Here is a 230,686-nt window from a genome sequence, read left to right on the forward strand (position 1 = left end):
CCGACTTGTGGCCAAATGAACACGTACAGAAATGCTTGTTTTAGGGCGTTTGAGCAACTTTGGGGCCGATCTCGCCCAGGTTTTTACGGAGATCCGCAAGCATGAGCACAGGCGAAAGGTCAAAATCCTGGCTTTGTCAAGGCATATTTCCTTGACTGATGGTATTTTTGACTTAGAGTTCACTGTGTCAGGAAAGCGGGTATACACGGAGCAATCCTGCGGACACAACCGGCCTACGTGCGATGACTAGGGTCAACGGGGAAATGTCGACGGGGGTATTGTCGACGGGCATTTAAAATGCAGAAGAAAAATGCGGAAGCCATAAAGCAGCGGCTTTGGCAAACGTGCCCCCCCCCACGACGCCCATTACCATACCAAATACTGTGTGCATCGGGACTGTAGGCGAAACAAGTTTGAAGAATCAGGGCCGGTTAGGAAAGGACTGGAATCAATGTTAGTTTTATCGAGAAAGAAGAACGAGAGCATCGTCATCAACAACGATATCCGAATCGTTGTGGTGGAAATTCGTGGGGATAAAGTCCGTCTGGGTGTTGAAGCCCCCCGCGAAGTGCCCGTTCATCGCCGCGAAGTTTACGACGCAATTCAACGCAGCCTTGAATCAGGCGACGCGCCGGTTGAGTCCTAGCGTGCATCGCTGATCTCTCACGTCCGTGCGACGTACCCGACGTCGCTCGTAGTCCCAATACTGCGAGCGTTTTCTTTTTGTCGTTTTCTCACCGCACGCTTGTTCTCACCGCACGTTCTGTCGGTTCACTCACTGGCCCCTTGGTCACTGGCTCCTTGATGGATTGGCCCCTTGATGGATTGGCCAGTCCACAGGGCCGTCTGTTTTTCATCGCGGCGCCTGTTTTCTTGCGAGGCGCGACTTTGCTGGGCCCGCGGGGCAACGACTCAACGCGAATGGCTAACGGCTTCCTTCTCTCCTGCGCCCCCATCGATTTTCCTTTTCGTCGTGAAAGATGCGCGCCCCCGCCCTCTCTTAAGATCCGCCGCTCTTGAGATACCGCCGCTTGCGCGCGTTGGACCGGTTCATTGACGGTAACGATGGCACCGACATCGTATTCCTAATGGCGAAATCAATTTTGCTTTCGCTATTCGGCATCGCGAATCGCTTTAGGACAGAACCGTCCCACATGTTTTTGGGGCGAACGACGCGACGCAATCCACCCTTCAAGACCAAGGCAAGCAGTCCTGCAGAGCGGATTTTGGGGTCACCGCGAAAGTGGAGCCAAGAAAAAAAACTGGTATAATCACCGTGTTTTGATGAGTGTTCTGACTTTTTTTTGCCGAGAATGAATAACAAGGGAAGTGAACCCTTGACGAGAGTCAGGGGTGTTAGCTAAAAACTCCCTCACAGTGATCAACGCGTTGCGGTTTTTGAGCCACGTCGAAAGACAAGCTCGTTAACAACAACCCAAGGCCCCTTCGTCTAGCGGTCCAGGACACCGCCCTTTCACGGCGGTAACACGGGTTCGAGTCCCGTAGGGGTCACTGATAACACGAAAGCCCTGTGGCTAGAGCGAAAGCTCAAGGCCACGGGGTTTTTTCGTTATCAAGGCTTGCTGACCTTCCGATTCACAACGGCAACGATGCGAATTGGAGATAGCGAGTCAAAGGCAATTCAGAGCGGTGTGAAGCTTGCTTGAATTCGTTCAAGTAAAGGGAAGCATCGCTTCGACAGGCACACTGTTGCGGATGAAAAAAGTTGCGAACCTGGAAAGAGCTCAAAAGCTCCTCTTCTGGAGTTAGCAAGTTGCTGCTAAACTGAGTGAAGTTCTACCCCGTGGTGTAATGGTAACACTACTGATTTTGGTTCAGTCATTCAAGGTTCGAGTCCTTGCGGGGTAGCTAGAGGGCAGTCAAAAAAACGGTTTGCCTAAAACGCATTGAAACCCCACGAAGCCTTGTGCATCGTGGGGTTTTTTCATGCCTGTCCCCCTCCGAGCCTGTCCCCCCCCTCCGAGCTCCAAGTGCGGAAACGGACGTCACACCCCCATCACGCACCTCACAATTTTCCGACCCCGGACTACAGCTCCTTGAGCTAGGCATCTATGTTGTGCCCGTAAACGCGGTTGTGCCCGTAAACGCGTTGGGCCCTTGAAGAACCTTCCAAATACGGATTTCGATATGTCAGCGGAAACGGCAAATTCATCCACGAACGCTCGCGTCGTGCAGTCACACATGCACCTGCTGCCTGTTTCAACGCGGGTACCGCTTAAGTTTGGAGCCGAGACGCTGACGAGCGTGCTGTGCCTGCGTGTTCGCATTTCGGTCGTAGACGGTCAAGGACGCCAGGCTGACGGTTGGGGCGAAACCCCGCTATCGGTCCAGTGGGCGTGGCCTAGCTCGCTTGGCTACGACGCCCGGTTGCAGTCGATGATTGCGTTTGCACGCCGTTGCTCGGACGCTTGGTCCAACTCGACCGCTAGCGGACATCCGATGGAACTCGGATACGACTTTATCCGCACCCGTTTGCCTGAGCTGATTGAGCAACACAACGCTGGGACGGATGCCCCAAACGAAGCGTTGCCATTGCTTGCCGCCTTGATTTGCGCCAGCGCATTTGATGTCGCACTGCACGACGCCTACGGCAACTTGCACCAAGTCGACATCTACGAAACCTATAACCGCCAATGGATGAATCACGACTTGAGTCATTTCCTGTCGCCGGCGGACGACAGCACGGTTTCTTTCGCAGGAATGTATCCGCAAGATTTCTTTGTCGCCGATCCACCCAAACAGCTCGATGCGTGGCACCTCGTGGGCGGCTTAGACCCACTCGAAGAACACGAATTGACCGGCGATGAGCCGGCTGATGGGGTCCCCTTGTTTCTCGGCGACTGGATTCGCCGGGACGGGCTCAAACGGTTGAAGATCAAATTGCGTGGCAATGATTCCGCCTGGGACTACGAGCGAATGGTGCGCGTCGGCGAAATTGCACTCGCCAATGGAGTGCAGTCCACCACCGCCGATTTCAACTGCATGGTGCAAGATCCTGAATACGTCAACGAGATTCTCGATCGGCTCGAGCGAGAGCATCCTGCGATTAGCGATCTGTTGCTGTATGTCGAGCAACCGTTCCCCTACGACTTAGAAACCAATCGCATCGACGTCCATTCGGTCTCGAAGCGGAAGCCATTGTTTCTCGACGAAAGTGCTCACGATTGGCAACATGTCCGTCTCGGACGTGAACTCGGTTGGACCGGGGTGGCATTGAAGACATGCAAAACGCAAACCGGTGCGTTGCTGAGCCATTGCTGGGCAAAAGCTCATGGGATGGGCATCATGGTCCAGGATTTGACCAATCCAATGCTGGCGCAAATCCCACATGTAAGACTGGCTGCCCAAGTCGGCACGATCGGAGGGGTCGAAACCAATGCGATGCAGTTCTACCCCGCCGCCTCGGATGCTGAAGCCAAGGTCCACCCTGGGCTCTATCGTCGCCGCGACGGAAAGCTAGATCTGTCGACGATCTCCGGCCCTGGTTTTGGGTATCGCGTCGACGAAATTGAGCGAACGCTCCCCGCCGAGGGTGATGCCCAAGCGTGATCGCGTCCTTGTCGGCGAGGGGCTTGCGTACGAGGGGCTTGCGTACGAGGGGCTTGCGTACGAGGGTCCTGATCCGAGCGCCGTCACAGCCAAGGGTCGCCCGCAGCAGGCGACCGAGGTCAACGGCGCTCCGGCAATTTGCATAAAGAGCTCGTAGCAGGCATCCCTCGTAGCAGGCATCCCTCGTAGCAGGCATCCCTCGTAGCAGGCATCCCTCGCAGCAGTCATCCAACGGCTGCCGCGATCATCGCTGCCCAACCAGACGCCCGCTTCAATCACCCCGCCGGTAAGCGAGGGGGGGGGGCATCGACCTTGGCTCGGCCCCTCGTCGATGCGTCGGGTTATGATTTCCGGGAAACGCGGACCGTTTCAAGCAAACTCGGCATGCTGGGTGCGTGCACTTATCGGTTTGCGCCGTTCGCGTGGATCCTGTCTTTCCCCGTGATCCCGCCGATCTCCTCTTGGCTCGGTATCTTCATTCCGACTAGTATCGGCGGTGTCTCTCTCCCTGTTCTGTTTGAACGGCCTCGAAGTACCAAGGAAGGTCTCGACGTGTCCGCTGCCGAAAAACTGCCGAATTCCCTCGGTTCGAACGAAAATAGCTCTGCGCCGCCTGCGACCTTGATCGAACGGCTCCGTGTTTTGCGTGAAATCGTGTCGATCGAGGGCAATGCGATCCTACGGGCGGCCCAGACGCTGGGCGTTGAAGCAGTGCGCGCAGCTGAAATGACAGCAAACTGTGAAGGTTGCGTGGTCGTGACGGGAGTCGGCAAAGCAGGGCTGGTGGGCAAAAAATTAGTCGCAACGCTTGCTAGCACTGGCACCCCGGCTCATTTCCTGCATCCTGCCGAAGCGGTCCATGGCGATCTGGGGCGTGTTCGCAGCAGCGATGTCGTATGGGCGATCTCCAACTCGGGTCGCAGCGAAGAGGTCGTGCGGATTGCCGCTCACCTACGCGAACATTCTGCGGGCTTGATCGCGATCACGGCTTCAAACGACAATCCGCTCTCCGCCGCGGCGAACTGTACCGTCGCCATTGGCAAGCACAACGAAGCATGTCCCAACGGTTTGGCTCCGACGTCGAGTACCGCAGTCATGATGGCGGTAGGGGATGGGATCGCGATGTTGGCCAGTCGTTTGCGATCGTTCACTCCCCAAGATTTTGCCAAATATCATCCTGGCGGCGCGCTGGGTCGCAAATTAGCCAGCGTTGATCAAATCATGCGTGGCCTCGATGCCTGTCGCATCGCGCCGAGTGACATCACCGTTCGTGAAGCGATGGTGAGTGCGTCGAAGAACGGACGGCGTACCGGGGCGGTGATGCTGGTTAACGCATCCAAACAACTTGTCGGAATCTTTACCGACAGCGACCTGGCAAGAATCTTGGAAACGCGAAACGATGTCGCGTTGGACGAGAGCATTGCGAATCGCATGACCGCGAACCCCACGACTGCGACCAGCGGAATGTTGTTACAAGATGCATTGGCGGTGATGTCCCGCCGACGGATCAGTGAGCTTCCCGTGCTCGATTCCCAAAATCGCCCGATCGGATTGATCGACATCACCGATATCGCTGGTCTGCTCGGCGATCAAGATGACCCCGCCATTTTAAGTTTCCAACCCTAACGCGAATTCATGCCCACGAAGCTTTCTACCGACGCATCCATTGCCGAACCGATCACGTGCATTCTTTCCGACGTGGACGGAGTGATGACCGATGGGCGGATCATCTATGACGATCACGGCATCGAGACCAAACGCTTTCATGTTCGCGATGGCTTAGGCATCAAGTTGTGGATGCGTTCGGGGTTTTCATTTGCGATTCTCTCCGCGCGGCAAGGCAACGCGGTCAAGCAACGGGCGTTGGAGCTTGGCATTGAACAAGTGGCGCAAGGTTTCGAAGACAAATGGCCCGCGGCCGAAGCGTTGTTTGAAACGCTCGGCTGTACGCCCGCACAAGTTTGCTACATCGGCGACGATTTGCCGGACATTGCCGTGATGACACGGGTTGCATTAGCCGTCGCGCCAGCCGATGCCGCCACCGATGCCCGCGACGCGGCCCACTGGGTCTTGCGAAAACAAGGTGGCGAGGGAGCCATCCGCGAGTTGATTGAACGATTGCTGCGAGCCAAGGGACGATGGCAGGAACATCTGGGTTGATGCTTCGCCTCCGCCTCCGAGCTGCCGAATCCCGCATTGGCAGCGTAGGAAGACTTTAATTGCCATGACCGACGACACCCAACGCAAGTGATTTCCCTTTCGAATCACGTCACTGCAACCAAACGATGCTGCGAAAATCAATTCATTACATCACCGCCCTCGCCTTTCTAAGCGTGTTAGCCATGGTCTATCACGTGTTAGTGCTGGCGTGGCTGCGTCCTCCGGACGTCGAGCGTGTTGCCCTTGCGCCCGCTCGCGAGTTCAAGGTCGGCGATACGTTGGCGGATCTGTTCCCCGAAGGGGCATGGCAACGCGAAAAATGCAAACGACTGCAAACGGCCGACGGCATGTTGTTGTTCCAGAACTGGGAGCAAAGCAGTCCCGATCAATGGAAACTATGGCCGATGACCGTCGTGATCGGTCGCGGCGCACAAAATTCCAACAATGCATCTCCGGTCGTGATCGAGTCGAACGAGGGCGCGGAAATCAAGTTCACCGGGTCGCTCGATGTGATGAGTGGCGGAGCCCCGCCGATCCAGCGGGGACGCATGATTGGCGTCGTGCAAATTAGCCGCCCCAATCCGACCACCCCAAGTCAATCGTTGTTCATCCGCACCGCCAATGTGGGCATCGACAACCAAAAGATTTGGACGACCGAAACGATCCAAATGAATCTTGGCAAGGCCAAAATGGTCGGCCGCGACATGACGATCCATCTGGCGACCAACACCTCGGCGCCGATGTCTCCGGGCGGAAAAACCGCGGTACTTGATCGGATGGAACTGATCTATTTGGAAGAGTTCCGCATGCCGCTCGAAAACGGAGGCCTTTGGCCCGCCGCAGGGCAAAGCTCCCCAACCGTGACCACGTCGCCTGCACCCGCACCCGCCCCCGAATCGATGCTGTCGAGCGTCCCAACCGCCCCATCGCTGCAGGGCGCCCCATCGCTGCAGGGTGACCATGCCGCCGAGGTTCAACTCCAATGCAATGGGCGCATGGAGTATGACTTTGCCATCGACCAATTAATGCTTCGCGATTCGGTCTCGTTGATCCATCAAATCGCCGGTGCGAAAACCGACCGTTTTGATTGTGACACGATTGAGCTGACGTTTCGTGACCCCAGCAACAAATCGATCCCGCGCGAAAACGCCCTCGATTGGCTGCATCGCATCAAGGCGACCGGCGCGCCGTTGGCGGCACGACTGCCAAACTTGGACCTGGAAATATTCGCGGGCCAAATCGACATGCAAGCCACCAAGGGGCTCGTGCGCGCCGATGGCATCCAAGGCATCGAAGTGCACCGCGGCGGCATTCACGCGCGACTCGAAAGCATCGTTTACCAATACGATCCCGCGTCGCCGGACAAGCTCGGTGCGATTGATGCTCGCGGTATCGGCATTGTTACCATGGACGATCCCAATTTGCCGATCCGGCGCGCTCAGTGGAGTGAAGGATTCAAGCTGCAACCCCTTGGTCCGATGACCAAAGATTCGTTCGCCAGCGAGGTTGGTTTTTGGATCGATGGCAATGTCAAAACCACGTTGGTCGATGGCGGTGAATTCCAAGCCGATACCGTCGAGGGTGTTTTGAAACCCGATCCACGCCAAGATCCCTCGCAACCGAGCCAAAAACTGATTCCCGATCGCGTGGCGGCCCTAGGCGATGTCCATCTCGACACGGCCACACTGCAAGCAGACACCGATCAATTGCGATTGTTTTTTGTTGATCCTGATCCGTCTTCGATGGCGATGATCGAAGGCAATCATGACGAAGAAAAAGGCTCGATCCGCCAATTGGTCAAACAGCCCGAATCGGGAACGTCGACGGTCCCCGTTGCCGTTGCCCGCTCGCGTCCCACGGTCCAAGGGCACGCCATCACCGCAAAACTACTGCTCAGCGATGCCGGCGTGCATGCCCAGGACCTGAGTGTCGTGGGCGCGGTGAAACTCACCCATACCGTTCAATTGGGCGGACAACCGATGCAGGCAAAATTGACCGGCGAACAACTGCGTTTGATCGATGGCGGAGGCGAAGACGTGCTACAGCTCGGGAGTGGCGTCGATTCCCCGGCTCGCTTTGAACTTGGCGACGGCTACTTCGTCGGCCCGCTAATCCAAATTCGACCCAGCGATAATATTATTTGGATCAATGAAGCGGGAGAGTTTCGCATTCCATCGCAAGCGCTGCCGAGCAGCTTGGCCAACGCAACCGCAGGTAGCGGCAGCGAAGATAATGGTGTTTTGACGAACCGGTCCAGCACCACAAACAATGACACAGCAACCAAGCTCACTTGGACAAAGCCTCCGCTGTGTCGTTGGCAAGGTGAAATGGTCTTTGATGGAAAAACAGCCACGTTAACCGACGGCGTCGAAATTGACGCATCGCTCGTCAACGGCACCGAACCTTGGGATGTGCATGTTGCAGCGGACCGCATGGAGATTCTGTTGCACGATGGAGTCCAGGTTCGCGATCTGAAGACAATGAAAACAGCCACCGTGCAACGCATCGATTTACTTCAAACGGAGTCGCGTCCGCTGATGATCCAAGCGGTCCAGCGTGCCGGAGACGGGCTGACCGAATCAAAACATGTGCTTCATGCCGAAAAACTAACACTCGTTCCTGCCGATGGCGGCAAGGTTTACGGAGCGGGTCCCGGTTGGTATCGATGCTGGTCGCGTGGCGAAGCGGGAAATTTGAAATTGGGCAGCGCGGCCAATGCCGACGTGGACCGCAGCAAATTGACCGGAATCCATCTCATTTTTCATGACACGATGCAGGGTGACCTGTTGCATAAGACGCTCGATTTCATGCGAGGAGTCCGCGTCGGCGTTCGTGACGTGGCCAGCTGGGACGATGTCTTTGATGCCCAATCGATGGACGCCTTGTCGGCGGGACAAACGACGCTTGATTGTGACCACCTGCGGTTCGGCATTTCCCCCGAGGCGATCCACCTGCCCTCGATTGCAGGACTTGGCACGCCCTGGGAGACCGAAGCCTCCGGAGGGGTCGTCTTCCGCACGCGCAATGAGCGTGGGCTGTTGGAGTGCAGTGCCACGCGGGCCGCCTACTCTGCGGCCAAGGATCAGTTCACAATGCACGGTGCCCCGAATCGCCCGGCCCTGTTTCGCCAACAACTACCCGACGGGCAAGCCGGCCCCGAAGGGGCCGTCAAGACGATGACCTTGAAGCTAAAGACCATGGAAGTCGAGAATCTTCAATTGGAACGACTCAACATCGCAGCGCCTCCGGGGGCGGTCCGCCCCCAATAAGCGAGCCATTGGGGGGCGTGATTAAAAAGCACGCCGAGTGATCCACGCCCCTTCGGCATCCCTGATTTCTTCCCTATCGGTGTCGGACGCGTTTTTGGTACTTCCGCAGGACAAGAAATCCATTTCTTCCTCGAGCGGATAAAACAAATGCTTCCCCTATCACGTCGATCGCTTTTCGTCAGTGTTTGTTGCGGTGCCATGCTCGCTGGCACATCGCAAGCCGGGCCTCCGAACTTGATGAACATGTTTCGCTCGGGGTCCCAAGTCGAAGCCGATGTCGAGGCGGAGTACATGCTCAGCCAGGAAGATGGCCCTTGGATGATCTTGGCCTCCACGTGCGTGGGTGAGGGCTCCAAAGCGCGAGCGCATCGCTTGGCCTTCGAGATCCGTCGCGATCTGAACATGCCCGCATTCATCTATCGCGAAAAATTCGATTTCACCGGCAGCGTCGGCAAAAACCAGACAGGCGGTCGCCGTCTGCGTTACGCCAACGAATACCAATACGATGCCTACGCCGTGTTGGTTGGGGAGTACGATCGGGTTGAACATGAAGGGATCGACCAGGACCTGCAAAAGTTGAAGTCGGCACGCTTACCGATTTTCGAAGATAAAGAAGAAATCGCCAAAGAAACCAGCACGGCGAGCCCGGTAACGACGGTGCGCGCGATCACACGCAAATTGATGGAACGTCGAAACGACAAAACGTTAGGCCCGATGGCCAATGCCTTTGTCACCCGTAATCCAATGCTTCCCGAAGATTACTTTGACGCTCCAGAGGTCGATTCGTTCGTGCAGCAATTGAACGAAGGCAAGGACTACAGCTTGTTATCGTGCAAAGGAAAATACACCGTGGTGGTGGCCACGTTCGAAGGCCTCGGCACGATCGTCGACGGGCATAAAGAAAAAAACTTTACCCCCAGCGGCAAGCGACTCGACAAGATGGCGGCCGACGCGGGTAAAATGGCTGCCGAACTTCGCAAACAAGGAATCGAAGCCTATCAATTCCACGACCGCACACGTTCGCTCGTCACGATCGGAAGCTTCCCTTCGCTGGGCCGTGAACTGCCGGACGCAAAATTTGAGTACGATCCTGAAATTCGCCGTGTGATGGAGACCTATCGCGCGTTCAATTCTCAAAAAGCTCGCTACGTTCCAGGCCATAACGGCGTTGCCGTGCATCACGCGGCGTTGATTCCGTTTGATGTGAACCCGGTCCCCATCGCGGTTCCACGAACCTCCAAACGCAGTTTGTACAGCTCGGCATTGGGACGACGCTAACGCGATTCGTAGGGGCACGATGACGTTGCCCATGTTTCACCCCCCGAAGCATCCGCGAGGGAAGATCACTCTTGATCCGGTCCCTCGCTTACGCGTCGCGTTTTGATTTGTTGAAGAACCCGCCGAGGGCGCCACTTCTCAACACGGCCATGCACTAATCGCACCAACGTTGGGAGATCACGTCGACGTTGTTTTTCGTATGCCGCGCCGCAATGGCATGGTGTTTGGTGTGAATGACTTCCTGGGTCGGTTGTCGATCCTCGGTCCCTGCATTGTTTTCGAGTTCGCGTAGCCAGCGTGACTTCAAGACTCCCACACTATCGAACACATCGCGGTTGAACATTCCCATCACGGAGTCGGCGACTCGCTGATTGGCACGTGGCAATGCCGCGTGCGGCGTCGAACGCTGGACGAGCATCTCGTGCATCGCGGTGTTAAAAAGCAAGCACGACGTTTCGCGTTGAGCCCAAGCTTCGTTTTCGACACACTCTTCGGCATAGGCCGTTGCGCGATCGGGATCGATGGCGTAGCCCAACGCCGATTTGTTGTACGGAATCATGCGTCCTAGGAGTGCGTCGGTCCAACGCTCAACCCCCTGTCGCAAGCGATTCAATCGCACGGTATTGCGGACCGAGCTGCCGCGTCCAAACAGCATCAAGTGATGCACACGCGAGCAGACCTCTAGGTGCGAGCGAAACACGGTATCGGTGATCGGCGAAACGTCATCGATTCCCTTTTCGACATCCATCGTTTTTCCCAGAGCCGCGATGACACGACACAGAATCTCGCTGACCAAAATCTCTTCGAGCAAGATGCTGTGCCGGTTCCACCACTCCCGAATCGCAGCCCCCTCGCCGCCTTGCTCGGCGTAGCGATAGCGGGTGATGGCGTGGTGCCATAGTTCGAATCGTGCTCGCGTGTGGGTCCAATAATTTGTCACCGCTGCGGACATGTCAATGTTTTGGCGGAACGCGATGGAGGGGGCATTTTGCGAGATCATCGCGGCAAGATCAGCAAGGAATACGGCGTGCATAAAAATCAATCCGAAGTCATCGTCAGTGAGGTGCAGATCCAGCCAATGCATCCGACGTGCCAGGGGCCCGCAGTCGGTTTGGACGCGGGGCCGCAACTCGCTTTCCAATAACAACTTACGTCGTCCCCAGGGCGTGTCCTGCGAGTTCCTTTGCTGACGAATGTTGATAAATTACCTCATGATGCTTCGCGGAGACCACGCTGGCGGTGGGCGGGCGTCGTCGGTGCGGGGGCGGTGACGAGCAACCAAGACTTGCCGGTGTAAAACTCAAAATCTCTCTAGCGGCGAGAGCAAATTGTTGGCTAACACCGCTCTATCGCGTCCCCCACGTCTTTTCTTTTCTCCACGCGGAACCTGCCATGCTAAAATCATTTCTGAAGCTTCTCTCGCGCACGCCCGAGCACCCCGTTCCCGTCGATCCAAGATCGCCCGAAAACGCCCTGTTGGCCGCCTACCTGAATCAAACCCAGCGCAAACCTGGGCGTACGCAGACTTCAAAACCGCAGATGATCGCCGCCCACCCGGTTCCCCAAGCAAGCCATCGCGAGCGTCTGCTCAGCATGCGACTCGAACACACGAAGCTATGTTCGGAGAGCCGCGCGGCTCGATTTCGTGAATTCGGAATTGACACTGCGGGTGATCTTGTCACGGCGGATTTGAGAAAATTGGTAGAGAAATTCCCCTCACCGCGGAAAGCCGTTCGCGTGATCAAACGTTACCGTCAAGCGATCCGATTGTCGGCCAAGGTACCGGGGATGATGCCCTACGACGCGTTGTTGTTGATCAGCATCCATCGCCGCAGCGTTCGCGGCTTGGCGATGGAAACACCGATGACACTTTATCGCGATTTACAGCGTTATGCGGAAAGCACCCCCGGACGCAAACTGCTCCGCGGGCGTCGCTTGCCGAGCGTGAAGCGCATCCGCCGCTGGATCACCGCGTCGGCAAGCGAATTGCGTGATAGCCGCACGATCTATGCCAACGCCGCTTAGGCAACCGCATCCTGAGCCGCTATACTGACTCGACACGCCGTCCGCTGGGTCCGACGGCTATCGAATGTACGTGGCCAATTGCATGTCTGTTGCTCTTTTTATCCCCTGTTATCTCGATCAATTCTATCCTGATGTTGCGATCGCGTCGCTAGAACTGCTTGAGCGACTCGGTGTCGACGTTGTCTATCCCGATGGGCAAACCTGTTGCGGCCAACCGATGGCCAACACCGGCTGCGTCGCGGATTGTGCTCCGGTAGCCCACCGGTTCGTCGAATTATTCGCCGCCTACGACACGATCGTCTGTCCGTCGGGCTCCTGCACGGCGATGGTTCGCCACCATTACGGCGATTACTTTGCCGACGATGACCCCCAATTCAATCACGTCAAAAATCGCACCTTTGAGTTGTGCGAGTTCTTACACGACGAGTTGAAAATTCAATCGCTCGATGTGCAATTCCCGCACAAGGTTTCGATTCACCAAAGTTGCCACGGGCTGAGAGAATTACGGCTCGGTGCGAGCAGCGAAAACATGACGCCTCGCGAAGACAAAGTGCGCAACGTGCTGAACCTTGTCCATGGGATCCAGTGGTGCACTCCGACGCGGAGCGATGAATGTTGTGGCTTCGGCGGCACATTCGCTGTGAACGAGGCAGATGTCTCCGCCGCCATGGGACGCGACCGCGTCGCCGACCATGTTTCCAGCGGTAGCGAGGTGTTGGTCTCGGCCGACATGAGCTGCTTGATGCATTTGCAAGGCATCATCCGGCGCGAATCGATTCCGATCGAAGTCATGCACGTCGCTCAAGTCTTAGTCGGTCGAATGCCAAAACGAGTGAGTCCCAGCGCGAGTTAGTCCAACGTAACGATTCGAACCTCAAGCATCATGAAAACTCTTCCCATCGTCGATCACCCGACCAAAGCTCATGCGTTCGTTGCCGACAACGAACGGACGCATTGGCACGACCAAGCGTTGTGGTTCGTCCGCAGTAAACGGGACAAACAAGCGGGGTCGGTCCCGGAATGGGAATACCTCCGCTCGCTCGCGTCGCAGATCAAAACCGAAACGATCGCGAAGCTCGGTGACTATCTGAGCGAATTCGAACGCAACGCCACCGCGCTCGGCGCGACCGTGCACTGGGCCGCAGATGCCGCCGAGCACAATGAAATTGTACTCAAGATTTTGCGTGATCACGAAACCCTACGGATCGTTAAAAGCAAATCAATGCTGACGGAGGAATGTGGACTCAATCACTTTCTCGAAGACAATGGCATCGAAGTCGTCGACACCGACTTGGGCGAGCGCATCGTTCAACTGAGAAAAGAAACGCCCAGCCATATTGTGTTGCCTGCGATCCATATTCGCAAAGAAGAAGTCGGCGAGACGTTTCACGAGCACCTTGGTACCGACGAAGGGGCATCCGATCCACAATACTTGACCGAAGCCGCACGGGGTCATTTGCGTGACAAGTTCTTGGCAGGCGAAGTCGGGATCACGGGAGTCAACTTTGCGATCGCGGAAACCGGCGGATTCGTCATTTGCACCAACGAAGGCAATGCTGATCTTGGCGTATCGCTGCCGCGAGTCCATATCGCTTGTATGGGCATCGAAAAAATCATCCCACGCTTCGAGGACTTAGCGGTCTTCATTCGCTTGCTCGCTCGCAGTGCGACCGGACAACCGATCACCACGTACACCTCGCACTTCCATGGCCCTCGCGACCCGCAGAGCGAATTGCACATTGTGTTGGTCGATAACGGCCGCAGCCAACTGAGAAACCGCAGCGAATTTCGCGACGCATTGCACTGTATCCGCTGTGGCGCGTGCATGAATACATGCCCCGTTTATCGGCGCAGTGGCGGGCATAGTTACAGCGCCACGGTGCCCGGTCCGATCGGATCGGTGTTGTCGCCGACTCGCGATTCTTCGAGCTACAAGAGCCTTCCCTACGCCTGCAGTTTATGCGGTTCGTGCACCGACGTTTGCCCCGTCAAAATCCCGCTGCATCACCAATTACTAGCTTGGCGAAAAGAGCTGGTCGATCAGAATTTATTGCCCTATTCGAAACGAATCAGCATGAAAGGGGCGTCGATCCTGTTTCGCAATCCGCGACTGTTCACCTTTGCCGGTTGGGTGGGACGCAAATCACTGAAGTGGCTGCCGCACGGGATGACCCACAACCGCTGGAACACTTGGACGATTGCTCGAGAACTCCCCGAACCTCCTCGCGAGAGTTTCCGTCATTGGTATGCCGCGAACCGAAAACGATAACGATGATCCAACAAACCAAAGCGACCACGAAAAGCCGTCAAGCGATTCTCGACCGACTGCTTGGCACCGAGGTAATCGGCCCGGGGTTGCCCACGGTCGACCCGAACCAGTTGATCCATTTTGAAGATCCGGTGGCGAAATTCATTGAAGTGTTAGCGACCGTGGGGGGACAAGCTCATGTGGTCGACGATCTGCGTCAAATCGGTGAGATTCTGGCCAAGTTGCCCGTCTACTCGCAAGCCAAACGAGTCGTATCGTTGGTTCCCGAAGCGGTTCCCAGCAGTTTTGATCTCGCGGCGATTGACGATCCTCATGCGCTCGCTTCGCTGGATTGGACGATCGCAAAAGGCGAATTTCCCGTCGCCGAAAACGGGGCGATCTGGGTCCAAGGTGAAACCATGCCGCACCGAGTGTTGTTGTTCATTGCCCAGTATTTGGCGATCGTGGTCTCACGCAGCCAAATGGTGCATAACCTGCATGAAGCCTACGCGAGAATCGGGACGCCGAAATCACCGTTTGGAGTGTTTGTCTCTGGACCGAGCAAAACAGCCGACATTGAACAATCGTTGGTGCTCGGGGCGCATGGATGCCGGGAATTACAGGTATTCCTGACACCGTAGTGCTAGCTTCCCTGATCCTTGATGCAGGGTGAGGTCGCAGCCGCGGGGACTGTGGCTGCTGCTTCCCCCCTGGCATCGAATTTCCTTGGCATCGAATTTCCTTGGCATCGAGTTTCCCTGGCATCAAATTTCCTTGGAATCGAGTTCCCGTGGTGGGGGCGAGAGGCCACGGCCCTGCCGAGAGCAAAAACAAACGACCGGAGAGAGGGGGGGCTCGTTACCGCTCCCCTCCTCCGCAACGGACTGCAACATCACTTTGAACGATCACACCAATCCCCCATCTGAGCCTTCCTTTCGCTTCGTCTTTGCGGAATTGCTCGCGATTGCGTTGCCCTTGATGGTCAGCACGGGCACGTTCTCGTTGGTGTTGTTTGTCGACCGCACCTTGTTGTTATGGCATGACGGCGCGTCGATGAGTGCATCGATGGCAGGCGGCAACTTTTTTTGGGTTAGCATTTGCTTGCCGATCGGGATCGCATCGATGACCGGTGCCATCATCAGCCAATACGTCGGTGCGGGCGAAGAGCACAAGATCGGTCGATTCCTGTGGCAATCGGTGTGGTTGACGTTGATGTCGACGCCCTTTGTTGTCGCGGTCGCCTACGCGGCTCCCGATCTGTTTCGATGGGCCGAACAACCCAGCGAACTGATCGCCGCCGAGACGACTTACCTGAGATGGTTAATGGTCGGCGGTATCGGTGCCATTTTGGAGAACGCGCTCAGCGGTTTCTTTAGTGGCACCAATCGAACGCGGGTGATCATGTGGGTCAGTCTGCTCTCGGGCGTGGTGAACTTAATCTTCGATCTGCTACTGATTTTCGGCGCCGGACCGATCCCCGAACTGGGGATTGCCGGGGCGGCGATCGCCAGTTCGATTGCGTTTTGGTTCAAAGCGATTTGCTTTGCCGGGTTGATTTTTTATTACGATCGCGACCACCGATACCGAATTCGCCAAAGCGTTTGCTTTTGTCGATCGCTGTTAACCAAGCTACTCTTCTTTGGTTTTCCCACCGGATTGATGTACGTCACCGAAGCGGGCGGGTTTACCGCGATTGTGTTGCGCATCGGTCGCCTCGGTGACGTTCCCCTACGGGCGACGACGATGGCAATCAACTTCAACATGGTTGCCTTCATTCCGTTGATGGGCGTCTCGATCGCGGCGTCCGTTTTAGTGGGACGTCACTTGATTGAAAGCGGACCGCGACGAGCAGCAAAAAGTGTTTTAGCGGCCTTGCTCGTCGGCTGGAGCTATTCGCTGCTTTGGTGCATCGCGTATTTAGCGTTTCCCGGAACGATGATGCAGTTGTATGAACTGAACACGCCGACATCCGATTCGGCATTGGCCATCGAACTCGCCCATGGGCTGTTAAAGTTCGTGGCGTTTTACGTCGTAATGGATGCCACGCAATTGATTCTCGCAGGCGCATTACGAGGCGCCGGTGACACCTGGTTTGTGCTGGGCACCGGATTGGTTTCCTCGCTGTTGGCGTTTTCGATTGGAACCTGGGGCGAACCCACCGATGGCCAGCTTGATTGGTGGTGGTGGATGATCACGCTATGGGTTTGGATGATCGCCGTCTGCATGACCGCGCGATTCATCCAAGGCAAATGGAAACAAATGCGGATGGTGTGACCCCCCACGCAGCTCCGCGTGACGCTCGCCGAAGCAGAGCAATGAGCGCAACTTCAAAACGCGTTCGCGAGGGACCGAGTCAGGAGCAATCGCATGCAATGCCCTAGGTGCCCTTAGGTGCAATTGGCGGTTTCCAGCTGAATATACGAGACCTCGTTGCTCGTAATCGAAACGGCCGGATGGCGTTGCCCCCTTTTGACGCTTAATCCTAATCTTACTCTTAGTCTTCTCCGGTCGGCTACGGTCCAACGTGGCTGTACCGACGGGATTAGGTTGGGGCGGGATTAGGTTGGGGCGGGATTAAGATTCGGAGCTGCTTGTTTATCGGCTCGCAGCGTCTCACAGCAAGCTAGATTTCGATCTGTTCGCGAACGAAATGGGGATCGGGATTGCCACTGCCTTTACGGTCGCATTTAAAGAATTCAGCGACATAACGCACCGGTTGTCGTTTCTCGGGGACTTTGAAGCGGTCCCCCTTTTGCAACACCGGACGATATTCATCCATGCGTCCGAATTGGCGTGTCCCGGCGGCTTGGCAGGGGAACCAAAAACCGTTGCCCTCGCCATCCTCGAGATAAAATTCGGGGTAACAGTGGCCGGGGATCCAAACCATGCGTGCGGGAATTTTGGCGTTGCGACAAAGTGCGACGACGAGACTGGTCATCTCTTCGCAATCGCCTTTGCCGTCGCGTAGTGCGACGGACGCATTTTTTAGCGACCCTTCGACGTACTCGACTTTTTCGCGGACGTAATCGTAGATCTGTTCAACGCGTTGCCAGTCGTTTTCGGCTTCCATTGCTGCCAAATCACGAGAGGCCGAACGAATCGTGGAATTGCTCGCGTCGATGTGGGGACTATTGCCAAGGTAGTTCCGAAGTTCACGCTCGGGACGCAGCGGAATGACAAGATCGTCGGTCTGGACTGGAGGCAGAATCCGGGAACGTTCGATTTGGAACAGGAACGTCATTTCGACGTTAGCACCAGCAGCGACATGCGGTATCCGCAACGAAACTTGTTTGACGCCGCCTACTAATTCGCGAACTTCCCAAGCTCGCACGATGGGATCAATGACTTGGTTGACCAACGTGACCTTCTGTTCGGGCCAATCGGTCGGCACAGGAAACGTCGCAATCACATTCGTGCAGGTCACCGGGGTGGTTAACTGCAAACCAATTCGCCATTGTTGAGTTTGCGGTGAATCGTAAATCAATCGCGAGGCGGGTTGCGTCGCGGTTGGATCGTCACTTGAGTTTGTCGCGGGGGCATCATCAGGTTCATCGGCGAATCCTGCGTTACCGCTCCACGATACGACGCCATAGCCGCCAACGCTTAGCCCGAGTAACGAGTGGCCTAGCAGTCTTCGGCGGCTCCATTTCGCTGGCTCGGCTCGTGCGTTTTCATTGTTCATGACGGGGTAAAACTCTTCAAATGAAAGGTTAACCAAAACGGCCGAAATCGCAGCGGGTTTTGACACCCGCGCGCCTTCGCGCCGTCGCTTACCTGCTTAGCAGGATCGATCAATTCACGGTGCATTTTGGATCCATTTGTCACGTCGCTCCGCCAACGGGGCGTGATCTTTTTACGATCATACACACCGAGTTGACCGTGACAAATGAAATGGAGACGAACCGAGCCGCACGCTAGCGTGCGGGGGTGGCGCCGGGTGGCAAGGGTTCGATGTTCAGGATGCGATCGCCGCGGGCGTCAAAATTATCCGACATTCCCGAACCCGGATTACCGTAAACGGAGCTTCCCACGGCACCACCTTGCAGGTAGGGGTCGGTAACAACCGTCCCGTATTGATCGACCGAAGAATCGTAGCCGTAATCGCCGACAATATTTCCATAGCCACTGCTGAAGGGAGCGCACGTCGGGCATTTTGCAGCAACCTCGGATCCACAACCGAGTTCGCCATAACCCTCGACCTGAGGACCTGCGTAGGGGCTGCAAGTACATCCAGCAGGTGGCGCGGCAGCCACAGGGGGAGCCGTATAGGGAGCGGCGTTGCAACTAGGGGCTTGCGACAAACATCCCGGGCGTCCCGGCATAATCCCTGAAATCGTATTGCAGAGGCCACATCTTGCACCGCGTCCAAACCAAAATTGTTTCAAATTTCCGCAACCGGAACTGACAACGAGCAGCGTCACAGATGCGACAACCGACAAATAACGAGTATTCATTTCTTTTTCCTTCACGTGCATAGCGAGCGTATTCGGAGTTCTCGAGTGGTGAACCAGTTAAAAGTAGGTCGCTATTCGTGATGTGCAAACGCAACATCGTTATTTTCCGGCAACAATTTGTTGCACCAAGACAACACCACCACGCTTCATGCTCTCTATCAATTCAATCTGAGATGAAAATTCCTGCCCTTCTAATTAGTTCTTGTTTGACCATCGCACTGGGGATGGTTCCAGCTGGTTCGTTTGCGGATGAAGCAGTGAGGGTTGACGAAGAACGATCGGAACCCATGCTCGCCGAAGCAACCCCCGTCCCGATCGGGTTGCCTGTGAGTGACGACGCCACAGTAGAAGCATCCGTTGCCTGCCCACACGCCGCAGACCGCATTTGGATCATCAACACGCGGCGGATGACCAGCAATGTTTGTTACGCCGATTTGGAGCAACCCCAGTTTTCGATTTCGCGATTGAGTCCCAATGGATGCGCCACGAGCTCGTCGTTCGATGAATATCAAAACGAGTTGGTCCCCGGACGAACGACCGCGATCTATGTGCATGGCTACCGCTTCAAGTCCTCCGAAGCGACCCGGCGTGGTTTATTGGTCCATCGCCAAGTCGCTCATCGCCGCGGTCCCGATCCCATCGATTGGGTCATCTGGAGTTGGCCGAGTGAAAAGGAAACATTCATTGGCCATGACATTCGTGAAAAAGCGAAGTACACCGACACCCAAGGTTTGTATTTGGCGTGGTTGTTGAAAAAGCATGTGGCGAAAAGTGTCCCCACGACGTTGATCGGCTACAGCTTTGGGGGGCGGGTGGTAACGGGATCTCTCCATGCGTTGGCGGGCGGATCACTGGGCGGTCGATCGCTACCCTGCGACCCGATTGTGAACGCCCGGATCGATGTCGGCTTGGTTGCCCCTGCGATCGAAAAAGACTGGTTGGCGCCTTGTCAGTACCATGCCTTAGCGACAAGTAATATGGATCAACTGCTTCTGTTGTATAATCAACGCGACTCGGTTCTGAAGCGTTATTGGTTACTCGACCGAGTGCGTGGATCGATGGCGATCGGATTTGGTCAACTTCAATCGTTTGCACCGCGATCCGATGGTAGCGGCATTTGGTTGCGTGCCCGTGATTGCTCGCCGTCCATCGGCAGCACGCATGATGAACTCGATTACTATCATCCTCAGTGCAGTGCGGGCACGGAAATGGCATTGTTGTTGAACGACGCGTTGATCCACCATTGATGAATCGTGGGCACACGCCCGAGGAGACTTTTGCTCACCGCCGCAGATGGGCTCCTGACCCGTTATCGAATTCCCAGCCGAGATCTGGCCCCCCGACATCGTAAAGCACGCCACGATTGAGCGTTTCGAAGATCACGACCGACACGGCACCTCGCCTTGAGGATTGCGCCGCCTATTGGGGTGGCCAATGGATCCCTACAAACTCGCTCGCACTGTCGATCAATGACGTCGGCTTTCGCCAAGGGGTCACCGCTGTGGAACGGCTGCGGACCTATGGCGGCCATGCCTTTATGGTCTCGCGGCATCTTGATCGCTTTGCACGCACGCTCCAGGCGTTAGGCATCGATGGTTTGCCGACACGAACGGAGATCACGAATCTTGTCGGCGAAGTCTTGACCAGGAACGAAGACTTTGTCGCCCGCCAAACGGAGGTCGGCATCACGCTCTTTGCCACTCCCGGAATCATGGGAGCCAACCTCCCCACCTTCGCAATCCACTTGAACACGCTCGATCATCAACGCAACCAAGTTCGACAAACCGAGGGGCAAACGCTCGTGATCACGGACGTGGCCCAGCCCCCCGAAGCCTCATGGCCGAGGTCGGCAAAGGTCCGGTCTCGTTTGCATTACTACCGAGCGGATCGTTTCGCTCAATTGTTCGATCACGATCCATCACTGGCAGCAGCCAAAGGAAACCGCGGGGGCGGCGGGGAAAATTGCGGGGGGCCGTCCGATGCCATCGGCGTGTTAGTCGATCAAGACGGATCGGTAACCGAAACGAGCATCGCCAATCTTGCGATCGTGGAAAACCAGACGATCTATTCGCCCGAAACGAACCAGGTCCTCTCCGGCATCACCCAAGCGGCCATCGAAGAATTGGCGGCGGCAGCGTCGATTGCTTGGAAAAAAGAGCGGCTCTCGCCGACCCGGTTTGCCAATGCCGACGAGATTCTCTGTATGGGAACCGATGGCGGAATCTGGTTCGCCCGCTCGGTGCTGCCGGAGGCTCCGGCCATTCGCACGCCGGGAAAAATCTACTCCCTTCTACGTGCCGCGTTTGCCAAACGAACCAGCGAGCCGGTTTAGTTTGCGGTACCTTAGAGAGCAGAGGGAAAGTCTCTGCGACCTACGCTTCGCCGCGGCGGCATTGAATCACGCATTCCAACCGTTTCCGTGTCGCTCCCTCCTGATTCGCTTGATCCCTCGTGCTTAAGGAACGTACCTTCCATGACGTCGTTTTCGAAATTCAGTTTATTGGGTGCAATGGCGTTAATCGTGTTGGTCGGATGCGGTCGCAGCGACTCGCAATCCACCGCGACATCGTCCGCCAAAGATGCAGATTCAAAGCTTCGCATCGCGGTCATTCCTAAAGGGACGAGCCACGAGTTTTGGAAGTCCGTTCGTCTGGGGGCTGAGAATGCCGCCAAAGAACTCGGCAACGTCGAAGTCATTTGGCGAGGCCCCGTGGTGGAAAGCGACACGGGCAGCCAAATCGAAGTCGTCAAGAACATGATCACGATGCAGGTCGATGGGATCGTGTTGGCTCCGAACCAAAAAGGCAGCCTGGTCGATGCGGTGGAAGAAGCAATCGGCGAGGGCATTCCCGTGGTGATTTTTGACAGCGGATTGGACAAAGGCCCCGCGATCACCAGTTATGTTGCCACCGACAACTTCAAAGGGGGGCAAATGGCGGCGGACCAGATGGCCAAAGCGATCGGCGAGAAAGGCAACGTGATCGTGTTGCGCTATTTGCCGGGCAGCGAAAGCACCGAGCAACGCGAAGAAGGGTTCCTCGACGCGATCAAAAAGTATCCGGAGATCAAAGTCGTTTCCTCCAGCGAGTACGCCGGTGACAACGCGACCTCGGCGAAAGAGAAAGTGGACCAATTGCTGCAAATTCACAGCAACGAGCTCAGCGGTATTTTTTCGGTTTGTGAACCGAACGCCAACGGAACCCTTGAATCGCTGCGTAATGCGGGCTTGAACAAAAAAGTGAAACTCATTGCCTTCGACCCTAGCGACGCTTTGATCGAAGCGCTTGCCGATGGTTCCTGCAGCGGGATTGTGCTACAGGACCCCATTCAAATGGGCTACCTGTCGGTCAAATCATTGATCGGCAGCATCCGTGGGGAAACGCCCGAAGCGTTCCAATCGACGGGAGAATACGTAGCGACGCCTGAGAACATGAACGACGAAAACATCAAAAAACGATTAACTCCGGCAACCTTTGATTAAATGAAACCACCGCTGCTCGAGATCCAAGGAATTAGCAAACGTTTTGGCCCGACGATCGCGCTGAACGACGTTTCATTGTCTGTCGTTGGCGGCGAAGTACTCGCCTTGATCGGTGAAAACGGTGCCGGTAAAAGCACGCTTCTGAAAACGCTTAGCGGGGCTCATCGTGCTGATTCCGGTTCGATGTCGATCGAAGGCAAGCCGTATTGCCCCGCCGGGCCAAGCGACGCGCGAGATCATGGCGTGGCGATGATCTATCAAGAATTGAATCTCGCCCCAGACCTGAGCGTCGAAGACAACATTATGCTGGGGCATCGCGGCAACCGCGGTGGTTTGTTGCTGCGATCCTCTCAACGTAACGTTGTCACCAAGGTGCTCGAAACGGTTGGCTTGGCAAACTTGAATCCAAGAGCGATCGTCGGCGAACAATCGGTTGCAACGCAGCAATTGTTAGAGATCGCACGTGCCTTGGCGAGTGATGCGAGAATCATTCTGTTTGACGAACCGACCAGTTCATTGCCTCAGAAAGACGTCGCTCGTTTGTTCGAGATCATCAAGACGCTAAAACGTTCGGGTTACGGCATCGTTTACATCAGCCATTTCTTAGAAGAAGTCCGTGAGGTTGCCGATCGCTACTCGGTGTTGCGCGATGGAAACAACGTGGGTGAAGGAACGATTGATGCGATCACCGACGATCAAATCATCTCGTTGATGGTGGGCCGCGATGTCGACGAACTTTACCCCGCGGTTCCTCATCAGATCGGTGAGGCATGGGTCGACGTGAAAGAGTTAAGCGGATCGGTGTCACCCAAACGGGTCAGCGTGTCGCTACATCGTGGCGAGATTTTTGGTGTCGCGGGACTGGTGGGGGCAGGGCGAACCGAATTGCTGCGTTCGATCTTTTCGCTTGACGCGATCAATGCGGGAAGTGTCAGCGTCGCAGGAAAGAAAATCAATGATTCCGTTCGCGCTCGGATGAAGGCCGGTTTCGGGATGCTTTCGGAGGATCGCAAGGGGGAAGGACTTGCTCAAGAATTGTCGATCATCGAAAATATCACCCTTGGATCCTTAGCCCCCTACACCAAGTTTGGCTTCATTAATCTGCGTCGACGGTCCGCGGTGGCAACGGAAACCATGAAACGGGTGGAGGTCAAAGCGGTCTCGGGACACCAACGGGTATCGGAGTTGTCCGGCGGCAATCAGCAGAAGGTCGCGATCGCCCGCATCTTGCACCAAGGAGCCGACATTTTGATGCTCGACGAGCCTACCAAAGGGATCGATGTCGGCACCAAAGCGGAAATTTACCGTCGGATGGGGCAATTGGCTGCGGAGGGAAAAACGCTGGTCTTCGTCAGCTCTTATTTGCCCGAATTGTTGTCGGTGTGTGATCGCATCGGCGTGATGGCACGAGGGGAACTACGTGAAACGCGGGACGCCCAAGATTGGAGCGAGGACGCGATCATGGCGGCCGCGATTGCCAGTGACGAGCTCCTCGGTGGCAATGGACCCTAGCAGCGGATGGACTCGAAGTACCTAGAATTTAAACAAGCACGGATTTGGGAGACAAAGGATCGGAGCTCATCCTTCATGCCGTTTTACCGCAGGTGTATTGGAGTGCAACTGGCAAATTCAGGTGAACGACAATCGCATCTCAAATTTTGTAAACAGACGAGACCGTTTCTCGTGATCGAACGGTCGCGTGGCTTTGCCTTGCTTTGATTCTTAATCGTAATCGTACTCTTAATCCTAATCTTCACTGGTACTCTCCGGCCGAGCACGGTTGCCCAGACGGGATTCAGATTAAGAGTTACTTGTTTAAGGGCTAGTGAGGATGGGATCGCTGCAACTTCCTCACCCCCTTCATTCAAATTCATTGAACTCCTCGGCTGACCTTCGTTTCCAATGTTAAAATCCATTTTCCGCTCGCAACTCGGGCCTCTCTTTGCATTGTTCTTCATCGTAATCTTGTTCTCGATCGCGGATTACTTGTTCAGCGAGGGCTTCTTTTTCTCAGCCCGAAACTTCCGCGTGGTCATGAGCTCGGCGGCGCTGATCGCGGTGCCTGCCTTTGGAATGACGATCATCATTATCGCAGGGGGAATCGACCTTTCCGCCGGCACCGCATTGACGCTTTGCGGGACGGTCATGGCGTTGATTTTGAAACATTCCGCCGCCGCAGCAGCCGATCCTGGATTTGCGTGGACCCTCTGTTTAGCCTTTGCGGCAACCATTTTCACAGGCTGTGTGTGTGGATTCATCAACGGCGGAATCATCAGCGCGACCAAAGTCGTTCCGTTTATTGTCACGCTGGGGACGATGACCATCTTTCTCGGCGTGGGGCAAATTATTGCGGGCGAATCGACCGTCTACGCCCCTAAAGAGAACATTCCAAATTGGTTGCGGTATCTATGTTATACCGGCTCTAACGGTGACCACTATTTGATTTCGGGAGTGATGATTTCGACCAGCGTGATCATTGCCGCCGTGCTCGCCATCTTGGTGGATCTGTTGATGCGATTCACCGTCTTTGGCCGAAACGTGTTCGCGATCGGTTCGAGTGAGTCCACCGCACGACTGTGCGGGATCCATGTTCCATGGACGATCGTGTCGGTTTACACCTTGGCTGGTTTCTTTACCGCGATCGGTGGGCTGCTGTACTTTGCCGACGTCAAGAATGGAAACCCCAGCGACGGCAGCGGCAAGGAACTGGAGATTATCGCCGCCGTGGTGCTCGGCGGCGGCAGTCTCAGCGGAGGGCGTGGATCGATCTTCGGAACCCTGGTCGGTGCTTTGATCATTACCGTGATCCGCAGCGGGTGTTCCCAGCTCTCGATTCCCAATACTTACACGCATATCATCATCGGCGGAATCATCATCGTTGCCGTGATCGTGGACCAATTGCGTCACGGATCCCCCGAGTGGTTCTTTCGGATGCTGCCCAAGTCAGAATCGCCATAGTCTGGACTGCTAACCAGGTAGTAAGAACACGCTCAATCGACCGGGCCATTGGCCCTAGCATTGATTGATTTTCTTGCCCCCAGTCGCGTTGGGCTCTTTATCTACCCCATCTCTCCTTAGCCCAATCCCGATAGGGATTTCAGAAATTAGCCGGTGGTTTGAGCGTAGCGAACACCACCGGAAAACCAAAACCAAACTCTGAATTGACCCTGAAGGGGTCATAGACAACCGGGCTACGCCCCCTTCAGGGTCGAAAGCGATTTCGCATTCTCGCTTTCCGAATGTGGCGTTTCGCTTGCCTACGGCCAATCTCCTCAATCCCTTTTGGGACAGGATCGAAAACCATTCGTCGTGAAATTTGTTAGAGAAAGAGACGCGTTGGGCTGCTCTAGGCAAACCGTCGGGGCTTTGCCTCTAAAGACAAAAACGCTACTCCAAAGAGCGTGAGCACGCGAATATCGCGTTTGACACGGTCCGCACTTAAGCAGGTAGGCAGGAGTCTTTCGGTAGATTAGCCGTTTTGGCGTTAGCCACGATTCAAGCGGTTCAACCGGGGCTAATGGGATTTCACCCAATCATTCCTGCCTCACTGCTTAGACGCTTTGAAGTGTTTTTTTACATACTCCGAAGCGTCAGCGAGGGAATCTCGATCTTCACGCGGTCCCTCGCTGACGCGTCGGGTTATGATTTGCCAGGAAAAACAGCGATAGCGTGACTTCAAAATTGACGCGTCGGGTGATGAAATATCCGTGACTACCGCCAAGCGGCTCATTTTGCGGACAGACGACTGCCTATATGCTTAACTGCAGTGATCGATGTCCGCGAAGCGTCTCCCCCCCCCCTTTAGGAACCCCATGCCGTGAACCGAACCCCGCAACGCATTGTCGGCATTCTGTTTTGGATTGCGGTGGGGGTGGCAATCGTCGTGGGGGTGATCCGATTAGAGCAACCGTCCCCAACGCAATCCGCCCATTCACAGCACACGTCGCTTTTGCGTTTCCTGACCTCGGCACCGACGGAAATCACACGTGTCGACCCAAGCGGAACGTTGCAACGCTACGATCCGGTGTTTCTGCAAAACGTGGATGGCCACTTTCGGCAAGTGGGCTATGTGCGTGAGCGGATGGTGGCGAATCCGCAAAACTTCTCCACCGCCACGACGGTAACCATTGCTTGGCATGATCGTGAATTCGTCGCCAGCGAGGTTGATTTTGTTCAATACCGAAACACGGGACGGCTCGAAGATGTCGCGAAGCTGATGTTGCCTGCGGAAAAGCGGCAACGCATCCGCCAGCAACTCGAAGCTGCGATGCAGATGTATGGGGATGAATTTTCCAAAGCGTTCCAGCCGCTAGTTCAACAAACCGTCACCCAATCATTACCCGTGATCGAAGCGGAGCTACAACTTTCGATCGGCCGTCACCGCGACGAGATCGATGCGTTGACGAAGCGATGGAACGAGGAAGTCGTTCGCAAGCGTTTGGTTCCTTTGGCACGAAACGAGATCATGCCGATTGTCAAACAACATGGGCAACCGACGGTTGAAAAAATGGGACGCGAGATTTGGAAGCGTGCTTCACTTTGGCGATTTGGTTGGCGTGCCGTCTACGATCGCACGCCGCTGCCCGAACAAAATTTGGTGAATGAAGAATGGCAACGTTTTGTAAAAAATGAAGCCGTGCCCGTATTCGAAGAGAATATGGACGAGATCGTTTCCGCCGTCCAACAAATCTTGACTGCAACCGCTGCGACCCCAACCGTACGCGCCGAGTTAGCGGAAGTCGCCGCAGATTTGGCACAAGATCCCGCAGCACAAAAACTCGTCAAAACGATTTTGCAAGAAACGCTGGTCGGCAACGAGCGTTTGCACCACGTTTGGGCAAACGTGTGGCAAAGCGACGAAGCGAGGCAAGCCATTGAAATGGCCTCGCGACGGATGGAACCGGTCATCCGTAATATCGGCGACGAGCTTTTTGGGACTCAAGAGGAAGGCATTGATCCGAGGTTCGCCCTGGTGCTCCGCAATCAAATCTTTGGCAAAGATCGGCGTTGGATCATCGCGATGCCCAATGGGAAAGAACCGACACCGATCGACGAAGCGCATGAACGAGGCTCCGAGCCACCACCCGATCACCGTGTGATTCGGTTTGCCACCCAATGGATGGCCTATCCGATCGTCCATCTTGCTGGCGAGGAAAGCCTGTGAATCGCGAAATGGAAACCACCAGCAAGCAAGACGCATCCGTGGGGTTACCGTTAAGCTTGATTGATATGGAGATCAAGGTCGGGGATCGGACCTTGATGAGTGACACCTCACTCACGATCCCCGCTGGAAAGATTACGGTGATCGTGGGTGCCAGCGGCGCTGGCAAATCGGTGCTGCTACGCACCCTGGCGGGCTTGCTGCCACGCGACGGTGAATCGATCCGTTGGCGGGGCGACATCGCGATTGGGCCCGCCGGCCCAGCGGAACATCAACAGCAGCCGGCGTTGCTAACACGCGTGGGCATCGTGTTCCAGCAATTTGCACTCTTCGACGAGCTTTCTCCGACCGCGAATGTTCAATTCGCGATCGATCATCGTCGCGACCGGTCGGTCCCGTCGTCCCAATCCGCTCAAGCGTGGGTAGAGGAACTCGGTGTGCCGACACACACTTCGGTATCCGCGCTCAGTGGCGGACAAAAGCAACGCTTGGCGATCGCGCGAACGTTGGCGGCCGCTCCCGATATTTTGCTTTACGATGAACCGACCAGTGGTTTGGATTCGGCCAGCGGGCGGAAGGTCGCCGAATTGATCCGGCATACCCAGACGATTCATCAACTCACCAGTATCGTGGTGACGCATGATTATGTCACGCTGCTGCCGATTGCCGACGAAGTCTTGCTGCTCGATTCGGCCAGCCAAAAATTGGTGCGAATCGAAGCGGATCAATGGGACGTCATCCCCCAGCGAATGCAACCGGTCGCATTGACAACACCGCCGGATGACGCCCCAACTACCACCGCTTGGGGAGCCTCGCTCACACGATTCGGTACTCTCGCTCGTCAGGGAACGAACGACTTTTTTGCGGCCACGGGATCGGCCATTTGGATCGCTCTCTGTTTGCCATTGGAGCTACGGCCCTACTTTCCCCGCGTGCGCTGGGGACTGCGGTTTGTGCTCCACTACCTGCGACTCGTTGGCGGACCTTCGGCATGGTTCTATTTGGTCTTGGCGGGGCTGATCATTGGTTTCACCAGCACCTATTTCACCTTCAAATTCCTGCCCTATCAAGCGTATACGCAACCTCTGTTGATCGATGAGTTGCTGGCTTCGATTGGATTTGCGCTTTATCGCATCTTGGTTCCTGTGTTGGCAACGATCTTGATCGCGGCGCGTTGTGGGGCCGCGATCGCAGCCGATGTCGGGGTCAAACGCTACGGAGGGCAAATCGATGCCTTGCAAACGCTCGGGGTGATGCCGCGAACGTACTTGTTACTACCGATCGTCATCGCCTTTGTGATTGCCACGCCGGTGTTGGAATGGATGGCGATGGGCGCCGCAACGTGGATTAGCTTGGTCACCTTCATGGCGACACACCCCAACGAGGGCCCCTATTTCTGGGAACAACATTTCTATCGCAACCTGCACCCTCACGATGGATGGCTGCTGATGGGATGGAAATGGGTGTTGACCAAGAACCTCGTCTGTGGATTTGGCATCGCCTGTATCGCGTACTATCAAGGACTTGCCCCCAAAAACTCAGCCAATGATGTCAGCCGTTCGATCACCTCGACCGTGTTATGGACGACGCTTTATGTGTTGGTGGTCCATTTTGTGACCGCGTTGTTGGAATTTTAGTACCGATTCGAAAACCTCGGAAAAACGCAGCTCGTGAGGATATCTTAGAACGCGGCTGCGTCCGCGAGCGAAAACCACGCTTGATGCGGTCCTTCGCTTACACGTTTTGAAGTTGCGTTTTTTTCACAACCCGAAGCGTAAGCGAGGGAATACCGTGATTGGCTCGGTCCCTCGCTTACGCGTCGGGTTATGATTTTCCGGCAATCACGCAACTTCAAAAGGGATGCTCGAGTTACGATTTTGACTTGCGTCGATCATTCCGATGCCGTAACGGTTTGTGTTCTCGGTTCATTGCTTTCCCGTTCATCTATGTTTGCTCTACAATCGACCGTATGAACAACTCCCAACGTCTGCTCGTCGCACTGTGTTTGACCCTGCCCCTCTTTTCGCTGGCGACCGGGTGTGCTCCGGCAACGCAGCATTACGATTCGGAACCTCCATCCAAATCCGCCGCAGCCCCCTCGTTGCCAACGCATCAACCGAAGTTCAGTGACGATGCCTATTTGATGGCAGCCTTGGATGGCAACATGCAAGTCATCGACCTGGCGCTGACTTCGGGAACCGAATTAAACACTCAGAACGAACGGGGTCACAATGCGTTGCATCTAGCATCGTTCAACGGGCACACCGATGCCGTCAACTATCTGTTGAGCAAAGGGATGAAGGTCGATGAACGTGATGGTGAAGGCAAATCAGCGTTGATCCATGCCGCATCAGGCGATTTCGCCGATACGGTCGAAGTCTTGATCAAGGCCGGTGCCGATGTCAATTTGAAAGACGAGACGGAAGGCTTCACGGCGCTGATGATGGCTGCGGCGGAAGGCCAAATGGACGTCGTCAACGCGCTGATGCAACACGGTGCGGACAAGACGATGACGGACGTCGATGGCGACACCGCCGAAGTCTTTGCCCGCAACAACGGGCACTTTGAAATTGCGGATCGGCTAGCGGACAACGATGAAACGAAGCCCGAGTAACCGAAGCTTGTCATCCCCCACCTCTTCCGTTGCGATCGCGGCGACAGCAGTCAGCACGTGAGTAACCGAAACCGTAACGCAGGGTGAGTTTGGTTACTCAAGCTCTGCCGGCTTTTCCGATTTCTTCACGTCTTCTTTCGGTTCCGCGTTCTCCTTCTCCTTGTCCTTCTCCTTGTCGGACTCTGCTTTCCAGGTGGGGTCCTCGATCGTCGCGAGTTCGACTTGGACGATCATCTCCTTGCCCGCCCGATAGATTTTGACTTCTTGCATCGACCCGATCGGCTTTCGCTCGACGACCTCTTGTAAACTGCTTGGTTTACGCACTCGTTCGCCCGCAAATTCGAGAATCACGTCCAACGGTTTCAAACCGGCTCGTTCGGCAGCGGACCCTGTGATGACTTGGTAAACCAAAACCCCGAGCCCGACCGGCAAGTTGACCTTTTTGGCAACCTTGGGACTCAATTCGGAAAGCTGGATCCCGATCGCAGCCCGGCGAACGCGGCCATGTTCGTCGAGTTCATCAGCGATCCATTTGGCTTGATTGATCGGAATGGCAAAGCCGATTCCTTGGTAACTGCCGTTGCGGGTGGCAATCGCGGTGCTGATCGCGATCGTCTTTCCATCCAAATCGATCAGCGGACCTCCTGAATTTCCGGGATTGATTGCCGCATCGGTTTGCAACAAACGGCCGCGACGGATTCGCTGAAGCGTGCGATGTTTGGCACTGATGATTCCAGCACTGACGGTGGCCTCGAGCCGAAACGGGCTGCCAATCGCGAGCACCCAATCCCCGATCTCCATTTGATCGGAGTCGCCGATCGCGGCAAACGGAAACGGAGTGTCCCGTTGGATGCGAACGATCGCAATGTCGCTGTCGGCATCGCCATGCACCTCGACCGCTTCGATTTCCGTCTCGTCGGCAAGTTGAACCACGACCTTCTTGGCCCCAGTGATGACGTGGTTATTGGTAATGATTAATCCATTTTTGTCAACAATCACCCCGGAGCCCAATCCGGTTAACGGGAGCGAGTCTCCGTCGGCGTTTTCACGCGGCGGAGGCGTTGGCCCAGGTCGCTCGGTGTCGTCATCCTCGGCCGGCACTTCGACATTTTGACCATACGAGAAAACCGTCACCACCGAGGGGGTCGCTCGTCGGGCGGCAACGCGAAACGCTTTGGACAACGCACGCGGCCCCGCTTGAATTTCGCCAACCGTTTCGGCGTGGTTGGTTGACGATTCAGGTTCGTCGGCACGCGTCAGGGCGGACGAACCAGGGACGAGACAGCAAAGGAAAACGAGAAAGGCAAGCCGACGTTTCATTTCGATACTTTGACTTTGGTTAGGTAAAATCGGTGACGTGATCCAAACGCAGGGAACGAGTCACTTCCCATCAGGTCACTTCCCATCAGGGACATCGCCCCAGCATGATAGCTAAGAAACCAGTATCATGCCCACTGCGGACCGTCATCGTCACTATAACGGTTTAACGTGTTTGGGGTCACCGAGAAGGTTGGGGCAATGATACCGGCAACATTATTGGCAAAAAAGCGAAACGGTCATGCCTTGACCCCGGCCGAAATCGAATTTCTGGTCCATGGTTTCGGTTCCGGAGAAGTCGCCGATTATCAAATGTCGGCATTCATGATGGCTGTTTGCATCCAAGGCATGGAGCCTAGCGAGATCAGTGCCTTGACTGAAGCGATGCTGCAATCGGGGGACAAATTACCACGTTGTACCGACCGACCTCGCGTCGACAAACACAGCACTGGAGGACTCGGCGATAAGGTTTCCCTCATCCTCGCACCGCTGTTGGCGACGTGTGACGTTGACGTGCCAATGATCAGCGGCCGCGGACTCGGCTTGACCGGAGGCACGTTAGACAAGCTGGAATCGATCGAGGGTTTGCAAACGCAATTGACCGCCGAACAGTCGAGCAAGGTGCTGCGCAAAACCGGCGTCTTTATCATTGGCGCGGATGCCAAAATTGCGCCTGCCGATCGACGTCTGTACGCGATTCGCGATGTCACCGGCACAGTGGAATCGGTGGCCCTGATCACGGCCAGCATCCTCAGTAAAAAACTTGCCGCTCGACTGGACGCCTTGGTCATGGACGTCAAAGTCGGTTCAGGGGGATTTATGAAAACACTCGAGCAAGCCCGGGAATTGGCGCAGTCGCTGATTCGTGTCGGTGCCCAGTCGGAGCTACCGATTACGGCGATCCTTTCCGACATGGACCAACCGCTCGGCGCGGCAATTGGAAACGCGATCGAAGTCAACGAAGCCGTCGACGTGCTGCAGGGCATTGGCCCACCGGAAGTTCGCGAGTTAACGATTCAGCTCGGCGCAAATCTATTGGTCGCTTGCCACGATGGCATGTCGCGTGATGAAGCGATCACAAAACTAACGCACAACCTCGACGCGGGAATCGCGATGGAGCGTTTTGAACAGATGGTAGTGGCGCAAGGCGGACGTCCCGATTTCCCCCGCCCGATCGGAAGCGAATGGATGATCGAGTGCCCGGTCGATGGCTGGATCGAGAAAATTGATTGTGAAACCCTCGGGCAAACCATTGTCGAACTCGGCGGCGGCCGACGGCGAAAAGAGGACCGCATCGACCCCAGCGTGGGGCTGCAAGTCCATTGCCGCGTGGGACAGCGTGTGAAGCGGGGCACGCCGATCCTCAGTCTGCATTGCGACAAGCGTCACCATGACGATTACGTTGCACGGCTGCAAAACGCGGTGACCCTTTCAGATCAACCGGTCAAGAGTGTTCCTCTCCTGATCGAACACCTTTGTTAAACGGACATTGTCTTCCGGTTCGGCAGCTCCTTGTCAAATCCGAACACAATGTCTGGCTCCGATGCCGTCATCTTGCGTGCATCTCCCGGAGGGATGACCGCGATTACCGGGCCGGAGGCCGCTGCGAAGTCACGTCTCGGGTCGTGTTATCGGTCCGTAAACCACTCGCGACTTTCCCTCATCCCTTCAGGATCGTTACTCGTTATGGCTTCACCGATTCCGACATCGCTACCGGGCTGCTCTCGGCTCACTGCTCACGACTCTGGGGGTTGATGCAAGGCATTGTTGTTGTTCGATGCCAAGTCCGAGCGAGTCGGGGGACAGTCCCACGCGGAAGTCGCGGAAGGCTCCATCCCGCCTCCCCTCCATCAGGTGACGCCGTGCCTTTGGACGTAGATTCCCGCGCGATGTGCAAAAGCCCGAGATGCGAAAAGGCCCCGCGATGTGTAAAGGGCCCGAAGAACTTAACGATCTTCCTACACGTGATCATGACAGCGAACGTTGGGCCTCCAACTTGGGGACGCTCAATCAATGCACGAAGGGGGGACACGGGAATATTTTTCATCGTCCAAGGGTGCGAGGCCCCATTCGCGGAGCGTGCTTTGCTTGCTTTACACCCCAGAAGCGTCTAAAACATCACTAGCGTCCGAGAAATCAAACTTGACCTTTCATTGCGCGAAAGACAACACGAAATTCATCTCGTCCTTGGATGCTTACCTGACCTTGCTGCTTATCACGCTTAGACACTTTTCACGATTAACCGAGCCCAGCGATGGTGGAACTTAAGCCCAAAGAGATCGAGCGACTCATCGTTTCCGCAACCACCGCGCGGGATCAAGCATACGCTCCTCACAGCCATTTCTACGTGGGCGCGGCGTTGTTAATGCATGACGACGAAATCATCATCGGTTGCAATGTCGAGAACGCGAGCTATTCGATGTGCTTGTGTGCCGAGCGAGTTGCAGCAGCGTCGGCCATCGCAGCGGGCTATCGATCTTGGCGTGCGATTGCGATCGCGAGCGTCGGAGGTGTTCCGCCGTGTGGTGCGTGCCGGCAATTCTTGTCCGAGTTTGGCATGGACTTGCATGTGATCACAACGGACGTACTCGATGGCTCATTCAAAAAGCGAAAGCTAACCCAATTGTTCCCCGATGCATTCGATGGTTCGAATCTCCCCCATCACGCTTAAGGGTTCGCTCAATTTGTTGAGCGTGGCTGCGACCTGATCACGGTTAGGAGCGTCCTAGTTTTTCAAAATCGGTCCGCACCGCATTGTATATTCGCGAAAGCAACGGCCGATTATCGCGAATCGTCATCGTCCCGAGTTGTCCGGCGCGTACCTCGGTGCTGGTAATTGGATCGAGTTTCGTGACGCTCTCAAGGTAGGGTTGCACCAAACGCATTTCGCCGGATCCATCGAGCGCCGGTTCGACGGCCAGTGGCCCCCCGGCGGTCGCCGCCAATGCGGGATGCATCACGGTTCGATAGGCTCGCGACCGCAACGAAGCGGGTTTCGCATGGATCGTTTGACCGCCTCGAAGTCGCACACGTGACGAATCGCCTCGCTTGTGCACTTGTTCATACGCATCCACGTCGTGTTCGGCTACCACCGCGAGCAATTCCATTTCATGTGGATCGGAAACACGCAACAATTCGTAACCTGCCGGAACAAACCGTCCTGGCAACGAATCGACATTGCTGCCCAGAACATATCCCGAACGCAGCGCGACAACCGTGAGCTGAGAGATCTGATGATCGAGCTCTGCGACTTGGCGGCGGAGAGCGTTTGCGTTCTCGCGATACGCCGCCGACTTTGCCAACTCGCCTTGCCGACGAAATTGAATGGATTGTAGTTCGGCGATCTCGAGGTCGTCCGCTTTCTGGTCCCGTTTGATTCTCAATTCGGGATCGCTCAACCGCATCAGCAATGTACCTTGTTCAACAAATTGACTTCGCTGAACAAACACCGATTCGACAAACGCATCACTGGGGGATCGTGCAACTTGCTCGTCTTGAAACCGCACCACGACCGCAACCCGGCGGTCAAACGGCGACGAAACGGTTCCCAATTGCTGAAACACGCATACAAGCAAACTGGCAAAAAACAACAACCGCCGACGATAGTGATTCAGGCCGAAGCGTTCAGCGGGATGGAGCATCCATATTTTCCATGTCCAGCGGATCGTGGGAATCACGAACCACATCAACACACCGGCGATTGCCAACAAAATCCCCAGACCGCGTGCCCACATCGCGACCCCGAGCACGAGCCCGCCCATCCAAACCATTTGGAACACGATGCTACACCCGGCATGCAGCGACGCAAACCAAACTCGCCATCCCACCAACCATGGTCGCGGTTGGGGAATGCCAAAGAAGATATTCTGAAGCCACGCCCCCAATTGGCGACGACCGTGCATTCGTAGATTGGGAATTTCGGTTAGATCCGAAAGCACATAATAACCGTCGAGTCGCAGCAGCGGGTTTGCGTTCACCAGTAATGTAGCGGGGCCCGCGATCAAGAAAATTTGTGCTGCGAGATGCTTGCTGTAACCATCGGGCAGAAACCACCACGCCCAAGCCGCCAACGAGGCCACCGCTAATTCAAAGTACACGCCCCCCAATGCGATTTGCACCCGTTGGAAACGTCGACGCAGTTTCCAGGCATCGGTGACGTCCACGTACGCCAAGGGGGCAAGTAGGAAAAACATTATCCCCACTTGGCCCACGCGAACGCCGTGATGTTTTGCTGCGATGGCATGCCCCGCTTCGTGAATCAGTTTGGCAACGATCCAAACCAACAACAGAATCGGCCACAGCGCAGGATCAAACATCTGACGAAGTTCGCTGGCAAATGAATCCGCATGACCGTAAACCAAACACAGACTGCTGGCGACGAGCAGCATCCAGACGGCGATTCCGCTGGCATCAAATGCGCGGCCGAGGTAACGCTCTAGAACGGTCGCAATCCGATCACCGCGAACGAGTGGGATGCGTTGGCTAATCATCAAGGGTAGATAACGCAGCAGCGTTGCGAACGCGCCAAGTGGTGGAGGCGACTGGGGCGGAGTATCCGCGTCCGAGATCGGCTCGGGAACTTCAAGCCAATGGCTCGCACGATCTTCGATTTCACTCGACGTCGTTGCTGCAGCGAGCGAAGAGGCGTCGCAACGCGGTGGGCCATGTTTGATCACCGCCAGATTGGCTTTGATCAATTGGGCGATGAACTTTGCCAGCTCTTCGGTCGACCACTCGATCCCTTCGCTGCGCAGCGTTTCAAACAACTCAGGCACATCGCGGACGCCGTCCAACAGAGATGCGACGCGGTATTCTTCGGGACCAAGCTGAAAAAATTTGCCTGTGGCTTCGTGGTGCGACATGTAGCTGGTGTGTCCACCGATCTCGCGCGCAACGAAGGTCACCTCGGGATCCAGGATCACGGTCGGCATCGAAGGTGAGTTCGCGTCACTGCTCATGTTTCACTCAAAATTTAAAATCGGCTTCCAGCCTGTCCATCGGGCGGATGCGACGCACTGCAGCGAGGTGGCGTTTTTAGTCGCGGTGCGGCGGGGGCCGCGTCGCAACTAACATCGATGCCCCGCAGCAAACGCCGCCGGCTCAAAACTCTAGTACCCGACCCACCACAACACTCGCTCCAGTCCGCCTCGGACCCAAGACCAGATCCACGGCCGTACCGGGCCATAGGTGGTTGCGTTCCCTTGCATCCCGGGACGCAATTTATTGTCTTCGTTTTCCACTTCGATTCGACCGATGAAAACGTTTTTGTCGTCACGAATCTCCGACGACGGATACAAATCGAGGAGATCTTGTTGGATCGATTTCCCACCGATTGCACCAAAACGGATACGCGTCGGGGAATCCGCACTGACAAAATCGATCTCATGTGCAGGGATTTCGATCTCGATCGCCATCCGCTGCATGGGCGAGATTTCAAACATCGTTTGCCCCGTTTCCAGCGGCGATCCGACGTATTGGCTCAAATCACCACTAATGATCACGCCATCAATCGGGCTGACCACTTCCAGCCGACTCAAGCGATCCGAAAGTAAATCCAGTGAGCGTTGTAGTTGTCGTTCCCGCAAGCGTGCTTGTTGTGCATTGGCGATGCGTCCGGTAGCCAACGCGGTGTCGCGTTCTTTGGACGCCTGTTGAATCTCAGCCGCAATCGACTCTCGCTCCAAACGCAACGGACGCCCATCGAGTATCCCGAGGGGCTCACCTGCCTTGACGGTTTGCCCCGGCTTCACATGCGTTGCCAACAAGGTTGCAGCAAAAGGAGTGGCAACCAAACGTTGTTGCAGCGGCAGCACGGTCGCGCGACAGCTCACGCGATAGTGAACCGGCCAAAACACCAACAACAACATCAGCAATGAAAGGGCCCCGGCAATCGTTAGCGTCCGCCGCGTTAGTTTACGAATGGCTTTGGGGGCGGTGTGATTGGGACGACTCCAAAAGACGTTGCTCAAGGTTTGAATGATGGTTCGCAACCACTCGCCAAAGACCGATTGCTCCGGCAACGGATAAACCCACACCACACATCGGCGATCGGTCTCGTTCTGTGGCATGCACAAGACCATCGTTTCCCCATCGATTTCAACGCCACACTTCCGATCCAACCACTCGCTCCATTGCTGCGCCGCGACGACTCGTGGTCCGCTTTCCGGTCCAATCCACCCCAGCCGATGATCATAGAGTCGCTTCAGCTGAGTGTTGCCGATGCCGCAGCGCACCGTCGCGTCGGGGTAGCGACGAGAAAGCTCGTGGGTCATGATTCGTGCGGCATCACGGCGGGTATCTGCCGCTGCGATGGCCCCGATAATCTCAAACAATTTCCCCAGTTGTGCGGGAGGCTTTTGCCCCGTCGACGCGGGACTCGGTTCGGATCGAGGTGCCTCAGCGGATGGATTCGATGCGAGTGGCGATGGTGCAGGCGCAGCTGCCCCCGATGTTGCGGTTTTGTCCGACAACGAGACATGCAACATGGCATCGGTCTGATACGCTTCAGCCTGCGGTACGATACTCACCTTGTCAGCCCCTCCTGCACCGAGAAGGGAGCGAATTGCTTCACGGCGGAAACGGAGTCCCCAGCCCGGCCCGGGGCTCCTACGGAACTTCCTGAGATACTTAACGTGCAGCGATCTCCAGGGCGCAGTTCGTGATCGGCATTGTCCAATTCGACGCGCACCCGCACGGTCCCGCTTTCCCCATCAATGTTGGGGGCAATGGAGACAATTTTTGTCTCGATCGTCTTGCCAATGCTGCGCAAAAAGATCCTTGCCGGCGTGCCGACTTGCATGCGTGTGATCTCTTCGGCCGGGACGTTAAAAACCGCAATCAAACGATCGATCACCAATAGGCGGGCAATCACCGGATCGCTGGGAGAGACGTACTCCCCCGGTTCACGGAAGAGTTCCGCAATCACTCCACGCACGGGCGATACAATTTGACGCCGATCCAATTGCAATTGATAACGTTCTAGTTCCAAGCGACGCAGATGAGTTTGCTCTTGTGCGGCCAACAGTTTCGCGTCGGCAATCTCCAGATCGGCTTCGGTACGACGCAGTTCATCGGGACGCGCCATCTTCTTTTCCGCGAGTTCACGCACCATCGTCAATCGTTTGCGTTGCAGATCGGCTTCGACCGCCGCCGCTTGCTCATTGGCTTTCATGCGAGCTTGAAGCTCGGCCAGTTTCACCGCCGACGCTTGAATCTCATTATCAAGTCGTCCAATCGTTTGCCCGGCTTCGACCCGTTCACCGATGTTGACGTCCATTGCGATCAACAAACCGACTTCGGCAGCCGCGACCATGATGTCATGTTCCGGCTCGGTAAAGCCGTCATAGACCAACAAGTGTTGCTGGGAAAAGGCACTCGTTTGAGCCGAGGCGATGGGATTCAGCGAAACGGGACCGACTCCGATGCCCCAGAGAATCGTGGCCGAAAACACGAGTTGGGCAAGCGGTTTAGTTGCCAATGACTTCACCGCCAGTGTGGATTTTGTCGAACGTTTCATGCTTCGGTTCCTTGTTTATGATTGGCTTCGATCAAACCCGATTGCACGGGATCGTTACCGAATAGCAATACCTTCAAACGACGCGGCAACGACGGCGGCTTGCCTGAGGTTGAACTCGGCTCGGACATCGTTTCAATGATCTCGCCGCTTCGCAGCGATGGCGGCGGCGACGCGGAAACCGGCGGCGATGCGTTCATCAACACAGGGGTGGGTTCGGTCACGACGGGCAATCCGTTTGCGTCGGGAGTTCGAAAGGTGTCCACTCGTGTTTGCCCTGGGCTACGCACGGTGCTGATGTTCTCGTGCACCAACAGATTTCCCATCGCTCGCTCTAATTCGACGAGCGAAACCAAGTAGTTGACTTGGGTAGAAACCCATTCACGCTCGGCATCCGAGCGACGTTGTTGAGCGTCTAACAAGTTCTCGAGCACCACTCCCACACGAGCGCCATCCCCGCCCAGCATCATCCAACGCTCCGTCAAGACGGTTTCTTCATCACTCGCGGCGATCACGGTTTGCCGTTTGCTTTGATGTTGAGCAATCGTGGTTTGCACATCGATCAGTGCGGTTTCGATTTCCGCGCGAGTGACTTGCATCGTCTCGCGAAGCTCTTCCGATTTTTGGCGGTACCAATGGGTGGCTTCGCGGTGGCGGGCACGAGCATAGCGATTGCCTTGAGGCATCTCGTATTGCAACGCCACGCTCAGCCCCGGCCCGCCCTCGGTGAATTGCTTTCCAAAAGCGCGAAAGGAGGCGTTGTTCCCCGTCAGCCCGGCAAGGTAAGCGTCGAAGACCGCATTCAATTCCGGCAACAATTGATTGCGGGTGATCCGTATCGATAATGCCGCCGATTCAAGCTCTTTGGCCGCCGCACGGACCTCGGGGCGATTCTCGATACCTTTTAGCACCGCATCACGTAGCGTCCATTGAAGTGAGGCAGCCAAAGGAGGGTCTAACGGAATCATTTCCAACCCATTTTCCGCTGTCATCAATTCCTGGCGGCCAATCAGCATCGCAAGCCTGGCTTGTTGACGCCGCACGTTTGCTTCGGCCGAAATGATTTGATCCATGCGGCGTGCCAATCGACCACGCACCTTCGCCAACTCAATGCGACTAGAATCAAAGTCCGAGCGACCGACAATGATTCGCTCAATCTCTTGCCCACGTTCCAACAACTTTTGTTGTTGCAGGAAATGGCAGCGAAGTTCGTAGAGTTGCCAATACGCCGTCATCACATCGGCAATGCGTTGTTCGATTTGACGCCGCATCTCTTGCCAGGAAACGCCCGCATCAATCCGGGCTTGAGTCAACAAGCGTTCCGTGTAGACCTGGCCCCCCCGTGCTAACAGCGGACGAGTCAAACTGAGACTCAAGCGGGAATTACCTTGATTGCTGGGATCAAAGAACAAACTGTTGCTATCAAGCGTGCCGAGCTCTTGCGACAAATCCCAAACCGATCCCGAACGCGTCGTCTTTGCCACGCCAGCACTGACCCCGAGCGATTCTTGTTTCAAGCGGTTGGGGCCCCCGGTCGTCAACGTACTGCCGACCGGATCGTTGGTTAAACCGCCTTTGGTTTCAAGCAATAACTTTGAATCAAACGCGGCGTCTTGCTGAGTGATCTTCTCTAACGCCACACTGGTTCGACTCGAAACACTTTGAATTCGAGGGCTGTGCGTGAGCGTGTCGAGCAACACGGTGTTCAGATCGAACGAGACCCAGTGCGGTTGTGGCATGATTGGATTCGCCACCGCAGCGGTCCACCACTGAAACTGATACGGATCGGTTTGATTCTCAGCCTCGGTCGTAGGATGTGGAATCGCGTCATGCGGCGAGATCGCGTCCCCCTGGTCCCCTCGCAATGGCTGCGCAATGCCAGCGAGCGTTGCCAAAGCAACGATAGCTAGCATTGAGAGCTTCAGCGATGGATCAAGATACCGGGGCATGTTCCTGACTACTGATAGGGGGGTGTCTTACACACCTGTGCATAACCGACGTATTCGTTGTATCGGTCACCACCAAGGTCCGATCGTGACGACTGTGCCGAAAAAAGCCGCTCCCGGTCATGTTCTGAAGGCTAACCGTCATCTACGGCAAACACGCCGCAACCCTCAAAGTCACCCCAATCGATCCAGGTCGCGCATCCGTTTCGCTAGAGTGCCTCACCCACCGAGTAACCGCCACTCCGGCCCGATTTGATCGGCGGAGCCGTCACCTCCTTCGCGATCCCTACGGTCAACGCAATCCGAATATTTTCAGACGAATGCGACTGGTCCTCTATTTCTGACCGAAAGTGGTACTGGGGCGTGTTAGTGTTGATTGCAATCCCCCCATGGATGATTCGAACTCTGCGGAGCAGATTCGTTGCAGTACAAATTTTTGAACGAACTGGCACGTCCCTATGGCTCGCGAATTCGATTTCTATCCATTAGAAGACCGCATCCTTCTCAGTGGCGACGGTCTCGATGCGAGCGAAGGCGTGAGCGACGTCGATCACGATCTAACCGCGTCGCTATTGCAACAACTCGATGCAGCGGATGGAACAGTTATCGATCCGACGACACTCAGTGCGCCGCAGCCAAGTGAGAATGATGACACCGTCGGAACCGAGTCAACTCACACGATCATTGACGCTCCCGCTTTGGATCCCGCCAATCCGATCGAAGTGGTGTTTGTTGATGCGCGTGTAGAAGATGCTGACCCCTTATTAGCGAATCTTCGTGATGGTGCGGAAGAGCAAACGCAGTGGTTGATCATCCGGTTGGACGCCGACCGTGACGGCATCCAGCAGATCAGCGAAACGATGGCGGGACTCTCCGGCGTCGACGCAATCCATTTGCTCAGCCATGGCGATGGCGAGGGCATTCAATTGGGATCGACGCGGCTTGATCTGCAAACGAGCCAAGCCTATGTGAGCGATATCGCACACTGGGGTCTATCACTCGATGCCGACGCCGACATTTTGATTTACGGATCGGATTTAGCGAGTACGGAACCGGGACGCGATTTAGTCGAAATGATTGCAACGGTGTGCGATTGTGATGTGGTGGCCAATGAGGCTGACCTCCACGAATCCATCACCCGCCCCGACATCCTGAGACCGCGTCAGGAATTAGCGTTTGTAGATACATCGATCCAAGGTTACCAACAACTCGTCGACGATCTGCTGAGCAACTCGGATGCTTCCCGACAAATCGACGTGGTCTTGCTGGATGCAACACGCGATGGCATTTCACAGATCAGCGAAGTCTTGGCATCCTATGACGGCCTCGACTCCATTCATGTTGTCTCGCACGGGCGCGATGGCGGGATCCAACTAGGCAGCACTTGGATTAACAGTGAGTCCATCGCAACCGAAGTGGCACAGATCCGCAACTGGGGCAATGCGCTGACGCTCGAGGGGGATCTGTTATTTTATGGTTGTGATTTCGCAAGCAATCCTGAGGGACAATTGCTCATCGGGCAATTCAGCAGTTTGACCGGCGCGGATGTCGCTGCGAGCGTCGACCTGACGGGGCACCAAGACCTCGGCGGTGACTGGGATCTTGAATACCAAGTGGGCTCGATTGAGACCGGAGTCGCCTTTAGTATCGACGTGCAACAATCGTGGACCGATGTCTTGGACGCCGCGGTCGATACGACGTCGACCGGAACCAGTAGCGGAGGCACCGTCACGGTGTCGCACACCACGTCGGGTACCGACCGATTGATGCTGATTGGGGTCTCGCTCAACCAAGCGTCCAATGAGACGGTCACCTCCGTGACCTACGGTGGAACGAGTCTCACGCTTGTGGGCGTCCGAGAAAGCGGAGATGCGAGAATCGAGATCTGGTCCCTGGTGGCTCCGAATCTAGGAACCGCCAACGTCCAAGTGAACTTTAGCGGAACCTCGGACGGCAATACGGTCGGTGTGATGACCTTTACAGGGGTTGATCAATCCACTCCGCTAGGAACGTTTGCATCCAACGCGGCAGGCAGCGGATCCACCGCTTCCACCACGGTCTCTTCGGCTGCGGATGATCTCGTCTTTGCGGTAGTGGCGGTGGACGATTCAGCCAACTATGACCTGGTTCCCGGGGGCACCCAAACGGAACGCTGGGATCTGACGGGTGGCGGTGAGATCAATGGCGGGGGCAGCACGCAAGCCGGTGCAGCGTCAGTCGGTGTCCAGTGGACATGGAGCGGCAATGACGCATGGGCGATCGGCGGCGTTTCGATAAATAGTGCTGAGATCACGCCTGGATCCCAGTTCTCGGTCGCTCACACGTTGACCGTGGATACGACCAACGATGTTCAAGACGGGGACACAACCTCGATCGATGCTTTGCTGGCGAACAAAGGTGCCGACGGATTGATTTCGCTACGAGAAGCGATCATCGCCGCGAACAACACCCAGAACGACGGTGCGAATCCCGATCAAATCAACTTTGCGATTTCGGGCACGGGAGTGCACACCATCAACGTGGGATCCACCTTCGAAATCACCGATGCGGTGAACATTGACGCGACGACCGACAACAGCTTCGCCGTCAACGGTAACCGACCCGCGATCATCTTGGATGGCAACGACGTCGCGGCTAACGGTTTTCAGCTGAGTTCGACTGCGGACGGCAGTATCATTCGCGGTTTCGTGATCCGCAACTTCACCACCTTCGGCATTGAAATCGATGCGGGGTCGGACGGCAACACGATCGTCGGCAACTATATCGGTCGTCTGACGGCGACAGGCACCGACGCGGGCGGCGGTCTAGGAAATGGCAACGATGGTATCCGAGTGTATGGAAACAACACCATCATTGGCGGTTTGACCGCCGCCGATCGAAACGTCATATCGGGAAACAGCAGCGACGGGATCCGGATCGATGGCACCGCCTCGGGAACCTTGGTCCGCGGCAACTACATCGGCACCAATGCGGCGGGCACGATTGCGATCGGTAACGGCGACGATGGCGTTAGCGTGATGGCAAGTACATCCAATAATACGATTGGCGGATCGACCGCAGCGGCGCGCAATATCATCTCCGGTAATGACGCGACGGCGATCTATCTTGAGGGTACCGATACGGTAGTCCAGGGCAATTACCTCGGCACGGACGTCACCGGCACGCTGGACCTCGGTAACACCAAGGTATCGACCGGAGAGGGCAGCATTCGCATCTGGAATGCAACCGGCGCGACGATCGGGGGTACCGATGCGGCGAACGAAGGGAACCTCATTGCGTTTGGCGGAGGTGACGGCATCTTGCTACAGGGCAGCCCAAGCGGCATTGCGATCCTTGGCAACTCGATCCACTCACATGCCGGACTGGGAATCGACCTGGGGGACAATGGGGTTACAGCCAACGACGGTCAGTTCTCCGATACACCCGATCAAGATACGGGCGCGAACAGTCTGCAAAATTTCCCCGTGCTCTCGTCGATCACCGCGGGCCCCACGCCGGCTGTGTTTGGTTCGCTCAAATCGACCCCCAGTCGTACTTTTCGCATCGAGTTTTTCGCTAACTCCAGTGGCGACGCCAGCGGCTATGGCGAAGGCCAGCGATTCATTGACTCTATCGAAGTCACGACCAATGCCACTGGTGACGCCGCCATTGGTCACTATCTGGACGGCCTCATCGCCACCGGTGAGAAGGTCTCCGCAACTGCGACGGATCTGACCAACAATGAAACGTCCGAGTTTGCGTTGAACGTTACCGCCACCAACAACGCGCCGGTACTGAACGCAGGGAAAACTCCGGTACTGACACCGCAAAACGAAGATTCCGGACCACCATCGGGCGCGGTCGGGTCGCTAATCTCTTCGCTCGTCGATTTTGCCTCCCCCTCGGGCCAAGTCGACAACGTGACCGATTCGAACGCCGGCGCCGCACTTGGGATTGCGATCACGGCGGTCAACACCACCAACGGCAGCTGGTACTACAGCACCAATGGTGGCAGCAGTTGGAACTCGCTTGGAGCGGTCAGCAACACGAATGCTCGACTGTTGGCCGCTGATGCCAATACCCGGCTCTATTTCCAACCCAACGCCAACTACAACGGCACGATTGCAAGTGCCATTACGTTCCGAGCCTGGGACCAAACCAGTGGCGGAAATGGAACGTTGGCGAGCACGTCTAGCAACGGTGGCTCGACCGCCTTCTCAACCGCGACCGATACGGCATCGCTTGTGATCAACGCGGTCAACGATGCGCCGGTGTTGACGCCCTACACCCCGACTTACAATACGACCGAAGGCGGAGCCCCATTTACGGCTAGCGTTTCAGCATTCATCGCATCGAGTGTTACCGATTCGGATGCAGGAGCGTCCCAAGGGGTTGCAATTACCGGCGTGACCGGTAGCGGTGGCATGCTGAGATACAGTCTGGACGGTGGAACGACGTGGCTCGATTTCAGTTCGCCATCGGAAAGCGATGCATTGTTGCTGCGATCGACGGATCTGATGCAGTTCACTCCGGCGACCGACTCCGGCGGAACACTGAACATACAATACCGCGCTTGGGACCAGACCTCTGGCACCGCAGGGAACAACGCCAATACAACGTCCAATGGCGGCATTACCGCGTTCAGTACGGCATCAGATCAGATCATCGTCAACACCACCTCGGTCCAAGACGCACCGATCGCAGTGGACGACCATCACGGAATCTCGTTTGATGGCGTCGATGATTACGTCAGCTTGGGAAGTGATTCGGATCTCGTCTTCACCAACACGATGACGATGGAAGTGTGGGCTCGCCCCACCGCTTATCCTGCCGTGTCAAGCATGCTGCTGAATAAAGAGGGTGAATATGAAATCGGGATTTCATCGACGGGCTCTCTGATGTGGGCCTTCGCTAACACCACTCCAGGCTGGAGCTGGCATGACACCGGCTATGTCTTGCAATTGAACGAGTGGGCACACATCTCGGTGACTTATGACAATGGGACCATCAATACCTACGTCAACGGCCATAATGTCGAGACGTTCTATGGTTCGGGTGTCATTGGTGATGCACATGCGACCAAAAACGACCTACGCGTAGGCAGTCGCGAAAACGGTCCTGAGGGGCAATACTTCGCTGGTGAAATCGACGACGTTCGCGTTTGGAGCACCGTTCGCACGCAAACGGAAATCCAAAACAATCTTGACACCACCCTAGCCGGGACCGAGATAGGACTGGCGGGATACTGGAATTTCAATGAAGGCATGGGTGTCGACGCCAACGACTTGACCGGTAACTCCGCCAAAGGCACGCTGATCGGCGGCCCCAGCTGGACCGGGTTTACCACCGACCAGAATACAGCGATAAACATCGCGGCGAGCAGCGGCGTTCTTCGCAATGATATTGATGTCGACGGCGATACTCTGACCATCAGCCAGGTGCAGGGCTCCGTAGCAAGCGTCGGCAATAAAATCATGCTCGGATCAGGAGCCTTCGTCACCGTCAATGCCGATGGCAGTTTTGACTACGATCCCAACGGCGCCTTTGATTCGCTGGGAGCCGGAGAGATCGGAACCGACTCGTTTACCTACACCGTCAGCGACGGCAACGGAGGGACGGACACCGCGACCGTGACAATCACGGTCAACGGCATCGACGACGCCCCAACGATTGTTGCGGACTCGGACGTGGACGATTCCGGAAACGAGGTGATCGATTTCCAAGGGGGTGACGACACGATCACGCTTTCGGGATTACCGGTAAACACCGCCGCGGGAACCGACGTGACGGTCGAGTTCTGGATGAATTGGGATGGCACCGATAACGTGTTACCCTTTGGATTCGGAGCTTATGACTTGTGGTTCAGTGGTGGTAACTTTGGATTCAACACCGCAAACAGCGATCTTTATGGGACGAGTAATGCGGGATTAGCGACAGGTTGGCACCACGTAGCGGCCGTTTTCCGCAATGGCGACGCGGCGAGCAGTCGACTGATCATTGATGGTGTCGAACAAACACTCTCGCAAATTTCAGGCACGCCGAACAACACAAACGCCTACGCAACTTCCACCGCTCAAATCTCGGGTTGGGGCTACAACGCCAGCTACAAGTTTGATGGCCAGATTGATCAAGTCCGGATTTGGAATGGCGGGCGTAGCGAGACGCAGGTTCGTGCGGACATGTTCACGGAACTCTCGGGGCCCCAAACAGGTCTGGTTGCCTCGTACTCGTTTACTGGAGCGACTACGGGCGCGGGCGGTGTGATCGACGACAGCGGCAACGGTCACCACGGCACGATGGGCGGGATGACTGTGGCGAATGTGATCAGCGGCAGCGGCTTTGCAAATTTGGGCGATCAAACGGTCAACGAAGACGATCTTGTCACGCTCGAGGTCTCGGCGTTTGATCCTGAGAACAGTGCGTTGACTTACACCTGGACGCAAACCTCCGGTCCCGCCGTCACGCTGAGCGATGCAAATGCCGAAAAGCCAACGTTCACTGCGCTGGAGCAAGTGGGTGACTACCAGGTCGTTTTCACCGTGGACGCTTCCGACGGAACGAACACGACGACCGAGACGGTCACGATCACCGTCAACGCCGTCAACGACGATCCGACGAACCCAGGCGGATTGCCAACTGATATCGCGGTGACCGAAGACGTCAGCAGCAACGTCGATCTGTCACAGATGAACCTCAGTGATGTCGATCACAATGGCGGTAATCTGACGGTCACGTTAACCACGTCAACCGGCGGGAACTTGACCGCGACAACCGGCGGCGGAGTCACGGTACTCGGCAGTGGCAGCGGTACGCTGACATTGACGGGGACCCTGGCAAATTTGAATGCCTACATTGATATCGCCAGCAACATCAAGTACCTGCACGCAACCGCGAATTCAAGCGGCGACAACGTCGACACGATCGTGGTCAAGGTTAACGACAACGGCAATTCCGGAACCGGCGGCGGCAGCGACATCAACCTGGGCACGGTCAACGTCGACATTACGGCAGTCAATGATGCTCCGGAACTCGATAACTCGGGCACGATGACGCTGCCCACAATTACCAAGATACAAACAAACAACGGAGGGGCCGAGGTATCGACGATCCTCATCAGTGCGGGTGGCGATCGAATCACAGACGCCGATAGCGGAGACGCAGAAGGGATCGCGATTACGACACTTGCCAGCGGAAACGGTACCTGGCAATATTCGATTAATGGTGGAGCCACGTGGACCACCATTGGCACCGTGTCGAACACGTCGGCACTGTTGCTGAGGTCTAACGATTATGTACGGTTTGTTCCGAATGGTACTACTGGCACAACAGCCAGCTTTGATTTCCATGCCTGGGATCAAACCAGTGGTACGGCCGGAACAAAAGTCAATGCATCAATCGGGGGAGGTGAAACGGCCTTCAGCACAGCGAGCGAAACCGCGAATATCACGGTCTCGAATGTCAATGCGGCCCCCGTCTTGGACAGCAGCAAAACTCCGGAATTGACCGCGACCAATGAAGACGCGGGCGCACCATCGGGAATCGTAGGCTCGCTGGTTTCGTCGCTGGTTGACTTCGCGACTCCATCCGGACAAGTCGACAACGTCACCGACGCCGACAGCGGTGCCGGTTTGGGCGTCGCCATTACAGCGGCCGACACGACGAATGGCACATGGTTCTACTCCATCGACAATGGAACCACATGGAATGCACTCGGAGCGGTTAGCGATGCTAATGCGCGGTTGCTTGCGGCAGATGCCAGTACACGACTCTATTTCCAGCCCAATGCGGACTATTTTGGCACCCTTGCCAACGCGATCACTTTCCATGCCTGGGATCAGACCAACGGCGTTAATGGCGGGTTGGCTGCGGTTACTGCAGTGAACACCCTTTTGGATACGTTTAGTAGCGAATCCTATTCCAACAACAACGGCACGGAATCATGGGCAAGCAACTGGATCGAAAACGGTGAAAGCAACGGCCCCACCAGCGGAAGCATCAAAGTCCAGGGCACTGAATTACAACTGAACGGATCGGTTGCAAGCAACTCACTTTATCGTGAAGCGGATCTAAGCGCAGCGACTTCTGCTACATTCACTTTCGCATACAACAATAACTTCGGCTCGTCAAAACAAGTCGCCGTTCAAATTTCTAGCAATGGTGGAAGCAGCTACACAACGCTGGCGACTTTTGATAGTTCCACCAACACCGGAACCGGCACGAAATCCTACGACATTAGCGCCTACATGGCGTCAAACACTCGCATTCGATTCATCGTCACATCATCGGGATCGGGCCCGACGGAAATGCGGTTCGACGATGTTCAGATTCAATACAGCAGTGCGGGAGGCGGAACGTCTGCCTTTTCCGCCAACTCTGATACGGCGAGCTTGACGATCAATCCCGTCGCGGACACTCCTTCGGTGACGAACGCAACCACCGATGAAGACACCCAGTCCAACGGCGGGCTGGTGATTACGCGGAATGCGGCTGATGGTGCGGAGGTGACTTATTACAAGATCACCGGAATCACCAGCGGCACCTTGTACAAAAACGACGGCGTGACGCAGATCACCAACGGTTCGTTCATTACAGTGGCCGAAGGTGCCGCGGGACTAAAGTTCACTCCTGACGCCGATTTCAACGGCACCGGAAACTTTACGATCCAGTCGTCGACGTCTGGCAATGACACCGGACTTGGTGGCAGCACGACGGTTGCCAGTGTGACCGTCGCCCCCGTCAATGATGCACCTGTCATCGACTTAAATGGAAGCGATGGGGCTGGCAACAATTATTCGATCAGTGTCAACGAAGGCGATCCACTGATTGGTGTCACTGACAGTGATGCAACGATTAGCGACATTGACAACTCGACTTACAATTCGCTGACGATTACGTTGTCAGGCGCTTCCAATGGAACCGAGGAACGCATCCGATTTGGTGGGACCGAGTTCAAGGCGAGCGAAGTGAAGACAAAATTTGTCACCATGGGGTCGACAACGTTCAAAATTGATTCTGACGCGTCAGGCTTCATAGTGACCCGCAATGGCGGCGGCACCATGGCCGCGTCGGATCTTCAGAATTTGATTCGATCGATTCAATACGAGAATCAAGACAACAATATCGTTGCCGGCACTCGCAGTTTCGATTTTGTCTTGCAGGACGCAGACGGACTTGATTCCGCATTGGCGAGCAGTTCGATTGCCGTGGGTGCGGTCAACGACGCCCCCGTGGTCAATGCGCCGGCCAGCGTTCTCGCAGCGACCGAGCAAGTCGGATTGGCGATTGAAGGAACTGGGTTCACCGTCAAGGATGTCGATGCGGGCAGCGGCACGATGACCGCCACGATCAATGTCGGCGAAGGAGCAATCACGGTTGCGGCCGGCGACTCAGGCGTCTCGATCAGCGGTGGCAATGGCACCGGAACGGTTACGATCACCGGCACGCTCAGCCAGCTTGATAACTTGCTGACCGGGGCAGGCACCGGCACGATCACCTATTTAAACAACAGTGACACGCCGAGTGCATCGACCACGATCACGGTCACCGTGAACGATGGCGGCAACACCGGTGCCGATCCAGGATTGACCGCAGACGGAAGCAGCGAAGAAGGTTCGGCAAGCCAGACGATCAACATCACCGCGACCAACGACGATCCAACGAACCCAGGCGGATTGCCGAGCGATATCACGGTGACCGAGGACGTCAGTGGCAACGTGGATCTGTCGCAAATCAACTTGAACGACGTCGATCATGGCGGCGGCGATTTAACGGTCACACTAACCACCGCGACCGGCGGCAACTTGTCGGCGGCAAGTGGTGGCGGAGTGACGATCGGTGGCAGCGGTAGCGGAACGCTGACGCTGACCGGATCACTCGCGGACTTGAACACCTACCTCGACACCGCCAGCAACATTCAATACCTGCACTCGACCGCGAATCTGAACGGTGACAACGCGGACACGATTACGGTCACGGTCAACGACAACGGAAATACCGGCACGGGCGGTGGCACCGATATCAACCTGGGCACGGTGAACGTTGACATCACCGCGGTCAATGATGCGCCGACAAACACGGTACCTGGAACACAGACGGTAGCCGAAGAAACAGCCACCGCGATCAGCGGAGTTTCGATCAGCGATGTCGATGCAGCCAGCGGTAACTTGACCACGCGTCTGCAAGTCACCGCCGGAGTGCTCAATATCACACTGTCAGGCGGCGCTACGATCAGTGCCGGGACCAATGGCAGCGCCGACTTGACGATTCAAGGCACCGTGGCCGATATCAATGCCACGTTGGCGTCGTTGTCTTATACCGGCAACGCCGATGTGGTGGGAACCGCCGCCGATACGTTAACCATCACCACCAATGACGGAGGCAACACCGGCTCCGGAGGCGCCCAGCAAGACGTCGACACGGTTCAAATCGATATTACGCCCGTCAATGATACCCCCGTGGTCAACGGACCGGGCAGTGCACTATCGGCGACCGAGCAAGTCGGATTGGCGATTGAAGGCACCGGGTTCACCGTCACCGATGTCGATGCGGCCAGCGGCACGATGACGGCCACGATCAACGTCGGCGAAGGGGTGATCACGGTTGCGGCCGGCGACTCGGGCGTTTCGATCAGCGGTGGCAACGGCACCGGAACGGTTACGATCACCGGTACGCTTAGCCAACTCGACAACTTGCTGACCGGGGCAGGCACAGGCACGATCACCTACCTGAACAGCAGTGACACGCCGAGTGCATCGACCACGATCACGGTCACCGTGAACGATGGCGGTAACACCGGTGCCGATCCGGGATTGACCGCGGACGGCACGAGCGAAGAGGATTCGGCGAGCCAGACGATCAACATCACCGCGGTCAATGACGCGCCGACAAACACGGTACCTGGAACACAGACGGTCGCCGAAGAAACGGCAACCGCGATCAGCGGCGTTTCGATCAGCGATGTCGATGCAGCAAGCGGCGATCTGACCACGCGTCTGCAAGTCGCCGCCGGGGTGCTCAATATCACACTGTCGGGCGGCGCCACGATCAGCACCGGGACCAATGGCAGCGGCGATCTGACGATCCAAGGCACCGTCACGGACATCAATGCCACGTTGGCGTCGTTGACTTATACCGGCAACGCCGATGTGGTGGGAACCGCCGCCGATACGTTAACCATCACCACCAATGACGGAGGCAACACCGGCTCCGGTGGCGTCCAGCAAGACGTCGATACTGTCCAAATCGATATCACCGCGGTCAATGACACGCCCGTGGTCAACGGACCGGGCAGTGCACTATCGGCGACCGAGCAAGTCGGATTGGCGATTGAAGGCACCGGGTTCACCGTCACCGATGTCGATGCGGCCAGCGGCACGATGACGGCCACGATCAACGTCGGCGAAGGAGCAATCACGGTTGCAGCCGGCGACTCAGGCGTTTCGATCAGTGGTGGCAATGGCACCGGAACGGTTACGATCACCGGTACGCTTAGCCAGCTTGATAATCTGCTGACTGGCGTGAGCACCGGCACGATCACCTATTTAAATAGCAGTGACACGCCGAGTGCATCAACCACGATCACGGTCACAGTGAATGACGGCGGCAACACTGGGGCCGATCCAGGATTGACCGCAGACGGAAGCAGCGAAGAGGATTCGGCGAGCCAGACGATCAACATCACCGCGACTAACGACGCGCCGACAAACACGGTACCTGGAACACAGACGGTCGCCGAAGAAACGGCAACCGCGATCAGCGGCATTTCGATCGGCGATGTCGATGCGGCCAGCGGCAATCTGACCACTCGTTTGCAAGTGACCGCGGGGATTGTCAACGTGACACTTTCCGGCGGCGCCACGATCAGCACCGGGACCAACGGCAGCGGAGATCTGACCATCCAAGGCACCGTCGCGGACATCAATGCCACGTTGGCGTCGTTGACTTATACCGGCAACACCGATGTGGTGGGAACCGCCGCCGATACGTTAACCATCACCACCAATGACGGAGGCAACACCGGTTCCGGTGGCGCCCAGCAAGACGTCGACACGGTTCAAATCGACATAACGCCTGTCAACGATACCCCTGTGGTCAATGGACCGGGCAGTGCACTATCGGCGACCGAGCAAGTCGGATTGGCGATTGAAGGCACCGGGTTCACCGTCACCGATGTCGATGCGGCAAGTGGCACGATGACCGCCACGATCAACGTCGGCGAAGGGGTGATCACGGTTGCGGCCGGCGACTCGGGCGTTTCGATCAGCGGTGGCAACGGCACCGGAACGGTTACGATCACTGGTACGCTTAGCCAACTCGACAACTTGCTGACCGGGGCAGGCACCGGCACGATCACCTACCTGAACAGCAGCGACACGCCGAGTGCATCGACCACGATCACGGTCACGGTGAACGATGGCGGCAACACCGGTGCCGATCCGGGATTGACCGCAGACGGCACGAGCGAAGAAGATTCGGCAAACCAGACGATCAACATCACCGCCGTCAATGACGATCCAACAAACCCAGGCGGATTGCCGAGTGATCTCGCGGTGACCGAAGACGTCAGCAGTGATGTCGATCTGTCGCAAATCAATTTAAGCGACGTCGATCATGGCGGCGGCGATTTGACGGTCACGTTGACCACCGCGACCGGCGGCAACTTGTCGGCGGCAAGTGGTGGCGGAGTGACGATCGGTGGCAGCGGTAGCGGAACGCTGACGCTGACCGGATCACTCGCGGACTTGAACACCTACCTCGACACCGCCAGCAACATTCAATACCTGCACTCGACCGCGAATCTGAACGGCGACGACGCGGACACGATCACGGTCAAGGTCAACGACAATGGCAATACCGGAACCGGCGGCGGCACCGATATCAACCTGGGCACGGTGAACGTTGATATCACCGCCGTCAACGATGCCCCGGTGATTGCCGGTGGACCGGATACGCTTGGCCTGACTGAAACCAACGCTGGACTGACGGGAAGTGGTTCGTTCACGGTCAGTGACGTTGACACGACTGACAACGTCACCGCAGCAGTCGATTCGGTGAACGTTAGCGGCACTGGATCGGGCAGCGTCCCCCTCGCCTTGGACAACAGCACACTGCAAAGCTTTCTGTCAGTCACGCCAACCGCCATTCTCGATGGAACCGAGAACAGCGCTACCCTCACGTGGAATTTCAACAGCGGTAGCGAAGCATTTGATTTTCTGGCCGCTGGCGAAACCTTGATCCTGACTTACACCGTCAGCGCCACCGATGACAATGGCGTTCCACTGAGTGATACCGAAACGGTCACGGTCACGATCACCGGCAGCAACGACGCGCCCGTGATCACCGTTGCCGGAGGAGACAGCGACGCCGAAACGTTGACCGAAACCGATACCACGCTGACGTCCAGCGGTACGTTGACGGTCTCGGACTCCGACCTGACCGACATCGTGACCTCGACCGTTAGCAGTGTCGTCGCGGGCGGAACTACCACGGGACTGGGGTCTGACAATGCGGCATTGCTGGCGATGTTGACCTCGACCGCCAACGTCATCGACGGAACCGAACTCACCGACACACTGAACTGGAGTTTCAACTCAGCGGGCGAAGCGTTCGACTACCTCGCCATCGGCGAATCGCTGACGCTGACCTACACGATCACCGTCACCGACAACCAAGGGGCGACCGATACCCAAGATGTCGTGATCACGATCAACGGCACCAATGACACGCCGGATATCACCATCGAAACCGGCGACAGCGCCGCCGAGACGCTGGCCGAGAACAACGCGACGCTAACGACCACCGGCACGCTGACAACGACCGACTTGGACCTCTCCGATACGGTGGTTTCCACGGTCAGCAGCGTCGTCGCCAGCGGTGACACCACCGGATTGGGATCCAATAACGCAGCCTTGCAGGCCATGCTCAGTTCGACTGCATCGGTCCTTGATGCTTCGGAAACGTCCGAGACCTTGACGTGGACTTTCGATTCCGGCAGCGAGCATTTTGATTACCTCGCCGCGGGCGAATCGCTGACGTTGACCTACACGATCACGGTCACCGACAGCCAGGGAACCACTGACACGCAAGATGTCACGATCACGATCACCGGTGCCAACGACCTGCCTGTGATCACAGTCGAGGCGGGCGATAGCGCTGCCGAAACGCTTGTCGAAACCGACGCTGCCCTGACGACATCGGGAACGCTCACGGTCACTGACTTAAACCTGTCCGACAGCGTGACATCGACCGTCAGCGCCGTTGTTTCGAGCGGAACGACCACGGGACTGGCGTCCAACAACGCCGCCCTGCTAGCGATGTTGAGCTCAACCACCAACGTCCTCGATGGAATTGAAACCGTTGACCAACTGACATGGACGTTCATTTCGGCCAGCGAATCCTTTGACTATCTAGCCGATGGTGAGTCACTCACGCTGACCTACACGATCACCGTCACCGACAGTAATGGGGGCACGGACACCCAAGATGTCGTGATTACGATCAACGGTACGAATGACACGCCGGACGTGACGATTGGCGGGGGCAGTGCGGCCGAATCGCTCACCGAAACCGACACGACGTTAACGACATCAGGCACACTGACCGTCGATGATCTCGACTTGTCCGACAACGTGACGTCGACCGTCAGCAGTGTCGTCGCAGGCGGAACCACCACGGGACTTGCGTCCAACAATGCGGCCTTGCTGGCGATGTTGACATCGACCGCCAACGTCATCGACGGAACCGAACTCACCGACACACTGAACTGGAGTTTCAATTCCGCGGGAGAAGCGTTCGACTACCTCGCCATCGGCGAATCGCTGACGCTGACCTACACGATCACCGTCACCGACAGCCAAGGTGCAACCGATACCCAAGACGTTGTAATCACGATCAACGGTACCAATGACACGCCTGAGATTACGATCGAAACCGGCGACAGCGCCGCGGAAACGCTAGCTCAAAACCATGCGACGTTAACGACCACCGGCACGCTGACAACGACCGATTTGGACCTCTCCGATACGGTTACTTCCACGGTCAGCAGTGTTGTCGCCAGCGGTGACACCACCGGATTGGGATCCAATAACGCGGCCCTGCAGGCCATGCTGAGTTCGACCGCATCGATCCTCGATGCCTCTGAGACATCGGACACCTTGACGTGGACTTTCGATTCCGGCAGCGAGCATTTTGACTACCTCGCCGCGGGCGAATCGCTCACGCTGACCTACACCATTACGGTCACCGACAGTAATGGTGCGACGGACACCCAAGATGTCACGATCACGATCACCGGTGCCAACGACCTGCCTGTGATCACAGTCGAGGCGGGCGATAGCGTGGCCGAAACGCTGACTGAAACCGATGCTGCCCTGACGACTTCGGGAACGCTCACGGTCACCGATTTGAACCTATCCGACAGCGTCACGTCGACCGTCAGCGCCGTTGTTTCGAGCGGAACGACCACGGGACTGGCGTCCAACAACGCCGCCCTGCTGGCGATGTTGAGCTCAACCGCCAACGTCCTCGATGGAACCGAAACCGTCGACCAACTGACTTGGGCGTTCAATTCGGCCAGCGAGGCGTTTGACTATCTAGCCGATGGTGAGTCACTCACGCTGACCTACACGATCACCGTCACCGACAGTAATGGGGGCACGGACACCCAAGACATCGTGATCACGATCAACGGCACCAACGACGCACCGGTCGTTACCATCGTCGGTGGCGACAGCGCCGCGGAAAGTTTGACCGAAACGGATACCACCCTCGTGAGTTCCGGCACCCTGACGACGACCGACTTGGATCTCAGCGACCTGGTCACGTCCACGGTCAGCGGCGTGGTTGCCGGAGGTACGACAACAGGTCTGCAATCCGACGATACGGCGTTATTGGCCATGCTGACGTCCACTGCCAGCGTGATTGACGGTACTGTAACCGCCGATCAGCTGACCTGGGATTTTAATTCCGCGGGCGAGTCGTTCGACTACCTGGCGACCGGCGAATCGCTAACGCTGACCTACACGATCACGGTCACCGACAGCCAAGGAGCCACGGACACTCAAGATGTCGTGATCACGATCAACGGCACCAACGACACGCCGGACGTGACGATCGGTGGCGGCAGTGCTGCGGAATCGCTTACCGAAACCGACACGACGTTATCATCCAGCGGCACGCTTAACGTCGCTGATTTGGACTTGTCTGACAACGTGACGTCAACCGTCAGCAGTGTCGTCGCAGGCGGAACCACCACGGGACTGGCGTCTGACAATGCGGCCCTGCTCGCGATGTTGACATCGACCGCCAACGTCATCGACGGCACCGAACTCACCGACACACTGAACTGGAGTTTCAACTCAGCGGGCGAAGCGTTTGATTACCTGGCGACTGGTGAATCGCTGACCCTGACCTACACCATCACCGTCACCGACAATAATGGGGCGACCGATACCCAAGATGTCGTGATCACGATCAACGGTACCAATGACACGCCGGATATCACCATCGAAACCGGCGACAGCGCTGCCGAGACGCTGGCCGAGAACAACGCGACGCTAACGACCACCGGCACGCTGACGACGACCGACTTGGACCTCTCCGATACGGTTACTTCCACGGTCAGCAGTGTTGTCGCCAGCGGTGACACCACCGGATTGGGATCCAATAACGCGGCCCTGCAGGCCATGCTGAGTTCGACCGCATCGATCCTCGATGCCTCTGAGACATCGGACACCTTGACGTGGACTTTCGATTCCGGCAGCGAGCATTTTGATTACCTCGCCGCGGGCGAATCGCTGACGTTGACCTACACGATCACAGTCACCGACAGTAATGGTGCGACTGACACTCAAGATGTCACGATCACGATCACCGGTGCCAACGACCTGCCTGTGATCACAGTCGAGGCGGGCGATAGCGTTGCCGAGACGCTGACTGAAACCGATGCCGCGCTGACGACTTCGGGAACGCTCACGGTTACCGACTTGAACCTGTCCGACAGCGTCACGTCGACCGTCAGCGCCGTTGTTTCGAGCGGCACGACCACGGGACTGGCATCCAACAACGCCGCCCTGCTGGCGATGTTGAGCTCAACCGCCAACGTACTTGATGGAACCGAAACCGTTGACCAACTGACTTGGGCATTCAATTCGGCCAGCGAGGCGTTTGACTACCTCGCGGTCGGCGAGTCATTGACACTGACGTACACCATTACCGTCACCGACAGCCAAGGAGCCACGGACACTCAAGATGTCGTGATCACGATCAACGGCACGAATGACACACCGGACGTGACGATTGGCAGCGGAAACGCGGCCGAATCGCTTACCGAAACCGACACGACGTTAACGACATCAGGCACATTGACCGTCGATGATCTCGACTTGTCCGACAGCGTCACGTCGACCGTCAGCAGTGTCGTCGCGGGCGGAACCAACACGGGACTGGCGTCTGACAACAATGCATTGCTCGCGATGCTGACCTCGACCGCCAACGTCATCGACGGAACCGAACTCACCGACACACTGAACTGGAGTTTCAACTCCGCGGGCGAAGCGTTCGACTACCTGGCGGCTGGTGAATCGCTGACGCTGACCTACACGATCACCGTCACCGACAGCCAAGGGGCAACCGATACCCAAGATGTCGTAATCACGATCAACGGTACCAATGACACGCCGGATATCACGATTGAAACCGGCGACAGCGCCGCCGAGACGCTGGCCGAGAACAACGCGACGCTAACGACCACCGGCACGCTGACAACGACCGACTTGGACCTCTCCGATACGGTGGTTTCCACGGTCAGCAGCGTGGTCGCCAGCGGTGACACCACCGGATTGGCATCTAACAACGCGGCCTTGCAGGCCATGCTCAGTTCGACCGCATCGGTCCTTGATGCTTCGGAAACGTCCGAGACCTTGACGTGGACTTTCGATTCCGGCAGCGAGCATTTTGATTACCTCGCCGCGGGCGAATCGCTGACCCTGACCTACACGATCACGGTCACCGACAGTAATGGTGCGACTGACACCCAAGATGTCACGATCACGATCACCGGTGCCAACGACCTGCCTGTGATCACAGTCGAGGCGGGCGATAGCGCTGCCGAAACGCTTGTCGAAACCGATGCTGCCCTGACGACTTCGGGAACGCTCACGGTCACCGATTTAAACCTGTCCGACAGCGTGACGTCGACCGTCAGCGCCGTTGTTTCGAGCGGAACGACCACGGGACTGGCGTCCAACAACGCCGCCCTGCTGGCGATGTTGAGCTCAACCGCCAACGTCCTCGATGGAACCGAAACCGTTGACGAACTGACTTGGGCGTTCAATTCGGCGGGCGAAGCGTTTGATTACCTTGCGGCTGGCGAATCGCTGACGCTGACCTACACCATTACCGTCACCGACAGCCAAGGTACCACGGACACTCAAGATGTCGTAATCACGATCAACGGCACCAACGACACGCCGGACGTGACGATTGGCGGTGGCAGTGCGGCCGAATCGCTTACCGAAACCGACACGACGTTAACGACATCAGGCACACTGACCGTCGATGATCTTGACTTGTCCGACAGCGTCACATCGACCGTCAGCAGTGTCGTCGCGGGCGGAACTACCACGGGACTTGCGTCCAACAACATTGCCCTGCTCGCGATGCTGACCTCGACCGCCAACGTCATCGACGGAACTGAACTCACCGACACACTGACCTGGAATTTCAACTCCGCGGGCGAAGCGTTCGACTACCTCGCCATCGGCGAATCGCTGACGCTGACCTACACGATCACCGTCACCGACAGCCAAGGGGCGACCGATACCCAAGATGTCGTGATCACGATCAACGGTACCAATGACACGCCGGATATCACGATTGAAACCGGCGACAGCGCCGCCGAGACGCTGGCCGAGAACAACGCGACATTGACGACCACCGGCACGCTGACAACGACCGACTTGGATCTTTCCGATACGGTGGTTTCCACGGTCAGCAGTGTTGTCGCCAGCGGTGACACCACCGGATTGGCATCTAACAACGCGGCCCTGCAGGCCATGCTGAGTTCAACCGCATCGGTCCTCGATGCCTCCGAAACGTCGGATACCCTGACCTGGACTTTCGATTCCGGCAGCGAGCATTTTGATTACCTCGCCGCGGGCGAATCGCTCACGCTGACCTACACCATTACGGTCACCGACAACCATGGTGCGACCGATACGCAAGATGTCACGATCACGATCACCGGTGCCAACGACCTACCTGTGATCACTGTTGAGGCGGGCGATAGCGTGGCCGAAACGCTGACTGAAACCGATGCTGCCCTGACGACTTCGGGAACGCTCACCGTTACCGATTTGAATCTATCCGACAGCGTCACGTCGACCGTCAGCGCCGTTGTTTCGAGCGGGACGACCACGGGCCTGGCGTCCAACAACGCCGCCCTGCTAGCGATGTTGAGCTCAACCTCCAACGTCCTCGATGGAACTGAAACCGTTGACGAACTGACTTGGGCGTTCAATTCGGCCAGCGAATCCTTTGACTATCTAGCCGATGGTGAGTCACTCACGCTGACCTACACGATCACCGTCACCGACAGTAATGGGGGCACGGACACCCAAGACATCGTGATCACGATCAACGGCACCAATGACACGCCCGACATGACGATTGGCAGCGGAAGCGCAGCCGAAACAATCACCGAAACCGACACGACATTATCATCTAGCGGCACGCTTAGCGTCGCCGATTTGGACTTGTCTGACAACGTGACGTCAACCGTCAGCAGTGTCGTTGCAGGCGGATCCACCACGGGACTGGCGTCCAACAATGCGGCCTTGCTAGCGATGCTGACATCGACGCCCAATGTGATTGACGGCACCGAACTCACCGACACACTGAACTGGAATTTCGACTCTGCCAGCGAGTCGTTCGACTACCTCGCGGCCGGCGAGTCGCTTACGCTGACCTACACCATCACCGTCACCGACAGCCAAGGGGCGACCGATACCCAAGATGTCGTGATCACGATCAACGGCACCAACGACACACCGGCGATCACAGGCGGTCCGGCGACAGCGACACTGACGGAAACCGATGCAGGATTGAGCGGCAGCGGATCATTAACGGTGACGGATCTGGATAGGTCGGATGTGGTGGCGTCGTCGGTTGACAACGTCGTGGTCAGTGGGACGGGGGCGGGCAGCGTCCCGGCCGCGCTCAACAATGCGGTGCTACAGAGCTTCCTGTCCGTCACACCCGGCACGATTCTCGATGGGACGCAGTCCAGCGGTACTTTATCCTGGGATTTCGACAGCAGTGGCGAGGCCTTTGACTTTCTAAACTCAGGCGACACACTGATCCTCACGTATACGGTTAGTGTCACCGACGATGATGGGACGCCGCTGAGTGACAGTGAGACAGTCACGATCACGATCACGGGAACCAATGATGGTCCGATCGCCGTGGTCGATAATGCCACCGCCGTCGAAGCGAGTGGAGATCTCAATGCAACCCCGGGCATCAATCCAAGTGGAAACGTGCTCGCGAATGATACCGATCTGGATGATGGAGACAGCAAGGTTGTCACTGGAGTCGTCGCAGGGATGGCTGGCAGTGCGGCAGGTTCCGTCGGCGTTACTGTTGACGGCCAATACGGGCGTGTGACGATTCAGGCTGACGGAAGTTATGTCTACAACGTCGACAACGACAACGCGGCGGTCGAAGCACTGCGTACCGCGGCGGATACGCTCGACGATGTGTTCACTTATACGATGGTGGACGCTGAAGGAGCCGAGTCAACAGCGCAGATCACGGTTACCATCCAAGGTGCCAACGACGCACCTCGCGACTTGACCGCCACCGGCATGAACATTGACGAGAACTCGGCCAATGGCCAGCTTGTCGGCACAATCGCAACGGAAGACGTCGATACGGACGACACCGCCACGTATCAGCTGAGCGATGATGCGGGCGGGCGGTTCACGATCGATAATTTGGGTAACCTTCGGGTCTTGGATTCGAGCCAACTGAATTATGAGAGCGACACGTCGCACGACATTGTGGTGGAAGTCACCGACGGTGCGGGAACCACTGTCTCGAAAACCTTTACCGTCACGCTCAATGACGTCAACGAGTTCGACGTCAGCGATCCAATCGACACCAACGCAGCAGCAAACGAAGTCGACGAGAACGTCGCCTTCGGAACGACAGTCGGCATCACGGCGTTGGCAATAGACTCCGATGGGACGAACAATAGCGTAACGTACTCCTTGTCCGATGACGCTGGAGGACGCTTTGCGATCGATTCAGCCAGCGGAATCGTGACGGTTTCAGGAGCGATCGATTATGAAACCGCCACCAGCCACACGATCACCATTCGCGCCGATTCAAGCGACGGTTCGTCGAGCTTCGCCAATTTCGCAATCGCGGTGATTGACGTGAACGAAGCTCCCGTAGCGACCGGCGACAACTACTCGATCAACGCGGGCGAAACACTAACGCTGGCGGCTCCCGGTGTCTTGGTCAACGACACGGATGTTGACGGCAACTTGATTCAGATGAATTTGGTAACGGGGCCAAGTCATGGAGTGCTTAGCACGTCGGCTAACGGAAGTCTGGTCTATACCCCCAGCGGTGCCTACTTTGGCAGCGATACGTTTACGTATTTTGCCAGTGATGGCAGTTTGGATAGCAATGTCGTGACGGTCACGATCACCGTGATTGCTGGCGGTGGCGGCGGTGGGAGCGGGAGCGGAAGTGGAGGCTCCAGTGGAAGCGGCTCGGGCGATGGCGGTTCAGGCGATGGGGGCGGAGACACCAGCGGCGGAGGAGACACGTCCGGTGGCAATTCCGGAGACGGAGATAGCGGCGATGGTGGATCAAACACCACCGGCGGAGTCGCGACGGTACCGACCTACGTGACCCCTCCTACACAAACCGACACAACGACGAACGAAAAAGACCAAGCCCCACCGACGACTTTTTCGAACTCGAATCGTGATTCAACAATACAACTCGGGGAGATTGAAAACGAAGAATCGCGGAACGGTTCGGAGCGTCACGGCTTTTCCTGGGGCGGTTCCTCGAACATGCACATGAAACGGAGTATCACCCAGATGTCTCACATGCTCGATGAGCTATTGATCGTCGACTTGGTGCAAGCGATTCAGTGGACCGAGTGGAACAATCAGAGCTCCACCGCGGCCGAAGATTCGACCTATTTCGGAGCCGGCGAAATTGGCGGACTGGGCGTAGGTGCGGGGCTGGCGTCGGTCGGTTACGTGTTGTGGGCACTCCGAGGCGGTGTGTTGCTGACGACCATTTTTGGCAGCATGCCTGCGTGGCGCATGATCGATCCCACCGCCCTGTTAACCGCTTACCGCGATGGAGATGGCATTCGCAAATCCAAAGCCGATGTGACAACGTTCTTGGATTAAGAGCCTGTTGCAAAATGTCGTAGTTTTTCAAAAAAAGCAGCGACGTGCGCCGGAACGAAGCCCACCGCGAACGCGACGGTAGCTACAACAAAGCTGAAGATGTTCTCAGCAACTAGGCTTCCATTGTTTACGCCGTACAACGGCTGAGCCAATCATAACGATCGTCGCGGATATCTTGCCCGTTCCGAATCTTCGGAAATATCGCCAAAGGCGTCTCAACCCGGTTTCTTTTTCTGATCGTAGAAGTCGAGGGCCAAGAGGGCGAATAAAGATACTAGACCTTGCTGTATCTCCCCCCCGACGAACGGGGTGTAATTTTGCGCTGTATGAAGGAGTCGCGAGCAGGTCGCCTCGTCAGTTTTCCGCGACGATGAAACGCCATGGATTGAAATCGATGAGTCGCGAATTCGACTTTTACCCACTCGAAGAACGCATCCTGCTTAGCGGCGAAGGCATGGATGGTCTCGATGGCTCGATGGACATTGATCTCGATCTCGAAGCGGCGATATTGAGTCAGCTGGCCGAGGCGAATGGGGAAGCGATTGGTGATGTCGCGACGCCAACCGCACAGCCGCTGCCCACCGAGCATGATGTGATCGACATTGCCACCGTCGATGTGGCCGAAGCCGAGGTTCTCGATCCAGCACTACCGATCGAAGTCGTGTTTGTCGATGCGGGCGTGGAAGATGCTGACACCTTACTCGCGAATCTCCGCGATGGATCAGGAGACCAAACCCAGTGGTTGATCGTCCGTTTGCAGGCCGACCAAGACGGAATTCTGCAAATCACCGAGACGCTTCGCAATTTGACCAGCGTCGATGCGATTCATTTGCTCAGCCACGGTGACGGCGAGGGCATCCAGCTTGGTAATACGCGATTGGATCTCAATGCGGCACCGAACTACGCGGGCGAGATCGCGTCGTGGGGCCATGCACTTGATAACGACGCCGACTTGTTGATCTACGGTTGTGATTTGGCGTCGACCGAATCGGGTCGCGATCTGATCGAAATGATCGCGTTGGTGACGAACGCAGACGTTGCAGCCAGTGATGACGCAACGGGGCACGCGTCGCTTGGTGGTGACTGGGATTTAGAATACACGCTGGGTTCCGTTGAATCCTCGATCGCCTTTTCGATGGATGTCCAGCATGACTGGCTCGGTGTGCTGGACGCCGTCGACGCACCGACTTCGCCCGATGACGATGAGGCTCCCAGTGTCCAGCTCGCGGAGTTACCGCTGGCCTTTGAAGAAAACACAGGCCAGACCGACGCCGTGGTGGACTTTATCGCACGTGGCGGCGGCTACACTGTGTTTCTGACCGATGGCGATGCGGTGATCAATATCAACAACGGCGACGGCCAGCATGTGGTACGACTGGATCTGGTCGGTGCCCATACCGACATTGTCGCCAATGGCGAGGACGCCTTGATCAGCCGCAGCAATTATCTGGTTGGCGACCAAGCGGACTGGAGAACGGATGTTACGAACTTCACCAGCGTGCGTTACGAAAGCGTCTACGACGGCGTCGATCTCCGTTATTACGGCAACCAACGTCAGCTAGAGTACGACTTTATTGTCGACGCTGGCACTGACACCAGCGTGATTCGTTTGAACTTCGATGGCGTGACAGGGATCGCGGTAACGGAGACTGGCGAGTTGCAGTTGACTCTAAATGACGCTGGCGACGTGGTCATCTTCAAAGCTCCGGTCAGCCACCAATTGGCCGACGATGGTTCTCGGATTGCCGTCGAGAGCAGCTATGTGATTCACGAGGATGGAACCGTCGGTTTCGTCGTGGGTGATTATGACGCCAGCCGCGAACTTGTGATCGACCCCATCCTCGACTACACAACCTTCATCGGCGGCACCGGTTATGACACCGCAAACGCCATCGCCGTGGACGCCAGCGGCAATGTCTATATCACCGGCAACACCGCCTCGACAGACTTCCCGACGACGGTCGGTACGATGGACACGACGTATAACGGTGGTTCCTATGATGTCTTCGTCACCAAGCTCAGCGCCGATGGCAGTTCGCTGGTGTATTCCACGTTCATTGGTGGTAATGGTTACGACTCAGCCTACGACATCGCGGTCGACGGGTCCGGAAACGCGTACGTGACCGGCCTGACGTACTCCACCGATCTGCCTACCGTGAACGCCTATCAGAGTTCGCTCAGTGGAACGATAGACGCGTATCTGCTGAAGCTCAATGCCAGCGGCGACGCTCTACTCTATTCCTCTTACTTCGGCGGTAGCGGCACCGATTCGTCAAGTAACATCGCTCTCGACTCGTCCGGTGTGGTCTACATTGCGGGTTACACGCAGTCTAGCAACTTGCCGTTGAAGAACGCTCTGGACAGTTCCCTAGGCGGCAGCCAGGACGCCTTTGTGGCTAAGTTTGATCTATCCCAGACGGGCAGCAACTCGCTGCTCTACTCGACTTACTTCGGTGGCAGTGGCAGTGATTCCGCCGAGGGTCTGGACGTCGATTCGGCCGGCAACGTCTACATTTCCGGGAACACGCAGTCCACCGACCTGACGACCGTCAATGCCTACGATTCATCATACAACGGCGGCTACGACATTTTCCTAACGAAGTTCAACAGCACCGGCAACACCGTGCTGTACTCGTCGTACCTGGGCGGCACCGGTACCGACTACAACTATGGCCTCGTCGTGGACGATTCCGGAAACGCCTATCTCGCGGGCAGCGCGGATACCGGATTCTCCACCACCGCGGGAGCCTATGACACGTCGCATAATGGCGGAACCCGCGATACCGTCGTGGCCAAGTTCGACACCACACTCTCGGGCACATCCTCGCTAAAATACTCGACCTATCTGGGTGGAGGCGGCTGGGACATGGCCTACGGATTGGACATCGACTCGGCCGGGAATGCGTATATCACGGGGGCCACCGCCTCGGTGAATCACCCGACCACCGCCGACGGAAACGACCGTATCCTCGGTGGCTCCTTCGATGGCTACCTGACTGTTTTGAATGCCACCGGTACGAGTCTCGTGTACTCGACCTATCTCGGGGGCAGCGTCAACAACCGCAGTCAGGCAATTGCCTTGGGCAGCGACGGCGCAGCCTATGTAACGGGTTTCTCGCAATCAAATGAGACGTGGGGCAGTACGGTGCCCACGAACCTGGGGCCACGAGGAGGAACGGACGCCTTCGTCGCGAAAATCAGTTTTAACCAAGCGCCGGTCTTGGACAACACCAAGAGCCCGATCCTGACGGGGCAGAACGAAGATTCGGGTCCGCCAGCGGGTGCGGTCGGGACGCTGATCTCGTCGCTCGTCGATTTTGCATCCCCCTCGGGCCAAGTCGACAACGTGACCGATTCCGATCCCGGCGCCGCACTGGGGATTGCAATCACGGCGGCCAATACGACTAACGGCACTTGGTTCTACAGCACCAATAGTGGCGGCACTTGGAACGCGCTCGGCGCGGTTAGCGATGCGAGCGCGAGATTGCTGGCCGCCGATGCCAATACGCGGCTCTACTTCCAGCCCAATGCCAACTACAACGGCACCGTTTCCAATGCCATTACCTTCCGTGCTTGGGATCAAACGACGGGTAGCAATGGCATTTTGGCTAGTACATCGAGCAACGGAGGCTCAACCGCGTTCTCGACCGCAACCGACACCGCGAACTTGGTGATTACCGCGGTCAACGATGCGCCCCAAATCGCTTCCTGGTACAACGATGATTGGTCGTACCGAAAAGAAATCACGATCGGCGCGAGTCAAGTCTTTGGGGACCTTGTTGGTTTTCCTATCCTGGTTGATCTGAATACCGATCTTGACCTTGCGAATTTTGCCCAGATTGATGGTGACGACATTCTGTTCACCTCTGGCGACGGCACGACCAAACTGGCTCACGAAATCGAAGTCTTTACGTCTGCCACCGGTGAGCTGACAGCCTGGGTGAAGACCGATCTGTCTGATTTTCAAGACACGCGTTTGTACATGTACTACGGCAATGACGCCGTCGCGAATCAGCAGGATGCCACGAACGTTTGGGATGCAGGATACCAAGGCGTGTGGCACTTGAATAACTCGCCGACCGGCGCGGCAGGCGAAATTGTTGACAGCACCTCGAACAACAATGACGGCGTCACTGAAGGTTCAATGAATGCCGCTGATCTCGTTGAGACCAAAATTGGTACAGGGCTGGATTTTGATGAAGTAAACGATCTGATTCGTATCGGCGACAGCGTTAGTCTCGATAGCACTGCCAGTGCGGCCACCTTTGAATTGTGGGTCAATTGGGACAACGCCGCCGACGGAGATCATCAATTCGTGATGTCGTCGAGCAATCGGTTCACCTCAGGTTCGATTGACGGTTACGAATGGGGGTCACAAGGCAGTGGGACTCACTTCTATTATCCCGATGCCGGTAACTCTTCCAACTTCGTTATCGGATCAAATCCTTACACCAATGGAGTCTGGCACCACGTCGCCGTAACGCAAGATTTTGCAACCAAAGATGTGGAAATCTATGTCGATGGCATCGCGATGTCGTTTTCGTCAGATGACGTGGCAGCCCAGTGGACCTCGCTTGCGGATCCAGCCGATTGGTTGTGGGGCGGCAATCCTGATCGAGCCACCCGTTACTTCGACGGAATGATGGACGAAATTCGCGTCTCGAATGTCGTCCGATCACAACAGTGGATTCAAACATCGATCGCAAGCCAAGACGATCCGAGTGCGTTCTATACGCTAGGCAGCGCCGAATCGCGTGAGATGACGCTGAGCGACATCAGCGAAGATGACACCAACTCACTCGGAGATACCGTTGCATCCATCATTGCCAGCGTCGGAGGCAATCCCATTTCAGATGGCGACTCGGGCGCGGTCGAAGGAATCGCTGTCATTAGCGTTGATGACTCTAACGGCACATGGCAATACGATTCGGGAAGCGGTTGGACCGATTTCGGCACCGTCAGCAACACTGCCGCGGTATTGCTAGATGGAACCGCAAAGATTCGCTTTGTCCCAGATGCTGACTACAACGGCACCGCCGGAGAGATCACATTCCGCGCCTGGGATGCGACGGACGGACGACCAAGCGGCAGCACCGAAGTTGATGTCTCGACTAATGGCGGAGCCGAAGCGTACAGCCATACCACCGACTCAGCCAGTTTGAACGTATCGCCGGTCAATGATGCGCCCGTGGCCGTCGATGATTCTTATTCGGTTGACGAAAACGGAACATTGGTGGTTGGTCCGGCCACCGGCAACCTGGCCAACCACTGGGAACTGAACGAAGGCGGCAGCAATCAAACGACCGTCGACTCCGGTGCACTCGGCAACGACGCCACCTTGGGTGCCAACACCAGCGCCAATACCGACGACCCGGCTTGGACCAGCGGGCATATCGGGTCAGGAGCACTCTCGTTTGACGGATCGAGTGACTATGTCGCGACGTCCAGCACGGTGCTCAAGACCGCGACCAGCTTTACACTCTCGACATGGTTCCAAACGGACACGACGTCGGGGCAACAGCATATTCTGTGGCAGGGCAACAGTGGCGGCAACGGATACGGTTCCGCTCCTGGTACCGCAGCCGAAGCCGAAATGGGGCTGACGATCGGCAGCTGGGATCAAGCCAACAAGATTGTTTTCTTTATGGGCTACGAGTTGCCCATAAACGGCGGCGATTCGATCATGATCGTCTCGAACTCGGACTTTACCGACACAACCCAGTTTCATAATGTCGCTGTGGTGGTGACCGATTTGGGCGGTGGAACCTACAGTGCGTCGCTGTACGTCGACGGAGTGCTCGAAGGGACCGATACCGGTACCGAAAACGACCGCTCCTATTGGGGCGCATTGCAAATCGGCAAACCGGGAGCTAACACGCGGTATTTCAATGGACAAATCGATGACGTCCGCATTTACGACACCGCGCTTTCCGAGGCCGAAGTACAAAACATCGCGCACTCCGGCGTGTTGCAGAACGATACGGACGTTGATGGTAATCCGCTGAGTGTCAACACCGGCGTGGTAACGGGGCCGAGTAACGGAACGCTAGAGATCAACGCGGATGGATCGTTCAGCTATACGCCCGATACCGATTTCAGCGGCGTCGATACGTTTACCTACAAGAGCAACGATGGTACCCAGGATTCCAATGTCGCCACCGTAACGATCACCGTCAACTCGCTCAATGACGCGCCGGTGACCACCGCGTCCGGAGGCACGACCGCTTATACCGAGAACGCAAACTCGACTGTGATTGATTCGGCGCTGACCATCACGGACGCGGATCTTGGTGATTTTAACGGTGGCTCGTTAAGCGTCACGATTTCTGCCAATGCCAGCGGAAATGATCGGCTGACGATCGTCCCCGGCGGCAACATCACGATGCTGGGAAACAAAGTCTACCACAGTGCCGTGTGGGTCGGCACCGCGAGTGGTGGCCTTGGAACCTCGCCGTTGGTGATTTCGTTTAACGCCAGCAGCACGCCGGGAATCGCACAAGAAGTCGGGCGACAAGTCGGCTATTTCAACGTATCGGATAATCCGGCAACGACCGCTCGAACCGTCGATTTTGTCGTAGCCGATGGTGACGGTGGCACTAGCAACACGTCACAAAAGCTCGTCTCGGTGGCTGAGGTCGCTGATGCACCGATCGCGGTAGATGACCATCACGGTCTGTCCTTTGATGGCGTGGATGATTATGTCAACTTGGGAAGTGATACGGATCTTGAATTCACCAACACGATGACAATGGAAGTGTGGGCCCGCCCGACGGCCTATCCTGCCGCATCGAGCATGCTGCTGAACAAAGAAGGTGAATATGAAATCGGGATCTCATCAACGGGCTCTTTAATGTGGGGCTTCGCCAACACCATTCCCGGCTGGACCTGGCATGACACCGGCTATGTGTTGCAATTGAATGAATGGGCGCACATCTCGGTCACTTATGACAATGGCACGATCAACACGTATGTCAACGGCCATGTTGTCGAGACATACAATGGCTCGGGTCCCATCGGTGATGCACATCCGACCAAGGATGACCTACGCGTAGGCAGTCGCGAGAACGGTCCTGCCGGACAATACTTCTCCGGTGAAATTGACGACGTTCGCGTATGGAGCACCGTTCGTACACAAACGCAAATCCAAAACAACCTTGACACCACCCTAACGGGTACCGAGATAGGACTGGCGGGCTACTGGAATTTCAACGAAGGTGCGGGTGTCGACGCCTACGACTTGACCGGCAACTCCACCAAAGGCACGCTGATCGGCGGCCCCAGCTGGACCGGATTTTCCACCGATCAGAATTCGACACTGAGTAGGGGTGCAAGCACCGGCGTCGTCAGCAACGACATCGATGGCGAAGGCGATACGTTAACCGTCAGCCAGGTGCAGGGCTCTGTAGCAGGCGTCGGAAATAAAATTGTGCTCGGATCAGGAGCCTTCGTCACGGTCAATGCCGATGGCAGCTTTGACTACGATCCCAACGGTGCATTCGATAGTTTGGCTGCGGGAGAGACCGGGACCGATTCGTTTACTTACACCGTTAGCGACGGCAACGGAGGCACCGATACCGCAACCGTGACGATCACGGTCAACGGCATCGACGACGCACCGACCATCGTGGCGGTCTCGGACGTGGACGATCCTGGGAATCAAGTTATCGATTTCGAAGGGGGTGACGACACGATCACGCTGTCGGGATTGCCGGTCAATACCGCGGCGGGAACCGATGTCACGGTCGAGTTCTGGATGAACTGGGATGGCACCGATAACGTGATGCCGTTTGGATTCGAATCCTATGATCTGTGGTTGTCAGGCGGAAATTTTGGATATAACACCGGAGCCGGCGACCTTTATGGTATCAGCAGTGCGGGTCTGGCAAGCGGATGGCATCATGTCACCGCCGTGTTTCGCAATGGTGACGCAACCGGCAGCCGTCTGATCATCGATGGCGTTGAACAGACGATGACTCAGCGGTCGGGTACCCCCAGCGACGGCAACGCGTTTGCCTCCTCCAACGCCCAGATCTCAGGATGGGCGAATAACACATCCTACAAGTTTGATGGTCAAATCGATCAAGTCCGCATTTGGAATGGCGGTCGTAGCGAAACGCAAGTGCGGGCCGATATGTTCGAAGAGCTTTCAGGGCCTCAAACTGGATTAGTCGCCTCGTACTCGTTCACGGGTGCCACCACCGGTGCGAGCGGTGTGATCGACGACAGCGGCAATGGGCATCACGGCACGATGTCGGGGATGACGGCGGGCAACGTGATATCCGCCAGTGGTTTTGCGGGGCTCGGAGATCAAACGGTCAACGAAGATGACTTAGTCACGCTGCAAGTCTCGGCGTTTGATCCCGAAAACAGTGCGTTGACATACACGTGGACTCAAACCTCCGGTCCCGCCGTCACGCTGAGCGACGCGAATGTCGATAAGCCAACCTTCACGGCGATCGAGCAAGTGGGTGACTACCAAGTCGTTTTCACCGTGGATGCTTCCGACGGAACGAACACCACAACCGAGACAGTCACGATCACCGTCAACGCAGTTAACGACGATCCGACGAACCCGGGCGGATTGCCAACGGATGTCGCGGTGAGCGAAGACGTCAGCAGCAATGTCGATCTGTCGCAGATGAACCTCAGCGATGTCGATCACAATGGCGGTAATCTGACGGTCACGTTAGCCACGTCAACCGGCGGGAACTTGACCGCGACAACCGGCGGCGGAGTCACGATACTCGGCAGTGGCAGCGGTACGCTGACATTGACGGGGACCCTGGCAAACCTGAATGCCTACATTGATACCGCCAGCAACATTCAATACCTGCACGCAACCGCGAACCTGAACGGTGACAACGCGGATACGATCACGGTCAAGGTCAACGACAACGGCAACACCGGATCGGGCGGTGGCACCGATATCAACCTGGGCACGGTGAACGTCGACATCACCGCCGTCAACGATGCGCCATCCAACACTGTACCTGGAACACGGACGGTCGCTGAAGAAACAGCGACCGCGATCAGCGGTATTTCGATCAACGATGTCGATGCAGCGAGCGGCAACCTGACTACCCGTCTACAAGTCACCGCCGGAGTGCTCAATATCACGCTGTCGGGCGGCGCCACGATCAGCACCGGGACCAATGGCAGCGGCGATGTGACCATTCAAGGCACCGTGGCGGACATCAATGCCACATTGGCATCGTTGACTTATACCGGTAACACCGATGTGGTGGGAACCGCCGCCGATACGTTAACCATCACGACCAATGACGGAGGCAACACTGGTTCCGGTGGCGTCCAACAAGACATCGACACCGTTCAAATCGATATCACCCCCGTCAATGACACCCCCGTGGTCAATGGACCAGCGAGTGCGTTGTCAGCGACCGAGCAAGTGGGTTTGTCGATTGAAGGCACTGGGTTTACTGTCACCGATGTCGACGCGGCCAGCGGCACGATGACGGCCACGATCAATGTCGGCCAAGGGGTGATCACGGTTGCAGCCGGCGACTCAGGCGTTTCGATCAGCGGTGGCAATGGCAGCGGAACCGTCACGATCACCGGCACGCTCAGCCAAATCGATAACTTGCTGACCGGGGCAGGCACCGGCACGATCACCTATTTAAACAACAGTGACACGCCGAGTGCATCGACCACGATTACGGTAACGGTCAACGATGGCGGTAACACCGGTGCCGATCCAGGATTGACCGCGGACGGCACGAGCGAAGAGGATTCGGCAAGCCAGACGATCAACATCACCGCCGTCAATGACGATCCAACAAACCCAGGCGGATTGCCGAGTGATATCGCGGTGACCGAAGACGTCAGCAGTGATGTCGATCTGTCGCAAATCAATTTAAGCGACGTCGATCATGGCGGCGGCGATTTGACGGTCACGTTGACCACCGCGACCGGCGGCAACTTGTCGGCGGCAAGTGGTGGCGGTGTCACGATCGGTGGCAGCGGTAGCGGAACTCTGACGCTGACCGGGACGCTCGCGAACCTGAATACCTACCTCGACACCGCCAGCAACATTCAATACCTGCACGCAACCGCGAACCTGAACGGTGACAACGTCGACACGATCAACGTCAAGGTCAACGACAACGGCAATTCAGGCAGCGGCGGTGGCACCGATATCAACCTGGGCACGGTGAACGTTGATATCACCGCCGTCAACGATGCGCCGACAAACACGGTACCTGGAACACAGACGGTCGCCGAAGAAACGGCAACCACGATCAGCGGTGTTTCGATCAGCGATGTCGATGCAGCGAGCGGCAATCTGACCACGCGTTTGCAAGTCACCGCCGGGGTGCTGAACATCACGCTGTCGGGCGGCGCCACGATCAGTGCCGGGACCAACGGCAGCGGCGATGTGACCATTCAAGGCACCGTGGCGGACATCAATGCCACATTGGCGTCGTTGACTTATACCGGCAACACCGATGTGGTGGGAACCGCCGCCGATACGTTAACCATCACCACCAATGACGGAGGCAACACCGGTACCGGAGGCGTCCAACAAGACGTCGACACCGTTCAAATCGATATCACCGCGGTTAATGACACCCCCGTCGTCAACGGTCCTGGCAGTGCTCTAACGGCGACCGAACAAGTCGGATTGGAGATCCATGGCACTGGGTTCACCGTCGCCGATGTCGATGCGGCCAGCGGCACGATGACGGCAACATTCCACGTCGGCGAAGGCGCGATCACGGTAGCCGCCGGCGACTCGGGAGTTGCGATCAGCGGTGGCAATGGCACCGGGACGGTTACGATCACCGGCACACTCAGCCAGCTTGATAATTTGCTGACCGGGGCAGGTACCGGCACGATCACGTATTTAAACAGCAGTGACACCCCAAGTGCATCGACCACGATCATGGTCACCGTCAACGATGGCGGAAACACCGGTACCGATCCGGGACTGACCGCGGACGGTACGAGCGAAGAGAATTCGGCGAGCCAGACGATCAACATCACGGCCACTAACGACGATCCGACGAATCCAGGCGGATTGCCGAGCGATATCGCGGTGACCGAAGACGTCAGCGGCAACGTGGATCTGTCGCAAATCAATTTAAGCGATGTCGATCATGGCGGCGGCAATTTGACAGTCACTCTGACAACGTCAACCGGCGGCAACTTGTCGGCGGCAAGTGAGGGTGGAGTCACGATCGGTGGCAGCGGGAGCGGAACTCTGACGCTGACCGGAACGCTCGCGAACCTGAACACCTACCTCGACACCGCCAGCAACATTCAATACCTGCACGCAACGGCGAACTTCAGCGGTGACAACGCAGACTCGATCGTGGTCAAGGTCAACGACAACGGCAACACTGGATCGGGCGGTGGTACCGATATCAATCTCGGCACGGTAAACGTGGATATCACCGCGGTCAACGATGCGCCCGTGCTTGATAACTCAGGCACCGTGTTCCTGTCCACAATCACGAAGTACCAGACCGATAATGACGGCCAGTCGGTCGCTTCGATCATCGCCAGTGCGGGCGGCGATCGACTAACCGATCCCGATGCAGGCGATAGTGAAGGGATCGCAGTCACCTCACTGTCGAGCGGCAATGGAACGTGGCAATATTCAACTGATGCAGGGAGCTCGTGGAATGCGATCGGTACGGTGACGAATTCATCCGCCTTACTGCTTCGTGATACCGATCTGGTTCGATTCGTCCCCAATCCGGCTAACGAAACCACCGCTAGCTTTACGTTCCGTGCCTGGGACCAAACCAGTGGCGTGGAAGGAACCAAAGTCAATGTTTCGGTCAACGGCGACGCGACCGCGTTCAGTACCGCAAGCGAAACCGCGAGTATCACGGTGGTGAACACCAATGCGGCGCCGGTGCTGGATAACAGCCAGGATCCGGCACTGGATGCAACCAACGAAGACGCGGGGGTCCCCTCGGGAACCGTGGGAACGTTGGTGTCATCGCTGGTCGATTTCTCGAGTCCAGCGGGCCAAATGGACAACGTCAGCGATTCGGATGCCGGTGCTGCGTTGGGGATCGCGATCACTGCGGTTGATACCACAAATGGCACTTGGTTCTACTCGATCGATAACGGCAGCACTTGGAATGCGATGGGTGGTGTTAGCGATGCGAACGCCCGTTTGCTGGCGGCCGACGCTGGCACGCGAGTCTATTTCCAGCCCAATGCGGACTATTTTGGAACCCTTAACAACGCCATTACCTTCCGAGCTTGGGATCAAACCAGTGGCAGTAACGGCGGGTTTGCAGACACGAGCTTCACGTCCGGCACCTATCGGGACACCTTTAGCGTCGCGTCGTATAGCAATAACAACGGTTCGCTTTCGTGGTCGACCGATTGGATCGAAAACGACAGCGGTGGCGGTGGTGCGTCAGGAGGTAAGTACTATATTACCGGCGGCTTGCTGAACGTCGGTGAATCAAGTGCAAGTAAATACATTTTTCGCGAAGCCAACTTAAGTTCAGCGACCACTGCGACGCTTTCCTTTGATCTGGTCACCAACAATTTGGGAGGAAGCGGAGCGATTCATGCTCAAGTCTCGTCCAATGGCGGCAGCACTTGGACGACACTGTTAGCGATCACATCGGGAACGGCAACGGGGACAAAAAGTTTCGACATTTCCTCCTACACCGCGTCAAACACTCAAATCCGTTTCTTTGACAACAATGGCGGCGGAAAAGAGATCCTGGTCGACAACGTCCAAATTGCGGTAACGACGTCGCTGTCCGGCGGAAACACCGCATTTTCGTCGGATACCGACACCGCTAGTTTGGTGGTTAATCCCGTTGCCGATACCCCTTCGGTAACCGGCGCGACCACGAATGAAGACACCCAGTCCAGCGGTGGGTTGGTGATTACGCGAAATGCCTCCGATGGTGCGGAGGTGACCTACTACAAGATCACCGGTATCACCAGCGGCACGTTGTACAAGAACGACGGCGTGACACAGATCACCAACGGTTCGTTCATTACTGTGGCCGAAGGTACCGCCGGGCTGAAGTTCACTCCTGACGCCAATTTCAACGGCACCGGCAACTTTGCGATCCAGGCTTCGACTTCCAACAATGACGCAGGACTGGGCGGCAGCACGACGGTTGCCAATGTGACCGTCGACCCCGTCAATGATGCCCCCGTGAACACGATCCCGGGTGCCCAAAGTGTCAACGAAGACGCCACGTTGGTATTCTCGTCAGGCAACGGGAATCAAATTTCGATTGGCGATGTCGACGCAAGTTCCAATAACGTTCGCGTTGAATTAAGCGTCGACGCAGGCGGAGTGTTGACCTTGTCGCAAACCACCGGTCTGACATTTTCGACCGGCGACGGCAGCGGCGACGCGAACATGATCTTCACGGGGACGGTTGCCAATATCAATGCCGCGTTAAACGGCTTGAGTTTTGTCACGACGACCAATTACAACGGCCCCGTGAATTTAACGGTAACCACCAATGACCTCGGCAATACCGGAAGCGACCCAGGCGTCACCGGGGATGGAACAAGCGAGCAGGATTCGGATGTCGTCGCGATTACGGTCAATGCGGTCAATGACACCCCCGTGGTCAATGGACCAGGCGGTGCTCTGGCGGCGACCGAGCAAGTGGGACTAGCGATTCATGGCACTGGATTTACCGTCACCGATGTCGACGCGGCCAGCGGCACGATGACCGCGACGATCAATGTCGGCGAAGGAGCAATCACGGTTGCGGCCGGCGACTCAGGCGTTTCGATCAGCGGTGGCAATGGCACCGGAACGGTCACGATCACCGGTACGCTCAGCCAAATCGATAACCTGCTGACCGGCGCAGGCACTGGCACGATTACGTATCTCAACAACAGCGACACTCCGAGTGCGTCGACCACGGTCACAGTCACGGTGAACGATGGCGGCAATACCGGTGCCGATCCAGGCCTGACGGCAAACGGAACGAGCGAAGAGGATTCGGCAAGTCAGACGATCAACATCACTGCGACCAACGACGATCCGACGAACCCCGGCGGTTTGCCAAGTGACATCACGGTGACGGAAGACGTCAGCGGCAACGTGGATCTGTCGCAAATCAACTTGAACGACATCGACCATGGCGGCGGCGACCTGACCGTCACGTTGACCACCGCGACCGGCGGAAATTTGACCGCCAGCAGTGGCGGCGGGGTCACCATCGTCGGCAGCGGCAGCGACACGCTGACATTGACCGGGACGCTGGCCGATTTGAACGCCTATCTCGATACCGCCAGCAACATCAAGTATCTACACTCGACCGCGAATCTGAACGGCGGCAACGTCGATACGATCAATGTCAAGGTCAACGACAACGGCAATACCGGAACCGGCGGTGGTAGTGACATCAACCTGGGCACGGTCAACGTCGATATCACGGCGGTCAACGATGCGCCAGAGCTCGATGACTCGGAAACATTCACGCTCTCGGATATTACCGAAGACGAAACAAACAACTCAGGCGATACGGTCGCTTCGATTATCGCCAGCCTGTCGGGAAATCGGATCACCGACGTCGACGCCAGCCCGAGCGAAGGGATCGCAGTTCAATCGATCAGCGGCGGAAACGGAACTTGGCAATATTCGCTCGACGGTTCCTCTTGGACCGATGTCGGTACCGTTAACACGACCACGTCGTTGCTGCTGCGATCTAGCGATTACTTGCGATATGTCCCTGACGCGATGAACGCTGATACATCGTCAATATCGTTTGTCGCTTGGGATCAAACCAATGGGACTGAGGGGACAAAAGTCAGCACCGCGGCGAGGGGCGGAATCACCGAGTTCAGCGCCAATGTCGGAGTGGCGGAGGTAACGGTCACACCGGTCAACGATGCACCGACGATTACCGACTCGGCCACCGTGAGTTTACCAGGCACGAACGAAGACACCCCTTCCACACCGACAAGCGTCAACTCGATCCTGGCGTCCGCCGGCTGGGCCGACGTCGACACCGGCGCGGTCAAGGGGATCGCCGTCACCGCGGTTAGCAGCAATGGTAATTGGCAGTATTCAACCGACGGATCGAACTGGACGTCGTTTAGCGGGATCACTGGAACAAATGCACTCCTGCTGAGTGCATCGACGCAAATTCGTTATCAACCCGACACGCTCAATGGCGAAACGGCAACCTTCGATTTTGTGGCTTGGGATACAACCACCGGATCGCCGTCGGCGTTTGGCGCACCCGAGTATGCGGATCCTGGCAGCGGTGGCGGCACGACCGCCTTTTCGAGTGAATCGGCCACCGCATCGACGGTGGTCACCGATGTCAATGATGCCGTCGTTGCGGTCGCGGACACCGATACGGCGACCGAAGCAGGCGGAGTGGCCAACACGACCGCGGGATCCAATCCAACGGGCAATGTGCTGACCAATGACACCGATGTCGACGCGAGTGACACCAAGAACGTTGACGGTGTCGTGGCAGGCGTCGCCGTTTCCGCCAGCGGCAATATCGCATCCCCCGTCGCGGGAACCTACGGCACGATCAATATCGACGCCAATGGGAATTACACCTACACCGTCAATAACAACCACCCCGCCGTCGAAGCGCTTCGCAACAGCAGCGAAACGCTCGACGATGTATTCACCTACACCGCGATCGACGGGTCGGGAGTGAAATCAACCACCCAAATCACGATCACGATTCAGGGTAGCAACGACACGCCGGTCATCTCGGTCGAATCTGGTGACACCGCAGCCGAATCAATCACGGAAACCAACACCACACTCACCAGCACTGGCACACTGACCGTCACCGACCTGGATTTAACGGACGTGGTGACTTCCACCGTCAGCAGCGTCACTGCGGGCGGGACCACGACCGGATCAACATCCAACAACACTGCCCTGCTGGCGATGTTGACCTCAACCGCCAACGTATTGGATGCCACCGAACAATCCGAAACACTGACCTGGGATTTTAACTCCGCAGGCGAATCGTTCGATTACCTCGCCGCTGGTGAAACGTTGACGCTGACTTACACGATCACCGTCACCGACAGCCAAGGGGCCACCGACACGCAAGAAGTCACAATCACGATCAACGGCACCAACGATGCACCCGACGTCACGATTGGTGGCGGCAGTGCGGCCGAATCGATCACCGAAACTGACACCACGCTGACAACGACCGGCACGCTCGACGTCAGCGATCTCGACTTGTCGGACGAGGTGACTTCCACCGTCAGTGGTGTCGTCAAAGGTGGAACGACCACCGGACTGGCGTCCAATGACGCGGCATTGCTCGCGATGTTGACCTCAACCGCCAATGTGATCGACGGAACGGAACTCAACAATACTCTGACATGGGACTTCAACTCCGCTAGCGAAGCGTTTGACTATCTCGCCGTCGGTGAGTCGTTGACGCTGACCTACACGATCACCGTCACCGACAGCCAAGGTGTTACCGATACGCAAGATGTCACAATCACGATTAACGGCACCAACGATGCACCGGACATCACCGTCGTCGGTGGGGACAGCGCCGCTGAAACGCTGAGCGAAAACAACGCGACGCTCACCACGAGTGGCACGTTGACAACCACCGACCTCGATCTCTCCGACACCGTTGCTTCCACCGTCAGCGGTGTCGTCGTGACGGGTGACTCGACTGGATTGGCATCGGACAACACCGCCCTACTGGCCATGCTCAGCTCGACCGCTGCGGTCCTGGACGCCACCAAAACGTCCGACACTCTGACGTGGTCGTTCGACTCTGGCAGCGAACACTTTGATTACCTTGCCGCTGGCGAATCAATTGTTCTAACCTACACCATCACGGTCACCGACAGCCAAGGCACCACGGACACTCAAGAGGTCACCATCACGATCACGGGTGCCAATGACCTGCCTGTGATCTCGGTTGACTTGGGCGACTCCGCGGCTGAATCGCTCAGCGAAACCGATGCAGCACTGACGACCTCGGGAACGCTGACGGTCACCGACTTGAACCAGTCCGACACCGTAACGTCGACCGTCAGTGGTATCGTCAAAGCTGGAACCACCACGGGTTTGGCGTCCAATGACGCGGCGCTTCTGGCGATGTTGACTTCGACCGCCAACGTCATTGATGGAACCGAAACGTCCAACCAACTGACTTGGGACTTTAACTCCGCCGGCGAAGCGTTTGACTACCTCGCCGCTGGCGAATCGTTGACGTTGACCTACACGATCACCGTCACCGACAGCCAGGGCGCCACCGATACGCAAGAAGTCACAATCACGATCAACGGCACCAACGATGCCCCCGTGATCACGGGTGGGCCCGATGCCGTTTCGATGACGGAAACCGACGCGGGACTGACGAACAGTGGGACACTGACGATCAACGACTCAGACCTATCTGACAACGTGGTCGCCGCCGTCGACTCCGTCTCGACCGGTGGTACAGGGGCCGGCAGCATCCCCGCCGGCATGACCCTTTCGACCTTGAAAACTTTCTTAACCGTATCGCCACCACTGATCCTTGATGACACCCAGGTCAGCAACACGTTGAACTGGACTTTCGATAGCGGCAGCGAGGCTTTTGACTTCCTTGCCAGCGGTGAAACGCTAACGCTGACCTACACCGTCAGCGTGACCGACGATGACGGCGAGCCTCTAGCGGATACTGAAACCGTCACCGTCACAATCACAGGAAGCGCCGACGCACCGGTGATCACCGGCGGCCCAGCGACCTCAACGCTCACCGAGAGCAATGCGGGCCTGAGCGATAGCGGATCGTGGAACGTCACGGATCTGGATACAACCGACAATGTACTGGCCGCCGTCGATGGCATCGTCATCAGCGGGACCGGCGTGGCCAGCGTCCCGGCGACATTGACGGATGCCAACCTACAAAACTTCCTTTCCGTAACGCCGACCGCGATTCTAAACGGCAGCGAAAACAGCAAGACGTTGAACTGGATTTTCGATAGCGGAAGCGAAGCGTTTGACTTCCTCGCCTCCGGCGAAACCCTGATTTTGACTTATACCGTCAGCGTCACTGATGACGACGGCATCCCATTGAACGATACCGAAACCATCACCGTCACCATTACGGGCACCAATGACGGACCGGTTGCGGTTGTCGATGGGGCGACGGCGGTCGAGGCAGGCGGCAACGCCAACGCGACGCCGGGAACGGATCCATCGGGCAACGTTTTGAGCAATGACACCGATCTCGACTTTGGAGATACCAAGACGATCTCGGGCGTGACAGCAGGTTTGGCTTCGTCAGCCAACGGCTCGGTGAACACCGTCGTCAGCGGTTTGTATGGTGAGATCGTAATTGCAAGCGATGGCAGCTACACCTACTCCGTCGACAACAACAATGCCACAGTCGAGGCGCTGCGAACCCTCGGCAACACCATCGATGACGTCTTCACCTACACGATGGTCGACGCCGACGGTGCCGAATCAACTCAACAGATCACCATTACCATTCAAGGCCGAAACGACGCTCCGCGTGACATGACCGCAACCGGAATGACGATCGACGAAGGCCTCGCCAATGGACAAACCGTGGGCACGATTTCGACCGATGATATCGACTCCGCTGATACCACTCTGTATTCCTTGACCGATTCCGCGGGTGGACGATTCAGTATCGACGCATCCGGAAACATTCTTGTGGCCGATTCAAGTCAACTCGATTACGAAACCGCCACTCAACACAACATCACGGTGCGTGTCCAGGATGCCGCAGGGGCAACGTACGATGAAACGTTCACGATCTATTTGAACGATGTCAATGAGTTCAACGTTTCGGTAGCGGCCGACACCGATGGCAATCCGAACCAAGTCAGCGAAAACGCGGCGTTTGGAACGGTCGTTGGCATCACCGCCTTAGCGATTGACCACGACGGCACGTCCAATATCGTGAGCTACTCGTTGTCCGATGACGCCGGCGGCCGATTCGCAATCGATTCAGCCAGCGGAATCGTGACGGTTTCAGGATCGGTAGATTATGAAACCGCCATCAGTCACACGATCACAGTTCGAGCCGACTCGAGCGACGGTTCGTCGAGTTCCGCTAATTTTTCGATCGCGGTGATCGACGTCAACGAAGCTCCCGTAGCGATCGGCGACAACTACTCGATCAACGCGGGCGAAACACTAACGCTGGCGGCGCCGGGTGTCTTGGTCAACGATACGGATGTTGACGGCAACGTGATTGAAATGAATTTGGTATCGGGACCAAGTCATGGAGTGCTTAGCACGTCGGCTAACGGAAGTCTGGTTTACACACCCAGCGGTGCCTACTTTGGCAGCGATACGTTTACCTACCTCGCCAGCGACGGCAGTTTGGATAGTAACGTCGTGACCGTCGCGATCACCATGATTGCTGGCGGCGGCGGAAGTGGAGGCTCCAGTGGAAGCGGCTCGGGCGATGGGGGCTCAGGCGATGGGGGCGGCGACACCAGCGGCGGAGGAGACACATCCGGTGGCAATTCCGGAGACGGAGATAGCGGCGAGGGTGGATCAAACACCACCGGCGGAGTCACGACGGTACCGGCCTACGTGACCCCTCCGACACAAACGGACACGTCGGCGAACGATAAAGGACACGCTCCACGGACTACTTTTTCAGACTCCGGTCGTGATTCGGCAATGCAACTCGGAGACAGTGAAAACGAAGAATCGCGAAACGGTTCGGAGCGTCACGGCTTTTCGTGGGGCGGTTCCTCGAACATGCACATGAAACGGGGCATTACCCAGATGTCTCACATGCTCGATGAGCTATTGATCGTCGACTTGGTGCAAGCGATTCAGTGGACCGAGTGGAACAATCAGGGCTCCGCGGCGGCGGAAGATTCGACCTATTTCGGAGCCGGCGAAATTGGCGGACTCGGCGTCGGCGCCGGACTGGCCTCGGTCGGTTACGTGTTGTGGGCACTCCGAGGCGGTGTGTTGCTGACGACCATTTTCGGCAGCATGCCTGCGTGGCGCATGATCGATCCCACCGCCCTATTAACCGCTTACCGCGATGGAGATAGCGTTCGCAAATCCAAAGCCGATGTGACAACGTTCTTAGATTAGGTCGTTTTGAGAAATGTCGTAGGTTTAAACAGGGTAGCTGTGTTCGCCGGAACGGGGTCCACCGCGAACGCGACGGTAGCTACAACAACGGTGAAGATGCTCTCAGCAACCATGTTTCCATGGATTACGTCGTGCAACGGCTGAGCCAATCATAACGGTCGTCGCGGATAGCTTGCCCGTTCGGAATCTTCGGAATTATCCGCAACGTCGACTCAACCCGGTTTCTTTTTCTGATTGTAGAAGTCGAGGGCCAAGAGGGCGAATATAGATACTAGACCTTGCTGCATCTCCCCCCCGAGAAACGGAGTGTAACTTTGAGCCGTATGAAGGAGTCGCGAGCAGGTCGCCCCGTCAGTTTGCCCCGCCGACGAAACGCCATGGATTGAAATCGATGAGTCGCGAATTCGACTTTTACCCTCTCGAAGATCGCATCCTGCTTAGCGGCGACGGCATGGATGGTCTCGATGGCTCGATGGACATTGATCTCGATCTCGAGGCGGCGTTATTGAGTCAGCTGGCCGAGGTCGATGGAGAAGCCGCTGGTGATGTCGCGACGCCAACCGCACAGCCGCTGCCCACCGACCACGATGTGATCGACATTGCCACCGTCGATGTTGCCGAAGCCGAGGTTCTCGATCCCGCACTACCGATCGAAGTCGTCTTCGTCGATGCCGGTGTGGAAGATGCAGAGACGTTGATCGAGGGACTGCGGGCCGATGTGGACGGGCAAACCCAGTGGTTGATCGTGCGTTTGCAGGCTGACCAAGATGGTATCCTGCAAATTACCGAGACGCTTCGCAATTTGACCAGCGTCGATGCGGTTCATTTGCTCAGCCACGGTGACGGCGAGGGCATCCAGCTCGGCAATTCACGTTTGGATCTCGATGCGGCACCGAACTACGCGGGCGAGATCGCGTCGTGGGGCCATGCACTCGATAGCGATGCGGACTTGTTGATCTACGGTTGTGATCTGGCGTCGACCGAATCGGGTCGCGATCTGATCGACATCCTAGCGGTCGTCTGCGATTGTGACGTTGCGGCAAGCGATAATGCGACCGGCAATGCGGAACTCGGCGGTGATTGGATATTGGAGTATGCCGTTGGTGAAGTGAATACCGAGGTGGCGTTCGGCTTCGCCGCACAGGCGTCGTGGCAACATACGCTGGATATTTCATCGAACTTGGTCCTGCACCATCGATTCGACACTGATACCAGCGATAGCAGCGGAAACAATTACGATGGAACCCTGCAAAACGGGGCGGTGATCGACACCAACAGCGGTACCAACCAGATCGGCGATGGCAAGCTGAATCTGGATGGCAGCAACGACTACGTTGACTTCAGTCCGCACGTGAGCAATCTACAGGGAATCACCACGGGAACGATTTCTGTCTGGGTTTATCACGACGTTAACAGTCGCGATGTCATTTTTGAGACGTCCGACAGTGGTGACGATGACTCCCGAGTTGCGATCTTTAGAGACTCCGATGGCTCCTTTGATTTTTACGTTCGCGAAGGTTCAACGACGCTGTTGGATGTCCACACCGCAGCCGGCGTGATTCCCCAGAACACTTGGACTCACGTCGCCGTGACGGTGGACGCCACTGGCAACAAATTGTACGTCAACGGCGTACAGCAATCGGTTACCTACGCAACGGGTTCATCATCGACCAATCGTTTCTTTGATGATGTCGCAGATCTCGACTTTGGCAGCTGGGGCGTCGACAAGTACGGCGGCTCTAGTTTCACACGCTACTTCGATGGTTTTCTTGATGATGGGCGTGTTTATGATCGTGCCCTGAGCAGCACCGACATTTCAGAATTGTATGCCGCGACCGGTACAGGCACATCCCTCGTCAGCTTCCAACAGGACGTGAATGGCTACACGGGCACGCAAGATACCGAGTTACGCCAGACGTCTCCGGGATCGAATTACGGTAGCTACACAACGCTCCCCATCGACCTGCAAAACAGCGGTTCGAATACAGAATCGCAAGCGATGATTCGGTTTGACGATCTGTTTGGTACCGGTCCGGGCCAGATTCCGCTCAATGCTCAGATCGTTTCGGCTTCACTAACCGTCGAAGCGATAAGCGGATCATCGGGAACGATCAGCCTGTACCAAATGCTTGGCGACTGGAACGAATCCACGGCCACATGGAGTTCGTACACCGATGGGCTGGATGCGGACGGCGTCGAGATGTCGTCGGTTGCCGACAGTCAGTTAACCAGCCCTTCGACTGGCTCGGTAACCTTTACGGGCCTCGAGTCCGCGGTACAGTCTTGGGCCAATGGCAATGCGAATTACGGTTGGGGCATCCTAACAAATTCGACCGACGGCTTTGATTTCTACTCCTCCGAAGGAACAACCAAACCCAAACTAAGCATCGAATACGTGATGCCGGGCTCGCAATTGTCGACTGCCCATGCACTTGTGGTCGATACGGCAAGCGACGTCTGGGATGGAGATACGACGTCGATCGATTCCTTGCTAGCCAACAAGGGTTCCGATGGAAAAATCTCGCTGCGAGAGGCGATCCTTGCTGCTAACAGCACGCAAAACAATGGTGCAACCCCGGATCAAATCACCTTCGCCATCGACAGCGGTACCCAAACGATTCTTGTCGGTGCCGGTGGTCTTCCCATGATTGTTGACGCCGTCAATATCGACGCGCGAACTCAACCCGGCTACACCTCGTCACCGCTGATTACGATTGACGGCAGCGGTGCAACCGGCTCCACAGGCGGACTCGTGTTACGTACTAACGACAGCACGATCAGCGGCTTTGCCGTGATCAATTTCCCTGATGAAGGGATCGAGATCGATGGATCCACCGGCTACGGCGACAACAACATCATCCAGTACAACTATGTTGGTTTAACGACGTCCGGGACCGCCGCAGGCAACGCCGACGACGGAATTTTGATTTCCGAAGATGCCGACGACAATATCGTTCGTAACAACGTTGTCGGTTCCAATGGCAATGACGGTATCGTGATCCGCAATACCGACAGCGACAACAACTGGGTCTACGGCAATACGGTCGGTCTCGCTCCGAACGGAACGACGATTCGATCCAACGGTCGCTATGGTGTGTCCGTCTACGACGCGGGCACAGGCAATGTCATTGGTTCCAATGGCGACGCCAGCAACGATGCCGCCGAGCGCAACGTCATTTCGGGTAACACCAGCGACGGCATTTACTTGTACAACGCTGGCGGCACGGTAATTCGTGGGAACTACGTTGGTACCGATAGCGTTGGCACCGCGATCCGTGGCAATGCCGGTTACGGCATACTGATCAGCGACTCCTCGAGTGTCACAATCGATGCGAATGTGGTGTCAGGAAATTCGTTGGCGGGGATAAGTTTGTGGGAAACCGGCACCACCTTGGCCACCGTAACAAGCAACTACATCGGCACCAACGCGGCAGGAACGTCAGCGTTAGGCAATAGCAACGATGGTATCAAGATCGGCGGCGGAGCGAGTAACAACACGATCGGGGGTGACCGCACGCTCGGTTTAGGCAACGTGATCTCCGGTAACAGCGGGGCCACTTCGGATGGGATTGAACTCAGCGGTTCAGCCGGCAGCACGAACGATAACAAAATTTACGGCAACTACATCGGAACCGATGTAACGGGAACCGCGGCTATCGCCAACGGGCGACACGGCATTGTCGTTTATAGCGGAGCCCAGAACACTCTGATCGGTGGCACGGGCACCGGACAGGGCAACATTATTTCCGGCAATACGACTTATGGAATCATTGTCGATGGAAACAGCGGGACGACGACAACCGGTACCGTTATCGCTGCCAATTACATCGGATTAAATCTCGCGGGAACGACCGCAATCGCCAATGGCGGCGGCATCGTCGTATTTGGTGGTGCTCGATCAACAACGATCGGCGGCACGACTGCCGCACATCGCAACCTCATTTCCGGTAACGACGGTCTTGGTATCAACATTACTGGCGCCACGACGGAAACGACCACGGTCGCAGGCAACTACATCGGCTTGGGCGCCGATGGGACAACCATTGTCGCAAACACAAGTCACGGCGTCTCGATCAACAGCGGGTCCGATAACAACACCATTGGTGGGATCACAGCCGCATCGCGCAACATCATCTCCGGAAACGATGGATTCGGTATCTATCTCGGTAGCGGATCAAACAGCAATCAGATACTCAGTAATTACGTCGGCACGGACGCCGCGGGCGCAGTGGCCAAGGCGAACCTTGACGGCATCTGGATCGAAGGCGCCAACAACACGATTGGCCAAACGGGTGCTGGCAACTTGATCTCCGGTAACGCCTATTATGGACTCACGCTTGACGGAGTAGGGGCAAACAACAACACAGTCCAAAACAATTACATCGGGACCAATGCAACCGGTACGGGCCCCGTCGCCAACGGTGCAGACGGCGTTTCTATTGTCAATGGCGCGCACGACAATTTGATCGGCGGAACACTTGCGACACAGCGGAATATCATCTCGGGCAACGCCGGTGACGGAATTCAGATCAGTGGGTTGACCTCGAACGCAAACACGATTCAGGGAAACTACATCGGCACCGACGTCACCGGATCAGCTGATCTTGGAAATGCGGGCAATGGGATTTACGCGACAGGTGGCGACAATTTGGTGGTCGACGGCAACCTCGTTTCCGGGAACGGTGGTTACGGAATTTACTTAAGCAGCACGGGCGTGACCAACGCCACCGTGACCGGTAACACGATCGGTCTGAACGCAGCCGGAACAGCCAGCCTGCTGAACGGAAACCACGCGATCTACCTGAACTCCACGTCGAACGCGATGATTGGAGGCACGACGGTTGACGAGCGAAACGTAATCAATTCCGTGGGCGGATCGTACGGGATTTATGTGCTGGGAACCACAGATACGTCGATCATTGGAAACTATATCGGAACTGACGCGTTGGGGACGACGCGGTTGTCGGCGGGTAGCTTCGCGATCTATGTTTATAGTTCTGCGAACACCATCATCGGCGGGACGACCACGACCCACGCCAATGTGATCGGCGGCTACTCGGTCACTGGTGTCAATATCTACGGCGCGGCGAGTGCTGGGACCCAAATCCAGGGCAACTTCATTGGCACCGACGTCGGCGAAACGCTCGATTTGACAAACGGACTCTACGGCGTTGTCTTGCAGGGTTCAGCGGCCGGGATCTTGATTGGCGGCAGCGGTACCACTTCAGGAAACGCGATCGCCAACAACAGCACCAACGGAATTCGTGTGTTGAGCTCCGCCGGGGCAGGCAACAGTTTCCTCCGCAACCGAATTTTTAATAACGGAGCGATTGGTATCGACCTGGATGGTGACGGTGTCACCAACAATGATGCGGATGACGTCGATGGAGGAGTCAACAACGGGCAAAACTTCCCAGTCATCACACAAGCAGTTCTTGACGGAACGAACTTAACGATTAGCGGCACCATCGACACGGATGGTCCGCTGAATACGAAGTACCACATTGAGTTCTACGGCAACGCCTCGGGGACTCAAGATACGACTCACGGAGAGGGCCGTTACTACCTGGGCACAACCACCGTCACCGTGGACGGTAGTGGCGATGGCACGTTCAGCGAATTCCTGCTGACAGGTGTCGCACTCTCGGCTGGAGACTTTGTTACGGCAACTGCCACACGAATCGACGATGCTGGACAAGTCGGCCTCGATGATCAATTGGCCTATGGAGACACGTCGGAGTTCGGTGCGAATTTCGCGATCGCACCACTCAACAGCGATCCAGTCGTGACATTTGGCAGCGGAAACATCACCTACGCCGAAAACGCAGGTGCGGTTTTCATTGATGCAACTGCAACCGTGACCGATGCTGATGGAACGGACTTTGACGGCGGTGTGCTTTCGATCAGCATTACGGCCAACGGTAGCGGTGATGATCGCATTCGCATCAACAACGAAGGCATGGCAGCTGGACTCGTCGGCGTGACGACCGGTCCGAACCAGGTCTACTACGGTGGCGTGTTGATCGGAACATGGAGCGGAAGTGGTGCACCGCTGGCGATTACTTTCAACGCTTCCGCCGACGCGACAGCCGTGCAAGCGGTCGTCCAGAACATCACGTTCGAGAACAACAGCGACGTTCCTTCGGGGTTAACGCGCACTGTTGAATTTCAGCTGACCGATGGCGATGGCGGATCCAGCACCGCCATCACCAAGGACATTGACGTCACCCCGGTCAACGATGCGCCGACGTTTGGCAGCGATGGCGATGGCAGCACGACGGTCCCCATCCCCGGAAGCCTGTTCGATCTCGGATTCAACAGCGTCGTGCAAGCGGATGGCAAGATCGTGATGGTCGGCGCAGCGTACTTTGCGGATAACGACATCACCGTGGTCCGCTTCAATGCCGATGGTACGCTCGATTTGACGTTCGGCGGAGGCGATGGGATTGCAACCCTCGACGCAGGCGGTGATGAGATTGGGGTGGACGTCGCGTTGCAGGCCGACGGAAGGATTGTGGTTGCGGGGACTCGAGACGGCGACTTGATCGTTGCTCGCTTTACTGCGACCGGCGTGCTCGACACGTCTTTCGATAGCGATGGCTACGCGATCACGGACGTCAGTGGAATCGACACGGCGTCGGGTATCGCCATCCAAAGCGATGGAAAGATCGTGGTGCTGGGAAACAGCGATGCAGGCGGCAACAATTTTTCGGTCGTGCGTTACAACACCGATGGGTCGCTGGACACCACCTTCAGCGGCGATGGCAAAGTCGAAATTGATTTCGGGGCTAGTTCGGACGATGTTGCCAATTCGATCCTGATTCAAAGTGACGGCAAGATCGTTGTGGCCGGCAAAAGCAACAACCAATTTGCGATTGCGCGTTTGACAAGCGGCGGCGTGCTGGACACCAGCTTTGATACCGACGGACTGGTGTCGACCGACTTTGGTGTGGGTGACGAGACCATTAGCGGATTGGCTCAACAATCCGATGGCAAGATCATCGCGGCGGGAACCGCAAACCTCGATTTCGCACTTGCACGCTACAACACCGACGGATCGCTCGATAGCACGTTTGACGGTGATGGTCTGCAAACCTCGGACTTGGGTGCCACCGAACGAGCGTATAGCGTCGCGTACACCTCGACGGGAAAAATTGTGGTGTCGGGCGTGACCGACTTGATGGGCAGCAACGATGTGATGCTGCAGCGTTACAACGCCGACGGCAGCCTCGACACTAGCTTTAACACCGTGGGAACTGTCATCACGGTAACCAACACTACCAATGAGTACGCGTACAGCGTGCAAGTGTTCGCAAATGGATCGATCTCCGTTGCCGGCAACATGCAAAGCAACGGCTTCTTGCTGAACCAGTACAACGAGGACGGCAGCCTCGATACAAATTTTGCCCCCACCGCCAATTTAGTGGATGCGAATCCGACCTATGTCGAGGGTTCTGCTCCGATTGTGTTGGACGCAAGCGTCAGCGTGTTTGATCGTGAACTGAGTGCTCAAGATAATTTCACTGAATCCACGATTGCTCTTCTTCGCCGCGCGGGGGTCAACGGCGAAGATGTGTTTGGATTCAGCGATGGCAATGGGCTGAGCGTCTCTGCCGGATCGTTGTACAAAAACGGTCAAATTATCGCAAGTTTTTCCCTCACGACTCCAGGCTTGGTCGTCGTCACGTTTACCGATGCGAATGGTGAGACGCCCACCCAAACCGATGTCAACAATGTACTGCGACAATTGACGTACGCCAATAACAGCGACGCACCCCCGGCTTCGGTGGAATTGCTGTGGTATTTCTTGGATGGAAACACGGGGGAACAAGGCTTAGGCACAAGCCTATTCATCACCAGTGTGACGACCGTCAACATCACTGCCACCAACGATGACCCGACAAACGCGGGCAGTTTGCCAAGCGACATCACGGTCACCGAGGACGTGTCGGGCAATGTCGATCTCTCCCAGATCAACCTGAGCGATGTCGACGAGGGCGGTGGCGATCTGACGGTGAAGTTAGCCACATCCACTGGCGGAAATTTGTCAGCGATTAGCGGTGGCGGAGTCACGATCGGTGGTAGCGGCACGGGCACATTGACGTTGACCGGAACGCTGGCCGATTTAAACACCTACCTCGATACCGCCAGCAACATTCAGTATCTGCACTCCACCCCCGATCAAGCCGGAGACGATGCCGACACGATCACGGTGTACGTCAATGACAACGGCAATACCGGCACCGGAGGTGGCAGCGACGTCAATCTCGGCAGTGTTAACGTCGACATCACCAACGTCAACGACGCTCCGGTCATCACCAGCGATGGCGGCGGCGACACCGCCAACGTCAATGTCAACGAGAATTCAACCGCGGTCACGACCGTCACCGCGAGCGATGTTGACTTGCCTTCGCAAACGCTGACGTTTTCGAAATCCGGCGGTGCCGATGCGGCCTTGTTCACGATCGATGGGTCGACAGGCGCTCTGACGTTCATCAGTGCGCCCGACTATGAAAATCCAACTGACGTTGGAGGTGACAACACCTACGAGGTCATTATCCAAGTCACCGATGGCACGCTCACTGACACGCAAACGATCACCGTCACGGTAACCGATGTCGCCGATGGGATCCAGGTCACGCCGATCGACGTCAGCCCGATCGGAGGCGAAACGCGTGTCAACACGACCACCGGCGACAACCAATCGATTAATGCCGGAGTCGCACAAGCGATCGCCACGGATGCCAACGGCAACTACATCGTCGTCTGGTCCAGCAATGATCAAGACGGTGATCTGTATGGCACCTATGGCCAACGTTTTGACGCCGAGGGTCAAGCGTTGGGGGTCGAATTCCAAATCAACACCACGTCAACGGATCAACAATTCAGCCCTACCGTGGCGATGGACGCTGCGGGAAATTTTGTCGTCACTTGGATGAGCAATCTGCAAGACGGCGACGGCTATGGAGTCTATGCTCAACGCTACAATGCCGCAGGCGTAGCGCAAGGTGGCGAGTTTCTCGTCAACACCACCACATCGGCAAGCCAAACTTCGCCTGCGATTGCCATGGCGGCCGACGGAAGTTTCGCCATTACATGGACCGACAGTGTCCACGACCCCGACGGCAGCATCGGCATCTATGCTCAGCGTTTTGATGCCAGCGGCGTGGCGGTCGGTGGTGAGTTCCGCGTCAACAGCTACACCACCGGTGTCCAGCAGATCACTTCCATTGCGATGGACGATGCCGGGAATTTCGTCATTGTGTGGGCGAGTAATGGACAAGACGGATCGAACTATGGCGTCTATGCCCAACGCTTTGATTCCGCCGGCGTCGCGCAAGACAGCGAGTTTCGTGTTAATACCACGACCACCGATGCTCAGCTTTATCACGATGTTTCCATGCTTTCGGATGGCCGATTCGTGGTCGCCTACCAAAGTCGCAGTGGCAGCGATTTCGAAGTCTACATCCAACGATATGCTGCCGATGGAACGCCCGTGGGTGGTGAAACACAGGTCAACACAGTCACCGTCAGCGGCGTTCAACCTATCCCGTCAATCTCCGCCGACGACGCTGGCAACATTACCGTGGTGTGGAACAGCACCGCCGATGGGGATGGGACCGCGGTGATTGGCCAACGGATGGATTGGTCCGGCACGAAGCTAGGCGGCGAATTCATTGTCAACTCAACGAGCTCAGGCAACCAAACCTACCCCGAGGTCGTGGCTCAGCCCGGCGGTCGTTTTATTGTCGCTTGGGGCGGCAACGGTGACGGCGATGCCGATGGCGTGTTTATGCAGCGTTACGGGCTAACCACAACGGAAGCCGGGGGAACCGCAACCTTCGAAATCGTGCTCGAATCTCAGCCCAGCGCTGACGTCACCATCCCAGTCATGGTCAGTGATGGTTCCGAAGGCAGCGTCTCGGTCGGATCGGTCACCTTCACCTCACTCGATTGGAATATACCTCAAACGGTCACGGTGACGGGGTTACAAGACTATGTCAACGACGGCGATCAGTCGTACACGATCGTGCTGGGAACTGCGACCAGCAGCGATGCGAACTTCAATGGCCTGGATCCCGAAGATCTGGTCGTCCTCAATGCGGAAGTTCCCAATACGGCACCGACCAATACCGTTCCAGGCGACCAAACGACGGGCGAAGACACCCCGCTTGTCTTTTCCAGCGGCAACGCCAACGCAATCACGATCAGCGATGCGGATGCGGGCGGAAACGAACTCGAAGTCACGTTGACGGCAACCAACGGGACGATTTCACTTGCCACACTGAGCGGTTTGACGTTTTCCAACGGCGATGGAACCTCCGATGCAACCGCGACGTTTACGGGAACGCTTTCAGCCATCAATGCCGCCTTGAATGGACTGTCATTCACCCCAACCGCCGACTTTAGCGGTGCGGCCACCCTCTCGATTGCGACGAACGATCAAGGCAACACCGGTACCGGTGGCGCACGGAGTGACACCGATGTGGTCAACATTTCGGTGACTGCGGTTAACGACAGTTCTCCGGTCATCACCAGCGATGGTGGTGGCGACACCGCTAACATCAATGTCGACGAGAATACGACCGCGGTCACCATTGTCACCGCGACCGATGCCGACTTGCCGTCGCAAACGTTGACCTACAGCATCTTCGGCGGTGCCGACGCTGCGAAATTCAACATCAACAGCGCCGATGGTACGTTGATCTTTGTCGCCGCTCCCGACTTTGAATCGCCCGCGGACGTGGGCGGCGACAATGTTTACGACGTGATCGTGCGAGTCAGTGATGGCACGTTTACCGATGATCAAGCGATCGCGGTAACGGTTGTGGACGTCTCGAACGTATTGGTCGTTACCACTGCGACCGACAACAACGACAGCGGCATCCTGGTTGGCGCCAGCTATGACATTGAATGGCTGAACGCAAACAAGGGAACCGATGGCGAGATCAGTCTTCGTGAAGCGATCATCGCGGCGAATAACACCGCCGGCATGGACACGGTCAGCTTCAATATCGCAGGTGCGGGGGTGCACACGATCGGGCTGTTGAGTGTGCTGCCGAGTATCACCGAGGCGATCACGATCGATGGATATACGCAATCGGGATCGAGCATCAACACAGCGACCAACGGCAGCAACGTGGTACTGCAAATCGAGCTCGACGGAACTAATACCGGGGCGGGAGCAAGCGGATTGAAGTTGGTGGCGGGTTCCGATGGCAGTACGATTCGCGGCTTGGCGATCAATCGTTTTAGCGGCAGCGGCGTCGAGATCAACAACAGCGACAACAACACCATCGTCGGTAACTTTCTCGGCACGAGCGTCGACGGAACGAGCGGCCAGAGCAATGTCTATGGCGTCAACGTAACCAACGGCGCGAACAACAATACGATCGGTGGCTCGGCTGCGGGCGACCGCAATGTGATCTCCGGCAACACCACCGCTGGTGTGTTCATCAGCAGTTCGGACAACATCGTCGCGGGCAACGTGGTCGGTTTGAATGCAGCGGGCAATGCCGCGATCGCGAATACTCGCGGCGTTTATCTTCTGAATGCCGCCAATACCCTGATCGGCGGAACGACCGCCGGTGCGGGAAATGTGATCTCGGGCAACAGCATTGATGGGGTATTAGTCACCGGTGCGACGTCGGCTGGGACGCGGATCGAAGGCAACTATATCGGTACGAACGCCGCTGGCGACGCTGGAATTGCCAACTTGATCAAGGGCGTCGGGCTGACCACCAATGCTACCGGAGTCACGGTCGGAGGCAGCGCCGCAGGTGCCGGCAACGTGATCTCGGGTAACTCGAACACGGGCGTTTACATCGCGAGCGGCGGCAATCTGGTCACAGGCAACTTTGTTGGACTCAATGCGGCGGGCACCGCGGCGGTCGCCAACGGCACCGGCGTTTATATTTACCATGCGGCCAACAACACGATCGGCGGCACGAGCGCGAGCGAACGCAATGTGATTTCGGGTAACACATCCAACGGCGTCTACATTAGCGGATCCGGATCGACGGGAAATATCGTCCAAGGCAACTACATCGGGACCAACGCAGCGGGCGATGCTGCGGTCGCAAACACGGCGACCGGCGTCAGCATCGCCGCCAGTGCAACCAACAATACAATTGGCGGTTCCGTTACTGGCACAGGCAACGTGATTTCTGGGAATTCGACTTATGGTGTGTACGTCAATGCATCCAATAACACCGTCGCCGGAAACACGATCGGTTTGAACGCCGCGGGCACTGCCGCGATCGCCAACAACTACGGCATTCATCTTCTGAACGCCGCCAACAACGTGATCGGCGGCACGACAACGGAAGCACGCAATGTGATCTCCGGAAACACAGTCGATGGAGTCTATGTCAGTGGCGCTACGTCGACGGGCAATTCGATCCAAGGCAATTTCATTGGTACCAACGCCGCAGGAACCTCTGCGATTAGCAACGGCCGCTTTGGCATCAGCCTGATCAACAACGCCTCAGCAAACACGATTGGGGGTGCAGTCAGTGGCGCTGGAAACGTGATCTCAGGCAACGTCAGTTCGGGCGTCTATGTAAGTGCATCCAACAACACGCTAGTCGGCAACACCGTCGGCTTGAATGCGACGGGAACCGCAGCGATCGCGAACTACTCGGGCATCCACATCAACAATGTCTCTGGCACGACGATCGGTGGCACGACGGCACTGGCCCGCAACGTGATCTCCGGCAACACCAGCGACGGTGTTTTCATCACTGGCGCCTCGGCGACCGGGAACCTCGTGCAAGGCAACTACATCGGAACAAACACCGCTGGCACGAGCGGCATTGCAAATATTAACGCAGGGATCAACATCCAGTCCAATGCGAGTGGCAACACGATCGGCGGTGCAGTGGCCGGTGCTGGCAACGTGATTTCTGGAAATCAGAGCATGGGGGTCTACGTTGCTGCGCCCAACAATACGCTGAGCGGAAATATCGTTGGACTTAATGCTGCTGGTGACGCGAAGGTTGCCAACGCCGGATTTGGAATTTATGTCACCAGTGCCGGTGTTGGCACGTCGATCGGCGGAACCACCTCGCTACAGCGCAATGTCGTCTCGGGTAACGGCGCGGACGGAATTGTCGTCGACGGCGGTGGATCAAGCTCCGCGATGAACGTCATGATCCAAGGCAATTACGTCGGCACCAATCTCGCGGGAACAGCGGGGCTGAGTAATTCGCGTCACGGCGTCTATTTCTATAACGCTGCAGCAACCAACACGCTGGGCGGTACCGTCAGCGGTGCTGGCAATGTGATCTCGGGCAATGCGAGCTACGGTGTGCTTGTCGAAGGTACAAGCAACCTCGTTGCCGGAAACACCATCGGACTCGATGCCGCCGGAACCGCAGCGATCGCCAACAGCACAGGCGTCTACATCAACAATGTCGGCAGCACCACGATCGGCGGCACGACGGCACTGGCCCGCAACGTCATTTCCGGCAACACCAATGACGGTATTTATATCACTGGCGTCTCGGCGACCGGGAACCTGGTTCAAGGCAATTACATCGGCACTAACGCAGCGGGAACCGCGGCGGTGGGTAACGGTAACGCGGGGATCAACATCACTTCCACCGCGGCTGGCAATACGATCGGCGGAACGGCCGCGGGTGCAGGTAACCTGATCTCAGGGAACGCAAATTACGGCGTCTACACCGCTGCGAGTAACACGACGATTCAAGGGAATTTCATCGGCACCGATGCGTCTGGCACAGGTGCGATTGCCAACGGTGCTGACAATTCCGCGACAGGTGGTATTTACATCGCCGGTGGTTCGGGGAGCACGATCGGCGGAACGAGCACGTCAGCTCGCAATGTGATCTCAGGCAATGGCGGTGCCGGAATTTGGATCAACGCAGGTGGCGACACCACGACGATCCAAGGCAATTACATCGGTGTGGATGTGACGGGTGACACCGCACTTGGAAATGGCCGCTGGGGCGTGGTGAACCAATCGGGCGACAATGTCCAAATCGGTGGTACCGCGGCGGGCGCCGGGAATGTGATCTCGGGAAGCACCAATTCGTCCGGCGGCGTGTTCATCGGTCCGACCGCAGATGGAACCGTCATCGAAGGCAATCGCATCGGGATCGGTGCAACGACCACTTCCGCGCTCAGCTCCGTTCAAGTCGTAGGTATCTGGCTCGCAAGCGGCTCAACGAATACACGGATCGGCGGCACCACCGCCCCCGCCGGAAACATCATCGCTGGCAACGGTGTCTCCGGTGGCATCAAGGTCGTTGGAACTTCCACCGGCAATACGATCCAGCGGAACAGCATTTATGGCAACTTGGGAATCGGCATCGATCTGAACGACGACGGCACGACGACCAATGATGGTGCGAAGACGGGCGGCGCGGCTAACTTGCTGATGGATTCTCCGGTGGTCGGCACCGCCAACCTTGTCAGCAACGATCTGTTGTTGGCTGGCTACGTCGGATCTGCCGCGAACCAGGCCACATTCGCCAACTCACGCGTTGAGTTTTTCATCAGCGATGAAAGTTCAGCTTACGGCAGCGGCCAGACGTTCCTGGGCTTCTTGACCACCGATGCCAGCGGCAACTTCAGTGGTACGCTAGACGTAACCGGCCTCGGGCTGACCCAGAGCTCCAGCATCACGGCGACCGCCACCGATAGCTCCGGCAACACATCCGAGTTCGGGGTCAATTTCGCAGTCAACGTTGCTCCCACTGCGGTCACGGATAACCTCACAGCGGTCGAAGCGGGCGGCGTTGGCAACGCTACCGCAGGAACGGATCCAACCGGCAACGTACTCACCAACGACACCGATCCTGACTCCGGCGATAGCCAAACCGTCATCGGAGTCGCAGCGGGAACCGTTGGCAGCGCATCGGGCAATGTGGGCAGCAATGTCACCGGATCGTTTGGCACGCTACAAATCGATTCCAACGGGGCGTACGTCTACACGGTCGACAACAGCAACGCGGCCGTGCAAGCGTTGCGAAACAGTGGCGATACTCTGACGGACGTGTTCACGTACACGATGAATGACTCGGGTGGCATGGAAAGCACCACTCAAGTGACGATCACGATCGAGGGTGCCAATGACGCGCCCGAGGCGGCCGATCTCACCAAGACAATCAACGAAGATACTCCGTTGACGCTCGCAGCGGCGGATTTTGGCTTCACTGATGTCGACAGTAGCGACTCCATGATCGCCGTCCGCGTCGATGTGTTACCGGCGGCCGGAACACTCAACTTAACCGGCAGCGGGCCAGTGACCGCCGGACAGGTCATCACGATCGCTGACATCAACGCCGGCAAGCTGATCTTCACACCGGCGGCCAACGACAACGGAGCGGGATACGCGTCGATTGCCTTTAGCGTGGCCGACGCGAGCAACACGTTTGACGGCAGCCCCAATACGATCACGATTGACGTGGCCGCGGTGAACGATGCGCCAGAGCTCGATAACTCCGAAACGTTCACACTGACCGGTATTACCGAAGACCAGACTAACAACTCGGGTGATACGGTCGCTTCGATCATTGCAAGTCTGTCGGGCAACCGGATCTCCGACGTCGACGCCAGCCCGAGCGAAGGGATTGCCATTCAATCGATCAGCGGTGGCAATGGAACTTGGCAATATTCGCTCGATGGTTCAACTTGGACCGATGTCGGCACCGTCAACACGACCACGTCGCTACTGTTGCGATCCAGCGACTATTTGCGTTATGTCCCTGACGCGATGAACGCCGATACATCATCGGTGTCGTTTGTTGCCTGGGATCAAACCACGGGAACCGAAGGCACCAAAGTCAGCACCGCAACCACCGGCGGAACCACCGCGTTCAGCGACAATGTTGGGTTGGCGGAAGTGACGGTTACCGCCGTAAACGATGCACCAACGATCACCGATTCCGCAACCGTCACTCTATCGGGAACCAACGAGGACACTCCATCCACACCCACCAGCGTCGACTCGATCGTGTCGTCGGCGGGATGGGCTGACGTCGATACGGGCGCGGTCAAGGGGATCGCCGTCACCGGACTTACCGGAAACGGAACTTGGCAATATTCGACCGATGGTTCGAATTGGACGTCGTTTAGCGGGATTTCGGGTAGCACCGCATTACTGCTAAATGCGTCGACGCAAATTCGTTACCAGCCCGATTCGCTGAACGGCGAAACGGCGACCTTCGACTTTGTTGCTTGGGATACCACCACGGGATCCGCTTCGTCGTTTGGTTCACCGTCGTACGCCGATCCAGACAGCGGAGGCGGCACGACGGCGTATTCGAGCGAAACCGCCACCGCTTCGATCGTGGTCACTGACGTCAACGATGCCGTGGTCGCGGTCGCTGATACCGACACCGCGACCGAAGCAGGCGGTGTGGCCAATGCAACGGCGGGTTCCAATCCGTCGGGCAACGTGCTGAGCAACGACATCGAATATGACACCGGCGATACGCTCAATGTGACTGGCGTCGCGGCGGGCACGGTGGCTTCGGCCGCGGGCAATGTTGGCACCTCGGTGACGGGAACCTATGGCGACATCAGCATTGCCTCCAACGGTGCTTACACGTACACAGTCGACAATAACAATGCGATCGTCCAAGCATTGAGAACGTCCGGTCAAACGATCACTGACACCTTTACTTACACGGTCCAGGATTCGGGTGGATCGTTTGCGTCGACTCAAATCGTGATCACGATCGAAGGACAAAATGATGCTCCGGTTGCAGTCACCGACAACGCGGTTGCCATCGAAGCGGGTGGTGACAATAACGCCAGTGCTGGAACGAACCCGACCGGCAATGTTCTGACCAACGATACCGATGTCGACTCGGGTGACACCAAAACCGTCACGGGCGTCGTGGTCGGTACCGCGGGATCGGCCAGCGGCAATGTGGCTTCGGCATTGGCAGGAAACTACGGTAGCATCACGATCAATGCCAATGGCTCGTACATCTACAACGTCGACAACAACAACGCGGCGGTGCAGGCACTGCGAACTTCGTCCGACACACTGCAGGACGTGTTCACTTACACGATGCAGGACACGGACGGGTCGAGTTCGACCACGCAAGTCACCGTAACGATCCAGGGCCAGAATGATGATCCGGTTGCGGTCGATGACACTGCGGTCGCAGTGGAAGCAGGCGGCACAAGCAATGGGACCGCTGGCATAAATCCAAGCGGCAATGTGCTCGGCAATGATACCGACGTCGATTCGGGCGACACCAAGACCGTCGTCGGAGTTGCCGCAGGATCACAGAGCGTGGCATCCGGGTCGGTCGCGACCGGAGTTAACGGTTCGTACGGTTCAATTCAAATCGCAGGCGACGGCTCCTACACCTACACGGTCGATAACAGCAATGCTGCGGTGCAAGCACTGCGAACATCGGGACAATCGCTGTCGGAAATCTTCACGTACACGATCCAGGACGCCAGCGGTGCGGACTCGACTGCGGAAATCACGGTCACGATCACCGGTGCCAATGATGCCCCCGATGCAGTGGCGAACGCCGCCACGGCAACCGAAGCCAGCGGGATCTTGAATAACATTTCGGGAACCAATCCGTCGGGCAACGTGCTCACCAATGACACCGACGTCGACGCGGGCGATACCAAGACGGTGACCGGCGTGGCAACCGGTGTGCAAGGATCAACCTCGGGCAACGTCGGCAGCACCGTAGTGGGAACCTACGGTTCGTTGGTGATTAATTCCAACGGAACCTACACCTACACACTCGACAATGACAACGCTGCGGTCGAAGCACTTAACGACGGCGATTCGCTTTCGGAAACGTTTTCGTACACGATGCAGGACACCGCCGGGTTGGCGTCGACAACGCAGCTGGTGATCACGATCGATGGTCGCACGGATCAACCGGTCGCCGTGGCGGATATGGATACATCCGAAGAAGCGGGCGGTGTGGGTAATGCCACACCTGGTTCGAATCCATCGGGCAATGTGCTGGACAACGATGTCTCCGGCAACGGTAAAACGATCGTCGGCGTGGCAGCAGGCTCGACGGGATCAGCGAGCGGCAACGTGGGCACCACGGTGACGGGGACTTACGGAACCGTGGTGATCAATTCGGACGGTACTTACACCTACACGCTGGACAATAGCAACCCAGCGGTCGAAGCGCTACTGAATTCGGGCGATCACGTTACCGATATTTTTACTTACACGATGGAGGACACGTTCTCGAACATGTCCTCGACCGAATTGACGATCACGGTTGATGGTCAGAATGATGCTCCTGAGTCAGTCAACGACACCTCGATCGCCGTCGAGTCGGGTGGTGTTGCCAACGGCACCGCGGGCAGCAGCGCCACTGGCAACGTGCTCAGCAACGACACCGACGTCGACTCGGGCGATACAAAATCGGTGATTGGGGTCCAGCTCGGCACTGTCGGATCCGCATCCGGATCCGTCGGTGCGTCGGTCACTGGCAACTACGGCCAAATTGTGATCAACAGCGATGGCAGCTACACCTACACGATCGATCAGAATAACGCGGCGGTCCAGGCTTTGCGGACCGCGAGCGACACGCTGCAAGAAATTTACACCTATACGATGCACGACACCGCAGGTTTGGAATCCACGGCGCAAGTCACCGTGACGATCCAAGGCGCCAACGATGCTCCCGTTGCAGTGGTGGATACGGCAATCGCGTATGAAGCGGGTGGTGCGGGCAATGGCTCGGCCGGCGCCGATCCGAGCGGTAACGTTCTAACGAACGATACCGACGTCGACAGCGGCGATACCAAAACTGTAGTGGGCGTGGCTGCAGGAGTGCAAGGGTCCGCCTCGGGATCGGTCGGATCGACTGTCACCGGATCGTATGGCTCAATCACCCTGAATTCGGACGGCAGCTACACGTACAACGTGGACAATGACAACGCTGCGGTCCAGAACCTGCGCACCAGTGGTGAAAGTCTGAATGATGTTTTCACTTATACATTCGAAGATACCGATGGGCTGAGTTCGACGACTCAAATCACCGTCTCGGTTCGTGGTGCGAACGATAATCCCGACGTGGTTGCCGATACGGCGATCGCGGTCGAAGCGGGTGGTACCGCAAACGGCACCGCAGGAACGAATCCGACCGGCAATGTGCTCGCTAACGATAGCGATAACGATGCCGGAGACACGATCGTCGTCAGCGGTGTGACCGCAGGCACCGCCGGATCGGCGACCGGATCGGTCGGCTCGAGTGTGGCCGGTTTGTTCGGTTCGATCAACATCGCTTCGAACGGCAGCTACAGCTACACCGTCGATAACAGCAACCCCACGGTCCAAGACCTGCTCAACAGCGGCGACACGCTGACCGATGTTTTCACCTATACGGTCGAGGATCTCTCCGGTGCGACGTCGACCACTCAGGTCACGATCACGATCCAAGGTGCCAATGACGCTCCGGTTGCGACCGTCGACAGCGCCCATGCATACGAAGCGGGCGGCGTCGCCAATGGGACGGCCGGTACTGATCCTTCCGGTAACGTGCTGACGAACGATGACCAAGTCGACGCGGGCGACACATGGTCAATCACGGGGGCCGCTCAAGGAGTCGTGGGATCGACCAGCGGGTCGGTCGGTTCATCGATCACCGGGAACTTTGGCGCGATCACGATCAATTCGGACGGCAGCTACACCTACAACATCGATAACGATAACGCGACCGTTCAGGCGCTGCGAACCGTCAGTGATACGATCACCGATGTATTTTCGTACACGGTTTCGGACGCAGCGGGTCTGAATTCAACCGCTCAAATCACGATTACGCTGCATGGAGCAAACGATGATCCCGTCGCCGTCGTTGACCCCCCTACCGCCGTTTCGGCGGGCGGCTACGCAGGCGGCACTGCGGGGACCGATCCGACCGGCAACGTCTTGACCAACGATACCGATGTCGACTCGGGCGATACCAAAACCGTCGACGGCGTGGCGGCTGGAGTGCAAGCGTCCGCGAGCGGCTCGGTCGGATCGGCTGTCGCGGGAAGCTATGGTTCGATTTCGATCGCTGCCAATGGCGCCTACACCTACACGGTCGATAACAACAACGCGGCGGTTCAGGCACTGCGGACCAGCAGTGATACGCTGACCGACGTCTTCACCTACACGATGATCGACGCCAGCGGGGCTGCGTCGACGACACAGGTATCGGTCACGATTCAGGGGGCGAACGACGCACCGATCGGAGTCGATGATACCGCCACGGCGATCGAAGCAGGCGGTGTCGGGAATGCCACCGCGGGAACCAATCCGACCGGCAACGTGCTGACCAATGACACCGATCTGGATTCGGGTGACACGAAGACGGTCAGCGGCGTCGCGGCCGGTTCACAAGTCAGTGCATCGGGATCGGTGGCTACTGGAGTGTCGGGAACGTACGGCCAGATCACCATTAATTCCGACGGATCGTACAGCTACGTCGTCGACAACAACAACGCAACCGTTCAGGCACTGCGAACCTCGGGCGACACGTTGACCGATGTGTTCACTTACACGATGGTGGACACCGCGGGACTCGACAGCACCGCTGAAATCACGGTCACGATCCAAGGCAGCAACGACAACCCAGTAGCGACCGCCGACACTCCGACCGCGGTCGAAGCAGGCGGAATGGCCAACGGCACCGCGGGCACCGATCCAACAGGCAATGTGCTCAGCAATGATACTGACGTGGACGCGGGAGACACAAAAAACGTGGCAGGTGTCGCTGCGGGCGTCCAAGCATCCGCGTCGGGCAGTGTCGGTTCGTCGGTGACTGGATCGTACGGATCAGTGACCATCAACTCGGACGGCTCGTACACCTACGTCGTCGACAATAGCAATTCCGCGGTACAAGCCTTGCGAACGGCCAGTGATACGCTGCAAGACGTTTTCACCTACACCGTGGTCGATGCCTCAGGCGCGGATGCAACCACGCAAGTCACGATCACGATCCAAGGCCAAAACGACACGCCGACGGCCGTCGGCGATAACGCCATCGCGGTCGAAGCAGGTGGCACGACCAATGGTACCGCGGGTACAAATCCGACCGGCAATGTGTTAACGAACGACACCGATGTCGACTCGGTTGGCAATGGCGAAACGAAAACAGTCAGTGGCGTTGCCGCTGGAGTTACTGGATCCACATCGGGTTCCGTGGCCTCATCGGTTGCCGGTTCGTATGGTGCGATCACGATCAACTCCGACGGCTCGTACAGCTACGTCGTTGACAACAATAACGCGACCGTCCAAGCACTCCGCAACAGCGGTGACACGCTCGACGACGTGTTCACCTACACGATGACCGATACGGCCGGGGCGACCTCGACCACGCAGATCACTGTCACGATCCAAGGCCAGAACGACGCACCGACCGCCGTTGCGGACAATTCAATCGCGGTTGAATCGGGCGGACTCGCTAACGGCACTGCGGGTACCGATCCAACGGGCAATGTTCTGACGAACGACCTCGATCCCGATTCTGCTGGCAACGGCGAGACGAAAACGGTCACAGGAGTCGCGGTCGGCGTTGTTGGGTCGGCATCGGGTTCCGTCGCTTCCTCGGTGACTGGTTCGTATGGTGCGATCACGATCAATTCGGATGGCTCGTACGCTTACGTGGTCGACAATTCGAATGTCGACGTGCAAGCCCTTCGTAACAGCGGTCAAACGCTTGACGATGTATTTACTTACACGATGACCGACGCGGACGGAGTTGCCTCAACAACCCAAGTCACGGTCACCATCCAAGGCCAAAACGACACGCCGACAGCCGTCGTTGATAACGCGGTTGCTGTCGAAGCGGGCGGCCCCGCCAATGGAACCGCGGGAACGAACCCTACCGGCAATGTTCTAACGAACGACACCGATGTCGACTCGGTGGGCAACGGCGAAACGAAATCGGTCAGTGGTGTTGCTGCTGGAGTCGCGGGATCCGCGTCGGGATCGGTTGCATCTTCGGTTGCCGGGTCTTATGGTGCGATCACGATCAATTCCGACGGCTCGTATTCCTACGTGGTCGACAATTCGAACGCAGACGTGCAAGCACTTCGCAATAGCGGCGACACGCTCGACGATGTCTTTACTTACACGATGACCGACGCAGCCGGGGCGACCTCGACCACGCAGATCACGGTCACGATCCAAGGCCAGAACGACGCACCGACCGCCGTCGCAGATAATCTGATCGCGGTTGAATCGGGCGGACTCGCTAACGGCACCGCTGGCACCAATCCAACCGGCAATGTTCTGACCAACGATCTCGATCCCGATTCTGCTGGCAACGGCGAGACGAAAACGGTCACAGGAGTCGCGGTCGGCGTTGTTGGGTCGGCATCGGGTTCCGTCGCTTCCTCGGTGACTGGTTCGTATGGTGCGATCACGATCAATTCGGATGGTTCGTACGCTTACGTGGTCGACAATTCGAATGTCGACGTGCAAGCCCTTCGTAACAGCGGTCAAACGCTTGACGATGTATTTACTTACACAATGACCGACGCGGACGGGGTTGCCTCGACCACGCAAGTCACGGTCACCATCCAAGGCCAGAACGACACGCCGACAGCCGTCGTTGATAACGCGGTTGCCGTCGAAGCAGGCGGCACCGCCAATGGAACCGCGGGAACAAATCCGACCGGCAATGTGTTAACGAACGACACTGATGTCGACTCGGTTGGCAACGGCGAAACAAAAACAGTCAGTGGCGTTGCTGCTGGGGTGACCGGATCCGCATCCGGTTCGGTCGCGTCTTCGGTTACGGGTTCTTATGGTGCGATCACGATCAATTCCGACGGATCGTACAGCTACGTCGTTGACAACAATAACGCGGACGTCCAGGCACTTCGCAATAGTGGCGATACGCTGGACGATGTGTTTACCTACACAATGACGGATACGGCCGGTGCGACCTCGACCACACAAATCACGGTAACGATTCAAGGCCAGAACGACGCACCGACGGCGGTGGTTGATAATGCGATCGCAGTCGAATCAGGCGGTTTGGCCAACAGCACGGCAGGTACAAATCCGACCGGCAATGTGCTCACGAACGATAGCGATGTCGACTCGGTTGGCAATGGTGAAACGAAATCGGTCAGTGGCGTTGCAGCCGGGGTGACCGGTTCGGCATCCGGTTCGGTGGCATCTTCGGTTGCCGGTTCCTACGGTGCGATCACGATCAATGCCGACGGATCGTACATCTACGCCGTCGATAACAATAACGTCGACGTGCAAGCACTTCGCAACAGCGGCGACACGCTCGACGACGTGTTTACCTATACGATGACGGATGCGGACGGAGCGACCTCCACCACACAAATCACCGTCACGATCCAAGGCCAAAACGACACACCAACCGCCGTGGTCGACAACGACATTGCAGTTGAAGCAGGCGGTTCGGCTAACGGAACCGCTGGTACAAATCCGACTGGCAACGTGCTAACGAACGACACTGATGTCGACTCGGTTGGCAATGGCGAAACGAAAGCAGTCAGTGGCGTTGCCGCTGGAGTCACGGGATCGGCGTCGGGATCGGTCGCATCGTCAGTTGCCGGTTCGTACGGTGCGATCACGATCAACAGTGATGGATCGTACAGCTACGTTGTTGACAACAATAACGCAGACGTCCAGGCACTTCGCAACAGCGGCGATACACTGGATGATGTCTTCACCTACACGATGACCGATACGGCCGGGACAACCTCGACCACACAGATCACGGTCACGATTCAAGGCCAGAACGACGCACCGACGGCGGTGGTTGATAATGCGATCGCAGTCGAATCAGGCGGTTTGGCCAACGGTGCGGCAGGTACAAATCCGACCGGTAATGTGTTAACGAACGACACCGATGTCGACTCCGTTGGCAATGGCGAAACGAAATCGGTCAGTGGCGTTGCCGCTGGAGTCACCGGTTCGGCATCCGGTTCGGTGGCGTCTTCGGTCGCTGGTTCCTACGGTGCGATCACGATCAATGCCGACGGGTCGTATTCCTACGCCGTCGACAATAACAACGTCGACGTGCAAGCACTTCGTGACAGCGGCGACACGCTCGACGACGTGTTTACCTATACGATGACGGATGCGGACGGAGCGACCTCCACCACACAAATCACGGTCACGATCCAAGGCCAAAACGACACCCCCACGGCCGTGGTCGATAATGCCATTGCAGTTGAAGCGGGCGGCACTGCCAACGGAACCGCTGGTACAAATCCGACTGGAAATGTTTTAACGAACGACACTGATGTCGACTCCGTGGGCAACGGCGAAACCAAGACGGTCAGCGGTGTGGTTGCGGGAACGACCGCCAGTGCCACGGGTTCGGTCGGAGCAAATGTCTCAGGTTCTTACGGCGCGATCACGATTAACTCCGACGGTTCGTACAGCTACGTCGTTGACAATAACAACGCGGCGGTGGAAGCATTGCGAACCGCATCGGACACGCTGACAGACGTATTCACCTACACGATGGTCGATGCGTCGGGGGCCGAGTCCACGGAGCAAGTGACCATCACGATCCAGGGCCAAAACGACGCGCCGCATGACATGACCGCGACGGGGATGACGATCGACGAAGGACTCGCCAACGGCCAGATCGTGGGCACCGTCTCGACCGACGACATCGACACCAGCGACACCACGTTGTATTCGTTGACCGATTCGGCAGGCGGCCGATTCAACATTGATGCGTCGGGCAACATCCTTGTGGCTGATTCGAGTCAACTCGATTACGAAGCCGCCACTCAGCACGACATCACGGTGCGTGTGCAAGACGCTGCCGGGGCCACGTATGACGAAACGTTTACCGTCTATTTGAACGATGTCAACGAATTCAATGTTGCCGCGGCTACCGACACCGATGGCAATCCAAATCAAGTCAATGAAAACGCAGCGTTTGGAACGACGGTCGGTATCACCGCATTGGCGGTCGACCCCGACGGCACCTCTAATAGCGTGACCTACTCGTTGTCCGATGACGCGGGAGGACGATTCACGATCGATTCGGCCAGCGGAGTGGTGACCGTTTCAGGGTCCGTGGATTACGAGACTAACACCAGTCATACGATTACGGTTCGAGCCGACTCGAGCGACGGTTCGTTCAGCTTTGCTAATTTCTCGATCGCAGTGATCGACGTCAACGAAGCTCCCGTGGCAACCGGCGACCACTACTCGATCAACGCCGGAGAAACGCTCTCGTTGGCGGCTCCGGGTGTGTTGATCAACGACAGTGATGTCGATGGCGACCCGCTGCAGTTGCAACTCGTCTCGGGACCTAGCCACGGAGTGCTCAGCATCTCGGCCAACGGAAGTCTGGTCTACACGCCCAGCGGTGCCTACTTTGGCAGCGATACGTTTACCTACCTCGCCAGCGACGGCAGTTTGAATAGCGATGTCGTGACAGTCACGATCACCGTGATTGCTGGCGGCGGCGGAAGTGGAGGCTCCAGTGGAAGCGGCTCGGGCGATGGCGGCTCGGGCGATGGGGGCTCAGGCGATGGCGGCGGCGACACCAGCGGCGGAGGAGATACATCCGGTGGCAATTCCGGAGACGGAGATAGCGGCGATGGTGGATCAAACACCACCGGCGGAGTCACCACGGTACCGACTTATGTAACCCCTCCTACACAAACGGACACGTCGGCGAACGAAAAAGAACACGCTCCACGGAGCACTTTTTCAGACTCGGATCGTAATTCGACAATTCAACTCGGAGACAGCGAACACGAAGAATCGCAAAACGGTTCGGAGCGTCACGGCTTTACGTGGGGCGGTTCCTCGAACATGCACTTAAAACGGGGCATCACCCAGATGTCTCATATGCTCGACGAGTTATTGATCGTCGATTTGGTTCAAGCGATTCAATGGACCGAATGGAACAATCAGAGCTCCGCCGCAGCGGAAGACTCGACCTATTTCGGAGCCGGCGAAATTGGCGGACTGGGCGTAGGTGCGGGGCTGGCGTCGGTCGGTTACGTGCTGTGGGCACTCCGAGGCGGCGTGTTGTTGACCACCATTTTCGGCAGCATGCCTGCGTGGCGAATGATCGATCCCACCGCCCTGTTAACCGCATACCGCGATGGAGATGGGATTCGTAAATCCAAAGCCGATGTGACAACGTTCTTGGATTAAGTGAATTCGGAGCACACGGCTCCATTGATCTCAACGGCCTAAGAAACTCTGGGATCGGAATGGCACAACGGGCACGCGTCCTTGCTCAACGCGCGTAGGCTGGCGTCGAGGCGATTTGATTCCGAAACGTCAGCGAGAACAGAAGCAGCGAGATGGGTTGAACGACATCCGACAGTGGTATCCTAGAATGGCCTCATCGGCGTAACCGTCAATATCGATCAACTCAACCCTACTTTTCTCACCGTCCAGGGCAATCGAACTGAATTAGCATTGGAACGTTTAGCTGTGATCAAGAATTGAGCGTATTCTCTGACCCAAACCGAGGCGATGGGCCCGTCGATTGTTAGACCGAACGACCAGGACTCGATCAAGCGTCTCCGTTTCACTTTGTCAATTTCAAACAGAAATCTACCGGCTTGTTACGTGAGTTCATCGCATCGCTAAGACTTGCCTTTGCACTAGTGTGCGTCGGCGTTAGTCTGATCCTCGGCGGCCAATGGCTGGGTTTGATCCCAGACATGGATGCGATGGAGATGCGCACTCGGCAACGATACTGTGAAGCGATCGCAATCAATGCCTCCGCGCATGTCCGTCGCCAACAATGGGTGGACCTGACGACGATTCTGAAGACGCAAGTCGAACGCAACGACGAAATTCTATCGATCGGACTGCGAAGCGATTTAGGGACCTTACGTCTGGATACCGGTCATCATCAAGAGATGTGGTCCGATCTGACTCAACACGAGTCGGGTGAGGAAGCTCGTCTAGTCGAGGCCATCAGCGTGCCGATCACGCTGAATCGTCGTCCGTGGGGGAGCGTCGAATTTTGTTTCCGCAAACCCGCTTCCTCCGCCTGGGCTCCTTTTACTCGCCATGCCGTCTTTCGGCTGATTGGCTTCTTCGTGATTGCGGGGCTCGCCTCCTACACGTTGTTTGTCGCCAAGATCATGGGCGTGTTCCGCAAAACACAGGTGGTCCCCGATCGCGTTCGCCAAGCGCTCGACACACTCGCCGAAGGGCTACTGGTTCTAGACGAACAGGGAAAGATTGTACTTGCCAACCGCGCCTTCACCGACACGATCGGCATCCCGCTTGAAGAGCTGGTGAAGAAGTCGGCGAGCGGGTTGTCATGGACGTTACCGCACAACCAAGAATTATCGCCTTCGGACGATGCGACCTACCCTTGGACCGCAGCGATTGCCAAAACGGAGCTTCAGTCCGAACGCATGCTTCACTACCGCTTGGCCGATGGACGCAACCGCATCTTCTCGGTCAATGCCGCACCGCTCGGGAGTGACGATCAACAGCGAGGGGCGTTGGCGACGTTCCGAGATGTGACTCACGTGGAAGAACATCGCGAAGAGTTGGAGAAGATGCTGGGCATGTTGCGTAGCAGCCGCGATGAAATTGAGCGTAAAAACAGCGAACTTGAAATCCTGGCGACCCAGGACGCGTTGACAGGCTGTTTGAATCGCCGCGCATTTTTCGAGCGTTTTGATGCGTTTTGGCGAACCGCCCAAACCAACAACACGCCGCTTTCATGCGTGATGATCGACAATGACCATTTCAAGAACGTCAACGATACTTACGGCCACCATATTGGTGACGAAGTGCTTCGCCGCGTTTCGCAGATCATTCGCGACATGCACCAAGACCACGGGTTGGTTTGTCGCTATGGTGGCGAAGAATTCTGTGTCGTCTTCCCCGACTTGACGCTCAAACAAGCCCTCGATGAGGCCGAAAAGACTCGTGCTGCCATTGCGGCAATCCAGTTTGAAGAACCGGCCGAATTAAAGCTCACGGCAAGTCTCGGGGTTTCCGAATTGCGATTCAATCCTGCCGACCCTCAGGAATTGATCAATCAAGCTGATGCGTGTCTCTACGTTGCCAAACGCGAAGGCCGTAATCGGGTGATCGCTTACAACGTCAACATGGCCGATCAAGCGGAGCAGGACCAAAACACCGTCGCCAAACCGCAACGTTTAGATATTTCTTATCAGGCGGTCACTGCTTTAATGTCCGCATTATCGTATCGGGATGCCAAAACGGCCGAGCACAGCCGTCGGGTTGCCGACTTGTGCTCTCGAGCCTCCGCGCAAATCCTCGACCCCGCACAAATCTATGTGCTGGAGATTGCCGCATTACTCCATGACATCGGTAAAGTCGGCGTGCCCGACAATGTCTTGCTCAAACCTGGCATGTTGACCGAACAAGAGTGGGAGGTCATGAGACGTCATGATCGCATCGGCGTCGAGATTGTCTCCAGCACCTTCTCGTGTGATGAATTGACCTCCATTATCGCCGCCCACCAATGGATTCGCTTGGAAGGCCAACGCTCAGGATCGGTTCCGCCATTGAACGCCGACGAAAACGGGCAAGTCATGTGGTGCGCCAAAATGTTGACCATTGCCGATAGTTACGACGCGATGATCTCGGACACCGTCTACCGACAAGGATGCTCGCATGATGACGCGATTGCGGAACTACGCCGTTGTGCGGGAACGCAATTTGACCCTGAACTTGTCGAGCACTTTACCAGAGCGATTGACGAGACTGCGTTGGCGGTAACCCTAGGCGCATTCGCTGTTGGCAAGCAAGCGGCAATCCAAATCGGCATCAATGTGGAGCGTTTGGCCGAGGCGCTCACCCAAAAGGATCTGAAGGCGCTTCAAGAGCATGCCGCCCAACTCGCCGTCACTGCAAATCATTGCGGACTCGAGTCGGTTACCGCTGCGGCCAACCAAATTTGTGAGATCACTTATTCGGAGAACCTCCAATGGGCGATGCTGCTTCGCGACACGAACGAGCTGTTGGACACCGCACGCTCGGCACAAGCCGACTTCCTTCGCGACGCACTGGAACTCGAAAACTCACTTAGCTTCGAGTCCTCTTAGCCGAGTTGCCCCAAGCCATCGCGTCGCCTCGCGGCTTCGCATCGATGCGTTGCGGGGGACCACCCGCGAGGTGATCTGACTAAGCGACGTCTTCCTCCTCGTACTCTTCGTATTCTTCTTCGCCGTCATCGGTCTCTTCATACTCCGCAGTGGGATCGGCGGAGTCGTCGTCGTCGCCGTCCGGCTCAAGCCCCTGCATCTTTTGCCACGCTTCCATGGTCAGTAGCACTTCGCGTGATTTCGAACCGTTGTAATCGCCCACAATTTTATCTTCGGCCATAAAATCAATCAGACGAGCGGCACGACCATAACCAATTCCTAAACAACGCTGAAGTAACGACAACGAACCACGTCCTTCGCGAATCACCACTTCGATTGCACTTTCGTACAACTCATCACGTCCCTTGATGTCACCCACCTTCGAGGCATCAGCTTCGCTACCATCCTCGACTTTCAGATTCATCAGTTCGCCGACAAAGTTCTGCTCGCCCAAGCTGCAATGGTCCACCACCGCGTCGATCTCGTCATCCGACAAATACGTCCCCTGACCACGGATCAAGGTGCTCGTCCCAGGCCAAAGGAACAGCATGTCACCGTTGCCAAGCAATTTGTCGGCGCCGTTCTCATCCAACACAACGCGGCTATCGGTTTTACTGGCCACTTGAAAACTCAACCGTGCAGGCAAGTTACTCTTGATCAAGCCGGTGATCACGTCCACGGTTGGTTTTTGAGTCGCCAGAATCAAGTGAATCCCTACCGCTCGGCTCTTTTGAGCCAAACGAATGATGTGCGTTTCGACATCCTTGCCAGCCGTCATCATCAAGTCCGCCATTTCGTCGGCAATGATGACAATGAACGGTAATTTATCGGGGACGCCGTCGGAATCTTCGTCCTCATCCAGATCCAGGCGGCGTAAAATCTCCTCGCGGCCCAGGTCATTGTAGCTATTGATGTGACGCACCCCTGCTTTGGCCAACAAGGAATAGCGTTCTTCCATCTTCTCAACCGCCCAAGCCAAAATGGCTTCAGCCTTTTTCATGTCTGTGATCACGGGATGCATCAAGTGCGGCAACCGACCATAGCCGCTCAATTCGACCATTTTAGGGTCGATCATCAACATCCGAACTTCGTCAGGACGACACATCATCAAGATCGAAACGATGATCGCGTTCAAACAAACACTCTTACCCGTACCGGTTCGCCCTGCGATCAACAGGTGAGGCATTTTCTCGAGCCCCACGACCATCGGGTTCCCCGATACGTCCTTGCCTAAGAACACCGGGATGTTCATTTTCGATCGGCTCATATCCGACTCTTCGATCACGTCGCGAAGACGAACGACTTGTCGATTCTCGTTTGGAACTTCGATGCCGACGGTATTCTTCCCCGGAATCGGCGCGACAATACGAACACTCGGAACACGCAGCGCGATCGCCAAGTCATCGGCGAGCCCCGTAATCTTGCTGAGCCGTAATCCCGCTTCGAGTTCGATCTCGTATTGTGCGATCACGGGGCCCGTTTCAATCTCGACCACGCGAATGTTAAAACCAAAGTCCTTGAACGTCTCTTCCAGGATCTGGGCTTTCCGACGCACCTCGACCAATTGCTCGTCGTAGCTCACGTCATCGCTTTGCTCAAGCAATTCGATATGCGGCAAGCGATAGTCCTCGGCACCGTACGGTGCCTTTTCTTGGACGTTATCGTACAGTTCCTGCTTCGCGTCGGCTTGCTGTTTTCGCTTGGGGACCTTGATTTTTGGATTCGAGAGGAGATGTTTTTCATCCTGTCGAAGATTCAGCGTCTCGTCATCCACCTCAAGATCACGGAGCAGCGGCTCGGCTTCAGGTTCTTCTTCGATGTCGTCTTCGATCACATCGCTGGCCGCATCGGTATCCCCAATCGGCTCGGCATTCGTGGGTGTGGGTTCCCCCACCGGTTCTTCGAGTGCACTTCCGCTCGCGCCTTCGGCGTCCGCAGCCACCACGGTCTCGTCGCCCGATTTTCGCTTCGGTCGCATGAATTTGATTTTCGGTTCACTTGACTTCCAACCGTCTGGATCGCTGGCATCGCCCTCATTCGAGGGCGACTCGGACGCGCCAGCCGTTCCCGCTTCATCGCCATCGATCTTGATCGGTTCCTCAAGGTCCGTAAACGCTTGGCGTCGGCGGCGGACCGTAATCGGCACCGCTTGCGCGGCACGCCGCATCCCGCTTCGCGACACCATTGCGCCGCCCGCCAACAAACGTTTCCCAGCGTAAAGCAAGGCGTAATCGGTCGTCAGCAACAAGCCGACCGCGATCACGGTGATCGTCAAAATCCACGCCCCAGCGGGGGCAAAATGCTCTAACAACCACGTCGATGTCATCGCACCGAGATAGCCTCCGTTTCCAACGACCGGCATTTGCTCGAATTGCATCGGCAATAGACCGCCGGCGGTCGCAGTCCCAATCACCACGATCGTGCCGCCCAACGACCTGAGTACCGGAGCGTTAAGCCGACCACGGTAAAGCAGCGCCGTCGCAATCCCGCCTGCCGCCGCAACGACTAATCCCGCCGCCAATCCCAACGCGTCCAACAAGGCCGATGAGATCACCGCTCCCCAATAACCGCATGCATTGGTCACGGTCGGGTTGGTAGGATAGACCGAGTTGTTGGGAGTGTACAACGCGCTCAGAGGCCAAACCGGCATCTCGATCGGATCGGCCGGGCTCCGCGTGATAATCGAAACGGTCGTGATCAAGGTCATCGCCACGAGAACGATTGCGATCACGTCACGAACTAAGTTCGCGTCGCGCTCTCCGAGTACACTTTCGTCAGGAGCAGCACTGGCCATAAAAACCAACAACAATGCAGCGGCCAACGCCTCATCAGCGACGGATAGTGAGAGCAGGCCAAACTGCAAGGAAAGAAACCAAGCAAGACGTCATCTCAGAATATCGACCGCCCCTACAACTGAACTTTCGTGAACAATGCAACAATTCCAAATAATCATGACAATCCGCAGGTGTCTTGAGTCAAACCGCCCTCCTGCAGCGGAAGCTACGCCGCGTTAAGTTAGGTGGGTTGGGTTTCACGCCGCGTTTATCGCCGAGGGAAGTGGAACGTTTCGGCTACAATCCAGATGGAATGATGCGTCCTCAGGTCGATGACGCACTCACTCGATTGTCTTTAAATCTCGCGGGACGACATGACTGGAACACTGCTGTACCTTGGATTGGCCGTGCTGCTGATCCTCTTGAATGGATTCTTTGTCGCTGCTGAATTTGCTCTGGTTAAAGTCCGGATCTCGCGTATCGATCAACTCGCCCGCGATGGCAAGCCCTTCGCGGGCACCGCAAAATGGCTCGCCAAACGATTGGACAAATCGCTTTCCGCTTGCCAACTCGGTATCACGATGGCTTCGCTGGCATTGGGTTGGGTCGGGGAGCCGGCGTTCGCAGCACTGGTCGAACCGGTGCTAGGGTGGATCGGCGTGGTTGACGAGCGGGTGATTCACGTGATGGGGTTCGCCCTTGCGTTTTCCGCGATCACTGGATTGCATTTGGTGGTTGGCGAACAGTTCCCCAAAATTTTTGCGATCCGTCGCCCTGAGCAGATGTTGCTGTGGTGTGCGCTGCCGTTGAAGCTTTTCTATGTGATTCTCTATCCATTTCTCATCGCGTTGAACGTCGTGACCTCGTTCCTGCTGCGATTGGTCGGCATCGCAGGAGCGGCCGATCACGATGGCGTGCGTACCGAAGAAGAGATCCGTGCGCTGCTGAGAGAGGCTCATGTGCATGGCAATCTGAGCCGCAGCGAACACGCGTTAATCAACAACGTGTTTGAGTTTGACGACATGATTGTGCGGCGTGTGATGTTGCCGCGTGGCGAAGTCATCTTCTTTGATATTCACGAACCAATTTCAAAACTTCGCGAGCTCGTTCGTCAAACGATGCATACGCGTTATCCCGTTTGCGATCGCTCACTCGACAATGTGATTGGCGTGGTTCACATCAAAGACCTGTTGATGATTCCGCCGGATGCGGAGGACATTGACTTACGTTCGATTGTGCGACCTCCGAAGAAGGTGCACGAGACGATGCCGATCAGCCGCGTGCTTCGGCACTTTCAAGCGACGCATCAATTGATGGCGTTCGTGATCGACGAATACGGCACAATCACCGGAATGGTAACGCTCGAAAACGTGTTGGAAAAAATCGTCGGGGAAGTGGACGACGAGTTTGACAACGCAGATCCCGATATTGTTCCCGCCGGGCCCGGTGAATTTATTATCAACGGATCCACCGGGATCGAAGAGGTACGACGCCGACTTTCGCTACCGCTAGAAGAGTCTCAGGAAGCTGACACGATCAGCGGATTGCTAATGGATGTCAAGCAAAAGATTCTAGTCCAAGGCGACAAGTTGCAAGTCGACGGGGCGATGGTGGAAGTGCTCGAGATGAAGCACGACAGCGCCACGAAACTCAAATTCACAATCGCCGCAGCCGATTCAAAATAATTCATCCCACGGCAATTGATTGTCTCGCCGCCAATCGCTCCGTCGTTCAAGAGAGATGGGGAGGGGAGCCCCAGGACGCGGGAACTTCTATCGCGCTAGGATCGCGTTCATCAATGGAGGCGAGATTCGGTCGGCATAAACCAACGCTTTCCCCGCCAGACTCAAGATCACCTCACTGCGTCGCGACTCGATCGCCGCAAACGCCGCGCTCGCCACCTTAGCGGGCGGCCAACTGCCAAGGCTGGGAGAAGACGCCGCCGCGTCGGAATCAATTAAGACATCAAAAAACTCGCTACGCGTCGTACTCGGACTGACCAAGGTGACTTGAATCGCGTTGTGCTGAGACGATGGATCTTGTGCCGCTTCGCGCGCCAACTCGGCTCGCACTGCGTCGCTCAATCCATGCAGGGCAAACTTGCTCGCACAATACTCGCTCTTGTCGGGCACCGCCCGGTGTCCTAACACGCTGCTGATATTGCAAATCACCGGCGCGCGTCCTCGGCGGAGCAGCGGGATCGCTTGCCGCATCAATTCCGCAGGGGCAAAGAAGTTAACCTCCATCACCCGCCGCAATCGTTCCTCATTGGCATCGGCGAATGGTCCGATCGCCCCGATACCGGCATTATTGACAAGCAGATCCAAACGCCCCTGGTCCACTTGGGCTGCAACGGCCAATATTTCCGTGCGTGTGGCGGCCTCGGTAATGTCTCCAACGACCGGAATAAAACATCCACTGGCGTCTCGCGATTGAAGTTCCACCAGCCGTTCGCGGCGACGCGCGACGCCAACCACCGTGGCCCCACGATCGACCAACATTTCACACAAACAGCGTCCGATGCCGCTACTAGCGCCCGTCACAACGGCAATGGAATTGGTGGGGGTCCAACGCATCGATCAACACGACTTTGGTTTGCGAAGAGGTTCGTTTACAGCGTTGACTGCCCGGCGGAGAGCAGTCCAAAGGAAGGGGGTCAGCGGTGAAGCATCACTGGCAAGCGATCCTTCGGCACTTCGGCGAGCTTGGTTCCCCAAGCTAAGCCACTTCGGTAGACGAGTCAGAGATTGGAACGTTCGGCAACTCGAGCGAAACGTTCGACGATGACGGATCGCCATTGTCCTTGGCCACTTCGCCCAAGGCTGACTTTACCGGATCCCCGCTGGCTGCGGCGGCGCGTTGTTCATCCAAATCGCGGATGGCCACAGCGTCACGATGCACCGGGCCCATTGCTCCGGCAGGCATCCGCACGTGAATGGTAACCGTCTCTTCGCCATACTTTCGCGACAACACCTCGCCTTTGGCCGCTAGATAGGCGAGTAGTTTTCCATCACTCGGCGACACATCCACTTCCAAATCATAAAACTCACGTCCCAACGCTTCTCCGACCGCTTCGATCAGCGGGACCAACCCGATGCCGTTTTTCGCACTGACGGGAATCGCGTTTGGATAACGCTCTAACACTCGATTTAGCGCCGCGGCATTTGGAACGGCGTCAATTTTGTTTAACACCAAGAGGGTGTCTTTGGCTTCGATTTCTAATTCTTCGAGCACATGATAGACCGCACTGATTTGCTCGAACACGGTCGGGCTGCTGGCATCGGCCACATGCAACAACAATTCGGCCTGACGCGTTTCTTCGAGCGTTGATTTAAAACTCGCCACCAACGAGTGAGGCAAGTCACGAATGAAACCGACCGTATCGCTCAATAGCACGGTCCCCCAACCTGGCAATTGCCAACGTCGAGTCCGTGTATCGAGGGTGGCAAACAACTTGTCGGCCGCATGCACGTTGGCCTCCGTCAAGGCATTCATCAACGTGCTCTTGCCGGCATTGGTATAACCGACTAGTGAGACCGTAGGGGCTTCTTTGCGAGCTTGCACTTGTTGCTCGCGGCGACGCTCCACCTTGGCCAGTTCTTCCTTCAAATCGTGTATGCGTTTCTGAGCCAAGCGGCGGTCAACTTCGAGTTGTTTCTCACCGGGGCCGCGCATGCCGACGCCCATTGCTTGACGCGAAAGGTGCGTCCACATTCGCTTCAACCGCGGCAGCGAGTACTCCAACTGAGCCAACTCCACCGCCAAACGAGCTTCGTAGGTTCGGGCTCCCGCCGCAAAGATGTCGAGAATCAATTCGGTGCGATCGATCACCTTCGCATCAATCGCTTTTTCAAGATTCCGAATCTGGCCGGGAGTCAGGTCGTTGTCAAAGATCACCACATCGGCCTCATGACGCTCGACCATCAACCGCAATTCCTCGACTTTCCCCTTGCCAAAGAAGGTGCCGTGATTCGGTCGCGATAGACGTTGCATCAACTCGTCGACGACTTGAGTGCCAGCGGTCGTGGCCAATCCATACAGTTCCTCTAGCGGATCGGCCTCGACAGTGTGTTCGGGCAGGATCAGCCGGGCCAAGATGCTTCGCTCCGGCGAATCATCGCGAAGTTGGTGTTGTTCTCGCACGGTTTAAGGAGGTTCCTCCGTTATAGGATTAAATCTGAACGTCTATGTTATTGTAGACGAAATGAGTGCATCTGTGCACAGCAGCTTGGCACGCCCCACCCTGCGTTGGCGGCAATAAAGGAGTTGCATTTGCTCCCAATTTCCGACCTCGCTGCAGCGTTTTGCGAAATTTCGTTTTTTTTCACGCCCATCCGCAGGGAGACAGACTGTGGGGAATAGGCCCAGGTTCGCCCTCATCGCGATAAAAAAGGGAGCACCGCGGGCTAACGTCTCTTGGCTGATAACGATTTTGTGACAACGCACTCAATCAACAATCGCCTAGCGATCAAATGTCGACTTGCTGCGGAGGATGTGGTGATAATGCTGCGCAAAGCGGTGCGATTCGTCACGCACATACTGCAACAAACGGAGTGCAAAGGCACTCTTGCTTAACCGCAACGGTTCGGAATCCCCCGGCCGGAAAATCTCTTCATCGCGTTTTGCCAACGAGATCACCGTGGGGGGCGTGATATCCTGATCGCGGAACGCCGCCATGGCTGCGTTGAGTTGCCCCTTTCCCCCATCGATCAACAAAATGTCAGGAAACGATTCCCCCGAATCAGCAAGCTTACGAAAACGTCGCGACACGACTTCATAAATACTGCGAAAATCGTCGATGCCATCCACGTCTTGGATCCGAAATCGGCGATAGCCTGGTTTGAATGGCAAGCCGTCAATGAACTGAACCAGACTGGCGACGGTTTCGCCGCCCCCGAGATGAGCGATGTCGACGCCTTCGATGATCCGTGGCGTTTTGGCTAAACCGAGCACCTTGCGAAGCCCGGTTAATCCCTTTTGCGGGTCAACAAAAAAGACTTCCGGTTGCACGTGGGTATCGAGTTCGCCGCGGTCCTCGAGTTTTTCGAGCATGCGAATTTCATCGCGCAGCACCGCGGCGCGTTCGAAGTCCATCGCCTTGCTGGCCGCCAACATCTCCTCGTGCATCTCTTTGAGCAATCGTTTCTTTCCTCCCTCCATGAACGTTTGCAACCGGTTGATGTCGCGTCGATAGGCATCTTTGCCGATACGGAAATTGCAGGGTGCGGTACATTGGTTGATGCTCGCCAACAAACAGGGACGAAACCACTTCCAGCGTTCATCGGACTCGCTGATATCGAGCGTGCAGGTCCGAAATTTAAAGATCCGCTGTAGCACTTGCACCGCCCCTCGCAACGCCCCCGCGCTGGGAAACGGTCCGTAAAGCTTAACGCCCTTTTCTTTGGGTTCGCGTGTCACCTCGACGCGAGGAAACTCGTCCCGCGTTGTGATCATCAGATACGGAAACGATTTATCGTCTTTGAGGTCCTTGTTGTGCTTGGGCTGGATATCTTTGACCAGCCGCGATTCCATCAACAGGGCGTCAACCTCACTTTCACACTCGACAAAATCGATATCTGCGATCTCGCCGATCCAGGGGGCGGTTCGCTGATCTTCGCTGGCCGCCTTTAGAAAGTAGCTTCCCGCTCGCGAACGTAAATTCTTGGCCTTGCCAACATAGATCACGCGAGCCGCATCGTCCTTCATCAGGTACACCCCAGGCGACTGGGGAAACGTTTTGACCTTGGTCGCCGCATGGCTGAAACCGAGCGTCTTGGGGGGCTCGTCACCCGCGACATGGCTCGATTCCACCTCGCTCACTTGGCCAAGGTTTTCGTCGTTTTGCGAATCTTCGTTGGGGGGGACATCCGGCATACAGGAGCAATCCGTCAATCACGTCATTAGGAAAAGAGGCGTTGACCACGTTACCCGCTTACACACGACAGCGATCCTTTTGGCGAATTCAGCAACGTTTTGCTGATGCGGGGTGGCGACGGCATTATTCTAGCCTGACAAGCCGATTTTGGCATTCCAGCCTCGGAATTACGGCGACGTAACCTCGGAATTACGGCGACGCGTTCGCTTTGACTCCAATCCGACGGTTTCCAACCTCATTGAGAAATAGGCTCGCCGCGGGATCGGCCCTCTCCTCGGGTTTCGACCTGGTGACTAGACTCATCCCTGCCATGATGAGGTGCACGTTCCAGATTGCTTCGTTTCGAATTGCAACCGCGCGGGTTTGGCTTCGTTCGCCAAGCCTCGCACAAGATTGGCGGCGGTGACGTGCCCCACGCTGGACAATCACGCCCCCGAATCGACGGCGGAGAGGGCGCCTCGCGCCAGGAATGGGCGTGAGAATGTGCTGGGGAGATGCGAGATCCGCGATGCCCGGCACCGGACACGTGTCGCCAATCGAGATTGGCGTTCGATCAGCCTTCATCGCCGCTGCAAAAATCATCCTATCCCCCTTCATCCCGCACTGGCATTTGCGCCGAGTGTAAACGAGCAATCAACGTATGGAAAATTGGTACGACTACCCTCAATACTTCGACATGGTGTTTCGTGATGAAACCAAAGCCGAGGTCGAATTCTTTGAACAAGCATTTGAGAAATACCGCAGCGATCAGGCGACAACCAAGTTGCTCGAACCGGGCTGCGGCAGTGGTCGATTGGTCGCGGCAATGGCCGCACGCGGCTACGAGTTGAGCGGACTCGACCTCAGCCAACCGATGCTCGATTATCTTCGCAAACGGTTGTTGCGACGCAAGCTTGATGCCAAACTTGTGCTCGGTGACATGACAAAGATGGATTTCCCGGAGCGGTTTCATGCTGCGTTTTGCACCTTCAACACCTTCCGTCATTTGCTCAGTGAAGCGGAGGCAATATCGCACTTGAGATCAGTGGCCGCGCATCTGGAGCCCGGAGGCATTTACATCTTGGGCTTTCACTGTATTCCGATGGACGCCGATCCCGAAAGCACCGAACGTTGGGTCGCGACGCACGGCGGAACGAAAGTCCACGTCACCTTGAAGGTGATCGATTTTCAACGCCGCAAACGCCAAGAAACGCTGCGAGCAAGTATTAAAGCACAAACAAACGCCGGCAAAGTCCATCGCATCCGCAGCGAATTTCCGCTCCGTCTGTATACGATCGCGCAAGCCAAAAGTCTGTTTCGCAAGGTCGACGATGAGCTTGAATTAGTCGAGGCGTACGACTTCGACTACGACATCGAGGCCCCGCGAACCATGGACGACGACTTGGTCGACGCCGTGTTTATCCTGCAGCGTCGTTAACGCAATCCCGGCCCACCGCAATGCCGGACCACCGCTTCTCGCACCACCCCCCAAGGCCCCCGTCTGACTTGTTCAGCGCCGCGCGATGTGTCTCCGCCGGCTGACACCGTCATGGCAAGCTGACGCCGATTCGCGGCAACGCGCGCTTCCGAACTCCACCATTCGCTGATAACGCGAGGATCCGACGGGTCATCTTGAGATCGGCCCAGGAATTGCATTCATCGAAAGGGGATCGGTAGGTAGGGACGCCGCGACACTCCAACGCTACAGCGTGTCACAAACCCAACAGAGACGCTGCAATCGCGTTTGAGACCTCAAGCAGTGGGTGAGCCTGACAACGCCAAAGCGACCCACGCCCCGACTGCGAAATAGAAGTCGCAGTCGGTCTCAGCGTCGAAGCGGTGTGAAACGGTATGAAGCGGTGTGAAGCGGTGTGAAGTTGCGAAGCCAACATGCCGCTTGGTTCATCGCAAGCGTGCTAGCACAGCGAACCGCGAGTCATACCATCGTGTCCGCTGCGTGATTCTTTGACACTCGCTGTGACATTTCAACGTACCCTCTATCGGTACGCTTGAGACAGCATGCGGGTCGGCTTGTTGGTTTAAACGAAAACACGCATTGTGAATATCCACGGTGCGTTCGCTCACGGCAACCTAGCTTGAAATGAAGGTTGTTTCCGCAAACACTTTTTAGCGAGGAAATTGGATTAAACGATGTGGACGCTTCTCTTGAGTGCCGCCTCTATATTTTTTCTGCGGCTCACGGATGTCTCGCTCGGAGCACTGCGTATCTCCATGCTGTTTCGCGGTCGCCGCACTTTGGCTGCCCTGTTCGGATTTGTCGAGGCTTTGATCTGGCTGGCCGCCGCGTCGTTGGTACTTGGCAAACTGGAGAGCCCGATCCAATACATTGCCTATGCCGCAGGCTTCGCCAGCGGAACCGTGTTGGGCAGCACCATCGAACGCTGGTTGGCGATCGGCAATACGCTGGTACGAGTTGTAACCCCCGCCACCGCACCGAGCGTCGGCAGCCGATTGAGAAGTGAGGGATATTACGTCACCACCGTCAATGCAGAGGGTCGAGATGGCGACGTCAGCGTCAGCCTCAGCGTGGTACCGCGGCGAATGGCTCGCAAATTACTTAAACAGATTCAGCAAATCAGTCCGGAGTCATTTATCACGTTTGAAGAGACCACCCCGATCCGTCTCGTCACCGCCTCGGCAGCGAGCGTCCGAAAATAGAAACGTCGTTTCGGGTCGCCCGCCGCGCGTCACCGACAGCGGCGGCGATCTGCCCGCCTCTGGCGGAGATTAGCCAGCGAGATCGTTTTTCAACATTGTTTTTTGCACACGGGCTGCACTGGTTTGCTGTCACACGATACCGCGACGCGCGCCATTGTGATTCATGCCACTCAACAAGCCCCGACTCAACAAGCCCCGACCGAGATCATCGCTCCACGGATTGCGGGTGGGCGGGGAGCACGGGACGGGATGCAAATGGACAATCTCGCTGGCGACAACGTCGCGAGGTGCAATGGGTTGCAATCAAACTCCGATCCAATGCGGAGGTTGATCCGACGTTCATCGAACGGGCCCAGTCGATGAATCAACCGGGCAATCAGCCCAAGGCCCGCATGCGCCCCGGACCTCGCATGCCACCCAGGCTGATCGCATTACCTAGATTGCGAATGTTGTTCAAACTGTGGCGTGCCCTTTTACCGCTGCCGGAAGTTTCTGCCAGAGCTCGAGAACATCAAAGTCCGCTCGCACTGCCGATTGTGCCATTATGCACACCGCTACCATCCACTGTCCCTACCCCTCGCCTGTCCCTACCCCTCGGACGTGGACACTGGTAACATGGCTGATGTCAGCCCCAACGACGCGACAGCATTTGCCCCGTCGTCGCAGTTTGGGATGCCGCGAAGTGCCTGGCAACCGTCCAGGGCATCGACCAACGCAGTGGGCCCAAGTATGGCAATTGCGTTTTCCGCAGGGAGTTGTCTCCTTGGCACTGCGATTGCTGCGTTGGGTTGTAGGGGCAACGACCGGCGTCGCTCAGGTCTTGACGGCTGCCGTCTTGGTGGCTGGCCAGGAAGGGTCATGCCCGGCTCACATCTAAACGAAGGAACCTTTACGATGACTCTCGACTTAACCACCAACTACGGTGGCTTGCGACTCCGAACTCCGATCGTGGTGGGTGCTTGTCCGCTAACCGCCAACGAACAAACTCGCATGGCCCTCGAGAACGCGGGTGCGGGCGCCGTTGTTTTGCCGTCACTGTTTGAGGAACACGTGGTTTCATGGAACCATCGACGCGGTCACACTTCGCAATTGCAAGACCCGAGGGAGCTCGATCGCTTGCGTGAGAACACGCGTGATACGGTTTGCCCTGACGCGGAAACCTATCTTGCGATGGTGAATCGAGCGAGCATTCAGCTTTCGATACCTGTGATCGCTAGTTTGAATGGTGCAACCGACGGCGACTGGCTCGACTTTGCCGGTGAGCTTCAAGACGCGGGCGCCGCTGCGATCGAACTAAACATCCATCATTCTCCGGCACGCAATTATCAGGGGCCACGCGAACTGGAGGACAAGGTGGTCGATCTGGCCAAGTCGATTAACAATTCGATAACGGTTCCCCTGTTTCTAAAGTTGAACCGCGAGTACACCAGCGTGTGTCACTTGGCGCGACGTCTACTCTCGGGCGCGCAAGGCTTGGTGTTGTACGGACGCGATCCCAACGTCGACATCACGCTCGACAATTGCCAAGTCAAAACCCATTGGGGACTCACTCAACCCGGATCGATTGGCCAGACCCTCGGTGCGTTGATGAGTGTTTACGGCTATTGCCCTGCGATGCCGTTGGCGGGCAGCGGTGGCATCGGCAGCCCCGAAGACTTCATCAAGGTCTTGTTGGCTGGAGCGGATGTCGGCATGGTGGTCTCGGCCGTCTACCGCGAAGGGCCCGATGTGATTCGCACCATGCTCGATGGACTGATGCAGTTCATGGAACAAAACCAACTGGGGTCGCTCAACGAAATCCAAGCCAAACGCCCGCTGGAATTCAGCAGCGAAGAGGAGCGGATGAACTGTATCCGACAATTCTCGACGCGTCCCGATTGGCTGGAGATCAATGCCGCTAATCGCAATATCCAAGGTGACCGCTGGGGGCACCCGCAGCGCTGCCAACCCCAGCTCGTCACAAGCCCGCCACCTCCAATGCATTAAGAGCCCAAGCGTGCCAGGGGTTGATGCCGACGACCAGAAAACCAGAGCAACCCAACCTCAGCAGCCAATTCCAGGCACAATGCATGATTCCTGAGAAGGCTTTTGGTGGGTCGAGTGCATTGGGGGCATTGCTTGGGGGTTACCCCAGCGAATTCGAGCCAACCAAATTCCGGCCAACTCGACGCTCTCGATGTTGCCCGCGAACGTCCCACCTCAGCGCGAACACGTCTAGTTGAGGATTCACGTCGATTCGCCGGGGCCTGGCTCCGGAATCAACCAGTGCACCCTAAGCGACACGCGCCTGTGTGGCAGATCAACCTGTGTGGCAGATCAAAACGGGTGCCCCCGACAAATGGGAACCACAAACGGCAACCGACAAACGCCAACGTCGCGACGGTTGCCGGGGCTACTTTTCACGAAGGAAAGATTCAGGGGAGGCAAGGAGAGGAGAGGCGGCCCGGGAAACTCGGTGGTCATTAAAGAGGAAGCGGGTCGAAGCTATGTGTGGCGTTGACCTAAATCAATATCGCCAGTGAGACCACTTCCCTAATGGTTAAGCTTTTATGTGGGCTCGCTGTGTTCGCGAAGTCGCCTCCAAGATAAGAACCGAATATGAAATCAAGCTGGAGACTCTCTATCGGAATGGGTTGTGTCGCGCTGTGCGTTGTCACGCTCAACGCTTCGTTGAACGCCGAGGAAGGTGGTACCGTTTCTCACCAAGCGACCCAACAATCGACGCGGGTACTCCCGCCCGGAGAACTCGGACGGGTGATCGAACTGGGACGTCAAATCGTCGAGAACACGAAGGATCATCCGCTATCGAAACCGTATGTCGGAAACGCGTTGAATTGTACGTCGTGCCATCTCGATGCGGGCACTCATCCCAGCGCGGCATCGTTTCTTGGGGTCGCGACAGCCTATCCGGCTTGGTCGCCGCGTGAAAAGCGTGTAATCACGCTGCAGGATCGTGCACTGAATTGCTTTATGCGCAGCCAAAACGGAACGCGACCGCCGGTGGGCAGCGAGGTTGCCATAGCGGTAACCGCCTACATTACTTGGTTGTCTACCGGACAACCGATCCAACCGAATCCCGAAAAACCACTCGGCCCCAATGCGGTCCCGCCGCTGAGTCCCAACAACACGAAGCCGAATGCCCAGCGGGGTGCGAACTTGTATGCCGAGCATTGTGCATCGTGTCACGGCGATGACGGTTTGGGCAACGCCGAAGGGCCTCCGGTATGGGGAGACCAATCTTATAACGATGGCGCGGGGCTGAGCCGGGTTCCAAAGTTGGCCGCGTGGCTGAAAGTGTCGATGCCGCTGGACGATCCTTTCCTATCCTCGGACGAAGCATTTGACATCGCCGCATTTATCAACAGTCACCCTCGACCCAAATTCGACTTAGACCGTCATCTTCCCCACGCTGAAAAGCTGGGTGAGTACAACGGAAGGCGCAGTGATGAATGAGTGTGATGAATGAGAATGGAACGGCCCCCAACGCAACCGTTCTCGCGGGGTGACCGAGAAGCCTTTCGCATTGGTTTAGCGAACCGCAGCCGTTCCAATGTTGGATCTTCACTCCGAAGACGAGATATCCCAATCCCCTCAGTGGCTTGGATGCGGCCTTCGGCATTGCAATTCGCTTCGGCGCCCCTTGTGAAAAACGTACACAAAGACGGCCCCCGCGGCAGTCGCACCGTTCAAGAAGAAATCGATGCATAGGAACAAACGGACGGGAATCAGCTATTGTCTCTGTTTCCTCTACGATCTCCTGTTCAATCCGACCGCCCCCCTCCACGAGCGTTGAGGGCCGAAAGCGGCGATGAGCATCGACACCGCGATGCCACTACCGAATCACCCACTGCGCTACAGTGAGCGTGATCTCGGGAACGCCTGCTGGAACCTCGGTTTTGTCCGTCGGTTGAGAAAGATCCGAGCACCCACCCTGCGGAGAAGGTGGATTTCACCGACGCATCCCAGCCGAGGTGCTTCGAGTCTCTCTGGACTGAAAATTCCCCGCTTTGCATGTCTCCCAAGGCGACGACCACTTCCTAGCTTGATTGATCGAGTAGACTGGACCTTCTCCGGCAGTGATGCAACCCAACCGTCAGCCGAGTTAAGCTGAAAAACAGGCCCCCATTAGCCTCGCTGCCGCGCGCGACGTCCGTAGCGGCCGCGGGGCTCGAAGACGGCGTTGTCTCCTCCGTCATTCCCGCCATTCCAAACCTAGTTACTGATATGCCCTACCCACTGAATCACTGGCTGGCGACTGTCGGATTCGGTTTAGCGTTCTGCATCCTGGCCAGTGGTAATCGGCTGCGGGCCGAAGAAGTCGATTTTGTGCGGGACATTCGCCCGCTATTGGCACAGAAATGCTTTACCTGTCACGGGCCAGACGAAGGGACTCGCGAGTCAGGATTGCGGCTCGACTTGGCTGATGGACTGTTTGGCGAACTTGAAAGTGGAGCTCAGGGGATCGTGCCCAGCGATCCGCAGCAAAGCGAGTTGTATCAACGACTGGTTGCCGACGAAGATCTGCGCATGCCGCCGCTTGATTCGGGGCAACGGCTAACGTCCGACCAGATAGGCTTGATCCGACGTTGGATTGAACAGGGAGCCAGCTACCGCAGCCACTGGTCATTCGAACCGCTCGATCCCACGCCGCCGGCGGAGGTTGAAGCGGAGGATTGGGTTGAGAATCAGGTTGATCGATTTGTGTTAGCGAAGCTGGCACGAGAGGGAATTGCGGTCTCGCCCGCAGCTCCGCCGCAGACGCTCGTCCGTCGTCTTTACTTTGATCTGATCGGCTTGCCCCCGACGGCAGAACAGGTCGACGCGTTTGTCGCGGACCGCGATCCCAACGCCTACGAGCAATGGGTCGATCGTTTGTTGGCTTCGCCCGCCTTCGGTGAACACTGGGCAAGACGCTGGCTGGACTTGGCGCGTTATGCCGACAGCGACGGAGATCTAGGAGACAAGTTGCGACCCAATGCCTTCGGCTATCGCGACTGGGTGATCCAGGCGATCAACGCCGACATGCCGTTTGACCAATTCACAATCGAACAAATCGCGGGCGACCTGCTGCCCCAGGCAACCCTTGCTCAGAAGACGGCGACCGGCTTTCATCGCAACGGATTGAAGAACACCGAGGCGGGGTCGGATCAAGAACTCGATCGCGTGGTCCGTACCGTCGATCGGATCAGTACCGTGGGATCCGTTTGGTTGGGATTAACGGTCGGCTGTGCCGAGTGTCATTCACACAAGTTTGATCCACTGAGTCACCGTCAATTTTTCCAAATGTATGCCTTCTTCGATAACGTGGAAGATGTCGATCTAAAGACCGGCCACGGCAAAGTCACGGTCGCCACCATCGCCGAAACCAAACAGCGGCGTGAGACCTTTGTTCATCTGCGAGGCGACTTTAGACAGCCTGGGGAAAAAGTGCGGCCCGCGGCGCCTGAGTTTTTGCATGCGTTCGAACCACGCTCCGGCAAACCCGATCGGCTCGACTTCGCCTATTGGTTGGTCGATGGCGACAACCCGTTGACCGCACGCACGACGGTCAATCGCTATTGGATGCATCTGTTCGGCCGGGGATTGGTCGATACGGTGGATAATCTTGGCGTGTCAGGCGAGGCACCGACTCATCCACGCTTACTGGATTGGTTGGCCCAAGAGCTGATGCGGCAAGGTTGGAGCCGCAAACGTTTGATCAAACTGATCGTCATGTCGGCGACTTATCGGCAATCATCCCAGCCGCGGGCGGATTTGGTCGATCGCGATCCACAGAATCGGCTGCTGGCTCGACAGGCCCGCTTTCGCTTGGATGCCGAGGGGGTCCGCGACGTGGCACTCCGGACCAGCGGGCTGCTCGACCACCGGATCGGCGGTCCGAGTGTACGGCCTGCCCTGAGTGCCGATATCACCGCCTACAGCCGCAATCGGGATTGGGTGGTGAGCGAGGGAGGGGATCGCTATCGCCGCGGAATGTACATTCTCTATCGACGGGCGACTCCCTATCCCATGCTGCAAATATTCGATGCGCCCGACACCACCGCGTCGTGCGCCCGCCGCGACCGTTCGAACTCGCCATTGCAAGCGCTGACGCTACTGAATGATCCTGTGTTCGTCGAGTGTGCTCAGCATGCGGCGTGTTATAGCGATTGGCAAACGGACGTCGATTGGATCCCGCAAGCGTTTCGCCGCTTCCTTTCGCGAGATCCCAGCGCGGCGGAACTGGCTCGGCTGCGAGTCTTCTATGATCACCAACGTCAAACGCTCGCCGAGTTTACCGAAGCACAAGTGCGCGCGTTGTGCGGTGAGTCGTTTGCGGTCGCATCCGCTGACCAACATGATTTAAGAGAACAAGCCGCTCGCTATCTGATCTACCGTTGCTTGTTGAATCTCGACGAAACCATCACGCGTGAATGAGGAACGAGAGCTTTGACATTTCATTCATCCTTGGCGCTCGAAGGCCGGCGAAGATTTTTGACCAATGGCTTCAGCGGCGCCGCGGCAATCGCGTTGTCGCAATTGCTTCAGCTCGATGGTTTCACGCCCTCACGTGCGCAGGGCCAAGAGACACCGCCGGGCCCATTCACTCCGACTTCTGCGTCGGCGATTGCCCCGCGAGCGAAACGCTGTATCTACATCTATCTCGAGGGCGGTCCGAGCCAGATGGATCTCTTTGATCCCAAGCCGCTACTGAATGATTTGGATGGACAACCCCCGCCACCTTCATTGGTCGAAAATATGCAGTTCGCGTTTCTACAGAAAGAGACGGCGCGGCTGATGGGCTCCCCACGCACGTTTCGCAAATACGGTGAGTGTGGGATGGATTTTTCCGATTTGCTGCCTCACCTTGCTACGTGCGCCGATGACATCACGCAGATCCGCTCGATGCAGTCGGATCAATTCAATCATTTGCCGGCCCAGTTGTTGTTCAATTGCGGTTCGTCGCTAGCGGGACGTCCTAGCGTCGGTTCCTGGTTGTCCTACGGTTTGGGAAGTGAGACGCAAGACTTGCCCGCCTATGTGTCGATGGTGACCACCGGTCGCGGCATTCCCGGTGGTTCGGCCAGTTGGTCAAGCGGCTTTTTGCCGTCGGTCTATTCGGGAGTGCTATTCGGCAATGACGGCCAAGTGGTGCTGAATCTTGACAATCCTTCTGGGGTCACGCCCGCCATACAGCGGGACTCGATCGCCGCGATCAACGACCTCAATCGTTTGCGGCAACGTTCGTCTAGCTCGGATCTGGGAACTGACGCACGCGACGATAGTGAACTCGCCAGCCGCATCAGTGCTTACGAGTTGGCGTTTCGAATGCAGTCGACGGCGCCCGAGCTAATCGATCTATCGCAAGAGACACAAGCGACGCTGGATGCCTACGGCATTGATCGAAAAGAACCAGTGATCAAATCCAACCGCGGAGGCATTGGCAAATTCGGAACCTTTGCCCGCAACTGTCTCTTGGCGCGGCGGTTGGTCGAACGCGGGGTGCGGGTGGTCAACATCATCCACTCCTCGTGGGATCATCACAGTCGACTCGACCCAGAATTAACTCACAATGCGCTGATGGTCGATCAACCGATTGCCGCGCTGCTCAAAGACCTCAAAGCTCGCGGCTTATTGGAAGACACTCTAGTGGTCTGGGGGTCCGAGTTTGGACGCACCCCGTTGGGGGAAAACCGTAGCGGTTTCAAAAGCGTGACGGGCCGAGATCATCATCCCAATGCCTTCACGTTATGGTTGGCCGGGGGAGGCGTTAAAGGAGGCCAAGTCGTCGGTGCCTCGGATGATATCGGTTGGAATGTGACCGAAACCCCGGTGCATGTACACGATCTGCACGCCACGTTGTTGTATCTATTCGGGATTGATCACACGCAGTTAACCTACCGCTTTCAGGGGCGAGATTTCCGCTTGACCGACGTCCACGGCCGCATCGTCCACGAACTATTCGCATGAATAGGGATTGGAAACTTATCCGAAAGTCGTGTGCCGACGACACTAGCTGCTGAGATTGCATCCGAACTACCGAAAATTCCTTAACCGCTTAATCAGCCGAACGTCATGGACGTTTGAACGACGCACGGAATCAAAATCACAGCCGGAGCGTTAACGAAGGTGGGAGCCAACCGTGATACAGTCACTCGCTGACGCCTGGGGTTATGGAAACACCCAATCTCGCTGCGGGATTTCCCGAGGTTTTCGTATCGACGCAGCAAAGATTCCATGAGTCGTTGCAGTGTTCAATCTTCACTCAGAAGCCGGTTTGCACCGGCGTCCTGCCGTGGCTCAGGTGGGGTCTTCGGCATTGTCATTCGCTTCGGCCCTCCTTGAGAAAACCGTACTCAAATTCTGACCCCGGCGCAGTCGCACCCCGCAAGCAAAAATGAATGAACAGGAGCAAACAGAGAGAACCGAGAGGAAGCGGCCAGTGCCTCCGTTTCCTCTGCGACCTCCTGTTCAATCCGACAGCGCGTCTCCGCGAGCGTGATCGCGGAATCGGCAAAGCTAATTGCAAGTGGATGCAGGTCGGGAGTAAACGGCAGACACCGCATTGGGCGGCCCCCCCTCGGATATGCAAGTTGCCATGGATCGTTAGCGGGTAATCCTTTGTCACCTTATAAACAGGTTCCCATCATCAAATTTTCGGTGATCCAGCGACGGGGTGGGAGGTTGCTTTAGTCGCGTCGTGCAATGGGCTATGATAGGACTCCCTCTCCCCTTTGTCCTCTTGTTATCGAACAAGGTCCGTTATGCGAACAAACATTGTGTCCGTCCTCGCTGTGTTGGCGACGGCCTTCATTGCCCAAGCTGATCCTGGTGCAGTCACGCCGACGACTGCCGAGGCTTGGACGTCCGTCTCCCCACGCGAGGAGATCCGACCGGAGTTTGCCTCCACCGACCAAGGGGGACGGAGCGGAAAGGGCGAACTGACGATCGCCGCCGATGATCGCAACGGTTTGATAGGGTACTGGGAAACAAAAATCAAAGTCCAAGGGGGCCAGCACTACCACTTTTCAGCTTGGCGTCAAACCGAAGGCATCGATGTGGTTCGTCGCAGTGGAGTCGCCAGTTTGACGTGGCTGAACAAAAACGGGGGCCGGGCGACACGAGACCAAGTCACGTTGGTTCCCTACCGCCCCGGTTTGAAACCGCGATCGGAACCAGAATATCCTGCCGAGGGTGAAACGGTTGACGATTGGACCCTGCTTGCGGGGACCTACCGAGCGCCGTCCTCGGCAACCGAGGTGGTCATCGGGCTTCATTTTCGCTGGGGGCCCCCTCACTCTCGCATCGCTTGGAGCGACGTCCGATTCGAACCTGCCGCCGCAGCGGAGCCGAGAATCGTTCGCTTGGCGACCATACACTACTGCCCCGCAGATGGGACGACCGCAAAAGAAAAGCGGGAGCAGTTTGAACCGCTGATTGCCGAAGCAGCCCAACAGAATGCGGATCTCGTTGTGTTGCCGGAAACGTTAACAGGCTATCAATCGGGACGGACCTCTGCGGAGGTCGCTGAATCGATGCCGGGTCCGACCTCGGACTACTTTGCCGCACTGGCGAAGAAGTATGACCTTTACATCGCCGCAGGACTGCACGAGCGAGAGGGGCATTTGATCTACAACGTTGCGGTGTTGCTCGGCCCTGAAGGCGAGATGGTGGGCAAGTACCGCAAAGTTTCTTTGACGCGAAACGAAATTGGATCTGGGGTTATGCCCGGCGACGAGTATCCCGTCTTTGAAACCCGGTTTGGCAAAGTCGGCATGATGGTTTGTTACGACGGCTTCTTTCCCGAGGTGGCGCGTGAATTGAGCAATCGTGGCGCCGAGGTGATCGCCTGGCCGGTGTGGGGATGCAATCCATTACTGGGGGCCGCCCGCGCCTGTGAAAACCATACCTATGTGATCAGCAGCACGTACACCGACGTGGCGTCGAATTGGATGATTTCCGCGATCTACGGTCGCGATGGACAACCGCTCGCTCAAGCGACCCAGTGGGGCAGCGTCGCGGTGGCCGAGGTCGATTTGAATCAACCTCTGTATTGGTCCAGCCTAGGTGATTTTAAAGCGGAGATTCCACGACATCGTCCCTGGCTGCCCCATGAGCGGGAGCAAGGAAAGCGAGCGGAAGCGGGGGAAAGCCAAACGGGGGCAGAATAACGGCGGGTGATGGCAAGTTCGTCCATGCCCTCCCTGGCCCCGCACCGGTCGGCAACAGGGGCTGACTCACCAAGTTCCACGCCTCTCCCCCCATAAGGTCTTGCCGTCGTTGAGTTGTCCGCCCCCAGCTCGGTCGAGCCGCGGTGCGGGGCGGAACTGGGCGGGGCGGGTGCTGATGTTCACGAATCGATTACTCGAAATAGGCGTCAAACACGTCACAGAGCTGACGTCCGTAAAGCATCCAGTGCTCCGCCGAAGGAGGCGATTGCAATCCTGCGATCCAGTTGGCGTTCAACTCATGGACCACCGCATCGATACCGAATCGTCGCAACCATCCTTCACCGAGCGTCCCTGAATTTTGAAAATGAGGATCGGTGGCCCCTTCGCGGAACCATGTTTTTTCCCGCAACAAGTTTTCGAAGCGTTTCATACGCGCCAAATAGGCATCGAGTTGGGTGTCCACGGGTCGACTCAGGTGTAATTTACCGCTCTCATCATTGTGCATTTCCAATGCTAAATGGGGGCGGCGTCCTGCGTCGAGCATCGCTGTCAACCAAGCTTCCAAAGCCACATTCTCAGGGCATAGCTTGGGATCGGCTGGCGCATTCCAATCGCGATTCAAATCTTTGCCCAGCATGTTGAATCGAGTGCGTCCATTTGCAACGCCGTCTTTGTTCGCCATCGGCATCACATAGATGCAAAAGCGATTCAAGTACGAAACGTCTTTGTCATCCGCCGTCGCCAACAAGTGACGAAGCATCCCTTCGAGCACCCAATTGCCCCCCGGTTCCCAGGGATGGGCTCTGGCACGCAGAAAGACTCGATAGGGGGCGTCTTCACGTCCCACTCGCACGATTTCCAAGGGACGGCCTTGGAGAGTGTGTCCGATTGGGGTGATTTCGACGAGCGGATGCTGGCGAATCTCGTCTAGAAATCGATCCAAATCGCTAATCCGATAGGGCGGCAGACGAGCGATCCACAAACTACCCGATGCGGGTATTTTGACCGTGAACTTGAGTTGCCCCGCGGCCCGAATGAACTCGGTTTGCTGGGCTTCCCAGCTCTTCCCATCGGGGCTTGTGAATGTGATCGTGGCATCCGAACCGGCGATCGCGGAGCGGCCATTCCAGACGTTGGACAAATGATTGAGCACGATCGTCAGCTCGCTGTCGGGTTCCGCTTCCACGCGAAAATGCCAATGGCCGGCAGCTCGATTTGGCGAATCGCGTTCGTGGTCGTACAGCAAATCCACACGAACGGCCCCGTCGTCGAGAACTTCCCAGTCCAGCGGCGAAGCGTTCTCAAAACCGGTGTCAATAAAAACTAACTGCTCGGCAATGGAGGTTTTCCCCGCTGCCAGCAAGCTGATCAACCCCGCCAGCATCACCAGGTTGCCGTGTCGTAAAATCATCGTGTTTCAATTAAATAGGGGCATCCAAAGTCGTCATTGCAAGCCGGACTAGTCTAGTCAGAATGTGTCCTATTGGTAGTGCCATCGCTCGCGGTGTTGCGATAGTTGCGATGCTAGGTTCGGGATTATTCGGCAAGCCAGTGTGTGCGCTGCTACGATCTCGAAACCGACGCAGCGAGTGTCGCCAGGCAATAAGCCACGTTCTGGCACAGTTCGCCATGACTTGCCCCCCCGTCATTTTTTAAAATACTCCATTGAAAACGAGAACCAATGAATCGCATTTGTCGCTCTGCTCGAAGCTACTGCCTTGTACTCGTTGGAATGTTGGCCGCTTCCACTTCCACCACATTCGCTGCTCCTACGCAACCGCTACGTGCGGGCATGATTGGCTGCGATACTTCACACGCAACGGCGTTCACCCGCTTGCTCAATGCGTCTACGAATGACGTCGACCATCCGTGCGGCGGAGTGCAAGTCGTCGCTGCGCTACCTGAATCGAGCGACGACATTGCATCGAGTCGCGATCGGCTGGGGAAATTTACCGAAGAGCTTCGTTCGCTCGACGTCGAAATGGTCGACTCGATCGATCAATTGCTTGAGCGAGTCGATGTCGTGATGATCCTCAGTGTCGATGGTCGCAAACATCTAGAACAAGCTCGCAAGGTGATTGAAGCTGGCAAGCCGGTGTACATCGACAAACCGATGGCGGCTTCCCTTTCCGATGCGGTGCAAATCTTTGAGCTGGCCAGCAAAAACAATGTGCCGATCTTCACTTGCTCTGGACTGCGTTACACGCCGGGTATCCGCGACGCGTCATCCAACGCTGAACTCGGGGGAGTCGTTGGCTGCGTTGCCTATAGCCCCTCGCCCTATGATGCCACTCATCCCGATCTGTTTTGGGATGGCATTCATGGCATCGAGTCGTTGTTTACCGTTATGGGACCTGGGTGCGAGCGGGTCGTCCGGACCCACACCGAAGACACCGACGTCGTGACTGGGGTTTGGCGAGATGGACGCGTGGGAACGTTTCGAGGTCTGCGAAGCGGCAAGCGTGATTTCGGAGCCTTGGTGTTCGGCGCGAAAGCGATCGAGCACTACGCTGGTTTCGGCGGATACCAAACGCTGGTTGCTGAGATCGCTCAATTCTTCAAGACCGGCAAATCGCCCATTGCCGCCTCCGAGACACTCGAAATACTGGCGTTCATGGAAGCCGCCGAGCAAAGCAAGCTTAACAAAGGTGCTCCAGTTGCGGTCCAACCGCTGCTCGCGGCAGCCACGCTCAAGATGCCTTACGAGCGAGACGTTCGCAAATTTGAAGCTCAAGATCGCCAACATCCTGCCGAGAAAGGCCAAGTGTTGTTTGTCGGTTCCTCCAGTATTGTGTTGTGGGATCTCGAAAAATCCTTTGGCCACACCGGCGCGCTGAACCGAGGTTATGGCGGCTCCCAGTTCCCTCACCAATTCCTGCATTTTGATCGTGTCGTAAAGCCCTACACGCCGCGCACAATTGTGCTGTACTGTGGCGACAACGACATCAACTCGGGGCGAACCCCGCAACAAGTGTTCGAGGACTTCAAGACCTACGTTCAACGGGTGCACCGCGAGGTTTCCGCGACAACTCGGATCGTGTACCTACCGATCAAGCCCAGTCGCAAGCGTTGGTCTCTTTGGGAAAAGATGGATACCGCCAACCAGTTGATCGCGGACTACGCAGAGACAGACGATTTGGTCACGTATGCCGATATCGTCACACCGATGCTGGCCGACAGCGCCCCAGGCGATCCACCTCCCGCCGACTTGTTTGCAGACGACGGGCTGCATCTGTCCGCCAAAGGCTACGCAATTTGGACCAGCGTTGTGAATGAGTTGGTCGACATGAAACCGCGGCCCACTAGCCCAGAACACTCATTGGGCAACTGAAATTGGTCGCACTAGGCTTGATGACAGCGGGTTGGGTGAGCGACGTTATCGATCGCGTGCGTTCCTAACCCACCGTGTCGTTTTTGACGTTGCGAGTTTTTCATACCCCGCAGCGTCAGCGAGGAAATGCCACTCTTGACTCGGTCTCTCGCTCACCCGGCGGGTTAGCGATTTATTGGAAAAACGGATGCTCCGGGTTAAACATGGCCGCGTCGAAGGTGGCAACTCAAAAACAAGCAACCTCTTGGGCTAACGCATTTTAAAAATGGGCGTGGGATGTAGGGGCCGGTTTCCACCGGCCGATCACAAGCGGGCCGGTGGAAACCGGCCTTACCACATCTCTAAACATGCACTCGATAACTTCCGACCACTTCCGCAGCACCGTCGGCTGGGGAACCTACGATCGTAACAAAGTGATCGCGCCACGTTCGTTATTCAGCGTTTGGTTGATCATGCCGCGGCGAATCGCGGCGAGCGGGTTTTTGTCGCCGGTTTGCAAGCACCCTCGCAATCGATCCCCCAACAAGGTCTGCGTGGCACCATCGATTCGCATACCTTGGTTGTAGGCTAACAACGTTTCCCCAGGCAATAACGAGAACGAATTCAAAGTGGGACTCGCGGTAATGTGACTCCCCAACGGTTCGCTGCGGCCATCGACCAGAGGCCGGTAACCGTACCGGCTGCAGACCATCGCCATGATATCGCCACAGGACGCGAAGCTTCCATCACCTGTTTCGGGATCGATCTGCATGTACAGCATCGACATCAATTGGTCACCGGCGTTGGTGTGCCATAGCGTGTCGTTGATCCGCTGAAGCATTTGAGCGGCCGAGTGACGGTAGTGGCTATGGGCTGTGATTGCGGTTCGCACGACCACCGTTTGCAGGGCTCCGCGAAGGGTGCTGTCCACCGACTCGGCCATGGCCATCATCAACGTTCCATCGGGAAGCACATCCCAGGTATGGAACCCGGTTGCCCACGATTGAGGCGATTCGATCATGCCGTCGGCAAACCATCCGTCGGCAATGCGACTGCCGGCCGGTAGACTCAGGTGTTGCCATTCGCTGAGGTCGCGAATGGAGGAAGTGCTGGCAAGTTGTGGGCTCGAGGTGCGATCGCTCGCCGCGTGGGAAAGTTCGGCCGCCAAATGCGAGGCCGCCAAGCGTCCCAGCGCCGCTTCCGCTTTGCCAAACGCACGGATGTCGTCACTAAAAAGCCAAAGCGTTCCAATCGGCACGCCATCGTGATTAATCGAAGCGCAAATGCCGCCCGTGAACGGCTCGGGACTGTTCCATGTATCGATGTCGCCGGCCATGAAGTGGTCAGCGGTAACAACGCCTTGCACCATCGCTTCGAGATCACCACGGCTGCCGCGCAACTCACGCGGCGGGTCCTCTAATCGGCTGGCCGGCAAGCCGAATACCGAACGAGCCTTCAACAATTGTGTGTCGTCATCCAACAGATACATCGCCGCCGCTCGACAATTCACCGCTTCACAAGCGTCGGCGAGGATCGTTTCGATTTTGTCGGCAAGTTTCGATTGCGACTCTGCACCGGGAACAATCGAGGCACGCGTGGCCAGCTCCATCTCTTGGCGACGGAGCGATTCACGCGACCGATTGAGTTGCTCAGCCAACATCGCGGCCGATTCTGCTAACCGCATCGCGCTCGACTTGGTGACCGTCGGTGAGGCTTCGCTCGGGTCGGAAACCGCCATCGTGTTCACACTGGGCAATAGCTCGATCGAGCTGCCAACGCGTCGACGCGAATTGTCGAGCCGCCATCCGGTGGCATCGCCAAAGGCATGCCAGAAATGGGAGACCGCGTCGCCCGAGGGATCGAGATCAGGTGCCGCTTTCGAAGCAGGACCTTTGTGAATGCGCAAGTAGTTGGGAATCGTCTTAGTCACGCTGATCAATGCTCTGGAGGGAATGGGATCGCTAAATAAACCGGTTGGCGATCCATGCCAGAGAGATGTTTATGCAGGGGGGGCGAGGCAACGTTATCCATCGCTGCCACTAGAGAGAAGATCGGCAACGCCGCAGGCATTCGCTAAGCGGAATGATCGACAAGGATTGCGAAAATTACCAAGACGCCCGTACATCCTGGATCATGCGAAACATCCTCATCACCCGAGTAAGCGTCCCACGCGTTTGCGGCCGATGCATTTGCGGCCGATGGGCGGAGTGCCAGTGCGTTGTCGCGCTGAGAAGTCGAGTCCGAAGCGAAAACGAAAAAAGCCAAGGCAACAACAGGGTGTCACCTTGGCTTTTTAGATTAGATCGAAGTGCGGTTTAGCCCCGCCGCCAGAGAGACGAGCGTGTCTTAACCGTCACTCGTGTCTTAGTAGTCATCGTCGCTGAGCACGAATTCTTTCCAAGGCACGCTGCTGCTTTTGCCACGTGGGGTCAACAGTGCTTGGTAGACGCGGTAGTCGATGCTTGCCGTGATGAACCGAGTCCCACCGTCGGCCATCCCCGCGTTCACACCATCGGTGTGAGCCGAAGAGGGACGAGCAAGGTCAGCAGGAGCGGATGTCAATTCAAGGTTGTAAATATCGCCACTGTTTATTTTGTGCACAGGATCCACAGCACCCGGGGCACCCGCTGCGTTCCAGCCACTTCCAGGTGCGGTACCGTTGTTCGGGTCCTCGTAGTGCCAAACCATCCCTTGGTAGTAACGGGAGTTGGTTGGGTAACCAATCTCAGTGCCGGACGTTGGAATCAGCGTTCCAGCGGTGGTGAAACCGGGTAGGTGCCAAGGCATGGCTTGGACGTTCTCGGAGAACAGCATCGTATTGCCTTGACCATCTTTGAAATCGTCCAATCGTACCGCAGGCCCCGTTGCAGTACCGTCGATATACTTCGCGTTGAAAGCGCCATTCGCCCTATCTTGGGAGGTGCTGAAACTGATTAAATCAGGGTCTGATGAGCTCGCTCCAGGCAAGACAGGCGTACCATTGTTGGAAACATAGCTGTTGCTGCCTAGACTCGACTCCGAGTTTGGATCGCTTGGGCATTGCATGATGGCAAGATTCGGAGCGGCTTTCTCGTTCCAATCGCCAGCGGCATTCAAAACGGGATAGCGGTCTTGGCTCCATTGTTCGTAGGTCGGTTGGCCATCCAGAAACGGTAGAAGCGAAACGGCCCAAGTGCCGATTTTGCGATGTCCGTCAACGTTCGCGCCCGACTCAGACGAAGGATCGGGGCCGGTAACGAACGTACCGAAGTCGTTGATGTAGCCGGGCAATTCACCTTTGGCGTTTTCGAACTGGATCGCCGCGAGCGCCAAGTTCTTCAATTGCGTACTGCACTGATTGCGACGCGCCGCCTCTCGTGCTGCGTTGACTGCGGGAAGTAACAATCCCATTAAAATTCCGATGATGGTGATGACCACCAATAGCTCAACCAACGTAAATCCGATTCGTTGACGCTTCATGTCGCGCTCCGTAAGACAAGACTGAGAGATAGGGGAGTATACGAACGAGGTTCGTGTGTGTGAGAGATTGGAAAGCCTTCACGCTCACGATTATCACCCGTTCACTGCCCAAGTGCAAACCCGTCTTGCGTCGCAAAGGCAATTATTTTCACCACTTACCGCTCATGACGCGGCTTAACGGCGCGATCGCGGTGGACGCAGCACCATCACGCAGTCACACAGAGCTACAGCCAACTACCCCGAAAAAGGCGTCGTCACGCTAGTTTTTCCGGCCCCTTGGATTACTTTAGGACGTTAGGGTCGTTTTCGCCTCCTTTGGTGAGCCAAAACACCGATCGGGGGATCCCCCTAAGCCTCGAAACCATGCCGCTCGCGGCGCGACAGGATTAACGCGTCAAATATTGTTCGATTCTTGCTAGCGTGTACTGGCCACTTTGGCATTTGGCTAGCGATTTGTCGCCATTGCCTGCGACGGATGCCGTGTGGTCATTGGGGGGGGGGGGCGGGGCGAGCCTCTCGCACGGCAGGCGCACGTCCAATCTCGTCTTCTTTGCCTCGATCGAGTGTTTTTCATCGTGGCAGGGCGCGAACCCAACCAACGCGAAATCGGATCACTCCACTCCCAAGCGTCAATTTCCCAGCAAATCCCCCCCACAGCGTCAGCGAAGGACCGAATCAAGATCCACTATCCCTCGCTGACGCGTCGGGTTATGAACCGTGTTGCAGAAAGAAATCAACTGCCCGATGAATGATCCGGGGCTCACGCCGCGTGCCTGACTACGGTTTCGCATTACTCCACTTCCACTACAGACCTGACCGTTGATCTATCTGGACTTTAATCGCACGACGCCTCTCGCCCCTTCGGTGCTAGAAGCGATGCAGCCTTATTGGGCTACTCACTTCATGCTGCCAGGGCAAGAGCACACACACGCCCACGCGGTCGGTGAAGCACTCGAACAGGCCCGGGAATCGGTTGCGGGCATGGTCGGTTGCGATCCCTTTGAAATCGTTTTCACAGGGGGAGGCACCGAAGCGAACAACCTCGCGATCCGCGGCCAATTGTCCTCAGCCCACCCGCAACGGGTACAACCCGCTGGCAACGGCCATCCTGCTCTCTCCCGCCCCCCAAGGGCGAATTCGGCTGGCAACTCGACCGCAAACGCGGCGGGGCATGTGCTGGTTAGCGAACTCGAGCACGACTCCGTCATCGGAGCCGCTTCGTCACTGCAAACGTCAGGAATCGAAATGGAGATGATTCCATGCCAGCCCAACGGGATCATTGACCCCGCGACGGTCCAAGCGATACTCCGCCCGAACACCCGCTTGGTCTGCTTGCAATTGGCCAACCCTGTCCTGGGAACACTCCAGCGCGTGCGTGAAGTGGCCGACCTTTGTCACAACCGGGGGGTGTCCGTTCACTGCGATGCGACCCAAGCGTTTGGAAAGCTGCCGGTCGATGTTTCCCAGTTGCGCGCCGACACCGTTTCGATCAGCGGTCACAAGTTCTACGGCCCTAAGGGAAGCGGAGCGCTCTACGTTCGCCGTGGATTGCATCTCGCTCCGATTGGTTATGGCGAGCCTCGCGAAATGGGACTGCGACCAGGCGCCGAAAACATTCCCGCATGGATTGGATTGGGAGCCGCCGCCTACCTAGCAAGCCGCTGCGAAAGCGAGGTGGGGGACAATTATTCGGAGCTAAGCGATCGACTCATTAACGGACTACGATCCACCCTTAGTGAAGAGCCCATTTTACTCGCCCAACACTCGCCGCGAATCGCCAATACGATGGCGATTGAAATGCCCTGCGATGCGGTGCGGATCCAAAAAGCGGCCCGCGAATTGGTCTTTGCGACAGCCCAGTCGTCCGCGCCTCCCGACGAGATGACGCGCTCATTGAAAGCGATCGGAAGGACCGAAACCCAAATTCGCCGCACCCTACGGATCTCCCTCGGATGGACCACTTCGCGAGACCAAATTGACCTCGTTGTTAGCCGGATCGCTGAGGCTTGTGACAGCGTGCTGACGCGCTGAAACAGACCACACTCCCCAGATGCTAGCATGCCAGTGGGCACAACGCACCACCCACGCCGGGGTCCTCGAGGTCGTGAATCGCTCGCCGGCGCCGCCTTTTCTCACGCCGCCTTTCGCAGCATCTCAAACGGAAAGATTGCTGGCCGATCGAGTCGCCCCTATCGCCCCCAGGATCACATCGGGCCGGATCACAGCCCAGCGGAAAACGGCAATTGGCGAGCCCGCAGCGCCCCCCTCTCTTGGAGCACCGCCTACTGACTGGCCTGGACCGGACACCCCTCTCCCAAGCCGCTTTCGTTGGGAAGCCGCAGCTAACGACCGCCCGCGATCCACGTGACTTAGCCCAAGAAGGCCCAGCCCGCCTACTCCTTCTGAATCCCGGTAACCCGCGGACGGCAAGCACCACGAGACTCACCTTTTGGCTCTTGACCTAGGAGCCAGAGAGCCTAGGGATAGCCGACGCCGCCAACACCCCCTCTTCTGGCTAAACTTCCAACGACGCGGATTCTGATCCGCGACTCCCGCGTCGCGCAGCCCCCATCGATGGGAGTCCCTCTCCTTGGGAAAAAATGCTTACAATTCGACAAAAAACTTAATCCATCGGAAAACATCGCAAAAACCGTGAATAAAACGTTCCCTCCTCGGCGAATCCGCCTTGCCTGCTTTAGTGGACACTTAGCGAATGCACTCAGGCGCCATGCCCACTTTTCGCGCACCCCGTCGCTGCCCCGGGTTTGGCAGCTGTGCACTCAAATTAGGCAGAGGGCTAGCAATGGGCCTAAGTTCTTTTGAAAGCATAGGTTCCGAAGCAGCGTTTGACTGGGTGTGAGGATAGCGGCACAACACCCACACGACGTGCCGACCACGGCACAGCCTAGGAAAGGAAGATCCTGACGATGAGCCAAACCGACCCCAACGCCCAGCTTCGATATGCTAGCGATCCATCACCAGAACAGGCCGACGCCATTGCCCCCCGATTGGATATCGCTCCATTGAATGTCAACGTCCCTGAAGAACTCAAGGGCAAGGAAGTATTGCGTGTCGCCCAAGAGGCGTTCGCCAAGACCGGCAGCTGGGTAGTGTTCTACCGCGAGATGCTGGGCGTCGATGGGGTGGTTCGCAAGCTGTTCAGCGACGCGGATAGCATGCGTGAATTTGAGACCAGCGACGAGTTTGCTGAACTGCAAGAGATGGTGGCTGCGATGCGGAGCCAAGACCCCTCCAAAGGAGACTCGGCAGAGCCTGAGCGTATGATCACCATTCGGCTGCCAATGAGCCTGCATGACTCGCTGAAGTTGGAGAGCAGCGAAATGAATTTGAGCATCAACAAGCTGTGCATCAGCAAGTTGCTTCAGCCGGTTGCGGGGCGATTCGTCCCGCTTCAACAAGGTCGCCGTCGCGGTCGCCGCCCCGGCCCCCAAGGCCCCCGCAAGCAGGTCGAAGCGGCGATCCAAGCCCAGGCCGATGCGGTTGCTTCCCAGCCCACGGCACCTATCCAACAAGGGAACAATCCCACTCACTAAAGGCTACCGCGAAGCCTCTGCGCTGGGCTGGAATTCTCGTGGGTGAAGCACCCCGCTGGGGTGTCGAGGATCGCAGGCTGGGTTACCCGCAGCCGGTAGGCCGTTCGACTTGAGGGTGTAAAGTTTGAGCCTGCGGCGACGAGTTTTTAGCTTGCGGCAATGAGCACGGCGAAGGGCTCTTCGGACTCACCCCCTGGGCAAGGTCAGGGTCTGCAGCACGGAGGGGGATCGGAGCAAGGGTCCGCTTCGAATGAAGAAAATGCACCGGAGACGTGGGTGAATCGCGAGCGACCAAGGATGGTCGAGACAAGGCTCGTTTTCGCGGAACCGCTGGCGTCGCAGGACGCCAAACCTGGGCTAAGACTTCCAATGTGGGGGGGCGTCCTGTAGGCAATGGCGTGTACAGACGAATCCCATCGAGGGGTCTCGATTTTTTGAATCATGGGTCGGTCGCCAGAGAGTCGGGAGCGGCGAGTGCAAGCGACGCTGGGGTAAGAAACGCGACGTTCCCCAATGACCTTGGCTGGGCGATTTTCGATTTGCGGGTAAACTGCGGGGGTTGTTCATTTCTGATTTATATCCCCGTGCAGTGTGTTTCGAATTCCATGCTTACAGTGCCCCCTTTTGCTACCGCTCGCACTGAAATTGCGGGCCAGTCGATCGCCGAACTCGTGAAGTCCTTCGGGACCCCTTTATATGTCTACGACATTTCGGTCGTGGAACAGCGAATTTCTGATTTGGCCGCTTTTGATCGCATTCGCTACGCTCAGAAAGCGTGCGGCAATCTCGCGATTCTAGACCGAATGCGCCGCCAGGGTGTGGTCGTCGATGCGGTCAGTGCGGGGGAGATTCGCCGCGCCATCGCGGCGGGATTTTCCACCGATTCGAGCAAGCACGAGATCGTTTATACCGCCGACATTTTTGATCGCGAAGCACTCGATTTAGTCGTTGAGCATTCATTGGACGTCAATTGCGGTTCCCCGGACATGATCAGCCAATTGGGGGAGCGACGTCCTGGGGCGGAGGTCACCCTTCGGATTAACCCCGGTTTCGGTCATGGGCACAGTCAAAAAACCAATACCGGGGGCGAGCAGAGCAAGCACGGGATCTGGCACGAACAGATTGATGAATGTTTGCGTCGTGCGGATCAAGCGAGGATTACGATCACCGGCCTCCACATGCACATCGGTTCAGGAACCGACCTTGAGCATCTCAGCGAGGTGTGCGAAGCGATGGAGCGGACGGCGCTCTCGGTAGGGCGGACATTAAAGACGATCAGCGCAGGGGGCGGATTGCCGGTTCCCTACAAGAGCGATGAGACGTATGTCGATTTGGACAAGTATTTCCAACTGTGGGATGCAACCCGAAATCGGCTCAGCGAAACGTTCGGGCATCGGCTGGAACTTGAAATCGAGCCAGGCCGTTATTTAAGTGCCGAGAGCGGATCGTTGATCGCGGAGGTTCGCAGCGTGAAAAAGGCGGGAGCGAATGTCTTTGTCTTGGTCGATGCCGGATTCAACGATTTGGCTCGCCCGGTCATGTACGGCGCCTACCATCCGATTTCGGTCTGCGGCGCTCGAGGCGATGTTTCCACTCGAGAGCAATTGGACGTGATCATCGGCGGCCCACTCTGTGAATCGGGTGATATTTTTACGCAGCGTGAGGGAGGCTTTGTCGAAAGCCGCAAGTTGCCGATGCCGATGGTGGGCGACTATGTCGTCCTTGAGAACGCAGGGGCATACGGTTTTGTGATGGCGAGCAACTACAACAGCAAGACGCGCGCGGCGGAAGTGATGATTGAAAATGGCGAAGCGAAGCTGATTCGCCGTCGCGAAACCTTTGACGACCTGATTCGCGGCGAAGTGATTCCTGAGTAACCCTTTTCGATCGAACGTCCCGAGCCCCGTGCCCCCCCTGTGTCCCCCGTTAACTTCACGTCTCTCTAACTCCGGTTCACCATCATGCAAACGGCTCCTTTCTCGCCAGCCCAGCTTCGTGAAAGTGTCATCGCGGTTCCTCCGTTGGCACGCGACGACTCGTTGAAGATTGATCGTGCTGAAAACGCAAAATTGATCAAGCATCTTGAAGCGGGTGGGATTCGCTCGTTGTTGTATGGTGGCAACGCGGTCTTCTATCACGTCCGCTTAGCGGAATATGAATCGCTGCTGCAAATGCTGGCTGACGAGACGGCGGACGACACGGTGGTGGTCCCATCGCTGGGCCCCGCATACGGCTTTGCGATGGATCAAGTCGAGGTGCTCCGGCAATTTGATTTCCCAACCGCCATGCTGTTACCCGCTCGCGATATCGTGGACCAAGCTGGGATCGCGTCTGCGGTGCGGCGGATCGCCGAATCTTACGGTAAACCGTTGGTGCTGTATTTAAAGTTCGATCGCTGGCTCGATGTGGATTTGATCCGCAAACTGGAGAGCGATGGCGTGATTTCTTGGGTCAAGTACGCGGTGGTCCGCCAGGACCCTGCGCAAGACGACTATCTAAACGAATTGTTGGACACTTTTCCTGCCGAGCGGATCATCAGCGGCATCGGTGAGCAACCGGCGATCGTGCATGTGCGAGATTTCGGCGTTGCGGGATTCACCAGCGGATGCGTTTGCGTGGCCCCAGCAAAATCGATGGAGATGATGCGAGCGATTCAAAGCGGCGATTTTGAGACCGCGGAGTCCATTCGCAAGTGGTTTGAACCACTCGAGGATCTTCGCAACGAGATCAATCCGATCCGTGTTCTGCATCACGCGGTCACTGGTGCAGGCATATGCAACACCGGCCCACTACTGCCGATGCTAAGCGAGCTGAGCGCAGATCAGATCGCTAAAATCGCCCGCGTGGCAAAGCAGATGGTGTAGCGGATAAGGCCGTTTTGACGACGCCGGCCAGCAGCACCGTTCACAGCCCAATATCGCTAACGAATCGATCGCCACTTACGCGATCACGATGAAGTTGATCCCTCGTACATGCACATCGCCGCTGTGAATCAGCGTGTCCACGGTATCGAGCCCGACGGTGTCCACTTCATTGGATGCCGCAATGTGAACTTGATACGCTCCAGTGTGCTCGAACGAATCAAATTTGAAATTTCCCGCACGATCGGTCACCGTCGTATCCACCACATCGCCGCCGGCGTTAAGCAACTCGACCGTGACCCCTTCGACGGGCACACATGGACGTAAATAGTCGAACGGATGGCTACCGTATCGTGGCAAACCTTTGTCGCTTGAATTCGCCGTGGCTGGATTCGCGGCGGACGGATACACGGCGGACGGATACGTGGCCGGTGAATGAGACACGACCGTACCCGCGATCGAGGGGTTAAAGAAGAACACATTCTCTTGCATGGAATGGACGTTCGTGTTCCGCTGGATGACATCCGCCAACGTCGTGTTTTCGATCTCACGAAGCTCACGCCCCGAGAGCGTGTTCTCGTAATAAAAGCGATCCCCGTTACGAATCCGCTCGAATTGGTCGACGATGATCGCCGATGCGGTTTCACCGAGCGAGCTGCCTTCCGCGTGGTCTTCGCCCAACAATCCAACCCACAAGTCGATGTTGTTGACGTTGCCGTATAGCGTTTCAAGCTTGACTTGCAACTCGGTGTCGCTGGTGATCTCGGCGAACGATTCGTAGGCCTCCAAACCATAGGCGGTGCGAACGGAGTTGAAGTCCGCCAGCCCATGATCGCGGCCACGTTGGATGTTCAGCGACACGAGATCGAGTCCACCAGCACCTGGAATTCCGAACAAGAAGTTACGCAAACTATCGACGACTTCCATATCGACTTCTTGCGACATGCTTGAGGCCCCCGCCTTCAAGATCGAATCGATACCGGTTTCTTCGAGTAGGGTGGGATTAAAGAAGGCGTGGGATAGCAAGACAGCGTCGCGAACTTCGAGCCCATCGTTACCAACAAAATCAACCTTGTCTCTGACCGCGCTGTGGCCAAAGCGGAACGCTGCGGTAGAAAATTCGTTTGCAACCGACGGGTCAACGCTCGCATCGTAGAACTCGTAGTCGGAGATGGCATTGTCCCCAAGCAGGGCAGGCAGAAATTCGTTGTAGGTGATCGACTGGAGCTCCGCGACGACGATTACCCGAGCGGCTTGGAATATCTCCTCATCGCTTCGAGCAGGATTTTTGTGTGCGATTTCGTCCGCCAATCGGTTGTGCTCGCGTAGGAACAGCGACTGCATCGCTGCGAGCCAGAGGCTTTCCGCGGCTCGAATATCGCCCGCTTGGACATTGCCCTGCTCGTCCAAGGGTAACAAGCCCTTGTCACTGATACGCATTCGGCCTCCGCTGAACTCTCGCAGCAAATCGGCCGTCGCTTGATCGCTTCCATAAATCTGGGAACCGTCAATCCAAGCGGTGACCGCATTCACTTGCTCGGACGGATGGCTCGTCGAAGTGCCCGTATCTTCAGCGACCAGGGATCGGGCCATCGAGATCACTTTTTCTCCGCTGCCATGAAGATCAAAAAAGGGGTCGCCGGTAGGAACGACAATGTCAAACGATTCCGCATCGTCGCCCTCTTGCATAAGCGAAAGGTCCATATCATGGTCGATAAATTGGCCCCATATAAAGACGAAACCACTCAGTTTACGCTCGCTGACGGTGCCGTTAGGATCGGCGGCCGTAAGCGTGTTACTGATCTCGCGAGCACTGGGCCGATCGGCGCCCGCCGGCTTGGAGATACCGTCGGCATAAGCGGCGTCAGCAATCCGCATCAAGGGCGTATTGACGGCACCAAAATTAGGGTTGTCCAGATTGTTGTGGGTTCCATCAACCGTACGGACTTCATCGGGGAAGTTCGTTGTCGGATCGTGGGGAGCGTGATTCGGCAAATGCCATCGGATCATTCGGTTGATCACCATCAGCGCATCGATCGCAGTGTAGCGGCCATCGTTGTTCACGTCCGGCATCGTACCACGCTCGTTCACGTTGCCATTAATCCCTTCATAATGGCGTTGGCGATGCATTTCGTTGATGACCGTCAAGGCATCAACAGCCGAGACGACCCCATCATTATTGACATCCTCGGGCATGAGGTCGTTGTGAAACGGATTAGCGGCGAGAAGGTGACGCGTTTCCAGCGATTCCGCGCGCAAACGCCGACTCGGCAGGCCCCGGCGACGCTTATTGCTTGACGAAGATTGCAGGAGATGGAACCAACGATTCAGAAAGTGAGTCAAGGCAATACCCTCCAGAAGAACCGGCACGATGAAAAACGCGTGAAGCGAAGGCCAGACACCATCATGGGGTATCCGCACGCCACCCTGCGGTGAAATTTCACAAAAAAACTAGGATTTTTTCGCGATCGCTATCAGAGCGAGCCCAACGAAAACCCTCTTTCATCCAGCCAGGCAACCCAGATCACCGTTGGTCACCACGCAAGTCCCGCACAACTGGGACATCGATCACAGGAGCGTTAACGGAGAATTGAAAATCGGCGCCCGGAAATTTCCCTGAAATCGATGGCACAGAAGACACGTCGCACGGTCCCGATCAAGTCAAACGACGGCGCCGGGGCTTGAACGGCTTTGCCTCGCTATGCCAAACACTTCCGCAGAGGCCAAACACGTCCGAAGAGACCGTAGGATCCATCCCAACGCTTGGGATGGATTCAACCCGGTGTTTGAACAGCGGCCCGACGAAGAGGGGGCCGCATGAAGGCGTGTGAAACGGGTGGCAAGACATCTCACCCGCAAACAACGTCAGGAGCCGCGACGTCGCGTCAGCGCCAAAACGCCGAACGCGATCATCCGGCTAGGCACCGACGACAAACGAATTCCTGTGGAAACGGGCCGACGATTTACAAAGACGATGCAAGCACACGAGCGACGTCGTGACTTGCATCGGTCCCCAGCCCCACAGGGCACGTTTTTTTAAGCGATCCCTTAGCGAGCCACTGCGAGGTTTTGCTTCTTCAGCCCATCGATGTATTGATGAGCGATGTTCAAGACTTCGCGATTGTAGAAGTAGTCACGATAGATCTCTTGGGCTCCCACTTCCGCCTCGAGCTCTTTCTCTTCTTCTTCTTTCTGAGCGTCTAGCTCTTTACGACGAGCCATAAACTCGTCTTCCTTCAAGGAGATCGAGGCTTGCTCCTTTTGACGAACATACAACTCGATCCGCTGGAGCAACTCCGTGAACTCTTTATCTTGGGCGATTCGGCCCATCGAGTCGCTTCGCAATTGGCCGATCAAATCGGCTGGGACCATATTGTAGTTATCATGCTTTGCAGGCTTAACGCGGTCGTTTGGCAGGGCGAATTTCAAGTCACCTTCCGCCACATCCATTTTCGCTGTGATGCTTGGCAACACGATGTCCGCTGCAACGCCGGCCAACTGAGTGCTTTCGCCATCGGGCAGGTAGAATTGTTGCAAGGTGACCTTCAGCGCACCGTAGTTTTCACGGTTGTTGCGGAACAATTGTTGTCCCAGGTCCATCAAGGTTTGGACGGTGCCTTTGCCATGAGAGGTAGGATCACCGACGACGATACCGCGATGGTAATCCTTGATCGCCCCGGCGAAAATTTCGCTCGCACTGGCGCTAAATTTACTGGTCATTACGACGAGCGGCCCGTCCCACGCGGTGCCACGATCTTCGTCATCGTATTGTTGCACCGAGCCGTCCGCGTTCTTGACTTGCACGACCGGACCGCGATCGATGAACAATCCGGTCAAGTTGATCGCTTCAGTCAGACTTCCGCCCCCGTTGGTGCTGAGGTCAAGGACGATCCCATCGATTCCTTGAGCTTTGAAGTCGTCGATGATTCGCAACACGTCACGCGTGCTGCTGCGGAAATCTCGTTTGTTGTTCTTCGCGCCTTCCATATCCATGTAAAAACTAGGAAGCGTGATGTAACCGATCTTTCGCGTCTGCTCAGGGGCGCCGGGGATTTGATGCTCGATGACCTTGCCGCGTGCCGCAGACTCGTCGAGCTCGATCCGGGCTCGCACGATTTGATGGATTTCGACATTTCCAGCGCCGCCGGGTCTGACCCCCAAACGCACGATGCTGCCAGCTTTTCCGCGGATCAAACCGACCACGTCGTTTAATGGCATTTCGACGATGTCGACCATTGGCCCTTCGGCGTCTTGCCCCACCGAGACGATCACGTCGTCGGGTTTGAGCTTGCCATGCTTGGCGGCGGCTCCACCAGGAATCACGCGTGAGACAACGGTGTTGCCATCTTTCTCTCGCAATTGAGCACCGATTCCATCAAGGCTCAATCGCATGATCATGTCGAATTCGTCCAGCGAGTTGGGCGACATGTAAGTCGAGTGAGGATCGTATGCGGTGGTCACCGAAGTGAGGTACATTTCCAACAACGCGTCGCTATTGGTATCGCGCCAACGACGATCGTAGCGAAGGTAGCGTCGACGCAGCAAATCGCGTGCTTCGTCCCCCTCCTTGCCTTCGTCCTTCAAATCCAACAGAGCGTACTTGATCTGGCGACGCCAGCGGTCCTGGGATTCGGTGGCGTCCTTGGCGTACGTGGTCGCTTCAGGATCGATGATGATTTGTTCGTCTTTCTCGAAGTCGAATTCGCCGTCCAACAATTCAAGTGCAACGGTAACTCGCTGGTCGACTCGCTCAATGAAACGTCCGAAGACCTCGTAAGCGAACGACAAGTCGCCCGCTTGGACCATGTCGTCGATCCTCAAAGCATTGCGTTGGAATTGATCAATGTCGCTTTGCAAGAAGTACAACTTCATGGGGTCGAGCGACTTGAGGAACAAGTTCAGCGACCGCTGGCTGATGGTGTCGTTTAATCGTTGGCTGGAAATATGATTTCGGGGCATCAATGTCGCGATCAAGCGAGCGACCATGCTGTCCTTGGGCGTCGGCGTCGCAAGCTTCAACGGGCCGAGATTGACCGTCGCCGCCCCCTCCTTGATCGCTTGCACCGCAGGAGCCTCGGTCACCGCTTGTGCAAAGGACACTTCCGCAGCGAGGACCACAACAAGCAACGCCGAACACGACTTCAACCACGTCGAGAAGCGGGGCGTATGTTTCGCACGACGAGGATGATGGGCATCCACGCTGCTTTCACTCAATGCGCTGAAGCCGCTCACAGTGCGGTAGGCGGTAGAAAAACGGCAATCCATAGTGGTTTCCTGAGGAAGTTATCTGTTGCGTGTTTCGACTTGCGAAAACGTGGATAGCGGCTGGACGCTCCCGGGACAGGATATCGCGCCCGTCAAGAGCCGCTAATGTCGCCCAAAACGTTTGGCTCGAGTCGCAGAGTGATCCTAGGAAAGAGCGCGACTTCGGGCAACGTCGGTTTTCTCGCCTATTTTACCCGGTCGGCTTGCATTTGCGGGCGCTGCGGGGCAAGAATCCTTCAAGATTGGGGCGTTACCAGCTCCTTGAGGAGAAGGCTGTGTTGCTCCCATACCCCGTAATCGTTAGCAAATTGGCCTCCATCCTGCTCTGCGCCAGGAGGCTGCGTCCCAGCCGGAAACGCAGCGTCGTCCTCCCCCCTGGTGTGTGCTCGCCGCAGCGGAGAATCCAATATTCCAAATGGCCTCGGGGGGCGCTGCTCCGCCAATGGCCGGGAAACCGCAATCAATGGGAGCTTTTACCAGAAAGACGCAGCCGTCCGCCCCAAGCAGGGTGGGACTATCTACCAACCACTGGGACTAACGACCTACCACAATGCATCCCAATGAGGGATGACGGCTCCGGTGATTTGCCATAGCGTCTCGCCCGATCATCAAATAAACGTAGCCTCAAACGATGCACGCGAGAGAGCAAGGCAGCCCTAATGGCTCACACGAACGCGAGTGGGGGGGCTCAGTCCTTGTACTGAACTTTGCCCGTGCCGCCGGTAATCCGTCCGATCGGTTGGCATTGAATCCCGCACTCTTCCATCTGAGCTTGAATGCTAGCCGCATAAAAATCACTGACCACGGCGATCATCCCGATTCCCATATTGAAAATACGCCGCATTTCGGCCGTTTCAATACCGCCCGTTTTTTGCAGCCAATTGAAGATCGGGTGTGGTTCCCAGCTCGTCGGATCGATCTCGGCGTCGACATTTTTTGGCAAAATACGGTCGAGATTCTCTTCGATTCCGCCCCCTGTGATGTGGGCCAAACCATGCAAGACCTGCTTCACTCGGTAATGCGTCTGGATTTTCCGAATCGCCTGTGTGTAGATCCGAGTGGGATTCAAACAGACATCGGCGAGCGTTTGGCCATTGAACGCGTCGGGCGTCGCGTCCCAGCCGAAGCCCGCATCGGTGATGACCTTCCGAACCAGGCTGAATCCGTTGCTGTGCAGCCCGGTCGAGGCGAGTCCGAGCACCACGTCTCCTTCGGCGATTTGTTTTCCGTCAATCAATTTTTTACGATCGACGACCCCGACGGCAAATCCAGCCAAATCGTAGTCTTCGGTCGAATACATGTCGGGCATGATTGCGGTTTCGCCCCCCAACAATGCGAGATCACCCTCGACACATCCGTCGCTGATGCCTTGCACGATTTGCTCTAAACGAGCCGGATCGTCGCGTCCCATCGCCACATAATCGAGGAAAAACAGCGGTTCGCCGCCGGTGCAGAGCAGGTCGTTGACGCACATTGCGACCAAATCGATCCCCACCGTGCTGTGCCGCCCCGTCTGCTGAGCAATCTTCAACTTGGTGCCGACGCCATCGGTGCCGCTAACCAAAATGGGCTCCTGATAATTGCGAGCAAACAATTTGCCGGCAAAATCGAGTCGGAATAAGCCCGCGAAGCCTCCGTCACTGGGAATCACTCGAGGACTAAAGGTGCGATGCATCAAGCGGGGCAGTCGCCGCATCGATTCGGCGTAGACATCGAGATCAACGCCAGCGTCTTTGTAGGTTGCAGCCATCAGTTTGGGATAAAATTCGGTTTGGCGGACTGGATAGTTTGGCAGACTAGATAGCGGTGGAGCGGCCGAGTTCACTTCGGTCTGTGCACATCATGACGCCCCGAAGCCAAACTTGGTAGCGGTGGGGTGTTTCTCGTAGCTGACGCTCCAATCGCTCCTCCGAACGGTGCGGTGCTCCGACAATCCCTCCCTTTTTCCCCCCCGCGGCTTGGCTGGCCCCAAGGTTTGACAGGCCCCCACAGTTTGGCTGGCCCCCGCGGCTCGGGTGGGCCCACGTTTTTGGCTGGCCCGACGGATTGGCAAAATTCCCGTCTACCGCCGAAGTCGCTCGATTTGATACAGACCATCCAATCGTCCCATTGCGCAGGCAAGTCGACATGGCCCCCAGCCCTTCAGAGGGGCGGCGTTGTGGGCCATCTTTCGCCATTCAATCCACCGGCCAGCTTGATTCCACTATTTCCCAGCCGACTGACACGCTACATCCTGATTGAGATCTTGAAGATCTTTATCGTGGCGTTGATCGCATTGACGCTGATGATCTTGATGATCGGCGTTGGACGCGAGTTGTTGCGGCGTGGATTAGGGGTGGTTGCGATCGTTCAATTGCTGCCGTTCATCGTCCCGATCTCGTTGCAATTCGCGTTTCCTGCGACGGCCCTGTTTTCGGTTTGCTGTGTCTACGGGCGAATGGCGGCCGACGGTGAGGTTTCGACGGTAAAGGCCTCTGGGATTTCACCACTAAAATTGTTACAGCCCGCGCTGATTTTTGCGGCCTTGTTAAGTCCGGTGGCGGTGGGCGTTTCGGATCTCGCGGTGTCCTGGGGACGACCGGGGATGAACCGGGTCGTATTGATGTCGGTCGAGGACATTGCCTACCGCGTCTTGCGGGCTCAGCATTCGTTCACGTCGGATCATGGTTTTTCGATTCACGTTCGTGATGTCGAGGGGCAAACGTTAGTGCATCCGACCGTCACGGTTCACAACCATGGCAGCGAAGGTCCGATGAAATTGACGGCTCGCGAAGGTCGACTTCAACTCGACGCGGAAACGTACAACCTGATTTTGCATGTGACCGATAGTCAAGTGGAATCGGGGAACGGCATCCAAGGCATCGTTCCGGGGGAGACCGAGTTTAAAATCCCCTTAGCGGCGGCGATGATGGAAAAGGGCTCTGACGAACTATCGCCGAGTTGGTTGTCACTCGGCGTCATCCGCAGTGAGCGACTGCAACAAGACGCAAGGACGCATGCGGCTGCGGGCCAGTTGGCCGCTCACGTTGGCTTTTCCATTCTGACCTCGCGGCCCGAAGAAATTGCTGGGGGCATGGGCATGCACATCGAAAGCTTAGTGCGAAACAGCCACCATCGGTTGACACGACTTCACGTAGAACCTTGGCGTCGTTGGGCCGAGGGTTTCACTTGCTTCTTTTTCGTCTTCGTCGGTGCACCGCTGGCGATGATTGCGCGCACAAGCGATTACTGGACCACGTTCGGAATCTGTTTCTTGCCGATCCTGTTGGTTTACTACCCCTTGTTCATCTTTGGGCTCGAACAAGCCAAGGATGCGACGATTCCACCCTACGGCGTCTGGATTGGCAACGCGGTCTTAGCCATGATTGGGACGGCATTGATTGCCCGTGTCCGCCGCTACTAAGCACATCGGCAATCAGGGCGAATGCTGGGCTAGCGCATTTTCATCTTTGATGTAGCTACCGTCGCGTTCGCGGTGGACCACGTTCTGGCGAACGCAGCTACTTTTCATTTCGGTCTAGCCGCTCGAGCGGTGCAAGGATCTGCTGCTTGCACAATGCTTGGAACTGATACCGTCGGCATGATCCACAGGATGACTTGCAATTGATGCGGGAATTCAACGGGATCATCTCAATTGAAAGCTAGCTTTGCTGGGGCGACCACGGTTCTCGGAACCGTGTTTTTGACAAGAGTCTAGCAATTAAACGCAGGATTTAAGATGTCGTCGAGAGAGTTTGTCGACCATTACGAAGTGTTGGAAGTCAGCCCCAATGCCAGTTTCGCAACCGTCGAGCGTGTCTTTCGCTACTTAGCGAAAAAGCATCACCCCGACCTTACCGCGGACAGCGACCCGAATCTTTTCACCAAGCTTGTCGAAGCCTTTGAAACGCTGCGGGATCCTCATTCACGTGCCGCCTACGATCGCTCGTATGAACGAGAGAAGCAAGCACAAGCCCAGCTCGTTGGCAGTGCGAATGCTGCGGGCGACGATTGCATCGAGCGTTACAAGTTATTGTCGGTGATGTACGCCCAACGCAAACGAAATTTCAAGAAACCAGGCATCGGTTTGGGTACCTTGGAAAACATGGTTCCATTTCCACCGGAAACGGTTGCCTTCCACCTTTGGTACTTTCGCGAAAAAGGCTGGATTGGTCGGGAAGAGAGCGGCCAGCTTTCGATCTCGGCAGCAGGGGTTGATCAAATTGAATCGATGAACCAAGCCGCCGTGACTTCACATTTGCGTTTGGAGCATAGCCCCGAACGCATTTCGGTCATGCAATCAGCGTGAGACGGCGGGGCCTGAGGGGCTACAGGAAATTGCCAGTCGTGTGTGGATTCGTTTCCGAGCGGAGCGTCAGCGCCGCCCCTGCTTTGGAGTCCTTGATTTTCAATCTCATTCAAACATGAGGTTGCGGTCGTTCGAAGCCCCATGAGGCGGCCATCGCATCCGCCGCTTCTTCGATGTCCGTGATCTCACCCCAACCGCCATTGCGAAGATAGGCATGAGCAAATTCGTGCGCGATCACGTACCATGCAAACGGTTCCGGTGCATCGGCAAGCTTTAGTCGAAGCACGACACAGCGACTGGTATCTCCAGTATGTCCGGGCGGGGGCATCAAAAACGACCACCCCACGCCGGGCTTGTAATTATCGATCGTGACCTGGAAACGGTGGTCATTTAGAAAATCTTGCTGCACCTCGGCGGGCAATCGCTCGAGCACATAAATCACCCGTCGCTGCAAACGGGGGTGTTCCGTAAAGGGGGCAAGGTAGGCGGCGAAACGCATGAATCAATCGGTCTTCGTTTTGAACCCATGACGGCAGATTGGAGCATTGCGTACGCTGCAAGCTAAAACGCCATTCTATCACAGGCTTGCAATAACCGAATAGGATCTCCCCCCGCCACATCCTCGGTCGCCCCTTGGTGCACAGGAGGTCACGTGGTTTTATCAGCCACAACTGCTTCCCCCGCCCAGCGGGCGCTGAAAGGACTGATTTTGCACGTCCTCACTCTAACACTCCGAACCCCACCGCGCGGCTTGCAGTCGAGGCAACCGTTGCTTTCGTAGTCGATCGCTCGCAACCTCTCCTCAAACAAGCCGATGTAAGGAGAATGCTCCAGCGTCAGACGTTTCCTACGTTCCCGGTGGAAAGAAATACATGTATGAGCGGCTGAACACGATCCGTCCTTTCGCGATGTTCACGTCAGTGGCATATTTGAGTTGTCCGTCGATATGCTCCTGCGTGAAATGCGTTTCCGCATCCGCCGGCGACCGAAATTGATTTTCCTCGGTGCGGTTCGCAATGATAACGGTCCCTTCCCCGAATGCGGAAAACTCGCTGCGGCAAGACATACGGAAAATGGAACCGTCCGCCGGCATAGGTTCTCCGAAGCCAAGCTATGTTAATCGCACAATCAACGCCAGTTTGTCTTCGCACAACGGGATTACCGCAGTGGTCGGCACGCCCCTCTTTTTTCAATGCAGATGCTGGTGGCGTAGGTTGAAGTACGTTACGTCTCGAATCGTCATCGGAAAGAGAAGGAAGAACGAATCGTTGGAAATGGACCTCGAAAAAGTCGTAGCAAAACGGGACAAAACTCTTCAATGACTGGGCGATACCCCAGTCCCGTTCTTCATTACGTGAGTAGCGTCCCGATGGCTTTCGCTGAAATCGGCAGGTCGCTAGTCGCCATGAGGCGGTCCATTTCATCCATCCACGATGGCAAGAAAAAACGTTTCTCTAAAAATCCTGCACACGGGATCTTTAGCAAGATCCACTACGCCAACAACTCTTTGACGACGTGATGCGCTTCGACGCCGGTCAGTTTGACATTCAAACCGCGAAAATTAACACTGAGCCGTTGATGATCGAGGCCTAAGCAGTGCAGGATCGTGGCTTGGATGTCGTGCACGTGCACCGGCCGCTCGGTAATGTTGAACCCAAGTTCATCGGTCGCGCCGAGCGTGACTCCTGGTTTGATGCCGCCTCCGGAAAACCACATGGTGAACGCTTGCGGGTGATGGTCACGCCCCATGCTTCGCCCCAACGCGGCACTCGATTCGACCATCGGAGTTCGTCCAAACTCGCCGCCCCAAACGACGAGCGTCTCGTCCAACAATCCCCGCTGTTTCAAATCCTGGATCAACGCGGCGCATCCTTGATCGGTCGCGGCACATTGCGACGTCAAACCGCCCGCCACGTTGCTATGATGATCCCATCCCGAGTGGTAAACCTGGATAAAACGAACGCCCCGCTCCGCCAGACGGCGGGCGAGTAGGCAATGGTTGGCAAACGATTTCGACGCATTGCCCGGCTCGGCACCATACATCGCAAGTGTCTCGGCCGACTCGCTTTGAAAATCCATCAACTCAGGAGCTCGCGTTTGCATTCGATACGCCATCTCGTACGAACGGATCCTGGTTTCGATCTCGGGATCGAACACCACCGATTGGCGTTTCTGATTCATCTTACGAATCAGATCGAGCGAGTCACGCTGCGCCTGCGTGTCGAAACCGGCTGGATTGGTGACATTCAAAATCGGGTCACCCGACTCACGAAAGGGAACACCCTGATGTGAGCTTGGCAAAAACCCACTGCTCCACATCGCCGCCCCGCCACTCAGGCTGCCGCCACTCTTTAAAACCACAAACGAGGGCAGATCGTTTGCTTCGCTGCCAAGTCCATAGCTCAACCAAGCTCCCATGCTCGGTCGCCCCGGCAGTTGATTGCCGGTGTTGAATAACAGCTGCGCCGGCGCGTGATTAAACAAATCGGTCGTGCAAGATTTCACCAACGAAATGTCATCAACGACTTTGGACAAGAATGGTAAACGATCCGAAAGCTCGACTCCGCTCTCGCCATACTTGGCAAACGGGAACTGCGGCCCCAGCACGGCCGCATCGGGTTGGATGAACGCGTAACGTTGATTGCCGATCACCGAGGGTGGGATCGGTTGCCCGGCAAGCTCCGCAAGCTTGGGCTTGTTGTCAAACAGATCAAGCTGGCTGGGTGCGCCGGCCATAAACAAAAAGATCACCCGCTTTGCTTTGGCGGGAAAGTGAGTCGGCCGCACGGCACTGGATTGCGACTGGACGTCTGGCCCCGCAAATGCATCACTCGCTCCGCCCGCGATCAGCGACGCGAGTGCCATTTTGCCCAGTCCGACACCACAATCTTGGAAAAAGTGGCGGCGGGTTGGATCCGGTAGTAAGGGATTATTCATGGCTTTTACCATTTGAGGCCGAGCGGTATTGTGGCTCGAAAAAAGGGACCCAATGATCGATCAGGGCCGCGTGACGGCTTCGTCTAAGTTCATGATCACACGGGCGACCATCGACCAAGCGGCGATGTCGGAGGTGGCGTTTTTGTCACCACCAATCTCGGACGCAACAAGACGTCCCGCATCAAGACGTTGCTTTTGGGCGTCGAAGTACGCGGTTAACAACTCCACTTCGTCGGTCGTGGGAGGCCGCGTCAGTATTTGTCGAAACATCGATGTTGCGATCTCCGCAGGCGAATCACTTCCAACTTCGCTGGCGTGTTTCGCTACCGTCCGATTCGCCAACGCCCGGGCCATCTCTAAATACATCTCATCATTCAAAACCGTCAATGCTTGCAGCGGAGTGTTGCTGCGGTTGCGTTGCGGAATACATTCTTCGCCAGTCGGCGCATCAAAAACAGTGTAGGCCGCAAACGCCGCGGTTCGCTTTTTGAACGTATAGATCGAACGGCGAAAACGATCGGCGTCCTTAGCGGTGTTCCATTCAAAATTGCCATACGCCAACCCTGTCACACTCGGAGGTTGCGGCGGAAACACGCCTGGACCGTACATTTTTTCCGACAGCAATCCCGATCCCCGCAGCATCATGTCGCGAACCGTTTCTCCGTTGACTCGGTAACGCGCACCACGGGCAAGCAGCCGGTTATCGGGATCCCTTTGAACAAGGGCCGCGGTCCCTTTGGAATCTTGGCGATAGGTGTCGCTCATCACAATCAACCTGTGCAACCCTTTGATGGACCAACCGTTTTCAATGAGTTGGACGCTCAACCAATCGAGCAATTCAGGATGCGTGGGCGGTTCGGATTGGACGCCAAAGTCATCATTGGATCGCACCAAGCCAGCGCCGAACAACGACCGCCAAGCTCGGTTGACAGTCACCCGGGCGACCAAAGGATTGACGTCACTGACGAGCCAGCGGGCCAACTCGAGTCGATTTTCCGGCGAGTGGTCCTCGTCGTCGACGAAAACACTCAGCATCCCCGGACGCACCTGTTCCCGTGGACTGAGGTACTCGCCGCGATGGTGACGAAACGTGGGTCGAGGATGGTCCGCCGGACGCTCTTGCATCACCAACGTCGTCGTAGGCTCTGGCATCTTCGCTCGTAATGCATCGATCGGTTTGCGTGCCTCGGCCAATAGCGGAGTCGTTCGTAGGAACTCTCGCCGCAGCATCTCACTTTGCTCCTTATCGTCCTCCGACGAGGCGAGAATCGTTTCGGCGGCCTCGGACAATTGGCTCGCAACCGCCCCTGGCTTACGGGTGATCGCAAAGCGAAAACGACCTAGACTGGCGACATAATGGCGTTCAAAAAGCAACCGGATGCGAAGATCGCCGGGCGTTTCAATGGGCTGTTGCAGGTTCATCACCAACTGCAACCGCTCGCCTTTGTGGTTCCCGGGTTGCCAGCCCGTCGATCCATCCCCGTCGAAAACGTTATCGGCACGAACTTTAGGATCGCCGTCGTTGGTCATATTGTAGGTGTGCGAGACCTCGCCGAAACTCAACGGGTCATTGCCGAGCGTCGCATTCAATTCGCTCACGAAGAAATCGCCCTTGCGACCTTCGTAGAACGCCAAACCGGGGCCTCGCTCGGGTAACCGATCGTCCGTCAGTGCTTCGAGCCGAATGGCGGTGATCGGCAAATCGCTTTGCTGAATCGCAAACGTCAACTCGTACTGGTCACGCTTGGTGGCATCACCGCTGGCGAAAACACTGCCGTCATCGAGTGGCTCGAGTCGCGGCAAGTTGGATTTCATCTCGGTCGGCGTGATCACTTGCCATGGCGTCGCGACCGATTCTTGACGGCGGATCCATTTGGCGAATTCACGTTCGAAAGTCGCTGATTTATCTTCGCCGACCGGAAAGGCGTCCGCCAACTGGGATTCGAGCCGCTCAATTTGAGCAAGCGTTTCACTTCGCTGTTGTTCTCGTTTGGGATCAGGGATCGCAAAGTCGGGTTCGTCGGCATTGTTCAACAGCGCCATCAACCGAAAGTAATCGGTGTGCGTGATCGGATCGAACTTGTGCGTATGGCACTGCGCACAACCGGTGGTCAAACCGAGCCAGACGATGCCGGTCGTTGCCACGCGATCGACCATGGCGAGGTAACGATACTCAAGCGGGTCGATACCGCCTTCTTCATTGAGCATCGTGTTGCGGTGGAACCCGGTCGCAATCAAATCATCAGGATTTTTGCCTGGCAATCGATCGCCAGCCAGCTGCGCGATCGAAAACTCGTCGTAGGGCATGTCCTCGTTGATCGCCCGGATCACCCAATCGCGATAAGGCCAAATCGAGCGCTCGCGATCTTTCTCGTAGCCATTGGTGTCGGCGTAACGAGCGAGATCCAACCAAGGCAGCGCCCAGTGTTCACCATAGCGAGGTGATTGCAGAAGTTCGTCGACGAGTGCTTCGTAGGCATGCGGATCGTTGGAGGCCACGAACGCATCGGCTTGTTCTGGCGTCGGCGGCAATCCGATCAAGTCGATGTACAAGCGGCGGACCAGCGTCATCGGGTCGGCCTCGGGCGAAGGCGAAATCCCTTCACGATTCAATTGGTCCAGTACAAACGCGTCGATCGCGTTTCTTCCCCAATCGGGTTGCGAAACGGTCGTCACGCCACGCCGCGATGGCACGGTGGGCCGCGTCGGCGGGGTAAAGGCCCAGTGCTTGTCGTACTTCGCTCCGCTTTGAACCCAATCGCGAAGCAGCTTTTTCTGTTCGGGCTTTAGCGTCCCTGCGTGCGGCGGTGGCATGACCTCGTCTTCGTCCGAAGAGAACAACCGCCGCACCAATTCGCTGGCGTCCGGATCGCCGGGTTGGATCACCCCGTGTTCGATTGCGGCTTCGTCGATATCGAGTCGCAAATCGGCTTCGCGATGCACTTCGTCGGGTCCGTGACAGGCAAAACATTGCGAAGCCAGCACGGGACGGACGTCTCGATTGAACGAGAGTTCATCCTCCGCGTTCAAACGAGCCGGGGCACTAAAGGCGCTGCTAACCAGGACCAGCAGGACGCCGTGAATCAGGTGCGGAGAGGGTGGGTGCGTCATGCATGTATGATAGTCGATGCCAAACGGCGCGTCGCCCTGAGGCGGTCTGGCCAGACGGGTACCGATCGCCCAATGCCATCGACTTTGTTTTTTTGTAGCGGTGCGGCGCATTCCGTCTGGCCTATTTCGAACATTTGACTCGCAACCGCCGGGCGGCGTACGCCGTACCGCCTCGCGGCGTCGCTCGCATTGGCCGCTCGCCAGCAAGCAGGGCGATTTGGTATCCTTGCAGTTACCTTCAAAGTGTCACTCCAATTTCCCCGCATTCTGTTGAGCTTTCGCATTGTCTACCACGGAATCCACCCCCCACGTGATTGACGAAGATCCTGGATTGGTCGTCGGTGGCCACCAATTGAAAAGCCGCTTGATCGTGGGCACCGGCCGCTACGACTCGATGCCACAAATGCGGGATTCGCTAATGGCCTCGGGCAGCGATTGCGTAACGGTGGCCGTTCGACGCGAGAAGCTTTACGATCGCATGGGTCAAAACATTCTCGATTTCCTCGATCTCGACCGGTATATCTTGCTCCCCAACACGGCCGGTTGCTACACCGCAAAGGATGCAATTCGGGCTGCAAAACTGGGGCGTGAAATCCTGCGATCTCTGGATAATGCGGGTTCCGATTGGGTCAAATTGGAAGTGCTCGGCGACAGCAAAACGTTGTTGCCGGATCCTTCGCAAACGCTGGCCGCGTGTGAGGAATTGACCAAAGAAGGATTCAAAGTCCTCTGCTACACGAGCGATTGCCCGGTCACGGCCCAGCGGTTGAAAGCGGTCGGGGCGGCCAGTGTGATGCCGGCGGGCAGTCCGATCGGCAGCGGCCAAGGACTGCTCAATCCGAACAACTTGCGAATCATCTTGGAATATTTAAAGGAAGACGATCCCGATTATCCCGTGATCATCGACGCGGGGGTGGGAACGGCAAGCGATGTTAGCGAAGCGTTCGAGTTGGGAGCCGACGGCGTGTTGTTGAACACGGCCATCGCGCATGCACGCGATCCGATTCGCATGGCTCGAGCAATGAAGCATGCCTCGCTCGCAGGTCGTGACGCTTATTTGTCAGGCCGCATTCCGAAGCGACTTTACGGCACCGCCAGCAGTCCCGAAGAAGGTGTCATTAGCACGCGTCCCTACGGATCCGCCCCGCTGAGCGGTAAGTAAGCGGAAACGTCCGTCTTGCGTAGGCCGGCTACGTATTTACCCTCCCGTGTGCGGGAGGGTCGGACGTGATAGCGGCCGGGGAGGGTCGATTGCACTGTGTTTGCACGATCCACTTCTAACACACACCGAGACCCCACCCAGAGCTTGTTGCCGCTCGCTTGTACCTCCCCAAAACAAGTTTCGGGGGAGGTGAAGTCCGCATGCGTGCAATGTCGCCCGCCGGATCTGGTCGTTGGTTTCCTCACGTTTCTCGCTGGCGATTACCGTGAAGTGTCAATCAACTCGTGCAATCGCGGGTCCAACAACGTGTCGGCGATCAAGATCACTTCGCCGAACGATTGACCTTGGGTGTGCTCGCTCGGCACGGCGACGGTTTGAGCTCCCGCGGCGATCGCCGCGGTACACCCATTGCCGCTGTCCTCGAGAACCAGCATGTTCGACCCGGCGATTTGCATTTTCTCAGCCGCCGTCAAGTACATCTCGGGGTGCGGTTTGCCATGAACGACATCATCGCCGGTCAACACAAAGGCAAGTTGATTCGCCCAGTCGAATTTCGGCAAAATCACATCGACAAATTTTCGCCGGCTACTCGTCGCTAGCCCAAACGGCAACCCCGATTTCTGTAGCGCGTCCATCCATTGGCTCAACCCAGGCATCGGGCGAAGTTGGTCGGCTAACAACACGCCATACAGCTCGTCGGATTCCTCGAGCAAGGCTGCGGGGGAATCCGTAAGTTGGTGCATCTCGATCATTTGCTCGACCGCCGAAACCCCGATCCGCCCCATCATGCGAGCTTGCAGCTCATTGCTGTAGCGATAGCCCCGCCGCTGCAGTAACGTATCGCCAACTTGCCAGTACAATCGTTCGGTATCAACCAGCAAGCCATCCATGTCCAGCGCTACTCCGCGAACCGGTTTTCGCGTCGCTGGCGGTGGGTTGTTTCGCGACTCGGAGCCCATGGTGTCTAGTTCCTTCATTGATCGTTTTCTCGTCGAGTGGTCTGTCAATCGTGACGGCGCGACCACACGCTCGCTGGGGAGTTCGTTCAGTGATCGCCGCGAGTTAAGTGCATCAGGACTGATCTCGGACAATCCCGATCGCTGGGCGGTCGAGTTGTATTTGCCCGTCGAACCCTCACGTCTGCGTGATTACCTGATCCGCCGAAACGAACTCAGCGATTCCCAGCAACATGCATTCGCCGAAGCCTTTGCCCAGGTGGAAAGCATACTCAATCAGAATAGCGCGGCGTACCATACCGAATTTTCAAAATGGTACTCCGCACTCGATCCCGACTCGGATCATCGCGATCCACCCTCGGAGGAAACGGATGCCGCCAAATCCCCAGACGCGTTGCCGGACCGCCATTGCCCGTCCCCCTCGATCCTTCCGACCATCGAACTGTGCGAGCGGATGTTGGTGGAAGCGGGTTACAGCCGTTTACAACAATCGGATATCGAAGCGTGTGTCGGGGTGGCGAGTCAGTGGGGAGTGCCGCTACACGTCGACTTCAGCCTGTTTGATCAACTTGTGGTCTATTCGCGTGGTGACATCGTGGGCACGCGTTTTCGCCGGCGACTTCGCACTCTGTACCAACGCGAACCGGTCGAAGTCCCGCTGTACCAACGGATGGTGGTGCTGTTCAAGTTGCACGACGACGATGTTTCGGAAGAGCGACTGTCGTCCAAGGGGTTGCATTTACGGATGTTCAAGAACATTCCCAAGCTAGATGTCGATATGTTGCTGCCGGGAGCAAAAGTCCGCATTAGTAAAGTGGACCATGCGAAAATCATTGTCCCAAGTCTCGGTGGCCTTTTGATGTCGCTGCGTAAATTGGGCCACTTCGTCGTTCTGTTTGCCGCCATCACGCTGTACTCTTCGATGATGTTGGCGGGATTGATCTTTGCCTCGATCGGCTACATCATCCGCAGTATCGTCAGCTACTTTCAAACCAAGAATCGCTATCTGTTGAACTTAGCTAAAAATCTGTACTACCAAAAACTCGATACCAACGCCGGGGTAGGGTACCGCTTGATCCAACAAGCACGTCAACAAAGTGAAGCCGAAGCGACCCTGGCATTGTACGGCATCCTGTCGAGCGACACGCCGCTGAGCGAACGCAAACTGCGACGTCATTGCGAACGAATGATGCGTGAAGCGGTCAATGTCGAAGTGGATTTTCAAGTCGAGCGGTCGTTGAAGATTTTGTCGCAAGCAGGCCTCGTCGAACAAGTCGACGGAGAGAACTGGGGCATGAAGACGCGAGGCTGCTGAGAGGCGTCGATTTTTCACACCAATCGGAATGCCCCCTCCCGTGCGCGGGAGGGTCGGGCGCGCTAGCAGCCGGGGAGGGGTGGTTGCACTGTGTTTGCACGATCCACTGCTACCCCATCGAGCCCCCACCCTGAGCTTGCTGCAGCTCGCTCTGACCGCCCTAAAACAAGTTTCGGGGAGGTGATTTCGGGGAGGTGAAACGTCTTCAACGCCAAACAGGCGGCCCGGTCGCAGTGAGTAGTGAGTAGCACGTTCGTATTCGGCCGCGCCGCTAGGAAAGCTGCTCCCCTTTAACTCATCGCATGGGCGGCGGAGTGCGCCGGTGCTTCGGCAGCCCTATCTTCCGAGTCGTCCTCGATCCTCGACGACGGATCTGGATTGATTGATTTCTCCCCCTGACCGAACGATTCCTTGATGTCCATGAAGATGCGGAATAGTGTCGGCACAAAAATCAAGGTGAAAAGCGTCGAAACAAGCAGACCGCCTAACAAAACACTGCCCAAGCCGCGATAAAGCTCACTGCCGGAACCGGGGAACAACACCAACGGGCACAAGCCGAGGACAGTGGTCGCCGTCGTCATCAAGATCGGACGCACTCGCGTGCGGACGCTTTCGAGAATCGCGTCGCGCGAATTGAAGCCGTCGTCACGCATCAAATTGAGCGATTGATGCACGATCAAAATCGCGTTATTCACAACCGTCCCAATCAGGATCACAAACCCCAACATCGTTAACACATCAAGCGCTTGCGGCGGTAGTCCCTGCCAGTTCAAGTAAACGCTGAGCATCCGTAGTCCCAGGATCCCGCCGACCGCCCCAAGCGGAACACTCATGATGATCACGAACGGGTAAATCCAACTCTCAAACAGCGCCGCCATCAACAGATAGGTAATCAGCAACGCCAACAGCACGTTCCAGCGCAATGCCAACCATGTATCCCGCAGTTTGTCGGCGGTTCCCGACAGTGCAATTTGATAACCGCCATCGAGTTGCCCCGACGCACGAATCGGATCAATGATTTGGGTTTCAATTCGCTGCAATGCGTCCTCCAATGCCATCTCGGGCGGCGGAGAGACTTCGATCGTGATCGCCCGTTGACGCTCACGATGATTGATTTGCTCGGGACCGCTCGAGGAGACGATTTTGGCAAGTGAGTTGAGCGGAACCAAGCGACCACGCGGGGTCGCAATCGGTAACGACTCGAGATCTTGGATCGAGGTCGCTTGGTCGAAGCTTCCGACGATCGTCAAATCGATCTTATCACCGCCGACATAATAATCGCTGGCAAAGGCGCCATCGACCAAGGCGTTCACGGCGTAGCCCAAACTTGACGCGTTGACGCCCAATTGTTCGGTTTGGAACAAGTAGGGGATCACGTGCGTCTCGGGGTTGCTTAGGTCGAGACTTGGTACCGGTCTGGCTTGGGCATTCGGGATCACCGGTTCGCCCATCGCTCCCATCACTTGGCCGAGCACTCGGCCTCCCATCGCGACCAATTTCTCTAGGTCGGGCCCCGTAATTTCGACATCGATCGTGCGGCCCGCCGTCAACCCCTGTTCAAACAAACTCGATTGCTTGGCAATCACGAACGCGCCGGGTAATTTGGATCGCACACTTTGGATCAGAGGGATCAATTCACCACTTCGCTGCGGATCCAGCGAGCGAACGCCCAAGAAAACTTGCCGTCCGCGAGCGACGTAGAAAAAGTCAAAGATCGCTGGGTAGTCGAGATCGTTTGCCGCCGGGTCATCCGGGTCGATATCCCAATAGGGCTTCAAGTGCTCTTCAACGGTTTCGCCGAGTCTCGAAAGCTCATCCAAGTTGTATCCAGGCGGCGGCAAAATGATGCCGAACACCAAGTTGCGATTGCCGGTCGGCAAATATTCGACCTTCGGCCACAACGCGTAACTCAAACCTACCGTGGCAGCCAACAGCACCGCAATCAATGCCAACCGCCGCAGCAAACTCTGTTGGATCATTCGGTTCGCGCCGACCACCATCGAAACAAACAACGAGCTGATCCACAGAATCGGTTGGACGATCCTTTGCGACACGCGCTGCAGCCCCTGCGGCGCACGCCGAGTCTGCGACCTTGATTTCGATTGCTCAGGCCTCTCGGTGAGTAGCCGCGCCGTGACCGTAGGGATCAACGTGATGCTGACGATCAACGACAACCCAACCGCCGCACTAATGGCCAACGCGATGTCGCGAAACAATTGGCCCGCTTCTTCTTCGACAAACAAGACTGGCAAAAACACCGCCAACGTCGTCAGCGTCGAAGCCAACACGGCTCCCCACACCTCTTTGGTTCCGCGATACGCCGCGTCATACGGTGACCGCCCGTCCTGGTAATGACGATAGATATTTTCGAGCACCACCACAGCGTTATCGACCAACATGCCGACGGCGAACGCCATGCCCGCCAAACTGATCACGTTCAGCGAACGGCCCCATAGATTCAACAGCAAAAAGGTACCGATCACGCTAATCGGGATCGCCATCCCAACGACCAAAGCGCCACGAGCAAACCAGAACCCCGCCACCACAATCAACGCCAAGGTGATCAAACCGTACCATGGACTCAGCAGCATCGAAGCGACCGTGCTGGCGATAATCAACGGCACAAACACCAATGTCCGCACATTCAAGTGCAAAAACAGCATCAACACCAACATCGTCAGCGTTCCACCGACCACGATATTTTGATTGACCAATCCCACCGAAGCGTAGATGTATTCGGTTTCGTCATAGACCTGCAGCAGTTGCAATTTGCGGTCGCGCAGCAAATCGTCATTCAGTTCGTCGACGCCTTTTTTCAGTCCCTCCATGACGTCCAAAACATTCGCGCCGGTTTCTCGCAACGCATTGACGGCGATCGCGGATTCACCAAACCGGCGTACCAACCCATCGGGCTTTTTGAACCCCAATTTGACTTCGGCAACGTCGCTGACAAACACCGGCGCGCCATCGCGAATCGCCAACACTTGGGCTTTGACTTGATCCGCACTGCGAAATTGATTCAACGTGCGAACAACATAGCGCCGTTTGCCCTCCCAATAATCACCGCCCGAGGTGTCTTGGTTCTGATTGCGAAGCACACGACGCACGTCATCGATCGTCAAACTTCGTGCCGCCAAACGCTGGGGATCGATGATGACTTGCATTTCGTCGGTCAAGCCACCGAGCACGTTGGCATTGGAAACCCCGTTGACTCGTTCGAATCGGGCTTCGATATAGTCTTCGGCGAAACGTCGCATTTCAGGGACATTCAAATCGGGCGGCAACAGCGGAGCGATGCCGGGATGTTCCTGGACAATTTTGCGCAAACGGAGCAAACGCAATCCAGGGTTTTCGCTGCGCAGCACCGGAGCGAGTGGCTCACGAAGTTCCGGATGGGTATCGGCGAACGCTTGAATTTCTGCGAGGCTCGGTTGCAACGAACTGAGGATGAACCAAGCAATCGGGCGGTCCGATGAATTGCTGGTCGAGATCACCGGTTGGTCGGCTTCTTCGGGATATTCACGAACCTGTTGCAATCGGCTGTTGACCTTCAACAGAGCCTCTTCCATGTTCGTGCCGACGTAGAACTCCAATGCGATCCGGCCACTGGAGTCCATCGACTCGCTGGTCATCTTGATGACGCCTTCGACACTCTTGAGCTGTTCTTCCTGCTCTTGAATGATTTCCCGCTCGACTTCTTGCGGGCTCGCCCCCGGCCAACGCGTTTCAATCGTCAACGTTGGCGTTTGTACCTCGGGGGTCAATTGCATCGGCATGCGAACCAATGCGATCACGCCAAACAGGATCAGCAGCAACGCACCGACGGCAACTTTCACCGGGTTACGGACACAGGTTTCAATGGGATGCATGCGTGGATCTTGATTTGGCTTAGCGAATGAAAGGGAGGAGCCACGGTGGACAACGCCGTGAGCTGATACAGAGCCAGTGACGGGCTCCGACGCGTTCTGCGACGCAATCCACTACTGGGGAGCTGCGTCTTGCTTGTTGGTGATCACAACCGCTTGCCCAGGACGGAGTCGTTCATTTCCTCGCGTGACCACCAAGTCGCCTGGATTCAATTGGCCGGGGACTTGAGAGTGGACCGCGACCCAGCTCCCCCGCGAAGGGCCGGTGATCACAGGCGTAAGCGTCGCTTTTCCATCGACAACTCGGTACAACGTCGGCGTCGATCCGCCCAGCTGGATGGCGTCTTTGGGGACGAGCAAGCGCGTTTGTCTTTCGCTCGTGGGCAACGTGACCCGAGCCAACATGCCGGGCATCAAGGGGTGTCGAGACTCCACCGCCGGATTGGCCACGCGAACACGCACCGGAAAGGTCCTCGCCAAGGGGTCGGCCAAAGGCACGATTTGATCAATCGTGCCTGCGAAGGTTTGGTCTGGAACCGCCTCGACCGAAACGATGACGTCATCGCCGGGGTGAACAAAACGAATACTGCCCTCGGGAACATAAACCTCGATTTCGACCGGATCGATCTCGATGATTTGCGCCACGGGGTTCCCTTGGCTCACCCACGCGCCCGCTTCGGTTAACTCACGAGAGACGAAGCCGCTATACGGTGATCGCAAGGTGTACTTGTTGCGTCGGTCGTTGAGCGATGCAATTTTTTGGACCTGCATTTCCACGCGTGCGGCCGCTTGGTCGATTTGTTCTTGGCGAGGCCCTTCGACGACCAACCGATAGGAGCTTTCGGTTTGCGCCATCGTCGCTGCCGCGACAAGTGCTGCGGCTTGATCGGATTCAAATTCGTCCACGGAGATCCCAGAGGCTTCGTTGAACAACCGCTTGGCTCGCTCGAGTTTGGCTTTCGCATATTCATTGTTGGCTTTTGCGACATCGCGTAACGCTTCGGCAAGGGCGATCTCCTCCACACGCGAACCGTTCTTTAATTCCGCCAACTCGGCTTCACGCAGGGCCAGTTCCGCTTCCGCCCCCGCGATCTCGATGCCGATCGTAGCCGTTCGCAATTGAGCTAGCGGCTGCCCTTCGCTAACCGCATCGCCCGCGTTGACCAAGTACTCCAAAACGCGGCCATCAACCGCACTGCCAATCGTGCTTTCTCGCCATGGTTTGACGTTGGCCACAAACGCTTGTTGAGAGGCGACCTCTTCTTCCATCACCGCCGCGACCACCACACTGGCGGGGCCCCCCTGAGCGAATAATGCATCACTCCAAGCGACGAGGAAGCTCGAAACCAACGCTGCGATCAAGGCGAAGCGAATCTGCCGGAGATACATCTGGATTAAGGGTAGAGGCGTCACGTTGATGGATCGCATTTGGGGGGGAGGAGGAAGGAAGGGGCAGCCAAGACGCGACCGCCGTCGCATTCATTTGCCTAATGGACGCTGGCAACCCTCGACACGAAGGGGCAACCCTCGACACGAAGGGGCAATCTCGACGCGAAGGGGCAATCTCGAGTCAGCGTGATCGACGTTCGCGAAAAGGGGGGGAGGCGACGCTGGTATTCGGCAATACCCCCCCATAATACGTCATGGGGACCTGCTTTTACAGCTGAGAATTGAAAATGAGCTGCAATTCCTGGCCAGCAAGCGAGTTGCGGATTTCCGTAATCGTCGCCGTGGGTGGGCGTCAAAGCAGGCCGCAGCCCCCCTGGGGTGCGACTCGTCGGCCCGGTTTCTCAACCGCTCACAGCGGACGGAGCTTCCGATGTTGGGCCGCGATGCATTGAGCGAAACTCGCGTTCGGCGAAGCAGGAAACACGCATGAAACTAGCAAGCAAAAAAAAACGGCTGCGAGGCACTCGAAAGTGTCTCACAGCCGCTTGTCATTAAACCCGCGAGAGAAGATGCACTCACGTTTCAGCAAACCCACATAAGCTGGAACGATTGTTACCCACTCAATTTTTCTAGCATCGGGTCGTCCACTCGGTTGACCCATGCCGGCATCATGATCCATCGACCGGATTGTGCTGATACTTCTAGTTGTTCGTGTTGTTTGGTCCGGAAAGAGCCAGTTTTGAGTCAAACCGTAACGATTATGCCGGTGGAGTGATTAAAACGCACGAAAACATACTTCTACAGGGGGTTCAAGCAACAACCACCGCACGGTTCAGCGACACAGCCCCCCCCAATGACGATTGCAATTTGCCGGAAACGTCAAGGCCGGTCCGCTTCGATTCGGTTCGTCCTGAGGTCGAAGATTTCATTTCCTGGAAACCGACGCGCGAGGCACCAGATTCGAGTTGCCTCGGTGGCCAATGGCGTGTCAAAGAACGCTTTTGGATCTAGACGCCGTAACGATTTTGCAAGCAGCGTCGATGGGTCTTCGCCAGCGTTGCTCGGGCCTGTTGTCCCGCCGCCTCGGCCTCGATAGCAATGCGATCGAGCAGTGTCGAAAAGCGATGAAACGAATCGACTCCGACATCCCAACCGGCATGCATCAGCCGTTCAAGCGACGTGCTAGGGTCTCTCGCATTGTTCGCCTGATCCATCCAATATTCAACCACCTGATGGCGACACGCTTGGGAGCTACTTCCCAGCAGGCTCGACAAATACTTTGACGCTTGAACCGTTTCGGGGGCAAGTTTCTGCAAGCGAGCGACGGAGAACTTGGCCGCTTCGTGTTGCATCCAATGGCTGTTCATGCGAACCGCTTGATCGGTAAAGCTCGAAGCGGTCGCCCCGCGCTCGTAGACGCCAATGGCACCGGCTCGATCATCGCGCCGTTCGATCGCATAGCCCAGCAGGTCCCAGGCCCATGCAAGTTGGCGGGTCGATTCCTGAGTGTGATCGATCACGGCCTTGCAGTGCCTCTCGACGGCGGACCAATCTTGAGTGCCGCGATCAAAGTCGCCCACGTTCAAATTGTCTTTGAGTAACCGCCATGCATCGGCCGGAATTCTCGAACCGTCAAACATCCAGGAAACACAATCGTTCCACGAGAGCCCAAGTTTGCTGGCGATTTTACTGTTGACTTGACTGGACCAAGGTTGGTGCATCGCATCCTGGACCAATTCACAACGAACGGCCTCAGTGGCAATGTCCTCGCGTAGCAAGATCTCGGCAGTTTCCTGCGGACTGGTTTGCTCGGCCAACAGTTCACGAATCGATTTGCTTTGATGTTCAAACGCCCAATGCACAAATGGGTCGTTGAGCGGGTCGAAATCTTGTTTGGGATTCTCGGCGGGAACGGCCAAACGACGACGGGGGCCTGGTAACCGCTCGACCACCGCTTCGAACACGATCGCATCGGCCAAGCGTTTCCCCCAGGGCATCCAATCTCCCCCACCGTGAAACCACTGGACCATTTCGCTCATCTGATTGTTTGCGTCCGCTCGCACGCAGACCCAATTGCCGGCGGAATCCGCTAGCACGGGCAACATATCGCAAGGCATCAAACCGGGCCAAATCTCATCGGCGGCATCCGACAGCAACGCAGCAGGCGAGATCGGCACCCGAAATTCGCCAGTCCCTTGGCGTTGCCAAATCTCACGATCGAACCAGTCAGCCAAATCAGGTGCCAACGTGCACTGATATCGCTCGGAGATCCGTTCAGACCACGGGGGCGGTTGGGAAACGACTTCAGACAATGGGGACCGAAAATTCAGGAGGACGCAGAGAGTGAAAGCAGAGAGTGACAATCAATGGATCGGTGGGAAACACCGCAGTGGCTCTGGGACAGACTAGGTTGTTTAGCCTACCGAATTTGCCACATCATCCACAAGAGGAGCGGTCCGCCACCCACGGCAATGAAGGCTCGTTAGGCTAAGCCGTTATCGCTTGCAACGGCAACCGTGATGTGCCAGCCCATTCCGAGTGTCGGTAACCCACCGTCAACACTTCCGTGCCCCGCGACGCGATTCACGCAGTCCCCCCCGCCAATGCTACACCGCCCCGTCACCCCAAACCAGCCCTGGCGGGGGGCACGAGGTGTCGACAATCGACTTTAATTTCTCAAAGGACAGGTCGACCCCCATTTCCGCTGTCCCCGGCTTGGCCGCGATTGCGCATTACCCTTTCGACAGGCCCTCCCCCCTTTCAATAGGCCCTCGCCTTTCAATAGGGCTAACTCATTCGACAGGCCCAACTCATTCGACAGGCCCAACTCAATTGTCAGGCCCGCCCACCACGAGACCCATCCCATGCTCCGCAAATCTGGACCGACCGAACTGCTGAATCAGAGGTTTCTCAGCACGCTGCTTTCGTGCAGTTTGACCACCTTCCTACTCGGTGGAGTGGCCACCTATTGGGCGGTCGCCAAGTGGTCGGCCCCGATCGTCTCGACGGAGGGTGCGGCCGCACGCCCCGCGGGCAAAGGCAAACCGCCCGCTCGAGCTCAGCTGGTCCGGGTGGGCACGATCCAGCGGCAATCCATCGTGCCGGTGAAAGCATTGGTGGGTGATTTGATCGCCGTTCGCAGTGCCACCATCGCCACCGAGGTCGCGGGCAAATTGGTGGCATTGCCAATTGATGAGGGGACCGAAGTGATCGCTGGCAAAACCCTGATCGCCCGCATCGATGACACGTGGACGAACTTGGAACGAGACAAAATCATGACTCAAATTGCGGAAAAGAAAGCGACGCTCGCATTTGAGACAACCGACCTGAAGCGTTACGAAGAATTGCTGGGGCAACGGGCGGTTTCGCTGAGTGAAGCCGAGCAGAAACGTTCACTCATCGAAGGACTCCAGGCCTCACTCGCCCAACTCAATGTCCTGCTCAAAGAGGCCAACGAGCGTATCTCACGACGTGAAATTTACGCTCCCTTCGACGGCAGCGTCATCGCCAAGCACACCGAGGTCGGTGAATACCTTCCGATCGGTAGCCCGATCGTCGAAATCATTTCAAACGGTCGAATTGACGCGCGAATGATGGTGCCTGAGAACTCATTGCCACTCCTAAGCACCGGCGACTCGGTGGATGTGGTCGTCGATAGCTTGGGGCTGGAACTCTCCGGAAAAGTCTTTTCGATCAACGCGCAAGGTTCTGTCGGCTCTCGTACATTCCCAGTGCGTGTGGAGTTGGATGATCGAAACGGCAAACTGTTGCCTGGAATGGGAGTCACGGTGTTTGTCCCCGTGATGCAAAAATCGACGGAATTACTTGTGCCTCGCGACGCGGTGCTGATGCAACCCGACGAGTCGACGGTGTGGATATTGGAACCTAAAGAGTCAACCGACGCCTCCAAAGCCCCGCCCGATGTGACCTCGGTTTCCAATGGAGGCACCCCGCATTCCCAACCGCAATGGGTTGCCCACCCCGTGCCGGTGCAGGTTTTGTCGCATACCCGCCAGTCGTACGCGATCACGTGTCAGCGCGAGGCGGATCGATCACGACTTGCGCCGGGTGTGCAGGTCGTCACCGAAGGTCTCGAACGCTTGGTCCCCGGTGCGCTGGTGCGCGTCGACTCGGATTCTTCGTCGCTAGAGTCGGTGCCCGGAGCGTATCGCACCGGACAACAACGCGTCGATCGATAAAGCGTCAACGACGCCGCGATCGTTTTTGCCACGTCCTGCCTGTCGTGGATTTTGTCATCGATCCTTGCTCAAGGAAAAATTTGACAAGGTTCCTTACTTCCCACCTCCTTACACGCACCACGCCGCACGCCTTATGGACCCGATCAAATTCGCTATCGAAAATCCGGTGAAGACCGCCGTTGGCGTGATCCTGGTGCTGCTCTTTGGCGTCATTGCACTGGCACGGATTCCCGTCCAATTGACTCCCGACGTGGATCGCCCCGTCATCACCGTTCGTACCAATTGGAGTGGCCGCAGTCCGGAGGAGATCGAAAAGTCGATCCTGCTCGAGCAAGAGGAGAAATTGAAGTCCGTGCAAGGGCTGTGGAAGATGACGTCGCTGGCGAGTTTGGGCACTGCGAGCATCACGTTGGAGTTCAACGTCGGCGCGTCTCCAGATCGAATCTTGCAAGAGGTATCAAACAAGATCGACGAGGTCCCCGCATATCCCGAGGACGTCGACCGACCGATCATCGATGTCGCCGACACGGCGGATGACAACGCGATTGCTTACCTATTATTACAAGCCGAAGACCCCCATTTCGAAGTTGCCACGTTTTATGACTACGCCGATCGTTTTCTAAAACCCAGCTTGGAACGAATCGAGGGCGTCGCTGAGATCGACATCAAGGGCGGTCGCCAACACCAAGTGCAAGTACGTTTCGACCCCAAAGCATTGGCCCAACGTGGGATCACGATTTCCGAATTGAATTCGGCATTGCGTCTAGACAACGTGAACGCTTCGGCCGGCGACATGGCGAACAGTCGTCAAGACGTGCGTTTTCGTGTACTCGGACAATACGATTCGCTCGAGCCCCTGCGTGACACGATTATCAAATTTGACGAGGGCGGCAGCCCGGTGCGTGTCGCCGACGTCGCAAATGTCGAACTCACGCTGGAAAAATCGGTCCACTTCGACCAATGCAAGGGACGCACGTCGATGACCGTCTTTGTTAAACGCAAAACGGGCAGCAACGTATTGGACATCATCGAGCAAGTCAAATTGGCGGTGGACGAAATGAACGCCGAAGGAGGCGTGCTACGAAGTTTCAAAAACGATCGCTACGGACTCCGACTGCGAATGGCGTTCGATGATTCACTCTACATCTACAGCGCGATTGGCTTGGTGCGAGAGAACTTGTGGATTGGCGGCGGTTTGGCGGTGCTAGTGTTGCTGTTGTTTTTACGCAGCCTGCGGTCGACGTTGATCATTGCGGTTTCGATTCCGATCTCGGTCATCGGCACGTTTGTCGTGATGTGGTTCGCGGATCGAAATTTGAACGTGATCTCGCTCGCCGGGCTTAGTTTTGCCGTCGGCATGGTCGTTGATAATGCGATCGTGGTCCTGGAGAACATCGACCGTCATTTGAAACTTGGCGCCAGCCCCGCCCGTGCGGCCTACGAAGGAACACGCGAAGTTTGGGGAGCGATATTGGCGTCGACATTGACGACGATCGCCGTGTTTGCGCCGGTGTTGACGGTGCAAGACGAAGCGGGACAACTGTTTTACGATCTGATTCTTGCCATCTGTGCCTCCGTCGCACTCTCGTTCGTTGTTTCGATCACGGTGATTCCCACCGCAGCGGCGTTGTTTTTGCGTCGCTCGGCGGAGCCTAGTCGCGTGGCCGGTTCGGTGGCTGGCTTGTTCGGCATTGCCCGAGTGTTTGGATGGCTCAGCGATCGGTGGGCCTCGTTGATCTATCTGTTGACGTACCGCAGTCTATCCAGTGCATGGCTCCGCATCATGCTGATCACACTGACGATGCTCGGCTCGGTTGGGATAAGTTTGATGTTGATGCCGCCGGCCAGTTACCTGCCCAACGGCAACAAGAACTTCACGTTCTGTCGCCTCTCGACACCCGCCGGTTATTCGTTGATGGAAAACTTTTATGTGGGACAACGCATTGAAAAAGAACTCGAGCCTTTTTGGCGTGCGACCAGCTCGGAAGAGGCCTCGCTCAATGGCCCCGTGATCGATCGGCGAACGGGCAAAGAGTATCACAACATTCCTGCCTTAAAAGAATTCTTCTTTGTCGTCGCCCGCGGCAGCGTGTTCATGATCGGGATTAGCCAAGACCCTAGCAATGTCGAACCGCTAGCGGCGGTCTTCAGCAAGGTCTTTGACGTGATCCCGGCCAGTAAAGGAGTGACGTCGCAAGCGTCGATCTTTGGCCGTGGGTCGGGAAGCTCCAACGCCGTGGATATCGAAGTCAGCAGCAACGACTTGGTTCGCTTAAAGGCAGCCTGCACTTACCTCGAAAAACGGTTGCAAGAGAGGTTTTCTAAATTCTCGGTTCGCTCGTCCCCCAGCAACTTCAACGAAGCGGGGCCGGAGCGGCAACTGCAGATCAAACAAGAAGTCGCCAAGCGGTTGAATATCAACGTCAGTGACTTGGCGCTCGCGGCGCGTTCGATGATCGACGGATCGTTTGTGGGTGACTTTGATTTCGCGGGCGACAATATCGACTTGATCCTGATTCGTGATCCCGCCGCGGAAATTTCCCCCGAACAGGTTGCCGAGCTGCCGATCGCCGTACGAGAAGCCAATGGCAAAGTCGTCATGGTGCCATTGGGACAGATTGCTAGTTTTGTTCCGACCGAAGCGTCGCAAGAGATTCGTCGGGTCGAACAGCAACGGGCGATCGCGCTGACGATCACTCCGCCTAACAACGTTGCACTAGAGCAAGCTCAAGCCACGATTCTCGAGGTTGTCGACCAAGCGCGAGCCGAAGGGCATTTGGGCGGCGATATCGCGGTGTCGTTGTCGGGCAATGCCGACCGTTTGTCCGAGGTCCGCGCATCGCTGATGGGACAATGGACCGGTTTGAATTGGGAATCGATCGGAAGTGTCTCGCTGAGTCGTTTTTTTCTGGCGTTGTTGATCACTTATCTGTTGATGACTGCGTTGTTTGAAAACTTCCTGTATCCGCTTGTCATCATGTTCACGGTACCGTTAGCAACGGTCGGCGGTTTTGTAGGATTGTGGTGCGTTCATCGCCAAGACGCCACTCAGCAACTCGACGTATTGACGATGCTCGGCTTTGTGATTTTGGTGGGCGTGGTAGTCAACAACGCGATTTTGATTGTGCATCAAGCACTAAACTATATGCGCGGCCACCACAGCGAAGCCGAAGGGGACGTCGCCCCCATGTCACCGCGTGAGGCGATTCGCGAATCGGTGCGAAGCCGGATGCGTCCGATCTTTATGACGACGTGCACCAGCGTGTTCGGCATGCTGCCGCTTGTCATCGCACCAGGCTCGGGAAGCGAACTCTATCGCGGTCTCGGTTCGATCGTTGTCGGTGGATTGTTTTTCTCGACGGTGTTTACACTGTTGGTCATTCCGTTGCTATTCAGTCTCGTGTTGGACTTGTCCTCGTGGTGGAAGCCACATCCCAACGACACCGTTTCGCCGTAGCCAAAGTTTCACGAAGTTGGCGATTCACGAGGTTGCCGTCCCCCACCCTCGTCAACGCTGATCAGAAATCGAACCCGTTCGATAAATTCCCGGCGGCATCGAACGACAAGGCCTCGAGTCCGCCGATCGGCTTTTGCTCAACCGCCTTGCTGACACCGCTGCCGCTATTCACGTCGTCCCAATACGCCTCGCTGCAGACCAGTTCGCTGAGATGCAGCGTGTCTCGGATCCAGATCCAGCGGAGTTGCTCGCGGTTTCGTTTTCCGACTTGTCCCATCGCCGCAACCAACGCCTCACGATCGGATTCAAAATGAATCGGCACGGCGCCCGCCGACGCATGCATGCTGGTCAAACAATTGATGCGAGTCTTGTCGTAATCGATTTTGTCGACGACCCGGCGGTGGCAAAATTCGGCCACGCCGATTCCCGCGGCATTGCCCGCCGTTTTTTCACTGAGATCTCGCACATAGATCTGTTTGACTTTGGGGAATTCGTTTTCCGCAGCAACCTTATCATTCCATTTGCGTCCCACCACGTTGGTATCCATTCCGGTGCCGCTAATCTCTTTTCCAATTCGGTCGACGATCAAGAGATCGACATCGTCAAACGGCAACCGCGGCATCCGCTCGCGCGCCATCGACAACAAACGGGGTTCGACCGAGAGAAACTCAGCCGCTTCAACTGCTTCCACATGCGATACTTGGTCAAACGCATCTTCGACAATCGCCAATCCGAGCGAAACCGGAGCGGCGGCGCAAATCATCGGCACGATTTCATTGGCCATCGAATCCAAGCAATAATCGGCATCCGCCATCGCATGATGATAGCGGATCGCTCCCTGATGTTTGCCCAAGCCGATCAACAGCATCTTAGCCAAACCACTTTCGTAGCGACCGGCCAAACGGGTGTGCGGTTTGATCCGATTGACGATCACGACGTGGTCCAACTGGGACGCAATTTTATCGAAGTGCACGTCAATCCCCGACCGTGACGCTCCGATCACGACCGTTTCCATGGAAGAACGAATCTCACAGCCCATCGCGGTTTCCTCGACCCCCAGCGAGCGCAGTAGCGCGGCTTGCCCTTCGGCCGTCGCACCACCATGGCTGCCCATTGCAGGGACAATCACAGGAACCGCACCAACGCGTTTCACAAAATCGACCAACGCCGAAACGATCGTGGGCAAGTCAGCAATCCCACGACTCCCCACTGCGATCGCGACGGATTCTCCAGACCGAAGTCGACTAGAGAATGTCGACGCTTGGATCGAACGATCGACCGATTGGCGAATATCGTCGACCGCCTGCGAGGCGAAAAACTGTTGCAACCGAAAGCATCGCGGTAATGCTGGATCAACATGGTGGTTCATTGCAATCGCAGCTCCAGTGGATTGAGTTTGACGTCGGGGCGAGCTCGTTTGAATTTTTCGAGCCGTGCCTCGGACACCCTCGTTTGCTGGACATCCAGTACTTCCAACTTCGAAAGCGACTCAATCATATCCATTGCCGCATCGGAAACTTGGGTTTTGGTGAGCCACAGGGTGCGTAGTTCCTGCAATCCTTTGATCGCTTCAATCACGTCATCATCGACTGCCGTAAAACTCAAGTCGATCTCTTCCAACTCAGAGGCCATCGCCAAGCGGGTGGCAATCCCATTGTCGACCGCGGTCGCCTCGAGGCTTAGTTGGGTGATCGAAGTGGCTTCTGAGATCAAGGCGTTCACCGCATCGGAGGTGATTTGTCTGTTTTTTGAAAGGTCGAGCCAATCGAGTTCTGGTAATGGAGGAAACGACTGCATGCCTTCGGGGGTGACTTCACAGGCGGCCAAACACAATCGTTTTGTTGTCGGGCTCGGCGGATTGCCTTTGAGATCCGAGTCACGGACGTTCAGAAAGGAACGCATTTGCTGCATCGTCGGTTGCGGTGCGGGAGACTCGGGATACGGAGATTCGATGCCGTACATCATCGCCAAACGATGGTAGATCCATTTTCGATTCTCGAGATTACCGCCATCGAGCAATTGATGCGTATGAGCAATCGCGTGTGCGTAATAACGAGCCAAGTCGGTGCGTTGCTGGGCGGCGAGTCGACCTTCGGGTTCGAGTTCCTGCAACGGCATGAAATCGCCGCCCACGTTCGTGCGGTAACGAGCGTATTGAAGCCGGGATGCGTCCCATCCTCCCACCGTTGCAATGCCATCGCCGATGCGTAGCGATTCAAAGTAACCTGCGATGCCTTCGATCAACCAAAACCCCGAACCTTCACCCGGCATGGTGTCGTTGGCCGATCGACTGCCTCGCCCTCGACTCGATCGCGTCGCTTCGCGGAACAATTGGTGAACCAATTCGTGTCGTCGCGTCGCTTCGGTTTCCTCGTGACCCGCGAACAAAAACGTGGTGCGGTTCTCGTCGCTATAAAAGCCCGTGGAGCGTTCGATCCCAGGGATCTGTTTAGAAAGCGTGGCGGCGTATTCATTGCCGTCGCGAAACAAAACCACTCTCATTTTCTGACGAGTCGCAAGTCGCGACGTCGACTTTGCGAGATGATCCGCGATCGAAGTGCCGCGACGCCAATCCGCAAACGCGATTGCGACTTGTGCGTTGCCTTCCCACAGCGGGAAAAACATTTGCGTCCAAACCCAATAACACTGTTCAAGATCCTCGGCCACACGCCGAGTATCCTCGTCCGACGCACGACTGTAGATCGAAAAGTGCGGCGATTCATATTGTTGGTAACTTCCACGCTGCCACCGCAACCACGTCGGGGCGGAGCGACCGCGAATGCTGCGAACTTCAATCACTCCGTCCAGCGGCAGTCCCAGAAAGCGACGCACCCCACGGTTGGCGGGATCCGATGCATGCGTTTGCCAAAGCTCTCGGTAGGCACGCCAAGCATGCTCGGTTCCGGTCGTCGGAGCGTTGGCCGGTTGAGCCCCGGCGTCCCCCCTCGCATCGGCCATCGCGGCATCAGCAAAGGAGGCGTCTGAGAACGCCGATGGTTTGACCCCCGGGTGCCCCGTCGCGAGTGCCACCGCCAACGTCGTTCGATCTGCTGCGAATCCCCGATTCGCAGCGCCCCCCCAAGCCACCGTCACGATGGTCAGACACGCTAATGCGAGGGGCAGCGATGGAGCGACGAATCCCGATTTCCTCGAAATCGTCAGCGGGTAAACGTCGACACAGTGAAGCTGTGAGCGGGATCGCAAGGCAGAGAATGAAAATCGGTGCACCGTATTCGCCATCTTAATTTGAATCCATTAAACTGTATTCCCACTTGGCCATCCCGACCTGGCCTCAATTCCCGTTTGCCCTCACCGACGTTCGCCTCACTCGAACCTCGCGTCGGACTCGATTTCACCACGCTTTGGGACTTATCCACATGGCTCGCCACTCGATGCAATCGAACTCGACCCGCGATTCCGTTCGCTTCCGTGCGCCGATCGCGGTTGTCTTCATCCTACTCGGATGGGTGCTTTCATTATGCGTGACAAACGACGGCAATGCAGCCGAACGCAACGTAATTTTCATCATCACCGATGACGAAAGCCCGACCTTGGGTTGCTACGGCGATGCGATTGCCAAGACACCCGCGATCGATGCGATTGCCGCGGACGGCGTGTTGTTTCGCAATGCGTTTGCCACCACGGCATCGTGTAGCGCTAGCCGAAGTGTGGTGATGAGCGGATTGCACAACCATCGTAACGGACAATTCGGCCACCAACACCACTATCACAAATTTGCTTCGTTTCATGACGTCGTGCGTTTGTCGCTACCCCAAGTGATGAAGAATGCCGGTTACCGTACCGGGCAAATTGGCAAGTACCACGTTGCACCCGAAGCGGTTTTTCATTTCGAAACCTACCTCAAAGGCAATTCACGCAACGCGGTCGAAATGGCGGACGCGAGTCGCGATTTCATTACCGATTTGAGCGACGATCGGCCTTTCTTTCTGTACTTTGCCACCTCCGACCCACATCGCGGCGGGGGGGTGGACGAAACGAGCCATTTGGAACTGAAACCCAATCGGTTCGGCAACAAAGCAAAACGAGGTGCGTACCCTGGCGTCGAAGAGGTTTTCTACGACCCCAAGGACGTGGTCGTGCCCGCGTTTTTGCCTGACACGCCGGAGACGCGTGAGGAGTTGGCTCAGTACTACCAATCGTGTTCACGAATCGACCAGGGGGTGGCCCGCTTGGTCGAAATCCTGAAGGCCAACGATCTTTACGACAAAACGATGATCGTCTTCACCTCCGATCACGGGATGGCGTTCGCCGGTGGCAAAACCACGGTCTACGAAGGCGGTTTGCGAGTCCCTTTTGTTGTACGCGATCCGTACCAAAGCGTGCGTGGTGTCGAGTCCGAAGCGCTCCTTAGCCACGTCGACATCACTCCATCGATTTTGGATTTCGCGGACGGATTGAACCGGAAAACCAATGCTCCCAAAAATCCTATCAATGTGAAAAAGTTTTGGGCCGAGCGTGACGAAGCGATCATGGATAATCGAAACGGGGGCCAGGCGTTCGATTCCTACCATGGCAAATCGTGGCTGCATCTATTGGCTAATCCAAGCGAACCGCATCATGAAACGATCTTTGCATCGCACACGTTTCACGAAATCCAAATGTATTACCCAATGCGAGTGGTTCGCGACAAGCATTACAAATTGATTTGGAACATCGCGCATCCGTTGCCCTACCCGTTTGCATCGGATTTGTGGGCGGCAAGCAGTTGGCAAGCACAGTGGAAACAAGGTCCCGATGCGGTGTACGGCAATAAAACGGTGGACGGCTATATCCATCGTCCTGAATTTGAACTCTATGACATTGCCGCGGACCCCAACGAGATGAGCAATCTTGCCGAAAGCGAAGGGCACCAAGATATCTTGGACCGCTACAAAGCCAAGTTAAAGTCGATGCAGAAAGAGCTGCAGGACCCTTGGATCATGAAATGGGATTACGAATAGAACGAGAGGGTGCCCACGCAGAGGTTTTCATTGCGTCGACCGATCGTGGCAACTATCCTAACCACAGACGCTTTTCTTCGTTCCTCGTGTAGTTTGCCATCTATCGATGATCTATTTCATTCTCTGGGTCGTCTTTCTCGCCGTCGTTATCTTGGCGGTCCCCATTGTTTCGCTCCTGGGAAACCGTAAATCGCGGGCGCCCAAAGCGGACACCGACCCCGCTGCGGTCGCAGAAGAGAGTGAAGAGCAAGCGTTTGGCGAGAACGAAGGGTTTGTTGCCGAAGAAGAAGCGGCCGAGGTGCCTGCGGACGATGGATTCGGCAGCGGCGAACCGGTGATGACCGGCGATGATGCACTCGAAGGCTTCGATGAACTGAAGTAGGTGGGGGCGTCAGTGGATTCGGTAGAGCGGCCCCGGCGCGGGACCACCCGCTCGAATTCGAACGTTTTTCTCGCTGCAACCCGACGGCGTCCGCGCCGCGGGCGCTAAAATGGGAATGGCTAGAACTCGCAGGTGGGGCAAAAGATGGCCACGACACGCTGGCAAAATTCATTAGAATAAAGTCAGCCTCCCTCCTCTCTCCCACTCTCCACGCCCCCCCTCCCATCCGAGTGCGATTCGATGAATCTCCATCTACCTCCGTTCACGCGTCGCGAGATGCTGCGTCGATGTGGCACCGGTTTAGGTGCGATTGCGTTGAGCGATATGTTGACTCGCGAAGTTGCTGCGGAGGGATTGCCACCGCTGCAATTTCCGCCGAAAGCGAAATACGTCATTCATCTGTTCATGAATGGAGGGCCGAGTCATGTCGATACGTTCGATTACAAACCGGCCCTTGCCAAGTTTGATGGAAAAACGGCGCCGACCGGGACGCTGAAGACCGAACGCCCGACCGGCAACGTGATGGGATCCCCGTTCAAATTCAAACCATACGGGGAAAGTGGGATTCAGGTCAGTGAGCTGTTTGCCAAAACGGCCGAGCACATCGACGACATCTGCGTGATCAACTCCATGCGCGCCAATGTGCCCAATCATGAACCATCGTTGATGTTGATGAATACTGGCGAAGCACGACTGGTGCGTCCCAGTGTTGGATCGTGGATGACGTACGGTTTGGGCAGCGAGAATGAGAACTTGCCCTCGTTCATTGTCATGTGTCCGGGCGGCTACCCGATTAAGGAGTCTCAAAATTGGCAAAACAGTTTCTTGCCTGGAAAGTATCAAGGGACCTATGTCGATTCGAGCCACGAGCGTGTCGAAAAGCTGATTGACAACATTCGTTCGCAAGGCGTTTCGGAGCATGACCAACGAGCGCAGCTCGACCTGCTCGCCTCGCTGAACCACGCTCACGCGGCACAACGTCCGGACGATCCACGGCTAGAATCTCGGATTGAGTCGTTCGAGCTTGCCTATCGGATGCAATATGAAGCATCCGATGCATTTGATGTTTCGAGAGAGACCGCGGCGGTGCTCGACTCGTACGGGACTGGCGATTTTGCCAGACAATCGTTGATCGCGAGGCGATTGGTCGAACGCGGAGTGCGGTATGTCCAGCTCTACACCGGCGCCGGCCAACCGTGGGACAATCATGATGACCTAGCCGACGGACACCGCCGCTTGGCGAAACAGGTCGATCAGCCGATCGCGGCGTTGTTATCGGACCTTAAACGCCTTGGCTTACTCGACGAAACGCTGGTCCTGTGGGGCGGCGAATTCGGACGAACTCCCGTGGTTGAAATGCCCAAGAAAGGCACCAACGCCGGCAAGATGAACGGTCGCGATCACAACCATCATGGATTTACCGTGTGGATGGCTGGCGGCGGTGTCAAAGGCGGACAAACGATCGGAGCGACCGACGAAATTGGTTTTCAAGCGGTTGAGAATCGAGTGCACGTCCACGACTTGCACGCCACGATGTTGAAATTGATGGGATTTGATCACAAGAAATTGACCTATCGATATGCTGGCCGCGACTTCCGTCTGACCGACGTTCACGGCCGCGTTGTCGAGGATCTGATTGCCTAGTCGCGTCCTTGCGAAGGCGTCCTCGGTCAGCAGAAGAACTTGTGCGATGCGATCCCGATTTGCTTCGGAATGCGACAAGACGGGTGTGAATGCAAGTAGAATAACGCTCCTCGTTTGTCCGGCGTCTTTTGCATGAACCGATGTCGACGTCACTCCCCCTACTCTCTTCGCAAAGATCTCGATGTCCATGAAATCAATGGTTCGCTTGACGTCCACTTGCTGTTTCATCGCCCTATTTGCCATCCCCGCGGGCGATCGCCCTGTGTCGGCGGCGGACACTTATTCCGAAAAGCCTGGTACCGAGGGGAATGGGAACCACGTCGTCGGCCCCGATTACTCGATCGATCCCGATTTGACCGACCGCGGCAATCCCAAAGGCAAGTTCTTTGAGTTCTCGATGCCGTTGGCCGACAGCAAGATTTTCCCTGGCACTGACTCGACGCTTGATCCCAAAAAGGAAGTTCGCAAGGAACGAAAAATCTTTGTCTATATCCCCGCTGCCTACGTCGACGGCACCAAGGCGCCAATCTTGGTCACGATGGACGGTCCAAGCCGGTTGGATTTGGTCCGCAACGCGCTTGACAATCTGACGATCTCGAAAGATCCCAAACGCACGTTGCCCGCGTTCATTGCGATCGCGGTCCAAAACGGGGGCAACGACGGCAAAGGCAGCGAGCGGGGACTGGAATACGACACCATGTCGGACCGCTTCGCCCGCTTTATTAACGACGAAGTGCTGCCCGCGGTGCTCGGCAATGAGAAGATCAAAGCGGCGTATCCCCAGATAGCCTTCACCGAAAATCCATGGGGTAAAGCGGTGATGGGATGCAGTTCGGGAGGCGCAGCGGCGCTCACGATGGGCTGGTTCCGCCCCGACTTGTTTCGCCGATTGATCACCTACTCAGGCACCTTCGTTGACCAACAAGACGACGACGCTGCCGAAGAAGCGACTTACCCACTAGGTGCTTGGGAATACCATTCCAGCATGAAGTTGATCGAGAACCGCGAAAAAAAGCCGCTGCGGATCTTTACTCACGTTGCCGAAAACGACCTCCGCGCCGACGATCCTGAAGAAACGTATCACAACTGGGTGATGGCCAATGAGCGGACTGCGGCCGCGTTGGAGGCCAAAGGATACGATTACCGCTACGTCTTCAGTCGTGCGACGCGGCACTGTGATCGCAAAGTGTTCGAGCACACGCTCGCCGATACGCTGGTGTGGATGTGGCGTGGCTATCACGCTGAGTGAAATTGCTGAGTGACGTCCCTATGAAAAATCTCATCCCCTCGGTTGCCATGAATACGACTGCAATGAAATCCATTCTCTGTTTCACCGCCATCCTCGCTGTTTCATCGCTTGTTTTCTCGACACCGCAGACGCATGCCGACTCGCCGCCGAACATCGTGTTTTTCTTTGCCGACGATCAAACCACTAGCACGATTGGTTGTTACGGCAACGAGGTCATTCAAACCCCTAATATCGATGCGTTGGCAGCGCGCGGTACGCGGTTTGAAAACGCCTTTGTCAGCCAATCGATCTGCTGGGTTAGCCGCACCACAATCCTGTCGGGATTGACCGGACGCAGTTACGGCACCGCTGCGAATCCTGAGTTGGCGCGACCCGACGCGGTGAAAACACTGTACTCGGATCTGTTGCGTGAAAACGGTTACCGCACCGGTTACTTTGGAAAATGGCACGCCAAGATGCCTGCGGGGTATCGCAACCAGGATCACTTTGACGAGTTCGAAGCGATCAGCCGAAACCCGTATTACAAAAAACAACCCGACGGCAGCCTGCGTCACGAAACCGAATTGATCGTTGATCGCGGAATCGAATTCGTCAAGAATCAGCCCAAAGACAAACCGTTCGCACTGAACCTGTGGTTCAACGCCTGCCATGCCGAGGACAGTGATCGGCGACCAGGCATTGGGCATTTCCCTTGGCCTCGCGCGGTCGACGGCATGTACGAGGACATCGAAATCGCACCTCCGCGATTAAACGACCTCGCGATCTTTGATTCTCAGCCGGACTTTTTGAAAACGACGATCAATCGCGAGCGTTATTTTTGGCGTTGGAATACAGACAAAAAATACCAGACCAACATGCGAGCCTACTACCGCATGGTCAGCGGTATCGATGGTGCGATCGGCCGCTTCATGGCTGCATTGGAAGAAGCCGGATTAGCCGACAACACGATCATCGTTTACTCCGCCGACAACGGCTACTACATGGGTAACCGCGGGTTGGCCGGCAAATGGTCGCATTACGAGGAATCACTACGCGTGCCGATGATCGTCGCAGATCCGCGGGTCCCAAAAGCTCAGCAAGGTAAAGTCAGCGATGCGATCGCGCTAAATCTGGATCTACCTGCGACATTCTTGGATTGGGCCAACGTCGAAGTGCCAAAACGCTATCAGGGGCACAGCCTAAAGCCAATCGTTGAAGCTGAAAAACCGGCTGATTGGCGAACGGAGTCGTTTCATGAACACTTCGCCGTTCGCAATCGCATTCCGGCCTACGAAGGCATCCGTAACGAGCGATACAAGTACGTTCGCTACTTCGACCACGGCAACCATGAATTCCTGCACGATTTGAAAAACGATCCGGACGAATTGACCAACTTGGCCTCGGATCCGCAACATTCCGAGACGCTCACGGCGATGCGTCAGCGGACGACCGAGCGTGTCGCTGAGCTCGGCGGCCCGCTTGATCCGCTTAAAAACTTCTCTCCGTCAACGGTGCCTCACCCGGAAGCCTCTGCCGCCGTTGGCACGCGGCCGGACAAGCAGGGTTTTGTTCGCGCATTTGATGGCAAGACGCTTCGTCAATGGTCGGGCGATCCGCAGTATTGGTCGGTCCAAGAGGGTGCCTTGACCGGAGTCACCGATGGCTCGCTTAAGAGCAACCGCTTTATTACTTGGGAAAACTCGACGATTCGCAATTTTGATCTGCGTGTCAAAGTCAAAGTGACGGCCGGTGGCAACAGTGGATTGCAGTACCGCGGCACCTCTCGGCCTGACCTAGGGCTAGACATTGTGACCGGCTACCAGTGTGACGTCGTCGCCAACAACCCGAACTACAACGGCATGCTTTACGAAGAGCAGGGTCGCAGGATTCTAGCGCACACGGGCGAGAAAGTGATCATCGACAACGAGGGACGATCTTGGGTAGTCGGCAAGTTGGCGGGCAGTGAAGCGATCAAAGACTTCGATACCGAAGCTTGGCACGACTACCGCGTGTTGGTTCGCGGCAATCATCATCAACACTGGATCGATGGACACCCCACCGCCGACCTGATCGACTTTGATGAAAAAGGACGTTCACTTGAAGGCGTGCTGGCCGTGCAAGTGCACGTCGGTCCGGCGATGAAGATCCAGTACAAAGATTTCAAGATCAAGCATCTTCCCGATGATCTGCCTCTTTTGAAGCCCGAGGATCATCCGATCCCTAGCGATGCCTACGGAGTGAAACCGCAAGGCCGTTCGCCGAAGGATTGGAAGGCCCCGGTTTACGGGCAACGTTAGGTCCAGGCATCGCTAGATGCATTCTCAAAAATGACGCAGGATTCAAACCGTCGCTGCATTCGCAAGAACGCTACTGGCTATCGTCGTAAGCGTTTGCCATGACGATGTTCGTCCGACGGCCCTCGTCGCCATTGACTCGCGGCGAGCGGTTGTTCCGGATCGCGTCGGCGAAGTCGGCAATCAGCGGTTGGCAGAAATTCGCCGCGGGCGGCAAGGTTTCGATCGTTTGTTCGCCATCGCGTTCGATGATCAATTGGTCGCCGTTTAACGGACACGCCCTCAACCGACCTCGTGTTCCGGTGATCGCAAACTCATCAGGATCATCGGCACCAAAATGGCATTGCAGGGTGCCCACCATTCCACATTCAAAACGCAGCAAGAGCGCGGCGGTGTCTTCGACTTCGTAATCGGCCGCCACGGTCGTGCAAATGGACTTCACTTCCGCGATGGGACCGAACAGGTGCAAGAAGACATTGATGCGGTGGCTGCCCACATCCATCAGCGCCCCTCCACCGCTGTCGGCCCGCTCGGTTCGCCAATGCCCTTCCTCCCCTGGTTGCATCGCAACCGGAGTGGCGGTGACCGCGGAAACTGCCAACGGGGTGCCGATGGCGTTACTTTTCAATAAGTCTTCGATCCGTTGGAGGAGCGGGTAAAAACGCCGATAATAGGCAACGCCAAGTCGCACGTTCGCGGTCGCACAAACCTCAATCATTTCGCCGCACTCCGCCACGTCCATGGCCATCGGTTTCTCAACCAAGACATGCTTTCCCGCCGCCGCCGCCATCCGAGCTTGCGGCAAATGTTCGCGGACGGGCGTGGCGATATAAACGGCATCGACATCGATGTCCTTCATCAATGCGCTGGCATCGGTGTAGCGGCGAGGAATCGATAACGCATCACAAAATTCGTCAAGCCGATCGGAATCGCGACGACACGCGGCAATCAATTCGTTACCCGGCGTGTTCTGAATGGCCTGGGCGACACGTTTACGCGAAACATCGCCACATCCAATCAGTCCCCAGCGAATGGTGTTCATCAAAATCTCGTGGTGAAGCGTGGGAAGGATCTTATTCGTACTCAGGCCGAAGCAATCGTCAGCCCGAAGCAAACGGCCGAAACCAAACGCCGAGTATGATGGATCAACGCGATCCGACCAATGGTCTCGGTCGCCTTGATACAGCAAAACCTCTGTCCTGGCAAAAATCGCGTCCCGCAGCGATAATGCCGGCGTTGTGAATCCACCCTAGCATTCGCCTTGCTGCTTCTCCCCCCTTATCCCGACGTAGATATTCCGATGCCGATGACGACGCTTTCATTGACCGTGGACGAAGAGAAAGCAGGACGGATCGATCTGATCGTTCGCGACATGGCGGGGGCTTCACGCAGCCAAGTGAGGGGAATGTTCGACCACAACTGTGTTTCAGTGAACGGCCACCCCTGCAAAGGTATTGCCGGCTCGGTGAAGGCCGGCGACGTTATTTCGCTTCGCTACGATCCCAATCAGCGATACCGTGAGAAGAAACGAAGCTGGGACGACCGTACCTTCAGCATCGTTTTCGAAGATGAGCACCTGATCGTCGTCGACAAGGCGGCGGGAACCTTGACGGTGCCGACGGACAATGGCGAACCCAATTCGTTGGTCGACCGCGTTTCGATCTACCTGAGTCATTCGCGAGGGCAAAAAGAAGCGTGCGTGGTTCATCGCCTCGATCGCGAAGTCAGCGGGTTGCTGGTCTTCGGAAAACACGAAGCGATCGCGAAGCAACTAATCGAACAATTCAAGCAGCGAAAGCCCGAACGCGTCTATACCGCCATCGTTGCCGGATTGATTGAGGATGACCAAGGCACCTACCATTCACATCTCGCCACCGGAAGCAACTTGGACCGGTTTGTCACGAAGCCGTCGCGAGAGACGGAAACCGCGATCACCCACTACCGCGTCGTGCGCCGCTTGACCGACACCACCTTGGTCGAAGTGCAGTTGGAAACGGGGAAACGAAACCAAATCCGAGTTCAATTCGCCGACGCGGGGCATCCCGTGCTCGGTGATCCACGCTACCAAACCAAGCGTGCATCGCACCCATTTTGGGTTCGCAAGCGAATCGCGCTTCACGCCCGATCTCTTGCCTTTACCCACCCCATCACGGGCGAAACGGTCAAATTTGAGTCCCCGCTTCCATCGGCGATTCAAAAGTTCGTCAACGCGGGACGCTGATCGCTAACAGCACAAACCGGGGGATCACGACGGGGGACGCTTGATCGACCGCAGCGTGCTTCCGAGGAATTTCGCTGTTTTGTCGATTCGCTCCTTGAAGGACTTCAGCGGGGCGCGGCGAACGTGCCCGTGCCGATCGGTTTGCCACAGGTCACAGGTCGCCGTTTCCATGGCGGTTAAGTAACCGCCGCCAAAGCAATAGGTGTCGATGCAGACAAGGTGTCCCAGGTCCAGCACGTTGCCTCCGGGCTGTGGCGTATGGCCGAGGAAAACTCTTTTTCCGCTGCAGTGAGCCGAGGGGCGAGGAAAATCAAGGTGCTTCCAAAACAACGTTGTCTCCTCCTGTAGATCCATCGAAATGCTGGCGACGTAGTTAGCGTGGACAAAGATCGACTCCTCGGTCACATGATACGCTTGGAGGGAGCGCAGAAACTCGAGGTGATCGGCGGGGATTTTGTCCAGCGCGCCGCCGTAACTTGCCAAGGTCGCTTGCCCGCCACAGTGGCTCCAAATCGTATCATCGAGACCTGCGATCACGCCCATCAACATGATCTCGTGATTGCCTCGCAGCGCAATCACACGGCACACTTTCTGAAGTGCGATAATCTGCTCAATCACGTCCTTGCTGTCCGGGCCGCGATCAATGTAATCGCCCAAGAAAATCAGCTCATCGTCTGGCCCAGGAGCGATCTCTTCGATCAGTGACCGGAGTGCTTTAGCGCATCCATGGATATCACCGATCGCAAATTGTCGCATTAGGTAGACCCAGGGGGGGAGGGGGGAGCGTTGAACGTGGTGCGAGGAAAGTCGATGCCGCCGAACTCACTCCGGCTTGGGACGTTAACGCACGATCGAAGGTCGGACGGATGAGGCTAGGGGAGTCTTAATTTAAGTTGGGGTCGCCGAAGTGAACGCCGGGCGCCATTGAGTTAAGCACATCGTGCCCACATTGGTGAACCGCTAATTCCCAAACCTTGTTAGGGTCACCAAACAGAATCTCGCTAGAGGGTTTTCCCACTAACCAACCTCCCATTCGCAATTCTTCGTCCAATTGACCGGGCCCCCAGCCGCTGTAGTGGGCGATATAGCGAACCTTGGCATCGCGCCGTTGCAGCAGAATTCGCAGGTGATCATCATCGCCCGTGATCCAAGCGGGCGGATTCCCGAAATCGATCGACATGCTTCCGAACGGATCAGCCGGATGGTTTTCGATCGTGAACTTCACCCCCTCAGTGATCGATTCACCGGGCCCCAACGGATCGCTGGGAGCGGCTCCAGTAATGGGGCCACAGGGATCGCCGATGCCGGCAAGATCGTGCAGCGCCAACAGCGGCCCTTCGACCGGGCCCCCGCGATAGATAAAGTCATCGTCGCGGGGCTCACCACCGACGCTGGTGCTAAGTTCTACAAGTTCGCGAAAACGTTTATCGGTAGGTCGGTTTACCGCCAACCCGAACGCGCCCTCGGGATCATGTCGAATGATAAAGATGACCGAGCGAAGAAAATTGCCATCGCCTAAATAGGGGGACGCAATCAGCAGTCGGCCTGAAAGATTTTCCGGCATTGTGAATCCCTCCGCTTCGCGACCAAGGCACGCGTGGTTGAAGTCGATAAAAACGAGAAATGTTGCTGTCCCGATCCAGAAATCGGAGCAGCCCCAGTTGGTTTACCCCGCTTCACTTTTGGGCAGGGACAATTTTAGTTCAGCGCGAGCATGGGGCGAAGCGTTGGATGGCCCGCTCGCAACAGGCCCGCTCGCTACAGGCCCGCTGACGATGGAGCTGGGCGAATCCGGGCATTTACAATCAGCCCAAGCAATCCAATTGCCCAGGTAACATATTAGCCCAGGTAACACATTAGCCCGAGTAAACATCTCGCCAAAGACCGCCAGCCCATGACAAGCCGACCCCAAAACCTACCAGCATGTTAATGGATTCCGCCTTCAATTCGCCACGACTTCTTAGCCGATCGATCAAAATTGGCAAGGTCGACGAAACCGTGTTGCCCACATCGGAAAGTTCAATCGGCAGACGTTCGGGAGCCACGTCCATACGTCCGCGGAGCTGGTCGAGCATCTTCCAGGTCGCTTGATGCATCAAATAGCGATCGATATCGGCATCGGAAAGTCCGTTTGCCTCCAGAATTTCGCCGACCAGTCTCGGGACCGCCTCGACGGTGAAATTGATCAAACTGGGTCCATCCATGTACAAGCGACTTTTCCAGCGTTTGCGATGCCGGGGCTGGATCGCATCTTCAGCTGCCCGGGCTCCACCGTCACCGACCACCAGCATGTCGCCGCCGCTGCCGTCGCTACCAAATTGAAATCCCCAGAGCGTTTTTTCGTCACTGGCGGTCACCAATGACGCTGCGGCCCCGTCACCAAAGATCGTTCGCAGGCTGCGATCGTCCGAATCAATGTACTTGCTGTAGGTTTCTGCGGTCAGCAGCAGGATTTTTTTCGCGACGCCACTTTGGATCAGTCCATCGGCCATCGCCAAGCCGTAGACAAACCCGCTGCATCCAAGGTTAAAGTCCAACGCACCACATCGGGTCGGCAACCCAAGCCGGTCTTGGATCAAGCAGCTCGTCGTCGGCAACGGATAGTCGGGCGTTTGCGTGCAAAACAGCACGAAGTCGATCGACTGAGGGTCAATCTCCTGTTCAGCAAACAGTTTTGTCGCTGCCTGGACGGCGAGATCGCTGGACGTCTCTCGGGGCTCCGCGATATGTCGCTGGTAGATCCCTGTTTTTTCAGCGATCAGCGAGAGGTCCCAACTGGGAAAAACTGCCTGAAGTTGTTCGTTCGTTTCCACTCGCGTAGGCAAGTGAACAGCGATCGGACCGAGTTGAGCATGCGGCACTGCAGAAATCCACGATTGGCCGAAGGGTTAGATGCGAAGCAAAGGAAAAAAGATAGCGTCCATCACGTTAAGATGAAAGCCACCAAACACGAGAAAACCCCTGTCAAAAACGGAGTCATTTGCTTCGCTCGCTGCGAAACCACATGGCTTGAGACGCCACGCGTGTAAAGAAGAGAAAGAGCGGCTGATGGGATTCGAACCCACGACAATCACGTTGGCAACGTGATGCTCTGCCAACTGAGCTACAGCCGCAAAACTTTCAACGCCGGGAAGAGTATCGCTTGCTGTTGAATCTTGCAAGGGCACTTTTCCAGAAGTTTTTTTTGACTGGCGAACCGCTTGGTTTCCCAGGCGTTTGCCGTTGTCTGGGCCGATTATTGAGTATCGACGAAAATCGTTCAAGCCCTATTTGGCAAGATTGGCGATCTTGTTTTGCTGGACACCTTGGGCGAGCGATCTCGAGCAAGCAACGCTTCTTGGGATCTTCTGATTTTCCCCCATTTCCACGATGCACCTTCACAGGGTACACTCATGGGCTTGATCTATAGAAACGATGAGGCGCAGCGAGCCGATGGTCGGTTTTCCTGTCTCGCCCTCATGTGCCATACGATGACGCCGTAAAGACGAGAGGTCTTACCGAAGGATGTCCACCTCCACTGAGCCCGAAACAACGGAAGTTCCGGAAGAAAAAAAAACGATTCAACTGGAATCGAAGGTCGAAAGTCCTTCGCCATGCGTTCGCCAGGTGATCGTTACGATCCCCCACGCAGAGGTTGAGCGTTACCTGAAGGATGCCTACGACGAAATCGTGCCGGAAGCTTCCGTGCCTGGTTTCCGTGCTGGGCGTGCGCCACGCAAATTGGTTGAAAAGCAATTCCGCGACCGTGTTCGCGAACAAGTGAAGGGCGCCCTTTTAATGGACTCGCTCTCACAAGTGAGCGACAAAGAAGAATTTTCAGCGATCGGCGAGCCGGAGTTTGACTTCGAATCGATCGAATTGCCCGAAGGCGACGGCGACTTCAAGTACCAATTCACCGTCGAGGTTCGCCCTGACTTTGAAACGCCCACTTGGAAGGGACTCAAACTCTCCAAGCCCGTCGAAGAAGTTTCCGATGCCGATGTCGACGAGTCGCTACAACGCGTTCTCGGTCGCTACGCAACGCTCGAAGCGACTGACGAAGCTGCTGCACTTGGCGATAAACTTGTCGTCACGATCAAGTTCTCCGAGAACGGCAAACTGCTCAGCGAATTCGAAGAAGAGCGAATCACGCTCAACAACCGCTTGAGCTTCTCCGATGGCGTGATCGAAGACTTCGGCAAGGTCATGGAAAATGCCGTCGAAGGCGATCAACGCACCGGCAAAGTCAAGATCAGCGACGGCGCAGCGAACGAGGAAATGCGCGGCAAGGAAATCGATGCCGAGATCAAAGTGGTCGAAGTATTGAAGTCCGAATTGCCAAAGATGACGCCAAGCTTCTTAGAAGAACTGGGCGACTTCGAGTCCGAGCAAGAGCTTCGTGATTTCGTTCGCGATTCGCTCACTCGCCAAGCCGATTACCGCACTCAGCAAGCCCTTCGCCAATCGGTCGTTGACGCCTTGGCGGGCGACGCCGACTTTGAATTGCCGAAGTCGTTGGTGCAACGCCAAACCCAACGCGAATTGCAACGCAAGGTGCTTGAGTTGCGTCGCAGCGGTTTTGACGAAGACAACATTCGTCGTTTCGTTAACGCATCACGGCAAAACGCCCAAGCGTCAACCGAAGCGGCGCTTCGCGAACACTTCATCCTCGAAAAGATCGCCGAGGAAACCAAGGTCGATGCAGAAGCAGCAGATTACGATGCCGAGGTCGCATTGATCGCTCAACAAAGCGATTCGCCCGAACGAAAAGTTCGCGCTCGCCTGGAAAAGAGCGGCCAAATGGACGCGCTTCGCAACCAAATCGTCGAGCGCAAGGTGATCGAAATGATCGTCGAGGCTGGCGAAGTCACCGAAGAGAAGGTTGAAAAGACCAAGGGTGAAGACGACGAAGAATTCGCCGTCTACCACAACGTCTTGCCAACACGCGACAGCGACGCGATTCCTGAAGCGAAGTACGAAGACAACGCGCCGAAAGATGGCGAGAAGAAGGAAAAAGAAAAGGAGTAATCCCTTTCAGTCCCCTTTGAATACACAATCGCTCGCTCTCATCAGCCGATGGGAGCGAGCTTTTTTTGTGCCACGGCGCGGCTTTGATTCCTGAAGAAGCCACCGCACAGCGCAATCCACTGCACAGCCCCGACAAACCGCCGAGCAAGCTTCAACGGGCGCTATCGCGGTCTTCCCCAGCAAACCACAACCGGAAGCGACTCCTAAAGACAAAAACGCAACTTCAACGCGGACCCGCCGAGCGATGAAATGCCCCTGTTTGAAATTCGCTCACGCACCCCGACTCCACGCAGTGCAGTGCAGCAAGCAGCCAGCCGACAACTGAATCATTCGGCTTGGCACCAATGCTCAATCGCCCGGCGGTACAAATCGGCGCCCTGTCCGAGCTGATCGATTGAAACCCATTCGTCAGCGGTGTGTGCCTGGGCGATATTCCCGGGCCCGCAAACCAGCCGCTGCGACAACTCGCTGAACTGACCACCATCCGTGGAATAGCACTTCGTTGCCGCCGTGCCGCCAGCAAGCTCGCACATCGCTCTGATACAGGGATCGTCCGCATCGACCCAAACAGGATCGCCTCCCTCGAGGGCTTTGAACTCTAGCCCGAGAGATGCCGCATAGCTCCTCGCTTCGTCGATCAAATCGTTGCCATCGATCCCAGGCATCGTGCGCAGGCTAACCCAAGCTTCGCTTCGGGGCGGCGTGACATTGATCGCAGACCCGTGATCGGTAAACCCAAAATTCCACGACAATGTGGGGGGATCAAAGCGAGCGTCTTGGTAACGGGCTTCACTCAGGGTGCGTTGATGCAGCTCAGCAATCTTTTGAAGCATCGGGACCATTGCGACATTCGCGTTGACGCCATCGTTCGTGCTGCTGTGTCCGGCGCGTCCGTGGCTGATGATGCGAAATCCCGTGATCCCTTTATGGGCGTGAATCACCCTAAGCTCGGTCGGTTCGCCAATGATCGCCAGCGGTTGGGCCTCGACGATCTCGCGAAAGCCGGCTGAAGCGTGAACCAGATGCCTTGCTCCATGAAATCCGGTCTCTTCATCCGCGGTGCAAACGACCCACAACGGACGCGTCTGGGATTCCCGAGGAACCTGCTTTACCGCGGCAAGGAACGCGGCAAGCGAGCCCTTCATATCGCAGGAACCGCGGCCGTAAACACGATCATTAACGATCGTCGCATCGAAAGGACCTGCTGAAGCACCTTGATTCGATTCCGCCTGCGGGGCGCCGGTCCAGTCATTGGCGGGCACGACATCTGTATGGGCGAAATAAGCCAATCCGCCCGCGGGAGACCCCGTCGCCCCGCTTGGCATTCGCTTGGCCAGCACATTGGCTTTCTCGACACCCCGAAAGTCAACGTAGGTGGTGACCTCCGTTTCGAACCCCAGTGAACGCAACATTTCGGCCACGCATTCGGTGACCTCTACATTGCTAACGGAACTAACCGAGGGGAAAGCAATCAAGCGCGAGAGTGTGTCGACAATTTCGTGAGTAACGTTTTTCATGATGTACGTGAGAGTAGCGTTGGATACTGCAAGCGACACAGCGGGTCGCCGCACTTTGTCTGTGTTTTCGTTAGCGGACGCAATCACGCCCCGCACCCGCGGCCAGCGGGCTACGGCGATGACGCGAGCAAGTCTCGCAGGGCAACGGCGATTTGCTTAGGACTAGCGCCTTCGACCTCCGCAGTCATCGCTTCGAGCGTTTGGATTGCCGCTTGTCGATAGGCGTCGTTCGAATTCGGGGCAATCGCTTGGTAGACGGCCTGGGACGCGATCACCGCAGGGTCCCCTTCCTTTAACGCAAACGACGCGACTTTTTCCGCCAACCGTGGTGGCAACTCGTCGAAGGCGTACTCCTTGATCTTTGCATTGAAGCGAATCACCAAGCGATCGGGGCCCTTTTCGACGACAATGACGCGAAGATTTTCGGTGACCTCAAAATCGCTCCCCGTATCCAAGGTGCCGACCCCACGCTCAATTGCTCCGCGATAGTAGCTTGCGAGATCCGCAATCTCAAGCAAAGGACCGGCTCGCATCTGCTGCTCTGGCGTGAATGCGGTATCCGCAGCGGCGTCATGCACCGCCTTGATTTGCTTCCAGTCGGACGACTTGATGGCCGTTCGAGCCTTCGCAATCAACTCCTCTCCCTTGGCGACCATCTCCTCGCTCAGCTCCGGAACGGAAGGGGCCGCCGGGGCTGGCTCAGGCGTGTCGGGCGGGGTCATTGCTGGCCCGGGCGTCGTCGGCGCGGGCACAGTGGTCTCCATCGATTCCATGGGGCTAGAGACCTCCGCGTCGTCGCGGTCGTTGGTCGCATTGGGTTCGGGCGACATTTCCATTGGATTGCTATCGCCAGCATCCATCCCTCCCAGACCCCCCATGCCCCCCTGAGTATCGCCGAAGGAGCCACGCGGATTATTGCTCCCACTGCCATTGCGAGTCGCGGGAGCGAGACTCCCCATAATAGGGTCAACGGCGCGGGAACGATTCCCCTGGCTTGGGGATCGAGGCGTTTCGGCTTGCAGACTCTTATCGCTTCCTTGATCGGTCGACACCGTAAAACTGCCGTCCTTTGCCGTAATCGCGATCGTCCCTGGTTTTACGTTGATGACCCACACCAGCGCCCCGATCATTGCGATCATCGCGAGGCCAAAAATCATGGACACGTACAGCCCCGTGCGTGATTTGCGCCGTCGCTTGGGTGCTTTCTTCTTGATTGCGACAGGAGCGGCCGCAAACGATGCCGCCTCATGATTGCCCGCCGCTGCCAAACCATCGTTGCCTGGGCTCGGGTTCGCTGCTGGCACAGGGACGACTGGCACTGCTGGCATCTCAATAACCGGAGTGGCGGCAACCGGAGACGCTGCTGCGAGCGGATTCCCCTGAGGAAGCAAGGCCGCAAGCGGATCTGCTTTGGGCAGCAATCCGACCAGCGGGTCAGCTTTCACAGCCGCACCAGGCGGAGGAGGCACCGCCGCAGGAGCGGAAATCGGTGCCGCAGCGCCAGGCGGCGGAGGGAGCTCCTCAAGCTCGATGACACCAAAACGAACATCAAGCTCTTTTTTCTTAACGGGGTCAAGCAAGATGTCGCGAGACTGTTGGACCCACTTCGCCGCTCGTTTCCAATCCGCTGGATCGGCGGTTCCTTTGGCGTCCTGGAGTTTTCGGATGGTCTTTTTAATCGCCGCATTGATCACCTCAGCATCCTGCTCTCCCCCCACCAAGGAAAACACTTGGTACGGATGTGGGTTCTGGGTCCCCGAGGGAAGCGAAAGGAGGTCAAGCATTTCGTTAGCCGACATTCGTCTAGGTCCGGTGGAAAGGAAACGACCGACAGGTTGCGTGGGGGGGGGGCACAGAGTTGCAGGGAGGGTTAAACCAACATGCTTCTAGTGTAGTCCATTGCCTGGAATCGAGGGAGGCACGCCCATGCGGGTTATGCAAAGAAGTCGGCAGCAAAAAGCCTTTTCCCAGGCCGCAAACTCGCGAGTTAGTCAACCCGATACTCCTATGCGGGTAATAGCAAATAAATCATTCGTGACGCTTGGCAACAACGTAGCGGTCACGCAAGAGATCGGTTCTTTCCAGAACAAGGACGGCACCTTCGGTCGATATCACTAACGGACCTTTCGTTTTTCACTTCCATCTCATCGGAAATCTTATGTTCCCCCTGATGCGAATCCGAACCGCCGCCGCGATCGCCGCGTTGGTAGGTGGCCCCTACGTCGCTTCGGAAACCGAGATGGGACGTGAAACGGTCACCACCATCAAGCAGCAATTCCAAACGAGCGAGGTCGCTAACCTTGCCGACAATGCGCTGTTGAGTCAAGACACGGGCTACGGCATCCACTCGCATTACGAAGTGGAGCAATTGCGTCATAAGGAACCATCACGCTACCGCTACGATCACGAGCTGGCCCGAAAACTCGGCGCGATTCCCGCCGCGGCGGAACAGGAACCCACACTGTTTGGCGCCACGGTCGATGACATTCGCGAGGTGCTCCGCTTCGATATCGGTTCGGAGTGGGTGATCAATCGATTTACCCGCGTCACCACCGTGCTTGCAGACTTGAATATGGAGGGGCTTCGAGTGCCGATTGTCACCGGCACCAAGGCGGATGATTTGGCGGGCACGTTGACCTACTATTTTGACACCTCCGGAAAAGTGCAACGGATCACCATCCATGGTTTTACGGGCGACCCGAGCAAGATGGTCGCCATCATGACCGAACATTATGGTTTAGCCCGAGAGCCCTCGCTCGAAGCGGGCGTTTACACTCGTCGCTGGAACGGCCAACCCGTTCAATTCTTCCGCCTGACTCACGCGCCGGTCGTCTATAGCGACGCCATTCACCAAAAGTACACGGTGTTCGTTGAGCTCAATCAGCCTAACCTCGCGTTTGGAATCAGCCCCGAAGCGCAGCGAATTATGAATTCGGATCATTACAGCGGTCGTTGGTAACGAGCCTCGGTCATATTGCGTTGCCAATCACGCGATGGACGTAACGGCATGCCCCCGTCTCACTTTGGCCGACCGCTGCAAGCGGCGACGATTACCACCGGGTCGTTTCCGCCTAACCGCTGTCCGAATCACGCTAGACGCACCGAAGGCCTCCTATCCTAGACCCCCTGCGATCACGCATGGGGTGAAGGAGAGCGAGATCCCAATGAGAGACGCTAATGATGGTGTCCCCATTAGATTCCGCATCGCGTTCGTGGCGAATGGTGGTCAACGAGTTTTCGTTTTTTTCAGTTCAGTGGGGGTGTTTGCTGGCAACGCTGACGCCGAGCGGATAGAATCGCGAATGAAGAATGCGTCTGGGTTGCGTGGGCTCTGCTGAGATTTTCTGTTTGAGCCCTCTCTCAAGACTGCAGACCCTGAACGAGCCTGCGGGTACGAACGAGAGAATTTCAGCAGGAACCTACAGCATGAAAAAGCAGCACTCCGAAGGTGCTGCGGCTATCAAACTGATGAGGTGAACGCATGGGTGCGGGATGGTACTACATCGCAAGCGGCTGGATCCGAAAGACACGCCGGATCGGCCCCATTTCAGAGTCGGATTTGCTTCATCTCATCGATGACGGCAAAATCTCTCCGGAAACGTTGTTGCAAAGCAGCAAGACCAAAGGGAAATGGGTTCCGATGAACGCGGTGGACCCCGCCATGAAACGCTGGCAAGAATCCCATTTCAACGAGCCTGAGACGTAGCCATCGGGCAAGCCACTTTTCGGTCTTCGCCTCGATCCACAGTCCGGTCCAACGATTGACCATCGCATCCGTGCTGCAACAGCCCCCTCCATTCCATGCGGGGGCCCTCGATTTCGAAGTGACGCTATCGTTGTTTTTTCTAGGAAATCGTAACCCGAACCGTCCGCGAGGAAGGGAATCTAGAGCGATATTCCCTCGCTTAGGCTTCGGATTTTAGAAAGCCCATCACTTCAAAACGCGTCCACGGGGCACCATGGATTTGGCGTTGTGGTGTTCACAGCGACTGAACCGCCGAATCAAATGACCTGCTCCCCGCTGCCAAAGGGCGTGTGCCCTAAAACATTGCCGCGAGAATAAGTGTCTAATCTAGTGGTGGCCGCGGTCGTCAGGTTTTGCAGGAAAGCGTTGCGAGCGTTTTGGCGAGTTTGGCTGTGGCATTGAATGACCGCACGAATGACCACACGACAGCGAAGCGATGGCAACGACGACCTCAACTAAAACTCTGGCGGACTACGCAGCCATTGCTGTCGCACCGCTGCTGATCTTCTTGATGATCAACAGCCTCGCGAACTACTTGATGTTGGTTCTGTATCACGGCGGTTACTCCGAGCGAGTTTCGTGGACCCTGTTCATGTACACGATGGGAGTGGTCAGCGTAGCGAGAATTGCCATCCAGCGAGATCGCGGTTATGCGATGGGCTATCTATGCGCCCTGGCCGCGGTGACTTTTTTGGCGATGATGCGATTCGTCGGCGCACCGTTTTTCAGCCTCTTTATGTTGGCGTTGATCGCGTTTCTTTCCGACCGCATCGTCCACGACTGCACCCTGATTGACGAATCCGTGGATGCGAGCGGACAAGGGCTACTGGACGCTGGCGGCCATTTTGTTCGCAAACAACTGCAAGTCCCACCGCGACCGCAGGCATCCCAATCGAGCCCTGAGGGTGAGATTCCGCATCACAAAACACGAGTCTCTCCCCACAAACGAGGCTCGCATCCACCGGGCCGAACGGTCCTGTATCTGGCGCTTGCTGCGTTGCCGATGTTTGGAATCGGCCAGCTCTTTCTGCGTACCGATGCGGGCGCAGCAAATCGTGCGGTTTGGTTACTGGCGGTCTATCTATTCTCGAGTTTTTCGCTGTTGGTGACGACCAGCTTTCTCGGACTCCGACGATACCTGCGGCAACGCGGTGTCGACATGCCCAATAACGTTTCTGCGGGATGGATCCTGGGCGGCTTGGTCGTCATCGCTCTCGTGCTTGCGATCGCCTACTTGGCCCCCCTTCCCGGCCAGACGCTTGCATCAATCCGGCTGCCGGAATTCATGGAACCTTCAAAGGACCTCACCGCCAGCCAGTACGGGCAGGGCAACGAAGCGGCGGAAAAAAAGAAAGAGGACGCCGCGGTTACCAGCCAGGATCCAAACGCCGCCGCTAAACCAACGCAAGAAACCACCAGCAAAGAGGGGGCTCCCCCAGGACCCGCGGCGGAGGGCAAAAGTGAATCGGGGCCGCCCGGAAAACAGGACGGTGGTCAAAAATCCTCTTCCACCGATCCATCGAGTGATCGCAAAAAAGAATCCCCGACCGAGTCGGGAAAGTCCTCCGAATCACAGGATGGCAAACCGCAGCAACCGCCCGCCCAAAGCAACGATTCCAAGGGCGAAAGCCAACAACCCGGCGAATCAAAATCCAACGAGACTCAAACGGATCGCCCCCAGTCAGACTCAACCCAGTCAGACTCAACCCAGTCGGCGGCAAGCGAGCCGCCATCGGAGCCCGAGCCGCCATCCGCCCGCCCACCTTCGTCGATGCCGGCGCTACTAAACACGCTTGGCACATTGTTGCGTTGGATCATTGCGTTAGCGTTAGCAAGCCTAGTCGCATTCTACCTCTACCTTCATCTCGATGCGATTCGAGCTTGGTTGCGTGGGCTTGGGTTGGGTAGATCCACAGGCTCGGAAAACCCGGCAAACGAGACGCCCGATCGAGCGACTCACCATCCCACCAAGCCGTTCGCTGCCTTTCGCAACCCCATCGGCGTCGAACAGGATCCACGACAAATCGTGATTGTGACGTTCCAGGCGTTTGAAGCCTGGACACGTGAGCGGGGGGCGCATCGCCTCAAGGACGAGACGCCAAGTGAATTCTTGAAGCGGATAGCGGGAACCATCCCACAACTAGCGACTCCGGCACTTGACGTCGTCAACGCGTACAACCGGATCGTTTACGGCGGTGAAATGGCGACGCCTGCGGACGTTTCGGCTTCGGATCGGGTATGGAAAACCATGAAGTCATCCGCTCCGACGAAACGCACACGCCCCCCGCAGCCCCTTTCGCATCCATCCCTCGACTAAAATCCGACCAATGTTTTCGCTACAATAGGCTCACGCCAACCTACCATCCGCTGTGGAACGTGATCCTTTGTTGTCTGAACCCCTTACTAAATCGCAATGGATCATGCGGGGAGCCAGCGTCCGCATGACGCGCCGCGGGGGCCTTTATGGGCTCACGCTGCTAGCCATCGTCGCGATGCTCTGGGTGCCGCTGAACTTTGCGGTTCGCACTTCGGTCCACGAGATGGCCCGGCAATCGTTGCGTTGGATCTTGAACGCAAACGTGGCGGCCTTTGAACGCTGGAATCAGCAACGCGAATCCGATGTCGTTGGCGCGATGGCAAACCCGAAACGGCAATCGATCGCCGAACGGATTCTAGCGAGCCAGCACAGACATCAACCCCTTTCACCCGAGCCTCTCGAGTCGGGCTCAAACCCTGCGGCGTTCACGAAACTGCTAGCGGAGGATTCGCTTCCCGACGATGTGCTGGGTTGGGCATTGATCGATGTCGATGGACGTGTGTGGTGTACGAATTTAGAGTCGTTACTTGCCGAAACGCTTCGGATTCCCAGCGATGCGTTGGACAAAACGATTTCTCGACAAACCACGATCACGCGTCCCTTTCGCGCCCCGATAGCACTGTCCAAAACGGGCCCGATGTCGCTCCCCACCCCGCCCGTGATCGCCGCGATGACACCGATCACCCAAGGTGCAAAAACGCTGGGGTGTTTTATTTATCTGATCGATCCCCATGACGAATTCAGCTCCCTTTTCTCAGCAGCCTCCGCGAACAACGTTGCGGAATCGTTCGCCATCGATCGCCGAGGGGTGATGTTGACCGATTCAGCGAACCTCCCCGTGCGGAAACGCTCGGGAGCGAGCGACGGCGAAGCCTCCGCGCCAAGCATTCTGAATTTGAAGATTCAAAACCCCGTCGCGGGGGATGGCACTGAGAATCACGGTGAGCCACCGAGGCCCTTCACGCTGCTTGCGGACCAGTTGACCCGTGGTGGAATGGGAGAAAACGTCGATGGTTACCGTAACCATTGGGGTGTCGACGTGATCGGTGCGTGGCGTTGGTTGCCTGAATATGGCGTGGGAATCGGAGTGGAAATGAGCGTCGCGGACGCTTATGCGCCCCTTGGTATACTTTCCATGATTCATTGGGCATTGGCGATCTTGATGGCAGCGGCGGTTGCAAGCTTAGTCGGTCTGCAATGGCTAGGTCCCCGACTGTCTCAGTCCCCGGGGCACCCCCTTCCCGTCCGACAACTCGGTCAATACCAACTCGGACGACTGCTCGGCGAAGGGGCGATGGGGGCGGTCTACCTTGGGTCCCACGCGATGCTCAAACGCAATGTCGCGATCAAGGTCCTCGAGAAAGAGGAGTTAACATCGACGACGGCATCTCGGTTTGCTCGCGAGGTGAGGTTGACCGCTCAACTTCGCCATCCCAACACGATCGCTATTTTTGATTACGGCCGCAGCAACGATGGAACGTTCTTCTATGTGATGGAATACATCGACGGAATCACGCTGCAACAATTGATCGATCAAGAGGGACGCCAAAACGCAGGCCGCGTGATCTCGATCTTGATTCAAATGTGTGGATCCCTTTCCGAAGCACACGATCGCGGCATCGTGCATCGTGACATCAAGCCAGCCAACATCATTCTCGCTGAAGTATCAGGCGTGGGTGATATGATTAAAGTGCTCGATTTTGGGCTCGTCAAAGAAATCGTGCATGATTCGGTGGAATTAACCCAAGTCGATTCAATCACCGGAACGCCGATGTACATGTCTCCCGAAGCGGTGCGAGACGCCTCAACGGCCGATGAACGCAGTGACGTGTACGCCGTCGGAGCGGTCGGGTATGCGTTGTTGACGGGAGTCCCCTTGTTTGAACGGGGCGGCGCGGTTGACATTTGTTTAAAACAATTAAACGAAACCCCACTTCGCCCAGCGGATCGAGTGGGCGTCCCATTCGCCGAGGACCTACAGAATGTGTTGATGTCGTGTTTGCAAAAAGACGCAAATCAACGCCCTCTTTCGATGGACCAACTCGCTGATACACTCCGTGCTTGTGAAGATCACGGACGATGGGCTCACGTCGACTCGATTCACTGGTGGAAACATTATCTTGAGCGACGCCAGGAACTCCAGGGCACGGAATCTCAGGCCCCGAGCGACAGCGATCTTTCGGACGAAACAACGAAACACCACACACGCGAATTTTCGGGGTAGGCAGACGGCGACACGACATGTTTGGTAAACACCGAAATATCGAGGATGGCTCAATCGATTGGCCCGGTTTGTTGTCGCTTTTAGAAGACGACGATCGCCGCGCGACGGTTCAGCTGATCTATCCCAGCGAAGCGCGGGAAAGCTACTTGGCGGCGGTTCGACGCTTGGATGCCGCGTTGGCAAGCGAAATTCTGGCGGCGGGACGGCAAGTCCATTCCGCATCTCAGCTGGTCAATTGGCCCGTCATCGCGATCGCCGGCATGCTCAATAGTGGCAAGACCAGTTTGGTGGCTACCTACCTGAGCGAAGCGGGTCGGGCGCGAACGCTGCGTGGGCCCAGCAACGTCCAAGGGACGCACCGATTTGTGTTATGGCTGCCTCAACAATGGCAGCAAGACTCGGAGCTGTTCAGTTTGCTGATGAGCCGAATTGGCGACGCGATCGGACGCCCTCCCGAGATGCTTGCCGAGGATCCTGACACGGCACATCAGCAATACAATAACCGCGGAGGCGACGTCAGCACGCTTGCGATTCCGCTTGTCGCGACCGACCCCGGACTCGACAAAGCGGGAGTGGGGCTACTCGACTGTCCTGACATCGTTTCGGATGAAGCGTTTGGACTTGGGTCACCCGACATTCGCCGCGATCTGCTGGGGCGTGCTGCAACGATCTGTTCCGCATTTCTAGTCGTCTCCTCCGCGGAATCCTCGCGTGACGCAACCCTCGGCGATCTGTTGCGCATCGCAGCCGACTTGATGCCTGGGGTGCCGCGGATGTTGGCGGTCAACAAAGTGCGTCCACGCCAAACCCCCGACCAAGTTTTTGAAACCTTTTCACCGCTGGCAAAAACGCATGGCATTGAAACGGTTTACGCGGCGTACGACTTTGATGTTCCCGCCAGCCGGCCGTATATCCCTATCTCGACGGAGGATGGCCTCACGTCCAAAGACGACGAGGACTTGTTTCCCGTTTTCTTTTCCGTTTCGGAGAACCCCGACGATAACCCTCCCGCGGCGATCCGCGACGACCGTTTGCTTTCCGCGTTACCAGCACGACTCGACCGAGCCAAGTTGTTTGAAAAATTTCGGGTCGCGTTGCAGTCGACACTACGCGGCACGATCTGGAATCGCGGCCTCAGTTTGATCGATCATGATGCGGAACACTCGCTCCAAGCGACCCGCAAGGCACAGGATTGCTTGATGCAAGCGGCGCTGGAATTCTTCGCCCATCGTCAAGTCGGTGGCGAGTTGGTGGAGCTCCGACTTCATCAATCCAAACGCATTATCCACCAACTCTCGGAGTCCTTTGCGGTGACCGCACCGTGGTATGCACGCTGGGGCGTGCGGATGAACGCGAAACTGCGCCGTTTTGTCGATGGTGCCGGAGAAATGGTACGTCGCTTTACCCCGACGGCGATGGCCGAGCAAACCGCCAGCGAGATCAAAGACAAATTTCGCCGCGGCGAGTACGGAAGTCTGATGACCCCCGAACGGCTGAACGCAGCGATCGATCGACATGGCGGTGCCTCAGCGCTGCCACATTGGTTCGCCGCAGAAGTGGACCCCAGTATGTCGCGGCTGACCGAAGCATCCGAGGCGGCGATCCTGAGATTCGAACGGGATGATTTCACTCAGCTCGATCCACGACGGTTGGATGAAGCAGTGCGTCAAATGTGGAGCGAAGTTCCGGTGCGCAAAAAATTGGTGGCCGGACTGACGCCGTTGGCAACCATCCTGGCGGCCTTCGGCGGCGTGTTGATGATTCCCGTTGATTTCGGCACCACGGTGATTGCCTCGGCTTCGATCCCCGAATTGTTTGCCGCATTCGGAATGGCCGCGATGGCCGCCGTGTGGGCCGGCGGTGCGAACACTCGCGACGTCGGACAACAAGCTGCCAAACAACAACTCGTCGATTTTCACGCCATTCTATGTGACACGTTTGGTATCGAGCGGATGGCCACCACCACCACGATCGAAGTCAGCCGCGTGAAAGAGACGTTGCCGATGTCGCACATCATTCGCCGCGACGCCATTGGCCCCACCCTGCTGCTGTACCAAGTCCGAGACGCGTTCCGCAAGGAACTGCAAAAGCAATTGCCACGCGGCGGGTGATGAGAAATGCCCCCCTGTTTTGTACCGCGTTCACGCAACCCGTTGTCATGAAACGCATTTTGCCGAGGGAGGCGGAACCAAAACAAACTGAAACGAAAGATCCACTTACCGTGCCATTCCCCACTTTTTAGCAGCCCCGCGGCCAATGCCCGTCGGTTTCGATCGATGACGCCGCATCATGCCTGCCTAGGTGCTTAAGTGAGCTTTAGTGTGGACGCAAACCCAAAGAAGCTTCCCTCTTCGTGCTCAAGCGGAGCGTCATTCGGCTCGCCCCCCAAAAAATCACTCTCCGCTTCAAGCTTGGCGTCCTCAGCGCCGCCCTGACACTCTGCTACGCTATGCTTTATAGGCGAGTGAAGAATCTCGCCGCCCCCCTCATTTAGCCTTTCTGGGAAATGCATCACGTGGATCCTCGTTCCTTCAAAGAACCATCCTGTACCGTACCGTTCCTCCAGAGCGACAATGGTGCGCCGTGTGGCGGCGTCAGCGATAGCGATAGCGATAGCGATAGCGATAGCGTTGAGCCCGCACTTTTTGTCGATCGAAACGCTCCCAGCCGCGATCACGTCGATCTGAAACGGATCGAAGGGGCGGTGCGGATCATTTTGGACGCGGTCGGTGAAGATCCCGATCGCGAAGGATTGCTGGAAACCCCCGCCCGTGTCGCACGGATGTACGCGGAAATGTTTGCTGGGTTGAAATCGGATCCTGGCCGTCACTTGGCAAAAGTGTTCACCGAAAATTACGATGAAATCGTCCTGGTTCGCGATATCAGCTTCTGCAGCATGTGTGAACACCACCTGTTGCCGTTCACCGGTCGAGCCCATATCGCCTATCTCCCCAGCGGTAAGGTGGTGGGACTGAGCAAACTGGCTCGAGTTGTCGAAGAGGTCGCCCGTCGCCCCCAGGTCCAAGAACGAATGACGCAAACGATTGCGGATTTGGTCGAAGACCGCTTGTCCGCCAATGGCGTCGCAGTGGTTTGCGAAGCGACTCATAGTTGCATGACGATGCGAGGCGTCCGCAAACCTGGCAGTTTGTGTTTAACCAGCGCGATGCGTGGGGCGTTCCGTGACGACCCCAAATCGAGAGCCGAGGTGTTAGGGTTGATCAATCGAGAAGCGTAGTGACGTAATCGTGATTACGTCAACGTCACCGAACGCTAACTTCGCCCAGCCACCGAGGGCAATTTTTCTCGCACGCGAGAGGAACCGCTTGCCAATCGGAGCGAGGGGAGATTCGGCTCGTGTAAGGACAAGAGCCTTGGGATGCAATTAGCAGCGAACTTTACGAACATGCTTTATCGCAATCGAAATAGGTCGCATGGATAGCGAACGTCAACGAATTCAAGATGATCTGCGCGGCGTCGTGCGAGGCGAAGTCTTGTGCGATGACATCTCGTGTCAATTGTACGCGACCGATGCGAGCATCTATCAAATGCTCCCCCTGGGCGTCGTCCGGCCTCGAACCGCAGCCGATGTCATTGCCACGGTGCAATACGGCGCCGAACATGACTTGTCGATTCACCCTCGCGGCAGTGCGAGTGGTGTCTCAGGCGAGTCGCTCGGCAGCGGGTTGGTGCTCGACTTTTCGCGATTCATGCGGCGGGTCACAATTGATCGCAACGGCGCTACCGTCAATGTGCAATGCGGTGCTGTGTTAGCGGAAGTCAACGCCGCACTCGCCCCCTATGGTCGCACCTACGGTCCCGACCCGGCAACTCGTAGCATCACGACGATGGGAAGTGTGTTGTCGACCAATGCTTCGGGCAGCCATTACCTGCGCAGTGGCTCGGCTCGCGATACGATCGAGTCGATGCGAGTCGTGACGGTGGACGGGAAATTATTAACGTTTTCCAAGCATCACCCTGACGAGCAAACGCCCCAAGGGCGTTTGGCCCGCGGCATCGTCGAAATTGAAAGTCAGTTTCGGACACTGATCGCGGCCCGCAAGTCCGCGCCGAACTCGCGTGGCGGCTATCGCTTTGACGGGGTGATTGACTCCGAGGGCCGCGTGGATCTCGCTAAGTTCATGGTCGGAACCCAAGGCACGCTGGGGATCATCGTCGATGCGGTACTACGTACCGAAGCCATTCCCACCCACCGCGGCGTCGCTTTGCTGTTTTATCGTCGCCTCGATTCAGCGGTGCGATGTGCCCGTCGCGCACTCGAACATGGTCTGGTCGCCTGCGATTTAATGGACCGCCGATTGTTGCAAATCGCTCGCGAAACGGATCCACGATTTGCCGACCTGCTGCCACGTGAAGCCGAAGCGATGCTGTTGGTAGAGATCCAAGGCGAATCGCTGGGCGATCTTTACGACCGCTTGGCCATCATCCGACAAGAGTGCGCCAAAGGTCCCGATGCAGCCTTCGCCGCCGTTGACACGGTCCGGGACTCCGAACGCGATCTGTACTGGACGCTCTCGCGACGGGTCGTGCCCCGCTTGTATCGCTTTAAAGGAAGCGATGCCCCGCAACCCTTCACCGAAGACATTGCGGTTCCGGCGGACCGCTTGCCTGCCGCCCTGTTGGACATCCAAGACACGTTGAAGCGAAATCACGCTACCGCAACCGTGTTCGCCCACGCCGGCCATGGGCATCTCCACGTTCGTCCTTTCCTAAACCTTGCCAAACAAGTCGACCGAGACAAGCTAAACGACCTTTCCAACCAGATTGCCGAAGTGGTTTGGAAGCATGGCGGCGAAGTCAGCGTTGAACATGCGGCCGGTTTCAGCCGCTCGCATCTGTTGCCGCGCCAGTACGGCCAACTGTGGCAAGCGATGGGGCAGATCAAACGGCTTTTTGATTCCTGCCATCGCCTCAACCCCGGCAAGCTGTTTGGAGCCGTGCTGCAGAAACCGAACGAGAATTTGCGACCATTTGATAAGACCATCGAAGTCAGCCGAGGCAATCGAACCTTAATCGAAGCCGAACAATCGCTCGCCAATGAATCCGATCCAGCCCGCAAACCGCTTGCCCAATTAGAAGTCTTTCAAAATTGGCCGCCCGGTGCCTCCGTGGACCAAGTCACCCGCCAATGCAATGGTTGCGGGCGGTGCCGAACGAATTCTGCGGTCGAACGCCAATGCCCAATGTTCCGAGCAACGCATAGCGAGGAGGCGTCGCCGCGAGCCAAAGCCAACTTGCTGCGCGGCGTGCTGAGTGGCCAATTGAAAGTCGAAAACCTAGCCGACGATCGTGCCAAGGAGGTTGCAGACCTGTGTTTCAATTGCCACCAATGCCGAGTCGAATGCCCTGCGGGGGTCGACATTCCCAAAATCGTGGGTGAATTGAAGGCGCAATACGTTACCACCAATGGACTCCCCCTTTCCGATCTGCTGCTCGGCCGGATCGATACGATCGCCGCAATCGCATCGCGATTCCCTTGGCTCGCCAATCCTTTGATTCGAGGACGCTTTTCACGCTGGCTTGCCGAGCGTTTGTTCGGCTTGTCCGCAGCCCGCGACCTGCCGCTGATCGCCAGCGAAACCTTCATGCGTTATGCCGCAAAACGACGCTGGACCAAACTAAATCCCCACGGCGGTTTGAAGGTCGCCTACTTTGTCGACCACTATGCCAATTATCACGATCCCGAGATTGGCCGTGGGCTCGCCGAAATCCTGCAACACAACGGGATCGGACTCTATGTGCCCCCAGGCCAAGTCGCTAGCGGAATGGCACGGATTTCCGCCGGTGACATCAAAGGAGCTCGTCGCGTCGCACGACACAACCTACGAGTGCTCGCCGAAGCGGTACGGCAAGGCTACACGATCATCGCCACCGAACCCGCAGCCGTGCTTTGTCTGAAGCACGAATACCCAAATTTGATGGATGATCAAGATGCACACCTGGTTGCCGAAAACTCCTTCGAAGCCTGCCAATTCTTGTGGAATCTGCACCAGGAAAATCGCTTATCACTCGACCTCGACTCAATGGAAGCCGACCTTGCTTACCATCAACCTTGCCATCTACGTGTGCTAGATCCCGATGGCGCAGGCCCCAAGTTGATGAGCTTGATTCCTAGGTTTGATGTCGAACAGATTGAAGCCGGTTGCACCGGCATGGCCGGAACGTGGGGCTTGCAACGCAAGAACTATCGCAACAGTTTGCGGGTGGGTTGGCCATTGATCTCCGCGATGCGATCGGCAGGCGGGAAAACCGCCGTCACCGAATGTAGCGCCTGCAAGATGCAAATCGAGCATGGCGCAGGTCGCAAGACGCTGCACCCAATCAAGCTGTTTGCCTACGCCTACGGTCGAATGCCGAAGCTCGCGAAAGAACTTCGCTAACAAGGCGACGCCGCCACTGGCGCCGCTAAACCATCAAGACCAACGTGATGGCGTCCGGGTTGGTGATCCGGCAATCGTTCAAACGGCGATCCAACTCAATCCACCGGTGGCGCGGAAACCTCTTGCTCCACCGCCTCGAAAATTGCGATCTGGCCATCGTTACGTTTGCCTCGGGCGTTTTCACCTCCGTTGGGCCACGACAACACAACCCCGTAGAGCTTGCCGTCCTTTTCGACCGGACAGAATCCGTGCATGTGGTGCATAAACTCCAGCTCGTCGTAGGTCGCCGGTATCAGCGAACCGGATGGCTTGCCACCTTCCATCATCAGCACCGGTGCCAACCCGTTGGTCATCGACAACGGATTGAGCAGTGGCAAAAACATGCTCGCCCCCTGATGCGAGATGTTGCACGGGTTCGAGCCGTTGGGCAATTCGACGAAATACGCTTGGCTTGCCCCAGGCATCTGAATTTGTGCCCCGTTGGCAGTGAATGCAAAAATGCGTCCGTGAGCACGAGAGGCGACTTCCACAATCTCCTGTCCCCCCTCCGTCGCAACTTGAACCCCGTGTGCGGTACTGAACGGGCCACCTTTCGTTTCCTTTCCGCCCCAAGCCGGACCACCCCATTGCCAGCGGCCGTCGCGAAACTCTGCTGACAACGCATAATCGCCGGGGGCATAGCCGATCACCACGACCAATCGTTTTGCCTTAGGCAGATACACGACATCACAGGGTGTGAATTTTCCACCCGCGGTGAAATAAGCGTTGACCGTTGGATTGTCAAACTCATTGCCCTTGGGGGTGCCCAATTTTGCGACGACGTTGCCGCGTTGCGAAACGACGATTTCGCCTGTGTTGGTCGACGCGAACGCCCAGTACGATTTGCCATCCATCACGAAACAGTCGGCTCCATGAGCGTTCATGCCACCTGCGAAAACCGGATCTTGTCCCTCGACGAGTTTCCATTCTTTCAATTCGGAATCCAACGTCACCAGTCCATATTTGGCGACAACGGTCACGATCTCGTTGGTAGTTCGATCGTGATCCGCGTTATTGTGCAACCCTCCCTTTGCCGCTGCGATCATTGCGTCGGACTGCTTCCCCAAGTCGGCGCGATGCTTCCAGGAAAACGTCTTGCCATTCGCCTCGAATGAGTTTGCTGCGGTGGCAAGATCGCCCCCTGCGACAGCATGCTTCGTGGACGAAGGGTGATCGTGACCTTCGTGGGCAAGCCCATCGAAGGCAATCCCAGCAACACATGCAAGGATGACGCAAAAAACAAGTCGGGAAAAATGCACGATAGTTAACTTCATTGAAAATGGATTGGGACAGGTGAAACCGCATTGTTTGCGATTTCAGTTGAAGATTCAACCTTGGGCTGCAACCGGCCACGAGCGGCGAAGGGCGAAACGCCTCCGATCGCCACCCAGAGGCCCCATTCGCCAACCAAAGGCCCCGATCGCCAACCAAAGGCCCCGATCGCCAACCAAAGGAAAGAACGGCCCAGGTCAAGCGAGATCCAAAGGAGCAACAAACCAACCGAGACGTTCGCGGCGTAACCCGCGATCACTTGTCATTTACCGCCCCCAAAGTCATTCCCGATGCAATGAGCCCATTGCCAAACCAGTGAGGCAACCGACGACTTGCACGAAACGTTTTGTGTCATCGTGTTGGAGAAACGATCCGCCGGCAATGAAGCGAATGACTCAAAATCCCCAAACATTTCATCAACAACAACCTGCGTCGGCGAAACATGGAAGACGATCGCGCAGCAACGTTGCGGCAATTCAGTGCTGGGCGGCGCTGGATGCGATGTGATCTCCGACCCACAGCGGAAGCAATACCGTTGTAATCGCTGGGTTGCCAATGGAAGCGTTGAGAAACGGAAAGAGGAACATCACTCGTTTTTCCGCGACGTGATGAAAGTCAGACCATGGTATTAGGATCGGTGGATGGCCCACACGAAACGGAAGCATCACCGACAAACGCAAACCACTATCCGACACTCCAATCGTCAGACAGGAACTGTAGTTCACAATGCCAATCTTACCAGAACACATGGAACGCGCATCACCGGACGGTCTCGCATCGTCCTCATAGACCTCTGCCAGTCGTGCCCAACCACCAATGTGGGACAGCAACCGGCAGACAACGCACCACATGATTGGGAACACCAAGAGAAATGCGAACGGAATAAACTTCTCCATGCACTCGATCGCCCAACGGGAACTTTTGCCGGCGCCGATTCTGATCGAAGCGGAAAACGTGGCACGCCAAACATTGTACCACCGGATTCCCCATGGCCAAGGAAGGTCAGCGTCCGCGGCCTCGCGGCAAACGCATGTTAGCGGACGCAGATCCCAAAACGACGGCTAAAGGTGAATCATAACGTTGACGAGGCGATCGAAAGGATCACGTACATAGAAACGCCGCACACCCCACGGTTCGTCCACGGGACCGTATTCGATCGCGAACTTGCTGGCGATGCACTTTCGGTAGACTTCGTCGAAGTTGTCCACTTCGATAGAAACGTCGGGAACCGCAGTGCCCGAACCGCCCTCCGAAGCGACGCTTAATTGCGGAGTCGTTGCTGTGTTACTGCCAAAGGTCTGGATCCAGCCGTGATCCATCAAAAGGTCGAGTCCGAGAATATCGCAATAGAACCGTGAAGCGAGAGCGACGTCGTCGGCAGCGATGTTAAAGACGATCCGTTTCACCGTCATCGTGGCACCTCGTCTCGACACAACACCTCGTCTCGGTACCATTCATCGGAGATCAACACGTTAGCGTCCCTCAATGGAAAGTTTTGCCGCGGCCGAGTTTGCTTCGACGAGCGACGTCGAATAACGTACCGCTAATGATACGCCAGCGCCCGTGAATTACAAACGCAAGCGTGCCCGCAGGTCTTTTACGGCAAAACCATGTTAGGCAAACGAACTTGTAGTCATTCACACGAGCGTAATGCATTGATTATGCGTCGTTTCATTTTAGTGGTTGGCACCATTTCCTTCCAATTTCTTCGTAGCTGGCGCCCCCAGACAGTCGACTTTCCCACACTCTGGCGAATTTCTTGACAAGACGACATCACACCGTCCGGCCTTCATACTGCGGCATGTCGAGCCATTTCGACGTTTGCTTCCGCGATACGAAACCTACGGTTAGTAGCACAAACCAAGGAGCAAACTCGATCCACGTTACGACGAAGTCGTAGAACGCAGCTCCTGTATACGGTGTTCCAAGTACCGCCGATTCGGCAAAATGGTAACTCAACCAAAACCGCAAATAGTAAACAAGAACGAGCCCGCTAACGGCTAACCATACGCGGCTTCGTGCAAATGGCAGCAGGGGTAACGCCCACGTCCAATACCACGGATTCTGGGTCGGGCAAAGCAACCAGAACCATGCAAGCGTAAGAAACACGCCTTCACAGAATCGCGAAATGTCGTCCGACGCGGTCCGCCAAGCGATGACCATTGCGACAATGATAAAAAGGGCCGCGGTCAGCGCTCGTGCAACGAAGAACGGAACCTCCGGCGCAGCGATGTCGAACTGGGAGGAAACCAAATTCACGACCGCCTGTCTCCCGGACTCGGGCACGACGGTGAACCAAGCGATTTCATGCGCACCACGACCGGCCGTCGGCTTTAGATTCTCGATCACGAGCAGGAAGAGGTAGTCGTTCATCTCCCACCGTCTCAGAAACGTCACGACACCTCGACTCGGATCACTGTGTAGTTGTTTTCCGGGACTTGCCTTCTCTCCAACAAACATCGACGACAGCAGGACGACCGTTGAGACCGCAAAGACCGTCGTGGGCACCAACACAATTCGCCAACCGCATGTTTTTGCGATGACAAATAAGAACAGCGGGGCAAGAACCACTGGATACAACTTTGCACCAACGGCTAACGCGAGCACGACGCCGATGAGTCCCAGGTAAATAAGTCGGGCAAGCTTCCAATTCGCCGTTTTCTCTTCATCGCAGCTTGGTAGCCTATGCCAGAGAAGAAACCGCACAACGAAATAGACGGCAAGTGTTGTCACGAACACGGCCACGGCATCCAAATGCCCGCTGTTGGCCACTTCTTTCATCAGCAACGGGCACCACGCGTAAATCACGCAAAGACTCGCCGGCTTCTTGCACAAACGAAGCAACGCAATCACCACGAACAACGTGGCAATATCAAAGCCGATGAACCAAGCCTTCATAATGAACAGCCGCGTCAGCAACGATGCCTCCCCAGGGGTGGTCAGGCTAGCGGCCGCGAAGACCGCTTGGCTGGTCGGCGGATAGATTGTCGGCAAATCGGGGAAATGCACTCGTCTGAGAATCTCCGCGAGCGCTGGATGGTGATCACGCAGCGCGACAAGGCGTTCCAAACTTGCATCCCCCGTCGTCGCCAGATCGGCTGAGCTGACTTGTTCGGGACTGAATCGGAATGGACTCACGCCAGCCGTCGAAACCGTTCCATCCCAAAGGTAGCGATAGATGTCGACTTCTTGGATTGGCAGCGAGAACAACATCACGACACGAAACACGATCGCCGTCGCAATCAGCAACTTCAACGTCGGTCGGCTCTCAGGCGCCCGCCAGGCAATTCGGATCGCAACCAGATACGCTGCGAAGGCGACCGCAAACAGGCATAACACGCCGATGATCGGACGATCCGTCGCCACGCTGCCAAAGTCAAACCGCCAACTGAGCAGCGATATTGATCCATACAGGCACGTCGACAGTACAGCGAGAATTGTCAGCGCACCGACGCTCGCTTTGGAGCCCGACTGACGACTGAGCACTCCCATCGATTCGCCTGTCACGCTTCCACTCGCCGGTGCACCCGTAGCGAGCTCGGCTGAGTCTTTCGGCTTCGCATTCCGTATCGAGCAATCGTGTAGAGAATCTTGTATCCCGCTTTGAAGCTTCCGCTAAGCGTCCCACTGATCTTGCTGGTTCCAATGCGATTGCGGTAGGGCACGGGAATCTCTAAATGGCGGAGCCCCGCGCGGGCGGCTTTGATTTGCATTTCAATCGTCCATCCGAAATTCTCGTCCTCCATTCCCAGCGTGCAAAGCTTGGCGTAGTCGATGGCACGGAACGGACCAAGGTCGGTGTATCGCACACCAAACAAGATTCTCATCAAGAAACAGGCTAGTTTGTTGCCATACACGCTCTGCGGTGGCATCGCCCCCGGTTCACGCTCGCCGAGCAATCGCGATCCTAAAACAAAGTCGGCTTCACCTGATTGGATCGGTGCAATCAATTCAGGCAGCATGTCGGCGTGGTCGCTGAAGTCTGCATCCACGAAAACAACGATTTGCGGCGGTGCCTCGCCATGCTCGATCTTCGCTGCAATTGCCGCGAGTCCACGAAGGCATGCCGAACCGTATCCCTTCTGGGCCTCGTGGACGACGATCGCGCCGCCTTCGAGTGCAACTTCGGCGGTGGCATCGGTCGAGCCGTTGTCCGCAACAATCACGTAGCCAACCGCAGGCAAGTCTGCCAGCACTAAGGGCAACGAACGTTCCTCGTTGAGCGCCGGAATGACGACTGCGACGCTTGCCAGGTTCGTATTAGGTTGCATTGGTTGTCGTTTTCATAAAATTTGGGTTCCTAACTCAAATGTAACCGGCCACGTTTTTTGAGAACGTGAGCTGTCTCACAGAAGTCAACTATTGGTTCGGAATCGTGCCCGATCCAAATTCGGCTTTTTTTGCTGGCGTGGCTGACACAGCGGTTGGAGCTTGCGAATTCAACGACCAGTCGTAGTCGAAGAAGGCAACCTGTGTTTCACCCCGATTTGCTCGCTCGATGGCCTGCTTCAATTCGGCATCCTGCACTCGTTCGGCCAACCACGGCAAGTATCCTCCCACGTGATCCCAATCCTCTCCATACCAATTCAAAATCGGGCTGAGCCGCAACGTCGCATCGGACGGTTCAAAGTCGACATACAGCGAGCTATTTGCGAATTGAATGCTCTGGTCTTGCAACTGAGCACCAAGCCGGCGGCCGATATACGCTTCGGCGCGAATCGCTGGGCAACTTTTCGCGGCGCACACCAAAGCGACGTGGACGCGTGGTTCGCGGAAACGTTTGCGGATGAGTTCGTGTTCGAGGTGATTTAGACTGATCGTTTGGCCACGCAGAATATGTTCCTTGATGTCAAAGAATTCGTTGTCATCGACTTGAAAGTCCATCACCGAACCGCGAATTTTATGGGTAATCACGCCGTTGATGACAAACGCGTTGTAGGCGTTACAGAACAAGGCCAATTGGTCTGCCGCCGTGGTTAGCTTTTCCGGTTCGGCTTCGGAAAGCTGTCGCAAGTAGGTGCGGAACAAATGGTCCCGGGCCATGCCGTCATAGTCGACCAACCCATTTTCAACGTACGATTTCAACAAGTAATCCCACAACGCGTGGTCGACTCCCGATGCATCAGGATGCGGCGTGGGCTTGGTCGTCAATTGCACCTCGTGGAACGCTTTGGCTGCGACGACGATCGGTACGGAAAACGAGACGATCGCCAACCAGAAAAAGGGGCCGTAATAAGAAGATTTGCTATGTGTCATTGGTAGGTCGCGGTAGTGAGGTTGTTTGATCGAAATGTAGCCTAGGCTTCTAGCTCGGGTTCCCAGACTGGATGCCGGGGCGACGAACAACAGGCAAGTCGCCAAGATGCAAAATCTCCATCGGGCAGCGGACGATACATTCATTGCAGCCGACACAGGGCGAATCGTTCAAAGTGATCGGTTCGCCTTTCAACGCACTCGATTTGATGTCGATGCCCATCTGGCAGTATTGGTTACAGACGTTGCAGTCGATGCACTTGCCTTTCTCGGGAGTGATCTTGAACTGCGACCAACGTCCCCAAAAGTTCATCCAAAACGCCAACGGGCACCACATCCGGCACCACACTCGCTGTCCTAAGAACGGATAGAGCCCAATGGCGACCGCGCCGGCCAACGCCGTTCCAACCCACAAGTTGTATTGGCCTAGCGGTCCTTCGAATCCGTACAGATCAGCGATGGTTGCCACCGTTGCGAGCGCAACAAAGACGAACCCCATCCGCTCCATTTTGCGTGGCGTATCGCCCTTCGGCCCGCGATGGCGAAACCCATTGCCGACCGTTTCCGCGAGCGCGCCGCACGAGCAAATGTACGAACAATAAATCTTTCCCCAGCGAATCGTTACCAGTGGAATCACGATGAAGGTCAGCACAGCAGCCCACACCACGCCCACGACCGCGACCGTATGCCACCAAGCGGGATCGCCGGGGCCGACCGCGGGATCCACCTTGAAAGCGGCCATGTTCAACGGCCACGCATTGAGCGATCGCGTCAGCAGCGGTGTCCACGGGTTGCGACCAATGAATACGGCTAAAAAGGTTGGAATCCCCCACCACAGTGTCCATTGCGTCGCGATGATCGTTAGGTTCCGGCGCCATATCAATCGATGATTTGCCTTGATGGCCCAGTACAAACCGAAGCCAGCGATCGCGGAAAAGTAGATCAGATAATAGAGTCCATACGCATTGCTGAAGTATTTCGGGACAACGTTGTACAGCCAAGTAAAGCCTGGCACGAAATAGGGCCCATCGCCTGCTGCAGATGGATCGAGTGTCAGTACGCTCGGCGCAACAAGCGATCCTGCATACAGCCCCCCCCCCAGGATCAACAGCAAGGTGGAGTGCGGTAGGTTGAACAACGCCGAGTGCCCACGCGCTTGCATATTTCCATTGATCAACTTCAGCGCCAGTAGACAGAGCCAAGCGATCGGCAGAACGGTTCCCACTAGGAACGCGGCGAATCCTAGTTGGGTCGACCCTGCGAGCGACTCCAATCCCCGCAGCAACAGCTTGCCCTCGCCCGCCGCCGCGGGGTGAAAGACAAAGTTCTTGGAGTAGAAATAGACGAAAACGCCGACGAGCAATCCGACGACGGAAAATGCGAGTCGCTTGGCGGTCCAAACGCCGTCCAGTTCCAGCCCCATGTCCATCAGGAAATCAACGGGCGGAAGTGTTCCAATTTGTACGATCACATGATCGTTTGCCACCGTGTGCGTTTGCCCATCGACGTCGATGTCAACCTCGTCGTCACGAATCGCTTTGAGATTACTGCGGTAGAGGATATTGAGTCGACCGTCGCGTTCGGCCTGTTCAATCAACAAACGGTTTTCTTCTTTGGCGCGAAACAGGTCGTCACCGCGATAAGAAAGGGTGACGCGATTGTGTGGCATCAACAGCAGTGCTGCTTCGATCGCCGAGTTCCCTCCGCCGACGACCATGATGTTAGCGTCGTGGTAATCTTCGGGAGTGTGAAGTCGGTAGGTAACCTTTTGAGCGTTGTCGGCACCGGGGCACTCAAGAAGCCGTGCCTGTCCTTGTCGGCCCACTGCGACCAGCACTTGCTGTGTCGGGAACGATTTGCCCGATTTCGTCTCGACCTCGAACCGCCGCTCGCCAACTTTTCGCACGCGGTCAACTTCCGTGTCTTCCTTGATGTGCAACTTTTTCTCGTCAACCAAGCGATTGACGCGAGTGAGAAACTCGTCTTTGTCCAAATCTTCGTCGAACTCGAGCTTGCTTTCGTTGCGCACGAACTGTGGCTCGGCATAGACCTTTTTGCCGGGCGGGAAGCTGCGGACCGTACTGGCAACTTTGTTGCGTTCGAGAACGACGTACTTGAGTCCCCGCTCGTGTGCTTCCATCGCGGCGGACAATCCCGCAGGCCCCGCACCGATGATGACAAGGTCAAGTCGACCATCATCCGACGCGGAATTTTGGTCGAACCTCATCTTCGCGATGACGCTGGCACCCTGGTTCGCGGCCACCTTGACCAGCGGCAATCCCGTGACATCGCCAATCACGTAGATGCCCTTCACGCTGGACTCGTAACGGCCGTTGACGATCGGCAGGATTTCCTGCGGCGGGACCGTCGCAAAATAGGTCGTCTTCTTGCGGTCCGACTTGAGTGCGTTCACAGACATCGTACCTCCTTGTACGGATTGAGATTGATTCGCCGGAATTTGAACGTAGCCTAGGCTTCCAGCCTGCGTTTCGCGGGACTCCCACGCTGGAAGCCTAGGCTGCGGTTTTGCAGCAGTGAAATGATTATGGAATCCATTCCAATGGCTGTCTGTGAAGTGGCTCACCGACGGACGACGGAGAGTGACGTGGCGACTGAAGTAACAACGCCAACACATTATCCGTGAACACGGGATCCGCGGTTAGTTTGCGGTGGCTGGTGTGCAGGAACATGACGCTGGTCCAATGGATGGGTGAAGCGGGGCGTGTTGACACGGCCTCGACGGGCTGTTCGCTCATCAGGGCGCTGTGTCGCGTGGTTGTGTCATCACCGGGCACACTTTTAGCGACTTCCAACTTGCCGGTTTCAGTGTCGACGGACATCACGGCCGGGGTTTCAATTGCGTCGCCAGCGTAGAGATGCAACGTGACTCCCGGTGGCGGCGCCGCCGGAATGTCGAGTGCTTGATGCAATTGCTTGGCTTTGAGCAAGCACTTGCGTTGATGGTCCAACGCAATGCACTCACGTGATTCGCGATCCGCAACCTCCGGCAACAGTTCTTGCAAAACGGCGTCTTGCTGCGGATCGGACAATCCCCATTTCATTTGTCGCCACAACTCGGGATCGTAAAAATCATAGGCTTGATCTGGATCCTGAGCATCGACGAGCGTCTGATGACGCGGACGCGGCAGCATCTGGTAGAGCGACGGCATCGTCCCCAATGCGGCCGGTGGATAGTAGGGAAGTATCCGTGAGAGCTGATGCCCATTGACCAAGTCTCGCAGCGCAAATGCCGATCCGGCATTCGGTGTTCCTATCATGACCAATCGTTCGACGTTACTCGCGCCCCGCCAGTCCAACACAGGCAAGGAACCGTCTTCGGGCAACGGCTGAGAACCATATCGCAAGTAATAGCGTGAGAGCAGGCCGCCGAGGGAATGAGCGACAATGTCGAATTTGATCTCTGCATCGATGATGCCGTAGCGGCTTTCATACTCGGCTCGAATGTACTCACGCTTTTCGCCAATGAATTTATCCAACAACGCGGCGTTCTCCGCGACGTCACGCCGCCAATCGTAGTCGAACTGGAAACAAGTGAAGTGTTCGTCCCCGTAATTGAATTCATCCGCTTTCGGGTGCGAAGGATCGCGATACCCACCCACGCCGAGGGTTTGAAGTATCTGGTTGTAGGCTTGCAGCTCGACCGGGATCCCGAACACACTCAATTCCAAGTAAGCCAGTGTTCCATCGCTGCGAACGCTGTCTCGTAATTGCGATAGCGGAACACCTTGCCCCATTGGCAGCGATACCACGGCAAGGTCGTCCGATTGCTGACGTCCAAAACGAATTCGGTCGTACTTCCCCCAGACGGTTTTGCCGGTCTCATCATCGACCAGCCGCGAACCCAACACTCCCGGGATCACGATCACTGGATTGCGTTCATAGTCGGGCCGCTGTGCCAGCGGGTTGTAGATCGCAGCGAGCGAAGTATTGGGTCGTTGCGTCGCACAACCTGAGGCAAACACAACCAAAACGAACGCGGGCAAAGCGAACGCGGGCAAAGCGAACGCGGGCAACAAGAGCTTGTACGCACGAATGGAATACTGAACAGCCATCATCACATAGAGGCCGCTATTAACCGCCATTCGGATCAACCGATGAGATTCGGTTGCATTGGTAACGACCAAATGCAACGGGTCGCGAGCGAACCAAGCAGTGATGGCGGTCACTACCCAGGCAGCGTGAACGGCATTGTCTTTCGTGCGGATGTAAATCATCGAGGTCGTCCATGACCGATTAAAAGAGACGGTAGCCAAGGCTTCCAGCCTGGGTTTCACGGGGTTCCCAGGCTAGAAGTCTAGGCGACGTTTTCGTGTATCAACGACGTGACGTGCGAGCAGTGGCTTGGTCGTTCAAACCCCAGTCGTAATCAAGATGGGAGACGGAGACCGAGTTTGCGATCGCTGCATCGTAAGCTGCGCGTGAGGGCAAGTAGGGGGCAATCGTGCGGAGTTGGGCGGCTTGGTCGCGACCAAAATCTTCGCCAAACCAATCAAGAATCGACGAGAGCTGGAACCTGCGGCCGGCTGCGTCATATTGAAAGTTGCCTGGGTTAGCGAGGAAGACTTTTGTGTTGATGGTCAGCTGAGTATCCAGTCTCTCCGCCGTGTAAGCCTCGTTCAACAGCCGCGGACAACTGCGTGATGCACAAACGATGGCAAAGTGAATCCGCGGCTCGCCCATCTTTCGCAACACTTCATGCTCCATCTGGTTGAGCGAGTATGGCTTTCCCCCAACCGTCAACAACAAATCATCCCAAATGTTGTAGCCGATCAGTTTCGCGGTGTGATTGCGAATGCTGGTCGTGGGATACTCGCGGAGAATTCCATGAACCGTAACCGCGTTATAGGCGTTGATCCAAAACGCCAACTTCGCTGCCTGGGTCGCCCGAGCACTGGGGTTTGCCGACGAGAGGTGCACCAAGAACGCTTCGAGCGCCCGCACATCGGCAGCGGACTGTTTCCACCCCGTGTAGTTGACGTTTCCGTCTTCATCCACGTAGCGTTTTAGCAAGGCGTCCCAATGGCTTGGGTCGATCTGGTCCATCGAAACTTGCTGGTTCGCAGGCACACTGGCGCCCACCGTTACCTTTGGCCCAGCCGAACATGGGTTCACTAACAGCAGCGAGAGGGCACTAGCAGCCAACGCGATAACGATGTGGGAGGCATTGGGAGTTCTCATTGGGAGTATCCGTTCATTGAGTCAACTGAAATGGGGGCTTCCGTTCTACCATTCGCTATTCAATGGACATCGGAGAGCTCGTTCCGCCCAAGAGTCGCATCCACAGCCTGACGTGTCTGTGAGGCTCAACACATTTGCCGGCGAAACGTGGGGCGGGCACTCATTTGCTAGCCAAGACTTCGCCGGCTCCACCGATCCGATTGCCTTCTCTTAGTGCAACACTTGACTTGGGACGCCGCTGGCAATATCGTCTATCGTGGATAAACGATACAGCTACGCTGGCAACGCAATCGACCAAAGCAATCGACAATGAAACGCTGCGATCGGGCGCTGGTGAAGCCCTCAGCGGATCCGACGGCGGAGGCGTTTGCGAACGTCCAGCAATTCAAAACTCTCGTCGCGGGATGGTGACGACGTTTTTTACCTGCATTTAACGCACTCGGCGATAGTCGATTGCGATGAGAAGGAATGGAAAAGTGACTCAACCACAAGCCTGCCCGGCAGCCGAAAAGGGCATTGGATTCTTTGAGCGTTACCTGACGGTCTGGGTAGGGATTTGCATCGTTGCGGGGATTGCATTGGGCAAGGTTGCTCCTGGAATTGCAAAGTCGCTCGATGGGATGGCGATTTACGTGAACGATGCTCCGGTGATTTCAATCCCGATCGCCATCTGTCTGTTCTTCATGATGTACCCGATCATGGTCAAGATTGACTTCGGTGAAGTGGTCAAAGCTGGCAAGTCGATTCGGCCTGTTAGTTTGACGCTGTTTATCAACTGGGCCATCAAGCCGTTCACGATGTACGCGATCGCCAGTTTCTTTCTGGGCACTCTCTTTCTCGGTTTCATTGGCCCCGATGCCGTTGACTACGTGAAAGCTCCGTTGGGCAGCAATCTTGAGGTGGGATCAACCTACGGTGCTGGCGAGGTGGTCTTGGTCGACGGCGTGAAGATGCTGCAAGTTCCGTTGTGGCGAAGCTACCTGGCCGGTTGCATCTTGCTCGGCATTGCTCCCTGCACGGCGATGGTCTTGGTTTGGGGATTCTTGGCGAAGGGCAACGACGGACACACGCTCGTGATGGTGGCGATCAATTCGCTGACGATGCTTGTTCTGTACGGAGTACTCGGTGGGTTCCTGCTCGGCGTCGGCCAGCTTCCCGTTCCTTGGCAAGCGTTATTGTTGTCGATCGGCGTCTATGTCGCGTTGCCGTTGGTAGCCGGTTACCTGTCACGCAAATGGCTGATCGCGACCAAGGGCGAGGCCTGGTTTCGTGACAAGTTTTTGCATTTCCTAACGCCCGTCACGATCACGGCTCTACTAGCAACGCTCGTGCTGTTGTTTTCATTCAAAGGCGAAACGATCGTTGAAAATCCCCTGACGATTCTGTGGATCGCGATTCCATTGACGATTCAGACGCTAGTGATCTTTGCCCTCGGTTACGGGATCAGCAAAGCGATGGGATTCACTTACGAATCCGCCGCTCCGACCGCGATGATCGGCGCATCGAATCACTTTGAAGTGGCAATCGCGACGGCAACGATGTTGTACGGATTGTCGTCCGGTGCGGCGCTCGCGACTGTGGTGGGCGTGTTGATCGAAGTTCCATTGATGTTGGGCTTGGTCAAGTTTTGCCTCAAGACGAAGGGGTGGTTTCCAGCCGGCTCCTCCGATGGTGCCGGAACCTCCGATGATGATCGAGAAACCGTCCCCAGCAACATATGATCAGCAGCCCGTTAGACGTAACGTCAATCGCGTTTGCCGATTGGACTCAGCGGAACTCGAGCCGCTCTGGAACCATGACCGTCTTGAAGTCGTCGGGTGCGAATGGCCTCCACCCCATGAGCCCACCCGGTGTCTTCCCACGCCACCGCGTCGCAGCGATCGCTAGGCGTCGTGGTCTGCGAAGCATCGTCGCCGTGGGACATCATGTCCATGAAGGGCTTCAGCGCGGGAGACGCGATCGAATACGCGCGGTAGGGAATGGCGGCGAGCTTCACGCCAACTGCCGGGCATTGGTCGTTGAGTGACCAGTCGTAACCAAGGTACTTGAATTTCCAGTTGCAATGCTGCGACAACCATAGCCGATCGCGTTGCGGAAGGTAGGCAAACACCGTTGCAACGACGTCGTGATCGGTTTGGCCGAAATCGTCTCGATACCATTCCAAGATCGGCGACATCTGGACGGTTCGCGTGATCCGCGAAATGTGAAATCTCGCATGGCTGGAAAAAAATTCACGAGCGTTATCGTCGAGTTGCCAGTGAAGAGCGTCCGCGGTGTAGGCTCGATTGCGCAACCGAGGACACCCGCGAGCCGCACAAACCAGAGCAAAGTGAATGCGTGGATCACCCAGCGGGCGCAACACATCGTTCTCGATGCCGTTGAGCGAGCGATAGCTTGCTCCGTCCCAAAGTTGCAGGTCGTCAAAGATTGCAAATTGCGTTCGCTTGCCGTCGATCCGCTGAATACTGGCAACAGGGTATTCATGCAGAATCCCCCAGAGGGTCATCGCGTTATAAGCATTGATATAAAACGCCATTTTGGCTTCTCGCCGAGCCGGAAGCCCCGCATTAACCCGAGTCAGTCCATGAAGGTAGGCTTCGAGTGCATGCACGTCGCGGCTTCGACCGCGCCATCGGCTGTAGCAAACCATGCCATTGCAATCAACATAACGGTGAAGCAGTGCGTCCAGCGGAGCGTGAGAGATGTCCTCATACGACAAACGATTGATCGGTGATGACGATTCTGGGCCACCGAAACGCGGTTGGGACTGTGCTAACGTCTCGTTGCAGAAATTGAAACCAACGACCAGAACGACGATCAGCAATGAGAATGATCGAATCGTCCGAGCGGATAAGAAATGGGTCATGCGAACTCCCTTCGTCGTCTGCGTGTGCTTCCGGATGAACCCGGCTTCCTTATCGCAAATCGGCTGACGAGCGAATGGATGATGTGAACCAACACACACAAGGCAAGATCAGAAGCAAGTAGCGTCGGCCGAATTCTATCAGTGCGGCTTGGGCAAAAAGGAGCAGCGATGCACGCGACGTTTTGCCAACGTGACCAACCTCACAGACAGGGAAACAAATTACGTCGTTTTATATCTCAGGCAGCGGATGCAGGTTGCGGCAACGCAGACACGGTTCGTACTGTCTCTATGAATTGAAAGCTGTACTTCATGGATAGGGTTCCCCGTGCCACGTTTCTTTCTCATCCGTCTCGCCACCCTGTTCCTTGTGGGATTGCCCACAATATTGCTTGCGCAATTCGGAGGGATTTTTTCCGGATCGGCAGCAGTCGCTGAGGTGAACGTCGATGAACTGCTGAAGTGGAAGGCCGAATCCAGTGATGGAGCGCACGAGATCGATGCTCAACACGTGCTGGTCGATGTGCGAGTGCCCCAGGAGTACCAAGTTTCGATGATCCCTGGAGCAATCACAAAAGAGCAGTTTGAGAAGAACCAATCGCAATATCGCAATCGAACCGTCGTCGTTTACTGCACGATCGGGTATCGGTCGGGACAGTATGCAAAAAAGTTGGTGTCCGACGGTTTCTCTGCACATAATTTCAAAGGCAGTATCCTGGCTTGGTGTCACGCAGGGCTGCCGCTGGTGACCATGCAAGGTGAACCGACGAATCGAGTTCACACTTACAGCTCCCAATACAAAGTTCCCGCCAAGTACAAGGCAGTCCATTGAAGACACGTTGCATCGTGTTACTAGGTATCGGCCATACGAATGCCGAAATCCTCAATCACTGGGCCGAGTCGCCAATCCCAAATTGTCGCTTGGTCTGCATCTCGAAATTTCCGACTGCGACCTACTCCGGTATGTTGCCCGGAACTCTCGCGAATCAGTTCTCTCGCGAGGAAATGCAGATTGAACTGGCGCCGCTGGTTGAGAGGGCTGGGGCAGAATTGATCTTAGATGAAGTGATTGGACTTGATGCGGAGACCCGAACGATCAACTTCGCCAATCGAATTCCACTTGCGTTCGACGCCCTGTCGATCGGCATTGGTTCGGTTCCGGCAGATTGGGATCGATTCGATTCTCCAAATTTGATTCCCATCAAGCCCATGCAAACGTTCATCGAACGGCTCGATCAACGTATCGAGCAATGTCAGAACAACGCGAAAGAGCCGCCGAAAATCGTAGTCGTCGGCGGTGGAGTGGCGGGGGTGGAAATCGCATTCTGTGTTCGCGCCCGTCTGGCTTCGTGGGTTCCAGCGAGGCCTCCGTCAGTCCAAATCGTTACCAGCGGCGAGGAGATCGCTGGCGGCATGAGTCAGCGAAGTATCCGCAAATTGCGACGCGAGTTATCCAACCAGTCAATCAACGTCATCACCCGATTTCCGGTGACCGAGGTGCGAGAGAATTCGGTGTCGGATCGAAGCGGTCGTCTTCAGCACGCCGACATTGTACTTTGGGCAACCGGCGCGGTCGCACCACCGTTGCTCGGAAAGCTAAATCTGCCGACCGACGAACGTGGCTTCCTTGCGACCGAGGCGACACTTCGTACGATCGCCGGAGGTCCCATTTTTGCCGTCGGTGATGCTGGCACGGTTGCCGCCAACCCCTCTCCCAAAGCGGGCGTCTTCGCGGTTCGCCAAGCCCCGGTCCTGTGGCACAATCTTCGCGCCACGATCCAAGGCAGTCCACTGAGCGAATTCGATCCGCAGAAAGACTTCCTCAAAATTCTCAACACCGGGCAAGGACGCGCTTTGCTGCAATACAAAGGATTCAGTTTCCATGCACATTGGTGCTGGAAACTCAAATCGTATATCGACAAAGGCTTCGTTGGTAAGTACCGAGTTTAGCGTCTACCTGTCAATTGTTCACCCCAACGTCGGGTAGCTGTCTCCTTTGAACATCTACCCAATCTCGGAGAGTCGAAATGCATTGAAACCTCCGGAATCGAGTCGAGTGGCTCCTTGATGATCGTGGCCGTCAACGATTGTCCGGAACGCTACGTTACCCATAGTCACATTTTTGAAAATCAGCCATGAACGAAAGCGAATCAAAAAATCTTGAAGCGGGCGGGGCGCACAAGCATCTAGCCAGCGAGAATAGCACGAGTACCAACGTCAAGCCAAAATGCTCTTGCCGGTATCGGGGATTCCGACTTGCGTTGTACTCGCTCGTTGCCGTCGGCCTTCTCGGAAACGTGGCCGCTCGCGCCGCTCCAGAGTGGATGGGTTCCGCTGCCGATTTTGTTCAGAACCACGTACTTATCGGTGCGGCGTCCCCGACGCAGGAGTGTTCGGGGTGTGTGGACGAATGCGGTAAAACGACGTTCGTTTTCGAGGGAACCTCCGGATTACCATGTAGCGGAAACGACAGCTGCTCGGTGGACAATTGCGAGGGTGAATCATGCCTTGACGAAGAAGCAACCGGTGACGACCAAGCGATCGCAACAGAGAGCGACAACCTCGATGAAACCAAGCCGTAAATTAATCGAAGCTTACGCCAAGAACCCACTTTGGAAGATTGGTTCTAGCAACATCCGAGCCGAATGCGATTCACCCGACGTCCGGGCCATTCGCTTAGCAGTTGCAAGGACGGTTATTGGTGTTCGGTCAGTGAGCTTCCGCACTCGCCCGACCAATGTGCCCCCAGCGTTTAAGCGAATAGCGATTACATGCCTTGATGAATCGCGAGACGATCGAGGCCTAGATCACATTTGCCATCCAGTCGTTCGCATTGCCCTCGCTTGAATCGCAACGCTTGTCCCGAACTTGCGGATCCATCAGCGTCCGGTGGCGACTAATCAACTTCGATCGCGAACTCGCATTGTATCTCAACACTTTGATGCGGACGCACCAGTTCGATCGCAATCTGCTTGA

At 56.5% G+C, this 230,686-nt stretch carries 107 protein-coding genes and 3 tRNA genes; 65 read left to right on the forward strand and 45 right to left on the reverse strand.

The window, feature by feature from the left end; genetic code table 11:
- The first annotated feature begins 451 nt into the window (after positions 1-451).
- The 8 genes from csrA to Pla52o_RS09820 all read left to right on the forward strand — a co-directional run bounded on the left by csrA (position 452) and on the right by Pla52o_RS09820 (position 10,277).
- A complete protein-coding gene (csrA, locus tag Pla52o_RS09785) occupies positions 452-646 on the forward strand; it encodes a carbon storage regulator CsrA (protein ID WP_146594422.1) in 195 nt (64 codons plus the stop codon).
- 793 nt (positions 647-1,439) lie between these two features.
- Positions 1,440-1,512: transfer RNA gene (locus tag Pla52o_RS09790), tRNA-Glu, on the forward strand.
- Between the two features lie 286 nt (positions 1,513-1,798).
- Positions 1,799-1,869, forward strand: a tRNA-Gln gene (locus Pla52o_RS09795).
- A gap of 279 nt (positions 1,870-2,148) precedes the next feature.
- Positions 2,149-3,570: an enolase C-terminal domain-like protein gene (locus Pla52o_RS09800; protein ID WP_146594423.1), complete on the forward strand. Its 1,422-nt coding sequence runs from the start codon at positions 2,149-2,151 to the stop codon at positions 3,568-3,570.
- Positions 3,571-4,122: 552 nt separating this feature from the next.
- Positions 4,123-5,196, forward strand: coding sequence for a KpsF/GutQ family sugar-phosphate isomerase (locus Pla52o_RS09805; RefSeq protein ID WP_146594424.1), 1,074 nt, complete (start codon positions 4,123-4,125; stop codon positions 5,194-5,196).
- 9 nt (positions 5,197-5,205) lie between these two features.
- Positions 5,206-5,730, forward strand: coding sequence for a KdsC family phosphatase (locus tag Pla52o_RS09810; protein WP_146594425.1), 525 nt, complete (start codon positions 5,206-5,208; stop codon positions 5,728-5,730).
- 125 nt (positions 5,731-5,855) lie between these two features.
- On the forward strand, positions 5,856-8,999 hold the full coding sequence (locus tag Pla52o_RS09815) for a hypothetical protein (RefSeq protein WP_146594426.1): 3,144 nt from the start codon (positions 5,856-5,858) through the stop codon (positions 8,997-8,999).
- Positions 9,000-9,146: 147 nt separating this feature from the next.
- Positions 9,147-10,277: a hypothetical protein gene (locus Pla52o_RS09820; protein ID WP_146594427.1), complete on the forward strand. Its 1,131-nt coding sequence runs from the start codon at positions 9,147-9,149 to the stop codon at positions 10,275-10,277.
- 154 nt (positions 10,278-10,431) lie between these two features.
- On the opposite strand, the gene Pla52o_RS09825 is transcribed toward Pla52o_RS09820, so the two are convergent.
- Positions 10,432-11,310 carry a hypothetical protein gene (locus tag Pla52o_RS09825; RefSeq protein WP_146594428.1) on the reverse strand — a complete coding sequence of 293 codons (879 nt, stop codon included), beginning with the start codon at positions 11,308-11,310 and terminating at the stop codon, positions 10,432-10,434.
- A 359-nt stretch (positions 11,311-11,669) separates the two neighbouring features.
- Here Pla52o_RS09825 and Pla52o_RS09830 point away from each other — a divergent pair, with 359 nt between their 5' ends.
- The 5 genes from Pla52o_RS09830 to Pla52o_RS09850 all read left to right on the forward strand — a co-directional run bounded on the left by Pla52o_RS09830 (position 11,670) and on the right by Pla52o_RS09850 (position 16,824).
- The gene (locus Pla52o_RS09830; RefSeq protein ID WP_146594429.1) at positions 11,670-12,302 is read left to right on the forward strand and encodes a DUF4332 domain-containing protein; all 633 of its coding nucleotides are present in this window, start codon (positions 11,670-11,672) and stop codon (positions 12,300-12,302) included.
- Between the two features lie 82 nt (positions 12,303-12,384).
- Complete coding sequence (locus Pla52o_RS09835; RefSeq protein ID WP_146594430.1) at positions 12,385-13,155, forward strand: (Fe-S)-binding protein; 771 nt, start codon at positions 12,385-12,387, stop codon at positions 13,153-13,155.
- 30 nt (positions 13,156-13,185) lie between these two features.
- Complete coding sequence (locus Pla52o_RS09840) at positions 13,186-14,571, forward strand: lactate utilization protein B (RefSeq protein WP_146594431.1); 1,386 nt, start codon at positions 13,186-13,188, stop codon at positions 14,569-14,571.
- A gap of 2 nt (positions 14,572-14,573) precedes the next feature.
- Positions 14,574-15,191 carry a LutC/YkgG family protein gene (locus Pla52o_RS09845; protein ID WP_146594432.1) on the forward strand — a complete coding sequence of 206 codons (618 nt, stop codon included), beginning with the start codon at positions 14,574-14,576 and terminating at the stop codon, positions 15,189-15,191.
- 256 nt (positions 15,192-15,447) lie between these two features.
- Positions 15,448-16,824, forward strand: coding sequence for an MATE family efflux transporter (locus Pla52o_RS09850; protein ID WP_231612220.1), 1,377 nt, complete (start codon positions 15,448-15,450; stop codon positions 16,822-16,824).
- Positions 16,825-17,173: 349 nt separating this feature from the next.
- Here the strand turns inward: Pla52o_RS09850 and Pla52o_RS09855 are convergent, their stop codons facing one another.
- Together Pla52o_RS09855 and Pla52o_RS09860 are read right to left on the reverse strand one after the other, a co-directional pair.
- Positions 17,174-18,232: a transglutaminase-like domain-containing protein gene (locus Pla52o_RS09855; RefSeq protein WP_231612221.1), complete on the reverse strand. Its 1,059-nt coding sequence runs from the start codon at positions 18,230-18,232 to the stop codon at positions 17,174-17,176.
- 232 nt (positions 18,233-18,464) lie between these two features.
- Entirely contained in the window at positions 18,465-19,004 is a 540-nt protein-coding gene (locus tag Pla52o_RS09860) for a hypothetical protein (RefSeq protein WP_146594433.1), read from the reverse strand.
- A 287-nt stretch (positions 19,005-19,291) separates the two neighbouring features.
- Here Pla52o_RS09860 and Pla52o_RS09865 point away from each other — a divergent pair, with 287 nt between their 5' ends.
- The 8 genes from Pla52o_RS09865 (at position 19,292) to Pla52o_RS09900 (ending at position 30,260) form a co-directional block, all read left to right on the forward strand.
- Positions 19,292-20,251, forward strand: a complete 960-nt coding sequence (locus Pla52o_RS09865) for an alpha/beta hydrolase (RefSeq protein WP_197169132.1) — start codon at positions 19,292-19,294, stop codon at positions 20,249-20,251.
- A 116-nt stretch (positions 20,252-20,367) separates the two neighbouring features.
- Complete coding sequence (locus tag Pla52o_RS09870) at positions 20,368-21,336, forward strand: aminotransferase class IV (RefSeq protein ID WP_146594435.1); 969 nt, start codon at positions 20,368-20,370, stop codon at positions 21,334-21,336.
- A gap of 141 nt (positions 21,337-21,477) precedes the next feature.
- Positions 21,478-22,485, forward strand: coding sequence for an ABC transporter substrate-binding protein (locus tag Pla52o_RS09875; RefSeq protein WP_231612222.1), 1,008 nt, complete (start codon positions 21,478-21,480; stop codon positions 22,483-22,485).
- Entirely contained in the window at positions 22,486-23,997 is a 1,512-nt protein-coding gene (locus tag Pla52o_RS09880) for a sugar ABC transporter ATP-binding protein (protein WP_146594436.1), read from the forward strand.
- A gap of 390 nt (positions 23,998-24,387) precedes the next feature.
- The gene (locus Pla52o_RS09885; RefSeq protein ID WP_146594437.1) at positions 24,388-25,443 is read left to right on the forward strand and encodes an ABC transporter permease; all 1,056 of its coding nucleotides are present in this window, start codon (positions 24,388-24,390) and stop codon (positions 25,441-25,443) included.
- Between the two features lie 859 nt (positions 25,444-26,302).
- Complete coding sequence (locus Pla52o_RS09890; protein WP_146594438.1) at positions 26,303-27,649, forward strand: hypothetical protein; 1,347 nt, start codon at positions 26,303-26,305, stop codon at positions 27,647-27,649.
- Complete coding sequence (locus Pla52o_RS09895) at positions 27,646-29,283, forward strand: ABC transporter permease (protein ID WP_231612223.1); 1,638 nt, start codon at positions 27,646-27,648, stop codon at positions 29,281-29,283. Before Pla52o_RS09890 ends, Pla52o_RS09895 begins: the two co-directional genes overlap by 4 nt.
- Before the next feature lie 332 nt (positions 29,284-29,615).
- Entirely contained in the window at positions 29,616-30,260 is a 645-nt protein-coding gene (locus tag Pla52o_RS09900; RefSeq protein ID WP_146594439.1) for an ankyrin repeat domain-containing protein, read from the forward strand.
- Between the two features lie 93 nt (positions 30,261-30,353).
- Here Pla52o_RS09900 and Pla52o_RS09905 read toward each other — a convergent pair whose 3' ends face one another.
- Positions 30,354-31,580 carry a S1C family serine protease gene (locus Pla52o_RS09905; protein WP_146594440.1) on the reverse strand — a complete coding sequence of 409 codons (1,227 nt, stop codon included), beginning with the start codon at positions 31,578-31,580 and terminating at the stop codon, positions 30,354-30,356.
- Between the two features lie 198 nt (positions 31,581-31,778).
- On the opposite strand from Pla52o_RS09905, the gene Pla52o_RS09910 reads away from it, so the two are divergent.
- Both Pla52o_RS09910 and cdd read left to right on the forward strand, forming a co-directional pair.
- Positions 31,779-33,059 (forward strand): thymidine phosphorylase, encoded by a 1,281-nt coding sequence (locus Pla52o_RS09910; protein WP_146594441.1) that lies wholly within the window; start codon positions 31,779-31,781, stop codon positions 33,057-33,059.
- A 772-nt stretch (positions 33,060-33,831) separates the two neighbouring features.
- The gene (cdd, locus tag Pla52o_RS09915; RefSeq protein WP_146594442.1) at positions 33,832-34,248 is read left to right on the forward strand and encodes a cytidine deaminase; all 417 of its coding nucleotides are present in this window, start codon (positions 33,832-33,834) and stop codon (positions 34,246-34,248) included.
- A 43-nt stretch (positions 34,249-34,291) separates the two neighbouring features.
- Here cdd and Pla52o_RS09920 read toward each other — a convergent pair whose 3' ends face one another.
- From Pla52o_RS09920 to Pla52o_RS09935, 4 genes are all read right to left on the reverse strand, one after another.
- Positions 34,292-36,535, reverse strand: a complete 2,244-nt coding sequence (locus tag Pla52o_RS09920) for a site-2 protease family protein (RefSeq protein ID WP_146594443.1) — start codon at positions 36,533-36,535, stop codon at positions 34,292-34,294.
- A gap of 150 nt (positions 36,536-36,685) precedes the next feature.
- Entirely contained in the window at positions 36,686-38,104 is a 1,419-nt protein-coding gene (locus Pla52o_RS09925; RefSeq protein WP_146594444.1) for an efflux RND transporter periplasmic adaptor subunit, read from the reverse strand.
- A complete protein-coding gene (locus tag Pla52o_RS09930) occupies positions 38,101-39,093 on the reverse strand; it encodes an efflux RND transporter periplasmic adaptor subunit (RefSeq protein ID WP_146594445.1) in 993 nt (330 codons plus the stop codon). Before Pla52o_RS09930 ends, Pla52o_RS09925 begins: the two co-directional genes overlap by 4 nt.
- A complete protein-coding gene (locus Pla52o_RS09935; RefSeq protein WP_197169133.1) occupies positions 39,090-41,003 on the reverse strand; it encodes a TolC family protein in 1,914 nt (637 codons plus the stop codon). The genes Pla52o_RS09930 and Pla52o_RS09935 overlap by 4 nt, the downstream gene beginning before the upstream one ends.
- Before the next feature lie 491 nt (positions 41,004-41,494).
- Here Pla52o_RS09935 and Pla52o_RS09940 point away from each other — a divergent pair, with 491 nt between their 5' ends.
- The 4 genes from Pla52o_RS09940 (at position 41,495) to Pla52o_RS09955 (ending at position 112,517) form a co-directional block, all read left to right on the forward strand.
- Complete coding sequence (locus Pla52o_RS09940) at positions 41,495-63,448, forward strand: VCBS domain-containing protein (RefSeq protein WP_146594447.1); 21,954 nt, start codon at positions 41,495-41,497, stop codon at positions 63,446-63,448.
- A gap of 394 nt (positions 63,449-63,842) precedes the next feature.
- Positions 63,843-83,495, forward strand: a complete 19,653-nt coding sequence (locus Pla52o_RS09945; RefSeq protein WP_197169134.1) for a DUF2341 domain-containing protein — start codon at positions 63,843-63,845, stop codon at positions 83,493-83,495.
- 391 nt (positions 83,496-83,886) lie between these two features.
- Entirely contained in the window at positions 83,887-109,623 is a 25,737-nt protein-coding gene (locus tag Pla52o_RS09950; protein WP_146594449.1) for a VCBS domain-containing protein, read from the forward strand.
- A gap of 416 nt (positions 109,624-110,039) precedes the next feature.
- Entirely contained in the window at positions 110,040-112,517 is a 2,478-nt protein-coding gene (locus tag Pla52o_RS09955; protein WP_231612224.1) for a diguanylate cyclase, read from the forward strand.
- A 79-nt stretch (positions 112,518-112,596) separates the two neighbouring features.
- Here the strand turns inward: Pla52o_RS09955 and Pla52o_RS09960 are convergent, their stop codons facing one another.
- Positions 112,597-115,362, reverse strand: coding sequence for a DNA translocase FtsK 4TM domain-containing protein (locus tag Pla52o_RS09960; RefSeq protein WP_449289959.1), 2,766 nt, complete (start codon positions 115,360-115,362; stop codon positions 112,597-112,599).
- Between the two features lie 342 nt (positions 115,363-115,704).
- Between Pla52o_RS09960 and Pla52o_RS09965 the strand changes: the two genes are divergently transcribed.
- Positions 115,705-117,015, forward strand: coding sequence for a hemolysin family protein (locus Pla52o_RS09965; protein WP_146594450.1), 1,311 nt, complete (start codon positions 115,705-115,707; stop codon positions 117,013-117,015).
- A gap of 87 nt (positions 117,016-117,102) precedes the next feature.
- On the opposite strand, the gene Pla52o_RS09970 is transcribed toward Pla52o_RS09965, so the two are convergent.
- From Pla52o_RS09970 to Pla52o_RS09980, 3 genes are all read right to left on the reverse strand, one after another.
- On the reverse strand, positions 117,103-117,906 hold the full coding sequence (locus Pla52o_RS09970; protein ID WP_146594451.1) for an SDR family NAD(P)-dependent oxidoreductase: 804 nt from the start codon (positions 117,904-117,906) through the stop codon (positions 117,103-117,105).
- Between the two features lie 142 nt (positions 117,907-118,048).
- Positions 118,049-119,473 carry a GTPase HflX gene (gene hflX / locus Pla52o_RS09975; RefSeq protein WP_146594452.1) on the reverse strand — a complete coding sequence of 475 codons (1,425 nt, stop codon included), beginning with the start codon at positions 119,471-119,473 and terminating at the stop codon, positions 118,049-118,051.
- A 318-nt stretch (positions 119,474-119,791) separates the two neighbouring features.
- The gene (locus tag Pla52o_RS09980) at positions 119,792-121,204 is read right to left on the reverse strand and encodes an excinuclease ABC subunit UvrC (protein WP_231612225.1); all 1,413 of its coding nucleotides are present in this window, start codon (positions 121,202-121,204) and stop codon (positions 119,792-119,794) included.
- A 641-nt stretch (positions 121,205-121,845) separates the two neighbouring features.
- Here Pla52o_RS09980 and Pla52o_RS09985 point away from each other — a divergent pair.
- From Pla52o_RS09985 to Pla52o_RS10020, 8 genes are all read left to right on the forward strand, one after another.
- Complete coding sequence (locus tag Pla52o_RS09985; RefSeq protein ID WP_146594453.1) at positions 121,846-122,622, forward strand: class I SAM-dependent methyltransferase; 777 nt, start codon at positions 121,846-121,848, stop codon at positions 122,620-122,622.
- Between the two features lie 713 nt (positions 122,623-123,335).
- Entirely contained in the window at positions 123,336-123,863 is a 528-nt protein-coding gene (locus Pla52o_RS09990; RefSeq protein ID WP_146594454.1) for a DUF2179 domain-containing protein, read from the forward strand.
- A gap of 622 nt (positions 123,864-124,485) precedes the next feature.
- Positions 124,486-124,740 (forward strand): hypothetical protein, encoded by a 255-nt coding sequence (locus Pla52o_RS09995; RefSeq protein WP_146594455.1) that lies wholly within the window; start codon positions 124,486-124,488, stop codon positions 124,738-124,740.
- 17 nt (positions 124,741-124,757) lie between these two features.
- On the forward strand, positions 124,758-125,849 hold the full coding sequence (locus Pla52o_RS10000) for a dihydroorotate dehydrogenase (RefSeq protein ID WP_146594456.1): 1,092 nt from the start codon (positions 124,758-124,760) through the stop codon (positions 125,847-125,849).
- 612 nt (positions 125,850-126,461) lie between these two features.
- Positions 126,462-127,316, forward strand: a complete 855-nt coding sequence (locus Pla52o_RS10005) for a c-type cytochrome (protein WP_231612226.1) — start codon at positions 126,462-126,464, stop codon at positions 127,314-127,316.
- A gap of 771 nt (positions 127,317-128,087) precedes the next feature.
- Positions 128,088-130,280 carry a PSD1 and planctomycete cytochrome C domain-containing protein gene (locus tag Pla52o_RS10010; RefSeq protein ID WP_146594457.1) on the forward strand — a complete coding sequence of 731 codons (2,193 nt, stop codon included), beginning with the start codon at positions 128,088-128,090 and terminating at the stop codon, positions 130,278-130,280.
- A 12-nt stretch (positions 130,281-130,292) separates the two neighbouring features.
- Positions 130,293-131,813, forward strand: coding sequence for a DUF1501 domain-containing protein (locus Pla52o_RS10015; protein WP_146594458.1), 1,521 nt, complete (start codon positions 130,293-130,295; stop codon positions 131,811-131,813).
- 794 nt (positions 131,814-132,607) lie between these two features.
- Complete coding sequence (locus Pla52o_RS10020; protein ID WP_146594459.1) at positions 132,608-134,014, forward strand: carbon-nitrogen hydrolase family protein; 1,407 nt, start codon at positions 132,608-132,610, stop codon at positions 134,012-134,014.
- 190 nt (positions 134,015-134,204) lie between these two features.
- Here Pla52o_RS10020 and Pla52o_RS10025 read toward each other — a convergent pair whose 3' ends face one another.
- The gene (locus Pla52o_RS10025) at positions 134,205-135,425 is read right to left on the reverse strand and encodes a M14 family zinc carboxypeptidase (protein WP_146594460.1); all 1,221 of its coding nucleotides are present in this window, start codon (positions 135,423-135,425) and stop codon (positions 134,205-134,207) included.
- Between the two features lie 270 nt (positions 135,426-135,695).
- On the opposite strand from Pla52o_RS10025, the gene Pla52o_RS26805 reads away from it, so the two are divergent.
- Positions 135,696-137,345, forward strand: a complete 1,650-nt coding sequence (locus tag Pla52o_RS26805) for a GDSL-type esterase/lipase family protein (RefSeq protein WP_197169135.1) — start codon at positions 135,696-135,698, stop codon at positions 137,343-137,345.
- 397 nt (positions 137,346-137,742) lie between these two features.
- Here the strand turns inward: Pla52o_RS26805 and Pla52o_RS10035 are convergent, their stop codons facing one another.
- Both Pla52o_RS10035 and Pla52o_RS10040 read right to left on the reverse strand, forming a co-directional pair.
- Positions 137,743-139,254 carry a GAF domain-containing SpoIIE family protein phosphatase gene (locus tag Pla52o_RS10035; protein ID WP_146594461.1) on the reverse strand — a complete coding sequence of 504 codons (1,512 nt, stop codon included), beginning with the start codon at positions 139,252-139,254 and terminating at the stop codon, positions 137,743-137,745.
- A 434-nt stretch (positions 139,255-139,688) separates the two neighbouring features.
- On the reverse strand, positions 139,689-140,783 hold the full coding sequence (locus Pla52o_RS10040) for a DUF1559 domain-containing protein (RefSeq protein WP_146594462.1): 1,095 nt from the start codon (positions 140,781-140,783) through the stop codon (positions 139,689-139,691).
- Between the two features lie 819 nt (positions 140,784-141,602).
- Between Pla52o_RS10040 and Pla52o_RS10045 the strand changes: the two genes are divergently transcribed.
- The 4 genes from Pla52o_RS10045 (at position 141,603) to Pla52o_RS10060 (ending at position 147,201) form a co-directional block, all read left to right on the forward strand.
- Positions 141,603-142,814 carry a cysteine desulfurase family protein gene (locus tag Pla52o_RS10045; RefSeq protein ID WP_146594463.1) on the forward strand — a complete coding sequence of 404 codons (1,212 nt, stop codon included), beginning with the start codon at positions 141,603-141,605 and terminating at the stop codon, positions 142,812-142,814.
- An 896-nt stretch (positions 142,815-143,710) separates the two neighbouring features.
- Positions 143,711-144,337 carry a hypothetical protein gene (locus Pla52o_RS10050; RefSeq protein ID WP_146594464.1) on the forward strand — a complete coding sequence of 209 codons (627 nt, stop codon included), beginning with the start codon at positions 143,711-143,713 and terminating at the stop codon, positions 144,335-144,337.
- A gap of 605 nt (positions 144,338-144,942) precedes the next feature.
- Positions 144,943-146,214, forward strand: coding sequence for a diaminopimelate decarboxylase (gene lysA / locus Pla52o_RS10055; protein WP_146594465.1), 1,272 nt, complete (start codon positions 144,943-144,945; stop codon positions 146,212-146,214).
- An 84-nt stretch (positions 146,215-146,298) separates the two neighbouring features.
- The gene (locus Pla52o_RS10060; RefSeq protein ID WP_146594466.1) at positions 146,299-147,201 is read left to right on the forward strand and encodes a dihydrodipicolinate synthase family protein; all 903 of its coding nucleotides are present in this window, start codon (positions 146,299-146,301) and stop codon (positions 147,199-147,201) included.
- Positions 147,202-147,276: 75 nt separating this feature from the next.
- Here Pla52o_RS10060 and Pla52o_RS10065 read toward each other — a convergent pair whose 3' ends face one another.
- From Pla52o_RS10065 to purM, 3 genes are all read right to left on the reverse strand, one after another.
- Positions 147,277-149,541: a peroxidase family protein gene (locus tag Pla52o_RS10065; RefSeq protein ID WP_146594467.1), complete on the reverse strand. Its 2,265-nt coding sequence runs from the start codon at positions 149,539-149,541 to the stop codon at positions 147,277-147,279.
- Between the two features lie 705 nt (positions 149,542-150,246).
- Positions 150,247-152,463, reverse strand: a complete 2,217-nt coding sequence (locus Pla52o_RS10070) for a carboxy terminal-processing peptidase (RefSeq protein ID WP_231612227.1) — start codon at positions 152,461-152,463, stop codon at positions 150,247-150,249.
- Positions 152,464-153,151: 688 nt separating this feature from the next.
- Positions 153,152-154,213 (reverse strand): phosphoribosylformylglycinamidine cyclo-ligase, encoded by a 1,062-nt coding sequence (gene purM / locus Pla52o_RS10075; protein WP_146594468.1) that lies wholly within the window; start codon positions 154,211-154,213, stop codon positions 153,152-153,154.
- Between the two features lie 444 nt (positions 154,214-154,657).
- On the opposite strand from purM, the gene Pla52o_RS10080 reads away from it, so the two are divergent.
- On the forward strand, positions 154,658-155,866 hold the full coding sequence (locus Pla52o_RS10080) for an LptF/LptG family permease (RefSeq protein ID WP_231612228.1): 1,209 nt from the start codon (positions 154,658-154,660) through the stop codon (positions 155,864-155,866).
- Positions 155,867-156,181: 315 nt separating this feature from the next.
- The gene (locus Pla52o_RS10085) at positions 156,182-156,751 is read left to right on the forward strand and encodes a J domain-containing protein (protein ID WP_146594469.1); all 570 of its coding nucleotides are present in this window, start codon (positions 156,182-156,184) and stop codon (positions 156,749-156,751) included.
- 109 nt (positions 156,752-156,860) lie between these two features.
- Here Pla52o_RS10085 and Pla52o_RS10090 read toward each other — a convergent pair whose 3' ends face one another.
- From Pla52o_RS10090 to Pla52o_RS10105, 4 genes are all read right to left on the reverse strand, one after another.
- Entirely contained in the window at positions 156,861-157,250 is a 390-nt protein-coding gene (locus Pla52o_RS10090) for a hypothetical protein (RefSeq protein ID WP_146594470.1), read from the reverse strand.
- 348 nt (positions 157,251-157,598) lie between these two features.
- Positions 157,599-157,844 carry a hypothetical protein gene (locus tag Pla52o_RS10095; protein ID WP_146594471.1) on the reverse strand — a complete coding sequence of 82 codons (246 nt, stop codon included), beginning with the start codon at positions 157,842-157,844 and terminating at the stop codon, positions 157,599-157,601.
- 398 nt (positions 157,845-158,242) lie between these two features.
- Complete coding sequence (locus tag Pla52o_RS10100) at positions 158,243-159,688, reverse strand: DUF1501 domain-containing protein (protein WP_146594472.1); 1,446 nt, start codon at positions 159,686-159,688, stop codon at positions 158,243-158,245.
- A gap of 60 nt (positions 159,689-159,748) precedes the next feature.
- Positions 159,749-162,799, reverse strand: coding sequence for a PSD1 and planctomycete cytochrome C domain-containing protein (locus tag Pla52o_RS10105; RefSeq protein WP_197169136.1), 3,051 nt, complete (start codon positions 162,797-162,799; stop codon positions 159,749-159,751).
- Between the two features lie 283 nt (positions 162,800-163,082).
- On the opposite strand from Pla52o_RS10105, the gene Pla52o_RS10110 reads away from it, so the two are divergent.
- On the forward strand, positions 163,083-163,961 hold the full coding sequence (locus tag Pla52o_RS10110; RefSeq protein ID WP_390620847.1) for a thiazole synthase: 879 nt from the start codon (positions 163,083-163,085) through the stop codon (positions 163,959-163,961).
- A gap of 260 nt (positions 163,962-164,221) precedes the next feature.
- Here the strand turns inward: Pla52o_RS10110 and Pla52o_RS10115 are convergent, their stop codons facing one another.
- A complete protein-coding gene (locus Pla52o_RS10115) occupies positions 164,222-164,920 on the reverse strand; it encodes an HAD family hydrolase (protein ID WP_146594666.1) in 699 nt (232 codons plus the stop codon).
- A gap of 1 nt (position 164,921) precedes the next feature.
- Here Pla52o_RS10115 and Pla52o_RS10120 point away from each other — a divergent pair, with 1 nt between their 5' ends.
- On the forward strand, positions 164,922-166,232 hold the full coding sequence (locus Pla52o_RS10120; protein WP_231612229.1) for a DUF3754 domain-containing protein: 1,311 nt from the start codon (positions 164,922-164,924) through the stop codon (positions 166,230-166,232).
- A gap of 290 nt (positions 166,233-166,522) precedes the next feature.
- Here Pla52o_RS10120 and Pla52o_RS10125 read toward each other — a convergent pair whose 3' ends face one another.
- From Pla52o_RS10125 to Pla52o_RS10135, 3 genes are all read right to left on the reverse strand, one after another.
- Entirely contained in the window at positions 166,523-170,101 is a 3,579-nt protein-coding gene (locus tag Pla52o_RS10125; protein WP_146594475.1) for an efflux RND transporter permease subunit, read from the reverse strand.
- Between the two features lie 111 nt (positions 170,102-170,212).
- On the reverse strand, positions 170,213-171,511 hold the full coding sequence (locus tag Pla52o_RS10130) for an efflux RND transporter periplasmic adaptor subunit (protein WP_197169138.1): 1,299 nt from the start codon (positions 171,509-171,511) through the stop codon (positions 170,213-170,215).
- A 983-nt stretch (positions 171,512-172,494) separates the two neighbouring features.
- Positions 172,495-173,721 (reverse strand): hypothetical protein, encoded by a 1,227-nt coding sequence (locus Pla52o_RS10135; protein ID WP_197169139.1) that lies wholly within the window; start codon positions 173,719-173,721, stop codon positions 172,495-172,497.
- 630 nt (positions 173,722-174,351) lie between these two features.
- Here Pla52o_RS10135 and Pla52o_RS10140 point away from each other — a divergent pair.
- Together Pla52o_RS10140 and Pla52o_RS10145 are read left to right on the forward strand one after the other, a co-directional pair.
- Positions 174,352-175,686: an efflux RND transporter periplasmic adaptor subunit gene (locus tag Pla52o_RS10140; protein WP_146594478.1), complete on the forward strand. Its 1,335-nt coding sequence runs from the start codon at positions 174,352-174,354 to the stop codon at positions 175,684-175,686.
- 133 nt (positions 175,687-175,819) lie between these two features.
- Positions 175,820-179,143, forward strand: coding sequence for an efflux RND transporter permease subunit (locus tag Pla52o_RS10145; protein ID WP_146594479.1), 3,324 nt, complete (start codon positions 175,820-175,822; stop codon positions 179,141-179,143).
- A 61-nt stretch (positions 179,144-179,204) separates the two neighbouring features.
- Here the strand turns inward: Pla52o_RS10145 and Pla52o_RS10150 are convergent, their stop codons facing one another.
- On the reverse strand, positions 179,205-180,512 hold the full coding sequence (locus Pla52o_RS10150; protein ID WP_146594480.1) for a lactate racemase domain-containing protein: 1,308 nt from the start codon (positions 180,510-180,512) through the stop codon (positions 179,205-179,207).
- Positions 180,509-182,371, reverse strand: coding sequence for a leucine-rich repeat domain-containing protein (locus Pla52o_RS10155; RefSeq protein WP_146594481.1), 1,863 nt, complete (start codon positions 182,369-182,371; stop codon positions 180,509-180,511). Before Pla52o_RS10155 ends, Pla52o_RS10150 begins: the two co-directional genes overlap by 4 nt.
- A 149-nt stretch (positions 182,372-182,520) precedes the next feature.
- On the opposite strand from Pla52o_RS10155, the gene Pla52o_RS10160 reads away from it, so the two are divergent.
- The 5 genes from Pla52o_RS10160 to Pla52o_RS10180 all read left to right on the forward strand — a co-directional run bounded on the left by Pla52o_RS10160 (position 182,521) and on the right by Pla52o_RS10180 (position 189,655).
- Complete coding sequence (locus tag Pla52o_RS10160; RefSeq protein ID WP_231612230.1) at positions 182,521-184,104, forward strand: sulfatase family protein; 1,584 nt, start codon at positions 182,521-182,523, stop codon at positions 184,102-184,104.
- Between the two features lie 106 nt (positions 184,105-184,210).
- Positions 184,211-184,486, forward strand: coding sequence for a hypothetical protein (locus tag Pla52o_RS10165; RefSeq protein WP_146594482.1), 276 nt, complete (start codon positions 184,211-184,213; stop codon positions 184,484-184,486).
- Positions 184,487-184,726: 240 nt separating this feature from the next.
- Positions 184,727-186,130 carry a DUF1501 domain-containing protein gene (locus Pla52o_RS10170; RefSeq protein WP_146594483.1) on the forward strand — a complete coding sequence of 468 codons (1,404 nt, stop codon included), beginning with the start codon at positions 184,727-184,729 and terminating at the stop codon, positions 186,128-186,130.
- A gap of 181 nt (positions 186,131-186,311) precedes the next feature.
- Positions 186,312-187,379: an alpha/beta hydrolase gene (locus Pla52o_RS10175; RefSeq protein WP_231612231.1), complete on the forward strand. Its 1,068-nt coding sequence runs from the start codon at positions 186,312-186,314 to the stop codon at positions 187,377-187,379.
- Positions 187,380-187,426: 47 nt separating this feature from the next.
- Positions 187,427-189,655: a sulfatase-like hydrolase/transferase gene (locus Pla52o_RS10180; protein ID WP_197169141.1), complete on the forward strand. Its 2,229-nt coding sequence runs from the start codon at positions 187,427-187,429 to the stop codon at positions 189,653-189,655.
- 70 nt (positions 189,656-189,725) lie between these two features.
- Here the strand turns inward: Pla52o_RS10180 and Pla52o_RS10185 are convergent, their stop codons facing one another.
- Complete coding sequence (locus tag Pla52o_RS10185; RefSeq protein WP_146594484.1) at positions 189,726-190,694, reverse strand: Gfo/Idh/MocA family protein; 969 nt, start codon at positions 190,692-190,694, stop codon at positions 189,726-189,728.
- Positions 190,695-190,958: 264 nt separating this feature from the next.
- Here Pla52o_RS10185 and Pla52o_RS10190 point away from each other — a divergent pair, with 264 nt between their 5' ends.
- Positions 190,959-191,873, forward strand: coding sequence for an RluA family pseudouridine synthase (locus tag Pla52o_RS10190; RefSeq protein ID WP_231612232.1), 915 nt, complete (start codon positions 190,959-190,961; stop codon positions 191,871-191,873).
- Positions 191,874-191,897: 24 nt separating this feature from the next.
- Here Pla52o_RS10190 and Pla52o_RS10195 read toward each other — a convergent pair whose 3' ends face one another.
- The 4 genes from Pla52o_RS10195 to Pla52o_RS10210 all read right to left on the reverse strand — a co-directional run bounded on the left by Pla52o_RS10195 (position 191,898) and on the right by Pla52o_RS10210 (position 194,986).
- Positions 191,898-192,629, reverse strand: coding sequence for a metallophosphoesterase family protein (locus Pla52o_RS10195; protein ID WP_146594485.1), 732 nt, complete (start codon positions 192,627-192,629; stop codon positions 191,898-191,900).
- A gap of 127 nt (positions 192,630-192,756) precedes the next feature.
- Entirely contained in the window at positions 192,757-193,437 is a 681-nt protein-coding gene (locus Pla52o_RS10200) for a YqgE/AlgH family protein (protein WP_146594486.1), read from the reverse strand.
- A gap of 292 nt (positions 193,438-193,729) precedes the next feature.
- The gene (locus Pla52o_RS10205) at positions 193,730-194,734 is read right to left on the reverse strand and encodes a ketoacyl-ACP synthase III (RefSeq protein ID WP_146594487.1); all 1,005 of its coding nucleotides are present in this window, start codon (positions 194,732-194,734) and stop codon (positions 193,730-193,732) included.
- A 179-nt stretch (positions 194,735-194,913) separates the two neighbouring features.
- Positions 194,914-194,986, reverse strand: a tRNA-Gly gene (locus Pla52o_RS10210).
- Between the two features lie 391 nt (positions 194,987-195,377).
- Between Pla52o_RS10210 and tig the strand changes: the two genes are divergently transcribed.
- Positions 195,378-196,880, forward strand: a complete 1,503-nt coding sequence (tig, locus tag Pla52o_RS10215; protein WP_146594488.1) for a trigger factor — start codon at positions 195,378-195,380, stop codon at positions 196,878-196,880.
- A gap of 326 nt (positions 196,881-197,206) precedes the next feature.
- On the opposite strand, the gene Pla52o_RS10220 is transcribed toward tig, so the two are convergent.
- Together Pla52o_RS10220 and Pla52o_RS10225 are read right to left on the reverse strand one after the other, a co-directional pair.
- Positions 197,207-198,397 carry a M20 family metallopeptidase gene (locus tag Pla52o_RS10220; protein ID WP_146594489.1) on the reverse strand — a complete coding sequence of 397 codons (1,191 nt, stop codon included), beginning with the start codon at positions 198,395-198,397 and terminating at the stop codon, positions 197,207-197,209.
- A gap of 110 nt (positions 198,398-198,507) precedes the next feature.
- The gene (locus tag Pla52o_RS10225) at positions 198,508-200,196 is read right to left on the reverse strand and encodes a hypothetical protein (protein ID WP_146594490.1); all 1,689 of its coding nucleotides are present in this window, start codon (positions 200,194-200,196) and stop codon (positions 198,508-198,510) included.
- A 371-nt stretch (positions 200,197-200,567) separates the two neighbouring features.
- On the opposite strand from Pla52o_RS10225, the gene Pla52o_RS10230 reads away from it, so the two are divergent.
- The 7 genes from Pla52o_RS10230 (at position 200,568) to Pla52o_RS10260 (ending at position 213,084) form a co-directional block, all read left to right on the forward strand.
- Positions 200,568-201,356 carry a DUF6690 family protein gene (locus Pla52o_RS10230; RefSeq protein ID WP_197169142.1) on the forward strand — a complete coding sequence of 263 codons (789 nt, stop codon included), beginning with the start codon at positions 200,568-200,570 and terminating at the stop codon, positions 201,354-201,356.
- A gap of 522 nt (positions 201,357-201,878) precedes the next feature.
- The gene (locus Pla52o_RS10235; protein ID WP_197169143.1) at positions 201,879-202,103 is read left to right on the forward strand and encodes a DUF4339 domain-containing protein; all 225 of its coding nucleotides are present in this window, start codon (positions 201,879-201,881) and stop codon (positions 202,101-202,103) included.
- Between the two features lie 475 nt (positions 202,104-202,578).
- The gene (locus tag Pla52o_RS10240; RefSeq protein WP_146594492.1) at positions 202,579-204,459 is read left to right on the forward strand and encodes a DUF4129 domain-containing protein; all 1,881 of its coding nucleotides are present in this window, start codon (positions 202,579-202,581) and stop codon (positions 204,457-204,459) included.
- 70 nt (positions 204,460-204,529) lie between these two features.
- Positions 204,530-206,683, forward strand: coding sequence for a serine/threonine-protein kinase (locus tag Pla52o_RS10245; protein WP_146594493.1), 2,154 nt, complete (start codon positions 204,530-204,532; stop codon positions 206,681-206,683).
- 17 nt (positions 206,684-206,700) lie between these two features.
- Positions 206,701-208,794 (forward strand): hypothetical protein, encoded by a 2,094-nt coding sequence (locus Pla52o_RS10250; protein WP_146594494.1) that lies wholly within the window; start codon positions 206,701-206,703, stop codon positions 208,792-208,794.
- A gap of 395 nt (positions 208,795-209,189) precedes the next feature.
- The gene (gene folE / locus Pla52o_RS10255) at positions 209,190-209,921 is read left to right on the forward strand and encodes a GTP cyclohydrolase I FolE (RefSeq protein WP_146594495.1); all 732 of its coding nucleotides are present in this window, start codon (positions 209,190-209,192) and stop codon (positions 209,919-209,921) included.
- 196 nt (positions 209,922-210,117) lie between these two features.
- Positions 210,118-213,084 (forward strand): anaerobic glycerol-3-phosphate dehydrogenase subunit C, encoded by a 2,967-nt coding sequence (locus tag Pla52o_RS10260; RefSeq protein ID WP_146594496.1) that lies wholly within the window; start codon positions 210,118-210,120, stop codon positions 213,082-213,084.
- Positions 213,085-213,179: 95 nt separating this feature from the next.
- Here the strand turns inward: Pla52o_RS10260 and Pla52o_RS10265 are convergent, their stop codons facing one another.
- The 9 genes from Pla52o_RS10265 to Pla52o_RS10305 all read right to left on the reverse strand — a co-directional run bounded on the left by Pla52o_RS10265 (position 213,180) and on the right by Pla52o_RS10305 (position 224,847).
- The gene (locus Pla52o_RS10265) at positions 213,180-214,397 is read right to left on the reverse strand and encodes a hypothetical protein (protein ID WP_146594497.1); all 1,218 of its coding nucleotides are present in this window, start codon (positions 214,395-214,397) and stop codon (positions 213,180-213,182) included.
- A 474-nt stretch (positions 214,398-214,871) separates the two neighbouring features.
- A complete protein-coding gene (locus Pla52o_RS10270; protein ID WP_146594498.1) occupies positions 214,872-215,120 on the reverse strand; it encodes a hypothetical protein in 249 nt (82 codons plus the stop codon).
- A gap of 336 nt (positions 215,121-215,456) precedes the next feature.
- A complete protein-coding gene (locus tag Pla52o_RS10275; protein ID WP_146594499.1) occupies positions 215,457-215,807 on the reverse strand; it encodes a VOC family protein in 351 nt (116 codons plus the stop codon).
- A 361-nt stretch (positions 215,808-216,168) separates the two neighbouring features.
- The gene (locus Pla52o_RS10280; protein ID WP_231612233.1) at positions 216,169-217,902 is read right to left on the reverse strand and encodes a hypothetical protein; all 1,734 of its coding nucleotides are present in this window, start codon (positions 217,900-217,902) and stop codon (positions 216,169-216,171) included.
- A complete protein-coding gene (locus Pla52o_RS10285) occupies positions 217,899-218,666 on the reverse strand; it encodes a glycosyltransferase family 2 protein (RefSeq protein ID WP_146594500.1) in 768 nt (255 codons plus the stop codon). Before Pla52o_RS10285 ends, Pla52o_RS10280 begins: the two co-directional genes overlap by 4 nt.
- 88 nt (positions 218,667-218,754) lie before the next feature.
- Positions 218,755-219,651: a DUF547 domain-containing protein gene (locus tag Pla52o_RS10290; protein ID WP_197169144.1), complete on the reverse strand. Its 897-nt coding sequence runs from the start codon at positions 219,649-219,651 to the stop codon at positions 218,755-218,757.
- A gap of 49 nt (positions 219,652-219,700) precedes the next feature.
- Positions 219,701-222,067, reverse strand: coding sequence for an NAD(P)-binding domain-containing protein (locus tag Pla52o_RS10295; RefSeq protein ID WP_197169145.1), 2,367 nt, complete (start codon positions 222,065-222,067; stop codon positions 219,701-219,703).
- A 124-nt stretch (positions 222,068-222,191) separates the two neighbouring features.
- Positions 222,192-223,883 (reverse strand): lipase/acyltransferase domain-containing protein, encoded by a 1,692-nt coding sequence (locus Pla52o_RS10300; RefSeq protein ID WP_146594503.1) that lies wholly within the window; start codon positions 223,881-223,883, stop codon positions 222,192-222,194.
- A gap of 100 nt (positions 223,884-223,983) precedes the next feature.
- Positions 223,984-224,847 carry a DUF547 domain-containing protein gene (locus Pla52o_RS10305; RefSeq protein ID WP_146594504.1) on the reverse strand — a complete coding sequence of 288 codons (864 nt, stop codon included), beginning with the start codon at positions 224,845-224,847 and terminating at the stop codon, positions 223,984-223,986.
- 476 nt (positions 224,848-225,323) lie between these two features.
- On the opposite strand from Pla52o_RS10305, the gene arsB reads away from it, so the two are divergent.
- Complete coding sequence (arsB, locus tag Pla52o_RS10310) at positions 225,324-226,568, forward strand: ACR3 family arsenite efflux transporter (RefSeq protein WP_146594505.1); 1,245 nt, start codon at positions 225,324-225,326, stop codon at positions 226,566-226,568.
- Positions 226,569-226,591: 23 nt separating this feature from the next.
- Here arsB and Pla52o_RS10315 read toward each other — a convergent pair whose 3' ends face one another.
- The gene (locus tag Pla52o_RS10315; RefSeq protein WP_146594506.1) at positions 226,592-227,713 is read right to left on the reverse strand and encodes a DUF547 domain-containing protein; all 1,122 of its coding nucleotides are present in this window, start codon (positions 227,711-227,713) and stop codon (positions 226,592-226,594) included.
- Positions 227,714-228,038: 325 nt separating this feature from the next.
- Between Pla52o_RS10315 and Pla52o_RS10320 the strand changes: the two genes are divergently transcribed.
- From Pla52o_RS10320 to Pla52o_RS10330, 3 genes are all read left to right on the forward strand, one after another.
- The gene (locus Pla52o_RS10320) at positions 228,039-228,542 is read left to right on the forward strand and encodes a rhodanese-like domain-containing protein (protein ID WP_146594507.1); all 504 of its coding nucleotides are present in this window, start codon (positions 228,039-228,041) and stop codon (positions 228,540-228,542) included.
- Positions 228,539-229,660, forward strand: coding sequence for an FAD-dependent oxidoreductase (locus Pla52o_RS10325; protein WP_146594508.1), 1,122 nt, complete (start codon positions 228,539-228,541; stop codon positions 229,658-229,660). Before Pla52o_RS10320 ends, Pla52o_RS10325 begins: the two co-directional genes overlap by 4 nt.
- A 185-nt stretch (positions 229,661-229,845) precedes the next feature.
- The gene (locus Pla52o_RS10330) at positions 229,846-230,292 is read left to right on the forward strand and encodes a hypothetical protein (RefSeq protein WP_146594509.1); all 447 of its coding nucleotides are present in this window, start codon (positions 229,846-229,848) and stop codon (positions 230,290-230,292) included.
- Positions 230,293-230,686: the final 394 nt, after the last annotated feature.

The organism is Novipirellula galeiformis (assembly GCF_007860095.1).
GTDB lineage: Bacteria > Planctomycetota > Planctomycetia > Pirellulales > Pirellulaceae > Novipirellula > Novipirellula galeiformis.

Excerpts from the sequence above, each read along its gene's own strand:
- Pla52o_RS10085 (WP_146594469.1), top strand. The coding sequence starts at position 156,182 with ATGTCGTCGAGAGAGTTTGTCGACCATTACGAAGTGTTGGAAGTCAGC.
- Pla52o_RS09855 (WP_231612221.1), bottom strand. The coding sequence starts at position 18,232 with ATGAACAATGAAAACGCACGAGCCGAGCCAGCGAAATGGAGCCGCCGA.
- Pla52o_RS10285 (WP_146594500.1), bottom strand. The coding sequence starts at position 218,666 with ATGCAACCTAATACGAACCTGGCAAGCGTCGCAGTCGTCATTCCGGCG.
- Pla52o_RS10025 (WP_146594460.1), bottom strand. The coding sequence starts at position 135,425 with ATGATTTTACGACACGGCAACCTGGTGATGCTGGCGGGGTTGATCAGC.
- Pla52o_RS10260 (WP_146594496.1), top strand. The coding sequence starts at position 210,118 with ATGGATAGCGAACGTCAACGAATTCAAGATGATCTGCGCGGCGTCGTG.
- Pla52o_RS09840 (WP_146594431.1), top strand. The coding sequence starts at position 13,186 with ATGAAAACTCTTCCCATCGTCGATCACCCGACCAAAGCTCATGCGTTC.
- Pla52o_RS09965 (WP_146594450.1), top strand. The coding sequence starts at position 115,705 with ATGACTGGAACACTGCTGTACCTTGGATTGGCCGTGCTGCTGATCCTC.
- Pla52o_RS10330 (WP_146594509.1), top strand. The coding sequence starts at position 229,846 with ATGAACGAAAGCGAATCAAAAAATCTTGAAGCGGGCGGGGCGCACAAG.
- Pla52o_RS10090 (WP_146594470.1), bottom strand. The coding sequence starts at position 157,250 with ATGCGTTTCGCCGCCTACCTTGCCCCCTTTACGGAACACCCCCGTTTG.
- Pla52o_RS10200 (WP_146594486.1), bottom strand. The coding sequence starts at position 193,437 with ATGCCGGAAAATCTTTCAGGCCGACTGCTGATTGCGTCCCCCTATTTA.
- Pla52o_RS10300 (WP_146594503.1), bottom strand. The coding sequence starts at position 223,883 with ATGATTTACATCCGCACGAAAGACAATGCCGTTCACGCTGCCTGGGTA.
- Pla52o_RS09845 (WP_146594432.1), top strand. The coding sequence starts at position 14,574 with ATGATCCAACAAACCAAAGCGACCACGAAAAGCCGTCAAGCGATTCTC.
- Pla52o_RS10040 (WP_146594462.1), bottom strand. The coding sequence starts at position 140,783 with ATGAAGCGTCAACGAATCGGATTTACGTTGGTTGAGCTATTGGTGGTC.
- Pla52o_RS10060 (WP_146594466.1), top strand. The coding sequence starts at position 146,299 with ATGCAAACGGCTCCTTTCTCGCCAGCCCAGCTTCGTGAAAGTGTCATC.
- Pla52o_RS09940 (WP_146594447.1), top strand. The coding sequence starts at position 41,495 with ATGGCTCGCGAATTCGATTTCTATCCATTAGAAGACCGCATCCTTCTC.
- Pla52o_RS09875 (WP_231612222.1), top strand. The coding sequence starts at position 21,478 with ATGACGTCGTTTTCGAAATTCAGTTTATTGGGTGCAATGGCGTTAATC.
- Pla52o_RS09815 (WP_146594426.1), top strand. The coding sequence starts at position 5,856 with ATGCTGCGAAAATCAATTCATTACATCACCGCCCTCGCCTTTCTAAGC.
- Pla52o_RS10315 (WP_146594506.1), bottom strand. The coding sequence starts at position 227,713 with ATGACCCATTTCTTATCCGCTCGGACGATTCGATCATTCTCATTGCTG.
- Pla52o_RS09980 (WP_231612225.1), bottom strand. The coding sequence starts at position 121,204 with ATGCCGGATGTCCCCCCCAACGAAGATTCGCAAAACGACGAAAACCTT.
- Pla52o_RS10185 (WP_146594484.1), bottom strand. The coding sequence starts at position 190,694 with ATGAACACCATTCGCTGGGGACTGATTGGATGTGGCGATGTTTCGCGT.
- Pla52o_RS10160 (WP_231612230.1), top strand. The coding sequence starts at position 182,521 with ATGGCTCGCCACTCGATGCAATCGAACTCGACCCGCGATTCCGTTCGC.
- lysA (WP_146594465.1), top strand. The coding sequence starts at position 144,943 with ATGCTTACAGTGCCCCCTTTTGCTACCGCTCGCACTGAAATTGCGGGC.
- Pla52o_RS10070 (WP_231612227.1), bottom strand. The coding sequence starts at position 152,463 with ATGGATTGCCGTTTTTCTACCGCCTACCGCACTGTGAGCGGCTTCAGC.
- Pla52o_RS10305 (WP_146594504.1), bottom strand. The coding sequence starts at position 224,847 with ATGAGAACTCCCAATGCCTCCCACATCGTTATCGCGTTGGCTGCTAGT.
- Pla52o_RS10050 (WP_146594464.1), top strand. The coding sequence starts at position 143,711 with ATGAGCCAAACCGACCCCAACGCCCAGCTTCGATATGCTAGCGATCCA.
- Pla52o_RS10190 (WP_231612232.1), top strand. The coding sequence starts at position 190,959 with ATGACGACGCTTTCATTGACCGTGGACGAAGAGAAAGCAGGACGGATC.
- Pla52o_RS10000 (WP_146594456.1), top strand. The coding sequence starts at position 124,758 with ATGACTCTCGACTTAACCACCAACTACGGTGGCTTGCGACTCCGAACT.
- Pla52o_RS09885 (WP_146594437.1), top strand. The coding sequence starts at position 24,388 with ATGTTAAAATCCATTTTCCGCTCGCAACTCGGGCCTCTCTTTGCATTG.
- Pla52o_RS10140 (WP_146594478.1), top strand. The coding sequence starts at position 174,352 with ATGCTCCGCAAATCTGGACCGACCGAACTGCTGAATCAGAGGTTTCTC.
- Pla52o_RS10145 (WP_146594479.1), top strand. The coding sequence starts at position 175,820 with ATGGACCCGATCAAATTCGCTATCGAAAATCCGGTGAAGACCGCCGTT.
- Pla52o_RS10100 (WP_146594472.1), bottom strand. The coding sequence starts at position 159,688 with ATGAATAATCCCTTACTACCGGATCCAACCCGCCGCCACTTTTTCCAA.
- Pla52o_RS09860 (WP_146594433.1), bottom strand. The coding sequence starts at position 19,004 with ATGAATACTCGTTATTTGTCGGTTGTCGCATCTGTGACGCTGCTCGTT.
- Pla52o_RS09930 (WP_146594445.1), bottom strand. The coding sequence starts at position 39,093 with ATGAAACGTTCGACAAAATCCACACTGGCGGTGAAGTCATTGGCAACT.
- Pla52o_RS10020 (WP_146594459.1), top strand. The coding sequence starts at position 132,608 with ATGCGAACAAACATTGTGTCCGTCCTCGCTGTGTTGGCGACGGCCTTC.
- Pla52o_RS10220 (WP_146594489.1), bottom strand. The coding sequence starts at position 198,397 with ATGAAAAACGTTACTCACGAAATTGTCGACACACTCTCGCGCTTGATT.
- Pla52o_RS09830 (WP_146594429.1), top strand. The coding sequence starts at position 11,670 with ATGCTAAAATCATTTCTGAAGCTTCTCTCGCGCACGCCCGAGCACCCC.
- Pla52o_RS09945 (WP_197169134.1), top strand. The coding sequence starts at position 63,843 with ATGAGTCGCGAATTCGACTTTTACCCACTCGAAGAACGCATCCTGCTT.
- Pla52o_RS10175 (WP_231612231.1), top strand. The coding sequence starts at position 186,312 with ATGTCCATGAAATCAATGGTTCGCTTGACGTCCACTTGCTGTTTCATC.
- Pla52o_RS10180 (WP_197169141.1), top strand. The coding sequence starts at position 187,427 with ATGAATACGACTGCAATGAAATCCATTCTCTGTTTCACCGCCATCCTC.
- Pla52o_RS09995 (WP_146594455.1), top strand. The coding sequence starts at position 124,486 with ATGTCAGCCCCAACGACGCGACAGCATTTGCCCCGTCGTCGCAGTTTG.
- Pla52o_RS10235 (WP_197169143.1), top strand. The coding sequence starts at position 201,879 with ATGGGTGCGGGATGGTACTACATCGCAAGCGGCTGGATCCGAAAGACA.
- Pla52o_RS09800 (WP_146594423.1), top strand. The coding sequence starts at position 2,149 with ATGTCAGCGGAAACGGCAAATTCATCCACGAACGCTCGCGTCGTGCAG.
- Pla52o_RS09935 (WP_197169133.1), bottom strand. The coding sequence starts at position 41,003 with ATGCTAGCTATCGTTGCTTTGGCAACGCTCGCTGGCATTGCGCAGCCA.
- Pla52o_RS09985 (WP_146594453.1), top strand. The coding sequence starts at position 121,846 with ATGGAAAATTGGTACGACTACCCTCAATACTTCGACATGGTGTTTCGT.
- Pla52o_RS10290 (WP_197169144.1), bottom strand. The coding sequence starts at position 219,651 with ATGACACATAGCAAATCTTCTTATTACGGCCCCTTTTTCTGGTTGGCG.
- Pla52o_RS09905 (WP_146594440.1), bottom strand. The coding sequence starts at position 31,580 with ATGAAACGTCGGCTTGCCTTTCTCGTTTTCCTTTGCTGTCTCGTCCCT.
- Pla52o_RS10165 (WP_146594482.1), top strand. The coding sequence starts at position 184,211 with ATGATCTATTTCATTCTCTGGGTCGTCTTTCTCGCCGTCGTTATCTTG.
- Pla52o_RS10115 (WP_146594666.1), bottom strand. The coding sequence starts at position 164,920 with ATGGGCTCCGAGTCGCGAAACAACCCACCGCCAGCGACGCGAAAACCG.
- Pla52o_RS09880 (WP_146594436.1), top strand. The coding sequence starts at position 22,486 with ATGAAACCACCGCTGCTCGAGATCCAAGGAATTAGCAAACGTTTTGGC.
- Pla52o_RS09825 (WP_146594428.1), bottom strand. The coding sequence starts at position 11,310 with ATGCACGCCGTATTCCTTGCTGATCTTGCCGCGATGATCTCGCAAAAT.
- Pla52o_RS09865 (WP_197169132.1), top strand. The coding sequence starts at position 19,292 with ATGCTCGCCGAAGCAACCCCCGTCCCGATCGGGTTGCCTGTGAGTGAC.
- Pla52o_RS09920 (WP_146594443.1), bottom strand. The coding sequence starts at position 36,535 with ATGAGCAGTGACGCGAACTCACCTTCGATGCCGACCGTGATCCTGGAT.
- Pla52o_RS09970 (WP_146594451.1), bottom strand. The coding sequence starts at position 117,906 with ATGCGTTGGACCCCCACCAATTCCATTGCCGTTGTGACGGGCGCTAGT.
- Pla52o_RS26805 (WP_197169135.1), top strand. The coding sequence starts at position 135,696 with ATGAATCGCATTTGTCGCTCTGCTCGAAGCTACTGCCTTGTACTCGTT.
- csrA (WP_146594422.1), top strand. The coding sequence starts at position 452 with ATGTTAGTTTTATCGAGAAAGAAGAACGAGAGCATCGTCATCAACAAC.
- Pla52o_RS10005 (WP_231612226.1), top strand. The coding sequence starts at position 126,462 with ATGAAATCAAGCTGGAGACTCTCTATCGGAATGGGTTGTGTCGCGCTG.
- Pla52o_RS10195 (WP_146594485.1), bottom strand. The coding sequence starts at position 192,629 with ATGCGACAATTTGCGATCGGTGATATCCATGGATGCGCTAAAGCACTC.
- cdd (WP_146594442.1), top strand. The coding sequence starts at position 33,832 with ATGGTGGAACTTAAGCCCAAAGAGATCGAGCGACTCATCGTTTCCGCA.
- Pla52o_RS10150 (WP_146594480.1), bottom strand. The coding sequence starts at position 180,512 with ATGAACCACCATGTTGATCCAGCATTACCGCGATGCTTTCGGTTGCAA.
- Pla52o_RS10170 (WP_146594483.1), top strand. The coding sequence starts at position 184,727 with ATGAATCTCCATCTACCTCCGTTCACGCGTCGCGAGATGCTGCGTCGA.
- Pla52o_RS09900 (WP_146594439.1), top strand. The coding sequence starts at position 29,616 with ATGAACAACTCCCAACGTCTGCTCGTCGCACTGTGTTTGACCCTGCCC.
- Pla52o_RS10240 (WP_146594492.1), top strand. The coding sequence starts at position 202,579 with ATGGCAACGACGACCTCAACTAAAACTCTGGCGGACTACGCAGCCATT.
- Pla52o_RS10230 (WP_197169142.1), top strand. The coding sequence starts at position 200,568 with ATGCGAATCCGAACCGCCGCCGCGATCGCCGCGTTGGTAGGTGGCCCC.
- Pla52o_RS10095 (WP_146594471.1), bottom strand. The coding sequence starts at position 157,844 with ATGCCGGCGGACGGTTCCATTTTCCGTATGTCTTGCCGCAGCGAGTTT.
- purM (WP_146594468.1), bottom strand. The coding sequence starts at position 154,213 with ATGGCTGCAACCTACAAAGACGCTGGCGTTGATCTCGATGTCTACGCC.
- Pla52o_RS09835 (WP_146594430.1), top strand. The coding sequence starts at position 12,385 with ATGTCTGTTGCTCTTTTTATCCCCTGTTATCTCGATCAATTCTATCCT.
- Pla52o_RS10265 (WP_146594497.1), bottom strand. The coding sequence starts at position 214,397 with ATGAAGTTAACTATCGTGCATTTTTCCCGACTTGTTTTTTGCGTCATC.
- Pla52o_RS10225 (WP_146594490.1), bottom strand. The coding sequence starts at position 200,196 with ATGTCGGCTAACGAAATGCTTGACCTCCTTTCGCTTCCCTCGGGGACC.
- Pla52o_RS09910 (WP_146594441.1), top strand. The coding sequence starts at position 31,779 with ATGATACCGGCAACATTATTGGCAAAAAAGCGAAACGGTCATGCCTTG.
- Pla52o_RS09810 (WP_146594425.1), top strand. The coding sequence starts at position 5,206 with ATGCCCACGAAGCTTTCTACCGACGCATCCATTGCCGAACCGATCACG.
- tig (WP_146594488.1), top strand. The coding sequence starts at position 195,378 with ATGTCCACCTCCACTGAGCCCGAAACAACGGAAGTTCCGGAAGAAAAA.
- Pla52o_RS09820 (WP_146594427.1), top strand. The coding sequence starts at position 9,147 with ATGCTTCCCCTATCACGTCGATCGCTTTTCGTCAGTGTTTGTTGCGGT.
- Pla52o_RS09990 (WP_146594454.1), top strand. The coding sequence starts at position 123,336 with ATGTGGACGCTTCTCTTGAGTGCCGCCTCTATATTTTTTCTGCGGCTC.
- Pla52o_RS10275 (WP_146594499.1), bottom strand. The coding sequence starts at position 215,807 with ATGACGGTGAAACGGATCGTCTTTAACATCGCTGCCGACGACGTCGCT.
- folE (WP_146594495.1), top strand. The coding sequence starts at position 209,190 with ATGCATCACGTGGATCCTCGTTCCTTCAAAGAACCATCCTGTACCGTA.
- Pla52o_RS09950 (WP_146594449.1), top strand. The coding sequence starts at position 83,887 with ATGAGTCGCGAATTCGACTTTTACCCTCTCGAAGATCGCATCCTGCTT.
- Pla52o_RS10125 (WP_146594475.1), bottom strand. The coding sequence starts at position 170,101 with ATGCATCCCATTGAAACCTGTGTCCGTAACCCGGTGAAAGTTGCCGTC.
- Pla52o_RS10010 (WP_146594457.1), top strand. The coding sequence starts at position 128,088 with ATGCCCTACCCACTGAATCACTGGCTGGCGACTGTCGGATTCGGTTTA.
- Pla52o_RS10295 (WP_197169145.1), bottom strand. The coding sequence starts at position 222,067 with ATGTCTGTGAACGCACTCAAGTCGGACCGCAAGAAGACGACCTATTTT.
- Pla52o_RS10105 (WP_197169136.1), bottom strand. The coding sequence starts at position 162,799 with ATGACGCACCCACCCTCTCCGCACCTGATTCACGGCGTCCTGCTGGTC.
- Pla52o_RS10250 (WP_146594494.1), top strand. The coding sequence starts at position 206,701 with ATGTTTGGTAAACACCGAAATATCGAGGATGGCTCAATCGATTGGCCC.